We start from the raw sequence: 187,608 nt of genomic DNA, 5'->3' as shown, positions 1-187,608 counted from the left end.
TCTGAAACGGCACTACGCGAAGGGCGAGCAGCGCGTGCTGCGCGGTGGGCGCGTCGAGCTCGGCAACCCGGCCGACCAGCCCTTTACGATCAAACGGTCGAAGATCGCTGCGCGGTTGACCCGCGATGTCCATCCCGGGGGCTTCGTGCTGGGCTGCAACATGACCATGCATCGCGAGGTCGCCGCTCTCATCGGGCGCTTCGACGAGCGCTTCGGCGCCGGCGCACCGCTGCATTCTGCCGAAGACACCGACTATCTGGTGCGCGCCTTCCATCTCGGTATTCCCGTGGAATACGTTCCAGACATGACGGTTTTTCATCACCACGGCCGAACGTCCCGCGCGGCAATCGAAAGGCTGCACCGCAGTTACAGCCTGGGCAATGGCGCACTTTGTGCGAAGCATCTCTTAAAGGCGCCGTGGCTGCTGCGCCACTTCTGTTGGACTGTCCGGTCAGCCTGTGGCCAGGTCTTCGGCGGCGCCCGGTTTGACCCCGCTCTGCAACTCTCGCATTGGCCGATCGTGTCGATGAACCTGTTGGGGGCTGCGAAGTTCGCCTATCTCGTCATGACAAAGCGGGCCGCCCCAACCGAGCTGCAGCCGATCAGCGAGACGATACCCGAGTTGGAGCGAAGCCCATGATGCTGCGGTTCCTCATGCCCGGTTTGCAGTTGCTGCGTAACGCGCTCGGGCGGCAATTGCGCCTGCTGCCATTGGTCGTCGTTCTCGGGCTCGCAAGTGCCGCGCTGGAAGGTGCCGGCATCGGCCTCATCATCCCGATGCTCGGGATCATTGCCGGTAGCGACGCTTCCGCCGGGCTGAGCGGCATCTCGGCGTTCTTCCAGCAGGTCGGATCGGGGCTGGACAAAGATGACAGACTGCTCGCGCTCGGGACCGCGATCCTGGCGCTGATCGTTCTGAAAAACCTGCTCGCCTTTGCAAATAGCGTGCTCACCAACTTCATCTATGGAAAGGCGAGCCATTCCATCCGCAGCGCGCTTGCGAACCAGCTCCTCAGGATAGGCTATCCGTTTTTCCTGCAACAGAACCCCGGCCGGCTGCTCAATATCATCTCGAACGAATCCTGGCGGGCCTCCGACGCGATACAAACCGTGCTCGCAGCCATGGTGAACGCCTCTGCCGCAGTGATCCTGCTGGCATTCCTGCTGCTTCTGTCGTGGCAGATGACGCTTTTCGTGGCGGTTGGTCTGGTCCTCGTCCAGGTGGCGCATGCGGCGCTATCGGCGACGCTCAAAGGCCCCAGCCGCAACGTCACCTCCTTCAACAGCGAGCTTGCGGCGCGGATGCTGCATCTCGTGCACGCCGGACGGCTGATCCGTGTGTTCGGGCAGGAGAGCCGGGAGAAGGCCGCATTCGATTCCGCTTCGGATTCCGTACGCCACGCCGGTTTCGTGCTGCAATCCCGACAGGGCGCGCTGCCGCCGCTGACGGAAGTGCTGCATTCCGCCCTGTTCCTGGCGGCGGTCGTCAGCGCCTGGTTCGCCGGCGTCAGCTTTCCGGTAATCGTCGCCTTTGTCGTCCTGCTCTACCGGTTGCAGCCGCATGTGCGGGCTCTGCAAATGTCCTGGAGCCAGATCCAGGGCTGGAGCGGCTCGCTCGAAGAAGTTCGGTGGCTCCTGGACTCGTCCGACAAGCCGAAGCCGCCCTCCGGCAGCAAGCCGGTCGATGGCTTGCACAGAGACATCACATTCGATCAGGTGACCTTCCGATATCCGGGCCTGGAAGCACGCCCCGTCGTACTGAGCGCCGCCGCCTTCGGGATCCGGAGCGGCCGTTCGACGGCGCTCATAGGCCGCTCGGGCGCCGGCAAGACGACGATCGTCAATCTTCTGTGCCGCTTCGTCGAGCCGGACGAAGGCTGTATCCTCATTGACGGTGTACCTCTCGATCAGATCGATCCGGCCCAGTGGCGGCGCCAAATCGCCGTGGCGAGCCAGGACCTAGAACTCGTGGATGGCACAATTTTCGAGAACATCACCTACGGTCAGGAGGCGACCGCAGCGGAAGTCGCGCGTGCGGCGAAACTGGCCGAGGCGCATGGCTTCATCGAAAGCATGCCGCACGGCTACGAGACCGTGGTCGGCTACCGGGGAGCCAGTCTCTCGGCTGGACAGCGCCAACGCATCGCGCTTGCGAGGGCGCTGGTGCGCGATCCGGCAATCCTGATCCTCGACGAGGCGACGAATGCGGTTGACGGCCTGTCGGAAGCAGCGATCGTCGAGACGCTGAAGCTGCGCGTCGGCCGGCGCACGACCATCGTCATCAGCCATCACAGAAGCACGATTTCATTCTGCGACGACGTCGTGGTGCTCGGCAGCGGCCGCGTGAAAAGCCAGACGCCACTTGCCGACGTGGCCACGCTCAGCATGGACCAGCTCTACGAGCACGAAGCGCCGCTGGAGCGTCAGGCGTAAAGCGAAAATGCCGTGCCCCTTTCCGGAAGGACGGCATCAGCCATTGGGCGGCCGTCAGGCCGCTTTCGCGTAGCGCTTCGCCATATCCTGCAGCTTGAGCACTCGGATCTTCGATGCCTGGCCGGCCGCGCGGAAGGCCTCGAAGCGCTCCTTGCAGACCTCGGTCATGTGCACGATGGCCGGTTTCAGATAATTGCGCGGATCGAAATTGTCCGGATGTTCGATATGGTGCTTGCGTATCTCGCCGGTAAACGCGAGCCGGAGGTCGGTATCGATATTGACCTTGCGGACGCCGAGCGGGATGGCCTTCTGGATCTCCGCGACCGGCACGCCCCAGGTCTTCTTCATCTTGCCGCCATAGGCGTTGAAGAGTTCCTGCAGGTCCGCCGGCACAGAAGACGAGCCGTGCATGACGAGGTGGGTGTTGGGCAGGCGCTTGTTGATCTTGGCGATCGTCTCGATCGAGAGGATCTCGCCATCCGGCTCGCGGGTGAACTTGTACGCGCCGTGGCTGGTGCCGATCGCCACGGCCAGTGCATCGACGCCGGTCCTGGAAACGAAGTCGAGGGCCTGGTCGGGGTCGGTCAAGAGTTCCTCACGCGACAGCTTGCCTTCGAAGCCGTGGCCGTCTTCCTTGTCGCCGGCGCCGGTTTCGAGATTGCCGAGGCAACCGAGTTCGCCCTCGACGGAAACGCCCGCCGCATGCGCGATCTTCACCACTTCGGCCGTGACCGCCACGTTGTATTCGTAGCTCGCGACGGTCTTGCCGTCCTTCTCCAGCGAGCCATCCATCATCACAGAAGTGAAGCCGTTGGTGATCGCCGAAATGCAGGTCGACGGCTGGTCGCCGTGGTCGAGATGCAGACAGACGGGGATATGCGGGTACTCTTCCGCTGCGCCGAGGATCAGGTGGCGCAGGAAGGCGTCGCCGGCATAGGAGCGCGCACCGCGGCTCGCCTGGAGGATAACGGGGGAGTCGGTCGCGTCGGCTGCGCGCATGACCGCCTGGATGTATTCGAGATTGTTCACATTGAAGGCCGGCAGCGCGTAATTGTTCTCCGCCGCGTGGTCGAGCAGTTGCCGCAATGTGATCAATGCCATTCGAAATCTCCCTGATGCTGGTGCGCCTCACTCCAGGCGCCGTGAATTAAGCGGCCCACGCGCCGCCACGGTGCGGGCTCGTTCGCCGGCGACGCGGAGGCATGCGAGTGCGCTCCGATGCCACCGGAACCGGCGTATCGGCCCAAGTCAGAGGCACAATAGTTGATCAAGTCCTTTTGGCAACCGGCACAATGGGCGGGGCGGACAGTTGATTGACGTGCGTCAGCGGTATTTGCTGTGGATGAAAAGCCACCCTGCGAAAATTCGGGGCATTCGCTTTCTGGTTGGTGGTGGCGTCCGCGAAGATATCCGCTGCGAACGACGCTTTCGTCGTGCTGGTTCTCTCTTTGCGTCGACCCGTCGCCTGGTTGTGAGTGACGCCGGCCGGAAACACGCAATGCGCGCGCCCCGCAAAAAGATTGCGAAAGGCGTCCCTAATTTTTCTGCATATTACGTAAAGTGCCATATCTATTCATGAAGTTTGCACGGAGCCGTTATCCTGCCTTCGCAAAAGAGCACGGTCTGGAGCTCTCCTTCTAATCTAAATCGTTGCAGTTGCGGGTTTCCGGCGCATAATTCGCGAGGTGAACATCCGGAGCAGGCGATGGAATCCGTCGCAACGACGCGATGCAACTAGAGCGATTATCAAAGTTTCGTTTTATAAAGGAGGATGCAAAATCGCCTTGCCTTTGGTGAGGATTTGCACTTCTCTCCTGCGATCAACCACACTCAAAACGAGGGGAAGGAGAAGAATAATGGCTTCATTGAAACTCAACCTCAGCGCTGCCGCGCTCATCGGCTCGCTGCTTATCGGTGCAAGCCCGGCGCTCGCTGAAGCTGTGTTGCATCGCGGCAATGCCGGCGAGCCGCAGACGCTCGACCAGGCGCATACATCCATCAATATCGAGGAGTTCATCCTCAAGGATCTCTATGAGGGCCTGACGATCTACGATGCAGCCGGCAAGATCATTCCCGGTGCCGCCGAAAGCTGGGAGCTTTCCGATGACGGCGTCGTCTATACGTTCAAGCTGCGCGCCGATGCCAAGTGGTCCGACGGCTCGCCGGTAACCGCCGAGGACTTCGCCTTCTCGTTCCGCCGCGTCGAGGATCCGAAGACGGCCGCCGAATACGCCAACATTCTCTTTCCGATCAAGAACGCCGAAAAAGTCAACAAGGGCGAAGTGCCGATCGACCAGCTCGGCGTAAAGGCGGTCGACGAAAAGACGCTCGAAGTCACCCTCGAGCGGCCGACGCCGTTCTTCCTGGAACTGCTTGCGCACCAGACCGCTCTTCCGGTCAGCAAGGCGAGCGTCGAGAAGAACGCCGCCGATTTCGTCAAGCCGGGCGTGATGGTCTCGAACGGCGCCTTCCGGCTGACGGCGCATGTGCCGAACGACAGCCTGACGATGGAGAAAAATGCGAGCTATTGGGATGCCGCCAACGTCAAGCTCGACAAGGTGATCTTCTACCCGATCGACGACCAGGCGGCCTCTGTGCGTCGCTTCGAGGCGAAGGAAATGGACCTCGCCTACAACTTCTCGGCCGACCAGATCGATCGGCTGCGGCAGTCCTACGGCGACCAGGTGCATGTCTCGCCGACGCTTGCGACCTATTACTACGCCTTCGATACACGGCAGGAGCCCTATAACGACGTCCGCGTTCGCCGGGCGCTTTCGATGGCGGTCGACCGCGACTTCCTCGCCAAGGAGATCTACAGCGGCTCGCAAATTCCCTCCTATTCGATGGTGCCGCCGGGCATCGAGGGTTACGGCGATCCAGCCAAGGCGGACTTCGCAGACAAGTCGCAGCTTGATCGTGAAGACGAGGCGGTCAAGCTGATGAAGGAGGCCGGCTACGGCGAGGGCGGCAAGCCGCTGAACATCGAGATCCGTTATAACACCAACCCGAACCACGAACGCGTGGCGACGGCGGTCGCCGACATGTGGAAGAACACGTTCGGGGCCAAGGTATCGCTCGTCAACCTCGACGTCTCGTCGCACTACGCCTACCTGCAGGAAGGCGGCAAGTTCAACGTTGCCCGTGCCGGCTGGGTCGCCGACTACGCGGATGCCGAGAACTTCCTGGCGCTGAGCCTCAGCACCAACAAGACCTTCAACTATGGCCACTTCGAAAACGCCGAGTTCGACGCGTTGATGAAGAAGTCCTATGAGGAACAGGATCCGGCGGCGCGCTCGAAATTCCTTCACGAAGCCGAGACCCTGCTGATGAAGGAGCAGCCGATTGCGCCGTTCCTCACCCAGGCGGACCTGTGGCTCGTGTCGAGCCGCGTCAAGGGCTGGCAGGACAATGCGCCGAATGCGCACTTGAGCAAGTTCCTGTCGATCGCCGAGTAACGAACTGAGGCGACGCGCGGAAGCCCGCGCGTCGCCTCCGGAGCCACGTCCATGATCTCCTTCGTCCTTCGCCGGCTGGCGAGTGCGGTGCCGACGCTGTTCATCGTCGTCACGATATCCTTCTTCCTGATGCGGTTTGCCCCCGGTGGCCCCTTCAATCTCGAGCGTCCTCTTCCTCCATCGACGATGGAGAACCTGATGAGGACCTATCATCTCGATCAGCCGCTCTGGCGCCAATACCTGATCTATCTCAGCAATGCGGTCACCGGCGACTTCGGCCCCAGCTATATCTACCATGACAACAATGTCGCGCAGCTGATCGGCAAGGGCCTGCCCTATTCCATGGAGCTCGGCTTCTACGCGCTGATATTGGCCGTTGTCGGCGGCGTCATCGCCGGCACGATCGCCGCGCTGAGGCAGAACAGCTTGCTCGATTTCGCCGTGATGTCGATTTCGACGGTCGGCGTCACCGTGCCGAATTTCGTCGTCGGTCCCGTGCTGACCCTCATCTTCGCGATCATGCTGTCGTGGCTCCCCGCCGGCGGCTGGGGCGACGGATCGTTCCGTTTCCTGATCCTGCCGATGATCGCGCTCGCGCTGCCGCAGCTTGCGGTCTTCGCCAGGCTGACACGCGGCTCGATGATCGAGGCGCTTCACACGGACCATATCCGCACCGCAAAGGCCTATGGATTGCCGTCCCGCTCTGTCGTCGTCACCCATGCAATGCGCGGCGCGATGCTGCCGGTGGTTTCCTATCTGGCACCTTGCGCGGCGGCACTGCTCACCGGTTCGGCAGTGGTGGAGACGATCTTCACCATCCCGGGCGTCGGCCGATACTTCGTGCTCGGCGCGATCAATCGCGACTATACGCTCGTCATGGGCACGGTGGTCCTCATCGCCATCTTCGTCATCGTCTTCAATCTCCTGGTCGATATTCTCTACGGCCTGCTCGATCCGAGGGTCCGCCATGACTGATATCGTCCAGGTCCCCACGGTCTCGCCGGAAACAAGAGGGCGCAGCCTCTTCCAGCTCGCGGCGCTGCGATTCCGCCGCAACCGCGCCGCCATGGCCGGCTGCGTCATGCTGGCGCTGATCGCGCTCTTCTCCTTTGTCGGGCCGTTCTTCTCGCCGCACAGCTACGATCAGGTCTTCCCCTCCTATGTGTCGATCGGCCCGAGTCTCGAGCCGCGGCCGGACACCTCGACGCTGCAGGAGGTGATGGAAAGTGTGGCGGCGCGCGCCCGCGTGACGCTCGAGGACTTCAACGTCGAGGGCGAAGCCTTCACCGCCACGGTCACCTCAAAGCAGCCGATCGACCCGCGCGCCACGCGCTACTTCGACCGGGCGAACGAGTTCGAGAACACTAAGGTCGTCGCGACCGAGGACGAAGGCCGCAGGCTGAAGGTCGAAGGCGAGGTCGATCGCGAATATTTCCCGTTCGGCACGGACTCCAACGGCCGCGACCTGCTTGTCCGCGTCATGCTGGGCGGCCAGATCTCGATCGCGGTCGGCCTGCTCGCCAGCCTCGTCTCGCTCGGCATCGGCGTCGTCTACGGGGCGTCCTCCGGCTATATCGGGGGGCGCGTCGACAACGTCATGATGCGCTTCGTCGAGATCCTCTATTCGCTGCCCTTCGTCTTTCTCGTCGTCGTGCTGGTCGTCTTCTTCGGCCGCAGCTTCATCCTGATCTTCCTGGTGATCGGTGCCGTCGAGTGGCTGGACATGGCCCGCATTGTGCGCGGCCAGACGCTTGCCTTGAAGCGCCGCGAATTCGTGGGTGCGGCACAGGCGCTCGGCTTGACGGATTGGCAGATCATCCGTCGGCACATCATTCCAAACACCATCGGTCCGGTGATCGTCTTCGTCACCGTCGTGGTGCCGAAGGTCATCCTGCTCGAAAGCTTCCTGTCGTTTCTCGGCCTTGGCGTGCAGGCGCCGCTGACGAGCTGGGGCGCGTTGATTTCCGAAGGGGCAAACAACATCCAATCGGCGCCGTGGCTGCTGATCTTCCCGGCCATCTTCTTCGTCGTCACGCTGTTTTCGCTGAACTTTGTCGGCGACGGCCTGCGCGATGCGCTCGATCCCAAGGACCGCTGACATGGCAGAAACCAAGGATTCCATTCTCGCCGTCCGCGGCCTCAAGGTGGATTTTTCCACCCCGGACGGCACGGTCGAAGCCGTCAAGGGCATCGATCTCGACGTCAATGCCGGCGAAACGCTGGCGGTCGTCGGCGAATCCGGCTCGGGCAAAAGCCAGACGATGATGGGCATCATGGGTCTCCTGGCGAAGAACGGCACGGTTTCCGGATCGGCGCGCTACCGCGGCCAGGAACTCATCGGGCTGCCGCCAAAGGCACTCAACGACGTGCGCGGCTCAAAGATCACCATGATCTTTCAGGAGCCCATGACGTCGCTCGATCCGCTCTACACGATCGGCCGCCAAATCGCCGAACCGATCGTTCATCACCGCGGCGGCACGTTCAAGCAGGCGAAGAAGCGCGTGTTCGAACTTCTCGAACTCGTAGGCATGCCCGAACCGGCACGCCGCATCGACAGCTATCCGCACGAATTGTCGGGCGGCCAACGTCAGCGCGTCATGATCGCCATGGCGCTCGCCAACGAGCCGGATATCCTGATCGCTGACGAGCCGACGACTGCGCTCGATGTCACCATCCAGGCGCAAATCCTCGATCTGCTCAGATCACTGCAGCAGCGCTTCGGCATGGCGATCGTGCTGATCACGCACGACCTCGGCATCGTCAAGCACTTCGCCGAGCGCGTCGCCGTGATGCGCCGCGGCGAGGTGGTGGAGCAGGGGAGCACGACGGAGATTTTCGAGAGACCCAAGGCGGACTACACCAAGATGCTGCTCGCCGCCGAGCCGAGCGGCCGCAAAGCGGCGCCCGCGGGCAATGCGCCGATCATTCTCGAGGGCCGCGATGTGGCGGTTGAATACGCCATCGGCAAGGGCCTGTTCGGCGGCTCGTCCGCCGTCTTCCGGGCCGTCGACGGCGTCAACCTGCGCCTGCGGCAGGGCCAGACGATCGGCATTGTCGGCGAGTCCGGTTCGGGGAAATCGACGCTCGGGCGTGCACTGTTGCGACTGTTGCCGAGCGGCGGCCACTACCGTTTCGGTACCACCGACATTTCGGGGTTCGACCGCAGCACGATGCGGCCCCTGCGCCGCGAGCTCCAGCTCGTCTTCCAGGATCCCTATGGCTCGCTTTCGCCGCGCCTGACGGTGGGCGAGATCATCACCGAGGGTCTTTACTTGCATGAGCCGGGACTGAACCGTGCGGAGCGCGACCGGCGCGCCATCGCCGCCCTGAAGGAAGTCGGCCTCGATCCCGCCTCGCGCAACCGCTATCCGCACGAGTTCTCCGGCGGCCAGCGCCAGCGCATCGCCATCGCCCGGGCGATGATCCTGAAACCGAAGGTGGTGATCCTCGACGAGCCCACCTCGGCGCTCGACCGCTCGGTGCAGGGCCAGGTGATCGAACTGCTCCGCGACCTGCAGGGCAAGCATGGCCTCTCCTACATCTTCATCAGCCACGATCTTTCCGTGGTGAAGGCGATGTCGGACTATGTGATCGTCATGAAGAACGGCCGCATCGTCGAGGAGGGGGATACGGACGCGATTTTCGAAGCGCCGAGAGAGCCTTACACGAAAACGTTGATCGGAGCGGCGTTCAATGTTTGACGTTGGAGGAGCGAAACCACTGGAGTCGCGCTCACGGCTCCTCTGACAGAGCTCTCTTGTCCAGCCCCAGCTTCTGCATCTTCTCGTAGAGCGTCTTGCGCGAGATGCCGAGCGATTCATAGACCGGCTTCAGCGCACCGCCGTGCGCGGCGAGCGCACTGGCGATAACGCTCTTTTCGAAGGCCGCGACACGGTCGGCAAGGCGCGAGCCGTTCGTGGACGAGGCTGCGTCGTCGCGTTCGCTTTCGAGGCCGAGCACGAGACGCTCTGCAGCATTGCGGAGTTCGCGGACATTGCCTGGCCAGTCGCGGGTCGCCATTTCCGAGGCGAGCGACGGCGAGATCTCGATGTCGTCGCGGCCGTATCGCGCGGCGGATTCGCGCACGAGCTGCATGAAGAGCAGCGGGATATCCGAGCGGCGCTCCGCCAGAGCCGGCACGCGCAGCGTCGCGACGTTCAGCCGATAAAGCAGGTCGGCGCGGAACCGCCCGGCCGCGACCTCCGGCTCAAGCTCCTGCTTGTTGGTCGCGATGAAGCGGACGTCGAGCGGCACGTGCTCGTTGGAACCGAGCCGGGTTATCATCCTTTCCTGCAGCACGCGCAGGAACTTCGCCTGGAGGTCAAAAGGCATCGAACCGATCTCGTCGAGCAGGATCGTGCCGCCGCGCCCGTGCTCGAACTTTCCGTAGCGCGGCCTGAGCGCCCCGGGGAACGCCCCCGGCTCATGACCAAAGAGCTCGCTTTCGATGAGGTTTTGCGGCAGGGCCGCGCAATTGATGGCGATGAACGGGCTGTTGGCCCGGCTGCTCAGATCATGCAGTGCGCGGGCGACCACCTCCTTGCCGACACCGGTATCCCCGATGATCAGCGTGTCGGCGTCCGATGCGCCGATCGCACGGACCCGGTAGCGCAGGTCGACCATGACGGGGCTCCGTCCCGGCAGCCGCTGCTCGATGTCGTCGCGCTTTCCCGCGACCGCCCGCAAGCGTCGGTTCTCGAGCACGAGGCCGCGCCAATCGAGCGCGCGGCGGATCGTGCCGGCGAGCGCCTGCGCCGTAAAGGGTTTCTCGACGAAGTCGTAGGCGCCCTCGCGCATTGCCCGGACAGCCAACTGTACATCGCCATGGCCGGTAACCAGGATCACCGGCACTTCCGGGTCGATCTCGCGGATGCGCTGCAGGAACGTCATGCCGTCCATTCCCGGCATGCGAATGTCGCTGATGACGACGCCCGGAAAACTGAAGCTGATGAATTCGAGCGCCCGCTCAGCGCTGGCGAATGTATCGACACGGAAGCCGGCAAGCTCCAAGGCCTGCGCGCTCGAGCGGCGAAGCTCCTCCTCGTCGTCGACAAGCAGAACGCGGCTGTCACTCATTCGGCAGCCTCCCGCTCGGTCTCGGGCACGACGGCAAGTTCGATGCGGAATACGGCGCCGCCTTCGGTATGGTTCGAGACTGTCAGGCTGCCGCCGAAATCCTTGACGATATTGTAGGAGATGGAAAGGCCGAGACCGAGCCCCTTGCCGACCCCTTTGGTCGTATAGAAGGGATCGAAGATGCGCTCGGCGATGGCTGGTGGGACGCCGGGCCCGCGGTCGCGGATGGTCAGCACCGCCTTGTCGCCTTCGCGCCAGGCGCGCACCGATATCGCGCGGTTCTGGCACCCTTCGACGGCGTCAGCGGCATTGGAGATGACGTTCACCAGCACCTGCTGTAGCCGCACCGAACCGGCGCGGACGACGAGCGGTTCGGGACCGAGATCTATATCGATATCCGCGTTCGCCGTCTTCAATCGCGCCGCGACGATCTCCATCGTATCGTGCATCACATCTTCGAGCGGAACGGGACTGAGCTTTTCATTCGGCTTGCGCGCGAAATTGCGCAGATGCCGGCTGATCGCCGCCATGCGGTCGATGAGGCTGGAGATGCGCCTGACATTGTCGCTGGCTTCCGTCGTTCTCCCGCGTTCGATCAGCAGAGCGGCGCTGTCGGCATAGGTCTTGGCGGCGGCAAGCGGCTGGTTGAATTCGTGCGAAAGCGCGGCCGACATCTGGCCGAGCCCGGCGAGCTTGCCCGCCTGGACGAGGTCCGCCTGCGTCTGACGCAATTGTTGCTCGGTGAGCCGCCGTTCGGCAATCTCCGCCTCGATCTGCACGTTGACGCGAGCGAGGTCGGCCGTGCGCTCCTCGACGCGGCGCTCGAGTTCCTCCTGCGCCTGTTCCTGCATGAGCATGCGCTCCCGCAGCCGTGCGCGCCGCTGGACGAGGATTGCGATCGCCAGGCAGGCAAGGCAGAGCAACAGGATGGCGGCAGCGACCGTCGTCAGGGCCTGGGTCCGGACCGAGGCTGTGTCGGTGAGAACGTTCACCGTCCAGTCCGCATCCGGCATGTAGTGCGAGAGGACAAGATATTCCCGCGCGCGCTCGCCGCCCGACACCGTCATCAAAGCGTGGCCGTCAGTCTCGCTTCGAACGACCGGTAAGGGGTGGAGGATCGCATCGGCATAGCGCCGCGAGGCTTCCGTCCGGGCAAGCCGATCCGGCGTCAGGGGAAGGATACCCGCGTAGAGCCATTTTGGATCTCCGCTCATGAAGATGATGCCTTCCGGATCGGAAACGAAAATTCTGTACTCCCCGCCCTGCCAGGAGGCTTCGATGGTCTCGATATCGACCTTGAAGACGATGACGCCGCGGATTTCCTCGCCGATGCGTATCGGCGAGCCGAAGTAGTAGCCGCGCTTGAGCGACGTCGTGCCGAGCGCATAGAAGCGGGACTGCTCCCCCTTGAGCGCATCCTGGAAATAGGGGCGGTAGCTGAAGTTCTGGCCGACAAAGCTTGCCGGTCCGTCGTAATTGCTCGCCGCGATCGTGTCGCCATCGGGGGTAATGACGTAGATGTCGGACGATTTCAGGAGCGCATTGATCTCTTTCAGATAACCGTTGACGGAATCGCGCAGCCGGCGATCGCGGGGACGCGTCACGAGTTCCTTGATGTCGTCGTGATCGGCGATCAAGGCGGGCAGCGCCTGATAGCGATTGAGATGGCCGCTGAGAGCGGCAACCGCCAGTCTCAATGCCGTATTCGCCTGCGCCGAGGCTTCCTGCATGTAGCTGCGGGTCGCAACGACATTGCCCTTAACGGCAAGCGTCACGACGGCGACCGGCAGGAGCAAGAGCAGAAGCAGGAAGCGGTATTTCACGGAATGCCCGGGCTCCTCCTCCCGCGGATTTCAAACGGTATTGCGGATCGTAAGAGCACGCTCGACCGGTGGCAAGCGATCGGTGAATGCCGTGCCGTATAGACGAACATCGATCTACGTCAACACGATGTTGACAATGCGTCTGTTGCCCCTGCTCTTTCGTGCTCGATCGGAAGGGCGCATCTATCCGGCATTCGACAAGCCCGAGGACAGACGGGCAGAAAGGCATCGACAAATGCTCGACCAGATCAGAGGCCTGCATCACGTAACGTCAATGGCGGACGACGCCCGTACCAACAATCACTTCTTCACGAACACGCTTGGCCTTCGCCGTGTCAAGAAGACCGTGAACTTCGATTCGCCGGACGTCTACCATCTCTATTACGGCGACAGGACCGGAACGCCCGGCACGGTGATGACCTATTTCCCCTTTCCGCAGATGCCGCGAGGCCGCGCCGGAACCGGGGAGGTCGGCGCGACTGTCTTCTCCGTGCCGAAGGGGTCCCTCGGTTTCTGGCAGGAACGTCTGACGCAACTCGGCGTCAGCGGCCTCAAGGCCGGGGAAGCCTTCGGCGAAAGGCGCTTGAATTTCGCAGGACCGGACGGGGACGGATTTGCCCTGGTCGAGGTCGAGGACGACCCGCGCACACCCTGGACCGAAGGCGGCATTTTAGGGGATCATGCGATCCGCGGCTTCCACTCGGTTTCCATGCGGTTGCGCGACGAGGGCGCGACCGCGGAATTGCTGAAATTCATGGGCTATGAGGAACTCGACCGCAAGGATGGCGTTACGCGGCTGGTCGTGCCGGGCGGCAATGGCGCGAGCCTCGTCGACTTGGAAACGTTGCCGAACATCAACCGCGCCGCGCAGGGGGCCGGCTCAGTACACCACGTCGCCTTTGCCGTCGACAATCGCGAAAAGCAGTTGGAGGTGCGCAAGGCGCTGATGGACACCGGCTACCATGTGACGCCGGTGATCGACCGCGACTATTTCTGGGCGATCTATTTCCGCACCCCGGGCGGGGTGCTGTTCGAGATAGCCACCAACGAACCGGGCTTCGACCGCGACGAGGAGGTCGTCCATCTCGGCGAAGTGCTGAAACTGCCGCAGCAGCACAAGCATCTGCGACCGATCCTCGAGAGCCACTTGCAGAAGCTGGAAGGCTAAGTTCCTTCAGCGCTTCGCTCCTCCTTCGTTGATACGCGGGAGGAGAAACCGCTCTTGAAGTTGTGTGTTATAAACGACCGCCGACCCATTGGCGGAAAAGGGGAATTCGATGGCCGACCATGGCTATGTTCACAAGCTAAAGGCAGGCAAGTCCGGCAAAGCGATCCTCTTCGTCCTGCACGGCACGGGGGGCGACGAAAACCAGTTCTTCGGTTTCGGCGCCGAGCTCTTGCCCGATGCGACGATCGTCTCGCCGCGCGGCGACGTCTCCGAGCACGGGGCCGCCCGCTTCTTCAGGCGCACGGGCGAGGGGGTCTACGACATGGCGGACCTGGCGCGCGCCACCGAAAAGATGGCAGGCTTCGTCAAGGCGCTCGCTGCCGAGCACGAGGCGTCGGAAATCATCGGCCTCGGCTATTCCAATGGCGCCAATATCCTCGCCAATGTGCTGATCGAAGAGGGCGTTTTCGACAAGGCGGCGCTGATGCATCCGCTGATCCCGTTCCGCCCGAAGGACAATCCGGCGCTGGCAGGTCGGAAGATACTGATCACCGCCGGCGAACGCGATCCGATCTGCCCCGCGCCGCTGACGCAAGCGCTCGCCGACTATCTCCAGGCGCAGAGTGCCGCAGTCGACGTAGAGTGGCATTCCGGCGGCCATGACATCCGTCAGAACGAGATAGCTGCGATCGGTCGGTTTCTTGGGATGCCCTAGGTGTCGGCACTGTCCTTGATAACCGATGCGCGATGGACTAAGTTTATTGAACTAAGTCCAAAATGTCAGGGCAGCGGTGGAAACGTTTAACATTCACGAGGCGAAGACTCATCTCTCGCGCCTGATCGAAAAAGCCGCGCGGGGAGAGCCCTTCATTATCGCCAAGGCGGGAAAACCGATGGTGAAGGTCGTGCCTATCGATCAACCCGCTGAGCCAGAGCAGCGCCGGCTTGGCTTCATGATGGGCCAGATCATCGTCCCGGACGACTTCGACCGAATGGGCAGTGACGAAATCGAAGATCTTTTCGGCGCATGAACATTCTTCTGGATACCCACCTCCTTCTTTGGGCGGCCGGTGACCCCGGCCGCCTGTCAAGGGATGCGCTCGCGTTCATCGAGGACCGTGAAAACGCGCTCTATTTCAGCGCGGCGAGCCTTTGGGAAATCGCGATCAAGCGCGGTCTTGGGCGGGCGGACTTCCAGGCCGATCCTCGGCTGCTCCGTCGCGGTCTGCTGGACAACGGCTATGCGGAACTGCCGGTGAACGGCGCTCATGCAGTGGCCGTCGACCAGCTTCCTCCGATCCATAAGGACCCATTCGACCGCATCCTCGTCGCCCAATCGATTGTCGAAGGTTTTGTGCTCGTGACATCCGACGAGATGATCGGCCGTTATCCCGGTCCCGTCCGTCTCGTCTGACCCTCACTCCAGTCGGCGGCGGAAGAGCCAGGCGGCGGAGGACAGCGTGACGACGGCGATTAGGCATAGCGGCCAGGTCTGGTGCACCACCTCGGCGAGCGGAATATCCTTCAAGAAGACACCCTTCACGATGACTAGGAAATAGCGCAGCGGATTGATCAGCGTCACCGGCTGCAGCCAGCCCGGCATGTTCTCAATCGGCGTCGCAAAACCCGACAGCAGCATCGCCGGCACCATGAACAGGAAGGCCCCGAGGATCGCCTGCTGCTGGGTCATCGACAGTGCCGAGATGAAGAGGCCAAGCCCGACGACCGCGGCAAGATAGAAGATGGCACTTCCGTAAAGCAGCAGCAGCGAGCCGCGCAGCGGCACGCCGAAGACGAAGACGGCGGCAAGAATATAGATGGTGATATGGAAGAGCCCGATCATCATCGGCGGGATGAGCTTGCCGATCAGGATTTCGTGCGTCCGCAACGGTGAGACGATCAGCTGGTCGAAGGTGCCGAGTTCCCGCTCGCGGGCGACCGACAGCGCAGTGACGATCAGGCCGATCAGCAGAGCGATGCTCGCCACGAGGTTCGGCACCATGAACCACTGAAAGGTGAGATTGGGGTTGAACCAGTTGCGCGCCTCGACCCTGATTGCCTCGGAGGCGGCGCGTTTGCCGGCCGGCGTTTCGGCTGCGAGCGCACCTACGATGCGGCTCAGATAGCCCGACACGATCTGCGAGGCGTTGGAGCGCCGCCCGTCCAGGATCATCTGCACTTCGGCGGGCTTTCCCGCCTCGATGTCACGGGAAAAGGTGGGGCCGATTTCCAGAGCGGCCAGCACATGCTGGTTATCGATAGCGGCGCGGATCTCGGCGGGACTTTCCGCGAGCCGGATCGAACGGAAGGTCGGCGAGCCGCCGATCTGCTGCACGAGCTCCTGGCTCCAGTGGCCGTTGTCGCGGTTCAAGACCATGAGGTCGACATTCTTCACCTCGAGCGTCGCGGCGTAGGAGAAGACGAGCAATTGGATGATCGGCGGGCCGATCAGGATCGTGCGCCCCTTCGGGTCCCGAAGCACGGCCAGCAGTTCCTTGACGATCAGCGCCTTCAGTCTGCCCCACCACATCTATCCGATCCTCTTTCTGGTGCTGCGTGCGGCGAGCGCGAAGAAAACGCAGCCAATCAGGAACATCACCGCAATCGCACGGGCGAACATCGGCCAGATGTCGCCGGCGAGAAACACCGTCTGCAGGCTGGGGATGAGGTAGCGTGCCGGTACGATGTACGTGATCCATTGGATGACGGTCGGCATCGAGTTGATCTCGAACAGGAAGCCGGACAGCAGGAAAGCCGGCAGGAATGCGGAGATCAGCGCCAGCTGCGAGGCGAGAAATTGGTTCTTGGTCGCGGCCGAAATCAGCAGCCCTTGCCCGAGCGCCGGCATCAGAAAGGTTGCCGACAGCGCATAGAGCGCGACCACCGAGCCGCGGAAGGGAACGCCGAACAGAAAGACGGCGAGGAGAACGCAGAGCGTCATCGAGGTAAGACCGAGGATGAAGTAGGGCAGCAGCTTGCCGGCAAGCAGTTCGGCAGCCGAGACGGGGGTTGCCATCATCGCTTCCATGGTGCCGCGCTCCCATTCGCGGGCGACCACAAGCGAGGTGAGCAGCGTGCCGACGAGTGTCATGACGATGGCGATGGAGCCAGGGACGAGGAAGTTGCGGCTCGTCAGTTCCGGATTGAACCAGAAGCGCTGTTCGGCGGCGATCGCCGGCGGCTGGCCCTGGCCTTCGCTCGCAAGCTGGCGCTCCCAATTGGCGACCGTTCCCTGCGCATAGTTCTGCACGAAATTCGCCGTGTTCGGATCGGACCCGTCGACGATCACCTGTACGGCAGGATTTCGCCCCGCCGCATGGTCGGCCGCGAAGCGCGCCGGAATGACGACGATGCCGCGCACGCGTCCGAGGACGAGGTCGTCCTCGAACTCTCGGCGGTCCCGGCCATTGACGACGGCGAAATAGCGCGACGCTTGAAAGCTCGCGGCAAGATCGCGCGTCAGCGGCGTCGCCTCCTCGACGACGAGGCCGATCCGCGTCTGCGTGGTGTCGAGCGACACGCCATAGCCGAACAGGAAGAGCAGGATCAGCGGCAGCACGAAGGCGATCAGGATGCTGCTCGGATCGCGCACCACCTGATAGGTTTCCTTGCGCACGAGAGCGGTGAAGCGCCTGGCGCGGCCCGAGCCTTCGGGCTCCAGCTTTTTCACCTCAGCGCTCATGCTGCCTCCTTCGCCTCGGAACCATGCACGAGGGCTATGAAGGCGTCTTCCATGGTCGGGTCCGGCAGGTCCTTGCCGGCGACGCGCGCTTTCATCTCGTCGGGCGAGCCGAGTGCAATCGACCGGCCGCGATAGATCAGCGAGATGCGGTCGCAATATTCCGCCTCGTCCATGAAATGGGTGGTGACGAGGACGGTGACGCCCTTTTCGACCAGCCCATTGATATGGGTCCAGAACTCGCGCCGGGTGATCGGATCGACACCGGAGGTCGGTTCGTCGAGAAAGAGTACTTCCGGCTCGTGCAAAACGGCACAGGCGAGCGCCAGGCGCTGCTTGAGGCCAAGCGGCAGGTCCTTCGCCGACATGTCGTGGATCGCGCGGAAATCGAAAATCTCGGTCATCAGGTCGATCCTCTCGCGCTTCCTCAAGCCGGAAAGACCATAGACGCCGGCAAAGAAATTCAGGTTCTGCAGGACGCTGAGGTCGCCGTAGAGCGAGAATTTCTGCGCCATGTAGCCGAGTCGATTGCGCGCCTCGGCGGCGTCGCGCCGAAGATCGAAACCGGCGACGCGGCCTTCGCCGGCAGTCGGCTTCAAGAGCCCGCAGAGCATCTTGAACGTCGTCGACTTGCCGGCGCCGTTCGGACCGAGCAGACCGAAAATCTCGCCGCGCGGGATGTCGAAGGTGATGTTGTCGGCGGCGGTAAAGTCGCCGAAGCGCTTCGTCAGCCCGCGCGCTTCGATCACCGGCCGGCCGCGGTCGACGGTGAACGGCCGCTGGGTCTCCGCAAGTTGCGACCGTCCACCGGGACCGCCGCCAAGCATGTCGACGAAAGCGTCCTCGAAGCGCGGCGGTGTCGTCGTGGCGCGACCGGATGATGCCTCGTCGAGAGAAGGAGGGGCGAGCCCTGGCTTCATCACCAGGCGTATTGCCTCGCCCTGGATTACTCCGTCGACGACGCCTTCTTGATCGAGCAGCCGAGCCAACCGCTCGCGCCGTCGCCCGATCGTGCCGGAGAGGCGGAACACTCGATCTTCGACGCGCCCGGTCATCTCGTGCGGCGAACCGGAAAACAGCAGTTTGCCCTGGTTGAGCAGCAGGACATGATCGCAGGCTTCCGCTTCGTCGAGATAGGCCGTCGACCAGAGGACGCCGATGCCTTCCGCCGTCAGGTTCTCGACCATCTTCCAGAGATCGCGCCGCGAGATCGGATCGACACCGACACCGGGTTCGTCGAGCAGCAGCAGTCGCGGCTTGCGTAGAAGCGCGCAGGCGAGGCCGAGCTTCTGCTTCATGCCGCCGGAAAGCTTGCCGGCCAGTCGTGCGGTGAATCGGGCGAGATCGGTGAATTCAAGCAGCTCGGCGAAGGTCCGGCCACGCTCGGCGAGCGGCAGGCCGCGCAGGTCGGCATAGAGATCGAGGTTTTCCTGAACCGACAAATCCTCATAGAGCCCAAAGCGCTGCGGCATATAGCCGATCGCTGCCTGGATACTCGCCGGATCCTTGCGCGTGTCATAGCCGAGCACTTCGACGGTGCCTTGGTCCGGCAGCATGAGCCCCGTCATCAGCCGGATCAACGTCGTCTTGCCGGCACCATCCGGGCCGACGAGGCCTGTGATCCTGCCGCCCGCGATGACGCCGTCGATGGAGTCGAGGGCAGGGGGCGCCTCGCCGAAGCGCTTGGAGACGGAAGACAGCCGTACGAAAGGGGCCGCGGCCGAGTTGCCGGGTGCGGATGTCATGACCCGGCCTCCGGACCCGGCAGGTGCACGGTCACCGGCATGCCCTGGCGCAGGTCGGTGCCCGGCTTGTCGACGACGATTCTCAGCCGATAGACGAGATCGGTTCTGAGCTCTGGCGTTTCCACCGATTTCGGCGTGAATTCGGCGACCGGCGAGATGAAGCCGATCGTGCCCTCATAGCCCTGTCGGGGATTGGTATCAGAGGTGACCTTGACCTTCATGCCCGGATGGACGCGGCCGAGGTCCGGTTCGGCGACATAGGCGCGGACCCAGACGGGCTCGGTCAGAGAGAGCACATAAACGGTGTCCGACGGCGATACAACCGCGCCCACCTCGCGGACGCGCGAGAGAAGGACGCCGGCGCTCGGCGCGACCAGCGAGACGTCTTCGAGTTCAGTGCGGGCGCTCGCGGCCTTCGCCGTCGCCGCATTCGCCTGCGCTTCGGCCGTGGCTATGTCTTCAACCCGGCTTCCCTCTTCGAGCAGAGCCAGAGCCTCGCGTGCAGAGGCCGCACGCGCCGTGGCCGCGGCGCGGCTCGCGACCGCCTGGTCGAGTTCGGCCTGCGAGATCGTCCCGGCCGGCCGCAGTCGCTGCGCGCGCTGGTAGGCGAGCTCGGCATTCTGGAGTTCGGCAAGACGTTCCTCATGGGCGGCACGAGCCTGGGCGATCTCGGTTGGCCTGGCGCCGGCCTTGAGCTTTGCGAGCGTTGAGCGGAGCGCCTCGGCATCCGCCTCGGCGGCGTCCAGCGCCTGCTGGAACGGTTCGGCGTCCAGCCTGGCGATGACGTCGCCGGCCTTGACGGCGTCGCCCTCGTCGACCCGCAGTTCGGCGATCCGGCCGCTGACGCGGAAGCCGAGCGACACCTGGCGGATGTCGACATTGCCGTAGAGAACCGTGTTCCTGTGGTCTTCCGCCCAGCCGATCCGGGCGGGCAGATCCAGCCACCAGGCGCCGGCCGCGCCGGCCGCAAGGGCCAGGGTGATGAGTGCAATCTTCTTCATGACTGGCGGTCCTTCTCCGCACCGAGTATCGCGACAAGTTCAGCCGCGTGCCTGTGCAATGTCTCGATCTCCTTCGGCCCGGCGGTTTCCCATTCGAGCTGGGCATAGACGGCCGCATGCGCCATGCGGAACACGAGCACGCTGCCGACGAAGGAGAGGGTTCTGAGCCGGATGTGTTCGGACGCCGGATCGTCCTCGAGAATGGCGCCGATCAGCCGCCGCGCCATCTCGATCATCGGCCGCATGATGTTGCCGTAGAGGCGTGTGAATGCCTCGGTCGGCTCCATCTGCTCGCGGATGATGAAGCGCGCCCAGCTCTCCGATTGCTTGCTGACGAAGAGAACGATCATCCTCTGAACCATCTGGGTGAGGAAGCCGCGCGCTTCGGCCGGAGTCATCGGTTGGCCCCGCTCTTCGAGTTCAGCAAGGCGCCCGAGAATGATGGCGCGAAGGTCGCGGACATGGTTGCCGATCAGAGCTGCCAGGTGCGCGGCCGCGGCGATATAGAGCCCTTCCTTGCCGCCGAAGTAATAGGGGATGGCCTGCAGGTTGACGCCCGCCGCATCGGCGAGCTTTCGCGTCGTGGCGCCGTCGAAGCCGTAGCGTCCGAAAACGTCGATTGCCGTAACGAGAAGCTTCTCCCGTGTCGCGTCGCCGCGATCGGCCTTGAGCGGTGCTGTTGTGTCGTTGTTTTTCATCATTTGCTGATATTATGCCATTCATTCGAATAAGTCAATCGATCGAATGAAATTCGCAAAAGCGGCCGCAACCAACCTAAGAGGCCGGGCCGCGTCTAGACTGAGATCCAAATTAGCTCAACGACGGCGGGCCTTCAGGCGACTTGCTGCGCCGCCTCGAGCCGTCGCTGGAACAAGGCCGCGATCAAGTCCGACTGGGTGACGATACCGACGACCCGGTTGCTCGCATCCACGACCGGCATGTGGTGCAGGCCCATGTCCGCCATCGGCGGCACCAGCTTGGCGACCATTGTCTCCGGCAGAGCCGACTGGACACGTCGCGTCATGATGTCGGAGACAAGGCGGGGTGTTTTTGCCGGCAAGCCGATGATGTTGCCGATCCGCTCACGCAGGCCGAGCTGCAAGCGTCCGGCGGCCGTCAGTGTCGCGTGCTTCATGAAATCCGTCTGGGTGATAATGCCGACGAGACCATCCGCCTCCGTGACCACCGGCAATGCCTTGATACGATGCTCGATCAGCATTTTCCAGGCCTTGCGGAGCGGCGCCTCCGGCCCGATGGTCACGACGTCGCGCGACATGATCTCAGCGCAGGTGGTTTCGCCGGAACGGCGGGTGAAGGCGCGTATCTGCGCCTGATGCACGAACGCGTCGAGTTCCTCGGGGCTGACGTCCACGACTTCCCCATATTGCGCCAGCACCGCCTGCAGATCCTCCGGCACTACGCCGAGGCGCTGGCTCGGTAGTGGGTCTTCGGTCTGGTGCGGATTTGGGGCGGGTGCAAGGTGCGGATAGCGGCGGCCGGTGAGATTGTTGAAGATAAGCGCCGCCGTCAGGATGACCAGCGAATTGATGGCAACCGGGGACAGAACGAAGGCGTAGCCAGCCTCACGGATGACCGGGCCGCCGAGAACGGCTGTCAGCGCCACGGCGCCGCTTGGCGGGTGCAGGCAGCCGAGGACCAGCATGACGCCGATCGCCAGGGCCACGGCAAGGGCGGCAGCCACCACCGGATTGGGAATGAGCAAAGCGCAGGTAACGCCGACGGTGGCGGCAACGACATTGCCGCCCAGGATTGACCAGGGCTGGGCGAGGGGGCTCGACGGCGCGGCGAAAAGCAGCACAGCCGAGGCGCCCATAGGTGCAATCAGCAGCGGCAGGCTGGCGTCGGCACCGACTGCAACCGTGCTGATGAAACCCGTCGACAGGACTCCGACGAGCGCGCCGCACGATGCGCGCAAGCGTTCCCAATGGCTGATCGGCGCAAGTGACGGGAGGAAGCGCCGGAAAAAGACCGTGGCCTTGGACATGGGTACTCTTGGGACGAGTCGGGTAAAGTTGCACAGCTCGATAGCATGTGATCAATCGCTGGGCACGAAATCGGTATCCAAGAAACCGTTCCGGATTAAAAAATATGCATCGTGCCTAGAAAGCATCCGGCCAAAGGGAGCTGCGGAAGGTGGGAGGAAGGCTCTATGCCGCTGCTGCGAAGTCGATCGTGATTTTCGTTCCCTTGCCAGGTGCGGTGTCGATCGCAATTCTCGCCTTATGAAGCTCGGCGATCCGATGAACGATCTTCAAACCGAGGCCGAGCTGGCCGGAGCGTTTGACATAGCCGAGGTCTTCGTTGTGCTCCGGCAGATCAACGAGCCCTCTGCCGTCATCCTCGACGGAGACCAGCGGGCCGGGGCCGCAGGTCAGGACGATGCGGGTGCCCGGCGGATTGTGCTTGACCGCGTTTTCGATCAGGTTCCTCAGCATGTTCTCGACGAGCGCCGGGATCATCGTCACCGGTGTTGTCGCGTGATCGACGAATTCGACCGACTTGTCGTGGTCGAAGACGAACGGCGCCGTCGCTTGCGCCACCTCCGCTCCGATCTCCGAAAGGCTGGCCCGCTGGTAGGCGGAAGGGTCAACGGCGTCGGCGCGGGCCAGCGAGGTCAGCTGCTCCAATATATGCGTCAACGCGTCGAGGTCCCGCTCGGCATTGCGCGCCCGGGGATCGTCGATACGGCTCAGCTCCATTTTGGCGATCGAAACAGGCGTGCGGATTTCGTGGGCGATCGAGGAGGAGAATACCTTCTGGGACTGCACGAGATCGGCAACGCGGGCGAGCAGGCGATTGACGGCGCTGACGAGGCGTTCGATCTCCTGCGGCATGCGCATTATCGGCAGTCGCGCGCCGCTGTCGCGCGGATCGATCGCATCCGCTGCCTGGACCGCCTTCGCCACAGGCCGCAGCGCGCTTCTGATCGACCAGATCGTTGCGCCGATGACGAGGCAGAACATCAGCGTCATCGGGACGATCATCGAATCGAACATCTCGTGGAGCAGGGCGCCATACATAAAGCCGTTCGGGTCCTTCACGATGGCGATCTCGACGAGAACCTGCTGACCGTCGCGTTCGAAGGATTGGCCGCCGGCAACACTGAAGGGCTTGCCCGGCTCGATCAGCCGCTTCCAGAAATTCGGAGCATTCACGCTCAACGGCAGAAAATGCGTGGCGCATTCCGTGGTGCAATTGGAAAATAGCACCACGCCGGAAGCTGTGCGTATCCTCACGTAAATTGCACCCGAGCGCCCGTGCCGCTCCATATAGCGCGCCCGCAGCTCGTGATCGGGCTTGTATGCCAGCTGCCCGTCCTGTGCGGTGATCGCCCGCGATAGGATCTCTGTCTCCTGCTGCAGCATCAGGACGCTGAGCTTATCGTCATCGAACCAGTAATCGGCGAAAACCACGCCGATCTGTAAGACCATGGCGAGCAGCGAAAAGGCGACAATGCGCCGCCCCACGATGCCGATCAGCGACGGATTGGTCTTCTTCATGCGGCGTTCCGCAGCAGATAGCCGATGCCTCGGACGGTCTCGATCTGCACGCCGGTTTCCAGCGTCTGCAATCGTTTACGCACCCTGGAAACGGCGAGTTCCAGCGCGTTGGAACTGAGTTCTTGCCCATATTCCGACAGCGCAACTTCCAGCCGACGCTTCGGCACGACGCGGCCGACCTCGCGCATCAATATCTCGATCAGGGAGCGCTCGCGCGGCGGCAGCGGCACGAGGGCACCATCGCAACTCAACTCCGCAGTGGCCGGATCGAAGCGCAGGGCACCTGCTTCGAGCACGGGCTGTATCGCTTGCGGATTGCGCCTCAGCATCGCCCTGCAGCGCGACAACAATTCGCGATGGTGAAAGGGCTTCACGAGATAATCGTCAGCGCCGGCATCGAGCCCCTGGACCCGCTCGTCGACCGAACCGCGTGCGGTGATGATCAGCACCGGTAGCCCGGCATGCTCCTGCCTTATCCACTTCAGCAGGTCGAGGCCGTCGCCATCCGGCAGGCCGAGGTCGAGAAGAACGAGATCGTGCTCACGCTTCGTGATTGCGGCTTCCGCCTCACCCAGGCTGGATACCGCGTCGAGCCGCCAGCCCGCCTCGCGCATCGTCTCGCTCACAAGCTCGACGAGGCGGGCACTGTCTTCGACGAGCAGCAGGCGCATGCGGTTTCCTGATCCCAAGCCTTCCTACGATTGGCGGGCGCAGACAATAGGCGGTTTTCCGCTGCCTGCCAACGTCGCCCCACACATTGGTCCTTCATATCCGCCCTGATGGTTGAGCGAACGTGTCTCCGCAACGCTGTCGAAATGCTGTCCGCCTCGTGATGTGAGAGACCCGGCGTGGTCCCCGGCCGGCACCAACCATTCTTCCGACAGCACTTGGACAGCTTGCCCACGGTACTGGCGGAAACGTCGAGACCGCATCGGCGAACCGGCGGCATCTCTCCGCGTCGATGCCCGAAACGCCGAGAAGCAAACTGTGGGAGCGTCGAGCCCCATCCTTGGAGAGAAGTGATTTGGCTATCTTCAGAACACGCCGGCCGGAGATCGGCAGCATTGCATTGAGCGCGATCGCCACGCTTTACCTGTTGGCGCTCACCAACAAATCCTTCTGGAGCCACGCCGTGGCCTATTTCGATCACGCGTGGATCGCCATGGTTTCGCTTGGTGCGGCACTGGGCCTGACGACCTTTTCGATCCTGACATCGCTGTCGATGAAATACGTAACGAAGCCGGTTTTGGTGCTGCTGATCGTCATATCCGCGGCCGCCTCCTATTTCACGGATACCTTCGGCGTCGTCATCGACAAGGGGATGATCGCCAATGCCGCCGTTACCACCGAGGCCGAGGCCGGTCACCTGCTGACGGGCAGCCTTGCGCTTCATCTCGCAGTCTACGCGCTCATCCCCTCGCTCCTGATCGCCTGGGTGAAAGTCAGCCATCGTCGCTTTTTCTCGAAAGCCGCCGTCAATTTCCTCTTCATCGCTCCGGCGCTTCTCTTGAGCGGCGTGCTCATCTACGCCAACTTTGCCGGGATCGCCTACGCGCTTCGGGAACATCGGGACCTGATGGTGCGGTTCAATCCGGCCGGGCCGATCTCGTCGGCGGTTCGCTACGGACTTTCCACCTATCGCGAACGCAATCTCGTCGTGCAGCCGCTCGGTACCGACGCCAAAGAGGGCGCGCGCATCGCCTCAGCCGACAGGCCTGTCGTCGTCGTGTTGGTCGCGGGCGAGACCGCGCGGGCGATGAACTTCTCCCTCAATGGCTATCAACGGGAGACAAATCCGGAATTGAAGGCGCGTGGTGTCGTCAACTACCGGGACACGACAAGCTGCGGCACGGCAACGGCCGTCTCGTTGCCCTGCATGTTTTCAGTCTATCCGCGCAAGCAGTACAGCGACTGGAAGGCCCGCTCGACCGAAAACCTCGTCAACGTGCTGACGCATGCCGGGGTTTCCGTTACCTGGTGGGACAACAACACGGGCAGCAAGGGCATCGCCGACCTTATCAATTTTGCCAGCATGACGCACCGAAAGAACAGCCCGCTGTGCAGCAATGGCGAATGTCTCGATGAAATCTTCCTCGACGAACTCGACAAAAAACTCGGCGCAACGACGAAAAACAGCGTCATAGTGCTGCACCAACTCGGCAGCCATGGCCCCTCCTATTACCTGCGCTATCCCGAGGCGTTCCGCCGCTTCACGCCGGACTGCCGCACACCGGAACTGATGAACTGCACGGCGGAGGAAATCGTCAATGCCTATGACAACACGATCCTCTACACGGACCATATCCTCGCGAGCATTGCCAGGCTGCTCGAAAAACACCAGGATCGCATTGCCGGCGCGATGATCTACATGTCGGATCATGGGGAATCGCTCGGCGAAAATGGCATCTACCTGCACGGCGCACCCTATGCGATCGCACCGAAGGAACAGACGCAGGTTCCCTTCATCGCCTGGTTTTCGAAACCCTATCAGGCAGCAATGGGTGTCGACACTGCCTGTCTTTCCAGAGACGCAGGCACGCCGAAGTCGCACGACAACCTCTTCCATACGGTCCTCGGCATGATGGATGTGCAGACTGCAGTCTATAACCGCTCGCTCGACACATTCGCCGCCTGTACGCGACCGGCGGAGCATAAGAACAGGGCACCGGCCTATCACGCGGCGGAAAGCAGCCCGCGGATCGAACCGCGTGGCGTTCTCTAGCGCATCGGCCCGAAAATCGGCATCGATTTTCGGAATGCACGATGCGTCGATTCAAAGTCTTACAGCGTCCTTTGCGAGTCTGAATGCGTCTGAATAGACGCGCGGCTGTAAGGTCGTGGGCGGGGGCAACGCGGCCACGGCAGGCGTGCGCCCCATGAACACCGCATCAAACTGTCGGAGGTCGGGCATTTCTGATAGACTGCTTAGGCAAAACCCTTTCGGTTTTGACTATCCTTCCATGGAAGGAGGAAACGATGCAGTTCGTTGGGATTCAAGTCTTCCCCGAGCGCGGCGGCAAGGCGGGTTTCACCGTCGAGTTCGTCGGTGCGGCGGGAGAGGTCGTATCCGTCCTGTGCCCGCAGAACGCGGCGGGCACGCTCAACAGGATGAATGCCGTTGTGCGAGCGAAGGAAATCCTCGCCGCGGCCATCGAGACGAACGGTGAACTGCTGGGCATAGCGGGAACGCGACGATCCCCGTCGATCCCGGAGGGTGCGCTCCCCAACGCCCGGCAGGCGCATGATCGAGACGCGATGGAAGAGCAACTGGAGGAGGGGCTCGAAGATACGTTCCCCGCCAGCGACCCGGTCTCGATCACCACTTCGACCATTCCGAGGGCAACGCCTCGCCGTTGAGCTGCCGGTTGCTCTTCGTTGCCCGTCGGATTAACCAACGGCCGAGTTTCCGCATTTTTCCGCCAAAAGCGATTCCGGTTGATATTAGAATGCGATAGAGCTGGGAGACGAGTAACGATCAGTCTCGCCCGCATTCATGGAGAAAGCCTGTTGGACGCCCACGGGAGCACCGCTTGATGAATGGCCGACGTCTCACCTTCGCGGTCGGTGACATTCACGGCTGTCTCAGAGAACTCAACGCCCTGTTGGCTGCAATCGAGTCCTTCGCGCCAGGGGGCAGGGTCATTTTCCTCGGCGATCTCGTCGATCGCGGCCCGGAGAGCCGCGGCGTCGTCGAGCGGATCATGGCAGGCCCGACCAAGTCCAATTGGCAGTGGGTGACGCTCAAGGGCAATCATGAGGACATGCTGCTCTCGGCGCGCAAGGGGCTGGCCGAAATGAGCTCGTGGCTCATGAATGGCGGTGACGAGACGCTGGACTCCTATGGTGGCGCCATACCGCTGAGCCACCTGGTCTGGATGGCCGAGCTCCCGTCGATCATCGTGGAGCCCTATCGTATCTTCGTGCATGCCGGCGTGGAGGAGACGATCCCTCTCGAGGAGCAGGTCGACGACATCCTGCTCTGGATGCGCATCGATCCCAACTATTCCGGCTATTACTGGGGCAAGCATCTCTGCCATGGACATACGCCGAGCCGAAGTAATCCCCGGACCGTCGGGAACCGGACCAATGTCGACGGGGGCGCGGTGTTTGGCGGCGTGCTTGCCTGCGCCGTCTTTGACGACGACGTGCCGGGCGGGCCGGTCGATCTTCTCGTTACCGGCGGACGTCGCTGAGGGACGAAGGAGGTTGTGCGCCGGTCCATCCGGCGATAGTTCTGCAATCCACGCGACGCGCAAGACACGTTAAGGAGCCGGCTTGGATACGCTGACCACTGCGATATTCCCGAAGAAGTTCGCTGCCCTGCTGTTCGATATGGATGGCACGCTGCTCAACTCCATGGCCGTCGTCGAGCGGGTCTGGGGCGCCTGGGCAGTCCGCAACGGGCTCGACCCCCACGAACTGATGAAATCAGTGCACGGCGTGCGCGCGTCGGACACGATCCGCAAGCTTGGTCTCGCAGTCGATCCGGAGCTTGAGGCACACGAGCTTGCCGCCGCAGAAATCGCCGACGTGGAAGGCGTCGTCGAAATACCCGGGGCGATCGCCTTCCTCAACACGCTGCCGGCGGAGCGGTGGGCGATCGTCACCTCGGCGCCGCTGGAATTGGCGAAGCGCCGACTCGCCGCGGCCGGCATTCCGCTACCGCGCCTCATGGTAACCGGCGAGGATGTCACGGCGGGCAAGCCTGACCCACAGGGTTATCGTCTCGCGGCGGAGAAGCTCGGCGTCCGCGCCGAGGATTGCCTCGTCTTTGAAGACGCACCGGCCGGGATTCTCGCCGGCAGTTCCGCCGGCGCCGAAGTGGCCGTCATCACCGGTGCGCATGCGGCGGCCGATGGAACACCCCACCTGACTTTGGAGCACTATACCGAGGTCGAGGTGCGGATCGGTGGCGACGGCTGGCTTTCGCTTCATCGGCGTTATCGCTGAACTCCGCGACCATAGCAGTAAGGCGACGGCCTGCCAGGCGGAAGGCGTATCGCATGCACGGCATTATTTTCTACTGTTTTTATAGAGATTAAATCTTCATTTCTTACCTTCACTCCCGCTGCCGGGCACAATTTCCGCATGAACCTGTCCTCTTGCAGCAACCGGCCCGCCGAGGGGGAATGCAATGGTGAAGACGCTGATCGTTCCAGGGTTGTTCGGATCGGGCGAGGGGCACTGGCAACGCCATTGGCTCGTTGATCAGCCTGAGGCGGCACTTGTCGAACAAGGCGATTGGAACCGACCGAGGCTTGCAGCCTGGCGCCATGTGCTGGAGGCGGAAATCGGCAGGCATTCGTCCGTCGATATTGTCGCCCACAGCCTGGGCTGCCTGTTGGTTGCAGGCCTTGCCGGGCATCCGATTGCCGACCGCATCCGGAGCGTGCTGCTCGTCGCGCCCTGCGATCTCGAGGAGACGGAGCGGCTGCATCCCGGCGCGATCGACTTTGGCACCATGCCGCGACAACGGCTCACCTTTCCGAGCCTCGTCGTCGGCAGCCTCAACGATCCTTACATGCGCTTCGACCGCTTGCGCGTCCTTTGCGAAAAATGGGGCAGCCGTCTCGTCGATCTCGGCCATGCGGGCCACATCAACATTGCGAGTGGCTTCGGTCGCTGGCCGGGTGGCTACGATCTGCTCCGGGTGCTGAACGGCATGACCAACCGCGACCGCCCGGCGACGGCACCGGCAAACAGCGCGCCGGTTCCCGTCAGCCGGACCGTCTGGCTCTAGCGAGAGAGCGGCTATCGCCACATGCCACGCATGCGGGCGCGGACATCGACGCGCACCTGTTGCGCATCGCGCTGGCCAGCCGCTGTCTGCTTGGCGGCGGGCCAGGCCGAACACTCGAAGAATTGCAGAAGCGTTGCAGGAAGAAAGCGGCTGCGCGATGCATAGACGTGACGATCGCCTTGGGCATTTTGCCCATGCGTGAAAAAGCGCTGCGGCGTGACGAGATGCAGGCTGTCCTTCGCGCGCGTCATGGCGACGTAGAGCAGGCGCCGTTCCTCCTCGACCTCCGCCGTGCTGCCGACCCCGAGGTCGGAGGGAATGCAGCCGTCGACGCAGTTAAGGACGAACACGGATTTCCATTCCTGCCCCTTGGACGAGTGGATGGTCGAGAGAATGAGATAGTCCTCGTCGAGAAGCGGCACGCCGGCCTGGTCGCTGGTGGCATCCGGCGGGTCGAGCGTGAGTTCGGTGAGGAAGCGCTCGCGCGACGGATAGCCCGTTGCGATCTGCTCGAGTTGCAAGAGGTCGGCCCTGCGCACCTCGGCGTCCTCGTGGATCCGCTCGAGATGCGGCTCGTACCAGGCGCGCGCCGTGCCGATTTCGGACGGCCAGCCGGTCCGGCCGGACCGCAAGGTCTGCAGCATGTCGACAAAGGATGTCCAGCCATCTCCCGAGCGCGGCGGCGCAGGGATCTCGCAAAGCGCGGTGAGGGGTTCGGGGTCGGCGGCGATCGCGTCGAGCACGCGCCCCGCTGTTTGTGGACCGACGCCCGGGAGCAGTTGCATCAGCCGGAAGCCGGCCACCCGGTCGCGCGGATTCTGGGCGAAGCGCAAGGCCGCCAACAGGTCTTTCACATGCGCGCTGTCCAGGAATTTGAGACCGCCGAACTTCACGAAGGGTATGTTGCGGCGGGTCAGTTCCACTTCGAGCGAGCCGCTGTGGTGCGAGGTGCGGAAAAGCACGGCCTGCTGCTTGAGGAGCATACCGCCTTCGCGGTTCTGCAGGACCTGATCAACAACATAATTGGCCTGATCGGCTTCATCACGCACGGTGACGAGCTGCGGGCGTTCGGCCGATTCCCGCTCGGTCCAGAGGTTCTTGGTGAAGCGTTCGCGGGCCAGTTCGATCACGCCGTTGGCGGCAGCCAGAATCGGCTGTGTAGAGCGGTAGTTCCGATCGAGAGTGATGACTTCAGCAGCCGGTGTGAACGTTGCCGGGAAATCCAGAATATTGCGCACTGTCGCGGCGCGGAACGAATAGATCGATTGTGCGTCGTCGCCAACGACAGTGAGACCGCGTCCCTTTGGCTTCAACGCCAGCAGGATCGAGGCCTGCAGCCGATTGGTATCCTGATATTCGTCGACGAGGACGTGGTCGAAACGACCACCGACGTTTTCGGCGAGAACGGCCTCCCCCATCATCTGCGCCCAGTAGAGCAGCAGGTCGTCGTAATCGAGAACGTTCTGCGCCTGCTTGGCCTCGACATAGGTGCCGAAGAGTTCGCGCAGTTGCTTTTCCCAGGCGGAACACCAGGGAAAATTGTCGCGCAGGACTTCCTCGAGCGGCTGTTCCGCGTTGACCGCACGCGAATAGATGGCAAGGCAGGTCGTCTTGGTCGGGAACCGGCTCTCCGTCTTCGAGAAGCCAAGCTCGTGCCGGACGAGATTCATGAGATCGGCGCTGTCTTCCCGATCATGTATCGTGAAATCCGGATCGACGCCGATTTCCGAGGCATGTTCCCGCAAGAGCCGCGCACCGATGCCGTGAAACGTTCCCGCCCATGCAAGCGTGTCGGGGACGGTGCCAGCCTTTCCGTCGAGCACCTGTCTGCAGATGCGTTCGACCCTACGGCCCATCTCGGCGGCGGCCCGGCGTGAGAAGGTCATCAAGAGGATACGGCGCGGATCGGCGCCGTTGACGATCAGATGCGCGACGCGATGGGCGAGCGTGTTGGTCTTGCCCGAGCCGGCACCGGCGATGATGAGAAGCGGACCGCCGATATTGATGGCCGGCCCAACCCCGTATTCGACCGCACTGCGCTGGCGTTCGTTCAGTTTCTCCAGATACGCCGCGCCCATCCAGCCCCAGTCCCGCGTCCAGTTGCGCTCGCGCTCCAATGGAAGGCTGCGGATTGCCGCGAATCGCGCGAGAACGGATAAGGAACATAGCCGCTGTTCAGGGCAATGCAAAGCCCGCGGCAGTCTCGCTCCCAAATCATGTCAGCTGCAGCGCCCAAGCATTTTGGACCGGCGCCATGGAACCCGTCTCGCCATCTGCGAGTTTCCTTCTGCACAAGGAGGAACGATGCCCAAGGTCACCGACACGATCACCTACCCCCAGCCAACGGACCGCCGGTTCGAGTGCGAGCGTGCGCTGGAAGAGGATTTCCAGGTCTTCACGACGCTGGCGGAAGGCGCGGGCTGGTCGTGGCAGGAGATCGCCCTCGCGCTGATGGAGCTCACCGAAGACTATGTCATGGCGATGCGCATGAGCACGAAGATTGTCGACAACGCCTCCGTTCCGTTCCCAGGCAATAAGACTTTGCACTGACGCCGCGAATCCTGACGGCTCTTCGAGGCCCGCTCTCGCTAACGCGAGCCCTACGGAGTCTGCTTTCCGGCTTAGGATATTGGTTGCCGGCCCCGGAGTGGGAACGGCCCGCGACCCGTTTCAATTTCGTGAGCGGGTGAGCTTCTTCAGCGTATCTGCGTCGCGCACACCGGATTGGTAGACGGAAATCAAGCTTGCGGCGATTTCGTTCGCCTTCTCGCCGCTGCTTTCTACGCCCCGCTCCTCCAGGATCTGCTCGAATATGTTGTGCAGCAGATCCATTTCCGTGGGACCAAAAGTGCAGCACCGCTCGCGAGACGGCAACATGATTCATCTCCTCTCGATTGTACAGATCCGCGCTTCGAGCCTGCGGCCGGAAACAACCCAGTGTATGCCTGTTCGCGACGATGACGACGCACTGGAGGTAGCGGTATCGCAGCCACGCGCAAGTGCTGGTTTATGCCACAGAGAAGTAGAGCCGGGTGGGGGTGGCGGATGTTGCTCGAGACGTTTCGCAGCCGGCGAATCGGCTACTGAACGCTAGAGGGCTCCCCACAGCCGGGCTTCCCTGCTAAGGCATGTGCCGCTGCAGCCGTTTTCTCGACAAGATCGGCTGCACTGATACCTGTGGCCCTCGCGTTCTCGCCGCCAGCTTGGTGCTCATTAACGAAGATCGTCTAAAGTCGGGGACATGTCGAAGGATACCAGACGACTCCTTGAACTCTTCGAGAATTCTCCTGTTCTCGTTGCCGCCTATGACGAGTTCGACCGGCTCCGCTACGCCAACGAGGCCTTTCGGACAGCGTTTTTCATTGCCGCGGATGAGACGCCGCTCTGGCCGGATCTGATGCGGCGGAATTTTCATGCCCAACGGGGGACTGTGATCCGCGTTGCGGACTTCGAAGAGTGGCTGCGGTCGACCCAGTCGCGCCGCGGCAAAGTCGGTTTCAGGGCATTCGAGACCGATCTATTCGACGGTCGCTGGCTTTGGATGACAGAAACCGTGGAGAAAGATGGCTGGATGCTTTGCGTCGCCACCGATGTCACCGGCCTCAAAGCAAAGACGCGGGCTGTGCGGCAGGACCGCGACCTGGCGATCAAGGCCTCCTACACCGATGAACTGACCGGGGTCGCCAACCGCCGCTTCGTCACGGCGAGGATTGAGGACATGCTGCAGCCAAACGGGGGCGACCAGACCTCCCAGGGCTGCCTCTGCGTGCTCGATATCGACCGCTTCAAGAGCATCAACGACCAGTTCGGCCATCAGACCGGTGATTCGATCCTCAAAGATTTCGCAATGCGCATCCATCGTCTGGTGCGGCGCACCGACTGCTTCGGCCGGGTCGGCGGGGAGGAGTTCGTGCTTACCCTTCCGGCAACGCCGGTCGAACAGGCCAAACTGATCCTTGAAAGGATGCTCGCCTCCGTCCGCAAATCCCGGCCGCTTCAGGAGCGACCCGACTTCGGATACACGTTTTCAGCAGGTATCGCGGCCGCTCAGCCAGGCGATACGGCGATCAGCCTCTATGCCCGTGCGGACCGGGCGCTCTACATGGCCAAGCTCGCCGGTCGGGACCGCATTCACTTGGACGAGTCAGATCCCGACCGGTCGGCAATTGCCGGATAGTCTCCCTCGAATGTTTCCTCGACCAGGCAAACTAGGCGCGGCATGACGTCCCATTTTCTCGCCAACTGCTGTCCTCAGTTCTAGGTATGGGGAGAATGGATTTCTGCGGGATTCCCTTTCGCAGCCATGGAACTTGGCGCTACAGTCCTGTACGAAGATCGAAACTTCTCCGTGTTCCGCGCGTTTGCGGAGGAGTTGCAGCCCAAGCGGATCTATAGAATTCTTCGGGGCACAGCATCATGCGCGTCCGGGACGCGGGGACTATCTGACGTGGAGAACACATGAGCGCCTCCGTCGACCACGCACCGGCACAGGCCAACAGCCTGCGTCAGTTTCTCGCACTCACGCTCGGGTCCGTGGGAGTGGTCTACGGCGACATTGGAACCAGCCCGCTCTACGCGTTCCGCGAGGCGCTCCGCCCCTTTGCGGCGGGCGGCGTCGAGCGAGGAGAAATCATCGGCCTCATCTCGCTGGTCATCTGGACGCTGACGATCATCGTGACGATCAAATACGTGACCCTGCTGCTGCGTGCCGACAACAATGGCGAGGGCGGCACCTTGGCCCTCCTTGCGTTGTTGATGAAGAGGGGGACGAAGTATCCCATATTGATGTTCTTCACCGGCATTTTCGGCGCTTCGCTGTTCATCGGTGACGCAATGATCACCCCGGCGTTGTCGGTGCTCTCGGCCGTCGAGGGGCTGAAGCTCGTGGCGCCGGATTTGCACAATTATGTGCTGCCGATCTCCGTCGCGATCATGGTTCTGCTATTTGCCGTTCAGTCGCGGGGCACCGGTGCGGTCTCGATCTTCTTCGGGCCGATCACGCTTATCTGGTTTCTTGTCATGGGCGCGGCGGGCATCGCCCATATCGGCGACGATCTGGCGATTCTCGGAGCCTTCAATCCCGTGCATGCCGTCACTTTCCTGTGGGATGCCGGCCTTGTCGGGTTCATCGTTCTCGGTGCGGTGTTTCTGACGGTTACGGGCGCGGAAGCCCTCTATGCCGATCTCGGTCATTTCGGCCGCAAACCGATTCAGGCCGCCTGGATCGCGATCGTGTTTCCGGCGCTGACCTTGAATTATCTCGGGCAAGGCGCGATGATCCTGTCGCACCCCGAGGCGATTTCCGATCCATTTTTCCTGATGTTTCCAAGCTGGGCCCTGTTGCCGGTGGTGATCCTTGCCACTTTCGCGACGATCATCGCCAGCCAGTCGGTGATAACCGGAGCGTTTTCGCTCGTTCGGCAAGCTATACACCTGGGTTTCCTGCCACGGTTCGAGATCTGCTATACCTCGGAAACGCATACGGGCCAGATCTACCTGCCCTTGGTCAACACCGCGCTCCTGACCGGCGTGCTCGTTCTCATGTTCGTGTTCGGCAGCTCCGAGGCTCTTGCGCCGGCCTATGGCGTATCGATCACCGGCGCCATGCTGATCGACACGATCCTCGCCTTCGAGTTCGTCCGCCGCCAATGGGGCTGGGCGGTCCTGACTGCCGTCGCGGTGCTGCTCCCCTTGTTCCTGCTGGAAACGGTCTTTCTCGGCGCCAACCTCTTCAAGCTCCACCACGGCGGCTACGTGCCGATCCTGTTCGCCGGCACGCTGATCACGATCATGTGGACCTGGCGGAGAGGCGTAGCGCTTCTGCGCGAGAAGACGGCCCGCCTGGAAGTTCCCCTCGACCAGTTCATCGCCGCGATCGAACGAAAATCCGAACATGCCCCGGTTGAAGTTCCGGGAACGGCGATCTTCCTGACCGCGACGCCCGACACGACGCCATCCGTTCTGCTGCACAATATCAAGCACAATCATGTGCTTCACGAGCACAATGTCATCCTGACCATCAAGACCGCCAGGGTGCCCTATGTCGCAGAGAGTGACCGCTACACGCTGACGAAGCTCTCCGACCGCTTCAGCAAGCTCGAACTCAGATTTGGCTTCATGGACGATCAGAATGTCTCAAGGGCGCTGGCGCGCTGCCGCAAGGAGGGTTTCAAGTTCGAGATCATGTCGACCTCGTTCTACCTCGGCCGGCGCAAGCTCGTCCCGGATCCAGCCTCCGGCATGCCGAAATGGCAGGACAGGCTGTTCATCGCCATGGCGGACTCGGCGATCGACCCGACCGACTACTTCCACCTGCCCGCCAATCGCGTCGTCGAGTTGGGTGAACAGGTGATCATCTAGCCACGAAAGGTCGCCGTCGCCTTGCGGAGTCTTTCTCATGAGCTTCCGGGTGCGCTGAGCCTCTCCTGCGTCAGGGGTGCATAGACCTTGACGCCGGACCGCTTATCGCCGGCGACACCACCTGCCAGCACCAGATAGGCGACAATGAGGCCGATCGACAGAAGCAAGACGCCAACAGCGAAAGCCGATGAAGCCTCGGTCTCGTGTGTGTGCCAGTCCTTGCTGTTGAACATCGGAACCTCCCATGGAATGGGGAAGGGGCGGGCCCGTCGTCGAGGGCGGGCCCGGTGGGGTCAAGCGCATAAAATCTGAACTAGCGCATCGGCCCGAAAATCGGACCCGATTTTCGGAAAGCTCGATGCGTAGACTCAAAGACCTTACAGCGTCCTTTTTGCGTCCTGAAGGACGCACGGCGCTGTAGGGTGTGCTTCGTGTTGCCGTTCTTCACCCGACCGCTCCATCCGAGGGGCTCGGGCCTTTCTGCTTCAAGCTCGCACAACGGGCTCTTTAGTCAAGGATTAGCTAATGATCCAATCGGGCGAGGAAGCATGGAATTGCGGGCCATTCGCCGCGCTCCCACCGCTCGGCCCGCCACACTCATCGGAGTCCTGACGCTGAGACGCGGCCGGATTTCGTCACCGCCCCGAAAGCGAGCCCATCATCGCTGAAAACCCTGCTGAAAGGGCTGAAAGCTCGTCGCCAAGCATCACGAAGCTTGGCGACAGCGCCAGCGCGGTCTCGCGCAGCCTGGGGTTCGACGCGGGGACGGCCCAGCGCTTTCCGGCGCGGGTGGCGACGGCCGCGATGTGACGAAGATCGTCGAGGTCGTCGTCGGTAGCGGCGAACGCGCCGCGCCCCCGCGCCATCGAAAGATCAGCGGGTCCGATGAACAGCCCGTCGACGCAAGGCAGGGCGGCTATCGCGGCTGCATCCTCGAACGCTGTGGCAGTTTCGATCATCGCATAGCAATGACGCTGGACGTTTTCCGTCTCGAAGAAGGCGTTCGTCGCACCTTGATAGCGCTGCGTGCGGCCATAGCCGACGCCGCGCGAACCGCGGGGCGCAAATTTCGCATATTCGCTGACCTCGCGCGCATGTGCAGCATCCTTCAGCTGCGGCATGACGATCGCGTCCGCACCGATGTCCAACGCATGCTGCACGTTGGGCCGCGTCGCATCCGCGAGGCGCACATAGGCGCTCAGCCCGATCGACTGGCAGAAGGGCAGCAGCCGGTCCAGTGCCGCCAGATCGAGAATGCCGTGCTCCATGTCGAAGAGGACGAGGTCGAAGCGCCTATGCAGGATTGGAGCGACATGGCCTGTGCGAATACCCGATGGACCGGTCCTCCCTTTCCTGGGCGATTTGCAGCGAGCACCTTCTCCCCGATCGCGATGGCACGGTCAGCGCTCCGGAACGGGCCGGACTCGGAATGGCGATCGCGGCGGAGGCGGTGAAGGAATACGCGATAGATCTGGAGATCCGTTTCGGCGGTACGCTGTTCTACCGCACGCCTTCCATCGACTAGCGTCGCACACAAACGGTGACGGCGTCTCGCGAGTGTTTTCGGCCAGAGGCGCGGCCAACGATTGCGCGGCGTTCTCTGCTCAAGGCCCAAGTTGCCGTCGGGGATGCACTGCAGTTTCCCGCAGGTATGCCATTTGTGCAGCCCTTGAACCGGGAGGGCATCGTACTCAGGTGAAAACGCCTTCTGATGCTTCCCGCACGGGTCCCGCGGTGAGTTCCATAAGATAGATTACGCGACTTTAGGCTGTAGCGGCAGTTTAGAGATGCGACACATGAGCCAGTTAGAGATGCGACAGCCGTCGCCTCTCGGGATGCTGGTCAAACGTCAACGTTTGGAAGGAAGACTGGCGACGTGAAGCGCGGTTGAGACCATGAGCGTTCGGAGTCGTCATGTCTTGTTTGATCACCATGTCGCAGAAGGAATTGCATCGTCTTGAACTGATCCAGCGGATTCGCGGTGGCAGCCTGACCGTCGTCGAGGCGGCCGCCTTGCTTCGTCTTAGCCGCAGTCAGGTGCACCGGCTGTTGCAGGCCTATGATCTGGCCGGCGCCGACGGTCTCGTCTCGAAGAAGCGCGGCCGGCCGAGCAACCGGCGCCACAGCGAGGACTTCCGCAACCTGGTGCTCGACCTGGTGCGCGAGCATTACGTGGATTTCGGACCAACGCTGGCGCGTGAGAAGCTGATCGAACTGCATCGGATTGCCGTCAGCAAGGAAACGCTGCGCCAGTGGATGATCGAAGCCGGCATCTGGGTGTCGCGACGCGAGCGCAAGAAGCGGGTTTTCCAGCCGCGCGGCCGGCGCGATTGTTTCGGCGAACTCGTTCAGATCGACGGCTCGCTTCATTGGTGGTTCGAAGGCCGCGGACCCAAATGCGCCCTGCTCGTCTATATCGACGATGCCACCGGCAAGCTGTTGCATCTGCGCTTTGCGACTTCAGAGAACACCTTCGACTATCTGCACGCGACGAAGGCGTATCTGCAGCAATGGGGCAAGCCGATCGCCTTTTACAGCGACAAGCATGGCATCTTCCGCACCACCCATGCTTCCAAGAAGGACAGAACCAGTGGCCTGACGCAGTTCGGGCGGGCCCTTTATGAGCTCAATATCGACATCATCTGCGCCAACACCCCGCAGGCCAAGGGGCGCGTCGAGCGCGCCAACCAGACGCTGCAGGATCGCCTCGTCAAGGAACTGCGGCTGCGCGGCATCGACACGATCGCGGCGGCCAATGCCTATGCGCCGGAGTTCATGGCCGACTTCAATCGCCGCTTTGGCAAGGCGCCGCGCAATCCGAAGGACATGCATCGGCCGTTTGCCGCGCATGAGAGCCTCGATGGCGCCATGTGCCGCAAGGAGATCCGCAAGCTGTCGCAGTCGCTGACGCTGCGCTACGACAAGGTGATGTTCATCCTCGATCCGACCGACCTCGCGACGGCGCTCGCCGGCAAGAAGCTCATTGTCTGCGACTATCCCGATGGTCGCCTCGAGGTCACCCATGAGGGGACGTCCCTGCCCTACAGGACCTTCGACACGCTGCGCTCGGTGCACCGCTGCGAAGTGGTTGAGAACAAGCGCCTTGACGACATGCTTTCGATTGTGGCCGAGATGCAGGCCGGACGAGAGCAGCAGCGCAGCAAGGGCGGGCCGCGCCGCACCGGCCAGACGGACCATAGGTTCGGCATTCGCGACGGCAGCCAGAGCAATGGCTACCAGAAGCGCGGCACCAAGCCTGGCCGGAAGACGGACTTTACCAAGGATCCGGTCGTCATCGCCAAGCGCCGGCAGGCCCTTGCGCAGCTGAAGGCGGCGGAGTGATCGGGGTGTCAAAGCTAAAGTTTATCTTGCAGCTGGAGCCTCCACCGCCGACCGGGTTGCGCAACCCTGACCAGCTCCACCCGGACGGCGGCTCACGTCTGCGTACTTTGTAAATATATCAACTTGCAAACGCAGTACTAAGGAATAGGATGGTGTCGCGTTTCTAAGTTGACTACTTTGTTTCATCTTTAAATAGCTGTGACATAGGCTGTAGCCGCAAAGTTAAAGTGTCCTGTTCCTGCAAAGTTGGAATGTCACTCTCCCCGGGTTTTGATGACCTGGGAGATTGCGGATGGGATTGATTGCGATGAGCGAGCGCGACCTGCAGCGGATCGAGATTTTGTCGAAGGTGATCGCCGGGCGTATGACGTTGGTGTCGGCGGCACATGTGCTGGACCTGAGTACCCGCCAGGTGCGTCGTCTGTTGGATCGGATCAGCGCTGGCGGTGCGGCGTCGATCCGGCACAAGGCGATCGGCCGGCCATCGAACAATCGGATTTGTGACGGCGTGCGCGATTATGCCGTGACGCTCGTACGCGAGTGCTATGCGGACTTCGGACCGACATTAGCCGCTGAGAAGCTCGCCGAGCGCGACGGCCTGACGGTGTCGCGCGAGACCTTGCGCCAATGGATGTCGGAGGCCGGCCTGTGGCTGTCGCGCAAGCAGCGGCGGACCTTTCATCAGCCGCGGTTGCGGCGCGAGGCCTATGGCGAACTGGTGCAGATCGACGGATCCGAGCATCGTTGGTTTGAGGATCGCGGGCCGCCATGTTCGCTGCTGGTGTTCATCGACGATGCGACCGGCAAGCTGATGCAGCTGCGGTTCGTACGATCGGAAAGTGCGTTCACGTATTTCGAGGCACTGGAACTCTATCTGAAGGCGCATGGTGCTCCGGTCGCCTTCTATTCCGACAAGCATTCGGTGTTCCGGGTGGCGAAGAAGGATGCCAAGGGCGGCCAGGGCATGACCCTTGTAGCCGCAAAGTTGAAGTGTCCTGTTCCTGCAAAGTAAGAATGCCACTCTCCCCGGGTTTTGATGACCTCGGAGATTTTTGCATGTCGCAACGCTATTCTCAGCTGACCCTAACCGCTCATCTGCGGAGAACGCAGTGAACTTCGAAATCCCAGGCAGTCGCGGAGAGAAAAAGGTCCAGCGGCTCCTTGCGTTGAGTGGCATCGCAAGCGGGAAATTCCTCCAGCTTCTGCAGCATCAGCGCGGCTCAACGAAAGCAGCACGACTTCCCTACTAGCCCGAGCGCCTGGATAAGGACCAATATCCAGGTGCCGAGCTGCTCCCACCTTTAGCATTACTCGGCAGATGCCTGCGCAGAATAGATGAGTGCACCAGACTGCCCCATTCTCCTAGCCGACCACACGGTCCCTGAAGTGCCACGGCACAAACCGGAATGAAAAAGGAGATGAGAGATGAAAAGCGAAGTGCCAAGCAAGTCGCTGGAGTGGAGCAACCTGGTTCTGGGTGCAGGTTTCATCTACGCTGCATACATGTTCGGCGAGCTACCCGTCGCGGCATGGAACGCGGGGATCACGGGCACGTTGATGGTCTGCTGCTCTGCCGCGGCCCTTACGCGTTATGGGGCTTGGGCCGAATGGTCCAATCTCCTCTTGGGATGTTGGGCGGCGGTCGCCCCGTTCCTGCTCGGCTTCGGATCAGAGCCGGCCGCGATGTGGACACACGTCCTGCTTGGGCTTTGCGTCGCGGCGATTGCTGCCATGCAGCTTTTTGCCAGCCGCCAAACGCACAAGCCTTCCAGCACCAAGTTAAGCGGACTCGGAGAGTGAGGCAGCGGCCGTTTTGCGAAATGTGCCGACTATCCCCTGGCGCCGAGACGTCTTGAGGCAGTTCGAGAAAAGGAAGGTCGTTTGCTTGCTGCCTCTCACGTCAGGGCAGCAAGCAGCGGCATGTGAATGAGCCTCCCGTCATCACGAAGGCGCAACGCGGCGGGAACGGCCATCAGCAAGCGGATGAGCGAGAAAGCTATACCAAAACCGATCGGCGATGCATCGATGCCCGTCTGCCCTGGCTCAGATCGTTACCCGCAATGGCCATGTCCGCACAAATGCATGGATTTCCATGAATTGCGACCGTGGTGCGGCGGGTTTACGGTGTCGAGACGAGTTCGCCAGCCCCCATCGAGAACACGTGCCGAATGCGCTGACGATCCTCTGACTTAGTCCGGTAGGAGCAGCTGATGATGAGCGTGTGGTCGCACCGCCCCAAATTCTCTCACCTGGGGCTATTTTTCGCGGCCTATGTTCTGGGCTGCGCCTTCGCACAGTCGCTCGCAATCGTGCCCGGGACAGGTGTTTCCATTTGGCCGCCGGGCGGGCTCTTCATTGCCACGCTCGTTCTCACCCCGCCTTCCACCTGGCTCTGGTGGGTGCTCAGCGGCTGCCTGGCCGAACTGTTCAGCAATGTCCTATGGTTCCACAGCCCGCTGCCTGCGGCCTTGCTCATCTATATTGGCAACGCGCTCGAAGCAGCGGTCGGGGCATGGCTGGTGAACCGGGTGCTAAGGCGGCCGGTCCGGCTGGAAACCTTGCAAGAAGTTCTCGCCTTCGTCGTGCTCGGTGCCGGAATCGCACCTGTCGTGGGCGCGACTGTCGGAAGTGCGACACTTGCGTGGTTCGGCATACAATCGCAATCCTTCACAACGGCCTGGCCTCTTTGGTGGATCGGAGACGCCACAGGTGTCTTGATCGTGGCACCGTTGGTGCTGGTCACGTTCAACAACTGGCATGGCCAGCCCCGGCTCTCGACCTCGCAATGGATGGAGGCTTGCGCCCTGGGGCTGATCCTTTTCTGTGTCGCGGCCCTTTCGCTCAGCGGCTACCTGCCCTTCGCCTACATCGTCATGCCGCCTCTCCTTTGGGCCGCGGTGCGGTTCGATTTCAAAGGCGCCGCCGTCAGCCTGAGCCTCCTTGCCCTGATAACGCTGATGTTCACGATATCCGGATCCAGCCAGTTCGCGGGAGATCCCGAGTCGCAGAGGCAAAAGCACATCATGCTGCAGCTTTTCCTGGCCATCTCGGCACTTTCGGCGCTGATCGTCGCCGCCATATCCCGGCAGCATCAGCTTGCGCTGCTCACCGTGCGCCAGAGCGAGCGCCAACTTCAGCAGCTGATCGACGCCGTTCCGGCTCTCATTTGGTGTACGACGCCACAAGGAATACCCTGCTACCTCAACAAGCGTGTTACGGATATCACCGGCGTCACCCTCAAGGACTTGATCGCGCCCGACGGGTCGCGATCCCTGAGTGTCGTTCATCCGGATGATCGGATTGCGATGGATGAAGTGTTCGCACGCTCTTTCGAGACGGGCGCACCCTTCCTGTGGCGATATCGTCAGCGTCGTGCCAACGGGCCTCATCGGTGGGTGGAGAGCCGCGCGGAGCCTTTGCGTGACGAAACCGGCGCGGTCGTCCAGTGGTACGGCGTTTCCGTCGACATCGAAGACATGATGAAGGCGCAGGAGGCGTTACAAGACCGCGAGCGGGAGCTCTCGCAGCTTGTGGACATGGTCCCGAGCCACGTTTGGCGCCTGACACCCGACGGCGAGCCGACCTTTTTCAACAAACGAATGATTGAATTCCTCGGCCTGCAGGTAGCCGATACGGACAAGCCAGGCATGAGCCGGCTGGAGTCACTCATAGAGACCGTCGTCCATCCCGATGACGCGGCTGAGTTCAGGAACGCTCTCAGACATTGCCTCAGCACAGGCAAGAGCTTCACCATGCGATATCGACTGCGCAGTGCCGGCGGCACCTATCATTGGATGTCGAGCCGAGCCGAGCCGATGCGGGATCAGTCTGGGAAAATCGTCCAATGGTGCGGCCTGTGTCACGATATTGATGATCAGATGCATGCCGAGGAAGCACTGCGGCGAAGCGAGCGCCAGCTCGCGCTGCTTGTCGACGTGGTTCCGATCGCCATCGCCTGTATGACGCCCGAGGGCGAGCCGATCTTCTTCAATAAGCGCCTGAGCGATTTTCTCGGCCTGGACGTGGCGGACATGGACAAGCCGGGAGTGACCCGGCTGGCGGCCGCAATTGCGGCGGCCGTCCATCCGGACGACGCAACAGAGTTCGGGGACGAACTCAGCCGCTGCCTCGTCACTGGCGATAGCTTCTCCAGGAAGTATCGTCTGCGTCGTTCGGACGGCGAGTATCGCTGGATGGAGGGCCGCGCCGAGCCGCTGCGCGACCATGGCGGAGCGATCGTGCAATGGTACGCGGTCGCTATCGATATAGACGACGAGGTGCGTGCGCAGGAGGCACTGCGCGAACGAGAGCGCGAGCTCTCGCAGCTCGTGGACATGGTCCCGGTTCATATCAGGCGACTGACGCCCGAAGGCGAGCCGATCTTCTTCAACAAGCGCCTGATCGATTTTTTCGGCGTAGATGTCGGTGATATGGACAAGCCGGGCACGAGCCGGCTCACGGCGGTCATACAGACCCTCATTCATCCAGAGGACGCAAGAAATCTGCTCGAGACGGTCCGCCGTTCCCTTGTGACCGGGGATCCCTTCTCGATGAAATATCGCATGCGCCGTGCAGACGGCGTCTATCGCTGGGTCGATGGTCGCGCGGAACCGCTGCGGGATCAAAGCGGGGCGATCGTGCAATGGTACGTCATTTCCGTCGACATAGACGACGAGATGCGGGCACAGGAGGCGTTGCGGGATCGTGAGCGCGAGCTCTCGCAGCTCGTCGACATGGTCCCAAGTCTCCTGTGGCGGCTCAGTCCAGACGGCGAACCGACCTTCCTCAACAGACGCGTGGTCAATTTCCTTGGCCTCGATCTTGTGGACTTTGAGAAACCGGGCATGAGCCGGCTGGAAGCCTTCATGGAAGCCGCCGTCCACCCGGATGACGCGGCCGATCTTTGGGAGGCGCTCGACCATTCCTTCGTTACGGGCGAGCGCTTCTCCAAGCAGTATCGCCTTCGGCGTGCCGATGGTGTCTATCGCTGGGTGCAAGGCGGCGCAGAGCCGCTCAGGGATCAGAGCGGACACATCGTCCAGTGGTACGGCCTCTCACATGACATCGACGATCAGCTGCGCGTCGAGGAGGCGCTGCGCGAAAGAGAACGCTCCCTCTGGCAGATCGTTGAAACGCTGCCTGCGATGATCGATTGCGCCGCCCCGGATGGGGAGCCGGTATACCGCAATCCGCAGCTCCGCGACTTCCTTGGATATAGGCTTGAAGAACTCGACGGGACGGGCAAGTCCCGGCTGGAGGGCACCCTCGATGCCGGCGTCCATCCTGACGAGGTCGATGGCGTCAAGGAGAACTATGCCCATTCGCTGGCCACCGGCGAACCCTATGCACGTAGGCACCGCCTGCGGCGGTTCGATGGCGAATACCGCTGGGTCGAAACGCGTGCTGCGCCGATGCGCAATGCCGAGGGCACGATCGTTCAGTGGAATGTCATCTGCCTCGATATCGACGGCGAGGTTCGGGCCGAGGAAAAGTTGCGCCTCGCGCAAGAGAGTTTGGCTCGCGCAAGCCAGGCAGCCAGCCTCTCGGAGCTTTCGGCTTCCATAGCGCATGAGGTTAACCAGCCCCTGGCCGCGGTTGTGGCAAACTCGCACGCCTGCCAGCGTTGGCTCACGGCCGCACCACCGAATATCGAACGCGCGCAGCGGACCGTGGAGCGCATCGTCCGGGATGCCAATTCGGCGGCAGACGTCGTCAGCCGCATTCGCGCCTTGTTCAAGCAATCCATAGGGACGAGGATCAATACGGCGCTTGCCAACGTCATCGGCGAAGTGCGCAACTTTCTGGCCGATGAGGCGGTGCGGCGGCGCGTTCGGATCGACTTGAAGATCGATGGCGACCTTCCGCCGATCGCAATCGATTATGTCCAGATCCAGCAGGTTCTGATCAATCTCATTCGCAACGGCATGGAGGCAATGGGCTCTGTTGCGGGCGACAGGGTGCTTGGCATGCGTGCGCACCATATCGGGGAGATGATTCAGACGGAAATCAGCGATCGCGGTCCGGGCATTGAATTTCCCGACAGGATATTCGAGCCGTTCTTCACGACAAAAGCAGACGGCATGGGCATGGGATTGGCGATCTGCCGCTCGATCGTCGAGTTGCACGGCGGACGATTGTGGGCGGAGAAGAACGAGCCGCGTGGAGCGACGTTCATCTTCACCTTGCCGGTCGAAGCGAAGGCAGCGTCATGACGAGCGATGACCAGGTTGTCTTCATCGTCGATGACGATGCGCGTCTCCGCGAGGCGCTCGGCGACCTATTGGACTCGCACGGCATGCGCGCCATTGCCTTCGGATCAGCCGGCGAATATGTGCGCGCGGACAAGCCGGATGTCCCGGCCTGCCTCATTCTCGATATCGAATTGCCGGATATCAACGGCCTCGATCTGCAGAGGCAGATCGCGGACGGCGATCATCCGCCGATCGTGTTCATCACGGGGCACGGCGACATTCCATCTTCAGTGCGTGCGATCAAGCACGGCGCCGTGGATTTCCTGACGAAGCCCTTCAGCGATGCTGACCTCATGGCGGCAATCGGCGCGGCGATCGCTGAAGATCGGGACAAGAGAGCAGAACGCGCCGAGCTCAGCGCTCTGGGGCAACGCTACCGCGAACTGACGCCGCGCGAGCGCGAGGTACTGCCACTCGTCGTGAGCGGTCTTCTCAACAAGCAGGCGGCCGCCGAGTTGGGCATCAGCGAGGTCACGCTGCAAATACACAGAAGAAACGTGATGCACAAAATGGCCGCAGCCTCGCTCGCCGATCTCGTGCGTATCGCGGAACGGCTGGAAATACCGATCACCCACTCCCGTCGAGTGGGAGGGAATTGAGCATGAACAAGAAAAGACCTGTCGTCGCAATTGTCGATGACGATGCAAGACTACTTGAGTCGGTGAGCGATCTTCTGGAATCCGCCGGCTATGTGGCCCGCAGCTTCCCGTCGGCTAAATCGTTGCTCGCCAATGGGCTGTCGGACCTGGACGTCCTCATTACCGATATCGGAATGCCTGGAACGGACGGCTTCGAGCTTCGTGACCTTGTAAGGTCGTCACGTCCCGAACTGCCGGTGTTCCTGATTACGGGCCGCCACGAGATAGCGGATCAAGGCCGCGCTCAGGGCATTAGCGGGTTCTTCCGCAAGCCCTTCGATGCCCAGGCCCTGCTCGCGGCCATCGCCAATGCTCTACAGCGCCGCGCGTCTAATTAGACGCGCAAAGGTCGCTGTAGCGCTTTGAATTTGCTGCATGATTTTGTCCTTAAATCGATCCGATTTAAGGAATCATGCATGAGACAAATAGAAGGAGGGTATCATGGGAGTAGGTCAGCCTTTCCTGCGGAGGACGTCGTCATCGTCGCAGCAGCTCAGGAATGAAGACGATGAGGCGCTCGTCATCATTGTCGATGACGACGCGTCGGTTCGTGCGGCCCTGTCGGAGTTGATCCTGTCGGCGGGTTTCCGGCCGGTCAGCTTTGCCTCGACTCGCGAATTGCTTGACGCCGATATATTGGACGCCCCCGGCTGTTTGATCCTCGATGTGCGCATGCCGGGAGAGAGCGGCCTTCATCTGCAGCGCCATCTGGCCGATAACGGCAATCCCAAGCCGATCATCTTCCTGACCGGGCATGGTGATATCCCGATGACCGTCGAGGCGATGAAGGCCGGTGCGGTGGACTTTCTCACCAAACCGGTGCGGGACCAAACGCTGCTTGACGCGATCACTGCGGGCATTGCGATGGACGCCCAGCGACGAGCAGAAGCAGCGATTTCCCGGCTCAATGTCGAACGCCTCGAGACGCTGACACAGCGCGAGCGCGAGGTTCTCTGCGAAGTGGCGCGCGGACGCCTCAACAAGCAGATCGCCTTCGATCTCGGCATTAGCGAAGTGACGGTGAAAGCGCATCGCAGCAGTGTGATGCACAAGATGGGGGCTGCCTCCGTCGGCGAACTGATCCGGGCCTTTGAGACCCTGCCGGCGCAAATGCGCCAGGCCGGCCGCGCGCCAAGCTGAAACCGCTCCGCCGGGGATCAGCCCGGCAGAACGGTTCCAAATGAGGAAGGTGTGCTCCACACTCGCTACGTCGAAGGCCGCGATTTGGCGGCTAGTTTAAGCAACCAGCCTTCACGTTCCGTGTCCAGTTGTGCTGCCGTCAGTGGTCCCAGACGGCCGGCACCCAACGAAAGACGTCGCCATCGACCGAGACATGGCAGATGGACGGGAACGGCAGGTGCGTGGCCACCAGCGGCTCGCGGGTCGCCGCCAGCTCACGCAAAAGACGGACGCGGACGCGGGCCGCTTCCTCGGGGTCGTGTTCGAAGCCGTTGTGCCAGTCGGGGTGGTCGAACCCGACCTGGAACACGGCGTCGCCGGCGAATGTCAGCCGGTCGCCGCCGGACGCCAGGCGGACCACGCTGTGCCCGGGGGTGTGGCCGCCGGTGCGATGGACAACCACCCCCGGCGCCACCTCGTACTCCTCGTCGAACTGCCGCAGCTGGCTCTCGTACGCGGCCATGAACTGCTTGGCCGTCCGCCGAAGCACGGGCGGCACTGTCGACGGCATGGAGGCGTGGGAAAAATCGGGCGCCTCCCAGAACTTGACTTCGGCCGCCGCCACGTGGATCCGCAGGTCCGGACGCAGCCGGTCCTTCACCCCGTCGGCGAGCAGCCCGCCAATGTGGTCCATGTGCATGTGGGTAAGCACCACGTCGGTCACCGAGGCGAGATCGATCCCGGCCGCCTCCAGTCGCGAGACCGTTTGCCCGGCCCGCGGGAAGTCCGGAAACTCCACCCCTAGTCCAGCGTCGACGAGTATGGTCTGGCCGCCGCTCTGCAGCAAGACCACGTTCAGCGGCCAATGGAGCACGTCCGTCGGCAGGAACATGTCGTCCAGCCAGGCGGTTCGGACAGCCGGGTCGGCATTGGTGGCCAAAACCGGGGTTGGTATCGGTAGCACCCCATCGCTGATCACCAGCACGTCGATCTCGCCGACCCGCAGCGCGTAGCGCGACGGAACCAACTCGTCGTGGCCCGGTCTACCGAGATGTGAGGTTTTGTCCAAGCTCATGCGTGTCTTCTGCTGACCAGTCGTACGGGGTCTTGTTTCTGCCTGCGACATGATGCGCTCCTCTCTTGCGTGATCGAGACGGGCGCGACAGTAGCCGGCATGGATTTGGGATGGCATTGGAAGGAGGTATCGAGGCAGCCAGGCGATGGTATCGGATCAATAAGCGCTGGGGCGCCTGCATATACTAAAGCCCAGCGCACATTGACCGCGTGGCAATCGCTTTTCAGCTCTTCTTCGACAATCGATCGGCAAACCGCGTCTATCCTGGTGAGCTATCGCGCCCAGGGTGTATTCGTCCCACGCCGAATGGCGCGGATTTCCTCCATTTCTCCGCGATTTTCCGATCAAAACGAGGGCTACCCCAATGCTTTTGCATTGTATGGCAACGACATCCGTAGAGTAGTTTGGCGTCACGATCCGTCGCACTCTCCCTCCCATCGGCCACGCCGAGCGGCCTGGAGAGAACACATGCTGAACCATCAGACTGTTGACCCTAGGAGCCGGCCCCGCCGTGCCCGCCTGATCGCGGGCCGGCCCCGCCGTGCCCGCCTGATCGCGCCGCCCGCCCCGCCGTCCGACACCTTCACCATCGAGACTGCGCGCTGCGCGGTTTGCCCATCGGCCAACACTTTGCAATGCACATTCGTGAGGAGATCAATGATGAAAATCGTAGTAATTGGCGGCACCGGTCTCATCGGTTCGAAAACCGTGGAGCGGTTGCGCAAGAAAGGCCATGACGTGTTGGCGGCATCCCCGAATGCAGGCGTCGACACGATCACCGGCGCGGGTCTTGCCGAGGCTCTTGCCGGAGCGCGGGTGGTACTGGACCTCGCAAACTCGCCATCGTTCGAAGATAAGGCAGTTTTGGAATTCTTCCGGACGGCGGGTCGCAATCTGCTCGAGGCGAGCGCTGCCGCCGGCGTGGAGCATCACGTCGCGCTCTCGATCGTCGGCATGGAGCGGCTGCAGGGCAGCGGCTACATGCGCGCCAAGATGGCTCAGGAAGAGCTGATCAAGAGCTCCGGCATACCCTACACGATCGTGCACTCGACGCAGTTCTTCGAGTTCATGGACGGCATCGCCCAGGCGGGAACGATCGGCCAGACCGTCCACCTGTCGCCCGCCTATGTGCAGCCGATCGCATCCGATGACGTCGCCGACGTCATGGCGGACGTCGCGCTCGCCGCCCCGGCGAACCGCACGATCGAGATTGGCGGCCCCGAGAAGGTCCGCCTCAACGAAATCGTCGCGCGTTTGCTGTCGGCCAAAAATGATCCGCGCCAGGTCGTTGCCGATCCTCACGCCACCTATTTCGGCGTGGAGCTGAAAGACGAGTCGCTCGTGCCCGGAAGCAACGCCCGGCTTGGCCGAATCCGCTTCAACGACTGGCTGAACCAGCATCCGCCCCAGAAAATGACTGCCTAACCGACGGGCGCCGGGCGTTTGCAAGCTTTCCCGACGCCTCAGTCCGACCATTCGATCAGACAGGAGATCAGACATGTTGAGGCACATCCTCGCGACGGCAGCACTCGGCGTCATGCTTGCGACCGGAGCGCAGGCTGACGACGGCAAAGCAAAGTTGTCCATCGTATACGATCAGCAACTACCCAATGTTGAGGGCAAGAGCATCAGGGCGGTGCTCGTCGAATATGGACCCGGCGGCGCCTCGCCCGCGCACACCCACCCCAAGTCGGCATTCATCTATGCCACCGTTCTTGAAGGGGCGATCCGGAGCCAGGTCAATAACGGGCCGGCGAAGGTTTACCATGCCGGCGAGAGCTTCGCGGAATTTCCGGGCGATTTTCATCGCCTCAGCGCCAACGCCAGCAGCACCGAGCCGGCGCGTCTCCTGGCCGTGTTCGTGGTGGACACCAACGAGACCAACCTGACCAACTTCGAAAATTGACGTCCCCAAGGGGTCCCGATCCTTTGGGAGCGGCCATGCTAGACCTGGCGGAGCAGAGACATCGGTACAATGGGGTTCGCTAGACGGATAGGCGCATTCTGGTCAGCGCCGACCGGAGATTTCATGGAGAAGCCAATGCGCAATACCATTGAAATGAAACGCACCTTGCTTGCTGCCGCGTATTCCGCCTCCACCATCAGCGGAGGTCGTCATGGCTAAGTTCAACAAAAGAAAGATGGTCGGGCTGCTGCTGTGCCTCGGCGCGGTGGCGGCGGTGGCTGGCGGCTGGGCCAGGGCCCGGTCGAGCGACGCGGCGTCGACCGACAACGCCTATGTCCGCGGCGACGTTACAGCACTCGCCCCGAAGGTGGCGGGTTACGTCACGGCGGTGGAGGTCGAGGACAACCAGGCCGTCCGTGTCGGCGACGTCCTGTTCCGGATCGACGATCGCGACTACCGCGCGCGGCTGGCACAGGCGGTCGCCAATGTCGAGGCGGCCGAGGCCAGGCGCATCAATGTCGATGCGGAGACCGAACTCCAGCATGCCCTCATCCGCCAGGCCGAAGCCCAGAAACGCTCGGCCGTGGCCGAGTTGAACCTGGCGATCAAGGCCCATGACCGCCGCCGCGAACTGATCCGCAGCAACACCATCAGCGAGGCCCATGTCGACGAAAGCGAGGCGGCGCGCTCGAGAGCCGAGGCAGGCGTATCGGCCGCCGCCGCGACGGTGGAGGCGCAGCGGCAACGCATCGCCGTGCTCGTCGCCCAGCGCGAAGCGGCGGTTGCGGCCGTGGCGCAGGCAGAGGCGGCCCGCGATCTCGCCGAGATCGATCTCGACAGCACCGTGGTGCGCGCCCCGGTCGGCGGCGTCATCGGCAACCGCCAGGTCCGCCTCGGCCGGCTGGTGGCGCCGGGCGCCGCCCTGCTCGACATCGTGCCGGTCGACAATGTCTGGATCGTCGCGAACTTCAAGGAAACCCAGCTCGAACATATCCGGCCCGGCCAGCANGTCCGCATCACGATCGACGGCTATCCGAACGGGGCGCTTGAAGGCGTCGTCGACAGCTTCGCGCCCGGCAGCGGCTCCGCCTTCAGCCTGCTGCCGGCGGACAATGCGACGGGCAACTTCGTTCGCGTCGTCCAGCGCGTGCCGGTGAAGATCCGCTTTGCCGACAATCCGCTGCCCGGCCGACTGGTGCCCGGCCTGTCGGCGCGTGTCGAGGTCGATCTGGAAAGCGGCTCATGAGCACGGCCGTCGCCACCGTGCAGCGCCGCGACAGGTCTGCGGCCGGCGCCCTTCTCGTCGCCGGCATCGTGCTTGCCGCGCTGACCGAGGCGATCGCCGGCACCGTCCTGTCGCTCGGGCGCGGCGACATCATCGGCGACACCTACGCCACGCCGGACGAGTTCGCCTGGCTCGATGTCGGCTACACCGCCTTCAAGCTCATCGGCTTCATCGCCGCCGCCGGGCTGACGAAGCGTATCAATCCGCTGCGCCTGGTCATCGGTTCGACCCTCGCCATGGGCCTGGCCTGCGGCATTGCCGCGATGACCGCGCGGCTGGAGCTGCTGATCGCCCTGCGGCTGATCCAGGGGGTTTCCGGCGGCACGCTGCTCGTCGCCGGGCAGGTGGTCATTTTCCTCGCCTATCCGCACTCCCGCCAGCCGATCCTGCAGGCGCTGTTCGCGATCGGCGCGGTTGTCGCCCCGGCAACGATGGCGCCGGCGCTTGAGGGATGGCTCATCGACAGCCAGTCCTGGAGCTGGATCTTCTTCAGCGTCGTGCCGCTGGCGCTCGCGGCCGCCGGGCTGCTGCTGATGGCAGACGGACCACCGCCAGCCCTGACCGTGCAGCGTCCGTTCGACTGGGCCGGCTTTGCCCTGATCGCGATCGCGCTTTTCTGCTTCACCTATGTCTTCAGCCAGGGCAGCCGCTGGGACTGGTTCGAGGANCCGCGCATCCGCTGGCTGACGGTGATCGGTACGGCCGCTCTGCTGGCCTGTCTCGGCCAGCAGTTGCTGGCGAAGGGCCGGGGCCTCATCGACGTCACCCTGTTCGAAACGGAGGATTTTACCTTCGCCTTCATCGTCAGCTTCGTCGCCGGCGCCGCATTGTTCGGAAGCGCCTTCCTGATTCCGTCCTTTGCCGTGTCCGTCCTCGCCTTCACGCCGACCGATGCCGGCCAACTGCTGTTGCCGAGCGGCGGCCTGTTCATCGGCGCGCTGCTGCTTGCAGCCATTCTCATCCAGGCCTGCCGCGTTCCGCCCTTCGCCACGGTGCCGTTCGGCATCCTGATGATCATGGTCGCCATGTGGATGCTGTCGGGATCGACGAGCGAGAGCGGCGCCGACGACATGATGGCGGCGATCCTGCTGCGCGGCCTCGGTCTCGGCTTCCTGTTCCTGTCGATCACCCTGATCGCCTTCGGCAAGCTCGATGGCCGCAACCTCGCCGCCGGCATCGGCCTGTTCAACACCGGTCGCCAGCTCGGCGGGCTGATCGGGGTCGCCGCGCTGCAGACGCTGATCGACCATAACGTCGTCGCCAACGTCGCCGTCCTCGGCGCCAACGTCACCCCAGGAAGCTCCGCGGTCCTCGAACGGCTGGCGGGCACGGCAGCGCTGCTGACGGCGAAGGGAATGGATGCGGCCGCCGCCGGCCGGGCAGCGGCGAGCCTCATCGGCCGGGCCGTCACCGGCCAGGCCAGCGTGATCGCCTTCGACACCGCCTTCAACGCCGTCGCCCTGCTCTTCGTCATCGCCGCGCCGCTGCTCGTCGCCATCAAGATCGGGCTCGCCCGACACGCGAAGGCACGCGCGACGCGCTTGCTCGAGGCGAGGAGCCCGCGCTGTGATTGTGCAACCGAGCCGGACGCTCCGAGCATCGGCATCATTCCTTGCAAAGGCAGGAATGAGGTAAGCGTTGAGTATGCTCTTTGAGATTCAACAAGGCCGATGGGTGTCGCGGAATAGGGCTATCTGCCGCCCTCCCCTCCCACGTTCAGTCCTCTCCGCGGCCGCGCGGATAAGAGATGATCGAGAGGTAGCGGATCGGCAGATGCGTCAGTTCCTCCGGCCCGTGCGGTGCGTCGGCGTCGAAGAACAGACTGTCGCCCGGCGTCATCCGGTAGAGGTTGTTGCCGTGCCGGTAAACCACCTCGCCTTCCAGCATGTAGAGGAACTCCAGACCGTCGTGCTGAAATGTCGGAAACACGTCCGAATCTTCCGTCAGCGTGATGAGATAGGGTTCGACGACAACTCCAGAAGTGTTCGAGCCGATATGCCCGAGGAGGTTGTATTGGTGGCCGGCGCGGGTGCCGCGACGCTCGACGTCGACGCCCTCCCCCGCCTTAACGAATACGGCGTTATGTTCCTCTTCGAAGCGACGGAAGAAGGAAGTGATTGGTACGCCGAGCGCCCGAGCCAGCGTCTGCAAAGTTGTCAAGGACGGCGACGTGTTGCCATTTTCGATCTTCGACAGCATGCCAACCGAAATGTCGGTCGCGGCGGCAACGTCAGCGACCGTGATGCCGAGCTTCTTGCGGAAGGCACGCACTTCGTGACCGATCGCTACCTCCAGCACCTTCTCACGCGTGTCACGGACCGCATGCGGATCCTGAGTCAGTGATGTGACATGCGCCGCCCCTGCCGCCGTCCTGGGGAGCCCAGCCACCACAGCCGCCTTGCCATTCCTTTTTGAGTTTCCGGGCTTTGCCGCCTTTTCCTTAGCCATGCCAACTCGCTTCGATTTTTACTGATAGTAAATATTCTTGCGTTCTTTCACAATGGTTTGGCGGCGCGTGCGACGAGCCATTCTTCTCTCAGTAGAAGATCAACCCATGATGGGGCCTGTTGCCTATTCCCACGACTGCGGCAGAGAGCGATAGGTGTCGGTACACATGCACCGGTGGTGCGAGATGGCTTTAGCGCTACCGGAAGAGGCTGCTCGATGCGCGTCTCAACAATTATCGGGGAAAGCAGCACGCTGATCGCCGTCGACGCGAAATCACTCGAGTCGACGGCGACTGATCAAAACGAGCCGATCAAACAGATGCGTGTGGGCGGCGCCTCTCGGGCCAGACCGGCCGCCGGCCGACCTCACCCCATTCTTTCCGATGCGTAAGAACCGGGGCTAGGGGGAAACACGATCGTGCGAGCACCATTGAGAAAGACGCGCCGATGAATATGGGCGTGAATCGCGCGCGCAAGGACCTGCGCTTCGACGTCTCGGCCAAGCGAGACATAATCTTCGGCGCTCTGGGCATGGGTGATCCGAACCGTATCCTGCTCGATGATCGGACCTTCATCGAGGTCCGCCGTCACGTAGTGCGCCGTGGCACCGATCAGCTTCACACCACGCTGATAGGCCTGTTTGTATGGGTTGGCACCCTTGAAGCTCGGCAGGAAGGAGTGGTGAATGTTGATGATCTTGCCGGACATCGTCTGACACATCTTGTCCGATAGGACCTGCATGTAGCGCGCAAGCACGATAAGTTCCGTCCCGGTACTCTCCACCAGTTCCATGATTCTGGCTTCCGCGCGCGGCTTGTTCTCCTTCGTCACCGGAATGTGGTGAAACGGGATGTCGTGATTGACGACGACCTTCTGATAATCAAAGTGATTGGAAACGACCCCGACAATGTCGATGGGCAGCCCGCCGATGCGCCAGCGGTAGAGAAGGTCATTCAGGCAGTGACCGAAACGCGAGACCATCAGCAGCACTCTCATGCGCTCCGACTGGTCGTGGAGCGTGGTCTCCATCTCGAAATTTTCCGCGATCGGCTTCAGCCCCGCAGCCAGGTCCCCACGCGTCGCTCCCTTTTCCGAAATGAATCCGACACGCATGAAGAACCGGCCTGTGCCGAGGTCGTCGAACTGGGAGCTGTCGGTGATATTACAGCCCATTTCCGCCAGAAATCCCGAAATGGCAGCGACGATGCCGCGGGTGGACTTGCAGGTTACGGTCAGGACGAAGGTCGTCATGTAGTGCTCTCTCTGTAATCGGCCTTAAAAATCCCCGTGCCGAAGCACGGGGAGGAGCCGCAAAGCGGCTGGGGAGATCGCTACAGCGCCGTGCATCCTTTAGGACGCACAAAGGACGCTGTAAGTCTTTGAATCTACGCATCGAGCTTTCCGAAAATCGGGTCCGATTTTCGGGCGGATGCGCTAGACGTCGAGTGTGGTTTGATGCTCCCACTCGGTGAACTGCGAGCAATAGGTGTTCCACTCGCCCTGCTTGAGTTTCAGATAGGCGTCGGAGAATTCTCTTCCCAAAGCCTCCTGCAGCTCCTCGTCCCTGCTGTATTCTCGCAGTGCATCGAGCAGGTTGAGCGGAAGCTTCGGCGCATCGGTCACCTTGTGGCCGTCCTTGTACATGTCGATGTCGTGGTGCGGGCCGGGATCGGCGTTGGAACGGATGCCCGAGAGCCCCGCAGCGATGATGATCGCCTGCAACAGGTAGGGATTGACCGCGCCGTCCGGCAGGCGCAGTTCGAAACGGCCGGGGCCGGGCACCCGCACCATATGGGTGCGGTTGTTGCCGGTCCAGGTCACCGAGTTCGGCGCCCAGGTCGCGCCGGAGATGGTGCGCGGCGCGTTGATGCGCTTGTAGGAATTGACCGTCGGATTGGTGATCGCCGCAAGCGCGCTCGCATGTTTCATGATGCCGCCCAGGAAGGTGCGCCCCTGCTCGGAAAGGCCGAACTCGGCCCTCTTGTCGGCAAAGGCGTTGATCTCGCCTTCCAGATCCCAGACCGAGATGTGGCAATGGCAGCCATTGCCGGTCAGACCCTTGAACGGCTTCGGCATGAAGGTCGCCCGGAGCCCGTGCTTCTCGGCGACGGATTTCACCATGAATTTGAAGAAGGAGTGCTTGTCGGCCGTCTTCAGCGCGTCGTCATATTCCCAGTTCATCTCGAACTGGCCGTTCGCGTCCTCGTGGTCGTTCTGGTAGGGCTTCCAGCCGAGCTCCAGCATGTAGTCGCAGATTTCGGCGATCACGTCGTAGCGGCGCATCACCGCCTGCTGGTCGTAGCACGGCTTTTCTGCCGTATCGAACGTGTCGGAAATCGTCGAACCATCCGGCGAGATCAGGAAGAATTCCGGCTCGACGCCGGTCTTGACGCGAAGCCCTTCCTTGGCGGCTTCGGTGATCAGCTTCTTCAGGACCACACGCGGCGCCTGCTCGACCGGCATATCGTCCATGAAGCAGTCGGCGGCGACCCAGGCAACATCCTTCTTCCAGGGAAGCTGAATGACCGAGGCAGCATCCGGCAATGCGAAAAGATCGGGATGGGCAGGTGTCAGATCGAGCCAGGTGGCAAAGCCGGCAAAGCCCGCGCCACCCTTCTGCATATCGGCGATCGCTTCCGCGGGAACCAGCTTTGCACGCTGTCCGCCGAAGAGATCGGTGTAGCTGATCATGAAATATTTGACGCCCTTGTCGCGAGCGAATGTAGAGAGATCCAGTGTCACGTTGTTCCCCTTTTGGATTCAAGACACTCAAATTCGAAACAGGCCGCACCCTCCCAAGTGCGACCTGTCGTAGTCAGAAACCACCCTTGCCCGGGTACCAGCTCGTTCCCGCGAGCGGCACCTGCGCCATCGCAGCAGCCTCCATCGTCAGTGCGCAGAGATCCTCCGGCTCCAGATTGTGTAGGTGGTTCTTGCCGCAGGCGCGCGCGATCGTTTGGGCTTCCAGCGTCATCACCTTCAGGTAGTTTGCGAGGCGCCGTCCGGCCGCGACCGGATCAACGCGTTGCATCAGTTCGGGATCCTGCGTCGTGATGCCGGCCGGGTCCTTGCCTTCGTGCCAGTCATCATAGGCGCCGGCCGTCGTGCCGAGCTTCCGGTACTCGTCCTCCCATTTCGGATCGTTGTCGCCGATCGCGACCAGCGCGGCCGTGCCGATCGCAACGGCGTCCGCTCCGAGCGCCAGTGCCTTCGCGGTATCGGCGCCCGAGCGGATGCCGCCCGAGACGATCAGCTGCACCTTGCGGTGCATACCGAGATCCTGGAGGGCCTGGACGGCAGGGCGAATGCAGGCGAGCGTCGGCATGCCGACATTCTCGATGAACACGTCCTGCGTTGCCGCCGTACCGCCCTGCATGCCGTCGAGCACGACGACATCGGCTCCGGCTTTCACCGCGAGCGCCGTGTCGTAATAGGGTCGCGCGCCGCCGACCTTCACATAGATCGGCTTTTCCCAGTCGGTGATCTCGCGCAGTTCCGTGATCTTGATCTCGAGATCATCGGGGCCGGTCCAGTCGGGATGGCGGCAGGCCGATCGCTGGTCGATGCCCTTCGGCAGGTTGCGCATGCTGGCGACGCGGTCGGAAATCTTCTGGCCGAGCAGCATGCCGCCCCCGCCGGGTTTCGCCCCCTGCCCGACAACCACCTCGATCGCGTCGGCGCGGCGGAGGTCCTTAGGATTCATGCCGTAGCGGGACGGCAGATACTGATAGACGAGCGTCTCGGAATGGCCGCGTTCCTCGTCGGTCATGCCGCCGTCGCCGGTGGTGGTCGAGGTACCCGAAATCGTCGCGCCGCGGCCAAGCGCTTCCTTGGCGGGGCCGGAGAGCGCACCGAAGCTCATGCCGGCGATGGTGATCGGAATTTTCAGATGGATCGGCTTTTTGGCGTAGCGCGTGCCGAGCACGACCGAGGTATCGCATTTCTCGCGGTAGCCTTCGAGCGGATAGCGGGAGATCGATGCGCCGAGGAAGAGAAGGTCGTCGAAATGCGGAACCTTGCGCTTGGTGCCGGCACCGCGGATGTCATAGATGCCGGTTGCGGCGGCACGGCGGATTTCCGCAAGCGTGTAGTCGTCGAAGGTCGCTGACTTGCGCGGCGGGGTAAAGGGGTTGTGATAGGTCATGATGGTCCCTCGCCTTTAGTACGCGTCGGCGTTGTCGATGTTGAAGTTGTAGAGCTTGCGCGCCGAGCCATAGCGCTTGAACTCCTCCGGCCGCACCTCCTTGAGGCCGGCCTTTTCCAGAAGCTCGGCGAGCTTCTGCAGGTGCTCCGGACGCATTTCCTTCTCGATGCAATCGGCGCCGAGGCTCTTGACGCTCCCGCGCACGAAGAGCTTCGCCTCATAGAGACTGTCACCCAACGCATCGCCGGCATCGCCGAGCACGACGAGATGGCCGGATTGGCCCATGAAGGCCGACATGTGGCCGATGCTGCCGTGGACGACGATATCGATCCCCTTCATCGAGATGCCGCAACGCGAAGCGGCATTGCCCTTGATGACGAGCAGGCCACCGCGTCCGGTGGCGCCGGCATATTGCGAGGCGTCGCCTTCGATGACGACCGTGCCGGACATCATGTTTTCGGCGACGCCCGGACCAGCCGAGCCGTGGACGGTGACCGTGCCGCCGTCATTCATGCCGGCGCAGTAGTAGCCGACGGACCCTTTCACATCGACGGTGACCGGCTGGTCGATGCCGACGGCAACGGCATGGCTGCCGCGCGGATTGACGACTTCGAAGTTCGTGTCATTCGTGCCCGGCGCGATCGCGTGCAGCGCGCTGTTCAACGCGCGCAGCGGCGTTGTGGCAAGATCGAAAACGCGCATCGTTTCCAGACTTTCTCGTTTTACGCTGGCGTCCATGGTTATGCAGCCTTCTCATGATCCCAGAAATAGACGGTGGCGGGCTCAGGCTCCCAGACGCGCGCATCTTCGATGCCCGGCAGGTTGACGAGTGCCCGGTATTCGGAACCGAAGGCGACATACTGATCCGTTTCGGCCATGACCGCCGGCTTGCAGGCGATCGGGTCGCGCACGACGCCGAAACCGGACTTGGTGCCGACCACGAATGTGAAGAAGCCGTCGAGATCGTCCAGCGCCGTCGTCAACGCCTCGCCGAGATCCTTGCCTTTGGCCATTTCCGCCGTCAGGTAGGCGGCAGCGACTTCCGAGTCGTTCTGCGTCTCGAAGGCCATGCCCTCGCGGATCAGGTCGCGGCGCAGATTGTTGTGGTTCGACAGTGAGCCATTGTGCACCAGGCATTGGTCCGACCCCGTCGAGAACGGGTGCGCGCCGAGCGTCGTGACCGCCGATTCCGTAGCCATGCGCGTGTGGCCGATGCCATGCGTACCGCTCATCGAGCGCACGTCGAAGCGCGCAACGACGTCCTTCGGCAGGCCGACCTCCTTGTAGATCTCGACACTGTCGCCGGAACCCATGATGCGCACATCCGGGCGAAGGGAGGCAAGCACGGAGCGAACATCCGCGAGCCTGGCCGCCGCAACCGCGATGATAGCGTGGGTGCTCTTCACGACGACGCGAGCCGGCAGACCTGCTTCAGCAAGGTCCCCTTCAAGGTTTGCGAAATCGACGGCAGGTTTCGCCGACTGGATCGTTACCTTCGCCCTGCCGTCAGTAGAGGGTCCATAGATGGCAATCCCGGCGGAGTCGGGGCCCCGATCAGTCATGGTAATCAGCATGTCCGAAAGCAGTTGGCCAAGCTGAGGCTCAAGCCTGCTGTCTTTCAGAAACAAACCAACAATGCCGCACATCGCGCAGTCCCTCCGTTCGTGCATGGAAAAATTGGTACCACGGCCCTTTTTGCCGATCAACTGCGAAGAATATTTTTTTCTTGTTAGGCAATAATGCCGATTGTGGAAACCCCACCCGGCGGCAAGCCAGCGCTCCCCCAAGCAGAGAACCCTGAGTGCTCGCAGCAGGAGATGAGAGAGATGCGACGCGTTGGCCTACGCTCGCGTGCAGTATCCGAAGGTCAGGTCGACGCCGTGCAATTGCGGGTCGCCGGTTATTGACCGAATGGAAAAGGGGTTATGCTCTGCCCCGGCGGCGCAGGCTTCCCGGCGTCTCAGCAAACAGGCGCTTGAAGGCGTTCGAAAAATGGGCGGGGCTGGAAAAGCCGGTGGCGTAGGCGATCTCCGGAATGGAGAGCGGGCTCTGTTGCAACAGCCGGCGGGCGTGGCGCAGCCGGATCTCGCGGTAGGTCTCAAGAAAGCCGACCCCGCGATGGTCCCTGAAAAGCCGGTCGAGATGCCGCGGGCTGATACCGGCCAGCCGCGCCATGCTGGTCCGGTCGAGCGGCCGCTCGATCGCCGTTTCCATCTTCTCGAGGACCGAAAGCAGGGCAGGATGATTGGTGCCGAAACGCTCGGCCGCCGAACCGCGCTGCGGCGCCGCCGGCTCGGCCACGGCCGCGTGCAGGTACCAGTCGCTGACCCGGCGGGCAAAATCGGCACCGAGCCGTTCGGCGATCATGGCATGCATCATGTCAAGCGGCGCCACCCCGCCGCCGCAGGTCGCTACCCCACTGTCGAGTACAAAGCGCGCGTGTCGCGGGTTGAGATGCGGAAAGGCCTCTTTGAGCGCAGGTGCGTGTTCCCAGTGAATTGTGAAGTCTCGGTTGTCGAGCAGACCCGCAGCGGCGAGCACGAAGGCCCCGCTGGATATGCCGCCGATCCGAACACCGAGACGCGATAGCCGCCGCAGCGTCGTGTGCGACGCAGAGGTGTCCGCCCAATCGGATGGCTCGCCGCCCGCGCAGACGAAGACGGTATGGCAGGTTTCCCCGTCGCTCTCCAAGCCCGCACAGCCGATCGATACGCCCGAGGATGACGTGATCGTTCCCTCCACCTGCGCCAGGGGGACGACCTGGTAGAGCATTCGGCCGGCGAGAAGATTGGCCGCACGCAGCGGCTCCGTCGCCGATGCGTAGCTCATCAGCGCGAAGTTACGAACCAGCAGAAAGCCAATCCTCTGAATGTTTTTGCTGTCGGAGGCTGCCATGGCCGATTTTTATATCCATTGGTCCTATGCTTACAAGTCGGATCGGCGTTTCCGGTGCTAGCTTGTCCTTCTAAGATTTCTTATGGGGCAGCATCCATGCGCTACTCGGCACTTTCCATCCTTCTCAATGGCCTGCGGGGAAACAGGAACTGGACGCCGGCCTGGCGCCAGCCGGAACCCAAATCCCACTACGACGTCATCATCGTCGGCGGCGGTGGCCATGGTCTTGCGACGGCCTATTACCTGGCGAAGGAATTCGGCATTACCAACGTCGCGGTTCTGGAGAAGAACTATATCGGCTCGGGCAACGTCGGCCGCAACACGACGATCATCCGCTCCAACTATCTGCTCCCCGGCAACAATCCGTTTTATGAGCTATCCATGAAGCTCTGGGAGGGGCTGGAACAGGATTTCAATTTCAACGCCATGGTCTCGCAGCGCGGCGTCCTGAACCTCTATCATTCCGATGCCCAGCGCGACGCCTATACGCGGCGCGGCAATGCGATGCGGCTGCATGGCGTCGATGCCGAACTCCTGGATCGGGAGGCGGTGCGCAAGATGGTACCTTTCCTCGACTTCGACAATGCCCGCTTTCCCATCCGGGGCGGGCTGTTGCAGCGGCGCGGCGGCACGGTCCGACACGATGCGGTCGCCTGGGGCTATGCCCGCGGCGCCGACAGCCGCGGCGTCGACATCATCCAAGGCTGTGAGGTGACCGGGATCCGTCGCGAAGACGGCCGCGTGACGGGCGTCGACACCAGCCGCGGCTTCATTGGTTGCAATACGCTGGCGCTGGCGGCGGCCGGCAATTCGTCTCAAGTGGCAGACATGGCCGGACTGAAGCTGCCGATCGAAAGCCATGTACTTCAGGCCTTCGTGTCGGAAGGCCTGAAGCCGTTCATCGACGGTGTGGTCACCTTCGGAGCCGGGCATTTCTACGTCTCGCAGTCGGACAAGGGCGGGCTCGTCTTCGGCGGCGACATCGACGGCTACAATTCCTATGCGCAGCGCGGCAATCTTGCGACCGTCGAACACGTCGCGGAAGCAGGCAAGGCGATGATCCCGGCGCTGTCGCGGGTCCGCGTGCTGCGTTCATGGGGCGGCATCATGGATATGTCGATGGATGGCTCGCCGATCATCGACCGGACGCCGATCGACAATCTCTATCTGAACGCGGGCTGGTGCTACGGCGGCTTCAAGGCGACGCCCGCCTCCGGCTTCTGCTTTGCGCATCTGATCGCCCGCGGCACCCCGCAGGAGACCGCCGCCGCCTTCCGGCTCGACCGTTTTGAGCGCGGCTACCTCATCGACGAAAAGGGCCAGGGCGCCCAGCCCAATCTTCACTGATTTCGCGACCAAGGAAATTCCGAAAATGGCAAGCCTCGTGCCCTGCCCCCATTGCGGGCAAAGACCAAAGGAAGAATTCACGATCAAGGGAGCAGCCCTGACGCGTCCAGCGGCGGGCGCGGAGGCTGCCGATTGGTTCGATTATGTCTACCTTCGCGACAATCCCCGCGGCGCCTATGAGGAATACTGGCACCACACGTCCGGTTGCCGCCGTTGGATCGTCGTCACGCGGGACACCGTGACGCATGACGTGGCTGCGAGCCGCGATGCGGCTGACCGCGCTCGATCGGAGGCGCGCACATGAGTTCCTATCGTTTGCCGAAGGGCGGTCTTGTCGATCGCGAGGCACCGCTTTCCTTCACCTTCGACGGCAGGCCGCTACGGGGCTTTGCCGGCGACACGCTCGCCTCGGCGCTGCTCGCCAACGGCCAGATGCTGGTTGGCCGCAGTTTCAAATATCACCGCCCGCGCGGCATCCTGACGGCAGGCGCCGCCGAGCCGAACGCGCTGGTGACCGTCGGCAGCGGCGGGCGCACGGAACCCAATACTCGCGCCACCATGCAGGAGCTCTACGAAGGTCTGGAGGCGCAGAGCCAGAACCGCTGGCCATCGCTCGATTTCGACATCGGCGCGCTGAACGGCCTTCTGTCGCCCTTTCTAGGTGCCGGCTTCTACTACAAGACCTTCATGTGGCCGGCGCCCCTATGGGAGAAGTTCTACGAGCCTTTCATCCGCAAGGCCGCCGGCCTTGGCAAGGCAAGCTACGAGGCGGATCCCGACTCCTATGAGAAGAGCTGGGCCCATTGCGACCTGCTCGTCATCGGCGCCGGGCCGACCGGCCTTGCCGCGGCCCTGACGGCAGGGCGCGCCGGTGCGCGGGTCATTCTCGTCGACGAGGGCGTGCAGCCTGGCGGTTCGCTGCTCTTCGATACGGCAATGATCGATGGCAAGGCCGCCGCCGATTTCGCCCGCGCTGCGAGCGCCGAACTGCAGTCGATGCCCAATGTTCGGCTGATGATGCGGACGACGGCCTTTGGTTGGTACGACGGCAACGTCTTCGGCGCGGTCGAGCGGGTGCAGAAGCATGTGCGCGACCCTGCGCCTCATCTCCCCGTCGAGCGGCTGTGGCGCATCGTCGCGAGGCACGCGCTGCTTGCGACCGGTGCGGAAGAGCGCCCGCTCGTCTTCGGCGGCAACGACCGTCCGGGCGTGATGATGGCAAGTGCGATGCGCGCCTATCTCAATCGATACCGCGTCGCGCCGGGTCGGGCAACCGCCATCTTTACCACCGACGACAGCGGCTACGCGCTTGCGCGCGATCTTGAAGCGGCCCACGTCGACGTGGTCGCCATCGTCGACAGCCGCTCGTCGGCCGGCGTCGACTACCGCGGCAAGGCACGCCTGATCCGTGAGGCGGTCGTTTGCGGCACGAAAGGTCGAAAGGCGATTTCAGCGATTGAAGTTCACCGCGGCGGGCGAACGGAGACCATCGCGGTCGATGCGCTTGCCATGGCGGGCGGCTTCAGCCCGATCATCCATCTCGCCTGTCACCGAGGCGGCAAGCCCGCTTGGTCGGCAGAAAAGGCCGCCTTCCTTGCCCCCGATGGCTTGAAAGGCCTCGACGTCGCCGGCGCCGCCGCAGCGACGACAGACCTCGCGGCCTGCCTCGCGGAAGGTGCTACACGGGCTAAAGCGATTGTCACGGAGTTCGGCTTGTCGTGCCCGCCCGTTGTCCTGCCGAAGGTCGAAGGAGACGAAGGGAGACACACCGCAAAGCCGCTGTGGTCGATCCCCGGTGTCAAGGGCAAGGCCTTCGTCGATTTTCAGAACGACGTGCATCTCAAGGATATCGGCCTTGCCGTGCGCGAAGGTTACAGCCATGTCGAACTGGCCAAGCGCTACACCACCAACGGCATGGCCACCGACCAGGGCAAACTTTCAAACGTCAATGCGATCGGGTTGATCGCCAAGGCGCGCGGCGTCTCGCCCGTCGAGGTCGGAACGACGACCTTCCGACCGTTCTATACGCCGGTGTCCTTCGGCGCGCTGACCGGCGCCCATACCGGCCATCATTTCCAGCCGGTTCGCAAGTCGCCGCTCCATGACTGGGCGAAGAAGCACGGCGCCGTCTTTGTTGAAACCGGTCTCTGGTATCGTTCTTCCTGGTTCCCTCGGACCGGGGAACGGACTTGGCGGGAAAGCGTCGACCGGGAAGTGCTGAACGTTCGAAAGAATGCCGGCCTTTGCGACGTCTCCATGCTCGGAAAAATCGAGATCTCGGGTCGCGACGCCGCCGAGTTCCTGAACCGGGTCTATTGCAACGCCTTCCTCAAGCTGCCCGTCGGGAGGGCGCGCTATGGCCTTATGCTGCGCGAAGACGGGATGATCTATGACGACGGCACGACGAGCCGGCTCGAGGAAAATCGCTTTTTCATGACGACGACGACGGCTTACGCGGCCGGCGTCATGAACCACCTCGAATTCTGCGCGCAGGCGCTCTGGCCGGAACTGGACGTGCGTCTCGCCTCGATCACCGACCAGTGGGCGCAGATGGCGATTGCCGGCCCGAAGGCACGCACGATCCTGCAGAGGATCGTCGACGAGGATATCTCCGACGCGGCCTTCCCCTTCCTCGCAGCAAAAGAAGTTTCTCTGTTCGGCGGCGCGCTTCACGGCTGCCTCTTCCGGATTTCCTTCTCGGGAGAGCTCGCCTACGAGCTAGCCGTCCCGGCCGGTTACGGCGTGAGCGTCGCAGATGCGCTGATGGACGCCGGAAAGGATCACGGCATCATGCCCTATGGAGTCGAGACGCTCAGCGTTCTGCGGATCGAGAAAGGCCATGTGACGCACAACGAGATCAACGGGACGGTCGTGCCGGCCGATCTCGGCTTCGGCAAAATGGTCTCGGCGACCAAGTCCGATTTCATCGGCAAGGCGATGCTCCAGCGCGAGGGTCTGGCGGCGTCCGACCGGCCGCAGCTGGTGGGCGTCATGCCGCTCGACCCGAGCCAATCATTCCGCAGCGGCGCGCATGTTCTCGCCACGGGAGCTGCTGCCACGCTCGAGAACGACCAGGGCTATGTGACGTCGAGTGCCTATTCGCCGCATCTCGGCTCGACCATAGGTCTGGCGCTGGTGAAGAACGGTTCCAGCCGTCACGGCGAAGAGGTGATGGTGTGGGACGGCCTTCATGGCGAGTCCAGCCCCGCGCGTCTGTGCAACCCGGTTTTCTTCGACCCGCAGAACCAGAGGCTCCATGTCTGATTTCCGCCCGATCCTTCGCCCGGCGCTTGCCACCAAAAAGGCGGTTGCCTCGGCTGCTCTCAAGCTCTCGCCACTGCCGGAAGGCACGATCCTACATGTGCTCGCCCGATCGGGAGAACAGGATATCGTGCCCTTGCTCGACAGCCTCGCCAAACCGGCCGCGCACGCGGTGCGCCCGGTTTCGCCCGGCCAGTGGTTCATCGTTCACGAAGAGCCGATGCACCACAAGGAGATGAAGAGCCTCTTTGCCGCTCTCGAACCGCGCGCCACCGGCGTCGATCAGAGCCACGGCCGCGTCCGCATCCGGATCGAGGGAAAGATGGCCTCCCGTGCGCTCTCGAAAGGAACCGCAGTCGACCTTGACCCGTCCGCTTTCCCGATCGGGCAATCCGCGGTGACGTTGATCGGCCATATTGCAGCCCACCTGACCCGCGTCGCCCCTGAAGCCTTCGAAATCATCGTGCTGCGCGGCTTTGCCGAAAGCCTTTGGGACGATCTGGCGCGAATGAGCCTGGAATATATTTGAACTCCAGGCGCAGGCCGGCGAGAAAACCGGACCTGCGGTGATAATCCTCGGCGACGCGTCGCATTCGCGGAATGCGCGCCCGTCGCGTCCATTACGCCGGTTTCCAGTGGACTTAGGGTCTTACCGTGCGTCCAGCCTGTCCTTCATCAGGAATTCCATAGCGATCTACTAAAAGATGCATTATATCAATTTTGCAATTAGCAATTATTAAACTTTTAACGTGCAACTTAGCGGCACTGCAATAACAACGATTTTGGCAAGTTCGTTATCGGCGATCTCATACAAGTATTCGCGCGTCTCTCAGCAATATCCCTGGGCCTTTATCGAGAGTTGTCACCCCTCGTTCCGGCGGAATGAATCTCGTCGGACCATTTCGTGTTCCCGGCGAACAGGACCATGACGCTTGCCTGTGCCTCGTACGGAAGACATCCATATGACTCCTGCACCTTTCTTTTCCCGCATCAGTGCAAAGCTTGGATTCATGTCGGGCATCGGCATCCTGATGGTGGCGGTGATGCTCATTTCGGGATGGTTTAACAGCCAGGCCATCACCGACGCGGCGGCCGACGAACGGAGGCACGCGACCGTCTCGCGCAACCTCGTGGATGCCAAGGCCTCGTTGCGCGGCATGCAGCTTGGCGTGCGCGACTTGCGCCTGGCAGCGTCGGCCGAAGACGCCCTGAAAGCGCTGCGTTATGTGACGGAGCGTCGAAACTCGCTCGAGGCCTACTTGGATGAGGCGATCGGCGCAATGGAGAATCGGGCAAGCAAGGATCGGACCCGGCGCATCGAGGATCTGATCGGCAACTGGTTTACAGTCCTGCCGGAACTCTCCGGAATCATCGACTCCAAGCTTCGCTCGGAGACCGCGGACGCAACTCTCCTCAAGAAGGAAAGAGAAGTACAGGCGGCTTTGCTCGCCGTCGCGGGTGAAATAACACAGCTTCTCGAAAAGGGCGTTGACGAAGCCAAGCTGGAATCCGCCGAAGCGGCTGCCGCCATGGACGCGACCGAAAGCCTGGCGCACCTGCTCGATCTCTGTATCGGCGCGGTCGTCACGATCACCTTGGTCGCTTTAGCTGTATTCGGCAACAGAGCCATTGCACGCCCGATCGCCCGCATCACCGCCAACATGAACGTGCTGGCGGGCGGCGATCTCAATGTCGCGGTGCCGTTCACCGAGCGGCGCGACGAGATCGGCGAGATGGCCCGGGCCGTCGAGGTGTTCAAGCAGAACGGCATCAAGGTGCGCGACATGAATGCGCAGGAAGCGGCGCTGCAGGCCAAAAGCGCCGACCTGCAGTCGAGCATCGGCGAGGTGGTGGCGGCGGCGGTCGCCGGCGATTTCACCCGGCGGATCAGCAAGTCCTATGACAATGTCGATCTCGACCGCTTCGCGGCGGGCGTCAACCAGCTCGTCACCTCCGTCGACCGCGGCGTCGCCGAGACCCGCCGCGTCGTCGCGGCGCTGGCCGAGGGCGACCTGACCGAGACGATGCGCGGCGAGTTCCAGGGTGCCTTCGGCGAGCTTCAGTCCAACGTCAACCAGACGATGACCAACCTCCGCTCGGTGCTGAGCGAAGTGCGCACCGCGATCGACACGATCAATGGCGGCGCCGGCGAGATGCGCATTGCCTCCGGCGACCTGTCGAAGCGCACCGAGCAGCAGGCCGCCTCGCTCGAAGAAACCTCCTCGGCGCTGGAGGAGATCACCGCGGCGGTGAAGAGCTCGACCGAGCGGGCGACGGAAGCCAGCCACATGGTCGACGAGGCGCGCAAGAGCACCGAGCAGTCGAGCGCCGTCGTCAAGGACGCGGTCTCGGCGATGGGCCGGATCGAGCAGGCCTCCGGCGAGATCGGCCAGATCATCAACGTCATCGACGAGATCGCCTTCCAGACCAACCTCTTGGCGCTCAATGCCGGCGTCGAGGCGGCCCGCGCCGGCGAGGCCGGCAAGGGCTTCGCCGTCGTCGCGCAAGAGGTGCGCGAGCTGGCGCAGCGCTCCGCCAATGCCGCCAAGGACATCAAGGCGCTGATCTCGCGCTCCGGCGAGGAGGTCCATTCCGGGGTGAAGCTGGTGACCGCCACCGGGCAGGCGCTGACGCTGATCGAGGGCCATGTGATCAAGGTCAACGAGCATGTCCATTCGATCGCCACTGCGGCGCGCGAGCAGTCGACCGGGCTGTCCGAGGTCTCGACCGCGGTCAACCAGATGGACCAGGTGACGCAGCAGAACGCGGCGATGGTCGAGGAGTCGACCGCGGCCACCAACCGGCTGGCCGACGAAGCGGCCAACCTGGCGCAGCTGATCGCCCGCTTCCGGCTCGAATCCGGTGCGGCGCCGCGTGTCGCCGGCCACGACAGCAAGCCGACCGCGTCTCCCGCCCGGGCCCTCGGCGGCCGGCTCGCCAAGGCCTTTGGCGGCCGGAGTGCAACCGCCGCCGCGGCCGCCGATTGGGAGGAGTTCTGAACCCGGCTCGATTGAGAAGTCCGCTCGAAACGTCGCCCGACACCACGCCGATTGTCTTGATCGGCGTGGTTCCGGGCCGACGCCGACATCGGTGTCCGACATCGCGATCAGGCCCGTGATCATCCGGGGCAGACTTGCGATAGTCGGCATCGAAACCCCATGCCCATGCACTGGTCCCGCGGCGGCGGAGCCCGATTACCAAAAAAAGCAACGAAGGCTTGAATTGTCGGCCTCGGGAAATAGATGCCCCTTTGTACTGCGTGCATGACGAGGGGACGTTTCATGGGCCAGTTGACAACCAGAGAGCAGGAACTTGCCGCAGGCATGCTGGTGGCCCTGGCAGTCATCGGTATCGCCATGGCGGCGGCCGGCCGATCGGATCCCCTGGGAATTCATGGCGCAATCGTCTTCCTCTACAGTGCCGCGCTGCTGATCTTCATCATCTCCAGGTCCTTCGGGCCGGAACCCGACCCGTCGCGCATCTCCCGCTATTACGACGACCCCATCAAGGTCGGTGTCGCATTCACCTTGTTCTGGGCGATTTTCGGCATGTTTTTCGGCGTCTGGGCCGCCGCCCAGCTCGCCTGGCCGAGCCTGAACTTCGATACCGCTTGGGCAAGCTTCGGGCGGATCAGGCCGGCCCATACGACCGGCGTCATTTTCGGCTTTGGCGGCAACGCCCTGATTTCGACCTCGTTCCACGTCGTCCAGCGAACTTCGCGCGCGCGTCTGGCGGATCAGATAAGCCCCTGGTTCGTGCTGTTCGGCTACAACCTCTTCTGCATCCTGGCCGTGACGGGCTATTTCATCGGGGTGACCCAATCCAAGGAATATGCGGAGGCGGAGTGGTACGCCGACATCTGGCTCGTCGTCGTCTGGGTGACTTATTTCCTCCTCTATATCCGGACGCTGGCACGCCGTCGGGAGCCTCACATCTACGTGGCCAACTGGTACTACATGGCCTTCATCGTGGTCGTGGCGATCCTGCACATCATCAATAACCTGACGATCCCGGTCTCGCTTGGCCACGCCAAGAGCTACACGATCTGGGCCGGCGTCCAGGACTCGATGGTGCAGTGGTGGTACGGGCACAATGCCGTTGCCTTCTTCCTGACGGCGGGCTTCCTCGCCATGCTCTATTACTATCTGCCGAAGCGGGCGGAGCGGCCGATCTTTTCCTACCGCCTGTCGATCCTCAGTTTCTGGGGCATAACGTTCTTCTACATGTGGGCCGGATCCCACCACCTTCACTATACGGCCCTGCCGCACTGGGTGCAGAACCTCGGCATGACGTTCTCGGTGATGCTCTTGGTTCCTTCCTGGGCATCGGCCGGCAACGCGCTGCTGACACTGAACGGCGCCTGGCACAAGGTACGCGACGACGCGACGCTGCGCTTCATCATGATGGCTGCGTTCTTCTACGGGCTTTCGACCTTCGAGGGATCATTCCTCGCGGTTCGTCCCGTGAACTCGCTGTCGCATTATACCGATTGGACGGTCGGCCATGTCCACGCCGGCGCCCTCGGCTGGGTCGCGTTTATTACCTACGGGTCCCTCTACACGCTGGTGCCGGCGATCTGGAAGCGCGAGAGGATGTATTCGGCGGCTCTGGTCGAGGTCCACTTCTGGCTCGCCTTCGCGGGCACGCTCATCTACGTCTTCGCGATGTGGAACTCGGGCATCATACAGGGGCTGATGTGGCGGACCTACACGGATGACGGCACGCTCGCCTATTCCTTCGTCGACTCCCTGCTTGCGATGTACCCCTATTATATCGCTCGCGCCTTTGGCGGCCTGCTGTTCCTGATCGGGGCGGTCGTTGCCACGTACAATATCTGGATGACCGTCCGGGAGGTCCCCGTCACGAGCGGCGAGCGGAAGGACGACCTCCCCCTCGCCGGACCGTTCCCGGAAGGCGCCGCCACCGGACCCGCGGAGTAGCAACATGCCCGAACTCGTGCATCGCAAGCTCGAACGGACCGCGATCGGTTTCGTGCTGGCGATCATCGTCGCGGCGAGTGTCGGCGGCATTGTCGAGATCGCGCCGCTCTTTACCATCGACGAGACCGTGGAGAACGTCGAGGACATGCGGCTCTATACGCCCCTGGAGCTTGCCGGCCGCAACGTCTACATCCGCGAGGGCTGCTATGCCTGCCACAGCCAGATGATCCGCACGCTGAGGGACGACGTCGAGCGTTATGGCCCCTTCTCACTCGCGGTCGAATCCCAATATGACCACCCGATGCTTTGGGGTTCGAAGCGGACCGGACCGGACCTCGCCAGGGTTGGCGGCAAATACTCCGATTTCTGGCACGTGGCCCATCTCACCAATCCGCGGGATGTCGTGCCGGAATCGAACATGCCGGCCTATGCATGGCTGGCGCGGACGCCGCTGCGCCTGGACGACCTCGGCTCCCATCTCCAGGCACAGCGCCGCGTCGGCGTCCCCTATACCGATGAAATGATCGAGAACGCGGCGCGCGACGCCTTTGGCCAGGCGGTGCCCGACAGCGAACAGGCGTCCGGCGTAACGGAACGCTATGGAGAGGAAACCCAGGTCAGCGCCTTCGACGGGGTGACGACGCGGGTCACCGAGATGGACGCACTCGTCGCCTACCTGCAGGTTCTCGGAAGGCTGACCAAGGCGGCGTACCAGAGCACCGCGGCCCCGGAACAAGTACCCGACCCGAACGATTGAGCGAGATCGGAAGAAGGTCATGGACCTGACGCATGAGACATTGGTGGAGGCGTCGAAGACCTGGGGGCTCTTCTACCTCATTGCGTTCTCTTTCTGCGTGCTCGTCTACACGTTCTGGCCTGCAAACCGGAAACGCTTCGATCGCGCCAAGAAGGGTATTTTCGACGAGGACGACGAGCCATGGACGTAGAGGAAGTCGACCCCGTCAGCGGCCGCAGGACAACGGGGCATGAGTGGAACGGCATCAAGGAACTCGACACTCCGGTTCCGCGCGGGGTGCTGCTCTTTCTGATCGCCACGCATCTCTTTGCCCTCCTCTGGTGGGTGCTGCTGCCGACATGGCCGCTCGGGGCCACCTACACGAAGGGCCTGCTCGGCATCGACGAGCGAAGCGTCGTGGAAGAGAAGCTGGCCGCGGCGGCAGCGGCCAGAGCCGTCTGGGAGAAAAAGATCGACACCCTGTCCTACGACCAGATAAGGGCGGACGAGCGGTTGATGGCGACGGTCAGGTCCACCGGTCATCAATTGTTCGGAGACAACTGTGCCGTTTGCCACGGTGTCGACGGCAAGGGCGGAAGCAACTATCCGGATCTGACCGACGACGATTGGCTCTGGGGCGGCGGCCCGGAGAATATCGCCCAGACCCTGAAGGTCGGCATCAACACCCGGCATCCCCAAACCCGTGTCGCGCAGATGCCGTCGTTCGGCCGTGACGAAATGCTCGATCGCAATCAGGTCCGTGACGTCGCCGGCTATGTCTACTCGCTCACCAATCCCGCATATTCCACGCCGGACAACATAGGCCGGATCGAGGCCGGCAGGGAAATATTCCTCACCACCTGCGCCGCGTGCCACGGCGAAGACGCCAAGGGCAAGCTCGACGTCGGCGCTCCGAACCTGACGGACGCCTATTGGGTCTACGGCGGCACGCTGCAGAGTATCATCGAGTCCGTCCATGGCGGACGCCAGGGCCATATGCCGACCTGGGACGAGAGGCTGAGCCCCGCGGAGATCAAGATACTCGCACTCTATGTCAACTCCCTGGGCGTCGAGAAGCCGTGATGAGAAAAATTGCCACAAAGTCGAACGGGTTGGCGCTGCCGTTCTGGATTCTGCTCGCGGTGGCGATCTTTCTCGGAGCCAACGCCCATTTGTTCTACGTCGCGATCCGAAGCGATCCCGGTTGCGTCGCTCACCTGAAGGACAGGGGATCGGCCCCGGGCGAATTCAGAGCCGCGAAATCATCCTGCTGACCGCTAGCAGCGGTCTTTGGAGAGGCGCATGAACGGGAACGGAAAGTTATCGAGGTGGGTCGGCGAGGTCTCGGGCATCGAGGAGACCTGGAACCCGAAGTGGCAACGGCACCTTCCGGCAAAGGCGCCTCTCGAGTGGCTCGCCAAAGGTTGGCGTGATCTGGTCACCCATCCGATGCTCAGCATCGCCTATGGCGTGGCCGTCTTCGCCGTTTCCTTCTTGCTCATATGGCTGCTGTTTGCCACCGGACGCGACTATTTCCTGTTCCCCGCCATGGCTGGCTTCATGATCATCGCGCCGCTTCTGGCCGCCGGCCTGTATCTGAAGAGCTCGCGCCTCGAGCAATCCGAGCCCGTCAGCCTCGGCAGCATGCTGCGCGTGAGGCCGATGGCCGGGGCGCAAGTGTTCTTTACCGGGCTTGTTCTCTGCATGCTCATGCTGCTCTGGATGCGTGCCGCTGTGATCATCTACGCTTTGTTTTTCGGCGTCCGGCCGTTTCCGGGTCTTGATCATGTCACCCAACTCCTCCTGACGACACCCACCGGATGGGCGATGCTCGCAGTCGGGATTTCGGTCGGGGCGCTGTTTGCCGGATTTTCCTTCGCCATCAGCGTGTTCTCGATTCCCATGCTGCTCGACCAACGTATCGATGCGTTCACGGCGATGGGAATGAGCATGGCATTGGTCTGGAACAACCTCCGGCCGACGCTCGTCTGGGGCGTGATCGTCCTGGCGCTGTTCCTTGTCAGCGTCACCACGGCGCTGATCGGGCTGATCGTGATCTTCCCGTTGCTCGGGCATGCCACCTGGCATGCCTACAAGGCGGTGCGCTAGCATGTCGTGCTGCTCCGGCATCGCTGTTCCACTCGCCGAAGGCGCCGCGGGCGACCGCCTCCGCACGGAGGAGATCTGGCTGGCGAGCCGTGACCTTGGCAACGACCTGCGACAGATCACGCTGTCGCTGCCGGGCGTGCGTTGCGCCGCCTGTATCGCTGCCGTCGAAGGGACGCTCAGGAGCGTCCCCGGCGTGGAATTCGCCCGCGTCAACTTGTCGAACCGCCGGGTTACGATCAACTGGCGCTGCAAACAGGCCGATTGTCCGGATTTCGCCAACGAACTCGCGAGGATCGGCTATGCTTCGCATCTCACATCATTCGACGACGGCAGCCAGGATCCAGTGCTTGCCGCCCTGCTGAGGGCGCTTGCCGTCGCGGGGTTCTCGGCGATGAATATCATGATGCTGTCGGTCTCGGTCTGGTCGGGTGCCGACCCGGCGACCCGCCAGACCTTTCACCTGATCTCGCTGGCGCTGGCGCTGCCGGCGATCATCTACTCCGGCAGCGTCTTCTATCGCTCGGCCTGGGCAGCGCTCAGCCGCGGCCGGACGAACATGGATGTGCCGATCAGCGTCGGCGTCCTGCTTGCCTTTGCGCTGAGTGCCTATGATACCGTCCAGAACGCGCTTCACGCATATTTCGACGCCAGCACCTCCTTGCTGTTCGTTCTGCTGGCAGGGCGAACCCTGGATGAAATGATGCGGGGCAAGGCGCGTTCGGCCGTGGGGGCACTGGCAAGGCTCGCGCCCCGCGGCGGCAATGTCATCGGCGCGGACGGGACGGTCGCCTATGTTGCGCTCGCCGATATCAGACTGGGCATGCACCTGCTCGTCGCCGCGGGAGATCGGGTGCCGGTCGATGGCGTCGTCGTCAAAGGCATATCCGAGCTTGATTGCGCGCTCGTCTCCGGCGAGAGCCAGTGGCGACACGCCGAGGCGGGGACCACGATCCGGTCCGGCGTGATGAACCTCACAAATCCCCTGACGCTGCTGGTGACCGCGGCCGCCGACAATTCATTCCTCGCCGAGATCACCCGGATGATGGAGGCCGCGGAAAGCGGACGTTCGACCTATCGGCGGATCGCCGATCGCGCTGCCGGCCTCTATTCGCCCGTCGTGCATGGCCTCGCGTTCCTGTCGTTGATCGCCTGGTTCTATGGAACCGGGGACCTGCACAAGGCGATCACCATCGCCGTCGCCGTGCTGATCATAGCCTGCCCCTGTGCCCTCGGGCTCGCCGTTCCGATGGTCCAGGTCGTCGCTGTCCGGCGCCTCTTCGAACGCGGCATCATGGTTCGCGACGGCTCGGCATTCGAGAGGCTGGGCGAAATCGACACCGTGCTGTTCGACAAGACCGGAACCCTGACCATGGGTGAGATCCGCCTTGGCAATGTGAATGATGTCCCTGCTGGAACCCTATCCCTGGCGGCCGCGATGGCGCGCTTTTCCAGGCATCCCGCGTCTGTCGCCATCGCCGCCGCCAATGTCGAGGGGCAAACGCCTCCCATGGCATTCGACCGGGTCGAGGAAATCCACGGATACGGCATAGAGGCCCGAGCCGGAAATCAGATCTATCGCCTCGGACGCCCTTCCTGGGCGTCGATCGCGCCGCAGGCGACGGCGGACGACGGAAACTGGTCGACGGTCGCCCTATCGCAAAACGGCAGGACACTTGCCGTATTTTCCCTCGAGGACACCCTGCGTCCGGGAGCGCGGGAGCTCATGCATATGCTGCACGGCTCCGGCCTTTCGGTGCGAATAGTGTCGGGCGACGGCCACGCGGCGGTTTCATCGGTCGCACGGCGACTGGGCATCGATGACGTCTCGGCCGAACTGCTCCCGGGTGAGAAAGTGGACGCCATCAGGGCGCTTTCGGCCGCCAACCGCAAGGTGCTGATGATCGGGGACGGGCTCAACGATGCGCCGGCGCTGGCGGCCGCCCACGTTTCGATCGCGCCCTCGTCCGCTGTCGACATCGGACGAAGCGCATCCGACTTCATTTTCCTTGGGCACAGCCTGCTGGCGATCCGCGATATCCTGCAGACCGCATCGCGCGCCAATGCGCTGATCCGGCAGAATTTCGGGCTGGCGATCGCCTATAATGTCGTCAGCGTTCCCTTTGCGATCGCCGGACAGGTCACGCCGCTTATTGCTGCCATCGCCATGTCCCTGTCTTCGATCGCCGTCGTTGGAAACGCGCTGCGGCTTGGGACAAGGGTCGCCAAAGAACGCAAGGGCATCAGCATGAGAGAAGCGGCCGCGGTGAAGGCATGAACTATCTTGTTGTTCTCATATCCCTTGCATTGGCGATGGGCGCCGTGGGGCTGCTCGCATTTTTCTGGTCGCTGCGGTCCGGGCAATATGAGGATCTCGACGGGGCAGCTCAACGGGTCCTGTTGGATGACGAGAACGACGAAACACCACTGGCAACCGCCGCAAGTCCGCAAAGCGGCGAGGAACCGCGCGGAAGGCGGTCACGTTTCTACTGCATGTTTCCTTAAATCGTAGCCGATTTAAGGACAAAAACATGCAGAAACTCAAAGTGCAACAGCGTCCTTTGTGCGTCTGAAAAGACGCACGGCGCTGCAGTGGCAGAATGACGATGTTCCGAGACAACGCCGGAGGACCGAATGCAACAGGACACGGACAAGAGTTTGACGCAAACCTCTGCCGAGCCTGCGACCCCGGATCAGTCAGAGGCGGCTCGGCAGGGGCGGTTGGATCGAAAGATGGATCCTTCGGAATCGGTCACCCTGTTCGCAATCGTCCTTGGAGCGATCGGCGCACTGGCCGGCCTCGTCGCGGGGCTCGCGTCCCTTCCTGGACTCGGCTTGGGGGGTGCTGTCCTCAACTGCCTGATCGCGATCCTTGCCGGCGGATCCGCGGGCATCGTCACGGGCGGTACGGTAGGAGCGGCCATTGGCGTGCTGCGCGGCGTCAGGGTGCCGAAAGAACACGGCCAATGAGAAGACGAGGATGCGAGCGGCTTGCCCCGCTTATACCAGTGTCGCCACAGCAACAGACACCTGCCGGGCAAGTCCGCCCACGCCAGCATTCCGCGCCCCGGGCAGATAGCCGCCAACTCCATCGCGATGCCCGGGGGAGCTCCGCGCCCAATCGCTCGAGCGCCATCTGGCTGAGAACAGTTGAGAGGTCCTGCGGCCGCTTCCGCTCCTCAATCCGTGGCGAAGCAATAGAAGAGACCGTCCCCTCCGGTGCCCTTGAAGGCCTCGTTGGTGCAGCCGCCGCGCGTCGGATGTGACGAGTTCCATGACTTGGCTGCGGCCGAGTCGTCCAAGCCGGTGCGGTCGCTGTGACCGACAATTGCCGCACCCTCCGCACCGCCCATGGTCCAGTTGCCGCAGGTTTCCTCGGCAGCCGTTCCATCCGGCTTGGTGCCGGTCAGGATGTCATGGCGGTTCGGCGTGTCGCCGCGGCCGTTGATGACTTCGCCCTTTTCGTTGAGCGCCGTTTGCTTCGTCAGATTGTTGTTGTCGCCGTGGAGCGAGGCGATGTCGTCGGCGATTTTCTCGCCCTTCGCGTTGTACCAGGGCCCCGCACCGATGCGATCCTTGGCGTTCTCGGCATCGGTGGAGAGATAGGCTTTCCACGCCTTGCCCGTCGCGCCGCTGGCGGTCGCCAGCGCGCCGCAATGGGCATCGGCGCCGGCAAGCCCACCGAGGTCGCCGCCCTTGCCCGGATTTGCGCTAGTGACGAAAAAGCTCATCGACGTGTCCTGGGCATAGGACGGGACGGCCGAACAGGCCAATATGGTCGCAATCAGTGCCATGCTGCGTTTCATGGCGAACCTCCCTTGGATATTCCGAGGCATCAGCGTATTGCGCGCAAGGGCGATCGTAAAATCGAAATCTCGTGAGGAGTTCAGGCGCCGCGGATCGACGATCGCCAGACGAGGTCGGCGTGGAGGCGAACGGGCGGGCTGCCCGCCGGATCGGCGATGCTGTCGCCCCCGAGCCAGTTGACCGCCTCGCGGGCGATCGCGTCAACCGGCTGGGCGAACGTCGTCAACTGATAGGAAGACCAGGAGGCCTGCTCGATGTCGTCGAAACCAGCGAGGCAGAGTTGATCCGGGACCGAGATCGCGAAATCGTGGCGAGCAGCATCCAGGAAGCCGCAGGCGATCAAATCCGTCGCGCAGAAAACGGCGTCCGGGCGGTCGCGGCGGGTCAGCAGTCGCTGGGCCAGAATACGGCCGCTGGCGTAGTTGGTAGGCCCGTAGCGCTCCACCATAACCTCAAGGCCCAACACCTTTGCCGCGGCTATAAAGCCGCGCTCGCGCGCCATCAGGCTTGGCGTGCCGGCCTGCGAATTGGCAAAGGCGAGGCGGCGGCAGCCGGCGCGGACGAAGGCGGTTACGACGCGTCCCGCCGCCTCCGCATCGTCCAGATTGATCCGGAAGGGTCCTGGCTGCGCGTCATCGCGATTGATGAGGACGAGGCGCTGGCCGTTCTTCAGGCAGAGCTCAGTGATCGACTTGTCCGGCATGCCGGACAGGATGATCGAGGCGTCGGCGCGATAGCGGATCGCCTGGCGAAGCGCCAGATCGACGCTGCCATCGAACCGATCCGTGTTGACCAGCATGGCGATCTTGCCGGCGTCCTGCAGGTGTTGCGTCACGGCGCGGACCAGGCTGGAGCGATAGGGCGTACCCATGTCCGACACGATCAGGCAGACGATGCCGCTCTCGTTGCGCATCAGACCGCGCGCCAGGTGATTGACGTGATAGCCGAGCGCCTCGGCCGCCTCCATCACCTTGCGGCGTGTCTCGGTTGAAACGCTGGCGCCGGGCGTAAAGGTGCGTGACACGGCCGAGCGTGAGACACCGGCGCGTTCGGCAACCTCCTGGGCAGAGACGAAAGGCTTCTGCACACGTCCACCTGCTTTCAAACGTGCACAGAGCTTTGCACAATATTGCAATTGCGTGCAAGCGAATGTGATCGCTGCAAGTGCGGAATGCTCTAACAAATTTATTGACACCCATGACCATGTCATGCAGCATTTGCACGCGCTTGCAATGCGCCCGGCTGGAGGCGCCGGTACAATTCGGGAGGAAAACATGGGTTTGGCTAGAATGACTGCGGCCGCTCTCGCCGCGGCTGCGACCGTCTTTGCCTATTCCGCGCAGGCGAACGGAACTCTCAATCTGATCTGCTCGGCAGACGTGGTAATCTGCGAACAGCTGGAAGGCGCCTTCGAGAAGGAAACGGGCATTTCGGTCAACATGGTCCGCCTCTCTTCCGGCGAGACCTATGCGAAGGTCCGCGCCGAAGCGCGAAACCCCAAGACTGACATCTGGTGGGCCGGTACCGGCGACCCGCATCTTCAGGCGGCGTCCGAGGGCCTGACGCTCGAATACAAGTCACCGATGCTCGCTGAATTGCATGATTGGGCGGTCAAGCAGGCCGAAAGTGCCGGCTACCGGACGGTCGGCGTCTATGCCGGCGCGCTCGGCTGGGGCTACAACACGGAGATTTTCAAGCAGAAGAATCTCAAGGAGCCGACGTGCTTTGCGGATCTCCTCGACCCGTCCTTCAAGGGTGAAATCCAGATCGCCAACCCGAATTCGTCCGGCACGGCCTATACGGCGCTCGCGACACTCGTCCAGATCATGGGCGAGGACAAGGCCTTCGACTACTTGAAGAAGCTCAACGCCAACGTCTCGCAATATACGAAATCCGGCTCGGCGCCGGTGAAAGCCGCAGCGCGTGGCGAAACCGCGATCGGCATCGTCTTCATGCATGATGCGGTGGCCCAGGCGGTCGAGGGCTTCCCGGTCAAGGCGGTCGCACCCTGCGAGGGGACCGGCTACGAGATCGGATCCATGTCGATCATCAAGGGCGCCAAGAACCTCGAGAACGCCAAGAAATGGTACGACTGGGTCCTGTCGGCCAAGGTGCAATCCAGCATGAAGGAAGCGAAGTCCTTCCAGCTTCCGTCGAACAAATCAGCGGAAGTGCCGAAGGAGGCGCCGAAGTTCGAGAACATCAAGCTGATCGACTACGACTTCAAGACCTATGGCGATCCGGCTATGCGCAAGGCACTGCTCGAGCGCTGGGACAAGGAAATCGGCGCAAGCGCCAATTGATGGCACTGCAGCGCCGCGTCTTATCGGACGCGAAAAGGCTGCTGTAGCTCATTGAAATACTGCATGTTTTCATCCTTACTCGGCACCGATTCAAGGAAACATGCAGCAGAGCGCTTGCCGGTCGCGCCGGTAGTCCGCCGCCTGCCTCTGAATCTGGCTTTCGGTACGGGAGGTTGGACTCCCGTACCGGGGCTTCGAATTGCCCGCTGGTAGCGGCGGGTTCCCGGTCGTCACAGCCAGCCGCGCCAGGACAGCCCCTTGAGCAACAACCGCAATCGCAGACTCGATATCGTCCTGGCGCTCGGCCTCGCGGCCTTTGTCGCAGTCCCCTGGTACAGGATCGACAGCGGCTTCTTCAGCCTTGGCTGGCTCGACACCTTTCCGGGCGATCCGGCGACAGCACCCGGCCTTCTTCAGATCGCTGTCCATGGTCGGTGGTGGCTGATCGTTCCCGCATTGCTGATGGTTCTCGCCGCGATCGCCCGCTTCACGGAAGACCCGATGCGGCGCGGCGGCCTGCTCGCCTATGCCGGCGCCGCCGGCCTGGGTTTTCTCGCGCTGCAGGGCCTGGCGGTCGGTTTCTCCGGCTGGACCTGGACGCTCAGCGAGACGCTGTTCGGCCCGCTTGCAGACGGGCAACCCTCGATGGGCGCGGGCGCGGTGCTTACCGCGCTGCTTTTCGTTCTCGTCTTCGCCTTCGGTCTCGCCGAACGCGGCGCAATGAAGGGCGACGCCTTCATCGTCGGGGCCATTTCGATCCTCGTCTTCCTCGTCGCCGTTTTCGTCTTCTATCCGATCGGCAGCATGATGGTCGGAGCCTTTCAGGACTTTGATGGGTCCTTCAATCCGCATGGCTTTAGCCGCAACATCGTCGACCCGTCGATCTGGAGCCTCGATTGCCTGGTCGGCGCCGGACGCTGCGGCGTCGCCTGGCGTACCTTCTGGCTTGCGTTGATGACCGCAAGCGGCTCGACGCTCCTGGGGCTGGCCTTCGCGCTAGTCGCGACTCGCACGGGCTTCCGCTGCAAGAAGAGCCTGCGGCTACTGACCGTGCTCCCGATCATCACGCCGCCATTCGTCATCGGTCTGGCGCTGACGCTGCTCTTCGGCCGCTCCGGCATTGTCACCGAGGCCGTCTCCGCGGTGCTCGGGGTCGAGCCGGGCCGCTGGCTCTATGGTCTCACCGGCATCTGGATCGCTCAGGTTCTCTCGTTCACGCCAATCTCATTCCTGGTGCTGATCGGGGTCGTCGAGGGCGTCAGCCCGTCGATGGAGGAGGCCTCGCAAACGTTGAAGGCCGATCGCTGGCGCACCTTCTGGCGAATCTCGCTGCCGCTGATGAAACCGGGGCTCGCCAATGCCTTCCTCATCGGCTTCATCGAGAGCATGGCCGACTTCGGCAATCCGCTGGTGCTCGGCGGCAGCCATGGCGTGCTTTCGACCGAGATCTTCTTCGCCGTCGTCGGCTCGCAGAACGACCCCTCCCGCGCGGCGGTGCTCGCCATCGTGCTGCTGTGCTTCACGCTGACGGCCTTCCTCGCCCAACGCCTCTGGCTCTCCGGCAAGAACTTTGCGACCGTCACCGGCAAGGGTGACAGCGGTGCCCATGCCGCCCTCCCCCGCTCCGTCTCGATCGGCGTCCATGCCCTCGTCATCCCCTGGGCGCTGTTCACGCTCGTCGTCTACGGCATGATCCTCATCGGTGGCTTCGTGAAGACCTGGGGCCTCGACAATTCACTCACGCTCGAGCACTACGCGCAGGCCTTCTCCGTCGAATTCCGCGACGGCAGCCTCGCCTGGACGGGGGTTGCCTGGAACTCCTTCTGGACGACGATGGAGATCGCGCTCGTCTCGGCGCCGCTGACGGCAGCGGTCGGCCTCCTCACCGCCTATCTGATCGTGCGCCAGAGATTTGCCGGTCGCGAACTTTTCGAGTTCGCGCTGATGATGAGCTTCGCCATTCCCGGCACGGTCATCGGCATCAGCTATATCATGGCCTTCAACCTGCCGCCGATCGAGATGACCGGCAGCGCGTTGATCCTGGTCGCCTGCTTTGCGTTCCGCAACATGCCGGTCGGCGTGCGCGGTGGGGTGGCGGCAATGAGCCAGCTCGACCGAAGCCTCGACGAGGCCTCGCTCACACTCCGCGCCGACAGCTTCCGCACCATCCGCAAGATAATCCTGCCGCTGCTGCGCCCGGCAATCACCGCCGCACTCGTCTATTCCTTCGTCCGGGCCATCACCTCGATCAGTGCGGTGATCTTTCTCGTCAGTGCCGAATACAACATGGCGACCTCCTATATCGTCGGGCTTGTCGAGAATGGCGAATACGGCGTGGCGATCGCCTACTCCTCAATGCTGATCCTCGTGATGGTCGCCGTCATCGGCGGCTTCCAGCTCCTCGTCGGCGAGCGGCGGCTGCGCCGCGAGAACCGGATCCAGTCCGTCGCGGCCGCGCCCGCATCCATCCACCAGGAGAAGACCGCATGACCATCGAAGCTCCCGGTACCGTCGTCTTCCGGAACGTGCGCAAAGAGTTCGGCGCCTTCGTCGCGATCCCCGATCTCTCGCTCACCATCGAACCCGGCACGCTGGTGACGCTGCTCGGCCCCTCCGGCTGCGGCAAGACGACGACGCTGCGCATGCTCGCCGGCCTCGAGCATCCGACATCCGGCCGCATCTTCATCGGCGGCAAGGACGTGACAATGCTGCCGGCGAACGAGCGCGACGTTTCGATGGTGTTCCAGTCCTATGCGCTGTTCCCGCATATGACCGCCCTCGACAACATCGCCTATGGGCTCGAATCCTCCGGAATGAAGCGCAGAGAGGCGCGCGAGCGGGCGGAGGACGGGCTGGCGCTCGTCGGCCTCGCCGGCATGGGCCAGCGCCTGCCGGCCGAGCTTTCCGGCGGCCAGCAGCAGCGCGTCGCCGTTGCCCGTGCGCTGGTTCTCGAGCCGCAGGTGTTGCTCCTCGACGAGCCGCTGTCGAACCTCGATGCGCGGCTGAGGCGACGTGTCAGAACCGAGATCCGCGAATTGCAGCAGCGCCTGGGGTTCACCGCCGTCTATGTCACGCACGATCAGGACGAGGCGCTCGCCGTGTCCGACCGCATCGTCGTGATGAAGGATGGAGGCATCGCCCAGGCGGGCGCGCCCCGCGACCTCTACGAGACGCCGGCCTCGGCCTTCATCGCCGACTTCATGGGCGAGGCAAACGTCGTCGCCTGCGACATCATCGCGGTCGAGGGACAGGACGCGATGATCCGCGTCGAACAGCTGACGCATCGGGTCCCGGGGCGCGACATTCGGCCAGGCCCGGCCAAACTGGCGGTGCGCCCCAACGCGATCACGCTCAAACCCGCCAGCGACGGGGCCTTTGCTGGGCGGGTGACGCATGCGGCCTATCTCGGCGACCATGTCGAATATGAAGTGAAGACCGCCGCGGGAACGCTTTTCGTCGTCGATGCGGCCGTGGAGCGCGCCATCAGTCCGGCCACCGACGTCGCAATCGGCTTCAAGGAACGCGGCATCGCGATCATCAGCGGCTAGCGCGGCAAACGGATCAGGCGCATGCCTGATCAACGGAACTCAAACACGAATTCAAGGACCTCTTCATGACATCGCACGTCGTTCCCGGGCTCGAAGCCCGCCTCGCACTGGCCGAAACGGTTGCGCGCGACGCCGGCGCAATGGCGCTCGACTATTTCAACCGCCGCGAAACGCTGATCGTCGAAACCAAGCGGGATCCGCAGGATGTCGTTTCCATCGCCGACCGCGAGGTCGAAAACCTGATCCGCGAGCGCATCGGCGAGATCTATCCGGAGGACGGCATACTCGGCGAGGAATACGGCCTGCAGGCCGGCCGTTCCGGCTTCACCTGGGTCATCGATCCGATCGACGGCACCAGCCCGTTCGTCCACGGCATGCCCAACTGGTGCGTCTCGATCGGCCTCGTCCATGACGGCGTGCCGGTGGTGGGCGTCATTGCCGCGCCCTGCCACGGCGAGCTCTATGCGGCCGCGCTCGGGCTCGGCGCCCGGCTGAACGGCAAGACGCTGTCGCTGGACGCTTCGCGGACCATCCGCAACGCGGTGACCGGTCTTGGCGCCAACAACTATGTGACGCCGGCCTTCGTCGCGAAGATGGTGGAAAACCTGCTTGAAGCCGGCGGCACCTTCATCCGCAACGGGTCCGGTGCGCTGATGCTCGCCTATGTCGCGGCCGGCCGCCTGGTCGGCTACTACGAGCCGTATATGCATGCCTGGGACTGCCTTGCCGGCTATTGCCTCGTCCAGGAAGCTGGCGGCTGGTATCTCCCCTTCCCCGTAGACGGCGAGCGTCTGACGAAGGGCGCTGCCGTTCTCGCCGCTGCACCCGGCGCGGTCGAGGACCTGAGGAAGCTCGCAGGCATCTGACGAACGCGCATCGGGGGCCTGTCAGGCAAGACCGGCTCCGGCGGGTGGGAACGGAACGCCGGTGAGCTTGTCGGGGTTGAGAACCATCCGGCCATGATCGAAGAACTGCACCTCACCGGCCCTCGTCCGTCTGGCAAAAACTTGCCGCTCTCGCCGCCGCTCGGCAACTCCTTGCCCGGGCGATTGATGCAGCTGCAGACCAAATCTGCCGCGGCCTCCGGCCGCACAAAGCGTATGCGCTGCCATTTTCGCTTAATTCTCCAATAGTTAGCGACTCCTCCGGTCCCGATCCGCATCGGCGCGCGCAGCGCCCGAGATAAATGGCACGCAAGTTGCTGAAAGGAGAGCGGGTGGCAGCCGCCATCCTGAATTCATCGGGAGGAATGAAATGAAGCTGATTTTCCGTGTTCTGCTGGTGACAGCCGCTTTCGTCGCATCGAGCGCCGAGGCCGCCGACAAGATACGTCTCGCCAATCTCAAATTCGCGCACTACGGGGCAATCTCCTACATGAAAGAGATCGCCGCGAAATACGATCTGGAGATCGAGGAGCGCTTCTTCGCCAAGGGCGTCGACATTCTGCCGGCAATCGTGGCGGGCGAGGTCGATGTCGCCGCAAGCGCCGTCGATGCAGCCATTGCCGGCCGGGCACGCGGGGTGCCGATCTATGCGGTTGCCGGTTTTGCCAAAGGCGGGGTCCGCATCGTCGCCGGCAGCGAGTCCGGCATTACATCGGTCGGCGACTTCAAGGGCAAGAAAGTCGGCGTGGCGCGCGGCGGAGCGCAGGAATTGCTGCTGCTCGCCGAACTGGAGAATTACGGCCTGACCTGGTCCGACAAGCCCGGCAAGGACGTGCAGATCGTCTACATGGCCTTTGCCGACCTGAACCAGGCGCTGATGGCCGGCGATATCGATGCCATGTGCCAGTCGGAGCCCCAGGCGAGCCAGGCGCTGAACAAGAAGTTTGGGGTCGAGATCATGAAACCCTATGACACGCCGATCGGCATGCCGGTACGCTCGCTGGTTTTCTCCGAGGCGCTCTACAAGGAAAAGCCAGATGTTGCCGAACGCACGATGAAACTCTTCATCGAGGCAACGGACACTTTCATGAAGCATCCGGATATTGCTGAAGGTTACGTCGTGGAATCGATGTTCAAGGGCCAGATCACGCCTCAGGACTTCAAGGATGCGATCGGCAACTCGCCCTACTCCTACGACATCACCGTCGAGCATGTGCAAGCAACCACCGACATGATGCAAAAGTTCGGGGTTGGCCGCATGAGCACGCCCCCGCAGGCAAGCGAGTGGGTCAAGACGGACCTGCTTGAGAAGGCGCTGAAATCCATGACGGCGGGGAACTAAAGTCATGCTCGCCCGACTGTTTCGCAACCTGGCCGTCCCGGTCATCGTCCTGCTGCTCTGGCAGCTTCTTTCAAACGCCCATGTCGTGCGCCCGGAGATCCTGCCGTCCCCGACAGCGATTGCTGCGCGGTGGATCGAATACCTCTTGCCGCAGGAGCCGGCAGCCGGCTTCCTCGACTGGCTGCAGTCCAGCGAGTTGCTGAGCGACCTCTTCGCCAGCCTCCGGCGGGTCGTCCTCGGCTTCGGGCTCGGCGCCGGACTTGCCTTGCCGCTCGGCTTGCTGATGGGAACGGACAAGCGCGTCGAGGCACTGCTCGACCCGATATTCCAGTTCCTGCGGCCGATCCCGCCGATCGCCTATATCCCGCTCGCCATCCTGTGGTTCGGTCTGGGCGATCCGCCGGCGGTCTTTCTGATCTCGATAGGCGCCTTCTTCCCGGTCCTGATCAACACCATCGCCGGCGTGCGCAGCGTCGACAGCATCTATGTGCGGGCGGCTCTCAATCTGGGTGCTGACCGGATGACGCTGTTTCGCCGGGTCATCCTGCCAGCGGCCACGCCCTACATCCTGACCGGCGCGAGGATCGGCATCGGCACGGCGTTCATCGTGGTGATCGTCGCAGAGATGATCGCGGTCAACAGCGGCCTCGGCTATCGGATCCTCGAGGCGCGGGAATATCTCTGGTCCGACAAGGTTATCGCCGGAATGATAACGATCGGCCTCCTCGGGCTGGCGATCGACGTCGGCGTCAACCGGCTGAACGGTTACCTGCTGCGCTGGCACCGCGGCCTGGAGCACTAGATCAGGATGCTTTGGTCGGACTGACCAAATTCACAAAACGTGATCGATTCTAATAGGTTAGAGCGGGATGTCGGCGGAAAGCCGCACACACTTTTCCGCATCCCGCTCCGACCACTCGCCGGAGGCATTGCCGAGCAGGAGGCGCCGGCAATGCCATCACACTTCACGGAGGAAATCATGCTTTCGAGCGTAAATTCGGCGGCGCACGCCGTCGGCAACATCAATCCTGCGTCCGACGCCGATGTACATATTCACGTCAAGCAGGTGGACAAGGTCTTCGGCAAGCGCGGTGCCGAGGTCGTCGCCCTGAAGGGCATCGATCTCGACATAAGGCAGGGCGAGTTCGTCTGCCTGCTCGGCCCATCCGGCTGCGGAAAATCGACACTCCTGAATGCCATGGCGGGCTTCTCGCTGCCGAGCGCCGGCAAACTCGAGGTGGACGGCAAGCCGGTGTCGGGCCCTGGGCCGGACAGGGGCATGGTCTTCCAGGAATATGCCCTGTTCCCCTGGATGACGGTCGAGCGCAACGTCGCCTTCGGCCTTGAGATAAGAGGCGAGCCGCCGGCACAGATCGACGGAACCGTCTCCATGCTCCTCGACCTGCTGGGGCTCAAGGAATTCAGAAAGCGGTTTCCAAAGGATCTCTCCGGCGGCATGCGCCAACGCGTGGCGATCGCGCGCGTTCTCGCGCTCGACCCGCCGATCATGCTGATGGACGAACCCTTCGGCGCGCTCGACGCCCTCACCCGCCGGTCATTGCAAGACGAACTGCTGCGCATCTGGAAACAGATGAACAAGACGATCGTCTTCGTGACACACTCGATCGAGGAAGCGGTCTACCTCGGATCGCGGGTAGTGGTGCTCACCTATCGGCCGGGGACGATCAAACAGGACCTGCCGATCGATCTCCCCTATCCTCGTGACAGCAACGCACCGGAATTCAACGTCATCAAGAAGAACCTGGCGACGCTCGTCCACGCGGAACATGAGCGTTTTGCCAATGACGAGCGCGGGGGCCTGACCCTCGATTGAACGCCGGTCGCCGGCGGCCGCGCCAGCAGACAGCGGCTGGCGCCGCCGCGCTCGACCAGGCGACAGGAGTTCAGTATTGTCCTCGATCACGATGATGCGCTTACCGTCCATGGGTTCACCCCGCCCCCTGATCCTGCTCGCCACGGCCTTGTTGGCAATCGCGGGAGCGATGCTTTTCGTGCGCGAGAACGTCCTCGATTACGGTCTGCGCGCCACGGCGACGCAGGCCGAGGAGCGGCTGAAGCTGGTCGGCGCCACTTTCAGCACCCGGATCGAGCGTTTCCGCTATCTCCCCGAGGTCATCGCCCGATCGCGCGAGATCGAAGACCTGTTCCGCGACCCGGCTTCCCCCGAGGCGGCGCTCTCCGGCAACCGCCTTCTCGCCCGCATCAATGCCGCCTCAGGCGCCTTGGCGCTCTTCGTGACCGACGCAAAGGGTCGGACGCTCGCCGCCAGCAACTACGACCAGCCGGGCAGTTTCATCGGATACAATTACCGCTTCCGGCCCTATTTCCGCGACGCCATCCAATCGGGCTTCGGCAGCTATTACGCGGTCGGCGTCACCACCGGCGAGCCGGGCTATTTCCTTGCGGTGCCGATCAAGCTCGAAGGGCGCAATGTCGGCGCCGCAATCGTCAAGATCGATCTCTTGCCGCTCGAGCAGCAATGGCGCGACGCCGGTGAACTGGTGGCGGTCGAGGACAGGGAAGGCGTGATCTTCCTGTCGTCAGAACCGCAATGGCGCTATCGCTCCAAAGGTCCCCTCGATCCCGAGAGCCTTGCACGAATCCGCGACGAGCAACGGTACGGCGCGGCAGATCCTGGCGAGATGGCGCTCGGCAGCGGCGCCATTGGCTGGTCTGATCTTCCGATCGCCTCCTTCGACGAAGGCGGCGTCAAATCGCGTCGCCTGATGGTCGATATGCCCTTCGCCGAAAGCGGCTGGACCCTGCTTTACTTCGCTGACCTGTCCTTTGTGATTGCCCAAGCCAACATCGCCACCATCGCCGCCGGTCTCGCCGGCTTGCTCGTTCTTGCCGGCTTGAAGATCGCACACCAGAAGCGGCAGGCCAGGAGGCTCGAACTGCGCGCAAGGAGCGATCTCGAACTGCGCGTTGCGGAGCGGACAAGGGAACTGAGCCAGACCAATCTCAAGCTCGAAACCGAGATCGTCGAGCGCCAGCGCGCACAGGAGCAGTTGGACCTGACGCGCGACAGTCTCACCCAGGCGGAAAGGCTGGCGGCGATCGGCCAGGCCTTTGCGGGTCTCGCCCACGAAATCAACCAGCCGCTCGCTGCATTACGAACCTATCTTGCCTCCACCCGGCTGCTCGCCGCGCGCCAGGACATGGTTGCCGTGCACTCGAACATCGACGTGATGGGAGAGGTCATCGGCCGCGTTTCCCACCTGACCGACCAGTTGAAGCGGCTGGCGCGCCGGGATGACGCCGATTTCGGCGACGTCGACTTCGCCGCGTCGGTCGATCGCGTCGCCGAACTCTTGAAATTCCGGTTCGCCGATCTGGGCATTTCCTTCAGCAGTGAGATCGACCGGCCCCTGGCCATCCTCGGCAACAGCGCGCAATTGGACCAGGTGATGCTCAACCTGCTCGGCAACGCCATCGACGCCGTGCGCGATCGCCCGGTCCGCGTGATCCACGTGGACGGAGCGATCGAGGCCGGGACCTGCGTCGTGAGGGTTCATGACAGCGGGCGCGGGCTCGACGACGAAACGCAGGACCGCCTCTTCGAGCCGTTCCACACCACCAAGGCCGCCGGCGAAGGGCTCGGGCTTGGCCTGGCGACGGTGCACCGCATCATCTCCAACCACCATGGCGAGATCACAGCGGGACGTTCGCCGCTCGGCGGCGCGCTCTTCACGATACGGCTGTCGCGCATCGACAGTGCGGCAGCGGCGGCGGAGTAAGCGATGGCAACAGCATCGCCGACGGTACTCCTCGTCGAGGACGACGCGCCCCTCCGCCAATCTCTGGCGCAATGGCTGACCTTGAACGGCTTCGAAGTCCTGCAGGCGACGAACGGCAACGCTGCCTTGAGCATGATGGCCGACAAAGCGCTCGATGTGGTGCTGTCGGACGTGCGCATGGGCGGCATGGACGGCCTCGAGCTCCTGTCGGCCATCCGCAAGAAATGGTCGGACCTGCCGGTCGTGTTGTTGAGCGGGCATGGGGATGTGCCGATGGCGGTTTCGGCCATTCAGGCCGGAGCATTCAACTTCCTGACAAAACCCTATGTTCCCGAGCAACTGATCGGAACGCTCAACAATGCAGTTCAGCAATTCCGGCTGAAGCGCCGCGTGGAGCTTTTGGAGCAGCACGACGACGTCGGACGATTCCTGCATTCCACGATCCTTGGCGAGGACGCCGCGATCGCCGCCTTGCGCCGCCTCGTGGCGGATCTTTCGAGCTACCCGCTCGATGTTCTCATTCTCGGGGAAACCGGGACCGGCAAGGAGGTCGTGGCGCGAGCGCTGCACGACTGCAGCGAGCGCAAGGCGGCCGCCTTCGTGGCGATCAACTGCGCGGCCGTCCCGGCTGACATCTTCGAAAGCGAGCTTTTCGGCCACGACGCGGGCGCCTTTACCGGCGCCTCCGCCCCTCGCGTGGGAAAGTTCGAATTCGCGCATAAGGGAACGATCTTTCTCGACGAAATCGAAAGCATGCCGCTTGCGGCCCAGGCCAAGCTGCTGCGCGTACTGCAGGAGCGGCAGATCACCCGCCTGGGATCGAACAAGGTCATCGCCCTCGACGTGCGGGTGATCTCGGCCACCAAGTTCGACCTGGCGGAGCTGGCGCGTGAGGGAAAGTTCCGGGAAGACCTCTATTACCGGCTGATGGGGGCGGAGATCGCGATCCCGCCGCTACGTGCACGGGGCAATGATGCTGTTCTCCTGTTCGAACGGTTCGCGGCCGCCATGGCGAATCGGATGGGTCGACCGACGCCCCAACTGTCGAGCGTCGACGTTACCGCCATTCTCAATTACGCCTGGCCGGGAAATGTTCGGCAATTGAAACTGCTCGCCGAGCGGTTCGCGCTTGGACTGCCGTGGATCGTCGACGGGACGGCCCAACCGGCCGGAAATGCTCCCTCGCCCGCGCGGCCGTTGGGAGAGCAACTGGCGGAGTTCGAACGCTCTGTGATCGAAGACGCATTGAGCCGCTGTCGCGGGGCAGCGCGAGAAGCCGCTGAACTGCTCCAGATTCCTCACCGGACTCTGAACGAAAAAATAAGCCGGCTCGGGCTGCGGCGTCCGTGAGCAGTCCTTGCTGAAGCCACGGCGCCGCCGCCGACCTAGCTCCGTTCGAACTCGCGCCGCAACACGATTGAGGTGGTAAGGTCGTCCACATTCTCGAGCTGGGCGACTTCGTTGCGCAGCTCGTTGAGGGCATTGATCGAGGCCACCCGCACCTCGACCACCAGATCGAGCTGGCCGCTCACGGAAGAAACCCGCCGGACAGAGGAAAAGCCCGCGAGCCTGTCGAGCACGCCGAGCGACGGCGTGCGCGTCAGTGTCACCATGAGGAATGCCTCGATCTGCCCCTCCTCCAGTTCCCCGATGTCGGCGCGGTAACCACGGATCAGGCCGGACTTCTCGAGCCGCGTGACGCGCTCGGTCGTCGCACTGCGCGACAGCCCGATGCGCCCGGCGAGCGACTTCATCGGGATGCGCGCCTCGCGGCTCAGGATACTGAGAATCTGCCGGTCCGTTGCGTCGATATTCTGCACTGCGCAACTCCTGCGACCGGGTTAGGAATCGCCGAGACCGGCGGCTGACAAGATGACGGTTAGTACGAACATAGTGCCGGTGCAACCGGCCTATTGCCGGATGCATGCTTGTCGAAGGCATGCGAGGCTCGCCGCGAGAGTGAGGCCCCCATGAACGACATGCTGAACACGAAACCCGATTTTTCCCTGGACGACGCCGGCGCGCTGCTTTCGCGGCACTTTGGGTTCAAGGGGACGCTCGCGCCGCTCGACAGCGAGCGTGACCAGAATTTCAAAGTCGCTGCCGACGACGGCCGGACCTTCGTCCTGAAAATCATCAACGCCGCGGAGCCGGCGGTTGAAAGCGATTTCCAGACGGCGCTGATGAGGCACCTCGGCGAATATGCGGGCGACCTCCCCGTTCCCCATCTCCATCCGACCCTCTCGGCAGCAAGCCTCGCCGAAGCCACGGGCGCCCATGGCGCAGTCCACCGCTTGCGGCTGGTCAGCTGGGTACCGGGCGTCCCGCTCGCCCAATCCGACCGAAGCGAGGCGGTACTTGAATCGCTCGGCCGCATGCTCGGTCGCTTCGATGCCTCGCTTCGGGGCTTCATGCATCCGGGCGCGCTGCGCGACCTCGACTGGGATCTTCGCAATGCCGGCCGCTCCGCCGGTCGGCTCAACCATATTGCTGACGCGGACGATCGCGCCCTTCTCGGACGTTTTCTCGCCCGTTTCGACAAGGATGTCGCCCCGCGCTTTGCGACGCTGCGCGCTTCGGTCATTCACAATGATGCCAATGACTGGAACGTGCTCGTAGACCCGGAAAACCACGATCGTATAGCCGGCATCATCGACCTTGGGGATGCCCTCCATGCGCCGCTTATCGCCGATGTCGCGATCGCTGCCGCCTATGCGGGACTTGACCACCCCAATCCGATCGGTGCCGCCGCGGCGATCGCCCGTGGCTTTCACCGCGAATACCCGCTGCTCGAGGAGGAAATCGAGCTCCTCTTCGACCTCATCGCCATGCGGCTGGTGACGTCGGTCACGATGTCGGCCTCACGCCGCGCGCAGGTTGGCGACAACCCCTATCTCGCCATCAGCGAAAGACCGGCCTGGACGCTCCTGCGCAAGCTCGACGCCATGAACCCGCGCTTCGCGACGGCGATCCTGCGCCGGGCCTGCGGCTTCGAGGCGGTTGCCGGCGCGCGCATCGTCGGCGCCTGGATCGATCGAAACCGCAAGAGCCTTTCGCCGCTGCTTGATCGTCCTGTCACGGCCTACCCGGCCGATCTCGTCCCTTATGGCGATCCGACCCATGCGATGACCGTCAGCTCGGCCGCCGCGCGGCCCCACGAAGCGCAATCCCTTTGGGAAGACCACTGCCGGAATACGGGCGTGGCGCTGGGCATCGGCCCCTGGGGCGAGGCCCGCACCGTCTATTCGGGCGAGATGTTCGCATCCCGCCTCGTCGAGAATGCCCGCCGCACGCGCCATCTCGGCCTTGATCTCTTCATGGGCGCCGGCACAAAGGTCTACACTCCGCTCGCGGCAACCATCGTCAGCGTCGAGATCGAGAAGGACCCGCTCGGCTACGGCTGCCTGATCGCGCTTCGTCACGAGCCGGATGGCTGCCCGCCCTTCCTGACGCTCTGGGGGCACCTCGCCCGCGAGGCCGTCGGGCGGCTCAAGGCCGGCGACCGCCTGGACGCCGGTGCGCTCGTCGGCGAAATGGGTGTTCCGGAGGAGAACGGCGGCTGGGCACCGCACCTGCATCTGCAAATCTCCACCGACACGAGCCTTGCGGCGACCGAAATCCTCGGCGTTGGCGAGGAAGGCTACCTCGATGTCTGGGCGGAACTCTTTCCGGACCCGAGCCCGTTGGCCGGTATCGCGGGAGAGTTCTTCAAAAGAAGTGGCCGCTCGCATGAGGAGATCGTCCGGCTCCGCAAGGAGCTCCTGCTGCCCAACCTGTCGATCTCCTACGACAGGCCGATCAAGTTCGTGCGGGGGGAAGGCGCCTGGCTGATCGACGATCGCGGCCGCGCCTATCTCGACTGCTTCAACAATGTCTGCCACATCGGCCACGCCCATCCGGCGGTGGTGGAGGCAATGGCCCGGCAGGCCGCAACGCTCAACACCAATACCCGCTACCTGCACGACAACATCGTCGCCTATGCGGAGCGGCTGACCGCGACGATGCCGAAGGAGCTGGCAGTCGCCGGTTTCGTCAACAGCGGTTCGGAAGCCAACGGTCTCGCGCTGCGCCTGATGCGCACCCATACGGGCCGGGAAAACGCCATCGTGGTCGACTGGGCCTACCACGGCACGACACAGGAGCTGATCGATATCAGCGCCTACAAGTTCCGCCGGAAAGGGGGAAAGGGCCGGAAGCCGCATGTTCATGTGGCGAGGGTCCCGGACAGCTACCACGCGCCGGCCGAATGGCCGATCGAGGAGCATGGCAGGCGCTTTGCCGAAAGCGTCGCCGACCTGATAGCGGCGATGAAGGCCAGGGGCGAAGCGCCCGGCTTCTTCCTGGCGGAGTCCATTCCAAGCGTCGCCGGTCAGGTCTTCCTGCCGGATGGATACCTCAAGGAAGTATACCGCATGGTGCGGGAAGCGGGCGGCGTCTGCATCGCGGACGAGGTACAGGTCGGCTTCGGCCGGGTCGGCAGCCATTGGTGGGCCTTCGAGACGCAAGGCGTCGTCCCCGACATCGTCACCACGGGCAAGCCGATCGGCAACGGCCACCCATTGGCGGCGGTGGTCACCACGCGCGAGATCGCCAGTTCGTTCAACAACGGCATGGAGTTCTTCAACACGTTCGGCGGAAACCCGGTGTCCTGCGCCGTCGGCCTGGCGGTCCTCGATGTCATCGAAAAAGAGGATCTGCGTCGCAATGCCTCGGAGATCGGCAACGACCTGATCGCCGCCTTCCGGACGATGCAGGAGCGTTACGAGGTGATCGGCGACGTACGCGGCCTCGGCCTGTTCCTCGGCATCGAACTCGTTACCGATCGACGGACGAAGGCGCCCGCCACCGAAATCGCCCGAGCGGTTTCGAACGGGGCGCGTCAGCGCGGCGTGCTGATGGGCACCGAAGGGCCGCACGACAATGTCCTGAAGATGCGCCCGCCGATGATCTTTTCGAAGCGCGATGCCGATCATCTGATCGCCGTACTCGATGAAACCTTCATGGCCGTGCTGAAGGGGACCTGACAGGAAGGCAACGGCTCCCCTACAGACGCCGGCCGGCCCCGTCGAACCCGTGCAGGCTTTCCGGTCTGGCAAAGACTTCGAGCTCGTCGTCTATGCCGATCCGGGAGCGGCCGGGGACCCTGAAAACCAGCGGCGCGCCGCTCGGCAAGCCGCCATGCACGAAGCTCTCGGCGCCGACGAGCTCGACCGCCCCAACGCGCACCCTTGCCCTAAAACGATTGCCGTCCGTTGCGCCGTCCGCGAGAGCGATGTCCTCCGGCCGGATGCCGAGCGACGCAATCCCCGGCTGCTCCGTCACGGCCGAGGGAGCCGACCAATCGGAAGCGCCGCCCGTGACGTCCAGAAGATTCATCGATGGGGAGCCGATGAAGGTCGCGACGAAGGACGTTGCGGGTCTTTCGTAAAGCTCGATCGGCGTGCCGACCTGTTCAATCCTGCCGCCGTTCAGGACAACGAGGCGATCGGCCAGCGTCATGGCCTCCAGTTGATCATGGGTCACATAGACGCTGGTGGTGCCGAGGGCGCGCTGCAATCGCTTGATCTCGACGCGCATCTGGACGCGCAATTTGGCGTCGAGGTTCGACAAGGGCTCGTCGAACAGGAATGCGACGGGCTCGCGGACGATCGCGCGCCCCATGGCGACCCTTTGGCGCTGTCCGCCGGAGAGCTGGCGCGGTTTGCGTTCGAGGAAGGCCTCGATCTCCAGCGATCGGGCCGCCTTGGCGATGCGTCGTTCGATCTCGTCCCTGGGCGTGTTGCGGTTCTTCAGGCCGTAGGCGAGGTTCTGGCGGACCGTCATATGCGGATAAAGCGCATAGTTCTGGAAGACCATGGCAATGTCGCGCTCGGACGGTTCGAGCGTATTGACGACGCGTTCGCCGATCGCGATGTCGCCGGACGTGATGCTTTCGAGCCCGGCGATCATCCTGAGCAAGGTCGATTTTCCGCAGCCCGATGGCCCGACCAGCACGATGAACTCGCCGTCGGCGATCGCCAGCGAGACGCCCCGGATGACATCGACATTGCCGCCATAGGTCTTTTGCACGTCCCTGAGAGTGATCGTCGCCATTATTTCTCCGTTTCAACCAGGCCTTTGACGAACCAGCGCTGCATCAGCACAACCACCACGACCGGTGGGATGATCGCCAGGATGGCCGTGACCATCACGTAATTCCAGGGTGTCGAGGCGTCGGCAAAATCGACCATCTTCCGAAGGCCGATGATGATGGTGTTCATTCGGCTGTCGTTGGTCACCAGGAGCGGCCAGAGATATTGCGTCCACCCGTAGATGAAGAGGATCACGAAGAGGGCTGCGATATTGGTCTTCGACAGCGGCAGCAGGATGTCCCGCATGAAGCGGAACGGCCCCGCATTGTCGATGCGTGCCGCCTCCACGAGCTCGCCCGGAACCGTCAGGAAGAACTGCCGGAACAGGAAGGTCGCCGTTGCCGACGCCATCAGGGGCAAGGTCAGGCCGGCATAGGTATCGATCAACCCAAGGTCTACGATCACCTTGTAGGTGGGCAGGATCCGGACCTCCACCGGAAGCATCAGGGTGATGAAGATCATCCAGAAGAAGGCCATGCGCAGCGGGAAACGGAAAAAGACGATCGCAAAGGCCGACAGGAAAGAGATCACGATCTTGCCGACCGCGATTGCAATCGCCACCACGAATGTGTTGAACAGCAGCCGTTCCAGACTGACGCCGACCACGCGCTCTACGCCGCCCGACAGTGCTTCGCCGTAGTTTTCGGCGAGCCGTCCGCCGGGGGCCAGCGCCATTGGCGGACGGACGATCTCCGTCGATGTCAGGCTCGACGCGACGAAGGTGTAGTAGATCGGAAAGACGACGATGATGATGCCCAGGATGAGCATCAGGTGGCCTATGAGGTTGGAAATGGGGCGCTTCTCAATCATCGGCGATCTCACCCATAATGGACCCGCCTTTCGACGAAGCGGAACTGGAAGGCAGTGAGGGCGACGACGATCGCCATCAGGATGACGGACTGCGCGGCGGAAGAGCCGAGGTTCAGATTGACGAAGCCGTCGTTGTAGACCTTGTAGACCAGTGTTTCTGTAGCCTTTGCCGGCCCTCCGCCGGTGACGGAATGGATGATGCCGAAGGTATCGAAGAAGGCATAGACGGTGTTGACGACGAGGAGGAAGAATGTCGTCGGCGCGAGCAGCGGAAACACGATCGTCCAGAAGCGCCGGGTGCCGCGTGCGCCGTCGATCGCCGCTGCTTCGATCAAGGATTTCGGTATCGCCTGGAGCCCGGCGACGAAGAAGAGGAAATTATAGCTGATCTGTTTCCAGGCGGCGGCAACGACGATCAGGATCATGGCGTGATTGCCATTGAGCAAGGGATCCCAGTAGATGCCGTTGCGGCGCAGCATATAGGCGAATGTGCCCATCGCCGGATTGAACATGAAAAGCCAGAGCATACCGGCGACCGCCGGCGCGACGGCATAGGGCCAGATCAGCAAGGTGCGATAGAAGGTCTGGCCGCGCACGACGCGGTCGGCTGCCGTTGCCAGAAGCAAGGCGAGGCCCATCGACAGGAGCGCAGTCAGGACGCTGAAGATCACCGTCACCTGCAGCGAGTTCAGATAGCTCTCATCCGCGAGTATGGCACGGAAGTTGGCGAGCCCGACGAAACCGCTCTTCAAGCCGAACGGGTCCTCGCGCATGACGGATTGGTAAAGCGCCTGGCTTGCCGGCCAGAAGAAGAACACGATCGTCAACACGATCTGTGGGGCAACCAGGATGTAGGGCAGGATCTTGTTCGGAAAAATGACGCGCTGCACACGCAATCTCCTTCAGCAACCGAGACCGCCCACGGTCGCCCGACCGCAGGCGGCTGCCTGATGCACTAGTTGCTGATTGCCGCTGCAATCGCAGCATTGCCGCGCTCGACCGCCTTGTCGAGCGTCGTCTTTGCGTCCTGCTGCCCGGATAGCATCGCCTCGAATTCCTCGTTGAGGATGTCGCGCACCTGCGGCAGGTTGATGAGTCGAACGCCCTTGGAATTCTCGGTTGGTGCCTTGCCGGTCATCTGCAGGATCGGTGTTTCACGGCCGGGGTTCTTTTCGTAGAAGCCGGACTTCTTCGTCTCTTCGTAGGCGGCCATCGTCACCGGCACGTAGCCGGAGACCTGATGCAGCTTGGCCTGGACTTTCGTCTGTGACAGGAAGTTGAAGAACTCGGCGACTCCCTTGTATTCCTCGTCGGATTTGCCGGCGAAGACCCAGAGGCTGGCGCCGCCAGGGATCGTGTTCTGCGGGCCGTGGCCCTCGTAATAGGGCAGTTGGCCGATGCCGTAGTTCACCCCGCTCTTGATGATATCGCCGAGACCTCCGGATGATTCCGTCATGATGGCGCATTCCCCGGACGTGAAGAGTTGCTTGGCCTCGGAGGTGCGCCCGCCGTAGCGGAAGACGCCGTCCTTGGCGAGATCGGCAATCGCCTGGAAATGCTCGACATAGATCGGCGCGTTGATCTCGAGCTTCACGTCGGTGCTGCCGAGGCCGTTCTCATTGGTCCCATACGGAACGTTGTTCCATGCCGCGAAGTTCTCCGTCTGGATCCAGGTTAACCAGGTGGAGGTCAGGCCGCAGGCGGAAGCCCCGCTCGTCTTGATCTTCTTCGCAGCTTCGAAGACCTCCGGCCAGGTCTTCGGCGGGCTGTTGGGATCGAGTCCCGCCTTCTGGAAGGCGTCCTTGTTGTAGTAGAGGATCGGCGAGGAGGAGTTGTACGGGAAGGAGAGCATGGTACCGTCGGGCTTTGAGTAATAGGACACGATGCCCGGCATGTATTGCGACTTGTCGAAGGTGAAGCCGCCTTTCTGCAGCACTTCCATCGCCGGCACGATCGCGCCCTCGGCCGCCATCATCGTGCCGCTGCCGGCATCGAAGACCTGGATGATCGCTGGCGGCTGCTTCGACCGGAAGGCGGCGATCCCGGCGTTCAATGTTTCGGGATAGGTGCCCTTGAACACAGGCACCACCTTGTAGGTGCTCTGGCTTTCGTTGAACTCCTTGGCGATCTCTTCGATCATCTCGTTGTTGGCGCCGGTCATCGCGTGCCACCACTGCAATTCGGTGGCAGCCTGTGCCTGGAGCGTGAACGCGCTTAATGCGGCCATTGTCGCGGAAACTGCAGTCAATCGCATAGAATTTTCCTCCCTTGCTCAGCCCCATCCGCGCTGACCGCAGAAATTCTGCGTTTTCATGCGGATAGCCCGGCTTCTTCTTCCAAACAGTGGTCGCGATCGGACGCATCCCCGCACACTCACCGTGGGTGCAAATAGGGTGCGGTCGACGTATGTCGAGGGGCGACTGACGCAGGGCACGACAGGTTCTGCCGATCGCTGAAGACCTCGCACTCTGCTGCCATCAAGCCTGGTCCGCCGCCTTCCCGAGCGTGTCGGCGACATAGGCACCGCGTTCGCCCATCGGCAACGGCTCGCCAGTGGTGGAATCGACCGCCGTCTGATGCTCAAGTTCGGCGTTGAGGAGCGCGCCGGTGATCAGGATGACCATCGAAATCCAGACCCACATCATGAAACCGACCAGCGCGCCAAGGGCACCGTAGGTCGCGTTGTAGTTGGCGAAATTTTCCAGGTAGTAGGAAAAGATCCATGAGGCGACGAGCCACAGCAATGTGCTGAATACGGCGCCCCAATTCAGCCACCGTAGTTTCGCCCGCTCACGGCTCGGCCCGAAGCGATAGATCAGAGCCGTGCCGAGGGTGGCTAGGAACAGGATGGCGGGCCACCGCGCTACTCTGGTCAGTATCTCGATCCAGCGGTCGAGCCACAAATAGGCAAGCAGCACCGGGATGACGCCGATCGCCACGATGAGGACGACGGCAAAAACCAGGGCGGCAAAGGTGAAGGCGAGGCACAACAGCGTTCTGTATACGATGCCCCTCTTCTCTTTCTCTCCGTAGGCGACGTTCATGGCGTCGAAAAGTGCCGCGATGCCATTGGCCGCACTCCACAGGGAGACCAACAAGCCACCGATGAAGCCAAGGCTGAGGGTGGTTGTCTTCTGCGTGGTGAGGGACTTCAACTGATCCATGATCAGGCCGTAGGAGCCGGGCGGCAGAAGCTCGTCCAACACGGCCATGTGCGTTCCGATATCGGAGGGATCGGCGATGAATCCGTAGAGGGAAACCAGCGCACCCAGAGCCGGAAACAACGCCAGCAGAAGGTAGAAGCTTACCCCTGCTGCGATCAGGAAGACGCGCTCCTCCGAGATCTTGGAGACGACCCGCCAAAATACGTCGCGCATCCCCTTCGCTGGTATATCTTCCGGCGTGGCCGCACAGCGTCCCCGCCCCGGCTCGGCGGCTTCCAAAGACTTCGACAGATCGGCGTCCTTCGCGCTCATCGAGGGCGTCCGGTGCTTGTTTTCGGGCGATATGCCCAACGCTCTGCATGACGCGTTGTTCCCAAGCGTCTGTGGATTGAGCGGATCCAGGACAGCACGTGCACGGCAGACGCGATCCGCCGGAATCAAGAAATCATCGGATGGGCACAGCGATCCATCCGGAAATCGGCGTCTCTCCAGCCTGTTCGTGTTCAGCCGGGAATGAGCGTTACGACCATGATCACGGAGACCACCGCAAGCGCAGCGATCAGCGCGATCATTTCGATCATCATGGAACGCTGAATGTCGCGACGCATAGTGCTTTCCTCCACGTCGTTGCGAGGGTCAAATAAAACGCTTCAGGGCCCCAAAGGTTCACGCAACGGGGCGTGCCGTCGCGGCAAACTACCCGCCACCCGGCAAGCAATGTCCCACTCGGGGACCGTATGGCACCTCGACGGCGATCTTAGCCGCTGCCCACTCCGGGAACGGCTTCGCCCGTCGTCAGCATCCGCATCAAGGCGGTCTCACGCCTTACGCCCTGCTGGTAGAGGTGAAAAAGCATCTTGCCGACCTCCGCACCGTCCACACTTTCCGGCTCCAGTTCTCTCAAGGAGCACGCGTAGACGTGAACGCGCCGGAGCATCGCGATTTCTTGATCGTTAATGGCGAGATCCGAAAAGCGCACCCGCATTTCCTTTGACCCTCCCATCAAAGCAACTTGGTTGACCATGCATCTGATATCGGGGCGCCAACTTCCTGATTCCAGATGTCCGCCTCATCAACGAACGGTGATGAGTGCCGGACAGGGAACGACACGGACGGCGGATGCGTTTTCGAACGTCCTGCCGCGTTTTCGGAGCCACTATGTTCGCAAGCCCCCCGGCGATACTCGACCCCCGTCCAGCTCTCCAACCGTCGAGCCTCTGAAACATGGGAGAGATGGTCCGCTACGACATAACACTCGGGCTGTTGGGGCTGGTGATTCTGCTGACCGCCTGGATTCCCATGGCCTTTCGCCGCCTGCCGCTTTCTCTCCCCATCTTCTGCATCGCGATTGGCGCCCTCGTCGGCCACACCATCCTCAACCCGGTTGTCCACCTCGCCTCATTCGACCGCCGACTTGTCATAGAGCATGTGACGGAGTTCACGGTCATCGTCGCGCTGATGGGAGCCGGACTGAAAATCGACCGTCCCGTCGGGCTGCGCAACTGGGCGCTCACCTGGCGGCTCCTAGGAATCGCAATGCCGCTGGGCATTGCCGTCATGGCGGCCGCCGCCTCGTGGATTCTCGGCCTGGGGGTTGCTTCCGCCATCCTGCTCGCCGCCTGCCTTGCGCCGACCGATCCGGTCCTGGCGAGCGATGTCCAGGTAGGGCCGCCGCAGACCGGGAGGGAGGATGAAGTCCGATTCGCACTCACATCCGAAGCCGGCCTGAACGACGGCCTCAGCTTCCCGTTCGTTTATTTGGCGATTGCGATCACATTTGCCTCCGATCAGCCGGACTGGTTCATCGACTGGCTGCTCTTCGATGTCTTGTGGCGGCTCTTTGCCGGGGTCGTGATGGGATGGATGATCGGCAAGGTGCTGGGCTTCGCGACGTTTCGCCTGCCGAAAGGCGCAGCTCTCGTGCGCACAGGCGACGGCCTCGTCGCATTGGGGATTACCTGCATCGCCTATAGCCTGACCGAGCTTGTCTACGGCTATGGATTCGTGGCCGTGTTCGTCGCCGCACTCTCCTTCCGCACCGTCGAGCGGCATCACGAATTTCACAAGGAGCTTCATGACTTCTCCGAACAGATCGAAAGACTGCTGATGATGGTGCTTCTCGTCTGCTTCGGGGCCGCCGTCAGCATCGGGCAGTTCATTGCCGCGCTCGATTGGCGCGTGGTTGTCTTTGCCCTGTTCGTCCTGGTGATCGCCCGACCGGTCGTCGGCTGGGTGAGCCTGCCGTCGACCTTGCCCAAGGGAGAAAGGCTCGCGATCGCCGTGTTCGGCATCCGCGGCCTGGGCTCGATCTACTATCTCGCATTCGCAACCGGAATGGCCAATTTCGAGGCGGTCGGCATCATGTGGTCCGCCATCGCCTTGATCGTGCTCGTTTCCATCGTGACGCACGGGCTGACCGTCACTCCGGCGATGCGCTGGCTCGACCGGCGGCGTAAGATTGCCGGCGGGCGAAGTCCCGGAGCCCCTGGTTGATGGACCCGTCTGCCGTCCTCACCGGCATGCTTGCAATCCAGCGCCCTTTGCGAAAGATTTCATCTTGAGTGCTGGCCGCCTGATCCGCCTCCTGGCGCGCCGCTAATCGATGCGAAGCGGCTTGCTCGCCCGTTGGCGCACGAGGAACATGATGACAAATACGACAAATCAGAACGTCCGGATGCTGGCAGGACGGTGCTTTTGCGGTGCCGTTCACTATGTCGTTGCCGACGCCTTCCGCTATGCCGCAAATTGCCATTGCGCGGATTGTCGGCGGACGACGGGCTCGGCCTTCAAGCCGTTTGCCGGCATCGAGCGGGAAAAGTTTACCGTCACCGAAGGTACGGATCATCTCCAGACCTTCGGCGAGGAGAATGCGCACGACGCCCGCTGCCGCAAATGCGGCTCGTTTCTCTATTCGGTCGTCCGCGACGGCGCCTATGTGCATGTGACGCTCGGTCCGCTCGCCGACGAGCCCACGATCCGGCCGAGCGAGCACATCTTCGTCGGTTCGAAAGCGCCTTGGTTCACGATTGCGGACGACCTGCCGCAATATCGGGCTCATGTGGCGGACGGGCCACCGATCAACCGCTGAACGCCACAGGCGAGTGGCAGCGCCGATACATCCAGAGTATATTCGAGGCGGAGGCACCATGCGCCGATCCGTCGCCCTTGCCCTTGTTCTGGCCTATGCGCTCAGCTTTCCGGTTCAAGCGGAAGTTCTGATCGGCGTCGCCGGCCCGATGTCTGGAAAGCTCGCCTGGACCGGAACGCAGTTGAAGCGCGGCGCGGAGATGGCCGTCGCCGAGATCAATGCCGCCGGCGGCGTGCTCGGCCAGCAGGTCCGCCTAGTCGTTGCCGACGATTTCTGCGATCCGCAGCAAGCAGTTGCTGCCGCCCGGAAGCTGGTTGCCGACCATGCGGTCTTCGTTGTCGGACACTACTGCTCGGGAGCTTCGATCCCTGCATCCAAAATCTACTTCGAGGCCGGCGTTCTGCAGATTTCGCCGTCCTCGACCAACCCCACCTTGACCGAGCAGGGCCATTCCAACGTCTTTCGCGTGTGCAGCCGTGACGATGCCCAGGGTCTGAAGGCCGGCAACTATCTGGCCGACCACTGGGGGACCAAGAAGATCGCAATCCTTCACGACGACACGACCTATGGCAAGGGCCTCGCCGCAGAGACGAAGAAGCAACTGAACAAGCGGGGCATCGACGAAGCGATCTTCCAGAGCTATGAGCCCGGAAAGGACGACTACTCGGCCGAGATCGCAGAGTTGCAAGCGGCCGACATCGCAGTGCTCTATCTCGGAGGCTACCATACGGAAGCGGCCCTTATGGTTCGCGCGGCGCGCGAGCGCGCCTATCCGGTGCAGGTGATTTCCGGTGACGATACGGCGACGGAAGCCTTTGGCCTTATTGCGGGCCCCGCCGCCGAGGGGACGCTTTTCACCTTCGTCGCCGACCCGCGTCGGAATTCCGAGGCGGCGGACGTCGTCAAGCGCTTCCGGGCCGAGAACTTCGAGCCGGACTCCTGGACATTGCACAGCTACGGTGCTGCCGAGGTCTGGGCGCAGGCTGTTCAAAAGGCCGGCTCGCTGGAACCGCAGAAAGTCATCGCCGCGCTACGCGACTACCAGTTCGATACGGTGCTCGGCCGGGTCGATTTCGACGCGAAGGGCGACCTCACCGTTCAGAACTGGGTGTGGTATGTTTGGAAGGGTGGCGAGTATGTGCCGCTGGAGTAACCAGTACTGACCGCAGCAACTCGCGTTTGAGAAGAAATCCGTGCGGACGATGTTGACCGCCTCAGCCCGAGCGAGGGGCCGCGATGTTTGATCGTCTCGGCATTCGCGGTCGTCTGCTGTTCGCCTTCTTCGGCATCAGTGCCTTCGCAGTGCTTGCGACCGTCGGCGCGCTCTACGCCTTCCTTCAACTGAGCCAGGTGCTCGAGCGCGTAACCGAACGCCGGGCTCCGTCCGCGCTTCTATCCCTTGAACTTTCCCGTCATGCCGAGCGCGTTGCCGCCACCGCGCCCGCCGTGCTCGCTTCGGCGAGCCGGGCCAGACACCGCGAGGTATCGGCCGCGATCGGCAGCGAGATGACGCGCCTGGAAGAGCTGCTCTCGGCCCTGAAAGGCGCAACGCTCAACTCGGCGGTCGTCACCGAAATCGAAGACGCGGCCGTGGGGCTGCGGCGCAACCTGAATGCCCTCGACGGTCTCGTCACCGCCCGCCTCTCCGCGGTCGCGCGGAAGGAAGAGCTGCTGCGCCGCCTGTCGGCCACGACCAATGCGAGCCAGCGGCTCGTCGCACCCGGTATTCTCGTGATGAACTCCAAGGTACCGCGATGGCGGGCAGCTACGGTCGATCCGACACTTTCGCCGGAGGCGGAGGCTGCGGCAACGCGAGACCTGGCGCGAGCCATCGCCGCCTATATTCCGCAACAGACGGCGCAGCGGGAAATCGCAGCCATCAACGACACGCTTCTGCAGGCCGCGGTCGTGCCAACACCGGGCGACCTGTCGTTGCTTTCGTTTCCCCTGCACCGATCGGTCGGCGTGCTGGAGGCCGTCACGCCCGAATTCGACGAGCAGTTGCGCAAACGCTTCAGCCAGCTCGTGGACGAGTTCAAGACGCTGATCGACGGTCCGAGCAGCATCCCGAGCGTGCGTCAAGAAGAGCTCGCAATCCTGACAGAGGGCGAGAAGTTGGTGGCGGAAAACGATCAGCTTTCCCGCAAGCTCACGCTTGCCGTGGACCGTCTGGTGGCGGCGGCGCAAAGAGATATCTCCGAGGCCGGTGCGGAGGCCGCGACGGTCGGGCGCTATGGCACCGGCATCGTGCTCGGCTCCGCTCTTCTCAGCCTCTTGAGTTCGATACTGATCGTCTGGCTCTATGTCGACCGCAACCTGCTTGCCCGTCTTGCAGGCCTGAGCCACAGCATGCTCGCCATCGCCGCCGGCAATCTTCGGGTGCCCTTGCCGGAGACCGGCGGCGACGAGATCGGTCGGATGGCCAAGGCGCTGCGCGTCTTCCGCGACACCGCGATCGAGGTCGAAGAGCAGAACCTGCGCGACGTGGCGGAGGCCCGCCAGCGCCTCGTCGACGCGATCGAGAGCATTTCCGAGGGTTTCGCCCTTTACGACGCCGAAGACCGGCTCCTCCTCTGCAACAGCCGCTATCGCGAAATTCTCTATCCCGGGATGGCTGATGCCGTCGTGCCAGGCACGAATTTCGAGGCGATCATCCGCGCAGCGGCAGAGCGTGGCCTGATCGAGGACGCCATCGGGCGGGAGGGCGAGTGGATCGCCGAGCGGCTCGAGGCGCATCGCAATCCAGCCGGTACGCTCCTTCAGCAGCGTGGCCCGGATCGCTGGGTCCAGATCAGCGAACGCCGGATTTCGGGTGGCGGCACGGTCGCCGTATATTCCGACGTCACGGAGTTGAAGCGCCGGGAGCAGGATCTCTCCGAGAAGTCGGCGGCACTCGAAGCACTGTCGAGCAAGCTTGCCAAATACCTCGCTCCTCAGGTCTATAGCTCGATTTTCAGCGGCCGGCAGGATGTCAGTATCGCGAGCCAGCGCAAGAAGCTGACCATCTGCTTCTCGGACATCGCCGGCTTCACGGAAACGACCGATAAAATGGAGTCCGAGGAGCTCACCCAGCTCCTCAATCAGTATCTGACGGAAATGTCGAAGATCGCCCTCTATTTCGGCGCCACGATCGACAAATATGTCGGCGACGCGATCCTGATGTTCTTCGGAGATCCGGAGACAAGCGGCGTCAAGGAGGACGCCATCGCCGGGGTATCGATGGCACTGGCAATGCAGAAGCGGATGGCCGAACTCGGCGAGGCCTGGCGCAGCGCCGGAATAGAAACGCCGCTCCGCTGCCGGATCGGTATTCACACGGACTATTGCACCGTCGGCAATTTCGGCAGCGAAGACCGGATGGACTACACGATCATCGGCGGCGCCGTGAACCTCGCCGCACGGCTGGAGCAGGAAGCGGAGCCCGGATCGGTCCTCATCTCCTACGAAACCTTCGCTCAGGTGAAGGGCGTGATCCATTGCGAGGAAGTTGGGCGGATCCGGGTCAAAGGCATCGCCTATCCAATCGCGACCTACAGGGTCGTCGACTTCATCGCCAATCTTGCTGCCGGCTGCGACGCGATCCACAAGGAGCTGCCGCACCTGAAGCTGGATGCGGAGCCCGACCTCATGTCATCCGGCGAGCGCGAAGAGGCGGCGGCGACACTTCGTGAGGCACTGAACAGGCTCTCTCGATAATCCGCCGTTCACCATTCAAGGAACATGTTCCACCCGGCGCTGATTGGAGCGGTACCGTGCTAGGCACGCGGGCAATGGCCGCGGCATTGCGGTGATCGCCGATGATCGAAGGGGGAAGGATGAGAGTGCTTGTGGTAGGGGCTTCCGGACTGATCGGCTCGGCCGTCTGCGCGAAGCTTCTCGAGCGTGGCATGACGATCGTGCGGGTGGTTCGCCCGGGTTCTTCGCTGTCAAAGACCGACGAAACCGTGGAACTTGATCTTGCACGAGCGGTTCGGCCTGAAGACTGGCTGCCGTATCTGTCGAACATAGCCGCGGTCGTAAATTGCGCAGGGACACTCCAGGACGGGCCGGGCCAAGATACGTCGGGCGTCCACACCCGCGGCCCCTCGGCCCTATTTCAAGCTTGCGAACAGGCCGGTGTCCGCCGCGTCATCCATTTCTCGGCGATGGGAGTCGAAAAGCAGCAACCTTCCCCCTTTTCGCGCACCAAGCTCGAAGGGGACGAGGCGCTGATGGCGAGGGATCTCGACTGGGTCATCCTGCGCCCTTCCGTCGTCCTCGGCCCCGGCGCTTTCGGCGCCAGCGCGCTCATCCGCGGTCTCGCGGCTTTGCCCGTTCTGCCGCTCATGCCGAATACCGGGCTGCTCCAGGTCGTGCGCCTCGAAGACGTGGCAGGCACCGTAGACAAGCTCGTCCATCCGGGCGCCCCCAAGCGACTGATCCCGGAGGTCGCAGGGCCGGAGGCCCTGTCCTTCGAAGATGTCGTGAGGACCTATCGAAACTGGTTTGGCTGGAGCCCTGCCCGCGCTCTCCACATACCGGCTCCGCTCGCTGATCTCCTTTATAAGCTCAGCGATCTTGCCGGAGCACTCGGCTGGCGTCCGCCGACGCGGAGCACGGCGCAAAAGGAGATCACCCGCGGCGCCGTGGGCGATATCCGGGCGTGGTCGGAGACTACCGGGATAGAACCGACCGCGCTCTCGGTGGCGCTGGCAAGAACGCCGGTTTGCGTTCAGGAAAGATGGTTTGCCAAGCTCTACCTCCTGAAGCCGGTCATCTTCGTCGTATTGTCGCTGTTCTGGATCGCTACCGGCGTCATATCGCTGACGACTGGATACCAGATCGGACTCGAATTGATGGAGCGCACCGGCGCTGGGGTTCTCGCTGGCCCGAGCGTCGTCGCCGGAGCGATCGCCGATATCCTGATCGGGCTTGCCATTGCGGCTCGTCGTACCAGCCATGCCGGGCTCTACGGTGCGATTGGCCTTTCCCTCTTCTATGGCGTCGCCGGGACGATCCTGCTCCCCGAATTGTGGAATGAACCGCTTGGCCCGCTGATGAAGATCTGGCCGATCATCGTGCTGCACCTCGCCGCTTTGGCGATCCTGGAGGAGCGCTGATGCTCTATTTTGTCCTCAAATACCTGCACATCATCGGCGCCTCCGTGCTGTTGGGCACGGGCGCGGGGATCGCGTTCTTCATGCTCGTGGCGCATCGCACCGGTCGCGCCGCGACGATCGCTGCGGTTGCGCGCATCGTTGTCCTGGCCGACTTCCTGTTCACCGCCACTGCCGTCGTCGTGCAGCCGATGACGGGGGTGGCGCTCGCCTGGCATGTCGGCTACTCCCTGATGGAGGGTTGGATCCTGCTGTCGATCCTCCTCTACCTGATCACCGGTGCATTCTGGCTACCGGTCGTGTGGATGCAGATGGAGATGCGCAGGCTCGCCGAGGCCGCGAGCAAGAGTGGCCAACCGTTGCCCAAACGCTACTATCGGCTCTTTCACCTGTGGTTCGCCTTTGGCTTTCCGGCCTTTGCTGCAGTCCTTGGGATTTTCTGGCTGATGATCACCCGGCCCGCTATAGAGTGGTGAGCGGCGGGATGGCGCTTATCGGGAGGGACAGATCGGATGATTGCCGTGCGTTCGGCTTTAGCGGACGAAGTGGAGGCTCTTGCCCGGATTGGGCTCGCAGCCTGGCGCAAGGGGATCAAGCCGCTTGTCCCGGCGGAGGTCGCGACGGTGGTCGAGCAGGACAACCCGTTTCTGCCATTTCTCCGGGACGTGCGGTCAAATATCCTGGTGGCTGAAGTCGAAGGCCAAGCTGCCGGGATCGGGGCCTGCGAGCACGGGGATGATACGATCAGCGATATCTGGGTGGCTCCGGCATTCGAGGGGCGAGGCGCCGGATCGGCGCTCGTGAGAGCGCTCGAAAGACAAATCTTTGAGCGCGGCTACGATGAAGCTCGCATCGAAGTGGCCGCTGCCAATCGAAGAGCGCTCGAACTCTATCAACGCCTCGGCTATCGGCAGCTTTGGAGGAAGGTCGCCTTTGATGCGGTGCTGCGAACGAACCTCGAGAAGATCGGTCTGGCGCGGCGTCTTTCACCCGATTGAGCGCGCCAGGCCGCGCGTCCTCACGAACGCCCCGCTCAAGCATTGCCGAAAGCCTCCGACAGATCATTGTGCGCGGTGACGGCGGCAATCTCCCCCTGCGCCATGGCGACTCCCAACTGGTTCAGACCCGTCACCACATCGCCGATCGCGTAGAAGAACCGGACGCCGGTACGCTGATGCTGATCGGTCGGTATCCGCCCTTCCTCGTCAAGCTTCACTCCAAGTGTCTGCGCAACCAGAGATTGTGGCCTGCAGCCGAGCGCCGAATATACCGCCACCCGCTCCATAGCTACACCTCCCAAGAATTCCAACGCCATGCAGTCTTCCGGGACGGGCTCGTGCCGTGCCAATCGGGCTGTGAGCAGTCGAATGGGCGGCCTGATGTCCGCAGGCGTCTGTCCCTCGGGTTTGGCACCCAAGGTCGCCACCGTCACATCGTCGGTGAAGGAGAGCAGAAATGCGGCTTCCTTCATCGCCCGCCGGTTGTTGCCGATGACGACCACCGGGGCGCCATTGATTTCGTAACCATCGCAGATCGGGCATAGCCTGAGATTGCCATTCCGCACGAGTTCCTTTGCATTCGGCCAGGGCGGAAGAACGTCGACCAGGCCCGTCGCGCATATGATTGCATGGCTGCGGAGAAGGCGGCCTGCCGCTCTGCATTGAAAGCCGTCATCGATCCGCTCCAGCATATCGGTGCGGGCGGCGAGATGCTCGACCCCGAACCTGGCGGCTTGATCATGCATACGGTCGAGCAGCACCTGGCCCGGAACGCCGTCGGGGAAAGCCGGATGATTGTAGGAGCGCGGAATGAGCGAAGCGCGGCTGTTTCCCTCGTCGACGACGATCACATGCCGGTTGAGGCGCGCCAGATAGACGCTTGCCGCCAACCCTGCAGGGCCCCCACCGACAACGATGCAGTCATAGTTGATTTTATCGCGCACTCAGCGTCTCGCCGTTCCGGGTTCCTGTCAAACAGCCTGCTGTGAACGGCTCACGCGGCCGGTTGTTCCTGGAGGCCAAAAATGCCTGGGAGATATCGTGGTCCCGCCGCTGCGCGCCTATTCGTCAGCGGCCGCAAGCGGCTTGAAGGCCGGCGCGTTTAGGGGCTCGCCATCCACCGAAAAGTGGGAACCGTGGCATGGACAGTCCCAGCATCTCTCAAAGCCGTTCCAGTGCACGACACAGCCGGCATGGGTGCAAGTCGCGGATCGAATATGGAGTTCGCCGCCAGCGTCGCGGTAGGCTGCAAGCTTTGCCGTGCCACGGCGGAAAAGGCCGCCGTCGCCCGGTTTCAATTCGTCGAGCGAAGACAATTCCCCGCCCGTGAGATGTTCGGCGAGATTGGCGGGCATGGTGAGATTTTCAGAAATGTACTCGCCCGCTGCGCCGATCGAGATCCGATTGGGCTGGTAGACGTCCGTCCAGGCATTGTCGCGGCCTAGGATAAGATCGCGCAGGATCAACGAACCGGCGACGCCGTTCGACAGGCCCTCGCCGGAATCGCCGGTCACAACGAAAATATTGTCGTTTCCGGGGTTGCGGCCGATATAGGCGAGATAGTCCACCGGCTCCATCACCTGGCCGGACCAGGCATATTCCGGATCGCCCATTCGCGGGAAGCGCGCCTTTGCCCATTCCGTGAGCCTCGCTATCCGCTCCGGCTGGTCGTCGGCTTGTCCGGTCTTGTGATCCTCGCCGCCTACAATCAGCCAGGCATGCTCTGCGCCTGACGGCTGCAGTCGCACATAGTGGTACGGATCCAGCGTATCCCAATACAGTGCATCGACCACCGAGCCGCTTGGTACTCGGCCGGCAAAGACATAGGTCCGATATGGTGCCTGCTTCGTATGAATTGCGATCCAGTCGTTGATGGGCGAATTCGTTGCGATGACCGCCGCTCGCGCGCGGATTTCATGGCCTTGCCGCGTGTGGACGATCGTTTCGCCGCCCTTCTCTTCGACGCTCACGACCGGTGTCTCTGCGTATAGCCGCCCGCCATCGCGTTCGATGCAGCGGATGAGACCGTCAAGATATTTGAGCGGATGGAATCGTCCCTGTTCCGGAAAACGGAGGCAGCGGTGCTCGCCGCCATCTCCCGTGCCCGGCAATGTGTCCCAGGCGACGCCGGAGAAGCCGAGGCCGTGACAGGCATCGATCTCCCGCTCGAGGATGGAAACGTCTTCGTCCGACGCCGCGAACAGATAGCCGTCGAGGCGACGGAAGTCGCACTCGATGTTTTCGGATGCCTGGATCTGCTCAACCCTATCAAGGGCCGCGACCTGGCTGTGAAAGTAGCGTCGTGCCTCCTCGAGACCACGCAGCTTTAAGAGTTCGTGGTAGAAGTCGTCGAGAACGGAGGCAAGATGCGCGCTCGTGCGCGCCGTCATACCTCGGGCAAGCGCGCCTCGATCCACGACGATCACCGACTGCTTTTCGCGGCACAGTTCGTAGGCGACCGAGAGGCCGGCGATACCGGACCCAACCACGACCACATCGGCTCGCTCATTTGTGGCAAGCGGCTGCGCCCGATGCTCCGGGACGGTTGCCATCCAAAGGGACTGGCTGCGTTCGGAATTCACGTTCATGGCTGCAATCTCCATCACGACGAACCGCGCTCAATCAGAAATGTTCCTCGAACGACAAAGGGCTGGCCTTGCCTCCGGCTGATATAAATTGCCACGGCCAAAGACGCCGTTTGGACTGAAGGCTTTGACGTGCCCCGTTATGCGGGTTTGAAAAAACCCCCACTTGCACTATGCAATTTCTGGCGTGGCGGCCGATCGCGATTCGTGGTCGCGGCGCAAGGTTGAGATGTGGAATGCGGACGGCGAGACCTCTGCATGCCTTTCCTGCCTGCTATTTGTTTCAAGAGATCGAGTCGATTGACTGAACATGTAGCTATTCAATGTGCCGCATCGGCTCTTGCGCGTTTCAAGGAGACGCGCGTCCCTACGGGGGCAAGTTTGGAGGTTGCCAGTTTGTGGTGCAGCGGCAAGGCCGTCGGATTGATTGTTCTCGTGTTGCTGTCCCTTGCAGGCTGCACGGCCCGTGAAGGCGCCCGCGTTCCAACCGGCGCAACCATCGTACCGACGGAAAACGCCCTCGTCCTGCCGCCGCCCGGTGGACCTGAGATCCTGAACGTGGTCGAGCGGCGTTTCGGCAACGCCGTCGAACAGGATGTCAATTTGCATACTTCCGCTTCGACGCCCGGACAGAACTACCTGCGCGCCACATTCTTCGGACCGACGGATGCCGGGCTCGATCAGAAGACGGCAGCCTATTCTGCCGTCCGCGCATCGGAAATGATGCGGGAGGCAAGGCGCGCCATTCCGGGCGTCCCCCTGGTCCAGTCGCCCTATTTCCTTCAGAACAGCTACGGACCGTTCGGCTATGCCTTCGGACGGCGCGGCGGCGACGCTTGCCTCTATGCTTGGCAGCAGATACGTCCGCCGGAAAGCCAGCGCTCGCCGTTGCGCAGCTATGGCACCATACAGGTGCGGCTGCGCTTTTGTGCGACCGGCGCGACGGAAAACGAACTGCTGAGCGTCGTCTACGGCTATACGATCAGCGGAACCATCATCGGCGATCCGTCCTGGAACCCCTATGGGCCGCCGCCGCCGGTCGACGTCGGGCTCGGACGCACCGGCAGCCCCATCTACCGGACCGAGCCGCCTTCGGACCAGGCGCCCGCGCTCGAACGGCCGAGACGCGCAGTGGTGACGGTTCCCGCTCGGGCGGCGGCTGCGATCGAGAAACCGGAGGTGACGCGCCAGCCGGTCGTCGCGCCACTACCCGCGCCGCAGGCAGGCGGAAGCCTGCCGAGCCCGACGGGCCCCGCCGGTGCGGCAGGGACCGTCGTCGTCCCCCTGCCGCCTTGCGCACCACAGGGAGGTACGGCCTGCCCTTAACAGGGCGCTAACTCGGGCCTGCTATGGGGCTCAACGGGATAGTCTGATCCGGTTTGTGTTGTAAATCATTGCCAGCGGCATGAAGGCCGCTGTTGGAAGGCAAATGTATGAGTAAGGCCGCGACTCTTGCCGCATGGGTTGTCATATCCCTTTGCCTGGTCACGCTCATCACGCTGCCCGTCAACATGCAGACGCAGCTGGTCGCAAGCGTCCTTGTCGTGACGTTCATGGCGCTCATCAAGCTCCTGGATGCAGGCGGCAAATGGCGGCTCGTCGCGCTGGCTTTCGGCAGCGCCATGGTGCTGCGCTATGTCTATTGGCGCACGACGAGCACGTTGCCACCTGTCAACCAGCCCGAGAATTTCATTCCGGGAATCCTGCTCTACCTCGCCGAAATGTACAGCGTGATGATGCTCGGTCTCAGCCTGTTCGTGGTCGCCATGCCGCTTCCGCCGCGGCCCTCGCGTTCGGCGACGCCGGGGAAATACCCGAAGGTCGACATTTTCGTGCCGTCCTATAACGAGGATACAGACCTGCTTGCCAACACGCTCGCCGCGGCGAAGGGCATGGACTACCCGGCCGAGAAATTGACGGTCTGGCTGCTCGACGACGGCGGCACGTTGCAGAAGCGCAATTCCACCAATCTCGTCGATGCGCAGCGCGCTGCCGCGCGGCACCGGGAACTGCAGAAACTCTGCGAGGATCTCGGCGTACGCTACCTCACCCGCGACCGCAACGAGCATGCCAAGGCCGGCAATCTCAACAACGGGATGCTGCATTCGAACGGCGAGCTGATCGCCGTATTCGATGCCGACCATGCGCCGGCGCGCGACTTCCTGCTCGAAACGGTCGGCTATTTCGAGGACGATCCGCGCCTGTTCCTGGTACAGACGCCGCATTTCTTCCTCAACCCCGATCCGCTCGAGCGAAACCTCAGGACCTTCGAGAAGATGCCGAGCGAGAACGAGATGTTCTACGGCATCATCCAGCGCGGTCTCGACAAGTGGAACGCCGCCTTCTTCTGCGGCTCGGCGGCCGTGCTCCGGCGCAAGGCGCTGGAGGATACGAGCGGCTTCAGCGGCTTGAGCATCACCGAGGATTGCGAGACCGCACTGGCGCTGCATGGGCGCGGCTGGAACAGCGTCTATGTCGACCGACCCCTGATCGCCGGATTGCAGCCGGCGACTTTCGCGAGTTTCATCGGCCAGCGCAGCCGCTGGGCGCAGGGAATGATGCAGATCCTGATGTTCCGCTTCCCTCTGCTCAAGGGCGGCCTGTCCATACCGCAGCGCCTCTGCTACATGTCGTCGACGCTCTTCTGGCTGTTTCCGTTCTCGCGGACGATTTTCCTCTTCGCACCGCTTTTCTACCTGTTCTTCGACCTCCAGATCTTCACCGCATCGGGCGGCGAGTTCCTCGCCTATACGCTCGTCTACATGCTCGTGAACCTGACGATGCAGAACTATCTCTACGGATCGTTCCGCTGGCCCTGGATATCCGAGCTCTACGAATATGCGCAGACCGTGCATCTGCTGCCGGCGGTCGTCTCGGTTCTACTCAACCCGCGCAAGCCGACGTTCAAGGTGACGGCAAAGGACGAATCCGTCCTCGAAAGCCGGCTTTCCGAGATCAGCCGGCCGTTCTTCGTCATCTTCGCGGTGCTCCTTATCGCCACTGCGCTCGCCATTTACCGGGTCTATACGGAGCCTTACAAGGCGGATATCACGCTCGTCGTCGGCGGCTGGAATCTCCTCAATCTCATCATGGCCGGCTGCGCGCTCGGCGTCGTTTCCGAGCGTGGTGAAAAGGCTGCCTCGAGGCGTGTGAAGGTCAGCCGACGCTGCGAGTTCTCGTTCGGCGAGCAAACCTATCCGGCAACGATCGAGAATGTTTCAGCGCATGGGGCGAGAGTCCAAGTCTACGGCCTGCCCACCGACGGGCTGCTCATCGACACGAAAGGGCACATCCGCTTCGAGCCCTATAGCGGCAACGGCAGCTTCGAAACGCTGCCGGTTTCGATCAGGAATATCGAGACCGATGGCGATCTGACCATCGTCGGCTGCCGCTATCTGCCGGAAATCGCCCGCCACCATAGCCTTGTCGCCGACCTCATCTTCGCGAACTCGCAGCAGTGGAGCGAGTTTCAGCGCATGCGGCGCGGCAATCCGGGTCTCGTGCGCGGCACATTCTGGTTCCTCTGGCTGGCGCTTTATCAGATGAACCGCGGTCTCATCTATTTCTTCCGCAGCGTGAAAACCGAAGCGGGAGCAAGCAAATGAACCGCGTGCTCGCACTCCTGATGGTACTCTTGGCCGGGTCGCCGGCGGCTGCACAGCCCTCTCCCTTCGACATGTCGGGTGAACGCCCTGCCGAGGAGCGTGCCGCGCCGCCGGTGGAGCAAGCACCGCAAGGACGTAATGCGGAGCCAAGGCCCGGCAAAAACCCCGAGGTGAGCGCGCCCCGGCCGCCTGCCGAGCCGTTCCTGCGCTTCATCCTACCGTCTCCGACCGTGTCGCTCGCCGGTGAAGCGGACGAGCGCGCCTGGTCCATCTATCTGACGCCGGCGCAGGCGCAAGCCGGCCGCGAGCTGAGCTTTGCCTATCAGAACGCGATCGTTGTCGCCCCCGAGGCATCCGTCCTGTCCGTGCTGGTCAACGGCAAGCTGGTCGGCGAAGGAGCGGTGCAGGCGGCCGATGAGCCGCATGAGCGCAGCTACGACATCCCTCCCGGCCTGTTGCGTACCGGCGAGAACGAAATCCGCTTCCGCGCGCGCCACCGCCATCGAACCGACTGCACGATCCAGTCGACCTACGAACTCTGGACGGAAATCGCCTCGGAGAGCGCCTTCATCACATTCGAGGGGGAGGAGCCCCGGGCGCTGAGCGCCATCGAAGACATTCAGGCCGTCGGCACGAACGAGGCCGGTCGAACCCAGTTCAACATCGTGGCGCCCGCTCTGGAGCAGCCGAGCCGCGTGCCGGTGCTGATGCGGCTGGCGCAGGGCGTCGCGCTGCTCGGGCGCATGCGGTCCCAATCGGTCGTCTTCAGCCGCGTCATGCCGGAGCTCGACAAGCCCGGAGAGCTGACGATCCTTGCCGGAACCGCAACGGAACTCCAGCCCCTCCTTCCCTCGCTGCCCGCCGAGGCGGCAACCGGCCCAATTGCCGCCTTCGCCGAAACCGAGCCGGCACATGCGCCGGTTCTCGTCCTCAGCGGCCCCGATTGGACGGCCGTTTCCGTCGCCATCGAAACGATCACTGCGGCGACGGAGCGACCGACGAACATCCCGCGCGATATCATCAAGACGGAGCGCTGGCGGCTGCCGCAAACGCCGCTGGTATTTTCCGGCAAGCGGCTGCGCTTTTCCGAGCTGGGCGTCGCGACGACCGAATTTTCCGGCCGGCGGTTCCGGACGCCCCTCCAGGTGGCTATCCCATCGGATTTCTATGCCGACGCTTATGGCGAGGCCACCATCCTTCTCGACGCCGCCTACACGGAGGCGGTGCGTCCCGGAAGCCGGATCGACGTCTATGTCAACGGCAACATAGCCACGACGGTCGCCCTGGAAGCATCGGCGGGCGGGATTCTTCGCCATCTTCCGATCAATGTGACGCTGCGGCATTTCCGGCCCGGAGCCAATCTCATCGAATTGGAAGCGGTCCTGCTGACCGAAGCCGACAAAATATGCGCCCCCGGGAGCGCCGCCTCCACCGAACCACGCTTTGCCCTGTTCGACACGTCTGAATTCGCGATGCCCGATTTCGCCCGCATCGCACGGCGCCCGGATCTGGCGGCAACGTCCGGCTCGGCCTATCCGTATCGCGGGAGCGCCGATCCGGTGGCACTCTTCATCGACAGGACCGACGCCGACACGCTTTCCGCGGCTGGGACCTTCATCGCGAAGCTGGCCGTCGCCGGTGGACGGCCGATGCAGATCGAATCGATCGCCGATCCGCTGGTGGCCGACGGCCGGCAAGCGCTGTTTATCGGCGCCATGCCGCAGCTGCCGACGATGGTGCTGACGCAGGCCGGGATCGACACGGTCAGCCAGGCGTCCTGGGGGAGCGCGAAGGACGTTGCCCAGGGGCGCAACACACAAACGGCGCTAGACGAATGGCAGACGCGGCTGAAGGGCGGCGGCTGGCGGAGCGCCATCATCGATTTCGAGAGCTGGCTCAAGGAGAATTTCGACATTTCGCTGAATTCGCTGCGATTGATACCAGAGGCCGAGGCGCCTTTCGTTCCGCCGGAAGCGGCGACCCTGCTGGTGGCACAATCGGCCAATCCGGCAGAAAACGCCACCTGGACGGTCGTGGCAGCTCCTTCGCCGGCATTGCTGCGCGAGGGAGTGGCGGCGATCGCGGACACGTCCCGATGGAGCGAAGTGTCGGGGCATATTGCGGTTTACAACCCCGTCGACGACAAGGTGAGCGCCACACCGGCCCGCCGCTTCAGCCTCGTCGAGACACAACCGCCGTCCTTTTGGAACTATCGCCTGATCGCCGCGAACTGGCTTTCGACGAACATTCTCTTCTATGCGGTCCTGCTCGTCAGCCTTGCAGTCGTGCTCGGATTGGCCACTGCCGTGCTGCTCGGTAAACTGGGGCGCCGAACATGAGATACCTGTTGATATTCGCGCTCCTTCTGGCGGCGCTGGCCGGACGGGCCGAAGCGGATGAGAGGCAGGGAAGCGTGAAAGCCGACGCCTGGGCGCAGTACAAGTCGAAGTTTCTCGATCCGGACGGCCGCATCCTCGACGACGCCAATGGCAATGTCAGCCATAGCGAGGGACAGGGATACGGCCTGCTGCTTTCGCTCCTGGCAAACGAACCGGCCGATTTCGAGCAGATCTGGTCCTTTACGCGTCGCGAACTTCTGTTGCGCGACGACGGGCTCGCCGCCTGGAGATGGAGTCCGGACAGCGACCCGCATGTCACCGACATCAACAATGCGACCGACGGCGACATTCTGATCGCCTATGGCCTGGCGCTCGCTGCCGAGCGCTGGGGCCGCAGCGATTATTCGCAGGCGGCAGCCACAATCGCCAGGGCCATTCTCGACAAGACCGTCGTCAAGCATGGCGGGCGCACGCTGCTCTTGCCCGGTATCGCGGGGTTTTCAGCCGCCGATCGCGACGATGGCCCGGTCATCAATCCCTCCTATTGGGTGTTCGAAGCACTGCCCGTGCTCGATCGGCTCGTCCCCTCGCCGAAATGGCAGGCGCTCGGGGCGGACGGCAAGGCGATGATCCAGGGCATGAAATTCGGACCGCAGGACATGCCGGCCGATTGGGTAAGCGCCAAGACGACGCTCAAGCCGGCTGCGGGATTTCCGCGAGAATTCGGTTTCAACGCTCTGCGCATTCCCCTTTATCTCGTGCGCTCCGATCAATCAGACCGGGAGATGCTCCTGAGGCTGCAACGTGGGATGTCTGGTCCGCAGGGCGAGCTTCTGACCCGCGATCTCGAAAGCGGGGCGGTGCGCGCGACGCTGACGGATCCCGGTTATCGATTTGTTAACCATATTCTGGCCTGTGTGCTCGAAGGTACCAAGGTGCCCGAAGATTCCAGGGCGTTCCGCCCTACGCAATATTACCCTTCGACCCTGCACCTGCTGGGGTTGTCTTTCGTGGAGGAAAAGCACCCGGAGTGTTTATGAAGTTTCCAGTCATAGCCTTCGCAGGTGTCACCGCCGCGGTGATCGGCATCGCCGGCTTCGCCGACGGCAACCATCTGCGCAAGGGCTTGGGAGACTTCATCGCCAGTGCCGCACCGGAACTGGCCGCTCCCTTCGGCCATGCGGAGGGCGGCAGGAAGGGGGCGCGAGAGCCCGGTTCGCTCGACGTCGCCCAAGCGGGAACGCCGCCTGAAGCGAAAACCCCTCCGGCTGACGAGCCGCCGGCGGTCGACGAATCGGCCCTGCGCTACTTCGCCAGCCAGGGCGACACCGCCCGTCTGCAGGCGGAGATTTCGCGCCTCAGAGCGCTATACCCCAACTGGACGCCTCCTGACGATCCCTTGGCCGTCCCCCGCAACAAGGATGTGCAGCTCGAAGCCATGTGGCAGCTCTATTCGCAAGAGCGCTACGCGGAAGTGCGCAAAGCGATCGCCGAACGGCAAACAAAGGAGGCCGGTTGGCAGCCGCCACCCGATCTCCTCGAGCGCCTCGATGTCGCCGAAGCGCGGGCACGGCTCGTCAATGCCTCCGATCTCAAACAGTATGAGACCGTCATTCAGGTCGGCGCGCGCACGCCGATCCTGCTCACTTGCAGCGAGGTCGACGTGCTTTGGCGCGTCGCCGAGGCTTTCGCGGAAACGAACCGCCAGACACGGGCGCGCGACGCCTATCTCTACATCCTGAAGAATTGCGACAGCGAGCCGGAGCGGCTGGCGACTCTGCAGAAAGCCGCCGCCGCCCTGCCCTACGCCATCGTCCAGGAACTGCTTTCCTACGAAAGGCCAAACGCCTCCGGAACGCTGGAATTTGAAAGCATCCGCGACGATCTCGCCCGCCGCTTCGTCGCCGAGGGCGAAGACGACGCGACGCTTGCCGTCGACCCGAAATACCTGCAGCGCGTCGAACGGCTGGTCGAGACGCAGGGAACGGCGTCGGACGCGCTGCTACTCGGCTGGTATCACTTGCGCCGCAAGAACATGAGCGCGGCGGAGCAATGGTTCAGGCGCGCGCGCGAAAAGCAGGACTCGGCCTCCGCCTCGCAAGGCCTGGCGCTCACCTTGATCGACCGCAAGGCGCCGGAAGAAGCCGAGAAGGTGCTCTATCCCTGGCGGGATGCGTCGGCCGACGCTCTCGCCACCTATATGGCCGCAACCGCCAATCTGCTGGCGATAGAACCGCCGGTGGTTCTCACCGGCGAGGTCCTTCAGCGCATAGCACAGGAGACCATCAAGGCGCGCGACCCGGCAACCGCGCAGCAGTTCGGCTGGTATGCCCGCACCCTGGGGCAGCCGCAAACGGCCCTTCAATGGTTTTCGACGGCGCTCAGCTGGAAGCCGGATGACGAGCCGTCGGCCTACGGTCTGGCGATCACCCGCCACCAGCTCGGCGACACCGCCGGCACGGCCGAAATCCAGCGGCTATGGGCCGGCCGCTCGGAGCGGATCGCTCGCCTTGGCGAGCCGGAAAAGCCGGCGGCGCCCGGTCAGCTTCCAACTCCGCCGGTCCAAGGCCCCCAGCCGATCGCTGCGGCAAGCGGCCAGCCGGCCGTTGCCGTTATCCGTCGACAGGGTAGCTTGCCCGTTCGGGTCGGCACCGCGCCGCGTCAGGTCGTGCGAAGGACGATCGGCTGCCGCGAGACCGTCGACCCGAGCCACCTGTCGCCGCAGGCGGCATTGGCGCGGGGATGGTGCCTGATGGACATGAACCGTCCGCTTGAGGCCGCCCAAGCCTTCGAGGTTGCGCTTCGTGCTCCTGCTTCCGCCGTGAGGGAGGATGCCGCCTACGGCCAGAGCCTGGCCTATCTGCGCGCCGGGCTGACCAGCAAGGCGGCCGTCGCCGCGACAAAGTCGCCGCAAAGCCGTGCCCGCGTGGCCGAACTGCAGACCGCTATACTGGCAGACAGGGCAATCGCCGCCTTCGACGCCGGCCGCTACCGCGAGACCCTGATATTCCTCGATCAGTTGCGGCGGATCTCCACGGAGCGTACCGACCTGATGGTGCTGCGCGGCTATGCCTATCTCAACCTCAACCGTTTCACCGAAGCGAAGCGCATCTTCGAAGCCGCCGCGGCAACCGGTAACCGGGACGCGCGGCGTGGCCTCGCCGACGTCAGCAGGGAGCAGGAGATCTGGCCGAACAAGTAGCAGGCGAGTGCTCCTCTACAGCGCCGTACGTTCTTCAGGACGCACAAAGGACGCTGTAAGTCTTTGAAGCTACGCATCGTGCTTTCCGAAAATCGGGCCCGATTTTCGAGCCGATGCGCTAGGCTTCCTTCATGGCTGCCCTAATTGCTTACCAGGACGTCACGAATGAAGGTTGCGCCATGCTCAAGTGGGCTCTTATTTTCCTGGTTATCTCGCTGATTACCGGATTCCTCGGTTTTTCCGGCATCTCCGCGGCGACGGCCGGGATCGCCAAGATCCTGTTCTATCTGGCGCTCGCCATATTCCTGCTCTTCCTGATCCTTGCGCTGCTCGCCGGCAGTGCCGTGGTGTAGGCCTCATCTTGCCCAAGGCCCTTCGGAGATGCACAAGGCAGTCTGAAGGTTTCGGGGCATAGGGGATAAGATGCTGAGGTTTTCGCGGAGAGCCGACCAGGATCCGGTCAAGGCCGGTACCAGATCATTGCAGATCGCAGGCGCGCCAGGAACGGCGGCAATCGCCCAGCCTTCCCGGCTTCCGACGCTTGCCGCGACGGCGGCGACGGTGGCTGTCCTCTATTTCGCCAGCGAAGTGTTTCTGCCACTGGCGATCGCAATCCTGCTCACCTTCGCGCTTGCGCCGGCTGTATCGAGACTTCGAAGAGTGGGGCTGCCGCGCTCGGTCGCCGTAATCGGCACCGTCGCGACGGCCTTCCTATTCCTCACCGCATTCAGCGCCATCCTCGCGGTGCAGGTCAGCGAGGTGGCGCAGAACCTCCCCACCTACCAGTACAACATCATCGAAAAGGTCCGGGTGCTGAAGGAGGCGGGATCGGAAAGCCAGATCTTCGAACGCCTCAGCCGCGTCGTGGAAAGGATCAGCACGGAAATCAGCCGGCCCAGGCCGGAAACGCCCGTATCCCCCGCACCGGAACCTGAGCAGAAACCACTTCTCGTGGAGATATTTTCTCCTGAACGCCCGATAGAAACGCTCAGGAACATCATCAATCCGCTACTCGGGCCTTTGGCCACGACCGGCCTCGTCGTTGTCGTCGTCATCTTCATGCTTTTCGAAAGGGAGGATCTGCGCGACCGCTTCATCCGGCTGGTCGGCTATGGTGACCTGCACCGCACGACCGAGGCCCTGCAGGACGCCGGCGCGCGGGTCGGCCAGTATCTGCTCATGCAGCTGGTGGTGAACATCACCTATGGCATACCCCTTGCCGTCGGCCTCTGGTTGCTCGGCATCCCCAACGCGATCCTCTGGGGGATGCTCGCCATCGTGCTGCGCTTCGTCCCCTATATCGGCCCCGTCATCGCGGCCGTCCTTCCCCTGTTTCTCGCCTTCGCCGCGGCGCCGGGCTGGAGCCTACTGGTCTGGACGGCGGCTCTCTTCATCGTCCTGGAGCTCCTCAGCAACAATGTCGTCGAGCCGTGGCTCTACGGTTCGCGGACCGGCCTTTCACCCCTCGCGATCATTGTCGCGGCGATTTTCTGGGCCTGGCTCTGGGGGCCGGTCGGCCTGGTGCTGTCGACGCCGCTCACGGTTTGCCTGGTCGTGCTAGGCCGCCATGTCCCGCAGTTCGAGTTCCTGGAAATCCTGTTGGGCAACGAGCCCGTGCTCGATCCCAAGGAACGGCTCTATCAACGGTTGCTCGCCGGCGATCCGGACGAGGCGACCGACAACGCCGAAGAAATGCTCGAGGAGAAATATCTCGTCGAATTCTACGACACGGTCGCAATTCCCGCCCTGCTGCTCGCGGAGCACGACCGCACCCGCGGCGCTTTGTCCGAGCCGCAGGTGGCCCAGATTGCCCAGAGCGCCCGCACGCTCGTCGCCAATCTCGAGGAAATCGCCGCGGAAGAGGAAGAAGAAGACGAGGAGGATGAGGCCGGCGAAAACAACGGCGAAGGAGACGACCCGAGCGACGACTATGACTTGCCCCTCGGAGACGGAAAAGCCGTGCTCTGCATCGGCGGACGCGGCGAACTCGACGACGTGACGGCGGCGATGCTCGCCCAGGTCATCCGCGTCCAAGGGGCGGAAGTCGCTTCCGCCAGCCATGAGGACTTGAAGCCCGGGACCATTCGGGCCCTGCCCTTCCCGGCGCGCAACGCGATCCTGGTGAGCTTCCTCGATGAGGATTCACTTCGCCATGCCAAGTTCATCGTGCGCCGGCTCAAGCGCATTGCGCCGAGCGCCCGCATCGGCATCGTGTTCTGGCGGGAAGACGGCACGCCGAACGCTGAAATGGTCGAAGAGTTGCAGGCCGATTTCGTCGTCTCCGTGATTTCCGACGCCGTCCGCGAGGCGCTTTCCGACGAGGCCGCGCGGCCATTGAAGGCCGTGCGCGCGAAGATTGCCCGCCGCCATCAGGCGCGCAGGCGGCGCGGTTCGAGTGCGGAGAAGACGGCTCCCGTCGGCGAGGACGCGGTATAGGCCGCATCCTCCCGTTCACGGGGTCAGGCAGCGTAAGAAGCCGTGTCGCGCGACGCCGGCAGGCCGGCGGCGCGGGTTCGTTCCACCAGCGCCTCCAGGATCGCCCGGTCCTTGAATAGCTCCTGGCCAACCAGATACTCGGCAGACAACATGGGATCGAGGGCGAGTGCCTGGGCCACGAGTTCAACCGCGCGCTCGCTGTCACCACAGGCCATGCGCGCAGCAATCCGATAGAGGTAGGTGCGCCGCGTCTGGAACGGCAGCTTGTGCGCGACCTCGAACATCTCGTCGAAACGATCGAGCGCGTAGAGCGACGCGACCCGTTCCTCGGTGATCCAGACCGGCAGGAACGGATCCAGCGTCTCGGCGCGATCGAGCAGTTCGAGCGCACGCAGGGGCTCACCGGCGAACACGTAGTAGGCCGCGCAGCGGCCGATCGTGTAGGCATCGTTGGGCGCCAGTTCGATCGCGCGTTCATGGTGGAAGCGCGATGCCACGAAATCGCCCCGCTTCATCTTGATCGCGCCCATGATGCGGTGGGCCTCCGGATCGGTGGGGTCGAGCTCCAGGGCATGAGCCGTCTGCAGTTCGCCAGCCTCGAGATCAAAACTCGGCAGTGAACTCCACGAGCAGACATGCATCGCGAAGGGTCGCCCGAAGCCCGGATCCGACTGCATAGCCTTTTCGAACCAGCCCATCGCTTCATGGAGGTGCAGGTCGGCGACGCCCGCCAGCCGATGATGATCGAGACCCCTGAGGTAGTGCTCGTAGGCGGACATGCTCTCCGGCCGTTTCAGGCGCGCCGCAGCGAGTTCGGACTGCTCGATCCGGCCGGATACCGTCGCGGCAACCCGCGCGGTGATCTCGTCCATGATGTCGAGGACCTCTGCGAAGGGACGCTGAATGCGATCGGACCAGAGCATATGCCCCTGCCCCGTTTCGATAAGGGCAATATTGACGCGCACCTGGGTGCCGGTCTTGCGCACCGAGCCGGCGACCACATAGCGGACGCCGAGCACCTTGCCGATTTCGACGGGATCGGCAGTTCGCAACACGCTTGACGCAGATCTCGACGTGACAAACAGGCTCTTCAATCGGCTGAGCTCGAGCGTCAGGTCATCCGTCATCCCTTCCGCGAGGAAGGACTGATCCTGGTCGCTCGACGACGCCGTTGAAAATGGCGTCACGACGACGGAATTCGGACGGACCGACGAGGGCGGCGCGGCACGGGTGGGCGCGACCTGGAAGCGGTGGCGGTCCATCGCCGCGCCGACGCGGTAGATTCGGACGGGCTCGGACACGCCCTTCAGCTGACGCTCGCCGACCGCCGAATGCACAGGGCGAGACACGGCGAACATTGTCGTAGAGCGACCCGGAAACCTCGATTTGACCGGGCTCGGCCAACGCCTCGATCCTGGCGGCAACATTGACGCCATCACCGCGAAGGTCGTCGCCGACAACGACCACATCGGCGAGGTGCAGGCCGAAGCGCATGTCCTGCGAGGAGGTCCGCGGCACAGCCCCGATCGCGCCGCGCATCTCCATGGCGGCGCGAAGCGCGTTCACGGGACTGGAGAATTCCGCGAGGATCGCATCGCCAGCCGTATTGAAGACCCTGCCCTCAAAGCGCGTGACGATCTCTCCTATGACCGTCATGCAATCGACGACGCGCGCGATGGTCTGTTCCTCGTCCTGCTCCATCGCAGACGTCGAGGCGACAAAATCGCCGACCAGAATGGCAGCCAGCTTCCGCTGCATCTCCGCTGTTCCCTGCACGCCCAGGAAAGCGCGAATGATAGCATGGCGGTCCGCGAAGCGCCTAATCCGGCCGGGTGACGGCCCAGACGATGAGAGTAGAAACGTCGCTTTCGCAGGTCAGAAAGCGTATAAAGTTCATAGCTGTGTCCCGGGAGCGTCCAAAAGGCCCGGAACGTTCCGACGACACTGGAGTTCTGGGCACTCGGGATAACAACCTGGAGTGAAGCCATGGAACAGATGAACGCGCGTAAGCTGGCAGACGAATATCTGCGCCTCGGCGGCCACCGTCGAGTGGTCATCGACGACAACGTGACGTCGATCCGGAACTGGGAGCCGGAGCCGGACGAGGCCGAAGCCTTCTGGAAGACCAATGTCGAAACGCTCAGCCCCGAGCGGCAGCGGGAAGTGGCACTCCTCTTGCCCACGATCAATCGCGCCTGAGGAAAGCGCCCTCTAAGGTTCTCCTTCGGCCGTTGGAACCGAAAAACTTCGTTCGGAATTGTAGCTGAAGACCGCGTCTTCGAATGCAACCGAACGCGGTCGCGGAGCCATGGATATGAACACAGCGCGCCAAGCCGATGCGGATTTGACACGCCCAGCGCTGAGCGAATGGTGGACGCAGCATCGCGGCCAGTCGCCCGTCGTCGCGACCGCTATTCACAATGGCCACACGATGCGCGACGCCGTGAAGCGCTTGTGTCGGCTTGGCGAGGACGAGCGCCTTCGCGAAGAGGATCCCTTTACCGAGGTCATTATCCGCGATGTGCCGAACCGGATCGTTGTTCACCGTTCTCGTTTCGAGGTCGATATCAATCGACCACGCGACGGCGCCATCTACCTGCGGCCGGAACAGGCCTGGGGTCTCGACGTGTGGACGGAGGCGTTGCCCGGCGAGATTACCGAAGCGTCGCTCGCCATTCACGATGAATATTATGCCATGCTGAAATCGTACCTCAGCGGCATCGAACGCTGCCATAAACGCTTCGTCCTTCTCGACGTGCACAGTTACAACCACCGCCGCGGCGGCCCCAAGGCCGAGCGGACGAGCGCCGCGGAAGCACCGGACGTCAATATCGGCACCATTTCCATGGACCGGACGAAATGGGCGCCGGTGGTCGATCGCTTCGTGGAAGCAGTACAGTCCTTCGACTTTCCGGGCGGCCGGCTGGACGTGCGGGAAAACATCGCCTTTCAGGGGCGCGGCTACCAAACACGCTTCATCCACGAGCATTTCCCGGACACGGGCTGCGCGATCGCGGTCGAGTTCAAGAAGATCTTCATGGAGGAATGGACCGGAGAACCGTGCCTCGAAGCACTCGGCGCGCTCCGAAGACTGATCGCTTCGACGCTGCCGGTACTCGCCAACGCATTGGAGTCGGAACGATGAAACCGGCGAGCGCGCGCAGCGCCATATCACCGGACGATCTGGATTGGCTGGCCGATGTGATCGCCGCGATCGAGGCGGGAAAGGCGGTGCGGAAAGACCTGCCGGGCGGCGGGCGCCTGCATATCGATCGGGCCCTACCCTTCCTCTGCGTCCACATCTCAAGTGACCGTCATGCTCCCGTCGCGCGAGAGATAACCCAGGCCAATGCTTCCTATCTGCTCGCGCCGGACGGCCCGACCGCCGCAGCGATCGTCACCGCCGTCGGGGCGCTTCTCGAGCGCCGCTTCGGAGCGTTCATGGTGCTCGAAATGGGCGAACTCGCCTCTGACGAGTTGCTCACCGACAAGGCACCATTTCTGCCGCCGTTCACAATCGAAGTGACGGCAGAGAAAGCCGGCCCGATCCGTGCAGCCGTACGCGCCTTCATCGCGGCGATCGAGGCGACGAAGGTGAAGTTCCGCACGCCACGAGCCGAAGTGCACAACTGGCCGGAAGAAACACGCGCCGCCGCCGGGGCGCTCGACGTACCGTTCCCGTTGATGCGCGTGCGCTTTGCGCCGGTCTACTGCCAGCAGGAGTCGAACAAGACCTATCCGGAGCTTCGTGAGCGTCTGATCGCTGCCATCTTTGATGCCGGCCTGCACGCCTTCGCGGCGTTCGCCAGCGCGACGGGAAGCCTGAGCACGCCGACCCATCGCGCCCTGGGGCGAAAAGCCTTTGTCGACGCCGTCGTACGCACCGACCGCTGCATCGACGAAGTGGCCTCCACCTTCGACTTCCTGCTTGCCGTCACGCCGATAAACGCCGCAGCCGCCTGGACCGAGTTTGCCGCAAGCGATTTCGGTCGAGCGCCACGCTTTCTTTATCGGCCCTTGACCCTGCAGGTGGAGGCGGCGAAGCGAAAGCTATTTTCCATTCCCTTCGAGCATCTCGAGGACCCGGTGCTTTACCAGCTTTACCGCGAGAAGCAGCAGGAACTCGATCTGCAACTCTCGATTCTTTCCGCGCGGGAAACGGCAAAATTCATAGAGTTTGGCCGTGCCCTGTACGGGCCGGTGGAGACCGCGCTCCTGCAGGCCGCAGGAGACGTCCTCACCCGCACCGACAATGGCGCAACCTCGGTGGCCGAATCGGCAATCCGCGTGCGCGCGGATTGCTACCATGTCGAAAGGCGGGCGCGTGAAATGATCGCCGAATATGCGCGTCGTTGCAGCACCTTCGAAGCGCGCGTTGAAGTGCGGGACGATCTTCCTTCCGGTTTGCTGGTATCGGGCAGGCGGTTGCTGATCGCGAGAAGCACGCTTATGCCGGTCGATCGTGTCGAGGCTATTCTGAGCCACGAGATCGGGGTTCATCTCCTGACCTATTTCAACGGCTCGGCCCAGGGCTTGCGCCTTTTTCGCTCAGGGCTTGCCGGATACGAGGGTATGCAGGAAGGCTTGGCGGTCTTTGCAGAATACCTGTCTGGCGGCATGACGAGCGAACGGCTTCGCCTGATCGCGGCGCGGGTGATTGCCTGCGCCTGCATGCTTGACGGCGCGTCGCTGCCGGAAGCCTATCGGCTTCTCGCCCGCGAGCACGGATTACCGGAGGCAGACGCCTTCAATGTGGTTCTACGCGTCTATCGCGGCGGCGGCCTCGTCAAGGATGCGATCTATCTGCGCGGGCTCCTGCAACTGCTCGACCATCTCGCAGATGGCGGCGCGCTCGAACCCTTCTGGATGGGAAAGATCGCGGCTTCGCATTTCGGGGTCATGCAGGAACTCAGCGCGCGCGGCCTGCTCGGCGGGCCGGCGGTGCGCCCCATGTTCCTCGACCATCCCCAGGCACCGGCGCGGCTTGCCAAGGCGCGCTCCGGCCTGTCTCCGCTCGAACTGTTGGATACTTAGGAGCCGCTCATGCGCATCGCCTTTTTCGTCAACTCCATCGAGGGCGAGGCGACGTATTACACGACGACGTCGCTGGCGCTCGCCGCACTCTCCCGTGGCCATGAGGTCTGCTATGTCACGCCCGGGGATTTCGTGCTTCGACCGGACGACAGCTTGCTGATCCGCGCCACCACCCTGAACGGCGCCAAACCGAAGAAGCCGGAAACGTTGCTGACAAGTCTCAAGGAAGCTCAAGCGAAGGTCATCACCATGGACATCCGCGAGGTCCAGGTGCTGTTTCTGAGGAACGACCCGTCCGAGGACGCCGATCGACGTCCCTGGGCGGTCTATGTCGGGACCAATTTCGGCCGGCTGGCCGCGGCCCGTGGCGTCATCGTCGTCAATGATCCCGACGGTCTGGCGCTGGCACAGAACAAGCTCTACTTCCAGGGCTTCCCGGAAATCGTCCGGCCAACGACGATGATCTCCAGGAGCATCGAGGAAATCCGCAGCTTCATCGAAGCGCACCCGGACGGGGTCATCCTGAAACCGCTGCAGGGGTCGGGGGGCAAGAATGTCTTCAAGATCCAGTCCAAGGAGGAGGTCAATCTCAACCAGATTTTCGAGGCGGCGAGCGGGGCCGGATATCTGATCGCCCAGACCTATCTGCCGGACGCGGTCGGCGGCGACATCCGGCTTTTCCTGATGAACGGGCGGCCGCTCGAACGCGAAGGCGCTTATGCCGCGTTCCGGCGCGTCCCGGCGAAGGGCGACGTTCGCTCGAACCTGCATGCCAGCGGCACTGCAGAACCGGCGACCGTCACGCCGGAAATTCTCGCGATCGCGGATAAATTGCGCCCCAAACTGATCGAGGACGGCATGTTCCTGGTCGGCCTCGATATCGTCGGCGATCGCATACTGGAAGCCAACGTCTTCACCCCCGGCGGGCTTCCCGAGATCGAAGCCGCGCATGGTGTCGATTTCGGCGAGGACATCGTCGTCGCGCTGGAGGAGAAGGTGCGGATCCAACAGTCCTACCGGGGTGGGATAGCCAACCGAACGCTGGCGACGCTTTGATACGCGTGGCAGCGACGGGACCCGCCCCCACAATTTCAGGCGGAATTTTTGGGGACGAGCGGCGGCCGCGACAAATGTGAGTTTACAAAAGTAATATTATATGATTTTTTCTCGACAGCTGCATGGAGAGCAGCTTTCTTTGGGAGGAAATCATGAAATTCGTGAAGGCACTTGCTAGTGCAACGATCCTTGCTGCCTGCACCTTCGGCAGCGCCTCGGCTGCCGATCTGGTCGTCGGCTTTTCCCAGATCGGTTCGGAGTCCGGCTGGCGCGCCGCCGAGACGACGCTGACCAAGCAGCAGGCCGAACAGCGCGGCATCGACCTGAAATTCGCCGATGCCCAGCAGAAGCAGGAAAACCAGATCAAGGCGATCCGGTCCTTCATCGCCCAGGGCGTCAACGCCATCCTTCTGGCGCCGGTCGTCGCCACCGGCTGGGACGAAGTCCTGCAGGAAGCCAAGGATGCGGAAATTCCGGTGATCCTGCTCGACCGCACCGTCGACGCACCGAAGGAGCTCTACCTGACGGCGGTGACATCCGATCTCGTGCATGAGGGCAATGTCGCCGGCAAGTGGCTTGTCGACACGGTTGCCGGCAAGCCCTGCAACGTCGTCGAGCTTCAGGGCACGACGGGCTCCTCCCCGGCGATCGATCGCAAGAAAGGCTTCGAAGCGGCGCTCGCCGGCAAGGACAACCTGAAGATCGTCCGCAGCCAGACCGGCGACTTCACCCGCACCAAGGGCAAGGAAGTCATGGAAAGCTTCCTGAAGGCCGAGGACGGCGGCAAGAACATCTGCGCGCTCTATGCCCATAACGACGACATGGCCGTCGGCGCCATCCAGGCGATCAAGGAAGCCGGCCTGAAGCCGGGCAAGGACATCCTCGTCGTCTCGATCGATGCCGTGCCGGATATCTTCCAGGCCATGGCCGCCGGCGAAGCCAACGCCACAGTCGAGCTGACGCCGAACATGGCCGGCCCCGCCTTCGACGTGCTTGCCACCTATCTGAAGGACGGCAAGGAACCGGCGAAGTGGATCCAGACGGAATCGAAGCTTTATACCCAGGCCGACGATCCGATGAAGGTCTACGAGGAAAAGAAGGGCCTCGGATACTGATCTCGCTTGCGGTCCGCGCGATACGCTCGCGCGGGCCGTAATGTTCCGCGGCTTGTGCCGCGCACCGCGAAAGAACGCCTGACCCATGGCGAGGAATGGCGTGCATCCGCCCCAGAGGCCGATTGCACCGCCTTCCAACGCAGAGACAGTTTCATGCAGACCAACAGCGACAATATTCTTTCGGCTGTCCGGATCGAGAAGGGCTTTCCCGGAACGAAGGCTCTCGACAAGGTCGATTTTCACCTGCGGCGTGGCGAGGTTCATGCGCTGCTCGGTGAAAACGGCGCCGGCAAATCGACGCTTATCAAGTGCCTGACCGGCGCCTATCGGCGGGACGGAGGCAGCATTCTGCTCGACGGCGCAGAGGTCGACCCGCGCGATACTTTCGATGCCCAGCGGCTCGGTATCGGCACCGTCTACCAGGAGGTAAACCTCCTGCCGAACCTGACGGTCGCGGAAAATCTCTTCCTCGGACGCCAGCCGCGCCGCTTCGGCATGGTCGATACGCGCACCATGAACCGCAAGGCCCGCGAACTGCTCGCCGAATACGAGCTCGACCTTGATGTCACCCGCGACCTGGCAAGCTATTCGGTGGCGATCCAGCAGGTCGTGGCGATCGCCCGCGCCGTCGATCTGTCCGGCAAGGTGCTGATCCTCGACGAGCCGACGGCGAGCCTCGACGCGCACGAGGTCGCCATGCTCTTCCGCATCGTCCGGCGCCTCAAGGCGCGCGGGCTCGGCATCATCTTCATCACCCACTTCCTCGAGCAGGTCTACGAAATCTCCGACCGCATCACCGTGCTGCGCAACGGTCAGCTGGTCGGCACGCGCGAAACCTCCGACCTCAACCGGCGCGACCTGATCGCCATGATGATCGGTCGTGAGCTCGCAGCCGAGATTCATTCTGCGCGCACCGAAACCGCCGAAGGCCGGATGCGCTACCGCTTCAGGAACTATGGCCGCCGCGGCCGTATCAACCCTTTCGATCTCGACGTCCGGGCCGGCGAGGTGGTCGGCATCGCCGGCTTGCTCGGCTCGGGGCGCACCGAGACAGCGGAGGTGCTTTTCGGCGCCCATCGCGCCGACAGCGGCAGCGCGGAAATCGACGGCCAGACGGTCGATCTGTCGTCGCCGCGGGCCGCGATCCGCCACAAATTCGGCTTCTGCCCGGAAGACCGCAAGACGGCCGGTATCGTCGGCGATTTGTCGGTGCGCGAGAACATCGTGCTCGCCCTGCAGGCAAGGCGCGGCTGGACGCGGCCGCTCTCGCGCGCCGAACAGAACCGGCTGGCCGATCAGTATATTCGGGCGCTCGACATCCGCACCGCCGACCGCGAGAAGCCGATCAAGCTCCTATCCGGCGGCAACCAGCAGAAGGCGATCCTCGCCCGCTGGCTTGCGACCGAACCAGAATTCCTGATCCTCGACGAACCGACGCGCGGCATCGATGTCGGCGCGCATGCCGAGATCGTCAGGCTGATCGAGAGCCTGCGCGAGAAGGGCCTGTCGTTGATCGTCATCTCGTCCGAAATCGAGGAGCTGGTCGCCTATAGCTCGCGGGTCGTCGTGCTGCGCGACCGCAGCCACGTCGCCGAGCTCGGCGGAGACCGTATTACAGCGCATCAGATCGTCGAAGCGATCGCAGCGGCAAACGAGCGGGAGGCATCGTGACATCGACCGTCCGGACCTATCTTGGCAGGCTGCTGCCGCAATTGATCGCGCTGGCAATCATTATCACCGCGATTTCAATCATTTTTCCAGGTTTCCTCAACCTGCAGATCCAGAACGGCCGGCTTTACGGCAGCCTCATCGATATCCTCAACCGCGGCGCGCCCGTGGTGCTGCTGGCGATCGGCATGACGGTCGTCATCGCCACCAAGGGCATCGATCTCTCGGTCGGCGCCGTGATGGCGATCTGCGGCGCGGTATCCGCCTCGCTGATCACCTCCGGCCATTCACTCGTCGAGACGCTGCTTGTCACGCTCGCCGTCGGCATCCTCTGCGGGGTCTGGAACGGCATCCTCGTCGCCGTCCTCGATATCCAGCCGATCATCGCCACCCTCGTGCTGATGGTCGCCGGGCGCGGCATCGCCCAGCTCATCACCGAGGGCGCCATCCTCACCTTCATCGATCCCGGCCTCATCTTCATCGGCAGCGGCTCCTTCCTGGGCCTGCCGATGCCAGTCGTCATCTGGCTGATCTTCGGCATTCTGGTCGCGCTCGTCGTCCGGCAGACGGCGCTCGGGATGCTGGTCGAAGCGGTCGGCGTCAACAGGGAGGCGAGCACGCTCTCGGGCGTCTTCACGCCGGTGCTGCTGATCGCGGCTTATGTCCTTTCCGGCCTGTGCGCGGCGATCGCCGGTATCATCGCCGCCGCCGACATCAAGGGGGCCGACGCCAACAATGCCGGGCTCTGGCTGGAGCTCGACGCGATCCTCGCGGTCGTGGTCGGCGGGACGTCGCTGCTCGGCGGCCGGTTCAGCATCGCCGCATCGGTGCTCGGCGCCGTCATCATCCAGGCGATCAACACCGGCATCCTCCTGTCGGGCTTCCCGCCGGAATTCAACCTGATCATCAAGGCGGCGATCATCGTCTTCATCCTGGTGCTGCAGTCGCCCCGTTTCCGGACCGCCTTCACATACGTGAGCATGCCACGCGCAGCCGGCAAGCCGACCGAGCGAGAAGCAAAATGAAGCAGAAATACCTTCCGCTTACGGCAACGATCCTGATCTTCCTTCTGAGCTACGCGCTCTGTGTGGCGCAATACCCGAACATGCTTTCGACGCGGGTAATCGGCAACCTACTCACCGACAACGCCTTCCTCGGCATTGCCGCCGTCGGCATGACCTTCGTCATTCTCTCGGGTGGCATCGACCTCTCTGTCGGCGCGGTGATCGCCTTTACCGGCGTCTTCCTCGCCGTCGTGCTCGAACAGACCAGCATACATCCACTTGCCGCTTTCGCCCTGGTTCTTGCGATCACGACGCTCTTCGGGGCGCTGATGGGCGCGATCATCCATCACCTCGAAATGCCGGCCTTCATCGTCACCCTTGCCGGAATGTTCCTCGCCCGCGGCATGGCCTTCGTGCTCTCGATCGATTCCATCCCGATCAAGCATCCGTTCTACGCGACGTTGAAGAGCCTCTACTTCAAGCTGCCGGGCGGCGGACGGATCACCCTCATCGGCGGGCTCATGCTGCTTGTCTTCGCGGTCGGCATCCTCGTTGCGCACCGGACGCGTTTCGGCACCAATGTCTATGCGCTTGGCGGCGGCACGGCGACGGCCAAACTCATGGGCGTGCCTGTCGCCGGCACGACGATCAGGATCTACGCACTTTCGGGGCTGCTGGCAGGTCTCTCCGGCATCGTCTTCTCGCTCTATACCTCCGCCGGCTATTCTCTCGCTGCGGTCGGCGTCGAGCTCGATGCGATCACCGCGGTCGTCATCGGCGGCACGCTGTTGACCGGCGGGTCGGGCTTCGTTGCCGGCACGCTGGTTGGCATCTTCATCCAGGGTCTCATCCAGACCTACATCACCTTCGACGGAACGCTTTCGAGCTGGTGGACCAAGATCCTGATCGGCCTGCTGCTCTTTGCCTTCATCCTGCTCCAGAAGGGTATCATCCGCCTGTCCCGTCCCGAACGGCAACACGCATGACGAGGTGGAGGGCCGTGTAAAATGCCGTCGTCGGGTTTCGGCAATCAGCCGGGCAAGCGAACCAGCCACAGGCTCGTCGTCGACGAGCTTGGCCAGGCGATCGTTTCCGGTCAGTTCCCGGTCGGCGAGACGCTTCCCGGCGACACGGAACTTGCGGCGCGCTTCAACGTTTCCCGAACCGTCCTGCGCGAAGCGATGAAGACGCTTGCCGCCAAGGGGCTCGTCGTGGCTCGGGCGCGGATCGGCACGCGCGTCATGCCGCGGGCCAACTGGAACCTGTTCGATGGCGATGTGCTCACCTGGCATTTCAGCGCCGGCGTCGACGAGACGTTCCTGCGTCACGTCAGCGAAGTGCGCCTCGCCCTCGAACCCTATGCGGCAAGCCTCGCCGCCCGCCGCGCAACCGATGCCGATATCGCCTGGATGATGCGGCTTGCCGTAGCCATGGCGGACGCGGGCCATAGCGGCCAGACGCTGGCGAAAGCCGACCTCGAATTTCACCTGCGGCTGCTGGAGGCGTCGCTCAATCCCTTCATGCGCTCGGTCGGGAGCCTGATCGAGGCCGCACTGGTCGGTGTATTCAGGCTCACAAGCCCGTCAGCCGATGACGCCGAAATCGATCGGGTCGCCATGGCGCATATTCGCATCGTCGAGGAGATCGGCCGCCGCAACGAAGAGGGCGCACGCAGCGCCATGGAACACGTCATCCGGGTTGGCCAGGAGCGGCTGATCCTGAATCTGAGGGCGCAAGAGCCGTCCTCATAAAGACGCGCGGCCCCGGTCGCCGCCCTATCTCGCCCGCTCGGCAAGCTGGAGGCGCGGCGGGGAGGCGGCCATGGCGGGCGACGCCTCGATCCGCTTCCCCGTTTCCGCGTCGAACAAATGCAATTGCCTCGGATCGATCGCCAGTCCGATGACGTCGCCGCTTTTCACCTCTCCGCGTCCGGTCTCGACGACCGTCAATTCGGGTTGCGTCGCGGTGGTGACGTATGTGGCCGAGCCCGTTGACTCGACGATGCCGACGGGAATATCGAAGGCCCCCTCGCCGGCGGCGACGATCCTGATATGCTCCGGGCGGATGCCGACCGAGACGGCAAGGCCGGGCGCCAGGCGAGTGGCTAGCGGCAGCCTCGCCCGCGTCCTGCCGAAATCGAGGATTGCGTCCAACCCGCCCTCGCCGACGATGGCCGGGATGAAGTTCATCGCCGGCGATCCGATGAAGCCGGCAACGAAACGGTTGGCAGGTTTGTCATAGAGGTCGAGCGGCCGTCCCTGCTGCTCGATCACGCCGTCGCGCATGACGACGACGTGGTCGGCCATGGTCATCGCCTCGATCTGGTCGTGCGTCACATAGACCGACGTTGCGTGCAGCCGATCGTGCAGTGCCCGGATCTCCTTGCGCATGTGGACCCGAAGGGCGGCGTCGAGGTTCGAGAGCGGCTCGTCGAACAGGAAGGCCTTCGGATGACGGATGATGGCGCGGCTCATCGCCACGCGCTGGCGCTGGCCACCCGACAGCTCCCGCGGATAGCGTTTCATCAGGTGCGAGAGCCCCGTGGTCGCGGCCACCTCTTCGGCCGCCTTGCGGGCTTCCGCCTTCTTCACGCCGCGAATGCGCAGACTGTAGGTCAAGTTCTCCTCGACGGTCATGTGCGGGTAGAGCGCGTAGGACTGGAACACCATCGCGACGTCGCGCTTGCGCGGCGGAACGTTGTTCATCAGTTGCCCGGCGATCTTCATATCTCCGGTCGTGATCTTCTCGAGGCCGGCGAGCGAGCGGAGCAGTGTGGACTTGCCGCAGCCGGAAGGACCTACAAGCGCAACGAACGTCCCCTCCTCTATGGCGAGGTTGATGTCCTTCAACGCGTGGAAGGCCCCATAGTATTTGTTGACGCCGTTGAGCTCGATCTGGAGGGTCATTTGAGGGCTCCCGAGGTGAGGCCGGAAACGATGCGGCGCTGCAAGAGGACGAAGGCGGCGAGAATGGGCGTCACGTAGATCGTGGCGTAGGCCATGATGTTGTTCCATTCATTGGTGTTCGGTCCCATGAAGGAGTTGAGGCCGACGCTGGCGGGCTGCAGTTCCACCGCCTGGATCAGCGATTTCGAATAGACGAATTCGCCGAAGGCCTGCATGAAGATCAGGATTGCGCTGACCAGGATGCCGTTTCTCGCAAGCGGCAGGACGATGTTGAAGAACGCGCCGATCCGCGAATTGCCGTCGACCAGCGCCGCCTCTTCGAGTTCCATCGGGACACTCATGAAAGTCGCCCGGACGAGCACGACGAAAAAGGGCATGCTCTTTGCGGCAATCGCCAGGATGACGGCAAGCCGCGGCATGTCGAGCAGGCCGAATTGCGAGAAGCCAACGAAGATCGGCGTCACCATCAGCGAGGCGGGCAGCACCTGAAGCATCAGGATCAGGAACAGCCCGACATCAACCCAGACATTGCGGTAGCGCGCCAGCACATAGGCGCAGCCGACGCCGAGCACCGTGATGAGCGATACTGCGCCCAGGGCGATAACCAGCGAATTCCACAGGTAGCGCCCCATGTTGCGGCTTTCCCAGACGTAGGAGTAGATGCTCCATTGCGGCTCGCTGGGCAAGAATTTCGGTGGGGTCGCGAACATCGCCGACCCGGTCTTCAACGCGGTGATGTACATCCAGTAGAGCGGGAAGAGGTAGATGGCCGCGAGGGCGAGCGCGACGCCGACCATCAGCCGATTGCGGAAGGTGTCACTCATCCTCGGACCTCATGGCGGGTGGAGCGTACGTAAACCACGGAAGCAAGCATCACGAAGACGATCATGATCACCGAGATCGTCGCGCCCTTGGCAAAGTCGTACTGGCGGAACGAAAGGTCCCAAGCCCAATATTGGGTTACATTGGACGCGTTGTTCGGGCCACCCGAGGTGATGCCTGCGAAGAGATCGAATTGCTGCAGGGTGAAGATCAGGCCGAGCGCTATGATCGCGCCGATCGTTGAGCGCATCATCGGTAGGGTGATCGTGAAGAACCGCTGCAGCGAGTTGGCTCCGTCAAGCTCCGCTGCCTCGTAGAGGTCCTTCGGTATGCCCGATAGCCCGACCGAGAGCAGGATCATGTTGAAGGAAGTACCCAGCCAGATATTCGCGATGATCACCGCCCAGAGCGAGTAGTGCGGATCGGAACGCCAGAAGATGTTGCCCTCGATGACGCCCATCTCCCTCAGAAAGAAGTTGAGGACGCCGAAATCGCCCGAAAGGATCCAGTTCCAGATAGCGCCGACGACCAGTCCGGGCATGACCCAGGAGACGAGAAAGAGACCGCGCAGCCACGATGCTCCTGGAAAATTCATCCAGAAGAAGAGAGCGAGGCCGAAGCCGATGAGGAATTGGCCGGCGATCGAGGCGCTGACGAACAGCGCCGTATTGAGCAGAATGGTCCGGGTTTCCGGCTGTGAGAAGAGATCGACATAGTTTTTGAAGCCGACGAACGGCCGCCAAAAGCTGCCGAGGCTGAACATGTCGACTTCCTGGAAGCTCATCACCACATTGTAGACGAGCGGCAGGCCGGACAAGACGAACAGGAAGGCAAGCGGCAACAGCACGAGGCCGATGTCGAAGCCGCTTCCGTCCGTGACGCTGGATAGCAATCTCTTCATGACGATCCCCTGCCGCCGCGGGCGATCCCGGCCGAAGCCGGAGATCGCCTCTCTCGGGAGGAAACTAAGCGGATGCAGAAGGGCAGTCCGCCGGTGAATGCCCGCCGCCATTTCGCTGGCGGCTTTTTTCAGCCCAGAACCGCCTTGATCTTCTCAGCCGCCTGGTCGAGCGCTTCCTTGGAGCTCATCTGCCCGGTCAGAGCCGCCTGGATCGCGTCCTGGATCGCTTTGGAAATCTTCGGCCATTCCGGATGCGGGCCACGGGGCTTGGCGTATTTCAACTGCTCGAGGAAGACCTTGAGGGCCGCATCCTTCAATGGTTCGCCGGTCGGCGGAATGGCGATGTCGGAACGGGCCGGCAACTGCCCGAAGTCCGCGAACATCCTTTCGTCCTGCGAAACGAAATATTCAAGCACCTTGAAAGCTTCTTCGGGATGCTCGGTGCTGGAAAAGATCGCCCAGTTGAAATCGCCCATCGCCGAGGACCGTTCCGCATCCAGTTGCGGCACCGGCAGCAGCGCTACGCCCCAATCGAACTTCGCCTCCTTGATCATTCGGTCGAGTTCCCAGGGGCCGGAAATCGCCATGGCCGCATTGCCGGAATTGAACGTGCCGGTCGAATCCCATTGACCGCGCGTCAGCGTATCCGGGGAGGCGAGCTTTTCGTCGATGATCGTCTTCCATATATCGAGCGCCTTGACCGCGCCCTCGGCATTAATCTTGTCGTAGCCGCCGCCGGCCATCTGGGCCCAGGGTAGGAACTGGAAGGTTCCCTCCTCGTTCGCCTTCGCGGAGAAGGCGAGGCCGTAGCCATTCGCGGCCGGGTCCGTCAGCTTGCGCGCCGCCTCGACCAGTTCGTCCCAGGTCTGCGGCGGCTTGTCCGGATCAAGGCCCTTCGCCTTGAACATGTCCTTGTTGTAGTAGAGGGCGATCGTATTGGTCGCCTTCGGAATGCCGTAATACTTGCTGTCCCACGTCACGGACGCGAGCGGACCGGGAAAGTAGTTCGCCGGCTTGACAACCGACGACTTCGCAATCATCTCGCTGAGATCGAGAAAGGCGCCGCGCGAGGAAAACAGCGCATGCTCCGGATTGTCGACGGCGATGATGTCCGGTGCCTGGCCCGTCGAATAAGCGCGCATCGCCTCGCTGACGACGTCATCGAACTGGATCTGCCGATATTCGACTTTAATTCCCGTATTGAGCTTATTGAAATCATTTATCAAGTTCGGCGCCGGCTGGATGTCTCTATCCAGCGACCAGACGCTGATCGTCACGTCTTCCGCACTTGCCGACAAGGCCGGCAGGGAAAGGCTGGCAAGGGCGAATGCGCCCAGCATTGCATATCTGCTGATACCCATGGACTCCTCCTCTCAATCGTTGACCCGCGGCCGGCATCCTCCATGCCGCCCGTCGGGCATGTCTCGCCTCAGGCAGGATCGGCGACGAAGTCACCGCCCCGGCAGGTCTTCAGGTAATTGAGCGCATGCACCTGGCCGGTCATTTCGAGCGCGTCGCGATAGACCGGATCGTGCCAGCCTTCGATATCGATCGAGCCGGACCAGCCGGCAAGCCTCAGCTCGGAGATGATGTCGGTCCAGTTGCTATCGCCGAAGCCGGGCGTGCGCATGAAGACGAACTTCTCCTTGCCGAAAATGCCGTGCTCGCGGATGACATCCCAGCGGATCGTCGCGTCCTTGCCGTGCACGTGGAAAATCTTGTGCGCCCATTTGCGGATCTGCGGCAGCGGCTCGATCAGGTAGACCATCTGGTGGCAGGGCTCCCATTCGAGCCCGATATGATCGTCCGGCGTCTCGTTGAAGATCAGTTCCCAGGCGTCCGGATTGTGGGCGATGTTCCAGTCGCCCGTCGCCCAGTTGCCGTCCATGGCGCAGTTCTCGAAGGCGATCTTCACGCCCTTCTCAGCGGCACGCGCGGCAAGCTCCCGCCAGACCTTGCGGTAGCGCGGCAGGCTGTCGGTGAGCGGCCGGTTGCGAAGGCGGCCGGTGAAGCCCGCGACGCACGTCGCACCGAAATGATGGGCATTGTCGATGCAGTCCTTCCAGCCCTCAAGCGTCTGCAGGTCGATATCGGTCTCCTCGAGCGGATTGCCGAACATGCCGAGCGTCGAGATGGTGATGTCGCGGTCCCCGATCGCGTCGCGGCAGCGCTTGCCCAACTCGGCGAGATCCTGCCCGTTGGTGGTCTGCCAGAAGAACGGCTCGAAACTTTCGAAGCCGAGGTCGGCGATTTCGGCGATGCGTTTCGCCGCCTCGCCCTTGGTGGCGCTGACCATTGTGCCGATGCGAATGGACTTTGCTGGGTCGCTCATCGATTGCCTCGCTCAGATTGTCACGCGTTGCCTGGCGCGGGCGCTCTCGATCGCCGCGAACACCATGGCAAGGCTGTTGATATTATCGTCGCTCGCCGTCTCCGGCTTCTTTCCGCTGCGGATCGAAGCGACGAAATCGGCAATCACGCTGGCATGCCCATGCGTTTGCCCCTGATGGGCAGGTTCAGGAATTTCGAGGGGCACCGGCTCGCGCAGCAGGCCTTCACTGCCTGTGACCGTATTGGCGCAGAATTCTTCAGCCCCGTCCCAAAGCAAAGTGCCGCGTGTCCCGGTGATCCGCCACGCGCTCTCCCAGCTCGTATTGGCGCCCTCGGCGCACCAGGAGCCCCGATAGGTGAAGGTGACCTCATCCGAGAATTCGAAGATCGCCGTTGCGGCCGCGCCGTGGCGATACCAGGAGCCGCGTGGATTCTCCTCGTGGCAATAGACGGCGAGCGGCTTCTTGTCGGCGATGAAGCGGGCGGCATCGAAAGTGTGGATCGCCATATCGAGAAGCAGGACGTGATCCATTTCTTCGCGAAAGCCGCCGAAATGGGCGCCAATGAAGAAGTCGCAGTGAATCCCGGTCAGTTCCCCGAGCCCACCCGCTTCGACGAAACGGCGGATCCGGCGCACGCCGGAGATGAAGCGGCGGTTCTGCACGACCGCATGCAGCTTGCCTGCCTCGTCGGCAAGCCGGATCAACTCTCGGGCGGCATCGAGCGAGGCGGCCATCGGCTTCTCGCTGAGCACGTGGCAGCCGTATCTGAAACCGGCGGAGACGACGTCACGACGCGCGGCTGGAACGACGACATCGAAGAGGATGTCCGGCTTCGTTTCCGCGAGCACCGCGTCGAGATCCGAGCCGATGACGACTCCCTCGAGGTCGAACTCGGCGGCAAGTGATACGGCGACTTCGGGCTTGACGTCGACGAGGCCGACGAAGTGGATCGCCAACCGGAGGTCGGGGTCGGCCGCGATCGCCTTCACCCAGCCTCTGGCCATAGCTCCGCACCCGCACAGAACTGCGCGCAAGATCACGATTCTCCTCCCGAAACCTACGATTTCGCCTTGTTTTGGCGCCCGTAAACGTTTACGGAACTATGCGGAGTTTCCGAAACATGTCAATAGGGAATCGGATCACGCGCGGACAGGCAGAGGAGGAAACGCTGCGAATGAAGGGTATTCGGCGTCTTGCGCAGCATCTCGACATCTCGATCGGAACGGTCTCACGCGCGCTGAACGGCCGCCCGGACGTCAACGAGGAGACGCGCAGGCGGGTGCTGGCAGCAGCCAAAGAACTCGGCTACGTGCCGAACCAGTCCGGCCGGAGTCTCCGCCAGGGCACGACGAACATCATCGGCTTCATGATGCAGACCGGAACCGAGATCACCGGCCAGGGCGACACGTTCTTCATGAGCGTCTTCGATGGCGTTCAGGCGGTTTTCGCCAGGCACAAGCTCGATCTCGTCGCCCTGCTCTGCTCATCTCAGGAGGATCCCGGCGATTACCTGCGCCGCGTCGTGGCCCGCGGCTTTGCCGACGGCGTCATCCTCTCGGCGACGCAAAGACATGATCCGCGCGTCGCTTTTCTCGCCGAGCGCAATATTCCCTTCGTCACCCTCGGCCGCACCCTCACGGATGCCGGCCAGCCTTGGCTCGACCTGGATTTCGAGGGCATGGCACAGGCGTCGATCGACCGGCTCGTGGCGCGCGGCCATCGCCGCATCGCCATCACGCGGCCGCATGACGACACCAACCTCGGCTATGTCTTCGTCGAACGCTGCCGGCAAGCCCTGGCGTCGCACGGCCTTACCCTTGATGACAGCCTGATCTTTCGGTCGACTCCCAACGAAGCCGGCGGTTATCAGGTCGGTCGCGATCTGCTGGCGCTCGGGGAGCGTCCGACTGCAATCGTGCTGATCAATGAAACGATTGCGATTGGCTTCTACCGCGCCCTTTCCGAGGCCGGCGTCAAACCGGGACGTGATATCGCGGTAATCGGCCGCTACAGTCCGCATGCCCAGTTTCTCTCGCCGGCCCTCACCTGCTTCCGGCTGTCACTGCGCGATCTCGGTATCGCCTTGGCCGAAACGCTGCTATCGACCATGCCGGCCTTCAGCCATGATTATCCGCAGGCGGCGGTAAACAAGCTCTGGCCGATGCAACTGGTGGAAGGCGCAAGCGACGCCGTCGATATCCACCATTCCTGAGTAGCCGGGCGCGGATTTATACCAGCACAGGTTGTTTTGCAAGCCATCTGCAGCCGCACGACGTTAATTCGCCAGATTTGAACTGTAACGCCGGCTGGTGTGGATCACTTTTGGCCGATCCCGCGGCTTGAAAGCATCAATGAACGCTGTCGGTTCTGACCCCGTGTCTTTCGTTGAAGAATTGGCGACCGTTCCTGTCGATCACGATGTTCCGCGTCGCCTCGAACATGGTCGAGGAACGTGCTCGATTCCAATGGGTTAGAGCGGGTTTCGAATGTGACGTGTTCTCTTTCGACTCCGCTCCTGGAAGGAGATCGTGATGCGCGGAGTTTTCTTTTTGCTTGTCGGAATATCAACGAGCACCTTTGCCTATGCTCATGACGCGCCAACCGGCTGGAAATACCCCAACTCCTGCTGCTCGAATTTTGACTGCCGCCACGTCAACCAGACAGCAATAAGCGAACGCCCACAAGGTTATATCATCAACGCGACGGGCGAGGTCCTCCCCTATTCCGACAGACGCGTGCGCATATCGCCCGATGGCGAGTATCACTGGTGCTCGGCTGCAGGCCAGGACCGGGGAAGAACGATCTGTCTCTTTGTTCCCGCGAGAGCCTATTGAGCTGCGCTTCACCGTGCTCGACTTTGCCGAGCCATTCAGGCCGTCGCTTCGGAACGATCTTGCTCGGCATTCGGTTGTGCAGATAACCAAGTTTGCCCGCCGCTCGGTGAGGTCGTGTCAAAGGCTCCGCGGGCGGCGTACACTGGTTCACGGCTAGGATTTGCCGAAGCCTACAGCACGTCAGGAGCGTATCGCATGGCTTGGTCCTTCAGGATCGGAACGATCGCCGGCACCGCACTTCGCGTGCATGTCACCTTCGCGCTGCTGCTCGTCTGGATATGGCTGATGCATTACAGGATCGGCGGCGCACCGGCCGCGCTTGAAGGCGTCGCATTCGTGCTGGCGGTCTTCGCCTGCGTCGTTCTCCACGAATTCGGCCATATCGCCGCGGCGCGCCATTTCGGCATCAAGACGCCGGATATCACCCTGCTCCCGATCGGAGGGGTCGCCCGGCTCGAGCGGATGCCGGAGGAGCCGGGCGCGGAATTCGTGATCGCGATCGCCGGACCGTTGGTCAACGTCGCGATCGCCGGCTTGATCCTGCTCTTCCTCCGGACCACCGTCGGCATGGAACAAATAGCAGGGATCGAGGACCCGCATATGGGCTTTCTGGCACGGCTCGCCGGGGTGAATGTCTTTCTCGTTCTTTTCAATATGATCCCGGCCTTCCCCATGGACGGCGGCCGCGTCCTGCGTGCAGCACTTGCCGCGCGCCTGAGCTGGTCGCGCGCCACCCAGATCGCCGCATTCATCGGCCAGGGCCTCGCCTTCGTCTTCGGCTTTCTCGGCCTGTTCTACAACCCGCTGCTGATCTTCATCGCGATCTTCGTCTATCTGGCGGCAAGCGCGGAAGCGCAGAATGCCCAGATCCGCGAGGTCTCCGGCAGCGTTCTCGTGAGCGACGTGATGATCACCGAATTCGCGACGCTCGACCGCATGGCGAGCATCGACGAGGCGATAGAGGCCCTCCTTGCGACGACGCAACGCGAGTTCCCCGTTGTCGATGCCTTCGGCCATATCGAGGGCTTGCTGACGCGTGACGACATAATCCGGACCTTGAAGGAGAAGGGCGCGGCGACCCCGGTCATCGAGGTGATGCGACGTGGCGTGCCAAGCATCCATTACCGCAAGCGCCTCGAGGAAAGCCTGCGGCTCATGCAGGAGGCGAATTCACCGGCAGTCGCCGTCGTGGATAGCACTGGTCGCCTCGTCGGCCTAATGACGCATGAGACCATCGGCGAGATGATGATGGTGCGTACGGCGGCAGCGGGCCGTTTTCGCTTCGGGCATTTGCGGCGTCGAAATCCCGAGAGCCGAGGCTGAACATCGAGCGGCTAGAGCAATTCCAGGAAAAGTGTGTAACGGTTTTCCGCCCGGAATTGCATAATTTCAAAGAATTGGATCAATTCACCGTTTCAATGAAACGATGAAGTGATCTAGGGCCATTGGCTTCACGGAATGTTGTTGAGGGGAGTCTCGATCCGGCCGCGGCTTTGCGGATACTGTTGGGCATGACCGGAAACATGGTTCCTCAACGATGAAGACATGTCGCCCCTTGCCCTTCGCGCTCCTGCTCTTGCTTGCACCAAGCCACAGTGTTGCTCTGGATCTGCCCCGGTCCGGCCATGCGGTCTTCGATCGCGCCGTCGAGTTGGTCGCCGACAATTTCTATGACACATCCGGACTTGACCGCTTCCACGCCGCAGTTCGCCAGCAACTGACGAATGAGCAGGGCCGGTTGACCGCCAAGAGTTCTGAGGATCGCGTCGACGCGGCGGTCGAGAGCGTCCTCGCCAGCCTCGGCGTGTCGCATACCGGCCGCTTCACCGACGACACGATCGACTATTACGAACTAGCAGACATATTCCGCTTCGCCATCCGCAACGACATCAAACGCCTGTTCCCGCCGGACGGTGAAGTTCGTTATGCCGGCATCGGCATGGTCACGCGCCTCGAACGCGGCCAGCGCTTCGTCAGCGACGTCTATGATGGGGCGCCCGCCGCCCGGGCAGGCATCAGGGTCGGCGACGAGATCCTCTCGGTGGATGGCGTGCCCTACCGAGAGATCGCGTCCTTCCGGGACAAAGTCGGTCGAACCGTCGACGTCCGGCTGCGCCGGCACCGCGACGGACTGCCGATCACCGTCACGGTCGCCGTCGAACGGCTGCAGCCGCTGCGGACCTTTGAAAAGGCGATCGAAAAAAGCATCACGGTCACCGAACGGGAGGGGCGGCGCATCGGCTATCTGCGGCTCTGGACCCTATCGACCCGCGACGGCCTCGATATCGTCGCCCGTGAACTCGCCAGCGGTCGCCTCAAGGACGCCGACGGGGTCATCGTCGACCTGCGCGGTCGCTGGGGCGGCGGCCCGCCCGATGCGGCGGACCTTTTCGTCGGCGGGGTGCCGACATTCCGGCTGATCTCACGCGACGGCAAGGACACGCTCGGCACCGTTCGCTGGCGGCGCCCGGTGGTGGCGATCATCGATGAAGGGTCAAGAAGCGGCCTCGAGCTCTTCGCGCATGCGCTAAAAGTCAATGGCGTACCGCTCGTCGGCGCACGGACCGCGGGCGCCCTGCTTGCTGGTCGTGCCTTTCTTCTTCCCGACGACAGCCTTTTGGAAGTGGCGGTCTCCGATGCGGTCATCGACGATGGTCTGCGCCTGGAAGGCAGCGGTGTCGAACCGGATATCGCCGTATCCTTCAGCCTGCCTTATGCGGACGGGCGCGACCCACAGCTCGACGCCGCCGTGATGGAAATGCAGCGCATTCTCGCCAAGGGTTGAACGGCCGGCCGCGCTACTCGCTCTGGCGGAAGCTGCGGATACGATCGAACAGGACGGCGAGTACCGTTGCGCCGCCAATGAAGGTTCCCTGCCAGAAAGCATTGATACCGAGCAGGCCGAGACTGTTGCGGATCACCTCGATCAGCGCCGCACCGATCAGCGCGCCGGAGGCGGTGCCGACCCCGCCGGCCAGGTTGGCGCCCCCGATGACGGCAGCGGCAATCACCTGAAGCTCCATACCGGCGCCGATATTGGTAGTGACGGCGCCGAGCCAGCCGGTCTGGATGATGCCGGCCACCCCCGCCGAAAGCGCAGAAATCATGTAGACGGCAACCTTGATGCGGCGCACCGGTACGCCGGTCAGCGTCGCGGCGTGCTCGTTGCCGCCAATCGCGAAGACATAGCGGCCGAATCTCGTCCAGCGCAGCACGAAGCCAGTGAGCAGCGCCAGCACGATCATGTAGAGCACCGGATTGGCGATGCCGAAGAACCAGGCGCCACCGCCCAGCGCAAGCAGCGTGTCATGATCGGGCCCGAACTGGAAGACGACGGTGTTGTTGGAGGCGACCATCGCCAGGCTTCGGGCGATCGACAGCATGCCGAGCGTGATCACGAAAGGCGGAAAGCCGAGATAGGCGATCATGACGCCGTTGAACCCCCCGATGACGAGGGCGGTGCCGACCGAAGCGGCGATGCCGACCTCGATGCTGTAGCCGGCATTCATCACCACTGCGAGCACCATGCTGCAGAGACAGAGGACCGATCCGACCGACAGGTCTATGCCGCCGGTGATGATCACCAGCGTCATGCCCAGCGCAATGATCGCCACGAAGGTGAAGTTGCGGGTGATGTTGTAGAGGTTCTTCGACGTCGCGAAGGTATCCGTAGCAACCGACAGGAAGAGGCAGGCCAGAATGACGGCGATCAGCACCCAGAATGTCTGGCTGGAAACAACCGAGGTGACCCATCCCTGCTGCCTCTGCCCGATCGCCCGATCCAAGGTAACTGCCATGACCGACCTTCGCTTTTCCTGAGACTCGTTATACCTGTTCGATCGCGCCGGTGATCAGACCCGTGACCTCTTCCGGTGAACTCGCCGCGAGCGCCTTGTCGGCGACCTTTCGGCCGCGCCGCATGACGATGACACGATCGGCGACCTCGAAGACGTCAGGCATGCGGTGGCTGATCAGCACCACGGCAATTCCGCGGTCGCGCAACTGGCGGATCAGATTCAGCACTTCCGCTACCTGGCGAACGGAGATCGCGGCCGTCGGCTCGTCCATCAGCACGATCTTTGCTTCCGAGAGCATGGTGCGGGCGATCGCCACCGCCTGCCGCTGGCCGCCGGACATCTGCTTGACGAGGTCGCGCGGGCGGGTTTCCGACTTCAGTTCCTTGAAGATCTCACCGGCGCGCCGGTACATCGACTTGTAGTCGAGAACGCGCAACGGACCGACGCCGCGCCGCAATTCCCGCCCGAGGAAGACGTTCGCCGCTGCCGTCAAGTTGTCGCAGAGCGCCAGGTCCTGGTAGACGATCTCGATGCCGTGCTGGCGCGCTTCGACGGGGCGATGAAGGACGAGATCGGCACCGTTCATGCGCATGGCACCGTGGCTCGGCCGAAAATTGCCGGCGATCATCTTGACGAGCGTCGACTTGCCGGCGCCGTTGTCGCCCATGAGGCCGACGACCTCGCCCGCCTGAAGCGAAAAGGAAACGTCGTTGACCGCCTGGATGGCGCCGAAATGCTTGGAAACATTGGCGAGTTCGAGAACCGCCACGATAGCCTCCCAATACCTGCAGCCAAGCGGCGCTGGCTCGGAAAAGAGCCCATACGCCGTCGCTGGCCGGGTCTCCTCCCCCGGTGACATCCATTTACGCAAATGCATCGAACAGCGTCAATCGTCCTACAAATAAAGAGGTACATGCGCGCAAACGCATATTGTATTACAAATATTCGTTGACGCGCGAAGCGCGCGGATATTAGCTATCAGCAGGAGGAGAGCATGCTGATCCTTGTCACCGGGGCAACGGGCAAGGTCGGACAGCATCTCATCGCTGGGCTGCTTGACGATCCGCGTTTTTCCAAGGCGCGCATCCGTGCGCTTTGCCACAACCGCCTGCATGCCGAGACAGACCGTGTCGAAGTGGTCCGCGGAACCATCGCCGAGCGCGACGTGGCCGCCAGGGCGCTCGTCGGCGTAACGCACGTCATCCATCTCGCCACCTGCAAGGAAACCCCGGACAGCGTCATGGACGTGACCGTCAAGGGGTTGTTCTGGCTGCTCGAGGAATTCCGGGCGAGTGAGACCGCCCGGCAGTTCATCCTCATCGGCGGCGACGCCGGCATCGGCCATTTCTACCATCGTCACGACGCCCCGATCACCGAGGCAACGCCGCATCGTGCCTATCCAGGCTGCTACGCCCTGTCGAAGGTGCTGGAAGAGGTGATGCTGGAGCAATACGGCATCCAGTATGGCTTGAACGGCTGCTGCCTGCGCGCGCCCTGGATCATGGAGAAGGATGACTTCAAATATTCTCTCTCCTTCGGCGACGATGTCTTCGGCGGACCGGTGTGGAAGGATCTCGTCCCTGAAGCCGACGCGGAACGCTATGCGAAAGACGGCACGGTGCCGTTGCTGCTGGACGCAGACGGCCAGCCGCTGAAGCGCAACTTCGTCCATGTCGACGATCTTGTCGCGGCGATCCTGGCCGCCATCGACCACCCCCGCGCGGTCCGCCAACTCTTCAACATCGCGATGGATCGACCGGTGGACTACGGCGAAGTCGCTGCCTATCTCGCTCGTACGCGCGGTCTTGGCAGCGTCGAAATCCCGAGCCGCTTTCATTCCAACTGGATGGACAACAGCAAGGCCAAATAGCTGCTGGGCTGGCGACCCGGCTACGATCTCGAGAAGCTTATAGACTCGGCCTGGCAGTACGAGCGCCCGGAGGGAAATCCGCGCATCGTCTGGTATCCCGGCTGACTGGTGTCGCGGACACGCGGGTGTCCGTGCGTTTCAAGGGAGGAAAGCATGAGGAAGGCATTATTGCTTGCAGCAGCCGTACTGGCGCTCGGCGCCGGAACCGCTCTGGCCCAGAAGAAGCAGCTTGTCATTGTCGTGAAGGGCCTCGACAACCCGTTCTTCGAGGCGATCAACCAGGGCTGCCAGAAGTGGAACAAGGAAAATCCGGATTCGGAGTATGAATGCTTCTACACCGGGCCCGCCTCGACATCCGACGAGGCCGGTGAGGCGCAGATCGTCCAGGACATGCTGGGCAAGGCGGATACGGCGGCCATCGCCATCTCGCCGTCGAACGCCAAGCTCATCGCCCAGACGCTCAAGACCGCCAATCCGACGGTTCCGGTGATGACGCTGGATGCGGACCTTGCGGCCGAAGATTCGGCGCTGCGCAAGACCTATCTCGGCACGGACAATTACCTGATGGGCTACCGTATCGGCGAGTACATCAAGAAGGGCAAGCCGAATGGCGGCAAGATCTGCACCATTGAAGGCAACCCCGGCGCCGACAACATCCTGCGCCGTGCCCAGGGCATGCGCGATGCGCTGACGGGGCAAAAAGACCTGGCGGAGCTCAAGGGCGAAGGCGGCTGGACGGAAGTAGCCGGTTGCCCGGTGTTCACCAATGACGACGGTGCCAAGGGCGTGCAGGCGATGACCGACATCCTGGCCGCCAATCCCGACCTCGATGCCTTCGGCATCATGGGCGGCTGGCCGCTGTTCGGTGCGCCACAGCCTTACCGCGACCTGTTCAAGCCGATGGCCGAAAAGATCGCCAAGAACGAATTCGTGATCGGCGCTGCCGATACGATCGGCGAAGAAGTGGCCATCGCCAAGGAGGGGCTGGTCACCGCCCTCGTCGGCCAGCGGCCGTTCGAGATGGGCTACAAGGCGCCCTCGGTGATGATGGACCTGATCGCCGGCAAGCCGGTCGAGGATCCGGTCTTCACCGGTCTCGATGAATGCACCAAGGACACGGCGGATACCTGCATCCAGAAATAGCATCTGCAAGGGAGGACGGCGGCTTGCTGTCGGCCTCCCAAGCCTCCGTCGTTAGATCTGCCAGTCGGCGTCCAGCGAATAGGCCTTGATATAGTCGATCTTCATCTCGGATCCGTCGACGAGCCCGTCGCTCGGCGCGCCGGCGATGCCGCCCACAGCCAGGTTGACGAGCATGTACATCGGGTCGTGCATGTCCGAGGGTGTGTCGGCACGCGCGATCGCCGCATCGTCGAAGTACCAGACGATCTCCTCTTCCGTCCAAAGCACCCCGTATTTGTGAAAGCCGCTTGTGTCAGAAACCTTCACCGCGCTGGCGATGCTGGTCTGCGACCCGGTTTCGTTCGAATGCACGGTCGCGATGATCGTGTTCGGATCCTGCCCGCGCATTTCCACCACGTCGAGTTCCGGTGGCCAGGAGCCATCGGCGGGCAGTAGCCAGAAGGCCGGCCATACGCCCTGGTCGTCCGGCATGTCGGCGCGGATTTCGAAATAGCCGTAGGTCTGGGCGAAGGACGAGTGTGTCGTCAGGATTCCGGACGTGTAATCGTAACCGTTGATTTCCGCCTGAATGGCTTCCGATGCCGCCTCGGCCTTGATCGTCAGAACGCCGTTGTTGATGGAAAACGGATTGGCCGATGCAGTCGGCCCGTAGGTCGGATTGATATACCATTGCAGCTCGCCGTTTCCGGAAAGCGAGCTTCCCTTCTCCGGCGCCCACCAGAATTTAGCGTCCCAGACGCCGCTCGTGCCGCTTCGGAGCTGAAGCGTATTGAACTCGTCCGAAAAAGTCTGGGTCAGCGCGGAGCGGTCGAGGCTGAGCCTGAACTGGTGCGCCTGCAATTGGTCGGCAGTGGTATTTGCGAACACCAGGCTCTCGCCGTCCGCCAAAGCGAGCCGCAGGTTGGAACCCTCCTGGCTCACATTGGCCAGAACCTGATCGAAGGAGGTAAACCCATAACCATCCAGGCGAACGGTGTCGTCGAAGTTGAAATCGGTGATGAGGTCGCTGCCGTTGCCGCGCGCGAAGACAAAGGTATCGGCACCACCCGCGCCGATCAGGACGTCGTTGCCGCCGTCACCGTCGAGCGTCTGGCTGCCGGAGCCGCCCTTGATGATGTTGTCGATATCATTGCCGAAGGCAAACCGGCCATTGCCGGTGACGGTCAGATTCTCGAAATTCTGCGGGAGCGTGTAGCTCATCCATGTATTGATCGTATCGACGCCCTCGCCCGCTGCCTCATAGGCCCGGTTGATCCCCGAATAGAGATAATAGATGTCATCTCCCTTGCCGCCGATCATGGTGACGTTTACGGAACTGTCGCCCCACATGGAATCATTGCCGGCCGTCCCATAGAGCGTGGGTCCCGATCCGGTGGCGGAAAACCAGGCCGTCGAACTTCCGCTGTAGTAAAGCGGCTTGCCCACGGCATTCAGCACAGTTCTGCTCATCGAATATCTCCAGTTTGATTGACCTCCTCCTCCGCAAAGCCCAAGGGCCACGCTCCTCCGCCGGCGAACCTAACACCCCAGGCGGAGTTCCACACCCCTACGTCTTTTGGGGACTTCTGGAACAAAGTTCTCATGAGCAGCGTTGTTTGGCGTTATGCGGCGTGCGGAGGGAACTATGTGCAGTGCGGAGACTCTGCCCAAATACGTCGTGGGCGATCTTGGTGCCGTGGGCTCACCGGATTTTCGATCCGCACTCGATGCACTGAGCGTTGCAGTCTACACCACGGATGCGGACGGCTTCGTCACCTATTTCAACTCTGCCGCAGCCGATCTGGCGGGACGCCAGCCGAAAGTCGGCGAGGATCGCTGGTGCGTCAGCTGGAAGCTTCGCCGGCCCGATGGCTCATCGTTGCCGCACGACGAATGCCCGATGGCCATGGCGCTGAAGGGGCGCCAGCCGATCCGCGGGCAGGAATTGGTGGTGGTTCGGCCGGATGGCTCGACCGCATTGCTTCTCCCCCATCCAACGCCGATTTTCGACGAGTCCGGTGCGCTTACCGGGGCCGTCAATCTCCTCGTCGACATCACCGACCGCAAGAGCGCGGAACAGGATTCCCGCTATCTCGCGGCAGTTGTCGAATCCTCGGACGACGCCATCGTTACCAAGAATTTGAACGGCATCATAACGAGTTGGAACAAGGGTGCCGAGCGGCTCTTCGGATATGCGGCGGAAGAGGTCGTGGGAAAGTCGATCACCATTCTCATGCCGCCCGGCTATGAGAACGAGGAGCCTAATATCCTCAGGCGCATCCGCAGCGGCGAGCGCATCGATCACTATCAGACGACCCGCCGTCGCAAGGACGGCCGTCTCGTCGATATTTCGCTCACGGTTTCGCCGGTTCGAGACGCTTCCGGGCATATTGTCGGCGCGTCCAAGATCGCCCGCGACATCACCGAGCAGAGACGGGCCAGTGAAGCTCTGGCAAGTCGCTTGCGCGAACAGGCCGCGCTCCATCGCCTGACCGAGAGGCTTCACCGCGCTCAGGAGATTTCTGAGGTCTACGAGGCAGCGTTGGATGCCATCCAGGGCGCGCTCGGATGCCAACGGGCCTCCATTCTGCTCTTCGACAACACCGCAACCATGCATTTCGTTGCGTGGCGCGGTCTTTCATCGCTCTACCGGGACGCAGTTGACGGGCACTCCCCTTGGACCCGCGAGCAACGGGATCCGCAGCCCATCTTCCTCGAAGACGTTGCTCAGGCCGAAGCGCTGGGCGCCCTCAGGTCGACAATCGAGGCGGAAGGCATCGCCGCGCTCGGCTTCATCCCGCTCGTCGCCGAAGGCAGGCTCATCGGCAAGTTCATGACCTATTATGACATGCCGCATGCTTTCACCGAAAACGAGATCGGCGTGGCGTTGACGATCGCCCGGCAACTGGGCTTCAGCATCCAGCGAATGCGTGCCGACGAAGCGCGGCGCCTCGCGGAAGAGCAGTTGCGGCGCAACGAGGCGAGCGAGAGGGCGCGCGCCGCCGAGTTGATGGCGATCATGGAGGCCGTACCGGCCTCGATCTGGATCTCGCGCACGCCCGATTGCCAAGTCATCAGCGGCAACCGGGCCGCCTATGAGCTTCTCCGGCGGCCGCCGGAGTCCAACCTGTCGCTGTCGGCGACCGCTGGCTTGCGCCCCGACAACTTCCAGGTCTTCGCCAGGGGAAACCTGCTGGCGCCTGAGGATCTGCCGGTGCAGCGCGCAGCGCGGGGCGAGGACGTGCCGAACTTCGAGGAGGAAATCCGATTTTCCGATGGGACGTCGCGCCACGTCTTCGGCAATGCGACGCCGCTGCGGGACGCCTCGGGCGCGGTGGTGGGCGCCGTGGCGGCATCGGTGGACATAACGGAACGCAAGCAGGCCGAGGAAGCGCTGCAGGAGAGCGAACGCCGGCTGCAAATCGCGCTGGGTGCCGGACGGATGGGCGCCTGGGAATGGAACATCGGCACCGGCCAAGTGATCTGGTCGCAGGGGCTCGAGGCGCTGCACCATCTTGAACCGGGAACATTCGGAGGCACATTTGCCGATTTCAAGCGCGACATTCATCCGGACGACCTTCTGCTTGTCGAACTGGAAATCGCCCGGGTTATGGAGACCGGCGAGGATTATCACGTCGTTTACCGGATCAGGCTTCCCGACGGGGGGATTCGCTGGATGGAGGCATTCGGGCAGTTTTCGCCTCAAGGTCCTGCAAAGCCAAGCAAACTGGCCGGCGTTTGCATGGACATCACCGAGCGCAAGGAAGCCGAATCCCAGCGCAATCTTCTCGTTGCCGAGCTCAGCCACCGCGTCAAGAATACGCTTGCAATCGTGAGCTCCATCGCGCGCCAGTCCTTTTCGACGAATCCGGATATGCACGATGCGCACCGCTCGTTCGATGCCCGCATCCGGGCGCTCGCGCAAACCCATACGCGCCTTGCCGAAGCAAGCTGGTCCGGCGTCTCGTTGGAAACCGTGCTGTTTGACGAATTGGCCCCCTACCATGACGACGGCAAGAACAACGTCTCGCTCTCGGGCCCGCGGACAATGCTGCCGCCGAAATACGCCTTGACGCTGGGCATGGCGGCCCACGAGCTCGCCACCAACGCCGCCAAACATGGGGCGCTTTCGGTGAAAACCGGCAGCGTTGGCATCGAATGGTGGGCGGACCGGGAAACCGATCGGCTGCGAATCCGCTGGAGCGAATCGGGCGGCCCGCCGGTTCTCGCCCCAAAACGCAACGGCTTCGGGCGCTTGCTGCTGGAACGCGTGCTCGCCTCCGACCTCGGCGGCAATGTCCAACTGGACTTCGCACCGCAAGGCCTGGTGTGCACGATCGACATCCCCTGCCCCTGCGAAGCCTCGCCATGACAGCCGTGGAGCCATGTCGGGTCTTCGTTGTCGAGGACGAATTTCTGGTGGCGCTGCAAATCGAGGACGATCTCATCGCGGCCGGCTATTTGGTGGTCGGACCGTTCACTAGTCTCAGCACGTCGATTGCGGCCTCGCGCGCGGAAAGATTTGACATTGCGACATTGGATCTCAATCTGCGCGGCGAGTTCGTCTATCCGCTTGTCGACGAACTGCTCGAACGACGGGTGCCTGTCCTGTTGCTCACCGGCTACGCGGCATCGGACCTGCCGGAACGTTTCCGTTCCCTGCCACGCCTCGCCAAGCCGTTCGACGGCCCCGAGCTCGTCAGCAAGATCAAGAGTCTTGCCGCTGCCGCGTGAGTCCCCGATCGAGCGCTGCGGGCCGGTTTTGAGGAAAAATCGCAAGAAGGGTGGAAGTGGTGGCGACCCGGCCGACGCGTCTCGTCGGCCGGTCCACTGAACTAGATTTCGGCGGGCAGGAAGTCCGAAATCGGCACCTGAAGGGCAATCGCGATTCGCTTCAGTTTTGCCGGACTGTTGTCCATGCCGCTTTCAATTTCGCTTATTTCAACATTGGCGAGGCCGCAGGTGACTGCGAGATCCTCGATACTATAACCAACAGCTTCACGAGCAGCCCGAACGCGAGCGGCGATGTCGCCGCCGAGTATGGCCGAGGCATGCTTGTGGCCAATGTTGGAGGGTGAAATGGACATAAATGTCTCCTTCTCTTGGCATGCAATTCTTGCGAATTCGCGGTTGAGTGCGGGTGACACACGCCTTGGGACGGCGGTAACGTTTTATGTCAATGTTGTAACATGAACAAGCCGAAATGAATGGTGCTGCTACGATTGCGCTCTAAAGGCGATCACATAAGGGGCGATGAACACCCCTGACGGGTATCAAAATCTGTTTCCATGGAGCGTGGTTACCCGTACACTGGCTGCATGGTTATTTTTAGAGTCGCTGTATTTCAGCATCTACGGATATTCAGTCGTATATTTGCAATGAACGGGCTCCAGCCCGCCCCCGAATGCGGGCATTTCAACGGCAACCCCGGATTTTTCCGACTTTCCTGGGACGGACGATTGCGGCCGACCCTGGCACTGGGCGCTGGCCTCGTTGATCCGGTATCGGCGCGAGCCTGCGTCCATCTCAGGACCGACCGGGATCCCAACGACCCTGAACCGTCTGTTGGTGCCTCGTGCTTGCCGATGAGCTCGGTGTACCGACCGTCGGGTTAGGTCCGATAAGATGTGCCCCTTGAAAGGGAGGAAATGACGATGAGGAAACCGACCGGCAAGAAGACCGCGCCCCGATCGCCGGCCGCACCACCCGAGGGCAGCAGCATCTGGCAGCAGTTCGACATGATGCGACGTGCCTTCGTCGCCTCGCCGCTTCTGAAGCCGATCCTGTGGCTCACCGCCGGTAGTCTGGCGGTCATCATCGTTACCGCTATCGGGCAGATTATTCTCAACCGCTGGTACCGACCATTCTTCGATTCGATCGAGCGGCGCGATCTCAACGCCTTTTTCTATCAGCTCCTGCTGTTCGTCGTCATCGCCGGCGTTCTCTTGATATTCAATGTCACCCAACAGTGGCTCAACCAGATGGTGCGGCTGAAACTGCGTGAAGGACTGACATTGGACCTGATCGGTCAATGGATGCGGCCGCGCCGTGCCTTTCGGCTTGCGAATGGCGGCGCGATCGGCGTCAATCCGGACCAGAGGATGCAGGAGGATGCGGGCCACCTCGCCGATCTGACCACCGATCTCGGTTTCGGCCTCGTGCAATCGTCGATCCTGCTCGCCTCGTTCGTCGGCGTACTCTGGTCGCTCTCGGCCGGCTTCGCCTTCCAGATCGGCGGCAGATCGCTGGAGATCCCCGGCTATATGGTTTGGGCGGCGATCCTCTACGCCGGCTCCGCCTCCTGCGTGAGCTGGCTGGTCGCGCGGCCGCTCGTCGGCCTGAACGGCGAGCGCTATGCGCGCGAGGCCGATCTGCGGTTCTCGATGATGCATGTCAACGAGCATATCGACGCCATATCGCTGGCGGGCGGTGAAGACGGAGAACGCAGACGCCTGGAACTCGATCTTTCCTCCGTGCTCGGGTCCGTGCGCAACATTTATCGCGCCCAGATCAATCTTGCCTGGGTGCAGGACGGCTATGGCTGGGTGACGGTCGTCGCACCAATCCTGATCGCCGCACCCGTCTATTTCGCGGGAAACATCAGCTTCGGCGGCCTGATGATGGCCGTCGGCGCCTTTAACCAGGTGCACTCTTCGCTCAAATGGTTCGTGGCCAATATCGGTGCGATCGCCGACTGGCGCGCGACGCTGCTGCGGGTTGCCGCATTCCGACGCGCTCTCATCGTGGCGGACACGCTGCACGACCGGGAAAAGCGGATAGAATTCGTCGAAAACGACAGAGCCAGCCTGACCTTCGACAATCTCGAAGTGGTCTCCCCATCTGGGAGAACGAGGCTCGCCGAGCCCCATATCGAGATCGGCGCCGGCCAGCGCGTCATCATCAGCGGCGATCCGCGCGCCGGCAAGACGTTGCTCTTCCGTGCCCTCGCCGGACTTTGGCCCTGGGGCGGCGGGCGTGTCGGTTTGCCCGCCGACGATTCCGTCGCCTTCATTCCACGCGCGCCCTATTTCCCGCGGGGTCGGCTGCGCAATGCCCTCGCCTATCCTCACTCCGACGGCTTTGCCGATTCGGAGATCGTCGCCGCGCTGACGAAAGTTGGCCTCGACCACCTGGCGACATCGCTCGACCAGGAAGCCCGGTGGGAGCGCGAGCTCAGCGACGACGACCAGCGCCTCCTGGCTTTTGCCCGCATACTCCTGCAACGGCCGCGCTGGGTGATCATCGATGAAGCACTGGAGTCGATGGACAGCGACGCGCTGAAGCGCGCGCTATCGATCTTCGAAACCGACCTCCGGGAAACGGCGGTCGTCAAGATCGGCCGCACTCCGCGCAACGGCGCGCTGTTTTCCCGCGTGATCCACCTCGTCAAGGATGCCGAAGGCCCGGCCCTGAAACCGGTCCGCCTCGACGCGGCCGTGCCCGAGCTGGAAATGGCGGGACCCACTGCGTGATCACTTAAATCGGAATCGATTTAAGGGAAAATCGTGTAGCGCACCTGATTTGGGCGCCGCTACACGCCCCGCCTGTTGCCCCAGATCAGCACATGAAGCTGCGGCAGCACGTGGGCCTCGAACCACTTGTCCTCGATAACCTTGTCGACGAGCCAGCGCATCCGTTCCATCACGCCCTCGATATCGATCGGCGCATCCTCGTCATCCGGGGGTGGGGGCGTGTGGTTTCCCGGCTGCAGGTAGAGAGGCAATTGCGGATGGCGCGCCGCCGCTGCCCGCGCATAGGCATAGTCGGCCTCGTCGAAGACGACGATCTTCAGCGCGGTCTGAGGCTTGCCGCCGGCCATCCGAAGGCAGGCGTCGAAGGCCTCCCAATCCGTCTCCATGCCGCTCGAGGGCGGCTTCGGGCTCAGCACCAGCATGTCGAGTTCGGCGAACCAGTCGCGGGCGACCGAACCCTGCGTCTCCAGGGCAAAACGATAGCCCTCCCGGTGGCCGCGGGCAATCAGCGCTCCCAGCGGCTGGATCGCCGGATTGCCGCCTGAAAGCGAGACCGTGACCGGCAGACCTCCGGAAAGCCGGGTGACTTCGCTCCAGATGTCGTCGACCGTCATCGCCCGCCATTCCTCGCGATACGCGCTGTCGACGGCGTGCAGGCTGTCGCACCAGGAACAGCGGTAGTCACAGCCGCCGGTCCGCACGAACACCGTCGGCAGGCCGATCAGCGCGCCTTCGCCCTGGATCGTCGGGCCGAAGATTTCGCTGACGCGGATCTCGGTGGATCGCGTCGCGGTCATGGCCGATATTCCGCCCAGGTCTTCGCCGTTTCGCTGACGCGCACGGCGCTTGTCTCCGGCAGCCGCGCCTTGCACCAGTCATAGAAATGCTGTGCCAGGCATTCCGCCGTCACCCGGTCATGGCCGAGAACATCGTTCAGGTGGCGGTGATCGAAGGCCTCGTCGATATAGTGCTTCAGCGGCGCAAGCTCATGGTAGTCGCGCACGAAGCCGTGCTCGTTGAGCGTTTCTGCCGACAGTTCCACCTCGACGACATAATTGTGCCCATGCAGCCTTGCGCACTGATGCTCGGGCGGCAGGCTCGGGAGCTGGTGCGAGGCGGAGAAGTGGAATTCCTTGGTAATGCGGAACATCAGCGCACCTCCTCGGCCGCGAAGGCGCGGGTGGCTGCGACCCAGAAATCCGGATCCTCGTATTCGGTCGGATCGGCAACGCCGGCGAGATGGAAGGCTTCGCGCCGTTCGACGCAGGTGCCGCACCGTCCGCAATGGCGGGCACCGCCCTTGTAGCAGGACCAGGTCTCGGCAAATGGCGTGCCGTGCTTCGCCCCGTCGGCGACGATATCCGCCTTCGAGACGCGGACATAGGGCGCATGGAGAGCGACGTCGGCATATCCCTCCAGCGCATGGTTCTGCATGGCCTGGAAGGCATCGATGAAGCCCGGCCGACAGTCGGGATAGATGAAGTGATCGCCGCCATGCACAGCCACGGCGACTGCATCGGCCTTTTGAGCGGCCGCGACACCGAAAGCGATCGCCAGCATGATGGCGTTGCGGTTCGGCACGACCGTCGTCTTCATCGTCTCTTCGGCATAGTGGCCGTCCGGCACGTCGACGTCGTCGGTCAGCGCTGAGCCGGTGAGGTGCCGGCCGATCTCGCGAATGTCGATGATCTGGTGCGGCACGCCGAGGCGCCTGGCGCAGGCGGCGGCGAAATCCAGTTCTTTGCGGTGTCGCTGGCCATAGTCGAACGACAGGAGGCCGAGAAGCTCATGCTCCGCCGCTATCCTGTGCGCAAGCGAAACGGAATCCAATCCGCCGGAGCAGATTACGATGGTTTTCATGACAGGTGTCCTTGTTTTGACCGGGTAGGCTGCGACCGGAGTGTTACCTGCCGGCCTTTTAGGCCAAATCGGACGGTTTGTGAATGCCGGATGCCGTGGAAAGACACAAGAGCGCAGATCGAGAAAGAAAGAAGGCGCGACGGTGGAGCGAATGTGGGTGCGTGTGTCTACTGCATGTTTCCTTAAATCGTACTCGATTGAAGGATAAAAACATGCAGCAATTCAAAGTGCTACAGCGACCTTTGCGCGTCTGATAAGACGCGCGGCGCTGTAGTCCCGCTTGGCGGCATCCCGCGATCGCGCAATGCCGGATGCGCCGCGACGCTCAATCTTTCTCGGGCGGCCCGAATCCTTCGATACGAGGATTCGAGAAGGGTCCATTATACTCGCCACCGGATTGTTTGAGTTGACTGATTGCTTCCTCTCTAACCTGTACGGCGTAGCGACCGTGTTCCGGATCTATAGCGATCACTCCGAAAGAAGGGTCGATGTCACGCGGGTGGACCCCCAGAATCTCCGCACACCGATCGGTGCTAGGCACGCCATCGAGGCATGCAAGGGTCATCAGAACGAAATTTCCAGCCATGTCCGCTCCCAGTCGGTGCGCACTCATAGGCCAAAGTGGCTTGCTACGGCCAAGGGACGAATTATGCCTCTGCCGTAGCCTTTGTTCCACTTATTCGTCGTACCCGGCTTAGGCAAGGCTTTGGCCTTGAACTCCGAAAATAGGACTTTTGGCGCGACATTGCCAGGAGCGAGTCTTGTGCGGATAGCCGCGACGCAGCCCGCTGCCACCGGACACGCTGTCGAGGTCCCGGAATCGGGCGAGCCGACCCCAAACGCCTCGGAGCCGAGAAAATGGGTGTATGCAGTGAGATCAGGCTTCTGCTTCGCCATTCCGGGGATGCCCGGGCCCTGGGATGAATAGCCCACGCGATTGTCGGTGATGTCGCAACCGGCCAGTGTTAATACGTCCGGGTGCGCATTGGCGCCGGCGATTGTGTTCTTGGTCACGCCCTGGCACCGACCGTCGGGGCAATCTGCCCCACAATTGCCGGCCGCAAAGAGGATGTCGGCCCCTGCCCGCGTCAAAGTCCCGACGATGATGTTAAACGGGTGGTTCGGATTGTCGGAATAGCGACCCGGATGCCCCGGAGGAAAATCCCAACTGGGATGATACATACCCCAGCTGTTGTTGACGACGAGCGCTCGATACCTGCGTCGCCATCCGGGGCTTGCGACCCTTGCGTTGAGATACGCGTATGCCAGGAGCGCGTCGCTCAGGAAGCCAGCCATAGCGCTTCCGCCGGGCGTGGTCGATCGAAGAATGGGGAAATCCAACAGTGTCGAGGATGGCGCTGCGATCAATACGTCGTATGCGCACATTGTCCCATGTCCGACAGGATAGAGCCCGGGCATCGCCGGAACTCCAGGCGGAGCCCAAAAGGTGCGGCGGTCAAGCCTTGGCTTTAAGCCTCCAGTGCGAAGGTGTGCCATGTTGATGCCTGTGTCCATGATCGCAACGGCAACACGCTTGCCGTCGAGGCCTTTGGCCGCCAAGGCGGCCACATCGAGCTTCGATTCGACATCGGCCCTTGTGCCAACGGGCGTCGGTCCGCAGTATGGCTTGAAAAGACCGATTTCCGGGTCGGCGAAGATTTCTACGCCCTTGTTAGCTGCCTTTATCTCCTCGACCTTTTCAACATCGATCGTTCCTCGAGCCACGAAACTGGGTGCATTTTCGGCAGTTGCCAAGGCGAGATCGATTCCTTCCGGCTCCCGGGCCGCAAGTGGCAACGGCGGAAAAAGCGGATCGAGGTAAAGTCCTCCACGTTCCGTGGATTCAAAAGCCGGCAAGCCGGCGTTCGGTGTTGAAAATGCCGCGAGGCTTGATGATCGAAGAATCTCCTGGGCAGGCAAGGTGACGATGACGGAAACGCGCATTCCCCCTCCTAGAATAGAAAAGGCCGCAGCGATTGTTCCGCCGCGTTTTCGATGCGAATCGCATGTGATTGCAAAAACCGCATCTGCTTCTTGCCACACGGATTCACCCGCGCATTGAGGTGCAGCCGTCACGGCTGCAACTTTTGGATGATAGAGCGCAATCTGAGACTGTCAAAGCAATACTATCCGCTCCGGCCGGGCGAGAAGATCCTCTTGCCCGGCCGGCAGCATGGTGTGTGACGACACTTACTCATCCGTCGCTGAGCACGAGCCCTTTCGTCAGTTCCAGCGCCTGCCTTTCGAAGAGGCTCCGGTAGATGCCGCCCTTGAGGCGGATGAGCATGTCGTGATCGCCCTCTTCCGCGATGCGGCCGCGATCGAAGACCAGCAGGCGATCCAGCGCCCTGACGGTCGACAGCCGGTGGGCGATCACCAGCGTGGTCCGGCCGGTCATCAGCCGTTCCATCGCCTTCTGGATCAGCACCTCGGACTCCGAATCGAGGCTCGACGTCGCTTCGTCGAGGATCAGGATCGGCGCATCCGCGACGAACGCCCGCGCAATGGCAACGCGCTGACGCTCGCCTCCGGACAGCTTCACGCCCCGCTCGCCGACCATCGTCGCGTAGCCCTTCGGCAGTCCGGAGATGAAGTCGTGCGCGCTCGCCAGACGCGCTGCCTCCTCGATCTCGCGCTGTGTCGCGCCGGGCCGCCCGTAGGCGATGTTCTCGGCGAGCGACCGGTGGAACAGGATCGGTTCCTGCTGGACGATGGCGATCTGCTGGCGGAGCGACGCCTGCATGCTGCCGGCGATATCCTGCCCGTCGATCAGAACCTGGCCCGATTTCACGTCATGCAGCCGCTGGATCAACTTGACGAAGGTCGTCTTTCCCGAGCCGGAATGTCCGACGAGGCCGACGCGCTCACCGGCGCGGATGGTGACCGAGAACCCGTCATAGAGCGGCGTCCGATGGGCCCCATAATGAAAGGTCACGTTGCGGAATTCGATCTTGCCGTCGGTGATCTGGATCGGCCGCGCTCCGAGACAATCTTCGACGCCGAGCGGCTGGGCATGGATGGCGACGAGTTCCTCCATGTCGTTGACCGAGCGCTGCAGGTGCCGGATATCCATGCCGATCTCCCGCAGATAACCCTGCAGGATGAAGAAGGAGGTGAGCACGAAGGTGATGTCGCCGGCGCTCGCCTCGCCCTTCGCCCAGAGCAGCAAGGCAGACCCGATGATCGCTGCGCGGACCACCAGCAGCATCGCACCTTGCGCCGTGCCGTTCAGTGTCGCGCGCGACCAGGTACGCCGGGTGCGGTTCTCCCACTTCCGGAGCACCTTCGCCAGGCGGGCCTCCTCGCGCTTCTCCGCGCCGAAGCCCTTGACGACGGCGTTGCAGCTCACCGCATCGGCGAGCGCACCGCCAAGCCGCGTGTCCCAGCTGTTGGCAAGGCTTGCCATCGGCGCCACATAGCCGAGCGACAGCAGGACCGTGACCGCTATGAAGAGGACGGACCCAAGGCCGACGATCGCGCCCATGATCGGCCAGTGCCAAGCCATCAGCGCCGTCGAGCCGATCAGCATCACGACCGAGGGAAACAGGGCAACGAGCAGCGTGTCGTTGAAGAGGTCCATCGCCCACATGCCACGCGTCACCTTGCGCACGGTCGAGCCGGCGAAGCTGTTGGCGTGCCATTCGCTGGAGAAGCGCTGAATGTGGTGGAACGCAGCAGCCGCGATGTCGGACATCATCCTCAACGTCAGGCTGACGATGATCATGATCGCGGCGTGCTTGAAGACGATGGCGCCAAGCGAAAGCGCCATCATCATCATGAAGGCCGAGAGCGCGGCATTCCAAGCGATCGCGTCGCTCGCCGCCCCCGAGACGATCGCATCCACCAGACGGCCGGCATAGAGCGGCGTCAGCACATCGGCAAGTGTGGCCAGCAGCACCGCGCTCAGGATGCCGGCAAGCCGCACCGGCTGTTTCTTCCAGTGGGCCCAAGAAAAGCGAAAAACATTGCGGAAGGCGCGATCGCGCGCCGCAAAACGAGTGAACGCCATAGGATTTGCCCGGTGGCAATGCACCGGCCTTCAATATCTGATCAGCAAGGGAATGCCGCGCGGAACGAATGCGTGCGGCATTGATGAAACGGCGCCGTCTCCGAAAAAGGAGGGGCCGGACGGTGCGGGATCCGTCGGCAATCAGGAAGCGCAGGCGCTCCCGGTCACGAGGTCAGGATCGTGGACCGTCCCCAAGGGAGAAGCAATAGGCTGTCATCGTAACCTCCCTGTTCTGATTGCCGGAAGACTGCTTATAGTTGAAGATATGGATCGAGCCAAGCGCAAATATTGTGCTCGCCGCGAGCGACGGCGAAGTGCTGCATGTCTGCCACAGTCGCTGATCCCTTCGCCAAACCTCCGAAGCGAAGCGGCCTTCGCCATTGTGTGGAGTGCCATCTTTTGCAGAACTTACATATTGTGTTGAAAAATCGCCGCTATTGGTTGCGAAAGCCAATGCCGTTCCATTTCAGTCTGAAAGTCATTCCGTGAGGTTGCCCGTGCAGAACAACAACATCCTCGTCGTCGGTGGTGCCGGCTATATCGGCTCCCATACCTGCCTCCGACTGGCCGAAAAGGGTTACCATCCGATCGTTTACGACAACCTTTCGAACGGCCACGAGGAATTCGTCCGCTGGGGCGTGCTGGAGAAGGGCGACATCCGCGATCGGCAGCGTCTCGACGAGGTGCTGGCCCGCCATCGGCCCCGGGCGGTCCTGCATTTTGCAGCGATGATCGAGGTCGGCGAATCGGTCAAGGATCCGGTCGCCTTCTACGACAACAACGTCATCGGAACGCTGACCCTGCTGTCGGCAACGCTTGCCGCCGGCATCGAGGCTTTCGTCTTCTCGTCCACCTGCGCCACCTACGGCCTGCCCGACAGCGTGCCGATGGACGAAACGCACAAGCAGGCACCGATCAACCCCTATGGCAGGACCAAGTGGGTCTGCGAGCAGGCGCTCAAGGACTACGGCCTCTACAAGGGCCTCCGCTCCGTCATCCTGCGCTACTTCAATGCTGCCGGCGCCGATTTCGAGGGCCGCATCGGCGAATGGCACGAACCGGAGACGCATGCGATCCCGCTGGCGATCGACGCTGCACTCGGCCGGCGCGAAGGCTTCAAGGTCTTCGGAACGGACTATGAGACGCGCGACGGCACCTGCGTGCGCGACTATATCCATGTTCTCGACCTTGCCGATGCGCATGTGCGCGCCGTCGACTACCTGCTCGAGGGCGGCGACAGTGTCGAACTCAACCTAGGCACCGGCACGGGGACAACCGTGAAAGAGTTGCTCGGGGCGATCGAAAAGGTCTCCAAGCGGCCGTTCAATGTCAGCTATGTCGGCCGCCGCGACGGCGACTCGACGACGCTCGTCGCCAACAACGACAAGGCACGGCAGGTGCTCGGCTGGGAGCCGCAATACGACCTGGCGGCGATCACCGAATCGGCCTGGAACTGGCATTCGCGCCGAAACGGCTAAGCAAGCGGCAGGCACACCGGGCCTATTGAGCGGCGGGCCCGGTGAGACCGACGGCCGGCGGCGGCGTCCGTCCACGCCGAAGCAAGGGGCGCTCGAGAAGCGCATAGGCAGCGATGCCGCAAAGCGTCCCCGACACGATCGCCAGCACCATCGATATCGCCAGATGGATGCCGAGCATGCTCCCCGCCTTGGCGACGACGGAGATCGCAAAGGTGTGCCACAAATAGATCGAATAGGACGCATCGCCGAGGAGGTTCGGCAAGGTCAGCATCGGTACCCGTCCGCTTGCCTCGAGCGACAGCGCACCGAGAACCAGGAGCACGGCCAACGGCCCGGTCGTCCACTCATCGAAGGGCAGATGAAGCCGTCCGATCAGCCCGAAGCCGCCAAGCGAGCAGGCGATCAACAATGAACCGATCGCTGCCCCGGGAACCCTACCCCTAAGCCAGACCTCGCCGAGGATCATGCCGGCGACGAACTCGAGAATGATGGGCCGCGTATAGATCAGCGCTACGGGATGTTCGATGGGCACGACCAACCCGATCCCCACCAGCGCCGCGAAGAGGCTCGCGATGGCCGCCAGTCGCCAGTGCCGCGGCAGCAGCAGGGAGGCCGCGAACACGGCATAGAAGAGCATCTCGAAATTCAGCGTCCAGCCCTGTACGAGTACCGGCCAGATCTCGCCGCTGCTCGGGGATTGGACCGGGACAAAGAACAGCGATGCGACCACGTGCTCGACGGTCAGGACCATGTTGGGAAAGAGGCCGGCGAGCGCGCCCGCCACCATGACGGCCGTCGCAAACCAGTAGACGGGGACGATGCGGCGGAGGCGATCGGCGATGAACTTCGCAGGGGTCATCGGCCGCCGTTCGCTGATGACCCACATGATGAACCCGCTGATGACGAAGAAGACGTCGACGCCGGCCGCTCCGATCGTAAAATCGTGGCCGGTCTTCTCGGCGGCGTGAAAGATCACCACCGCGAGCGCCGCCGCCGCCCGAAGATACTGAATCGCCCGGATCGTCCCCATCGGCCCCTCTGACCCTGATGTCACATGCTGAGCCGCGGCCCATAGGCGGCCGCCTGTCCATCGCCCGGCCAAAGCCAGGTCACCGCCTGCCGACGTCGTGCGAGCGTCAACTTCCCTGCGGTGAAGTACAACAGGAAGGATCCGACATGGTAGGGGTTCATGATATCGATCTCGACGAAGGAACGAATGAAAAGAAGCATCGCGACGCCGAACAGCACCATCGCCTCCTCATCCCGGTCCTCCGCCAGCAGACGCTTCAATTGCCCGAACACCGCCGTGAGCAGCAGCATCGTCAACAGCACCAGACCGACCAATCCCGTTTCCACGGCGGCCTCGATATAGGTGTTGTGAAAGTGGAAGCCGGAGCGGGCGGTGATGTAGAATTCTTCCCACAGGCGCTCCGCCTCGGAAAATCCCTGCACCCAATAGGCCTGATAGCCGATGCCGAAGAATGGTGCGGCCTGCGCCGCTTCGATTCCTTGCTGCCACAGATAGGTACGTCCGGTGAGCGTCGAATCCTTGCCGAATGCGCCGAGGACAAGGTCGGTGGCGCCGGCATAGATCAGCGCGACGGCGGCGACACTGCCGAAAACCGCGACGCCGATAAAGAGCCCTTTCCGGCTCGCGGGCCTGAGCGCCGTGATCGCGCGCATGCCGACACAAAGTCCGAGGATCGCGACGGTCGTCAACACCGAGGTGGCTGATTGGGAGGCGAACAGCGAATAGGCTGCGATCGCGCCTGCGCCCCCGGCGGCGGCCCGCCAGACGCCCCGTTCTCCAAGGACGACGACGGCCATGAAGGCGAAGTAGATGCCGAGCGAGGCATAGAAGCCCAACTGGTTCTTGGAAGCGAATGCGCCGACGAAGCTGTAGGTGCCGTCGAGCGGATCGTAATGGTAGACGCCGAAGAGCAGCGAATAGACGAGCACGATGGCGACGCCCGCAATGGCGCCGCGGGTGAGCGTGCGGATGTCGATCACCCGCATCGCGATGAGCGCGCAGATGATGTGGCTCAGATATTGGATCCCGGCACGTGCCGTCACGCCGGGCGCGGCCGACCAGAACATCGAAAGACAGGCAAGGACCACGAAGGCGAAGATCCAGACAAACCTGCCATAATTGCCGAGCACCTTGCGGTAATCGACGAGAACGAGCGGCAGCCACAGGCCGTAATAGGCCAGGACGGAAATCGGCCCGAAACGGGTCGAATAGGCGAAGACGAACAGCGAAAGGGCAACGGCCGCGATGCCGTAAAGCCCATTCGCGTCAGGATCTATGAGGCTCGCCTTCCGGATCCTCATGCATTCACCGCATCGCCACTGCGGCAATGACCTTGATCACGTCGCCGGGAAGCACCGGCGTCGTCTCGGTCGCCGCGATCTCCGTCGACTTTCCGTCCTGTTCGCGAAGGATCGAATAGGTGATGTTGGCACCCTGCTCGTCCAGTTGCGCCGCCTCGGCCGATTGCATGAGGGCCTCGGTCATCAAATCCCGGCTGGTGCCGAGTTTCAGCGTGAGCGTGTCGAGTTCGGCCTCGGTGTTCTGCAGCTCCTGGGCAAGTTGCGCATCCCAATCGTTGCTCAGATTGGCCTCGTCCTGCGTCGCCTTGCTGACGTCCTGCTTGGCCTTGAGCGAAGTCGTATCGATGTCGAGAAGCTGCGACTGCACGTCCGCGACCCGCTGCTCGAGCGAGAGCTTGCGCTGGCTCAGCGCCAGGCCCTTCTCGGCAAGGCTGCCGACCTTGTCCAGGTCCTCCGTGGCGAGCTCGAGTTGGCGCTGCTGCGTTTCGGATTTCTTCGCCAGCGAATCGATCTCGCTCTGCAGCAGCGATTTGAGGTCCGCCAAGGCGTCGAGCTGCCGTTGCTGGCGCTTGTCGCGCGACACCATCAGCGCCGTCTCGCTTTCGAGCAGTTTATCGGCGCCCGGGGCGCTCTTCAGTTCTTCGGGCAGCGCGATCTTGTCGTGCTGGGCGATTTCCGCCTGGAGCCGCGCACGACGAATGAGCAGCCTTTGGCGTTCGGCCACCTGCACGGCCGAATCGCCGCTTGCAGCGATATAGTCGCGGGCAAAGCGCTGGCCGCTCGGGCCCCGGCGCAGTCCGCCACCGAGGCTGATCGCCTTGAGCACGGTCAGATTGGGGGCATAGGGGTACTCGCCGGGGGTTTCAACTTCCCCATAGAGATAGACCGGGCGATATTGTGCCATCTCGACGGAAGCGGATGGCCGGTCCCGAAGCCCGAAGAGCTTCTGTATCTTGATGCCAATTTCTTCCGCGACCTCCGTCGTCGTCCGTCCCGAGGCGGGCAGATCGCCGACGAAAGGCAGCGAAACACTGCCCGAGGCCCCTACCGTGTATTCGCCGCTGACCGCCGACCAATCGCGGAACGCGCCTTCGGCGGTCTGCCACTCGGCAACGCGAATCCGCAATTTATCCATGACGCCGAGCCGATAGTCGTCGGCCCGGGCCATGGCGGCGCCGGACACGACAAGCGCCGCGCAGAGTGCGAAGCGGGCGAAATGGAAAAGCTTGCGGGAGCCGGCAGGCGCCCCTGGAACTCTTATCGATGGCATTTGGGACTTCCCGTTGCTTGGCGTTGTGCTCGGCCGATGGCCGACGCCAAGGTTTCAGTAGCTGCCGCGGGAGAGGCAGACGGCGGGGATCGTCTTGAAGACGATGACGAGGTCGGCGAGGAGGGACCAGTTCTGGACATAATGCGTATCGAAGGCCACCCGAGCGGCATAGGATACATCGTTGCGGCCGCTGATCTGCCAAAGGCCGGTCAGACCAGGACGCGAGCGCAGATAGAACTCCGCGGCCGAATCGTAGAGCTCCAGTTCGTCTTCGACCACCGGACGCGGGCCGACGATGCTCATTTCACCACGGATGATGTTGAAGAGCTGGGGCAGTTCATCAAGGCTGAGCTTGCGCAGGACGCTTCCGACCACGGTGACGCGCGGATCGTCTTGCAGCTTGCGGGTCGCGCGCCACTCTTCGTAGGCGGCAGGATTCGACTTGAAGAATTCCTGCAGAACCCGATCGCCGTTTTCCATCATGGTGCGGAACTTGAGGCACTTGAAGGTCTGGCCGTTATGGCCGATTCGGCGATGCCCGTAGAAAATGCTGCCCCCGTCCGAGAGCTTTACCAGCGCCGTGATGAGCAGGAAAAGCGGACTGAGAGCAATGAGTGCCACAATGGCGATGAGAATGTCGAAGCTTCGCTTTGATATCCCACCGATCGGCCGGATGGCACCGGTCTCATGGGGGATAAAAAAAGCCGTACTGGCCGAGCGAGTCGCGGACTTCATAGAGGGGACTCCATTTACGTTGGCGATTGTCGGTCCCGAAGGACGGAGCGTCATCTAGCGTGAGTGTATGGTGAGAATTTGATTTTTGAAGGCGGAATGATGGCAGCGGCAGCGCACACCTCTTCGAGGGGGTTTAGCGGTGGTGCCGGTTGGAGACTATTACGAAATTTTAAGTATACGGCTTGGAGTTCACTGCTAAAATAGTTGCGCTCGTCATCCCGCCATTCAAACATCGGCGCGCATTCATTATTTGCGATGGCTAAAGTATTGTATTTGACGCATCAATTTTTCACTACCGGCAACGACAGCTCTCGGCCTGGAGATTTGAAAAGTCGGACTTTTGGCGATGATTTTTGCATCGCATCATTTTGTTGCGCTGCACATATTCTCGAACCGCGGCCCCGCTGCCTGTAACAAAAGTTGATCGGGAAAAATGGCGGCGGCAGAGACAAAAGTTGCAACAAACAGAACGAGTTCGCATTTTCCCCTGTGAATTTAGGGGCCGCGTGGGCGAGTCATTTTGACCTCCGCACTTCGCGGAAAAATAATCCCCTAAATCCGTCGAACATATCGGTGATTGTATCGTTTAACCGTTGGACCCATTCGAATTGCTCAGTCTACCTAAAGATGACGGAAAGCTTTTCCGGTTAGGAACTGTAGCGACAAAGTTGCATTTTGCAGGTTGAAGAGAAAAGCGACCGCTAATATAGTGGGAAACAGGAGCGAGGGCGGGAGTGCAATGACGGTTCCACGAGCAAATCGGAAAGCGGGGTAGGCAATGTTCGCACCACGCTTCGTCATGAGCATGTTCGGCGCGCTGGCGGCGTTTGCCATCGCAACCTATTTCCTGACCGGATCGCTCGCCTCGACGGCTGTGCAGACGCTGATTTGCGCCGTCCTGATACAGGTCGGTTATTTTCTCGCCGTGCTTTTCCTGGTGTGGAAGGAGGCGCGCGAGCGCCGAAAGCTATCCCCCGGCAAGCTGCCGGCCGATCCGACGAATGACGAAAAGCAGGCAAGCAAGCTGTCGCTGCGGCGTTTGAACCGCCCTCGCCACTTCAATTCCTGACCCACTCTCATCAGGTTTCTTCGCAACTGCGGAATAATTTCGCCCGCTGACGCGTTTGCGACACGATCGCGATGCATGGTCCCGCGTGCCTGCTGCAGTTCATGCAGCAGAACCCGTGCAACAAGACGCATCCGATGATCGCTGGAGGCCCGTATGACCGCAGCCGTGCCGACGAATGTCTGCATTATCATTGCCGCCAAGAACGCCGCCGACACGATCGCGAGGGCCATCGTCTCGGCGCTGGCCGAACCGGAAGTCGCCGAAGTCGTCGTCATCGACGACGGCTCGACCGATGATACCGCGGCCGTGGCGCGCGCCGCCGACGACGGCACTGGACGTCTGAATATCGTCCGCTTCGAGGAGAACCGCGGTCCCGCCGCAGCCCGCAACCATGCCATCGCTGTTTCGACGTCGCCGCTTGTTGGTGTGCTGGATGCGGACGATTTCTTCTTCCCGGGACGAATGCGCCAACTGCTTGCACAGGACGGCTGGGACTTTATCGCCGACAACATCGCCTTCATCGATGCCGCGCAGGCGCCCGGCGCCGAGCGTAAGGTGGACCGCTTCGCGCCCCGCCCGCGCCTTCTCGACCTCATCGGTTTCGTTGAAGGCAACATTTCCCGGCGCGGCGTCCGGCGTGGCGAAATCGGCTTCCTGAAGCCGCTGATGCGGCGCGCTTTCCTGGACGAGTTCGGCCTCCGCTACAATGAGACGCTGCGCCTCGGTGAGGACTTCGACCTCTATGCTCGCGCGCTCGCGCGCGGCGCACGCTACAAGATCATCCATAGCTGCGGCTATGCGGCGGTGGTGCGGGGCAACTCTCTCAGCGGCAGCCACCGAACGATCGACTTGCGGCGCCTATACGAGGCCGATCGCGCCATCCTTGCCGAGGCGCATTTGAGCGGCGATGCCGCCGCGGCGCTGCGGCGGCATGAACGCCATATCCGGGGGCGCTACGAGTTGCGGCACTTCCTGGACCTCAAGAACCACGAAGGCATTGCCAGCGCATTCGCCTATGCGCTTAAACATCCCGGCGCTCTTCCGGCAATCGTCGGCGGGATCGTCGGGGACAAAACCGAGCGCTTCCGGCGTTCCCGGTCGCCTGCGCCGGTGGCACTCGGCGGGACTGGCGACGTACGCTACCTGCTCGACGCCTTTGCGGTGGATCAAGCCGAGTAAGGCGCGGCGGCAACTGTTGCAGCCGGCGGTCCCGCCTGACACCGTCACCTCGCCGTCCACTCGTGGTAGAGATCCGGTGACCAGTGCTTGCCGCAGCATAGCAGGCAGCAGGAACGCTTTTCCCTGCGCCGCGTTACCCTGCCATGGACAACAACCACCGGGATATCGCAATGAAAGGTATCGTTCTCTGGCTGATGGGCGTTCCCCTGATCGTCATCATCCTGCTCTACATGTTCGTTTTCTGATCATAAGCCTTTGCGTCTATGGCAACTGAAGGGGTTGGCGACCCCTTCAGCACATTTGCAATATCCACCGATCTCGAAGCGTCCCCCTGCTTTTTCAAGGATGCGTACTGTGAGCCGCCTGAGTTAGAGTCAGTGTCTGAACGGGGCTGGACGGACATATGACGTGTAGGCAGAAGGCTGCAAAAACGCTCACCGGAAAACCCGACCCGCCGCAAGGGCGACGGCGGCGCGCGTCGCCGCAAGTTCCTGGAAGGATGACAGTGATCGCGTTCGCAATGGTGATCGCGGTGGACGCCGCCCGTGCGGCCGGTCCGATCATCGGCGATGCCAGCGTGATCGATGGCGACACCATTGAAATTGCAGGCGAACGTGTGCAGCTTTATGGTGTGGATGCACCGGAGGATTGGCAGGTCTGCCTCGACGAGACGGGGGCCGACTACCGGTGCGGCAAGGAATCGTCGCTTGCACTCGCTGCGTTTCTTTCGGCGTCCCGTCCCATCCGCTGCGAATTCGCGGGCCGCGACCGTTATGGTCGCTATATCGGCGCGTGCTTTCGGGCCGACGGGGAAGACGTGAATCGCTGGCTGGTTGAATCCGGCAACGCGATAAACCGGGATAACCCGGGCAAGGGGCTGTACGCCCCTGCACAGGAAGTGGCACGATCGCTTGGCACCGGGATGTGGCGAGGGCAGCCCCGGGCAAAAGACGGCGGACGCGTAGCGGAAGAGTAAACCGAGGGTCTCCCTCGTAGGTGGCAAGAATCAATGATCGTCGAGTTCTGGGTAGTATGTGCCATCGCGACCGCGGTCGTCGCTGCGGTTAGGGGCGGGCATAGTCTTCTTTGGCTGCTGATCGGTTGCGTGCTGGGCCCGATAGGTCTGCTGGCCGCAATCCTTAAGCCGTCACTGAAATCAAAGGAGCTGATCATCGCGGCAGAACGCCAGGAGGAACTTAACGAACTGAAGAAGCCCTTCCGTGAGGACAGTCCCGACACCCTCTCAGCCAAGTCCAGGGACGAGTAGCCCGCTCGCGGACTGCAAGTGCGGCGTTGCCCACGTCCAGCAGACTGTCCCGCAAAAAACCCGCCGATTGCGCGGCGGGCTTGCTTTGGTACTGAAAGCACTAAAGTATGGATATACTATTGCCGTAGGCGGGGCAATTTTCCAGTAACATTTTAGGGGCAATCATCGCCGGAATGCATCCGGCGCCGCACGGCAATGGTTGCCGTAGCGCTGCCGTACGGTCCGTTTCCCGGATCTGGTGTGCGGCACTCCACGATAGCGTTCCTCGGGTCCGTTTTGGCTACCGATCGAGAATGCGAATCGATTTATCTCGAACCGCGGCGACGCGACGGGAAGCCCGCCTCATCCTTGCCGCATTTCCGCTCGGCAGCCGACCAAACGCCGGCACTAGACCGGATAAATCATGTCTGTTTAGAAAAATTCACAGCGAATTTCCTCAACTTGAAATTGCCCCCAAATTTTGCGGGGCACACTTTTCGCAACAGGCGAGGAAACAGGGATTTATCCCGAATCGCCGCTGAACGCCGTGCCCCGCTTGTCATCGAAAACTTCGCCGCTTGGGTGCAGTGCAGCATGACATCCGCCACTTTTCTGCTGCACCGCCATATTTTTTCTTTGCAGATGCCCTAGTTTGTTCGCTGTGGGCTCAAGTTTGCTCTGTTGAAACGGCGCCAGAGGCGTCGCCCGATAGGAGTGATCGATATCGTGCGTATGGACGTTTATCTCTCGACGCGGATTGTCCTCACGCGCGCAGCGTCGATCTCGGGGATCGCGTTCGCACGCCTTCCGCACAACCACCAGTCGAGCCCTGCCCGACCCTCGGACCGAATTCGCAGCAAAGGCAGCAAGACAATGAAATCCGACCGTAACGGGCGCCTTTGGCGCCTCGCCCTCGTCACCGCACTTCCCCTCGCCTGCGCCGTGGGCGGTGCCACGGCCAAGGAAGGCGTCAACGGCGCCTCGTTCATGGATGATTTCGACAAACTCGACAGCAAGCTCTGGTATGTGTCGGACGGATGGGACAACGGCTCGCATCAGAACTGCACCTGGTCGAAGAAGCAGGTGAAGATCGTCGACGGCGTTCTCGAACTGGGCTTCGAGGAACGCAAGCAAGGCAAGCGCAATTTCGCCTGCGGCGAAATCCAGACCCGCAAGCGCTTCGGTTACGGCACTTACGAGGCTAGGATCAAGGCGGCGGACGGTTCGGGGCTGAACTCGGCCTTCTTCACCTATATCGGTCCGACCGACAAGAAGCCGCATGACGAGATCGATTTCGAGGTGCTCGGCAAGAACACCGCGAAAGTGCAAATCAATCAATATGTGGCGGCCAAGGGCGGCAACGAGTTTCTGGCCGATGTGCCCGGCGGTGCCAACCAGGGTTTCAACGACTACGCCTTCGTCTGGGAGAAGGACCGGCTTCGCTACTACGTCAATGGCGAGCTGGTTCATGAGGTCACCGATCCCGCCAAGATCCCCGCCAATGCACAAAAGATCTTCTTCAGCCTGTGGGGAACCGACACGCTCAACGATTGGATGGGCACCTTCTCCTACAAGGAGCCGACAAAGCTCCAGGTCGATCGGGTCGCCTACACGGCCCCTGGCGACAAGTGCCAGTTCGCCGAGTCGGTCGCCTGCCGACTGGATTGACCGGATTCTGAGCAACTGACCATTTAGTGAGCAATTGCAACAACTTGTTGCGGTGCACAAAAAACTGAACTAAGCTCGGCCCGGGCTGAGCAGGGAAACGGATGTTTTCATGCTGCAGATACTCTACTTGGCACAGGACCTTGCCGATCCCGCCGTGCGGCGCAGGACGCTCACGCTCGTTGCCGGCGGTGCCCATGTCACGCTGGCGGGCTTCCGCCGCGGCGGCAATCGGCTTCCGACCGTTGGCGGCGTAGAGCCGATCGAGCTCGGCACGACGGCGGACGGCCGGTTTGCGCAGCGCATCGGCGCCGTTGCCACAGCCTGCCTGTCGCTGAAGAGCAGGCTCGGCCATCTTCGCAAGCCCGACCTCATCATCGCCCGCAATCTCGAAATGCTCGCCGTCGCCAAACGCGCCGTCACACTCTTCGGCGGCGACGTTCCGATCGTTTACGAGTGCCTCGACATTCACCGGCTGATGCTGCGCAAGGACCTGGTCGGACGCGCAATGCGCGCCGCCGAGGCCCGCCTCGGCCGAGACGCCCGTTCGCTGATCACCAGTTCGCCGGCCTTCATCGAACACTACTTTCGCCCCCTTTCGGGCCTCGAGGCGCCGCCGATGCTGCTCGAGAACAAGGTTCTTGAAATCGACGGGAGCACGCTGCCGGCGGCTGTCCCCGCCCAATATCCGCTGCCCGGTGCGCCTTGGAGGATCGGCTGGTTCGGAGCGCTTCGCTGCCGCAAGTCGCTGCGCCTCCTCGCCGAATTTTCCCGCAGGATGGAAGGTCGCTTCGAGGTCGTTCTGCGCGGCAGGCCCGCCTATTCGGAATTCAGGGATTTCGATGGCTTCGTGCAGAACGAGCCGTTCATGCGCTTCGACGGCGCCTACCGGAATCCCGAGGACCTCGCCGAGATCTACGGCGCCGTCCACTTCACCTGGGCGATCGACTTCTTCGAGGAGGGCCAGAACTCCAACTGGTTGTTGCCCAACCGGCTCTATGAGGGATGCCGCCACACCCGCGTTCCGATCGCGATGAAGGGTACGGAGACGGCGCGCTTTCTCGCCGTGCGCGGCATCGGTCTCGTCCTCGAGGAAGCCGATCCCGACAACCTCGCCGCGCTCCTGGGCTCGATGACGGCGGAGCAGTTTTCCGAAGCCGCAGACCGCATCGGCCGGTGTCATCCCGCCACCTGGGTGTTTGACCGCGCGGATTGCGAGACGCTGGTGCGGCGGCTGGCGACGCTCACTCACGACACAACGCAAACGATCATTCCGGCCGCTGCCATTGCGGAAGCCCGTCACAACGAAAGTGGATTGCTATGACCGCGGACAGCCCGGCGTCGACGTCGACCCTCATCGTCATCCCCTGCCTCAATGAAGCGCTGCATATCGAAGCGCTTGTCGCGAAGCTGCGTCCGTCGCTTGGCGTGCTCGACGCGAAGATCGTCATCGCCGACGGCGGCAGTGACGACGGCACGCGCGACATCGCTCGCCGCCTCTCCGAAGAGGATCCGCGCGTCCTCTTCCTCGACAATCCGAAGCGAATCCAGAGTGCCGCCGTCAACCGCGCCGTCGCCGAACTCGGTGCGGACTTCGACTACCTGATCCGCATCGACGCGCATGCGAGCTACCCGGACGATTATTGCGAGCGCCTCGTCGAGGAAGCGCTCGCAACCGGAGCCGACTCGGTCGTCGTCGCCATGCAGACCGAGGGTTTCGGCACCTTCCAGAAGGCGACGGCCTATGCCCAGAACTCCAAGCTCGGCAATGGCGGCTCCAAGCACCGGACCGGTGCGGCCGGCCATTGGGCCGAGCACGGCCATCACGCCCTGATGCGTATTGCCGCCTTCACGGATGTCGGTGGCTATGACGAGACCTTCAGCCACAACGAAGATGCCGAACTGGATTTTCGCCTGGGCAAAGCCGGCTACCGCATCTGGATGACCGACAGGACCAACATGGTCTACTATCCGCGCAGCCGGATCGTGCCGCTGTTCAAGCAGTATTTCGGCTATGGCCGCGGCCGCGCCAAGAACATCCTCAAGCACCGCGCCATGCCCGGCCTTCGGCAGATGCTGCCGCTTGGCGTCGCGCCCGTCGCCTTCGGCGCACTTCTTGCCATCATCAACTGGGCGGCGATCATTCCCTTCGGCGTCTGGGCGGCGGCCTGCCTCGGCTATGGCGTCTGGATGGCGGTCGGGCAGCGCAACCCCTACGGGCCGCTCGCAGCGATATCAGCCATGGTCATGCACCTGGCCTGGTCCGCTGGCTTCTGGCGTGAACTGCTCGACTTCCGGCGTCGGGTGGTCCAATGAGCGGCACCCTTCACATCGACATCGGCGTCTGCACGTTCCGTCGTCCCGAACTCGCCGCGACGCTTCGATCGCTCGCAGCGGTAAAGTTGCCCGCGAAGGCGACGCTGCGGGTCATCGTCGCCGACAACGATTCCACGCCGAGCGCCCGTGCGCTCGTCGAGAAACTGCGGCCGGAAATGCCTTTCGAGGTGACCTATCTCCATTGCCCGGCGTCGAACATCTCGATCGCCCGCAACGCCTGCCTCGATAACAGCACCGGCGATCTGCTCGCCTTCATCGACGATGACGAGACCGCCTCGAGCGACTGGCTGGTCAGCCTGCTGGAAGAGGCCCAGGCAAGCGGCGCGGACGCCGTCCTCGGCCCGGTCCGGGCCCACTACGCGCCGTCGGCGCCTGCCTGGATGCGCCGAGGCGACTTCCACTCGACTTTGCCGGTGTGGGTGAAAGGCGAAATCCGCACAGGCTATACCTGCAACGCCCTGCTCCGGATGAAGGCTCCGTCGCTTCATGGCCGCCGCTTCAAGCTCGCGCTCGGACGGAGCGGAGGCGAGGACACGGACTTCTTCACCGGCATGCACCAGACTGGTGGAACAATCGCCTTTGCCGAAAATGCCTGGGTGCATGAGCCGGTGCCGGAAGGCCGGGCCTCGTTTGCCTGGTTGGCCAAAAGGCGCTTCCGCTCCGGCCAGACCCACGGGCGGCTGCTGACCGAAAAGGCGGGCGGATCCAGTAAACCCGTGAATCTCGCCCTCGCAGCCGTCAAGGCCGCCTATTGCGCACTCGCCGCGTTCCTCTTCCTGCCCTCGGCCGTCCGCCGAAATCGCTACGCGCTGCGCGCCGGGCTGCATGTCGGCGTGATCAGCGGCCTCCTCGGGCATAGGGAGCTCGAACAATACGGAGCGGCGGAGGTGACTTCCCGATGACCACGCCCATGAATGAGCCCGCGAACGCGCTTGCCCCGGACGTCACCTTCGTCGTCGCCGCCTACAATGCCGCCGATACGATCACCCGCGCGCTCGGCAGTGCACTTGCGCAGGAGGGCGTCACGGTCGAGGTGATCGTTGTCGACGATTGCTCCTCGGATGCGACCGCAGCTCTCGTCACCGCGATCGATGACCCTAGGGTCCGGCTCATTGCGCTTGAGAACAACCGCGGCCCGGGCGGGGCCCGCAATGCCGGCTTTGCGGCGGCGCGCGGCCGATGGATCGCCGTTCTCGATTCGGATGACACGGTGCGCCCCGGACGGCTGGCGCGGATGATTGCCCGTGCCGAAGCGAGCGCGGCACAGATCATCGTCGATAATCTCGACGTATTGTCGCTCGACGGCGCCAATGTCCGGATGTTCGCGGACGCCGAGCTCGAGGCGCTGCCCGAACTGACGCTGCCGGCCTTCATCGAATCGAATGTGATTTTCCGCTCAGAGCACAATTTCGGTTACATGAAACCGGTGTTCGAGCGCCGCTTCCTGACAGAAAATGATCTCTCGTTCGACGAATCCCTTAGGATCGGCGAGGATTACATCCTGCTCGCATCCGCGCTTGCCTGCGGCGGCCGCTGCGCGGTCGAGCCATCGGCCGGATACACCTATCACATCCGCGAGGGCTCGATTTCTCGCGTGCTGAAACTCGCGCATATCGACGCGATGATGGCGGCCGACGAGGCATTCCTGCAGCGATACGCGCTCGACCAGCTGTCGCGAAGGATGCAGCGCAAGCGTGCGCGCGGTTTCCGCCAGGCGCGCTCGTTTCTTCTCCTCGTCGAGTACCTGAAAGCGAGATCGTTGGCTGGAGCGCTGAAAACGGCGCTCGCCGACCCGCTAGCGCTTCGGCATCTCCGGATGCCGATCGCCGCGCGATTGCGCCGCCTGGCGGCGCGGGCGCCGCAACCCGCCCCGATCACGGTGGCGGCTGAACGATCCCCGCTGGGCAATGATCCTCACACAAGCAAAGGATAACAAAATGGACCGCATCAGGACCGTCAGGAAAGCAGTGATCCCCGTTGCCGGGAACGGAACGAGGTTCCTTCCCGCGACAAAGGCCGTGCCGAAGGAAATGTTGACGATCGTCGATCGGCCCGTCGTCCAATACGCCGTGGACGAGGCACGCCAGGCCGGAATCGAGCACATCGTCTTCGTCACCAGCCGCAACAAGCAGGTGATCGAGGACCATTTCGACGATACGCCGGAACTCATCTCGTCGCTGACGCGCTCGGGAAAGAATGCGCAGATCTCCGAGCTCGAGGCGATGCTGCCGAAGGCCGGCTCGGTCAGCTTCACGCGCCAGCAGGCGCCGCTCGGCCTCGGCCATGCCGTCTGGTGTGCCCGCGACCTGATCGGCGACGAGCCTTTCGCGCTGCTGCTTCCGGACATGGTGTCCTACGGCGCACGCGGCTGCATGGCCGGGCTCATGGACCTCTACAGCGAAGTCGGTGGCAATGTTGTCGCGGTCGAGCAATGCCCACTGGAAGAGGCTTCGAAATATGGCATCGTCGGCAAGGGCGAAACGGTGCCGCATGGCTTCGCCGTGACTGAGATGGTTGAAAAGCCGCCGGCGGGCCAGGCGCCCTCCAACTACTATCTCAACGGCCGCTATATCCTGCAGCCGGAGATCTTCTCCATTCTCGCGCACCAGTCACGCGGTGCCGGCAACGAGATCCAGTTGACCGACGGCATGCTGAAGCTCTCGGCAAATCAGTCCTTCCATGCCCATCCCTATGAGGGCAGGACCTTCGACTGCGGTTCGAAACAGGGCTTCATCGAGGCCAATGTCGCCTTTGCTCTGGCTCGCTCGGATATCGGCGACCTCGTGTTCGAATCTGTTCGCGAGATCGTCTTGTCTCACGAAAGCCGCATCCGGGCGGCATAAGCGCAAAACTCCGGCCGCCGGACAAGGCGGCCGGAACTGCAGCGCCGCGCGTCTGACCGGACGCGCAAGAGGCGCTGCAGTACTTTGAAATGCTGCATGTTTTCAAGGAAGGAAACATGCAGGCGGACCGGAGAAAAAGATGAACAGAACGGCCCCCATGAAACCGAGAAGTGTACCCTTGAGCATCGTGCCTCGCGAAGAGCAATCGGACGGATTTATCGATCTCGATCGTCTGCTGGCCGTCGTCGTCCGCCGGGCAAGGCTCGTGGCCGCCTTCATGGTGCTCTTCATCCTGCTGGGGGTCGCCTATCTTTTGTTCGCGACACCGTTCTACACGTCGCTGACGCAGATCCTCCTCGACGACAACCTGTCGAAATATGCCGAGGAAGAACCGGTGCCGACGAACAGCCAGATGCTCGACACGCAGATTGCCAGCGCCGTCGAGATCCTGAAGTCGGGCGAGTTGGCCTTGCGGGTCGTCGACAAGATCAATCTTTCCGAGAACGATACGCTCCTCAATCCGCCACGCGCGCCCGCCGCCGTCGTCAAGGACTGGCTGAAGACGGCAACGGGTCTCTTTTCCGGCGGCCCCGGCGTCTCGGAGGAAGCGGCGCGCAATGGCCGGCGGCTGAAGGCCGCCGCCCTCCTGCAGCAGTCGCTGTATGTCGAACGCGTCGGCCGCAGTTCGGTGATCGCGCTGTCCTTCCGCGCGAGCGATCAGCAGCTTGCCGCAACGGTCGTCAGGACCTATGCCGACGCTTATCTGACGGACCAGCTGAACGCGAATTTCGAAGCGACGGAGCGGGCCTCCGTCTGGCTGCAGGAGCGGCTTGACGATCTGCGGCAGCGCTCGCAGGCGGCCGCCCTGGAGGTCGAGCAGTTCCGCAGCGCGAACGGCCTGACCGCGGCACGCGGCGAATTGATGTCCGAACAGCAGCTCGCCGATCTCAACAGTCAGTTGATCGTCGCCCAGGCGGACTCGGCGAGCGCCTCGGCGCGCTACGAGCAGTTCAAGTCGATCATCGATCAAGGGCCGGAAACCGCGGTCAACAACGCCACGATCTCCCCCAAGGAGGGCGACAATTCGGTGATCCGTGACCTCCGGACGCGTTATCTCGCCATTGGCAAGCGGGAGCAGGAGGTGGCGCAGAACTTCGGCGAGGATCATCCGCAGGCGGTGTCGCTTCGGGCCGAAAAGGAGGACATCGGCCGGCAGATCTACCAGGAACTGCAGCAACTGACGGCAAGCTACAAGAACGAGTTCGAAGTTGCCCGCTCGCGCGAGGCTTCGCTGCGCAAGAGCATCGAGGGGATCGCCGGCAAGAACTCGGACGCCAGCAAGTCGCTGGTCCAGTTGCGGGTCCTCGAGCAGAAGGCCGCGGCGCTGAAGACGCTCTATGAATCCTATCTCGGTCGCTACGAACAGGCGACGCAGCAGCAGTCCTTCCCGATTGCCAAGGCACGCGTCATCTCCGAGGCCGGCGTCCCGACGGCGCCGTCGAGCCCGAAGAAGACCATGACGCTGGCGCTTTCGGCCGTGCTCGGGCTGATGGTCGGCGGCGCCTATGCCGCGTTCCTCGAGTTCCGCGAGAGGACCTTCCGCCTTGAAGGCGACGTCCGCTCCGCGCTCGGCCACCGCGCGCTCGGCTATGTTCCGCTGATCGGCTCACGGCCGAAGAAAAAGAGCGAGCTGGTGCGCGCCCGCTTCGGATCGGACCGGCAGCCGGACGACCCGTCCCATGGCGCCACGCCCTTCCAGCGCCTTTCGCGCGTTGTGCTTGACGCACCGCGCTCAGCCTTCGCGGAGACGTTCCGCAATGCCAAGCTGGCCTGCGATCACATGCTGCCCGGAAACGAGAGCCGCGTTATCGCGATCGTCTCCGCCCTTCCGGACGAGGGCAAGTCGATCGTCGCGGCGAACTTCGCGGCGCTTCTGGCCTCGAGCGGCAAGCGCACGTTGCTGATCGACGCCGATATCCGCAAGCCGGGTCTCACTCAGATGATCACGCCCGCCCCGCGCTCGGGGTTGGTCGAGACGCTCACCGGAGAGGCGACCTGGCCGGCCGGTATCAAGGTGGACCAGCGCACGAAGCTCGCGATCCTGCCGGCCGGCGGCGGCGCGTCGGACAGGAGGCATCAGAGCAACGAACTGCTCGCCTCCCCGGCCATGGCCGGCCTGATCGACAATGCCCGCAATTCCTTCGACTACGTCGTGGTCGATCTCGCCGCTCTTGCTCCGGTGGTCGACGCGAAGGCCTTTGCGCCGCTCGCCGACGGCGTTCTTTTCGTCGTCGAATGGGGCCGGACGCCATCGAGGCTTGTACGGGACCTCTTGAATTCCGAGCCGCAGATCGACGCGAAGGTTCTTGGCGTGATCCTCAACAAGACCGACATGGACGAACTCGAGAAGTACAGCGACTTCGGCGGCGCCGAAAAGTATCGTCACCGCTACGGCAAGTACTATATCGAAGAAGGTATTACTGAGAATCAGCACACTGCCGCTTGACCGGTGAAGAGGCGTCCGTCGCGTGGCGGGCGCCTACTTCCGGTCAAGTCCAATCAGCCAGGCCACGGCCATCAGCACGATGACCGCCGCGAGCGCGATCAGCGCGAGCCCGTAGAACAGCAAATATTCGACAAGACGCGGCACCAAGAGGAGCGCGCGCCGGAAGACCGTTTGCGGCCGCCGCCAGTCCGGCAGCTCATCGCGGTTGAAAGCTTCCAATCGACGGGCAAGGAAGTGCATGTCGCAAGAACCGGCTGCCATTCGTTAACCAGCCGATGCTGCGGCGCAACAGTGGCGACAACGAGGCGACCTGCTGCATGTTTCCTTGACCGTAGCCGATTTAAGGAAACATGCAGCAAATTCAAAATGCTACAGCGTGCTTAGTGCATCTGATAGAGCTCACCGACGCCACCATCCGTGGAAATGGTGCACCGGCCCCCGGCCCTCTCCCACCTTCAGGCCGTCGGAAGCGCAGATCGCCGCGTGCAGATACGCCTTCGCGGCGCCGACCGCTTCGGTGAGCGGCTGCCCCTCGGCAAGACCGGCGGCAATGGCTGCCGAAAGCGTACAGCCGGTGCCGTGATCATTGCGGGTCTCGACCCGCCTTGCGGGAAACCGCATGAGCCGGTCACCGTCGAAGAAGAGGTCGGTTGCGTCGCTGCCCCTCCGATGCCCCCCCTTGACCAACACCGAGCGCGCGCCCCGCCTCATCAGCGCCTCCGCCTGGCGGGCCATCTCGGTTTCGTCCTCGGCGATCGCGCGGCCGGTGAGAAGTGCGGCTTCCGGTAGATTGGGCGTGACGACGATGGCGAGCGGCAGAAGTTCGTCCTCGAGTGCAGCCATGGCATCCGGCTGCAGCAACGGGTCACCGGAGGTCGCGACCATGACCGGATCGACGACGGCGCGCCTGTCGAAGCGACGCAAGCCGTCGGCTATGGCGATGATCGTCTCGCGCCGCGATACCATGCCTATCTTCACCGCGTTCACGTCGAGATCGGAAAAGACCGCGCCTATCTGTGCCGCAACCATCCTTGGCGAGACGTCCTCGACGGCGATGACGCCCTTCGTATTCTGCGCCGTGATCGCCGTCACGACGCTGGCGCCGTAGACGCCAAGGGCAGAGAAGGTCTTGAGATCGGCCTGGATGCCGGCCCCGCCGCCGGAATCCGATCCGGCAATGGTAAGCGCGATCGGCGGCAATGGACGAAGAGGCGGCATTGGACGATCTCCCGATGAACATCACGGAGATCCAGGTGCAGGCGAAGACGTGGCGGAGGATAGCCTCTTTCCGTTCCTACGCCGGCATGACCCGGATCAGGTTCAAGGGTCCGGCTCACCGCCGTCTCAGCGCCGCCCGGCGCTCCCCTCGGAATGGCGCCATTCTATGCGGCAGCAGTCCGGCCGTGTCAACGCGCGATTCTTGCAGGCGAAGGCCGAGTTCTACTTGAGGAAGATTTTTCCCCGAACCGACAAAAACGCGCTGCGGCCTTTTCTCTTGAGGCCTTCTATCGCGCGTTTCCTCCTCGAAAACTCCGCTGGTTACGCTATTCTGGGGCCATTCCTGCCGAGCCGAAAAGGAGCAAGCCATGGGCCTCCGCATCAACGACACTGCCCCCGATTTCACCGCCGAGACGACACAAGGCACCGTCAATTTCCATGAGTGGATCGGCGATGGCTGGGCTGTCCTCTTCTCGCACCCGAAGAATTTCACGCCCGTCTGCACCACCGAACTCGGCGCGATGGCTGGGATCGAAGGCGAATTCCGCAAGCGCGGCGTCAAGATCATCGGCATCTCGGTCGATCCGGTCGAGAGCCACTCCAAATGGAAGAACGACATCAAGGTCGCGACCGGCTTCGATGTCGAATATCCGCTGATTGGCGACCGCGATCTCAAGGTGGCCAAGCTTTACGACATGCTGCCGGCCGGCGCCGGCGACACGTCCGAGGGCCGCACCCCTGCCGACAATGCCACCGTACGTTCGGTCTATGTCATCGGACCCGACAAGAAGATCAAACTCATCCTCACCTACCCGATGACCACCGGCCGCAACTTCAACGAGATCCTGCGCGCCATCGATTCCATCCAGCTCACCGCCAAGCATCAGGTCGCAACGCCGGCAAACTGGAAGCAGGGCGAGGATGTCATCATCACGGCGGCCGTATCCAACGAGGACGCCATCCAGCGCTTCGGCTCCTTCGATACCGTTCTTCCCTATCTCCGGAAGACCAAGCAGCCGACCGCCTGAGGCGGTTCGCCGGGTTGACGCCCGAACAGCCGTCGCGAAAGCTCGTTTCAGCCTTTCGCGACGGCTTCTTGTAGTCAGAAGCCCCCCGATATCGCTGGCCGCAGCGGAGCGACTATCGGGTTTTCATTGCACTGACGATCTCGGCCAGAACGCCATGCAACGCGTCGCGGTATCCGCTGCGCGCGGAAGGTCCGCTCTCTTCGGAGGTCATCACGACGGTGAGCTTCTGTGCCGGGACGATATAGAGCATCTGGCCACCATAGCCCCAGGCGAAATGGACGTTCTCGCCGCCGATCTGCCGGGCGAACCAACCATAGCCATAAGCGTCACCGGAGAAATAGGAGTTCGTGTGCGGCTGCCACGAAAGATCGATCCAGTCCGCCGGAACGATCTGTCGTCCATCGATCGTCCGGCCGCCCTTGCGGAATAGCTCACCGAAGGCGAGCAGCGATCTCGCGCTCATCGCCATCTGGTTGCCGCCGAGATAGATGCCTTGCGGATCGCGCTCCCAGGCACCGATCCTGAAGCCCGGGAGCGGGCCGAGCCAGTCGCGCGCGAGCGAAAGCGTCGACTTGCCGCCAACCTTCGTCAGGATCGCCGAAAGCAGGTGGGTGGAGGCCGTGGAGTAGAGCATTCGACCGCCGGGCTCGTCAGCGAAAGGCTGCGCGAGCGCGAAACGAACCCAGTTGCTGCTCGATACCCAACGGCCGTAGTTCGACCCCGACAGACGGCCAAGTCCGGCCTGCATCGAGAGCAGGTTGCCAATGGTAATGTCGTTGATCCGAGGGTCCGCCGGCGAGGGCAGATCCGTCTTCAGAAGCGGTGCGATCTTCTGCTCGGGGCCGTCGAGAAGTCCCTTGTCGATCGCAATTCCGACAAGCGCCGAAATAATCGATTTCGATGCGGATTTGATATTGGTCGAATCGCTCGGCGAGTGACCGCGATATCCCTGCTCGGCGATCGTTTCACCGTCCCGTGCCACAATGACGGTTTTCAAGGATTTCAGGTCGTCTCGAGTGGCAAGCCCCTTCAGCAGCTCCGAAACGGCGGGAGACTGCTCGGCCACGGCGGACGTAACCCACACCAGGAGCGACAAGACGACGGTCATCAACCTCAGCATGCCTTCCACCTAATGCAAAAGGGCGGTGAAATCATCCTTCGCACGCATCACTCACGACGAAGTGAATCCGGCGCGGCTTTCTCAACCGCGCGGTTTTCACGATGTCAGACACGATGTGCGGCGAGCAGCCGAATGACCTCTTCGTCGCTCAACTGGTCGAAATCACGATAGTAGTAACCGATTGCGCCCAACATTCGCGGCTGCAGCGGACACACGACTTCGTCCGCCTCCTTTTCCAGTTCAGCGACTGCGCCAGGCGGAGCGACCGGCACCGCGACGACGATCTTCGAGGGTTTCCGCGTCCTGAGCCCTTTGACGGCAGCCCGCACCGTCGCTCCGGTCGCGATCCCGTCATCGACGACAATGGCGATACGTCCGGCCGTTTCCAGCGGAACGCGTCCGGCGAAATATCGCCGGCGGCGACGTTCGATCTCGGCGAGCTCCCTTTGGCAGATGGTATCGAATTCGGCGTTTGAAATCCCGGCAAGGCGGATCGTCTCCTCGTTGCGGACGACCGCCGGGTCGCTGCCGTCGATGACCGCGCCCATCGCAAGTTCCGTCTGCCATGGGACGCCGATCTTGCGCACGAGCAGGAGGTCGAGCGGTGCTCCCAGATGCGCGGCGACCTCCAGCGCGACGGGCACGCCTCCGCGCGGCAGTGCAAGAACGACGGCGTCCTGCCCACGATAGGCGTCGAGGCCCTTCGCCAATTCCTTTCCAGCCTCCGAGCGATCCGAGAAACGCACGGGCCCTTCTCCCTTCGTGTTCAATTTCGTGCCGTCGCAGCCGATGTCGAGGCACTGCTGCAGTCGGAATAACTGTGCGAGATGCTACGAGTTCCAAGGAAGTGACCGCGATCACCGCAAGTTGAGCCGCCCCACCGGGTCCTGATTCAAGACCGTCTCGAACCGACGGCTCTCGCGGGGGCAAGCGTTTCGAGGTCCCTTTAGGAGGGTTAGATAAGGCTGAAGCGGCGCGCTCGCAACGGCTCGATCTCCAGGGTCGAGAGGTCGCCATTTGCCCGCTCGACATCGGCGAAGTACATCAGGCGCAGATTGCCCCTGAATTCCGCTGGGCACACTACAGCGACGCGCGTCGTATCAGACGCGCAAAGGTCGCTGTAGCACCTGAAGAAAAGTCACCTGAAGTCCCATCTTTCCGCTTGTAAAGCTCCACCTTGTTGCATAAGCGCGCACTAACAAAACCACCACGAGCCGGCAGATGGCAAGGCAATCGCCCGGCACCGGACCGGAGCGGTCCAGAAACACGGCCAAGCGACGACGGTGAGGATGTGCCGGGTTGTTATATCGTCATCTTTTTTCGGGAAAATTGCGATGCAGGGACAAAGACAGGGGATGAAAGTCTCGTATCTCGGCAGCGAAGCCGAAGAGGTATCGGACGTCCTGGCGCGCTGCATCGGACCCGTCAGGGTGCAGAAACCACCGAGGGCTGATCTTTCGTATCGCTATGAGTTCGTCGCCGCCGGACGCGTTGCCTTCAGCCGCGTGTCATCGCTGGGCAGCCTCAGCATCGGCCAAAAGGACGAGGTACCGAAACTCCTGCTATTGCTCCCGCTACACGGCTCCGCCTGCGTGAAGATCGGACGAGGGGTCGGTCTGATTTCCAAGCCGGGCCAAGCGGCGATCCTCGACGGCAACAGGCTGTCCGAATTGCAGGTCGAGGGAGAACGCAACCACCTGTCGCTCATTATCGACCAGGGGGACATCGTTCGCCGTCTCGGCGATCTGCTGGAACGGCCCGTCTATGGCTCGCTCGACTTCATCCCGGAACTCGACCTTGCGGCCGATGCCGGCCAGATCATCTTCGGGCTGTCGCAAATCATGGCGACTTGCCTAGACACGGACGCCGAGATGCGTGACATGCCTCATACACTTTCCTATCTCTCCGAAAGTATCGTCGGCCTGCTTGTCGATACGGTACCGCATCGGTTCTCATCGGCCTTGAAGCAGGGCGAATGGCTTCCGTCCCCCAGGCACGTGAAACGCGCTGTGGACTTCATGCACGCCAATCTCTGCGCGACGATCTCGATGCCGGACATCGCGCAGGCGGCCGGCATCGGCGTTCGGTCGCTGCAGGAGGGGTTCAAGCGGTTCAAGGGGACGTCACCGATAAATTACCTGGCCCAGTTGCGGATGGAGGCCGCCCACCGCGAACTCGTGGAAGCGGACCAAGCGCTGTCGGTGGCGGACATCGCCCGCAAGTGGGGCTTCAGGCATATGGGCCGGTTTTCGCACGACTACCGGGAGATTTATGGCTGTTCGCCTTCCGAAGCGAGAAAAGGTCGGCAACCTGCGTTGAAGCTTGCCGATTGAAGTGGGCGGCGTGGTTGCGCATCGCCATCCGAAGATCGCGGATATTTTTGCACTGTGAGGCATGGCCGGCCCCTGCGGGCCGGCATTACTCGAGCGGATCCAACCTTATCAATGGTAGCCCGCATCGGCGGAAAAGAGATCATTCAGCTTGTAGGCCACCTCGGTCCGGTTCGTCGCCTTCAGCTTCTTCATGATGTTGCGAATATGGACCTTCACGGTGCTCTCGCGAAGATTGAGCTCATAAGCGATGATCTTGTTCGCCTTGCCCTTGCGAAGCGCCTGGACGACTTCGGCTTGCCGCAGCGTGAACATTCCGGCGAGCGGCGGAGCTTCCGGCCTTCCCGTCTCGATCAGATGACGAACAGCGAGGACGCTGCTGGCAGGCAGGAAGATTCCGCCGGCGATCGCCAGTCCGATCGCTTCGATGCAAACCTCCACTCCAACGGACGTAGGGATATATCCCCGCGCGCCACATTCGAGCACGCGCAATATCTGGCCTAGATCGTCGATATCGGACAGGACGACGACCGGGACCGGTCGGAACTCGGAGGCGAGCTTTGCGATCTCCGCCGCGACGTCGGCGAGTTTGCGCGCGCCGATATTGAGGAGGACGGCTCCGACCGGCGGGCAGTTGCTCTTCTTCTCCCGCCATTCATCGGCTGAACCGAAGGCGCCGACCTCCATGCCGAGACCGTGGGTGGTCAAGGTCCTCGCCAGACATTCCCGGTCCAAAGCCCTGCTGTCGAGGACAAGCAGGCACCGCTTGCCTTGCCCCTCCGACGGCTGCATTTCCCCATCCTTGGCGAGTTGAGGGAAACTGTTTGCGCCGTGCGGCTCCTGTGCAAATGACGGCCC

General features: G+C 62.7%; 156 protein-coding genes, 4 pseudogenes and 1 riboswitch (2 of these 161 cut by a window edge). Of the genes and pseudogenes, 100 read left to right on the top strand and 60 right to left on the bottom strand.

The window, feature by feature from the left end:
• Together RHIBR816_RS0114875 and RHIBR816_RS0114870 are read left to right on the top strand one after the other, a co-directional pair.
• Positions 1-640: pseudogene (locus RHIBR816_RS0114875) on the top strand (glycosyltransferase family 2 protein); it begins 401 nt to the left of the window's first position.
• Complete coding sequence (locus RHIBR816_RS0114870) at positions 640-2,433, top strand: ABC transporter ATP-binding protein (RefSeq protein WP_026187016.1); 1,794 nt, start codon at positions 640-642, stop codon at positions 2,431-2,433. Before RHIBR816_RS0114875 ends, RHIBR816_RS0114870 begins: the two are co-directional and overlap by 1 nt.
• Positions 2,434-2,487: 54 nt before the next feature.
• On the opposite strand, the gene fba is transcribed toward RHIBR816_RS0114870, so the two are convergent.
• Complete coding sequence (fba, locus tag RHIBR816_RS0114865) at positions 2,488-3,534, bottom strand: class II fructose-bisphosphate aldolase (RefSeq protein WP_018237355.1); 1,047 nt, start codon at positions 3,532-3,534, stop codon at positions 2,488-2,490.
• Between the two features lie 755 nt (positions 3,535-4,289).
• Between fba and RHIBR816_RS0114855 the strand changes: the two genes are divergently transcribed.
• Genes RHIBR816_RS0114855 through RHIBR816_RS0114840 form a run of 4 tightly spaced genes read left to right on the top strand, consistent with a single transcriptional unit; the run spans position 4,290 to position 9,589 of the window.
• A complete protein-coding gene (locus RHIBR816_RS0114855; RefSeq protein WP_018237353.1) occupies positions 4,290-5,888 on the top strand; it encodes a peptide ABC transporter substrate-binding protein in 1,599 nt (532 codons plus the stop codon).
• Positions 5,889-5,939: 51 nt separating this feature from the next.
• The gene (gene oppB / locus RHIBR816_RS0114850; protein ID WP_018237352.1) at positions 5,940-6,863 is read left to right on the top strand and encodes an oligopeptide ABC transporter permease OppB; all 924 of its coding nucleotides are present in this window, start codon (positions 5,940-5,942) and stop codon (positions 6,861-6,863) included.
• Positions 6,856-7,986 carry an ABC transporter permease gene (locus RHIBR816_RS0114845; protein ID WP_018237351.1) on the top strand — a complete coding sequence of 377 codons (1,131 nt, stop codon included), beginning with the start codon at positions 6,856-6,858 and terminating at the stop codon, positions 7,984-7,986. The genes oppB and RHIBR816_RS0114845 overlap by 8 nt, the downstream gene beginning before the upstream one ends.
• Position 7,987: 1 nt before the next feature.
• Entirely contained in the window at positions 7,988-9,589 is a 1,602-nt protein-coding gene (locus RHIBR816_RS0114840) for an ABC transporter ATP-binding protein (RefSeq protein WP_026187015.1), read from the top strand.
• Between the two features lie 31 nt (positions 9,590-9,620).
• On the opposite strand, the gene RHIBR816_RS0114835 is transcribed toward RHIBR816_RS0114840, so the two are convergent.
• Together RHIBR816_RS0114835 and RHIBR816_RS0114830 are read right to left on the bottom strand one after the other, a co-directional pair.
• On the bottom strand, positions 9,621-10,964 hold the full coding sequence (locus RHIBR816_RS0114835) for a sigma-54 dependent transcriptional regulator (RefSeq protein ID WP_018237349.1): 1,344 nt from the start codon (positions 10,962-10,964) through the stop codon (positions 9,621-9,623).
• Positions 10,961-12,787, bottom strand: coding sequence for a sensor histidine kinase (locus RHIBR816_RS0114830; RefSeq protein WP_018237348.1), 1,827 nt, complete (start codon positions 12,785-12,787; stop codon positions 10,961-10,963). The genes RHIBR816_RS0114835 and RHIBR816_RS0114830 overlap by 4 nt, the downstream gene beginning before the upstream one ends.
• 235 nt (positions 12,788-13,022) lie before the next feature.
• Between RHIBR816_RS0114830 and RHIBR816_RS0114825 the strand changes: the two genes are divergently transcribed.
• The 4 genes from RHIBR816_RS0114825 to RHIBR816_RS0114810 all read left to right on the top strand — a co-directional run bounded on the left by RHIBR816_RS0114825 (position 13,023) and on the right by RHIBR816_RS0114810 (position 15,369).
• On the top strand, positions 13,023-13,955 hold the full coding sequence (locus RHIBR816_RS0114825; RefSeq protein WP_026187014.1) for a VOC family protein: 933 nt from the start codon (positions 13,023-13,025) through the stop codon (positions 13,953-13,955).
• Between the two features lie 109 nt (positions 13,956-14,064).
• Entirely contained in the window at positions 14,065-14,670 is a 606-nt protein-coding gene (locus RHIBR816_RS0114820; RefSeq protein WP_018237346.1) for an alpha/beta hydrolase, read from the top strand.
• 76 nt (positions 14,671-14,746) lie between these two features.
• Positions 14,747-14,986 (top strand): type II toxin-antitoxin system Phd/YefM family antitoxin, encoded by a 240-nt coding sequence (locus RHIBR816_RS0114815; protein WP_018237345.1) that lies wholly within the window; start codon positions 14,747-14,749, stop codon positions 14,984-14,986.
• Positions 14,983-15,369: a type II toxin-antitoxin system VapC family toxin gene (locus RHIBR816_RS0114810; protein ID WP_018237344.1), complete on the top strand. Its 387-nt coding sequence runs from the start codon at positions 14,983-14,985 to the stop codon at positions 15,367-15,369. Before RHIBR816_RS0114815 ends, RHIBR816_RS0114810 begins: the two co-directional genes overlap by 4 nt.
• Positions 15,370-15,372: 3 nt before the next feature.
• Here RHIBR816_RS0114810 and RHIBR816_RS0114805 read toward each other — a convergent pair whose 3' ends face one another.
• From RHIBR816_RS0114805 to RHIBR816_RS0114770, 8 genes are all read right to left on the bottom strand, one after another.
• Entirely contained in the window at positions 15,373-16,485 is a 1,113-nt protein-coding gene (locus RHIBR816_RS0114805) for an ABC transporter permease (RefSeq protein WP_018237343.1), read from the bottom strand.
• A complete protein-coding gene (locus RHIBR816_RS0114800) occupies positions 16,486-17,637 on the bottom strand; it encodes an ABC transporter permease (protein WP_018237342.1) in 1,152 nt (383 codons plus the stop codon).
• Entirely contained in the window at positions 17,634-19,379 is a 1,746-nt protein-coding gene (locus tag RHIBR816_RS0114795) for an ATP-binding cassette domain-containing protein (RefSeq protein WP_018237341.1), read from the bottom strand. Before RHIBR816_RS0114795 ends, RHIBR816_RS0114800 begins: the two co-directional genes overlap by 4 nt.
• On the bottom strand, positions 19,376-20,380 hold the full coding sequence (gene hlyD, locus RHIBR816_RS0114790) for a secretion protein HlyD (protein ID WP_018237340.1): 1,005 nt from the start codon (positions 20,378-20,380) through the stop codon (positions 19,376-19,378). The genes RHIBR816_RS0114795 and hlyD overlap by 4 nt, the downstream gene beginning before the upstream one ends.
• On the bottom strand, positions 20,377-21,081 hold the full coding sequence (locus tag RHIBR816_RS0114785; protein WP_018237339.1) for a CerR family C-terminal domain-containing protein: 705 nt from the start codon (positions 21,079-21,081) through the stop codon (positions 20,377-20,379). The genes hlyD and RHIBR816_RS0114785 overlap by 4 nt, the downstream gene beginning before the upstream one ends.
• A 131-nt stretch (positions 21,082-21,212) precedes the next feature.
• The gene (locus tag RHIBR816_RS0114780) at positions 21,213-22,385 is read right to left on the bottom strand and encodes an HPP family protein (RefSeq protein ID WP_018237338.1); all 1,173 of its coding nucleotides are present in this window, start codon (positions 22,383-22,385) and stop codon (positions 21,213-21,215) included.
• 163 nt (positions 22,386-22,548) lie between these two features.
• Positions 22,549-23,901, bottom strand: coding sequence for a HAMP domain-containing sensor histidine kinase (locus tag RHIBR816_RS0114775; protein ID WP_018237337.1), 1,353 nt, complete (start codon positions 23,899-23,901; stop codon positions 22,549-22,551).
• Entirely contained in the window at positions 23,898-24,572 is a 675-nt protein-coding gene (locus RHIBR816_RS0114770; protein WP_018237336.1) for a response regulator transcription factor, read from the bottom strand. The genes RHIBR816_RS0114775 and RHIBR816_RS0114770 overlap by 4 nt, the downstream gene beginning before the upstream one ends.
• A gap of 353 nt (positions 24,573-24,925) precedes the next feature.
• Here RHIBR816_RS0114770 and RHIBR816_RS0114765 point away from each other — a divergent pair, with 353 nt between their 5' ends.
• From RHIBR816_RS0114765 to RHIBR816_RS0114745, 5 genes are all read left to right on the top strand, one after another.
• On the top strand, positions 24,926-26,623 hold the full coding sequence (locus RHIBR816_RS0114765) for a phosphoethanolamine transferase (RefSeq protein ID WP_018237335.1): 1,698 nt from the start codon (positions 24,926-24,928) through the stop codon (positions 26,621-26,623).
• A 254-nt stretch (positions 26,624-26,877) separates the two neighbouring features.
• Positions 26,878-27,258: a hypothetical protein gene (locus tag RHIBR816_RS0114760; RefSeq protein ID WP_018237334.1), complete on the top strand. Its 381-nt coding sequence runs from the start codon at positions 26,878-26,880 to the stop codon at positions 27,256-27,258.
• Positions 27,259-27,434: 176 nt separating this feature from the next.
• Positions 27,435-28,094: a metallophosphoesterase family protein gene (locus tag RHIBR816_RS0114755; RefSeq protein WP_018237333.1), complete on the top strand. Its 660-nt coding sequence runs from the start codon at positions 27,435-27,437 to the stop codon at positions 28,092-28,094.
• A gap of 82 nt (positions 28,095-28,176) precedes the next feature.
• A complete protein-coding gene (locus RHIBR816_RS0114750; protein ID WP_018237332.1) occupies positions 28,177-28,851 on the top strand; it encodes an HAD family hydrolase in 675 nt (224 codons plus the stop codon).
• A 184-nt stretch (positions 28,852-29,035) separates the two neighbouring features.
• On the top strand, positions 29,036-29,641 hold the full coding sequence (locus tag RHIBR816_RS0114745) for an alpha/beta hydrolase (protein ID WP_018237331.1): 606 nt from the start codon (positions 29,036-29,038) through the stop codon (positions 29,639-29,641).
• Between the two features lie 11 nt (positions 29,642-29,652).
• On the opposite strand, the gene RHIBR816_RS0114740 is transcribed toward RHIBR816_RS0114745, so the two are convergent.
• Complete coding sequence (locus RHIBR816_RS0114740) at positions 29,653-31,719, bottom strand: ATP-dependent helicase (protein WP_026187013.1); 2,067 nt, start codon at positions 31,717-31,719, stop codon at positions 29,653-29,655.
• Between the two features lie 226 nt (positions 31,720-31,945).
• Here RHIBR816_RS0114740 and RHIBR816_RS0114735 point away from each other — a divergent pair, with 226 nt between their 5' ends.
• Positions 31,946-32,191: a hypothetical protein gene (locus RHIBR816_RS0114735; RefSeq protein WP_018237329.1), complete on the top strand. Its 246-nt coding sequence runs from the start codon at positions 31,946-31,948 to the stop codon at positions 32,189-32,191.
• A gap of 120 nt (positions 32,192-32,311) precedes the next feature.
• Here the strand turns inward: RHIBR816_RS0114735 and RHIBR816_RS0114730 are convergent, their stop codons facing one another.
• Positions 32,312-32,473, bottom strand: a complete 162-nt coding sequence (locus RHIBR816_RS0114730; protein ID WP_018237328.1) for a hypothetical protein — start codon at positions 32,471-32,473, stop codon at positions 32,312-32,314.
• Between the two features lie 409 nt (positions 32,474-32,882).
• On the opposite strand from RHIBR816_RS0114730, the gene RHIBR816_RS0114725 reads away from it, so the two are divergent.
• Both RHIBR816_RS0114725 and RHIBR816_RS0114715 read left to right on the top strand, forming a co-directional pair.
• The gene (locus RHIBR816_RS0114725) at positions 32,883-33,818 is read left to right on the top strand and encodes a sensor domain-containing diguanylate cyclase (RefSeq protein WP_018237327.1); all 936 of its coding nucleotides are present in this window, start codon (positions 32,883-32,885) and stop codon (positions 33,816-33,818) included.
• Between the two features lie 281 nt (positions 33,819-34,099).
• On the top strand, positions 34,100-36,001 hold the full coding sequence (locus RHIBR816_RS0114715) for a potassium transporter Kup (RefSeq protein ID WP_018237326.1): 1,902 nt from the start codon (positions 34,100-34,102) through the stop codon (positions 35,999-36,001).
• 35 nt (positions 36,002-36,036) lie between these two features.
• Here RHIBR816_RS0114715 and RHIBR816_RS0114710 read toward each other — a convergent pair whose 3' ends face one another.
• Together RHIBR816_RS0114710 and RHIBR816_RS34185 are read right to left on the bottom strand one after the other, a co-directional pair.
• Entirely contained in the window at positions 36,037-36,234 is a 198-nt protein-coding gene (locus tag RHIBR816_RS0114710) for a hypothetical protein (RefSeq protein WP_018237325.1), read from the bottom strand.
• Positions 36,235-36,636: 402 nt separating this feature from the next.
• Positions 36,637-37,269: an aldolase/citrate lyase family protein gene (locus RHIBR816_RS34185; RefSeq protein WP_018237324.1), complete on the bottom strand. Its 633-nt coding sequence runs from the start codon at positions 37,267-37,269 to the stop codon at positions 36,637-36,639.
• Between the two features lie 65 nt (positions 37,270-37,334).
• Between RHIBR816_RS34185 and RHIBR816_RS0114700 the strand changes: the two genes are divergently transcribed.
• The 8 genes and pseudogenes from RHIBR816_RS0114700 (at position 37,335) to RHIBR816_RS0114660 (ending at position 47,372) form a co-directional block, all read left to right on the top strand.
• A complete protein-coding gene (locus RHIBR816_RS0114700; protein WP_018237323.1) occupies positions 37,335-37,526 on the top strand; it encodes a hypothetical protein in 192 nt (63 codons plus the stop codon).
• Positions 37,527-37,915: 389 nt separating this feature from the next.
• Complete coding sequence (locus RHIBR816_RS0114695; protein WP_026187011.1) at positions 37,916-39,343, top strand: ISNCY family transposase; 1,428 nt, start codon at positions 37,916-37,918, stop codon at positions 39,341-39,343.
• A 292-nt stretch (positions 39,344-39,635) separates the two neighbouring features.
• Positions 39,636-40,313 (top strand): annotated as a pseudogene (locus RHIBR816_RS34180) (ISNCY family transposase); the annotation flags it as partial.
• A gap of 455 nt (positions 40,314-40,768) precedes the next feature.
• Entirely contained in the window at positions 40,769-41,143 is a 375-nt protein-coding gene (locus RHIBR816_RS0114680; protein ID WP_018237319.1) for an SPW repeat protein, read from the top strand.
• Positions 41,144-41,553: 410 nt separating this feature from the next.
• The gene (locus RHIBR816_RS0114675) at positions 41,554-45,555 is read left to right on the top strand and encodes a PAS domain-containing protein (protein ID WP_018237318.1); all 4,002 of its coding nucleotides are present in this window, start codon (positions 41,554-41,556) and stop codon (positions 45,553-45,555) included.
• Complete coding sequence (locus RHIBR816_RS0114670; RefSeq protein ID WP_018237317.1) at positions 45,552-46,193, top strand: response regulator transcription factor; 642 nt, start codon at positions 45,552-45,554, stop codon at positions 46,191-46,193. Before RHIBR816_RS0114675 ends, RHIBR816_RS0114670 begins: the two co-directional genes overlap by 4 nt.
• A gap of 2 nt (positions 46,194-46,195) precedes the next feature.
• Positions 46,196-46,570, top strand: coding sequence for a response regulator (locus RHIBR816_RS0114665; RefSeq protein WP_026187010.1), 375 nt, complete (start codon positions 46,196-46,198; stop codon positions 46,568-46,570).
• Positions 46,571-46,673: 103 nt separating this feature from the next.
• Entirely contained in the window at positions 46,674-47,372 is a 699-nt protein-coding gene (locus RHIBR816_RS0114660; RefSeq protein WP_018237315.1) for a response regulator transcription factor, read from the top strand.
• A 139-nt stretch (positions 47,373-47,511) separates the two neighbouring features.
• On the opposite strand, the gene RHIBR816_RS0114655 is transcribed toward RHIBR816_RS0114660, so the two are convergent.
• Positions 47,512-48,477 carry an MBL fold metallo-hydrolase gene (locus RHIBR816_RS0114655; RefSeq protein ID WP_026187009.1) on the bottom strand — a complete coding sequence of 322 codons (966 nt, stop codon included), beginning with the start codon at positions 48,475-48,477 and terminating at the stop codon, positions 47,512-47,514.
• A gap of 609 nt (positions 48,478-49,086) precedes the next feature.
• Between RHIBR816_RS0114655 and RHIBR816_RS0114650 the strand changes: the two genes are divergently transcribed.
• The 4 genes from RHIBR816_RS0114650 to RHIBR816_RS0114635 all read left to right on the top strand — a co-directional run bounded on the left by RHIBR816_RS0114650 (position 49,087) and on the right by RHIBR816_RS0114635 (position 53,272).
• Positions 49,087-49,851, top strand: a complete 765-nt coding sequence (locus RHIBR816_RS0114650) for an SDR family oxidoreductase (protein WP_018237313.1) — start codon at positions 49,087-49,089, stop codon at positions 49,849-49,851.
• A gap of 73 nt (positions 49,852-49,924) precedes the next feature.
• Complete coding sequence (locus RHIBR816_RS0114645) at positions 49,925-50,332, top strand: cupin domain-containing protein (protein WP_018237312.1); 408 nt, start codon at positions 49,925-49,927, stop codon at positions 50,330-50,332.
• Positions 50,333-50,543: 211 nt separating this feature from the next.
• Positions 50,544-51,578 carry an HlyD family secretion protein gene (locus RHIBR816_RS0114640; RefSeq protein ID WP_018237310.1) on the top strand — a complete coding sequence of 345 codons (1,035 nt, stop codon included), beginning with the start codon at positions 50,544-50,546 and terminating at the stop codon, positions 51,576-51,578.
• A complete protein-coding gene (locus tag RHIBR816_RS0114635) occupies positions 51,575-53,272 on the top strand; it encodes an MFS transporter (protein WP_018237309.1) in 1,698 nt (565 codons plus the stop codon). The genes RHIBR816_RS0114640 and RHIBR816_RS0114635 overlap by 4 nt, the downstream gene beginning before the upstream one ends.
• Before the next feature lie 61 nt (positions 53,273-53,333).
• Here RHIBR816_RS0114635 and RHIBR816_RS0114630 read toward each other — a convergent pair whose 3' ends face one another.
• The 7 genes from RHIBR816_RS0114630 to RHIBR816_RS0114595 all read right to left on the bottom strand — a co-directional run bounded on the left by RHIBR816_RS0114630 (position 53,334) and on the right by RHIBR816_RS0114595 (position 61,103).
• Entirely contained in the window at positions 53,334-54,065 is a 732-nt protein-coding gene (locus RHIBR816_RS0114630) for an XRE family transcriptional regulator (protein ID WP_018237308.1), read from the bottom strand.
• Between the two features lie 365 nt (positions 54,066-54,430).
• The gene (gene purU / locus RHIBR816_RS0114620; RefSeq protein WP_018237306.1) at positions 54,431-55,315 is read right to left on the bottom strand and encodes a formyltetrahydrofolate deformylase; all 885 of its coding nucleotides are present in this window, start codon (positions 55,313-55,315) and stop codon (positions 54,431-54,433) included.
• Between the two features lie 183 nt (positions 55,316-55,498).
• The gene (gene glnT, locus RHIBR816_RS0114615; protein ID WP_018237305.1) at positions 55,499-56,806 is read right to left on the bottom strand and encodes a type III glutamate--ammonia ligase; all 1,308 of its coding nucleotides are present in this window, start codon (positions 56,804-56,806) and stop codon (positions 55,499-55,501) included.
• 73 nt (positions 56,807-56,879) lie between these two features.
• A complete protein-coding gene (locus tag RHIBR816_RS0114610) occupies positions 56,880-58,208 on the bottom strand; it encodes an FMN-binding glutamate synthase family protein (RefSeq protein WP_018237304.1) in 1,329 nt (442 codons plus the stop codon).
• 15 nt (positions 58,209-58,223) lie between these two features.
• Positions 58,224-58,910 carry a GXGXG domain-containing protein gene (locus tag RHIBR816_RS0114605; protein ID WP_018237303.1) on the bottom strand — a complete coding sequence of 229 codons (687 nt, stop codon included), beginning with the start codon at positions 58,908-58,910 and terminating at the stop codon, positions 58,224-58,226.
• Between the two features lie 38 nt (positions 58,911-58,948).
• Positions 58,949-59,854 carry a glutamine amidotransferase family protein gene (locus RHIBR816_RS0114600; protein ID WP_018237302.1) on the bottom strand — a complete coding sequence of 302 codons (906 nt, stop codon included), beginning with the start codon at positions 59,852-59,854 and terminating at the stop codon, positions 58,949-58,951.
• Between the two features lie 277 nt (positions 59,855-60,131).
• Positions 60,132-61,103 (bottom strand): GlxA family transcriptional regulator, encoded by a 972-nt coding sequence (locus tag RHIBR816_RS0114595; RefSeq protein WP_018237301.1) that lies wholly within the window; start codon positions 61,101-61,103, stop codon positions 60,132-60,134.
• A gap of 96 nt (positions 61,104-61,199) precedes the next feature.
• Here RHIBR816_RS0114595 and RHIBR816_RS0114590 point away from each other — a divergent pair, with 96 nt between their 5' ends.
• The 14 genes from RHIBR816_RS0114590 (at position 61,200) to RHIBR816_RS0114525 (ending at position 76,463) form a co-directional block, all read left to right on the top strand.
• A complete protein-coding gene (locus tag RHIBR816_RS0114590) occupies positions 61,200-62,450 on the top strand; it encodes a sarcosine oxidase subunit beta family protein (protein ID WP_018237300.1) in 1,251 nt (416 codons plus the stop codon).
• Positions 62,451-62,475: 25 nt separating this feature from the next.
• The gene (locus RHIBR816_RS0114585; protein WP_018237299.1) at positions 62,476-62,754 is read left to right on the top strand and encodes a sarcosine oxidase subunit delta; all 279 of its coding nucleotides are present in this window, start codon (positions 62,476-62,478) and stop codon (positions 62,752-62,754) included.
• Positions 62,751-65,714 (top strand): sarcosine oxidase subunit alpha, encoded by a 2,964-nt coding sequence (locus tag RHIBR816_RS0114580; RefSeq protein WP_018237298.1) that lies wholly within the window; start codon positions 62,751-62,753, stop codon positions 65,712-65,714. Before RHIBR816_RS0114585 ends, RHIBR816_RS0114580 begins: the two co-directional genes overlap by 4 nt.
• Positions 65,707-66,240, top strand: a complete 534-nt coding sequence (locus RHIBR816_RS0114575) for a sarcosine oxidase subunit gamma family protein (protein WP_018237297.1) — start codon at positions 65,707-65,709, stop codon at positions 66,238-66,240. The genes RHIBR816_RS0114580 and RHIBR816_RS0114575 overlap by 8 nt, the downstream gene beginning before the upstream one ends.
• A 433-nt stretch (positions 66,241-66,673) precedes the next feature.
• On the top strand, positions 66,674-68,710 hold the full coding sequence (locus RHIBR816_RS0114570) for a methyl-accepting chemotaxis protein (RefSeq protein ID WP_018237296.1): 2,037 nt from the start codon (positions 66,674-66,676) through the stop codon (positions 68,708-68,710).
• A gap of 282 nt (positions 68,711-68,992) precedes the next feature.
• Positions 68,993-70,651 carry a cytochrome-c oxidase, cbb3-type subunit I gene (ccoN, locus tag RHIBR816_RS0114565; RefSeq protein WP_018237295.1) on the top strand — a complete coding sequence of 553 codons (1,659 nt, stop codon included), beginning with the start codon at positions 68,993-68,995 and terminating at the stop codon, positions 70,649-70,651.
• 4 nt (positions 70,652-70,655) lie between these two features.
• Positions 70,656-71,408 (top strand): cytochrome-c oxidase, cbb3-type subunit II, encoded by a 753-nt coding sequence (ccoO, locus tag RHIBR816_RS0114560; protein WP_018237294.1) that lies wholly within the window; start codon positions 70,656-70,658, stop codon positions 71,406-71,408.
• 19 nt (positions 71,409-71,427) lie between these two features.
• Positions 71,428-71,598 carry a CcoQ/FixQ family Cbb3-type cytochrome c oxidase assembly chaperone gene (locus RHIBR816_RS0114555; protein ID WP_018237293.1) on the top strand — a complete coding sequence of 57 codons (171 nt, stop codon included), beginning with the start codon at positions 71,428-71,430 and terminating at the stop codon, positions 71,596-71,598.
• Positions 71,589-72,470: a cytochrome-c oxidase, cbb3-type subunit III gene (gene ccoP, locus RHIBR816_RS0114550; RefSeq protein ID WP_018237292.1), complete on the top strand. Its 882-nt coding sequence runs from the start codon at positions 71,589-71,591 to the stop codon at positions 72,468-72,470. Before RHIBR816_RS0114555 ends, ccoP begins: the two co-directional genes overlap by 10 nt.
• On the top strand, positions 72,470-72,661 hold the full coding sequence (locus RHIBR816_RS0114545; protein ID WP_018237291.1) for a hypothetical protein: 192 nt from the start codon (positions 72,470-72,472) through the stop codon (positions 72,659-72,661). Before ccoP ends, RHIBR816_RS0114545 begins: the two co-directional genes overlap by 1 nt.
• A 28-nt stretch (positions 72,662-72,689) precedes the next feature.
• A complete protein-coding gene (locus tag RHIBR816_RS0114540) occupies positions 72,690-73,496 on the top strand; it encodes a DUF2189 domain-containing protein (RefSeq protein WP_018237290.1) in 807 nt (268 codons plus the stop codon).
• Between the two features lies 1 nt (position 73,497).
• Positions 73,498-75,771, top strand: coding sequence for a heavy metal translocating P-type ATPase (locus RHIBR816_RS0114535; RefSeq protein WP_018237289.1), 2,274 nt, complete (start codon positions 73,498-73,500; stop codon positions 75,769-75,771).
• The gene (gene ccoS / locus RHIBR816_RS35975; protein WP_018237288.1) at positions 75,768-75,998 is read left to right on the top strand and encodes a cbb3-type cytochrome oxidase assembly protein CcoS; all 231 of its coding nucleotides are present in this window, start codon (positions 75,768-75,770) and stop codon (positions 75,996-75,998) included. Before RHIBR816_RS0114535 ends, ccoS begins: the two co-directional genes overlap by 4 nt.
• Positions 75,999-76,127: 129 nt before the next feature.
• Complete coding sequence (locus tag RHIBR816_RS0114525; protein ID WP_018237287.1) at positions 76,128-76,463, top strand: hypothetical protein; 336 nt, start codon at positions 76,128-76,130, stop codon at positions 76,461-76,463.
• 209 nt (positions 76,464-76,672) lie between these two features.
• On the opposite strand, the gene RHIBR816_RS0114520 is transcribed toward RHIBR816_RS0114525, so the two are convergent.
• A complete protein-coding gene (locus RHIBR816_RS0114520) occupies positions 76,673-77,299 on the bottom strand; it encodes a hypothetical protein (RefSeq protein ID WP_026187007.1) in 627 nt (208 codons plus the stop codon).
• 80 nt (positions 77,300-77,379) lie between these two features.
• The gene (locus RHIBR816_RS0114515; RefSeq protein WP_018237285.1) at positions 77,380-78,387 is read right to left on the bottom strand and encodes a LacI family DNA-binding transcriptional regulator; all 1,008 of its coding nucleotides are present in this window, start codon (positions 78,385-78,387) and stop codon (positions 77,380-77,382) included.
• A 187-nt stretch (positions 78,388-78,574) separates the two neighbouring features.
• On the opposite strand from RHIBR816_RS0114515, the gene RHIBR816_RS0114510 reads away from it, so the two are divergent.
• The 9 genes from RHIBR816_RS0114510 (at position 78,575) to RHIBR816_RS0114465 (ending at position 90,488) form a co-directional block, all read left to right on the top strand.
• Entirely contained in the window at positions 78,575-79,603 is a 1,029-nt protein-coding gene (locus RHIBR816_RS0114510; protein WP_026187006.1) for an ABC transporter substrate-binding protein, read from the top strand.
• Positions 79,604-79,861: 258 nt separating this feature from the next.
• Positions 79,862-82,093, top strand: coding sequence for an iron ABC transporter permease (locus tag RHIBR816_RS0114505; RefSeq protein WP_018237283.1), 2,232 nt, complete (start codon positions 79,862-79,864; stop codon positions 82,091-82,093).
• The gene (locus RHIBR816_RS0114500) at positions 82,090-83,151 is read left to right on the top strand and encodes an ABC transporter ATP-binding protein (RefSeq protein ID WP_018237282.1); all 1,062 of its coding nucleotides are present in this window, start codon (positions 82,090-82,092) and stop codon (positions 83,149-83,151) included. Before RHIBR816_RS0114505 ends, RHIBR816_RS0114500 begins: the two co-directional genes overlap by 4 nt.
• A 65-nt stretch (positions 83,152-83,216) precedes the next feature.
• Entirely contained in the window at positions 83,217-84,017 is an 801-nt protein-coding gene (locus RHIBR816_RS0114495) for an inositol monophosphatase family protein (RefSeq protein WP_018237281.1), read from the top strand.
• A 388-nt stretch (positions 84,018-84,405) separates the two neighbouring features.
• Complete coding sequence (locus tag RHIBR816_RS0114485) at positions 84,406-85,377, top strand: ABC transporter substrate-binding protein (protein WP_018237279.1); 972 nt, start codon at positions 84,406-84,408, stop codon at positions 85,375-85,377.
• Between the two features lie 4 nt (positions 85,378-85,381).
• Entirely contained in the window at positions 85,382-86,179 is a 798-nt protein-coding gene (locus RHIBR816_RS0114480; RefSeq protein ID WP_018237278.1) for an ABC transporter permease, read from the top strand.
• Between the two features lie 177 nt (positions 86,180-86,356).
• On the top strand, positions 86,357-87,211 hold the full coding sequence (locus tag RHIBR816_RS0114475; RefSeq protein ID WP_018237277.1) for an ATP-binding cassette domain-containing protein: 855 nt from the start codon (positions 86,357-86,359) through the stop codon (positions 87,209-87,211).
• Positions 87,212-87,287: 76 nt separating this feature from the next.
• Positions 87,288-89,138, top strand: coding sequence for an ATP-binding protein (locus tag RHIBR816_RS0114470; RefSeq protein WP_157628190.1), 1,851 nt, complete (start codon positions 87,288-87,290; stop codon positions 89,136-89,138).
• Positions 89,139-89,141: 3 nt separating this feature from the next.
• On the top strand, positions 89,142-90,488 hold the full coding sequence (locus RHIBR816_RS0114465) for a sigma-54 dependent transcriptional regulator (protein WP_018237275.1): 1,347 nt from the start codon (positions 89,142-89,144) through the stop codon (positions 90,486-90,488).
• A 35-nt stretch (positions 90,489-90,523) separates the two neighbouring features.
• Here the strand turns inward: RHIBR816_RS0114465 and RHIBR816_RS0114460 are convergent, their stop codons facing one another.
• Positions 90,524-90,958 (bottom strand): Lrp/AsnC family transcriptional regulator, encoded by a 435-nt coding sequence (locus RHIBR816_RS0114460; RefSeq protein ID WP_018237274.1) that lies wholly within the window; start codon positions 90,956-90,958, stop codon positions 90,524-90,526.
• Positions 90,959-91,108: 150 nt separating this feature from the next.
• Here RHIBR816_RS0114460 and RHIBR816_RS0114455 point away from each other — a divergent pair, with 150 nt between their 5' ends.
• Positions 91,109-94,162: an aminotransferase class III-fold pyridoxal phosphate-dependent enzyme gene (locus RHIBR816_RS0114455; protein ID WP_018237273.1), complete on the top strand. Its 3,054-nt coding sequence runs from the start codon at positions 91,109-91,111 to the stop codon at positions 94,160-94,162.
• A gap of 19 nt (positions 94,163-94,181) precedes the next feature.
• Here RHIBR816_RS0114455 and RHIBR816_RS0114450 read toward each other — a convergent pair whose 3' ends face one another.
• The 6 genes from RHIBR816_RS0114450 to RHIBR816_RS0114420 form a co-directional block, all read right to left on the bottom strand.
• Positions 94,182-95,231 carry a sn-glycerol-3-phosphate import ATP-binding protein UgpC gene (locus tag RHIBR816_RS0114450; RefSeq protein WP_018237272.1) on the bottom strand — a complete coding sequence of 350 codons (1,050 nt, stop codon included), beginning with the start codon at positions 95,229-95,231 and terminating at the stop codon, positions 94,182-94,184.
• Positions 95,231-96,079, bottom strand: coding sequence for a sn-glycerol-3-phosphate ABC transporter permease UgpE (gene ugpE / locus RHIBR816_RS0114445; protein WP_018237271.1), 849 nt, complete (start codon positions 96,077-96,079; stop codon positions 95,231-95,233). Before ugpE ends, RHIBR816_RS0114450 begins: the two co-directional genes overlap by 1 nt.
• An 8-nt stretch (positions 96,080-96,087) precedes the next feature.
• On the bottom strand, positions 96,088-96,969 hold the full coding sequence (gene ugpA, locus RHIBR816_RS0114440) for a sn-glycerol-3-phosphate ABC transporter permease UgpA (protein WP_018237270.1): 882 nt from the start codon (positions 96,967-96,969) through the stop codon (positions 96,088-96,090).
• 65 nt (positions 96,970-97,034) lie between these two features.
• Positions 97,035-98,333, bottom strand: coding sequence for a sn-glycerol-3-phosphate ABC transporter substrate-binding protein UgpB (gene ugpB, locus RHIBR816_RS0114435; RefSeq protein ID WP_026187004.1), 1,299 nt, complete (start codon positions 98,331-98,333; stop codon positions 97,035-97,037).
• A 223-nt stretch (positions 98,334-98,556) separates the two neighbouring features.
• Positions 98,557-99,555: a YihY/virulence factor BrkB family protein gene (locus tag RHIBR816_RS0114430; RefSeq protein ID WP_026187003.1), complete on the bottom strand. Its 999-nt coding sequence runs from the start codon at positions 99,553-99,555 to the stop codon at positions 98,557-98,559.
• Positions 99,556-100,000: 445 nt separating this feature from the next.
• Positions 100,001-100,228, bottom strand: coding sequence for a hypothetical protein (locus RHIBR816_RS0114420; protein WP_026187002.1), 228 nt, complete (start codon positions 100,226-100,228; stop codon positions 100,001-100,003).
• A 248-nt stretch (positions 100,229-100,476) separates the two neighbouring features.
• Here RHIBR816_RS0114420 and RHIBR816_RS0114415 point away from each other — a divergent pair, with 248 nt between their 5' ends.
• The 7 genes from RHIBR816_RS0114415 (at position 100,477) to RHIBR816_RS0114385 (ending at position 108,425) form a co-directional block, all read left to right on the top strand.
• A complete protein-coding gene (locus RHIBR816_RS0114415; protein ID WP_018237265.1) occupies positions 100,477-101,736 on the top strand; it encodes a sodium:proton antiporter in 1,260 nt (419 codons plus the stop codon).
• 151 nt (positions 101,737-101,887) lie between these two features.
• Positions 101,888-102,331, top strand: a complete 444-nt coding sequence (locus RHIBR816_RS0114410; protein ID WP_026187001.1) for a GFA family protein — start codon at positions 101,888-101,890, stop codon at positions 102,329-102,331.
• 58 nt (positions 102,332-102,389) lie between these two features.
• On the top strand, positions 102,390-103,484 hold the full coding sequence (locus RHIBR816_RS0114405) for a branched-chain amino acid ABC transporter substrate-binding protein (protein WP_018237263.1): 1,095 nt from the start codon (positions 102,390-102,392) through the stop codon (positions 103,482-103,484).
• Between the two features lie 83 nt (positions 103,485-103,567).
• Positions 103,568-106,027 (top strand): adenylate/guanylate cyclase domain-containing protein, encoded by a 2,460-nt coding sequence (locus RHIBR816_RS0114400; protein WP_018237262.1) that lies wholly within the window; start codon positions 103,568-103,570, stop codon positions 106,025-106,027.
• A 119-nt stretch (positions 106,028-106,146) separates the two neighbouring features.
• Entirely contained in the window at positions 106,147-107,430 is a 1,284-nt protein-coding gene (locus tag RHIBR816_RS0114395; RefSeq protein ID WP_026187000.1) for an SDR family oxidoreductase, read from the top strand.
• Positions 107,430-107,903, top strand: coding sequence for a DUF2269 family protein (locus RHIBR816_RS0114390; RefSeq protein ID WP_018237260.1), 474 nt, complete (start codon positions 107,430-107,432; stop codon positions 107,901-107,903). The genes RHIBR816_RS0114395 and RHIBR816_RS0114390 overlap by 1 nt, the downstream gene beginning before the upstream one ends.
• Positions 107,904-107,939: 36 nt before the next feature.
• Positions 107,940-108,425 carry a GNAT family N-acetyltransferase gene (locus tag RHIBR816_RS0114385; protein WP_018237259.1) on the top strand — a complete coding sequence of 162 codons (486 nt, stop codon included), beginning with the start codon at positions 107,940-107,942 and terminating at the stop codon, positions 108,423-108,425.
• A gap of 35 nt (positions 108,426-108,460) precedes the next feature.
• Here RHIBR816_RS0114385 and RHIBR816_RS0114380 read toward each other — a convergent pair whose 3' ends face one another.
• Together RHIBR816_RS0114380 and RHIBR816_RS0114375 are read right to left on the bottom strand one after the other, a co-directional pair.
• Positions 108,461-109,369 (bottom strand): NAD(P)/FAD-dependent oxidoreductase, encoded by a 909-nt coding sequence (locus tag RHIBR816_RS0114380; protein ID WP_026186999.1) that lies wholly within the window; start codon positions 109,367-109,369, stop codon positions 108,461-108,463.
• Positions 109,370-109,486: 117 nt separating this feature from the next.
• A complete protein-coding gene (locus RHIBR816_RS0114375; protein WP_026186998.1) occupies positions 109,487-111,013 on the bottom strand; it encodes an FAD-dependent oxidoreductase in 1,527 nt (508 codons plus the stop codon).
• A 393-nt stretch (positions 111,014-111,406) separates the two neighbouring features.
• On the opposite strand from RHIBR816_RS0114375, the gene bcsN reads away from it, so the two are divergent.
• From bcsN to RHIBR816_RS0114340, 7 genes are all read left to right on the top strand, one after another.
• Entirely contained in the window at positions 111,407-112,336 is a 930-nt protein-coding gene (bcsN, locus tag RHIBR816_RS0114370) for a cellulose biosynthesis protein BcsN (RefSeq protein WP_018237256.1), read from the top strand.
• A 107-nt stretch (positions 112,337-112,443) separates the two neighbouring features.
• Positions 112,444-114,615, top strand: a complete 2,172-nt coding sequence (gene bcsA, locus RHIBR816_RS0114365; protein ID WP_018237255.1) for a UDP-forming cellulose synthase catalytic subunit — start codon at positions 112,444-112,446, stop codon at positions 114,613-114,615.
• A complete protein-coding gene (locus RHIBR816_RS0114360; protein ID WP_018237254.1) occupies positions 114,612-116,954 on the top strand; it encodes a cellulose biosynthesis cyclic di-GMP-binding regulatory protein BcsB in 2,343 nt (780 codons plus the stop codon). Before bcsA ends, RHIBR816_RS0114360 begins: the two co-directional genes overlap by 4 nt.
• Complete coding sequence (locus RHIBR816_RS0114355; RefSeq protein ID WP_026186997.1) at positions 116,951-117,994, top strand: glycosyl hydrolase family 8; 1,044 nt, start codon at positions 116,951-116,953, stop codon at positions 117,992-117,994. The genes RHIBR816_RS0114360 and RHIBR816_RS0114355 overlap by 4 nt, the downstream gene beginning before the upstream one ends.
• On the top strand, positions 117,991-120,156 hold the full coding sequence (locus RHIBR816_RS0114350) for a tetratricopeptide repeat protein (protein ID WP_018237252.1): 2,166 nt from the start codon (positions 117,991-117,993) through the stop codon (positions 120,154-120,156). The genes RHIBR816_RS0114355 and RHIBR816_RS0114350 overlap by 4 nt, the downstream gene beginning before the upstream one ends.
• Before the next feature lie 179 nt (positions 120,157-120,335).
• On the top strand, positions 120,336-120,509 hold the full coding sequence (locus RHIBR816_RS35960) for a DUF1328 domain-containing protein (RefSeq protein WP_018237251.1): 174 nt from the start codon (positions 120,336-120,338) through the stop codon (positions 120,507-120,509).
• Between the two features lie 70 nt (positions 120,510-120,579).
• Positions 120,580-122,592 (top strand): AI-2E family transporter, encoded by a 2,013-nt coding sequence (locus RHIBR816_RS0114340; protein ID WP_018237250.1) that lies wholly within the window; start codon positions 120,580-120,582, stop codon positions 122,590-122,592.
• Between the two features lie 23 nt (positions 122,593-122,615).
• On the opposite strand, the gene RHIBR816_RS34170 is transcribed toward RHIBR816_RS0114340, so the two are convergent.
• Both RHIBR816_RS34170 and RHIBR816_RS38385 read right to left on the bottom strand, forming a co-directional pair.
• Positions 122,616-123,941 (bottom strand): adenylate/guanylate cyclase domain-containing protein, encoded by a 1,326-nt coding sequence (locus RHIBR816_RS34170; RefSeq protein WP_245262748.1) that lies wholly within the window; start codon positions 123,939-123,941, stop codon positions 122,616-122,618.
• Positions 123,942-124,005: 64 nt separating this feature from the next.
• Positions 124,006-124,293 (bottom strand): annotated as a pseudogene (locus RHIBR816_RS38385) (adenylate/guanylate cyclase domain-containing protein); the annotation flags it as partial.
• A 285-nt stretch (positions 124,294-124,578) separates the two neighbouring features.
• On the opposite strand from RHIBR816_RS38385, the gene RHIBR816_RS0114330 reads away from it, so the two are divergent.
• From RHIBR816_RS0114330 to RHIBR816_RS0114290, 9 genes are all read left to right on the top strand, one after another.
• Positions 124,579-124,791, top strand: a complete 213-nt coding sequence (locus RHIBR816_RS0114330; RefSeq protein ID WP_018237247.1) for a hypothetical protein — start codon at positions 124,579-124,581, stop codon at positions 124,789-124,791.
• A gap of 109 nt (positions 124,792-124,900) precedes the next feature.
• On the top strand, positions 124,901-125,737 hold the full coding sequence (locus tag RHIBR816_RS0114325; protein ID WP_018237246.1) for an N-formylglutamate amidohydrolase: 837 nt from the start codon (positions 124,901-124,903) through the stop codon (positions 125,735-125,737).
• Positions 125,734-127,626 carry a flavohemoglobin expression-modulating QEGLA motif protein gene (locus RHIBR816_RS0114320; RefSeq protein ID WP_018237245.1) on the top strand — a complete coding sequence of 631 codons (1,893 nt, stop codon included), beginning with the start codon at positions 125,734-125,736 and terminating at the stop codon, positions 127,624-127,626. Before RHIBR816_RS0114325 ends, RHIBR816_RS0114320 begins: the two co-directional genes overlap by 4 nt.
• A gap of 9 nt (positions 127,627-127,635) precedes the next feature.
• Positions 127,636-128,682, top strand: coding sequence for a glutathione synthase (locus RHIBR816_RS0114315; protein ID WP_018237244.1), 1,047 nt, complete (start codon positions 127,636-127,638; stop codon positions 128,680-128,682).
• 152 nt (positions 128,683-128,834) lie between these two features.
• The gene (gene ytfQ, locus RHIBR816_RS0114310) at positions 128,835-129,797 is read left to right on the top strand and encodes a galactofuranose ABC transporter, galactofuranose-binding protein YtfQ (protein ID WP_026186996.1); all 963 of its coding nucleotides are present in this window, start codon (positions 128,835-128,837) and stop codon (positions 129,795-129,797) included.
• A 153-nt stretch (positions 129,798-129,950) separates the two neighbouring features.
• A complete protein-coding gene (gene ytfR, locus RHIBR816_RS0114305) occupies positions 129,951-131,468 on the top strand; it encodes a galactofuranose ABC transporter, ATP-binding protein YtfR (RefSeq protein WP_026186995.1) in 1,518 nt (505 codons plus the stop codon).
• Entirely contained in the window at positions 131,465-132,490 is a 1,026-nt protein-coding gene (locus tag RHIBR816_RS0114300; RefSeq protein WP_018237241.1) for an ABC transporter permease, read from the top strand. Before ytfR ends, RHIBR816_RS0114300 begins: the two co-directional genes overlap by 4 nt.
• Positions 132,487-133,455: a galactofuranose ABC transporter, permease protein YjfF gene (gene yjfF / locus RHIBR816_RS0114295; RefSeq protein ID WP_018237240.1), complete on the top strand. Its 969-nt coding sequence runs from the start codon at positions 132,487-132,489 to the stop codon at positions 133,453-133,455. Before RHIBR816_RS0114300 ends, yjfF begins: the two co-directional genes overlap by 4 nt.
• 21 nt (positions 133,456-133,476) lie before the next feature.
• Complete coding sequence (locus tag RHIBR816_RS0114290) at positions 133,477-134,220, top strand: FadR/GntR family transcriptional regulator (RefSeq protein ID WP_018237239.1); 744 nt, start codon at positions 133,477-133,479, stop codon at positions 134,218-134,220.
• 24 nt (positions 134,221-134,244) lie between these two features.
• On the opposite strand, the gene RHIBR816_RS0114285 is transcribed toward RHIBR816_RS0114290, so the two are convergent.
• The 6 genes from RHIBR816_RS0114285 to RHIBR816_RS0114260 all read right to left on the bottom strand — a co-directional run bounded on the left by RHIBR816_RS0114285 (position 134,245) and on the right by RHIBR816_RS0114260 (position 140,471).
• On the bottom strand, positions 134,245-135,375 hold the full coding sequence (locus RHIBR816_RS0114285; RefSeq protein WP_018237238.1) for an ABC transporter ATP-binding protein: 1,131 nt from the start codon (positions 135,373-135,375) through the stop codon (positions 134,245-134,247).
• Complete coding sequence (locus RHIBR816_RS0114280) at positions 135,372-136,199, bottom strand: carbohydrate ABC transporter permease (protein WP_018237237.1); 828 nt, start codon at positions 136,197-136,199, stop codon at positions 135,372-135,374. Before RHIBR816_RS0114280 ends, RHIBR816_RS0114285 begins: the two co-directional genes overlap by 4 nt.
• Positions 136,196-137,098: a carbohydrate ABC transporter permease gene (locus RHIBR816_RS0114275; protein WP_026186994.1), complete on the bottom strand. Its 903-nt coding sequence runs from the start codon at positions 137,096-137,098 to the stop codon at positions 136,196-136,198. The genes RHIBR816_RS0114280 and RHIBR816_RS0114275 overlap by 4 nt, the downstream gene beginning before the upstream one ends.
• A 128-nt stretch (positions 137,099-137,226) precedes the next feature.
• Positions 137,227-138,459, bottom strand: coding sequence for a sugar ABC transporter substrate-binding protein (locus RHIBR816_RS0114270; RefSeq protein ID WP_018237235.1), 1,233 nt, complete (start codon positions 138,457-138,459; stop codon positions 137,227-137,229).
• A 68-nt stretch (positions 138,460-138,527) separates the two neighbouring features.
• The gene (locus RHIBR816_RS0114265) at positions 138,528-139,430 is read right to left on the bottom strand and encodes a sugar phosphate isomerase/epimerase (RefSeq protein WP_018237234.1); all 903 of its coding nucleotides are present in this window, start codon (positions 139,428-139,430) and stop codon (positions 138,528-138,530) included.
• Positions 139,431-139,442: 12 nt separating this feature from the next.
• On the bottom strand, positions 139,443-140,471 hold the full coding sequence (locus RHIBR816_RS0114260; protein ID WP_198294145.1) for a Gfo/Idh/MocA family protein: 1,029 nt from the start codon (positions 140,469-140,471) through the stop codon (positions 139,443-139,445).
• 134 nt (positions 140,472-140,605) lie between these two features.
• On the opposite strand from RHIBR816_RS0114260, the gene RHIBR816_RS0114255 reads away from it, so the two are divergent.
• The 4 genes from RHIBR816_RS0114255 (at position 140,606) to RHIBR816_RS0114240 (ending at position 145,050) form a co-directional block, all read left to right on the top strand.
• Positions 140,606-141,643, top strand: coding sequence for a LacI family DNA-binding transcriptional regulator (locus RHIBR816_RS0114255; protein WP_018237232.1), 1,038 nt, complete (start codon positions 140,606-140,608; stop codon positions 141,641-141,643).
• Positions 141,644-141,962: 319 nt separating this feature from the next.
• Positions 141,963-142,265, top strand: a complete 303-nt coding sequence (locus RHIBR816_RS35955) for a hypothetical protein (protein WP_084811073.1) — start codon at positions 141,963-141,965, stop codon at positions 142,263-142,265.
• Positions 142,266-142,460: 195 nt separating this feature from the next.
• The gene (locus tag RHIBR816_RS0114245; RefSeq protein ID WP_018237230.1) at positions 142,461-143,588 is read left to right on the top strand and encodes a site-2 protease family protein; all 1,128 of its coding nucleotides are present in this window, start codon (positions 142,461-142,463) and stop codon (positions 143,586-143,588) included.
• Between the two features lie 214 nt (positions 143,589-143,802).
• On the top strand, positions 143,803-145,050 hold the full coding sequence (locus tag RHIBR816_RS0114240) for a S41 family peptidase (protein WP_026186992.1): 1,248 nt from the start codon (positions 143,803-143,805) through the stop codon (positions 145,048-145,050).
• Between the two features lie 13 nt (positions 145,051-145,063).
• On the opposite strand, the gene RHIBR816_RS0114235 is transcribed toward RHIBR816_RS0114240, so the two are convergent.
• Positions 145,064-146,062, bottom strand: a complete 999-nt coding sequence (locus RHIBR816_RS0114235) for an ABC transporter permease (RefSeq protein WP_018237228.1) — start codon at positions 146,060-146,062, stop codon at positions 145,064-145,066.
• 28 nt (positions 146,063-146,090) lie between these two features.
• A complete protein-coding gene (locus RHIBR816_RS0114230) occupies positions 146,091-146,831 on the bottom strand; it encodes an ATP-binding cassette domain-containing protein (protein WP_018237227.1) in 741 nt (246 codons plus the stop codon).
• A gap of 225 nt (positions 146,832-147,056) precedes the next feature.
• Here RHIBR816_RS0114230 and RHIBR816_RS34165 point away from each other — a divergent pair.
• Both RHIBR816_RS34165 and RHIBR816_RS0114220 read left to right on the top strand, forming a co-directional pair.
• Positions 147,057-148,037: pseudogene (locus RHIBR816_RS34165) on the top strand (NAD-dependent epimerase/dehydratase family protein).
• Positions 148,038-148,085: 48 nt separating this feature from the next.
• Positions 148,086-149,075, top strand: a complete 990-nt coding sequence (locus RHIBR816_RS0114220; RefSeq protein WP_026186990.1) for a sugar-binding protein — start codon at positions 148,086-148,088, stop codon at positions 149,073-149,075.
• A gap of 51 nt (positions 149,076-149,126) precedes the next feature.
• Here RHIBR816_RS0114220 and RHIBR816_RS0114215 read toward each other — a convergent pair whose 3' ends face one another.
• The gene (locus tag RHIBR816_RS0114215) at positions 149,127-150,524 is read right to left on the bottom strand and encodes a family 16 glycosylhydrolase (protein ID WP_018237224.1); all 1,398 of its coding nucleotides are present in this window, start codon (positions 150,522-150,524) and stop codon (positions 149,127-149,129) included.
• Positions 150,525-150,699: 175 nt separating this feature from the next.
• Between RHIBR816_RS0114215 and RHIBR816_RS0114210 the strand changes: the two genes are divergently transcribed.
• Positions 150,700-153,426 (top strand): PAS domain S-box protein, encoded by a 2,727-nt coding sequence (locus RHIBR816_RS0114210; protein WP_018237223.1) that lies wholly within the window; start codon positions 150,700-150,702, stop codon positions 153,424-153,426.
• A complete protein-coding gene (locus tag RHIBR816_RS0114205) occupies positions 153,423-153,788 on the top strand; it encodes a response regulator (protein WP_018237222.1) in 366 nt (121 codons plus the stop codon). Before RHIBR816_RS0114210 ends, RHIBR816_RS0114205 begins: the two co-directional genes overlap by 4 nt.
• A gap of 101 nt (positions 153,789-153,889) precedes the next feature.
• Here the strand turns inward: RHIBR816_RS0114205 and RHIBR816_RS0114200 are convergent, their stop codons facing one another.
• Positions 153,890-154,141, bottom strand: a complete 252-nt coding sequence (locus RHIBR816_RS0114200; protein ID WP_018237221.1) for a helix-turn-helix transcriptional regulator — start codon at positions 154,139-154,141, stop codon at positions 153,890-153,892.
• 567 nt (positions 154,142-154,708) lie between these two features.
• Between RHIBR816_RS0114200 and RHIBR816_RS0114195 the strand changes: the two genes are divergently transcribed.
• Positions 154,709-156,526, top strand: coding sequence for an ABC transporter ATP-binding protein/permease (locus RHIBR816_RS0114195; protein ID WP_026186989.1), 1,818 nt, complete (start codon positions 154,709-154,711; stop codon positions 156,524-156,526).
• A gap of 59 nt (positions 156,527-156,585) precedes the next feature.
• On the opposite strand, the gene queE is transcribed toward RHIBR816_RS0114195, so the two are convergent.
• The 5 genes from queE to RHIBR816_RS0114170 form a co-directional block, all read right to left on the bottom strand.
• Entirely contained in the window at positions 156,586-157,323 is a 738-nt protein-coding gene (gene queE / locus RHIBR816_RS0114190) for a 7-carboxy-7-deazaguanine synthase QueE (RefSeq protein WP_018237219.1), read from the bottom strand.
• Positions 157,320-157,676, bottom strand: coding sequence for a 6-carboxytetrahydropterin synthase QueD (gene queD, locus RHIBR816_RS0114185; RefSeq protein ID WP_018237218.1), 357 nt, complete (start codon positions 157,674-157,676; stop codon positions 157,320-157,322). Before queD ends, queE begins: the two co-directional genes overlap by 4 nt.
• Entirely contained in the window at positions 157,676-158,386 is a 711-nt protein-coding gene (gene queC, locus RHIBR816_RS0114180; protein ID WP_018237217.1) for a 7-cyano-7-deazaguanine synthase QueC, read from the bottom strand. The genes queD and queC overlap by 1 nt, the downstream gene beginning before the upstream one ends.
• A 609-nt stretch (positions 158,387-158,995) precedes the next feature.
• A complete protein-coding gene (locus RHIBR816_RS35950; protein ID WP_018237215.1) occupies positions 158,996-160,330 on the bottom strand; it encodes a S8/S53 family peptidase in 1,335 nt (444 codons plus the stop codon).
• Positions 160,331-160,580: 250 nt separating this feature from the next.
• On the bottom strand, positions 160,581-162,395 hold the full coding sequence (locus tag RHIBR816_RS0114170; protein WP_018237214.1) for an ABC transporter ATP-binding protein: 1,815 nt from the start codon (positions 162,393-162,395) through the stop codon (positions 160,581-160,583).
• A gap of 497 nt (positions 162,396-162,892) precedes the next feature.
• Here RHIBR816_RS0114170 and galE point away from each other — a divergent pair, with 497 nt between their 5' ends.
• Entirely contained in the window at positions 162,893-163,873 is a 981-nt protein-coding gene (gene galE, locus RHIBR816_RS0114165; RefSeq protein WP_026186988.1) for a UDP-glucose 4-epimerase GalE, read from the top strand.
• Between the two features lie 22 nt (positions 163,874-163,895).
• On the opposite strand, the gene RHIBR816_RS0114160 is transcribed toward galE, so the two are convergent.
• From RHIBR816_RS0114160 to exoY, 4 genes are read right to left on the bottom strand one after another with little or no spacing between them, the layout of a single operon-like run.
• Positions 163,896-164,903: an acyltransferase gene (locus RHIBR816_RS0114160; protein ID WP_018237212.1), complete on the bottom strand. Its 1,008-nt coding sequence runs from the start codon at positions 164,901-164,903 to the stop codon at positions 163,896-163,898.
• 20 nt (positions 164,904-164,923) lie between these two features.
• A complete protein-coding gene (locus tag RHIBR816_RS0114155) occupies positions 164,924-166,204 on the bottom strand; it encodes an O-antigen ligase (RefSeq protein ID WP_018237211.1) in 1,281 nt (426 codons plus the stop codon).
• Positions 166,205-166,208: 4 nt separating this feature from the next.
• Positions 166,209-167,474, bottom strand: a complete 1,266-nt coding sequence (locus RHIBR816_RS0114150) for a polysaccharide biosynthesis/export family protein (RefSeq protein WP_018237210.1) — start codon at positions 167,472-167,474, stop codon at positions 166,209-166,211.
• 54 nt (positions 167,475-167,528) lie between these two features.
• Positions 167,529-168,209, bottom strand: a complete 681-nt coding sequence (exoY, locus tag RHIBR816_RS0114145) for an exopolysaccharide production protein ExoY (RefSeq protein ID WP_018237209.1) — start codon at positions 168,207-168,209, stop codon at positions 167,529-167,531.
• Positions 168,210-168,987: 778 nt separating this feature from the next.
• Between exoY and RHIBR816_RS0114140 the strand changes: the two genes are divergently transcribed.
• The 11 genes from RHIBR816_RS0114140 (at position 168,988) to RHIBR816_RS0114085 (ending at position 181,054) form a co-directional block, all read left to right on the top strand.
• Positions 168,988-169,278 carry an exopolysaccharide production repressor protein gene (locus tag RHIBR816_RS0114140; protein WP_018237208.1) on the top strand — a complete coding sequence of 97 codons (291 nt, stop codon included), beginning with the start codon at positions 168,988-168,990 and terminating at the stop codon, positions 169,276-169,278.
• A 153-nt stretch (positions 169,279-169,431) separates the two neighbouring features.
• Positions 169,432-170,457 (top strand): glycosyltransferase family 2 protein, encoded by a 1,026-nt coding sequence (locus RHIBR816_RS0114135; RefSeq protein WP_018237207.1) that lies wholly within the window; start codon positions 169,432-169,434, stop codon positions 170,455-170,457.
• A gap of 499 nt (positions 170,458-170,956) precedes the next feature.
• On the top strand, positions 170,957-171,433 hold the full coding sequence (locus tag RHIBR816_RS34160) for a thermonuclease family protein (RefSeq protein ID WP_018237205.1): 477 nt from the start codon (positions 170,957-170,959) through the stop codon (positions 171,431-171,433).
• A gap of 33 nt (positions 171,434-171,466) precedes the next feature.
• On the top strand, positions 171,467-171,724 hold the full coding sequence (locus RHIBR816_RS0114120; RefSeq protein WP_018237204.1) for a hypothetical protein: 258 nt from the start codon (positions 171,467-171,469) through the stop codon (positions 171,722-171,724).
• Between the two features lie 852 nt (positions 171,725-172,576).
• The gene (locus RHIBR816_RS0114115) at positions 172,577-173,371 is read left to right on the top strand and encodes a glycoside hydrolase family 16 protein (RefSeq protein WP_026186987.1); all 795 of its coding nucleotides are present in this window, start codon (positions 172,577-172,579) and stop codon (positions 173,369-173,371) included.
• Between the two features lie 109 nt (positions 173,372-173,480).
• Positions 173,481-174,692, top strand: coding sequence for a glycosyl transferase family 1 (locus RHIBR816_RS0114110; RefSeq protein WP_018237202.1), 1,212 nt, complete (start codon positions 173,481-173,483; stop codon positions 174,690-174,692).
• Positions 174,689-175,684 (top strand): glycosyltransferase family 2 protein, encoded by a 996-nt coding sequence (locus tag RHIBR816_RS0114105; protein WP_018237201.1) that lies wholly within the window; start codon positions 174,689-174,691, stop codon positions 175,682-175,684. Before RHIBR816_RS0114110 ends, RHIBR816_RS0114105 begins: the two co-directional genes overlap by 4 nt.
• Positions 175,681-176,607 carry a glycosyltransferase family 2 protein gene (locus tag RHIBR816_RS0114100; protein ID WP_018237200.1) on the top strand — a complete coding sequence of 309 codons (927 nt, stop codon included), beginning with the start codon at positions 175,681-175,683 and terminating at the stop codon, positions 176,605-176,607. The genes RHIBR816_RS0114105 and RHIBR816_RS0114100 overlap by 4 nt, the downstream gene beginning before the upstream one ends.
• Entirely contained in the window at positions 176,604-177,638 is a 1,035-nt protein-coding gene (locus tag RHIBR816_RS0114095; protein WP_018237199.1) for a glycosyltransferase family 2 protein, read from the top strand. Before RHIBR816_RS0114100 ends, RHIBR816_RS0114095 begins: the two co-directional genes overlap by 4 nt.
• Positions 177,639-177,642: 4 nt before the next feature.
• Positions 177,643-178,548: a UTP--glucose-1-phosphate uridylyltransferase gene (locus RHIBR816_RS0114090; protein WP_018237198.1), complete on the top strand. Its 906-nt coding sequence runs from the start codon at positions 177,643-177,645 to the stop codon at positions 178,546-178,548.
• Between the two features lie 139 nt (positions 178,549-178,687).
• The gene (locus RHIBR816_RS0114085) at positions 178,688-181,054 is read left to right on the top strand and encodes a polysaccharide biosynthesis tyrosine autokinase (protein ID WP_026186985.1); all 2,367 of its coding nucleotides are present in this window, start codon (positions 178,688-178,690) and stop codon (positions 181,052-181,054) included.
• 33 nt (positions 181,055-181,087) lie between these two features.
• Here the strand turns inward: RHIBR816_RS0114085 and RHIBR816_RS0114080 are convergent, their stop codons facing one another.
• A complete protein-coding gene (locus RHIBR816_RS0114080; RefSeq protein WP_026186984.1) occupies positions 181,088-181,315 on the bottom strand; it encodes a hypothetical protein in 228 nt (75 codons plus the stop codon).
• A gap of 138 nt (positions 181,316-181,453) precedes the next feature.
• Entirely contained in the window at positions 181,454-182,254 is an 801-nt protein-coding gene (gene thiD, locus RHIBR816_RS0114075; RefSeq protein ID WP_198294172.1) for a bifunctional hydroxymethylpyrimidine kinase/phosphomethylpyrimidine kinase, read from the bottom strand.
• A gap of 74 nt (positions 182,255-182,328) precedes the next feature.
• Positions 182,329-182,431, bottom strand: a riboswitch (TPP riboswitch).
• 209 nt (positions 182,432-182,640) lie between these two features.
• On the opposite strand from thiD, the gene RHIBR816_RS0114070 reads away from it, so the two are divergent.
• On the top strand, positions 182,641-183,300 hold the full coding sequence (locus tag RHIBR816_RS0114070; protein WP_018237194.1) for a peroxiredoxin: 660 nt from the start codon (positions 182,641-182,643) through the stop codon (positions 183,298-183,300).
• A 112-nt stretch (positions 183,301-183,412) separates the two neighbouring features.
• Here the strand turns inward: RHIBR816_RS0114070 and RHIBR816_RS0114065 are convergent, their stop codons facing one another.
• The gene (locus RHIBR816_RS0114065) at positions 183,413-184,420 is read right to left on the bottom strand and encodes a serine hydrolase (protein ID WP_018237193.1); all 1,008 of its coding nucleotides are present in this window, start codon (positions 184,418-184,420) and stop codon (positions 183,413-183,415) included.
• 104 nt (positions 184,421-184,524) lie between these two features.
• Positions 184,525-185,166, bottom strand: a complete 642-nt coding sequence (locus RHIBR816_RS0114060; RefSeq protein WP_018237192.1) for a phosphoribosyltransferase — start codon at positions 185,164-185,166, stop codon at positions 184,525-184,527.
• Between the two features lie 588 nt (positions 185,167-185,754).
• Here RHIBR816_RS0114060 and RHIBR816_RS0114050 point away from each other — a divergent pair.
• A complete protein-coding gene (locus RHIBR816_RS0114050) occupies positions 185,755-186,753 on the top strand; it encodes an AraC family transcriptional regulator (protein ID WP_034815326.1) in 999 nt (332 codons plus the stop codon).
• Positions 186,754-186,861: 108 nt separating this feature from the next.
• Here the strand turns inward: RHIBR816_RS0114050 and RHIBR816_RS0114045 are convergent, their stop codons facing one another.
• A protein-coding gene (locus RHIBR816_RS0114045) for a response regulator transcription factor (protein WP_026186982.1) crosses the window boundary here: on the bottom strand, positions 186,862-187,608 show its 3' portion. It continues 30 nt past the right edge of the window; the window shows 747 of its 777 coding nt (coding positions 31-777); its start codon lies off the right edge, out of view; the stop codon is at positions 186,862-186,864.

The sequence above is a fragment of the Ensifer sp. BR816 genome, assembly GCF_000378985.1.
In the GTDB taxonomy this organism is placed as follows: Bacteria; Pseudomonadota; Alphaproteobacteria; order Rhizobiales; family Rhizobiaceae; genus Sinorhizobium.
Note: the sequence above shows the minus strand (reverse complement) of the source record. Positions and strands in the feature narration are given on the sequence as shown.

Excerpts from the sequence above, each read along its gene's own strand:
- RHIBR816_RS0114870 (WP_026187016.1), top strand. The coding sequence starts at position 640 with ATGCTGCGGTTCCTCATGCCCGGTTTGCAGTTGCTGCGTAACGCGCTC.
- fba (WP_018237355.1), bottom strand. The coding sequence starts at position 3,534 with ATGGCATTGATCACATTGCGGCAACTGCTCGACCACGCGGCGGAGAAC.
- RHIBR816_RS0114855 (WP_018237353.1), top strand. The coding sequence starts at position 4,290 with ATGGCTTCATTGAAACTCAACCTCAGCGCTGCCGCGCTCATCGGCTCG.
- oppB (WP_018237352.1), top strand. The coding sequence starts at position 5,940 with ATGATCTCCTTCGTCCTTCGCCGGCTGGCGAGTGCGGTGCCGACGCTG.
- RHIBR816_RS0114845 (WP_018237351.1), top strand. The coding sequence starts at position 6,856 with ATGACTGATATCGTCCAGGTCCCCACGGTCTCGCCGGAAACAAGAGGG.
- RHIBR816_RS0114840 (WP_026187015.1), top strand. The coding sequence starts at position 7,988 with ATGGCAGAAACCAAGGATTCCATTCTCGCCGTCCGCGGCCTCAAGGTG.
- RHIBR816_RS0114835 (WP_018237349.1), bottom strand. The coding sequence starts at position 10,964 with ATGAGTGACAGCCGCGTTCTGCTTGTCGACGACGAGGAGGAGCTTCGC.
- RHIBR816_RS0114825 (WP_026187014.1), top strand. The coding sequence starts at position 13,023 with ATGCTCGACCAGATCAGAGGCCTGCATCACGTAACGTCAATGGCGGAC.
- RHIBR816_RS0114820 (WP_018237346.1), top strand. The coding sequence starts at position 14,065 with ATGGCCGACCATGGCTATGTTCACAAGCTAAAGGCAGGCAAGTCCGGC.
- RHIBR816_RS0114810 (WP_018237344.1), top strand. The coding sequence starts at position 14,983 with ATGAACATTCTTCTGGATACCCACCTCCTTCTTTGGGCGGCCGGTGAC.
- RHIBR816_RS0114805 (WP_018237343.1), bottom strand. The coding sequence starts at position 16,485 with ATGTGGTGGGGCAGACTGAAGGCGCTGATCGTCAAGGAACTGCTGGCC.
- RHIBR816_RS0114800 (WP_018237342.1), bottom strand. The coding sequence starts at position 17,637 with ATGAGCGCTGAGGTGAAAAAGCTGGAGCCCGAAGGCTCGGGCCGCGCC.
- RHIBR816_RS0114795 (WP_018237341.1), bottom strand. The coding sequence starts at position 19,379 with ATGACATCCGCACCCGGCAACTCGGCCGCGGCCCCTTTCGTACGGCTG.
- hlyD (WP_018237340.1), bottom strand. The coding sequence starts at position 20,380 with ATGAAGAAGATTGCACTCATCACCCTGGCCCTTGCGGCCGGCGCGGCC.
- RHIBR816_RS0114785 (WP_018237339.1), bottom strand. The coding sequence starts at position 21,081 with ATGATGAAAAACAACGACACAACAGCACCGCTCAAGGCCGATCGCGGC.
- RHIBR816_RS0114780 (WP_018237338.1), bottom strand. The coding sequence starts at position 22,385 with ATGTCCAAGGCCACGGTCTTTTTCCGGCGCTTCCTCCCGTCACTTGCG.
- RHIBR816_RS0114775 (WP_018237337.1), bottom strand. The coding sequence starts at position 23,901 with ATGAAGAAGACCAATCCGTCGCTGATCGGCATCGTGGGGCGGCGCATT.
- RHIBR816_RS0114770 (WP_018237336.1), bottom strand. The coding sequence starts at position 24,572 with ATGCGCCTGCTGCTCGTCGAAGACAGTGCCCGCCTCGTCGAGCTTGTG.
- RHIBR816_RS0114760 (WP_018237334.1), top strand. The coding sequence starts at position 26,878 with ATGCAGTTCGTTGGGATTCAAGTCTTCCCCGAGCGCGGCGGCAAGGCG.
- RHIBR816_RS0114755 (WP_018237333.1), top strand. The coding sequence starts at position 27,435 with ATGAATGGCCGACGTCTCACCTTCGCGGTCGGTGACATTCACGGCTGT.
- RHIBR816_RS0114745 (WP_018237331.1), top strand. The coding sequence starts at position 29,036 with ATGGTGAAGACGCTGATCGTTCCAGGGTTGTTCGGATCGGGCGAGGGG.
- RHIBR816_RS0114740 (WP_026187013.1), bottom strand. The coding sequence starts at position 31,719 with ATGGGCGCGGCGTATCTGGAGAAACTGAACGAACGCCAGCGCAGTGCG.
- RHIBR816_RS0114735 (WP_018237329.1), top strand. The coding sequence starts at position 31,946 with ATGCCCAAGGTCACCGACACGATCACCTACCCCCAGCCAACGGACCGC.
- RHIBR816_RS0114730 (WP_018237328.1), bottom strand. The coding sequence starts at position 32,473 with ATGGATCTGCTGCACAACATATTCGAGCAGATCCTGGAGGAGCGGGGC.
- RHIBR816_RS0114725 (WP_018237327.1), top strand. The coding sequence starts at position 32,883 with ATGTCGAAGGATACCAGACGACTCCTTGAACTCTTCGAGAATTCTCCT.
- RHIBR816_RS0114715 (WP_018237326.1), top strand. The coding sequence starts at position 34,100 with ATGAGCGCCTCCGTCGACCACGCACCGGCACAGGCCAACAGCCTGCGT.
- RHIBR816_RS0114710 (WP_018237325.1), bottom strand. The coding sequence starts at position 36,234 with ATGTTCAACAGCAAGGACTGGCACACACACGAGACCGAGGCTTCATCG.
- RHIBR816_RS34185 (WP_018237324.1), bottom strand. The coding sequence starts at position 37,269 with ATGGAGCACGGCATTCTCGATCTGGCGGCACTGGACCGGCTGCTGCCC.
- RHIBR816_RS0114700 (WP_018237323.1), top strand. The coding sequence starts at position 37,335 with ATGGACCGGTCCTCCCTTTCCTGGGCGATTTGCAGCGAGCACCTTCTC.
- RHIBR816_RS0114695 (WP_026187011.1), top strand. The coding sequence starts at position 37,916 with ATGTCTTGTTTGATCACCATGTCGCAGAAGGAATTGCATCGTCTTGAA.
- RHIBR816_RS0114680 (WP_018237319.1), top strand. The coding sequence starts at position 40,769 with ATGAAAAGCGAAGTGCCAAGCAAGTCGCTGGAGTGGAGCAACCTGGTT.
- RHIBR816_RS0114675 (WP_018237318.1), top strand. The coding sequence starts at position 41,554 with ATGATGAGCGTGTGGTCGCACCGCCCCAAATTCTCTCACCTGGGGCTA.
- RHIBR816_RS0114670 (WP_018237317.1), top strand. The coding sequence starts at position 45,552 with ATGACGAGCGATGACCAGGTTGTCTTCATCGTCGATGACGATGCGCGT.
- RHIBR816_RS0114665 (WP_026187010.1), top strand. The coding sequence starts at position 46,196 with ATGAACAAGAAAAGACCTGTCGTCGCAATTGTCGATGACGATGCAAGA.
- RHIBR816_RS0114660 (WP_018237315.1), top strand. The coding sequence starts at position 46,674 with ATGGGAGTAGGTCAGCCTTTCCTGCGGAGGACGTCGTCATCGTCGCAG.
- RHIBR816_RS0114655 (WP_026187009.1), bottom strand. The coding sequence starts at position 48,477 with ATGTCGCAGGCAGAAACAAGACCCCGTACGACTGGTCAGCAGAAGACA.
- RHIBR816_RS0114650 (WP_018237313.1), top strand. The coding sequence starts at position 49,087 with ATGAAAATCGTAGTAATTGGCGGCACCGGTCTCATCGGTTCGAAAACC.
- RHIBR816_RS0114645 (WP_018237312.1), top strand. The coding sequence starts at position 49,925 with ATGTTGAGGCACATCCTCGCGACGGCAGCACTCGGCGTCATGCTTGCG.
- RHIBR816_RS0114630 (WP_018237308.1), bottom strand. The coding sequence starts at position 54,065 with ATGGCTAAGGAAAAGGCGGCAAAGCCCGGAAACTCAAAAAGGAATGGC.
- purU (WP_018237306.1), bottom strand. The coding sequence starts at position 55,315 with ATGACGACCTTCGTCCTGACCGTAACCTGCAAGTCCACCCGCGGCATC.
- RHIBR816_RS0114610 (WP_018237304.1), bottom strand. The coding sequence starts at position 58,208 with ATGACCTATCACAACCCCTTTACCCCGCCGCGCAAGTCAGCGACCTTC.
- RHIBR816_RS0114605 (WP_018237303.1), bottom strand. The coding sequence starts at position 58,910 with ATGCGCGTTTTCGATCTTGCCACAACGCCGCTGCGCGCGTTGAACAGC.
- RHIBR816_RS0114600 (WP_018237302.1), bottom strand. The coding sequence starts at position 59,854 with ATGTGCGGCATTGTTGGTTTGTTTCTGAAAGACAGCAGGCTTGAGCCT.
- RHIBR816_RS0114595 (WP_018237301.1), bottom strand. The coding sequence starts at position 61,103 with ATGGCAGCCTCCGACAGCAAAAACATTCAGAGGATTGGCTTTCTGCTG.
- RHIBR816_RS0114590 (WP_018237300.1), top strand. The coding sequence starts at position 61,200 with ATGCGCTACTCGGCACTTTCCATCCTTCTCAATGGCCTGCGGGGAAAC.
- RHIBR816_RS0114585 (WP_018237299.1), top strand. The coding sequence starts at position 62,476 with ATGGCAAGCCTCGTGCCCTGCCCCCATTGCGGGCAAAGACCAAAGGAA.
- RHIBR816_RS0114580 (WP_018237298.1), top strand. The coding sequence starts at position 62,751 with ATGAGTTCCTATCGTTTGCCGAAGGGCGGTCTTGTCGATCGCGAGGCA.
- RHIBR816_RS0114575 (WP_018237297.1), top strand. The coding sequence starts at position 65,707 with ATGTCTGATTTCCGCCCGATCCTTCGCCCGGCGCTTGCCACCAAAAAG.
- RHIBR816_RS0114570 (WP_018237296.1), top strand. The coding sequence starts at position 66,674 with ATGACTCCTGCACCTTTCTTTTCCCGCATCAGTGCAAAGCTTGGATTC.
- ccoN (WP_018237295.1), top strand. The coding sequence starts at position 68,993 with ATGGGCCAGTTGACAACCAGAGAGCAGGAACTTGCCGCAGGCATGCTG.
- ccoO (WP_018237294.1), top strand. The coding sequence starts at position 70,656 with ATGCCCGAACTCGTGCATCGCAAGCTCGAACGGACCGCGATCGGTTTC.
- RHIBR816_RS0114555 (WP_018237293.1), top strand. The coding sequence starts at position 71,428 with ATGGACCTGACGCATGAGACATTGGTGGAGGCGTCGAAGACCTGGGGG.
- ccoP (WP_018237292.1), top strand. The coding sequence starts at position 71,589 with ATGGACGTAGAGGAAGTCGACCCCGTCAGCGGCCGCAGGACAACGGGG.
- RHIBR816_RS0114545 (WP_018237291.1), top strand. The coding sequence starts at position 72,470 with ATGAGAAAAATTGCCACAAAGTCGAACGGGTTGGCGCTGCCGTTCTGG.
- RHIBR816_RS0114540 (WP_018237290.1), top strand. The coding sequence starts at position 72,690 with ATGAACGGGAACGGAAAGTTATCGAGGTGGGTCGGCGAGGTCTCGGGC.
- RHIBR816_RS0114535 (WP_018237289.1), top strand. The coding sequence starts at position 73,498 with ATGTCGTGCTGCTCCGGCATCGCTGTTCCACTCGCCGAAGGCGCCGCG.
- ccoS (WP_018237288.1), top strand. The coding sequence starts at position 75,768 with ATGAACTATCTTGTTGTTCTCATATCCCTTGCATTGGCGATGGGCGCC.
- RHIBR816_RS0114525 (WP_018237287.1), top strand. The coding sequence starts at position 76,128 with ATGCAACAGGACACGGACAAGAGTTTGACGCAAACCTCTGCCGAGCCT.
- RHIBR816_RS0114520 (WP_026187007.1), bottom strand. The coding sequence starts at position 77,299 with ATGAAACGCAGCATGGCACTGATTGCGACCATATTGGCCTGTTCGGCC.
- RHIBR816_RS0114510 (WP_026187006.1), top strand. The coding sequence starts at position 78,575 with ATGGGTTTGGCTAGAATGACTGCGGCCGCTCTCGCCGCGGCTGCGACC.
- RHIBR816_RS0114500 (WP_018237282.1), top strand. The coding sequence starts at position 82,090 with ATGACCATCGAAGCTCCCGGTACCGTCGTCTTCCGGAACGTGCGCAAA.
- RHIBR816_RS0114495 (WP_018237281.1), top strand. The coding sequence starts at position 83,217 with ATGACATCGCACGTCGTTCCCGGGCTCGAAGCCCGCCTCGCACTGGCC.
- RHIBR816_RS0114485 (WP_018237279.1), top strand. The coding sequence starts at position 84,406 with ATGAAGCTGATTTTCCGTGTTCTGCTGGTGACAGCCGCTTTCGTCGCA.
- RHIBR816_RS0114480 (WP_018237278.1), top strand. The coding sequence starts at position 85,382 with ATGCTCGCCCGACTGTTTCGCAACCTGGCCGTCCCGGTCATCGTCCTG.
- RHIBR816_RS0114475 (WP_018237277.1), top strand. The coding sequence starts at position 86,357 with ATGCTTTCGAGCGTAAATTCGGCGGCGCACGCCGTCGGCAACATCAAT.
- RHIBR816_RS0114465 (WP_018237275.1), top strand. The coding sequence starts at position 89,142 with ATGGCAACAGCATCGCCGACGGTACTCCTCGTCGAGGACGACGCGCCC.
- RHIBR816_RS0114455 (WP_018237273.1), top strand. The coding sequence starts at position 91,109 with ATGAACGACATGCTGAACACGAAACCCGATTTTTCCCTGGACGACGCC.
- RHIBR816_RS0114450 (WP_018237272.1), bottom strand. The coding sequence starts at position 95,231 with ATGGCGACGATCACTCTCAGGGACGTGCAAAAGACCTATGGCGGCAAT.
- ugpE (WP_018237271.1), bottom strand. The coding sequence starts at position 96,079 with ATGATTGAGAAGCGCCCCATTTCCAACCTCATAGGCCACCTGATGCTC.
- ugpB (WP_026187004.1), bottom strand. The coding sequence starts at position 98,333 with ATGCGATTGACTGCAGTTTCCGCGACAATGGCCGCATTAAGCGCGTTC.
- RHIBR816_RS0114430 (WP_026187003.1), bottom strand. The coding sequence starts at position 99,555 with ATGAGCGCGAAGGACGCCGATCTGTCGAAGTCTTTGGAAGCCGCCGAG.
- RHIBR816_RS0114420 (WP_026187002.1), bottom strand. The coding sequence starts at position 100,228 with ATGCGGGTGCGCTTTTCGGATCTCGCCATTAACGATCAAGAAATCGCG.
- RHIBR816_RS0114415 (WP_018237265.1), top strand. The coding sequence starts at position 100,477 with ATGGTCCGCTACGACATAACACTCGGGCTGTTGGGGCTGGTGATTCTG.
- RHIBR816_RS0114410 (WP_026187001.1), top strand. The coding sequence starts at position 101,888 with ATGACAAATACGACAAATCAGAACGTCCGGATGCTGGCAGGACGGTGC.
- RHIBR816_RS0114405 (WP_018237263.1), top strand. The coding sequence starts at position 102,390 with ATGCGCCGATCCGTCGCCCTTGCCCTTGTTCTGGCCTATGCGCTCAGC.
- RHIBR816_RS0114400 (WP_018237262.1), top strand. The coding sequence starts at position 103,568 with ATGTTTGATCGTCTCGGCATTCGCGGTCGTCTGCTGTTCGCCTTCTTC.
- RHIBR816_RS0114395 (WP_026187000.1), top strand. The coding sequence starts at position 106,147 with ATGAGAGTGCTTGTGGTAGGGGCTTCCGGACTGATCGGCTCGGCCGTC.
- RHIBR816_RS0114390 (WP_018237260.1), top strand. The coding sequence starts at position 107,430 with ATGCTCTATTTTGTCCTCAAATACCTGCACATCATCGGCGCCTCCGTG.
- RHIBR816_RS0114385 (WP_018237259.1), top strand. The coding sequence starts at position 107,940 with ATGATTGCCGTGCGTTCGGCTTTAGCGGACGAAGTGGAGGCTCTTGCC.
- RHIBR816_RS0114375 (WP_026186998.1), bottom strand. The coding sequence starts at position 111,013 with ATGAACGTGAATTCCGAACGCAGCCAGTCCCTTTGGATGGCAACCGTC.
- bcsA (WP_018237255.1), top strand. The coding sequence starts at position 112,444 with ATGAGTAAGGCCGCGACTCTTGCCGCATGGGTTGTCATATCCCTTTGC.
- RHIBR816_RS0114360 (WP_018237254.1), top strand. The coding sequence starts at position 114,612 with ATGAACCGCGTGCTCGCACTCCTGATGGTACTCTTGGCCGGGTCGCCG.
- RHIBR816_RS0114355 (WP_026186997.1), top strand. The coding sequence starts at position 116,951 with ATGAGATACCTGTTGATATTCGCGCTCCTTCTGGCGGCGCTGGCCGGA.
- RHIBR816_RS0114350 (WP_018237252.1), top strand. The coding sequence starts at position 117,991 with ATGAAGTTTCCAGTCATAGCCTTCGCAGGTGTCACCGCCGCGGTGATC.
- RHIBR816_RS35960 (WP_018237251.1), top strand. The coding sequence starts at position 120,336 with ATGCTCAAGTGGGCTCTTATTTTCCTGGTTATCTCGCTGATTACCGGA.
- RHIBR816_RS0114340 (WP_018237250.1), top strand. The coding sequence starts at position 120,580 with ATGCTGAGGTTTTCGCGGAGAGCCGACCAGGATCCGGTCAAGGCCGGT.
- RHIBR816_RS0114330 (WP_018237247.1), top strand. The coding sequence starts at position 124,579 with ATGGAACAGATGAACGCGCGTAAGCTGGCAGACGAATATCTGCGCCTC.
- RHIBR816_RS0114325 (WP_018237246.1), top strand. The coding sequence starts at position 124,901 with ATGGATATGAACACAGCGCGCCAAGCCGATGCGGATTTGACACGCCCA.
- RHIBR816_RS0114320 (WP_018237245.1), top strand. The coding sequence starts at position 125,734 with ATGAAACCGGCGAGCGCGCGCAGCGCCATATCACCGGACGATCTGGAT.
- RHIBR816_RS0114315 (WP_018237244.1), top strand. The coding sequence starts at position 127,636 with ATGCGCATCGCCTTTTTCGTCAACTCCATCGAGGGCGAGGCGACGTAT.
- ytfQ (WP_026186996.1), top strand. The coding sequence starts at position 128,835 with ATGAAATTCGTGAAGGCACTTGCTAGTGCAACGATCCTTGCTGCCTGC.
- ytfR (WP_026186995.1), top strand. The coding sequence starts at position 129,951 with ATGCAGACCAACAGCGACAATATTCTTTCGGCTGTCCGGATCGAGAAG.
- yjfF (WP_018237240.1), top strand. The coding sequence starts at position 132,487 with ATGAAGCAGAAATACCTTCCGCTTACGGCAACGATCCTGATCTTCCTT.
- RHIBR816_RS0114290 (WP_018237239.1), top strand. The coding sequence starts at position 133,477 with ATGCCGTCGTCGGGTTTCGGCAATCAGCCGGGCAAGCGAACCAGCCAC.
- RHIBR816_RS0114285 (WP_018237238.1), bottom strand. The coding sequence starts at position 135,375 with ATGACCCTCCAGATCGAGCTCAACGGCGTCAACAAATACTATGGGGCC.
- RHIBR816_RS0114280 (WP_018237237.1), bottom strand. The coding sequence starts at position 136,199 with ATGAGTGACACCTTCCGCAATCGGCTGATGGTCGGCGTCGCGCTCGCC.
- RHIBR816_RS0114275 (WP_026186994.1), bottom strand. The coding sequence starts at position 137,098 with ATGAAGAGATTGCTATCCAGCGTCACGGACGGAAGCGGCTTCGACATC.
- RHIBR816_RS0114270 (WP_018237235.1), bottom strand. The coding sequence starts at position 138,459 with ATGGGTATCAGCAGATATGCAATGCTGGGCGCATTCGCCCTTGCCAGC.
- RHIBR816_RS0114265 (WP_018237234.1), bottom strand. The coding sequence starts at position 139,430 with ATGAGCGACCCAGCAAAGTCCATTCGCATCGGCACAATGGTCAGCGCC.
- RHIBR816_RS0114255 (WP_018237232.1), top strand. The coding sequence starts at position 140,606 with ATGAAGGGTATTCGGCGTCTTGCGCAGCATCTCGACATCTCGATCGGA.
- RHIBR816_RS35955 (WP_084811073.1), top strand. The coding sequence starts at position 141,963 with ATGCGCGGAGTTTTCTTTTTGCTTGTCGGAATATCAACGAGCACCTTT.
- RHIBR816_RS0114245 (WP_018237230.1), top strand. The coding sequence starts at position 142,461 with ATGGCTTGGTCCTTCAGGATCGGAACGATCGCCGGCACCGCACTTCGC.
- RHIBR816_RS0114240 (WP_026186992.1), top strand. The coding sequence starts at position 143,803 with ATGAAGACATGTCGCCCCTTGCCCTTCGCGCTCCTGCTCTTGCTTGCA.
- RHIBR816_RS0114235 (WP_018237228.1), bottom strand. The coding sequence starts at position 146,062 with ATGGCAGTTACCTTGGATCGGGCGATCGGGCAGAGGCAGCAGGGATGG.
- RHIBR816_RS0114220 (WP_026186990.1), top strand. The coding sequence starts at position 148,086 with ATGAGGAAGGCATTATTGCTTGCAGCAGCCGTACTGGCGCTCGGCGCC.
- RHIBR816_RS0114215 (WP_018237224.1), bottom strand. The coding sequence starts at position 150,524 with ATGAGCAGAACTGTGCTGAATGCCGTGGGCAAGCCGCTTTACTACAGC.
- RHIBR816_RS0114210 (WP_018237223.1), top strand. The coding sequence starts at position 150,700 with ATGTGCAGTGCGGAGACTCTGCCCAAATACGTCGTGGGCGATCTTGGT.
- RHIBR816_RS0114205 (WP_018237222.1), top strand. The coding sequence starts at position 153,423 with ATGACAGCCGTGGAGCCATGTCGGGTCTTCGTTGTCGAGGACGAATTT.
- RHIBR816_RS0114200 (WP_018237221.1), bottom strand. The coding sequence starts at position 154,141 with ATGTCCATTTCACCCTCCAACATTGGCCACAAGCATGCCTCGGCCATA.
- RHIBR816_RS0114195 (WP_026186989.1), top strand. The coding sequence starts at position 154,709 with ATGAGGAAACCGACCGGCAAGAAGACCGCGCCCCGATCGCCGGCCGCA.
- queE (WP_018237219.1), bottom strand. The coding sequence starts at position 157,323 with ATGACCGCGACGCGATCCACCGAGATCCGCGTCAGCGAAATCTTCGGC.
- queD (WP_018237218.1), bottom strand. The coding sequence starts at position 157,676 with ATGTTCCGCATTACCAAGGAATTCCACTTCTCCGCCTCGCACCAGCTC.
- queC (WP_018237217.1), bottom strand. The coding sequence starts at position 158,386 with ATGAAAACCATCGTAATCTGCTCCGGCGGATTGGATTCCGTTTCGCTT.
- RHIBR816_RS35950 (WP_018237215.1), bottom strand. The coding sequence starts at position 160,330 with ATGCGCGTTTCCGTCATCGTCACCTTGCCTGCCCAGGAGATTCTTCGA.
- RHIBR816_RS0114170 (WP_018237214.1), bottom strand. The coding sequence starts at position 162,395 with ATGGCGTTCACTCGTTTTGCGGCGCGCGATCGCGCCTTCCGCAATGTT.
- RHIBR816_RS0114160 (WP_018237212.1), bottom strand. The coding sequence starts at position 164,903 with ATGGGGACGATCCGGGCGATTCAGTATCTTCGGGCGGCGGCGGCGCTC.
- RHIBR816_RS0114155 (WP_018237211.1), bottom strand. The coding sequence starts at position 166,204 with ATGAGGATCCGGAAGGCGAGCCTCATAGATCCTGACGCGAATGGGCTT.
- RHIBR816_RS0114150 (WP_018237210.1), bottom strand. The coding sequence starts at position 167,474 with ATGCCATCGATAAGAGTTCCAGGGGCGCCTGCCGGCTCCCGCAAGCTT.
- exoY (WP_018237209.1), bottom strand. The coding sequence starts at position 168,209 with ATGAAGTCCGCGACTCGCTCGGCCAGTACGGCTTTTTTTATCCCCCAT.
- RHIBR816_RS0114140 (WP_018237208.1), top strand. The coding sequence starts at position 168,988 with ATGTTCGCACCACGCTTCGTCATGAGCATGTTCGGCGCGCTGGCGGCG.
- RHIBR816_RS0114135 (WP_018237207.1), top strand. The coding sequence starts at position 169,432 with ATGACCGCAGCCGTGCCGACGAATGTCTGCATTATCATTGCCGCCAAG.
- RHIBR816_RS34160 (WP_018237205.1), top strand. The coding sequence starts at position 170,957 with ATGACAGTGATCGCGTTCGCAATGGTGATCGCGGTGGACGCCGCCCGT.
- RHIBR816_RS0114120 (WP_018237204.1), top strand. The coding sequence starts at position 171,467 with ATGATCGTCGAGTTCTGGGTAGTATGTGCCATCGCGACCGCGGTCGTC.
- RHIBR816_RS0114115 (WP_026186987.1), top strand. The coding sequence starts at position 172,577 with ATGAAATCCGACCGTAACGGGCGCCTTTGGCGCCTCGCCCTCGTCACC.
- RHIBR816_RS0114110 (WP_018237202.1), top strand. The coding sequence starts at position 173,481 with ATGCTGCAGATACTCTACTTGGCACAGGACCTTGCCGATCCCGCCGTG.
- RHIBR816_RS0114105 (WP_018237201.1), top strand. The coding sequence starts at position 174,689 with ATGACCGCGGACAGCCCGGCGTCGACGTCGACCCTCATCGTCATCCCC.
- RHIBR816_RS0114100 (WP_018237200.1), top strand. The coding sequence starts at position 175,681 with ATGAGCGGCACCCTTCACATCGACATCGGCGTCTGCACGTTCCGTCGT.
- RHIBR816_RS0114095 (WP_018237199.1), top strand. The coding sequence starts at position 176,604 with ATGACCACGCCCATGAATGAGCCCGCGAACGCGCTTGCCCCGGACGTC.
- RHIBR816_RS0114090 (WP_018237198.1), top strand. The coding sequence starts at position 177,643 with ATGGACCGCATCAGGACCGTCAGGAAAGCAGTGATCCCCGTTGCCGGG.
- RHIBR816_RS0114085 (WP_026186985.1), top strand. The coding sequence starts at position 178,688 with ATGAACAGAACGGCCCCCATGAAACCGAGAAGTGTACCCTTGAGCATC.
- RHIBR816_RS0114080 (WP_026186984.1), bottom strand. The coding sequence starts at position 181,315 with ATGGCAGCCGGTTCTTGCGACATGCACTTCCTTGCCCGTCGATTGGAA.
- RHIBR816_RS0114070 (WP_018237194.1), top strand. The coding sequence starts at position 182,641 with ATGGGCCTCCGCATCAACGACACTGCCCCCGATTTCACCGCCGAGACG.
- RHIBR816_RS0114065 (WP_018237193.1), bottom strand. The coding sequence starts at position 184,420 with ATGCTGAGGTTGATGACCGTCGTCTTGTCGCTCCTGGTGTGGGTTACG.
- RHIBR816_RS0114050 (WP_034815326.1), top strand. The coding sequence starts at position 185,755 with ATGCAGGGACAAAGACAGGGGATGAAAGTCTCGTATCTCGGCAGCGAA.